This window comes from Paenibacillus baekrokdamisoli, from assembly GCF_003945345.1.
GTDB classification, from domain to species: Bacteria; Bacillota; Bacilli; order Paenibacillales; family Paenibacillaceae; genus Paenibacillus_Z; species Paenibacillus_Z baekrokdamisoli.
In genome coordinates, this window is sequence record NZ_AP019308.1 from 2,249,186 (window position 1) to 2,479,871 (window position 230,686).

Consider the following 230,686-nt stretch of genomic DNA (forward strand, 5'->3'; position numbering starts at 1 on the left):
GATTGAAATCATTGACCACCAAATGCTCAACTAGACCATAGAGCTTTTCAGTAACCGTATGGTAAAGATGTTCTTTCTCACTCCACTGCTCTTCCCAATCCCGATCCCATTCCTCTAACAAAAAGAGAAATAATCCTTCTTTGCTTTTAAAGTGGTAATAAATATTCCCTTTACTGCTTCCAGTTGCTGCGACAATGTCTTCAATAGAAGTTGCCGTATAGCCTTTATGTATAAACAAATTGCGGGCGGACTGTGCAATCCGTTTTCTAGTCAATTCACTTGCCTGTTGTTTTTTGTTCAATTGTTCTCGACCTCCATTGGACATTCAACCTTTATTATACTCCTAATGTGGTTCCTATTGAAACGATATCATGGGATAATGAAAATTGTTATCTCTAAGAAAATATTGTATATTGACTGGACTGTACAAAACAAAGGGTCATCCTTTATGAACCCATAGATTAGTGAGGATTATACATGAACAAGCTCCATAAACCTAGAATCGAAGAAATCGAAATTTTGCGAGGCTTCGCTTTTTTAGCCGTCGTGCTGCAGCATTCCATTGCTCATTATTTCCCTCTTCCTAACACGAGACTTGAGGATGGTGTGATTCTTGGTCTCCTGCTGCTGCTGGCAAAGTTCGCCGTTCCACTATTTGTATTCATCACCGGAATGGTGCTTTTCTATAACTATGACGGAGATATCCGCTACGGCGTCTTCCTTCGTAAACGATTCAAGGATATTGTGCTGCCTTATTTACCCTGGGTTCTCTTATACGCGATTGCATTCCAGCATCTTAACCTATTCGCGCCCGACTCCCTATATCGACTTGGAAGAATGGCTGTGACGGGAAAAGCCTCCTATCACCTTTGGTACATCGTGATGATTGTTCAGTTCTACTTGCTTTTCCCCCTTCTTCAACGAGCGGTCAAGAAATGGAAACCTCAATCTGCTTCCAAGGCTGCACTTCTTATCCTGGCTCTTGGACTCCTCTATTTACTGCTTATGGACAAGGCTGGCATTCTATACAGAGGTTCGATCCAGCTTCACCAGCCCTTCTGGACGGCCTTCTTTAACTCCTATTTGGATCGCAATGCCATCATGTACTTCTTTTACTTTGCACTAGGCGCTGCCGCAGGTCTTTATCTTGATTATTGGCGGTCTTGGCTCATCCGTTATCGCTATATCCTTGCAGCAGCTTACGCAGCCCTAGTCATCGTTATGCTGTTCATCGTTGTTGCACATTTCAAGCTTTATCCGACCATGTCTATTCGGTATGATGATCTGTCATTACTTCGTCCAATTATGGCCGTATTCCTTACTTTCTCTATCTTTGCCATGTATCTATTCGCGATGAGTTTCAATCAAACTGCTCCAGCTCCCCTGCGCAAATTAATTATTATCGCTGGCTCCTATTCTTACACTGCCTATCTTGCCCATGCTTATGTGCTCCGATATAGCTCACAAGCTGCTGACCTTATACTTCCTGAAGGATCGATTACTCTGCGAACCCTAATCGCTTTCATATTCTGCGCGACTGGTGCAATATTGACTGCTTACCTCATAAGGAGAATAGCTAAACAGTTTGCAAAACGAAAAGTGACATAAAATCAATCGTCAAAAAGTGGCTGTCCCAAAAGGGTACACCCGAGTGAGTCTATCCCATAAAAAGTGCAAAAGAAACCTTCGCTGAAAAAGTGGAAAAGAAGGTTCTTTTGTGGCTCTAAACCATAATCAGCATGATAAATTCGAAGTATTGTGCAATGAAGCCCGCTGCGCGTACGGATCATTCTTACGATCGCTGTTGTCTCCCTATTTCCTGATTCTATCCCTTAGGGGTAGAAATAAGGAGACAAAGGCGAACGCTATCGCTTCTTCAGAACGATTCCGTCCGCTTCGCTTTTGTTAAGTAATGGCATGCACTTCATTTATTTTGATCCTCTTTTTCAACCTAATATCACGAGAAAAATGGGAGCTTTAATTTCCAAAAATGACTTGTGGGACAGCCCCTTTTTGGGCAATTCACACCTGCCTATTCTCTTCGTTTGCTATACGTCATAGATATGTTCTGTTCAAATTAGGCTCTTATCCAGTAGATAACACATTGGGCACGCATAAGATATACTTTCAAAGCTATATGAGTTGAACTAGAGATATAACAAGTGAGTGGAGCAGATGGATGATTCTGGAGAAGCGTCAGCGTTCGCCTTTGAGACCGGATTTCCCCCTTATCAGGGGACAAAACAAGAAATCCGGGCTCAACAGCGATCGGAAGAACATTCCATCTGTGCAGCGGCTCTTTGTTCGTTTCTTAAGTTCGTAAGGAATAGGTGGATGATACGATGTTCATGCCAAACCCGAATCAGACCAACCAGAATCCAAATCAGAATATAAGCAGTATGACGCCGATTCAGCAAAAAGCGATGCATTTGATCGGGCATCAGGTCGGCTTATCATTGAAGAACGGTCAAGGTGTCTCCGGTGTGCTCTGCAGCGTGCATTCCGGGGAGCTTTTTCTGCTTCAATATCTCTACGCTTCACAATTTGCCACTTTCCATTATCCATTCAGCGATGTAGCTGACATTCTCCCTTTCCCTTCATGTCAGTAGAAGTGACAGTACTCTTCGGGCCGCCATAAAATCTGCCGATCAGCATCAATGGTAAACCCGAATTTGGTATAAAAATGTCGCAATCTGGCATCATGCTCCTGGCTTGTGGCATCCTGCATATGACCCTCGATGTAGTCAATCTTGTTTTGCTTCGCTCTAGCGAGCAGCTGATTCATCATGAGCGTACCATAGCCGCAGTTCATTTTGTCGCCGAGTATTCTTATGTATAGCAGCTTATAGGCATTATCATGGGGCTTCTTCTGAACAAACATAGCCAGATCATTAAGATATCTCCTAGTTGCTACGCCTGAAGGGTAAACAATTCTTGCGAAGATATCGCAGCCTTGCGAGGTTGTATAAAGAATTAGGGCATTACCTTCCCTTGTTCTTTCGATGTTCATCACTCTGCATCCATCTTCTTGAATGAGATTGATCTGCATATTGATGAGAGGAAGCATACGTCAACACCACCCTATCGGTAATCATACTCACCATAAGAGAAGTCATACTTGCCTCAGCTTTATTTCCTTTTCATATATATCCATATCTCACCAGGCTGGAAAACATGATATTTTTGTCCCTGATAACGCTGAAATAATTCATCCACAAACTCAGCGATGCCTTCACTATTATTCGGAAAAAGATCAAAGTGGAGGGGAACGACCGTCTCCATCTTCAGTTCCCTTGCAAGACCTGCCGCTTCTCGCGCATTCATATTGCCATCAATGCCAAGACGGTTGCGGAACAAATCTCTCCCATTGATCGGCAAGAAACCAAGATCGATTGTAAAAGCATGCAGCGATTCAATTAGCTTTTCTGTAACTAGTGTATCTCCTGCATGATAGACCATGATCCCGTCCCAATCCAATAGGTAACCAAGATAACGATCCCAGCCATCTTCATCTACCTCTCTCTCTTCATGCCAAGCAGGAATCGGATGAATGATCAAGCTGCCTCCACATTCTAAAGGAGTACCTACCTTTAACGCTTGCAGTCTTTCAGTGGGTATTCCGATTTGCGCTAATAATGGTAAACAAGCACGCGGTGCTGCGAATTGACATGCAGGAGATGCGGCTGCAATCGCTTTCAATGTTTCGGGGTCCAAATGATCCGAATGCTCATGTGTACATAGAACAAGATCAAGGTCTGTCAATGATTCTGCCTGAATAGGCGGTTCATAACGCCGAACCCAAAAGGAAGGCGGAGAGTCAGGGAGACGTTCTTCGGAGCCTGTTAAAAAAGGATCAATCGCGACATTAAATCCATTCCTGCGACAAATAAGACCAACCTGACCGATGTATTGGATGGAAATCGATGAATAATCACGGTACTCTGACATCCTACATTACCCCCTATTTTATACCATATCTATGAACCATCATTCCTACTTGAAGTCAAACTTTATGCAAAACTTCTATACTCTTGTAGTATAAACCAACGACTTCGTTTATGGCGAATCATTCTTCAGCTCAGGAGTGTCACTCACATATCCGTTTTTTCACACATTGGCAAATCATACCTTTTGTTTTAGCATCATCCCTCATTGATCTTTAGGAGAAACGGCTGTAAAATAAGCTAGCTACAGCCATTATGAAGGAGTTTTAGCTTTGAAATCATCTTCTCAATCGATCTCGCCTATCCTCCCCTTGCTTGTTGGGATGATTGCGATCTCGTTTGCACCTATTCTTGTCCGTTATTCTGATGCACCTGTATCGGTTCAAGGAATGTACCGTATGCTCTTCACTGTCATTATCATGCTTCCGTTTGGAACCAAGCAGTTCAAATCGATCGGTGCTATATCGAGAAAAGACTGGCTCCTGCTGGGCGCTGCAGGATTCTTCTTGGCAGTCCATTTTCTGCTATGGATGGCTTCTCTGAACTATACGTCAATCGCTAGCTCAACCATTATTCTATCCTTGGAGCCTGTCTTCGTAATGGTCGGTGCTTACTTTATATTCAAGGACAAACCAAATAAGCTGATGTTAATCGGAATGGTGGTCGCGCTGATCGGAGCGTTCTTCGTAGGATCTGGAGACATCGGTATTACGCGGAGTGCATTCAACGGTGACGTGTTATCCTTTCTCGGCGCACTGGCTGTTGCTGTGAATATGCTCATTGCCAAGCGAATTATTACTCGTGTGCCTTCTTATCTGTATAGCATAATTGTATTTGCGATCACCTTCCTTTGCTTCCTCGTCTACAACCTGGCTATGGGGATTTCAATGCTGCAGTACCCCGTCAAGGAATGGTTCGTATTCCTGCTGTTAGCCATTGTACCGACCGTATTCGGCCATATGATCTTTAATTGGCTGCTCCAGTATGTGAAAGCAACCACGATATCGATGTCAGTACTGGCTGAACCGATTGGCTCTAGCTTGCTTGGTATGCTGCTATTTCACGAAATGGTGACTGGCTTCCAGCTCATCGGAGGCGCTTTTGTGATCATCGGACTGCTCCTCTACTTAAGATCGGAGCAATCAGGGCCAGCGCCTGAGCCCTTTAGTCAGTCGATGCCTTAGGCAGCTTAATAATAACCTCAGTACCGTCGCCTTCTCCGCTTACAATTTGAATCGTTCCGTGATGCTCGAGAACAATCGATTTGGCGATTGGTAGTCCAAGACCGGTCCCTCCGGTCTTGCGCTGACGGGCTTGATCCACTCGATAGAAGCGTTCAAAAACAAGGGCCGTTTGATCCTTGGGGATGCCAATACCTTTATCCTTCACATGAATTTCAACGATATTCTTCTCCGTTCGAACAGACAATTCGATTCGATCCTCGCTATATTTCAGCGCATTATCCAATAGAATAAGCAAGAGCTGCTTTATTTTCATAGGATCAGCTATTAGAATTGGACGATGCCCGGATGTGGACAGATCAATGTCTCGATTCTCATGCAATTTGGTAACAAGGGATAGAACCTGCTCGCAGCAATCTACGAGATCCATGGGTACAGTTTCCAGCTTTAAGCCTTTACCTGATGAAGCGAGCTCCAGCAGCTGCTCCGTCATTTTACGCATACGTTTGGATTCATCGTAGATGTTATCAATGGATTCCTTCTGAATACGTGCATCTTTAGTCCCCCAGCGTCGAAGCATATTCGCGTACCCTTCAACGATCGTAAGGGTTGTGTTCAGCTCATGCGAGGCATCCGATACGAATTGCTGCTGCTTGGCGAAGCTTTCCTCTAGACGGTCAATCATTCGGTTAAATGTTTCTGTCATCTGGAACATCTCGTCCTTAGCCGCGCCAGCTGAAGGAATTTTCTTGAAGGTTAAGCTCTCCTCAATCTCCTGCATCGTTTGAATACTCGTAGAGATCGGCTTAATGACCGTTCTCGAGATGAAAGTCCCTCCAAGTATACTAAGAAGTACGGCTCCCCCAGTTGAGGCGAGCAGCAAGGTAATGAGTAAACTAATGCTGGAATCGAGTGCTTCCATTCTTTCTGCCATTTCGAAGGTTCCGATAATTTGATTGTTGGATATAATCGGCATGCGAACGATGACTACTTTACTTCCATTACCTTCTACCAGCTCCGATTCGGCTTCCGAAACTGTCTTGATAGGCGGTAAATTCATATTTTCTTCGTCCTTAATCAAGTTGACGATTGCCGATTGGGGACTGACAATTCGAATGACCGTGTCCTGGGGCAGAAGCAGCATAAGCTCCTTTAGATTTTTGCGCTGTAGAAGAGCATCAGGTCCGATTTTCTCAATAATCTGTTCCGATTTGGATAATAAGGATTCCTTCTCGTTCTCGGTAGCGATACGAATGAAAAGGAGATATACGGTACAATCAACAAGCAGTAGAATGCAAACGACCCATAGTGAGGTCAATAACGTGATTTTATTCTTGAGCTTCACGCTTATCCTCCTTCATACAATAGCCGACTCCACGAATCGTTTGAATTAATTTGGAAGGGTAATCACTGTCCACCTTTTTTCGAATATAGCGAATGTAGACATCCACAATATTGGTGTCACCTAGAAAGTCATAACCCCATACCTGCTTAATAATCTGCTCTCGATCCAGAACATGATTCTTATTCTCCATGAGGAATAGGAGGAGATCGTATTCCTTAGGTGTTAGTTCAATCGGAATGCCATCACGAATGACTTCTCGTGTATTCCGATCCAGAGACAGATCATCAAGCTGAATCTGTGCAGAATTCTCAGCTTCCGTTTCGTCGGCACGCGTACGAATACACGCTCTTATTCTGGCTAGCAGCTCCTCGATTTCAAAAGGCTTTGTTACATAATCATTCGCTCCCTGATCAAGTCCATTCACTTTGTCTGGTGTTGAATTCCTAGCTGTCAGCATGATAATCGGTGTTAGCGTATCGACCTTTCGTATTCTTCTTAGCACCTCAATGCCCGTCATCTCTGGCAGCATGACATCTAATAAAATGACATCCCATGCTCTTGTCGTTGCTTTCTCGAGTGCTTCTCTTCCGTCAGCTGCAATTTCAACCTCATAACCTTCATAGGAAAGCTCTAATTGGAGCAATCGCGATATTTTTTCCTCATCCTCAACAACCAACACCTGCGTACCCATCGTTATCATCCCCATCCTGCCTCTCATGAAACTCTATCCTATTATGCACAATTCTTACTGATATCATGGTTTGCAAAAGATAATAAACCGGTTCAAAACTAAAATAAGTGCTTGATAAATTCGAAGTCTTGTGCGTAGAAGCCCGCTTTGCTGACGGATCATTCTTACGATCGCTGTTGTCTCCCTATTTCTTGATTCTATCCCTTAGGGGTAGAAATAAGGGGACAAAGGCGAACGCTATCGCTTCTTCAGAACGATTCCATCTGCTTCGCTATTGTTATTCTTGGTGGCTGTACTGATTATGGTTTAGAGCCAAAAAACCTAAGCAATTTCTGCTTAGGTCATCGTATTCCTTATCTGCAAAGCTTAATCATTCTCAGGGATAACAGTTCCGCCCGCAGCATCGATCGTAATTTCATGCTCCGTACCTTTGGCGTCTGTTATTGTAATCGCATAAGCGGATTTCCCATTCTCGGATTCAAGTTTTGCTGTTTTCACTGTACCGCCTGGATATTGTTTCTTAGCAAGCTCAATACTCTGTTCCTTTGTAATAGCAGCAGCGCTTGGAGCAGCGTTAGCGCTTTGGTCGTCAGCAACTTCTTTGTCTGTATCTGCTTGACCTGCTTGACCTGCTTGACCTGCTTGATCATCAGCAACTTCTTTGTCTGTATTTGCCTTACCTGCTTGGTCGTCAGCAACTTCCTTGTCTGTATCTGCCTTACCTGCTTGATCATCAGCAACTTCTTTGTCTGTATTTGCCTGACCCGCTTGATCGTCAGCAACTTCTTTGTCTGTATTTGCTTGACCTGCTTGGTCGTCAGCAACTTCCTTGTCTGTGTCGGGCTGTGTCGTCGTCGACTGTGTAACCTGCTTAGTCTGGGAATCAGCATTTGCTGATGGAAGCAAAGCAGACCCTGCTATTCCTCCTCCAATAAGAGTTACGGCTAGTGCAGCGATCATCAGTTTCTTGTTCATTTCTTGTTCCTCCTAATGTTTTTGTGATGCTTTGCCTGAGAGCAACGTATTGCGTTTCTTCCAAACAAAACTACATCGTAAGCATTTGCCTCGTGTATGATGGATTGCTTACAATTGCTATTGTAACCAATCGTTCTGAGAGCCTAAGGAGAATCACATTAGAATGAGATGAGAAATGGGAATACTGGAATTTCACCGCCAAATTTCACGGCTAACATACTAACCGTGTTAGACCTTTATTAACGAATCCTGTTTCGTAAACCAGAGGCGATAGGTCAGCATGCTAAGCATGATACTAGTTAACGCAGCGGATGAAGCAAAGGCAAACACGATTAAGATTTGATACCTCACCGCTTCAAGCGGGCTGGCTCCCGCAATAATCATGCCTGTCATCATGCCTGGAAGCTGAACTAAGCCAACGGTCTTCATGCCATCTATCGTTGGAATCATGCTGGACTTCGTTGCTCGCTTCATCAGAGGATGAATCGCTTGCTTCGCTCCTGCCCCAAGCGCAAGCAGCGTTTCAACTTCTCCATGATTGGCTGTTATTTCACGGTTCATCTGATTGAGGTAGAGACTGGCTACCACCATGGAATTGCCAATTGTCATCCCGCTGATGGGAATGATATAGGTCGAGGAAAAAGGAATAATTCTAAGGACAAGCAGCAGGCCTACCGTAATTATTTCTGTCATACACAGCGCTGCACCAATTCGAATAGCAGCTCCTTTGAGCGTTTTATTCCGTCTGAATACATTCCATGTCGCAACAGCAATCATAAGAAGCAGGATGAAGAGGATGATGAGAGGGTTATCCGATTGAAAGACATATTGAAGCACATAACCAACTAATAAGAGCTGTATGGCCGATCGTACCGTTCCAATGAAGAGGTCTTTCTCTAGGCCGAGTTTTTGCCAGATCGAGATAAATATGGCGAAGGCCACAAATATAAGTGTCATGGATAGCGCAAAAAGTGACATCAGCTAAACGGCTCCTTCCCAGAACATTATTCCTCCACGCCCTCTTTGAGAGATAAGGTTGAGAAGAATTTTTGAGTATCCTTATGTATCGTCAAGCTTCCATCTTCTATCACCCAGATCTGGTTCGCAACCCTAGCCGCTTGTTCCATATCATGCGTAATCCAAATCCAAGCTGCACCGGTTGCAGCCTGCCACTCCTCCAACACCTGTTCGACAGCTAGTTTATGATGATGGTCTAAGGAGGCCGTGATTTCATCCAACAGAATAATCTCTGCACGCAGCAGCAGCGATCGGATCAGAGAGATTCGCTGCTTCTCTCCACCAGACAGTGTGGCTGCATGAGTCGACTTATCTATCCCGGCAAGACCGAGCTTCGAGAGAAGCTCTTCCGCGGCTTGACTGTCATATTCGGAGCGATGAAGCTTGCTTACAGCTCTTAGATTATCCTCAACAGAACCCTCCAGCATGAAGGGCTGCTGAGCGACATAGCAGACTTTCTTCCTCCAATCCTTGGGCTGCCATGCCGTGGAGCAAACTTCCTGCAAATAAATAGTTCCGGCATCATGGAGCTCAAGAAGCGATAAAATACGAAGCAGCGTGCTTTTCCCTTGTCCTGACGGACCTACGATCGCAATTTTGTCAGACGGCATGACACTAGCTGCTATTTCTTTGAACAGCAGCCTAGGTGTATGGCCGGCAATTGTTTTGGATAACCGTTCGAACCGGAGTAGCGGCTCCATCCTGCATCCCTCCTCCATCATTTCTTTTAGACTCTGAATCGGTAGCCAGCCCCCCATAACGTCTCGATATATTGTGGATCAGCAGCGTTAAGCTCAATTTTCTCTCGCACTTTGCGAATATGGACCGTAACCGTCTGTGTATCGCCTAAAGCATCTATTCCCCATACCTTCTCGAATAATTGATCTTTACTAAATACTCGGTTTGGGTGAATCGCGAGAAAATAGAGCAGCTCGAACTCTTTAGTCGTGAGTATAATCTCACTGTCGTGAACATACACGCTTCGCGTATCATAATCCATGAACAGGCCACGAATATGGACTTCGTTTCTTGTTTCCTTCACTCCGATTAATCGTTCATAACGGGCTAGATGAGCTTTGACCCTAGCAACAAGCTCTGCAGGCTTAAACGGCTTCGTTACGTAGTCATCCGCTCCAAGGCCTAGGCCACGGATAATATCAATATCCTCCGTACGCGCAGACACCATCAGAATCGGTATATCTTTCTTTTCCCTAATCTTCTTGCAAATATCAAAGCCATTCATCTTGGGAAGCATAACATCCAGAATAATTAAATCATAATTACCGTTCAAGCCCATGTGAAGTCCGATCTCGCCATTGGAAGCCATATCGACGTGATAACCGACCACTTCCAAGTAATCTCGCTGCAATTCAGCGATGCTCTGTTCATCCTCGATTAATAAAATCGTTTGCATATTAGTTATCCCTCATTGGCAGCAGCGGAAGCGTCAGCTTGATCACCGTACCCCTTTCTAACTCACTAGAGGCAGCAATCTCTCCGCCATGCCCATCCATAATCTGTTTGGCAATAGCAAGCCCTAATCCAGTACCGCCCGTAAGCGAGCTTCTCGATTCCTCCGCACGATAAAACCGTTCAAAAATATGAGCAAGAGACTCCGGCTCAATACCTTGACCGTTATCAGAAATTTCCATCTCTATTGACATAGGATCCATGTATGCCGTCAAATGAATCTGTTTATCCTCTTTATCCATATATTTGACACTGTTCTCAATGACATTATTAAGTACCCGTTTAAATTTGTCACGGTCCATAGAAACCTTCACATCAGGGTCCAATCGAATATTGGCCTGAAATCGAACCTGTTGTTTCTCTAATTCAAATTGCTGATCCTCCGCCCAGTCTGTTACAAAAGCGAGCATATCAACGGTTTCGAAGGAGAATGGCAATCGTTTCATATCAAGCTTTGAATAGAGAAATAATTCATCAATCAAATGATCCATTTCCTCCGCTTTGGTTGATAGGGTGCGCATATATTTTTGGGATTTCTCCGGTGTATCGGCAACGCCATCCAATATGCCATCGATATAACCCTTGATTGCTGTTATAGGTGTTTTGAGATCATGAGAGATATTTGAGATCAGCTCTTTCCGATTCTCCTCATCCTGGAGCTTCATTCGGATCGACTGCTTGAGCTGATACCTCATTTCTTCAAAGGCAATGCCAAGCTGGCCAATCTCATCCTTCCCTCGTACTTGTACTTCAAAATCCAAATGTCCCTCTTTAATTTGCTGGGCAGCTTTTCTTAGAAGCTGAAGCGGCTTAATAATATTTTTGGACATGAAATAAGTAAGCAAAACGTGAGTCAGAATCAATATGATCAGTAAGGAGATGAACAGTATCGGGAAAAATTTACGAACATAATACGTTCCCGGGTTAACTTTCGTAATAATAAACATGCTAATCGCTTGTTTAGCGTTCGGTGAGAAATCAAACTGCGTCAAGACGTACAAGGCATTATCCATTCGCTTAGCGGGTTTCTGTTCCCGATATTCATTATGCTGATATTTCGGCAAATCCGTCATTAATGTCTTTATTCCAACAAGGCTGCTGGAAGAGTAGATTATGCGATCATTCGAACGGATAACGAGACCCGCTTTCTTCTTCTCAATCTCTAGGCTAATATCATTTAAATAACTGGCATCCATCAGCAAGGACGGATTACGTTCGATCGTACGGTTCACTTCTTTGGACAAATGGTAGAAATTCTCTTGATCAAATGATTGCTCCGAGGATTCATAAAAGCTTTTGAGATTCTGCAAATCACCACGGAAGACGACAACCATAAGCAATGAAATCAATACGATCAGTACTAACGGTACAACTAACATGGCCGCATAGGAAAGCAGCAGCTTCAGCCGAATGGACATGTCGATGTCGACTCCTCTTTCTATGCTTCTTTTCGATCAAACATAAGATATCCCAATGAAAAAAACAAGACAAGACCGGAAAGCACAAACAATGAGGAAGAAAAAAGCCTTCCCACCGATACATTGCTGCTTAGCCAAAGGACATACCAATCTGTATAAGAGGTGATCGAAAAAGCAGAAAACGATTTGACGAAGAAAGGAAGTACTTTTGCCACCGCATAAATAACAATCGAGAAGACGAGAAAGCCTGATGCACTTTGAAAAAACTGGGCGATGAAAACAAATAAAGCGGCAAGTGCCAGCATGGCTACAAAACCGGCAAAATAGGCTTTCCCATAACCAAACCAATCTGCTGCGCCCAAGCCAGATGTATGCCCTAGAAACAAATTACACAGCAAGGTAACGATGAACAACACCACAAGCACCAGAGCGATCGCACTTCCTAAGGCCATCATTTTCGCCGTAAAAGCTTGAAATCGCGTAATCGGTCTGAGCAAGGATAGCTTCAGCGTTCGAGTCGAAATCTCCTGTGGGAATAAATCAGCAGCCGTTAGAAATATAAAGAGCGGAATCCAGAATAACGTATACATGCTTAGCATTTCTATCGGAAATGCCGTTCCTACTGTGACAAAAGCGGCAATGGGCTGAATCGCATGAAAAGAAATGGCTAGCAAAATGGGCAATAGGGCTGAAACGATTGTAAATAGAAGTGTCTTTCTTCGATATCCAAGTAACAGCAGCTCATTGCGGTATCCGGCTTTTAGACTGTTCATAACTCACTATGCCTCCTTTGCCATTCGTAATTGCTCGATATAATAGTGCTCTAATGTTAAACCATCCTGCAGTAAATCAGATACGCTGCCTTCTTGGATAAGCGCCCCTCCATAAATAATGCCAACACGGTTGCATAACTGCTCCAGCTCGTGAATCATATGGCTGGAGAGGATGAAGGTCATTCCCTTTTCCTCTGAAAGACGCCTAACAACCTCTCGAAATAACACAATTCCTTCAATATCCAAGCCATTCGTCGGTTCATCAAGGATGATAAGCTCCGGCTCCGGTAAGATCGCTGCAGCTAACGCCAGCTTCTGCTTCATACCAGTTGAGAAATGCTTAATCCTCTCTTTGGCAACGCCTTGTAAGCCAACAAGCTCAAGTACATCGAAGATCTGCTTATCACTAATAGAAGGATAGAAGTTCGCTACCAGCTTCAGATGCTGGTAAGCACTAATAAAGTCGTAAAAGTCGGCAGATTCAATCATACAGCCCACTCGTTGAAGTGCCACACCGCCAACTTCATCGATACGTTGGCCGAATAAGGCTACCGTTCCTTCGTCTGCTCGAATCAAGCCTGTGATCGTTTTGAGCAGGGTCGTTTTCCCAGAGCCATTAGGACCGAGTAAGCCATATACATCGCCCTTCTTCAACGAGAGGTCGATCTGGCGGATACCTCTTTGATTGCGATATTGCTTGCTCACCTTGTTGATCTCCAATATGGACATGTCCCTATCCCCCTTAATACTTTTACAGCAGATAAGGCCTAATCGCCCTATCTGCTGCTGTTCGTTACCTATTCGCTGTATGCAATGAATTAATCTTGTTCATCGAAGGAATGACCGTGATCATTCTTAACCTGCTGTACATTCTTCCCTTTCAGGTCAATCGTATCAGGCGTTGTTGCATTGTAGTTCGACAGCTGGGCATTCACGTTAATGGTCACGTCATGATTGACGCTGCTCGCATCTTTCCCGGAGAAAGTGACGCTGAACTGCTGATTCTTAATGAAGTTATTGGCATCGATATCCGCTTGTAAGGATACATTCGTAATTTGGATATCCTGAGTCAATGACAATTGACTTGGTTTAAATAAGCTCGACTCGAGCAGCTTGTCCGGCTCCGCTGACCCCTCTTTGGCATCCGAAGCCCGTTTGCCCTCGTGATGGTTCTCAGACAATTGTTTAAACGCTAGAGGTGCCAACGCTTGAAGCACAGCTGGAATTTGAGCATTACTTAGCTTCATGGAAATATGCTCAGAGCCATCGGTATTCTTATCCGAAACGACTTCATTTTGCAAATTACCGACTAAAGCATCGATGACCGTCTCGGCTTGTTTGCTCATCCACGCCGAATCCTGCTCATTCGGATCATTATTCTTCTCGCGTTTCTTCTCCTTCTTCTCCGACTTGACATAATAAACGTCCTTATCGCTTGCTTTCCATACCGTTTGATTCGATTGCTTGAAGAGATCGAGCGATTGCTTCTTGTTTTGACCTGCAATCGCAACCGTTCCACTAGCTGTCTCATTTGTAAGATTGATTTTCAAGCTTCCTGTGGCATTGTTAAGCGTTGTTCCATTGTCTTGAAGGACAACCTCTGCTTGCACACTCACACTTTTTGCCGTTTTGGAATTCTTCAAGGCCTCTTTGTAGTTCTCATAACCTGAAGTACCCGCTAATGCTGTGATCCCTGTCGTAGCCATAACCACCGTACTAATCCCAATCGCACTTCCCAATACAACCCATTTCTTCTTCATTTGTTACCTCCTAAAAGTTTTTGCGATTCTTCTTGGCATACATCCTGCGAGCGAAAACTACTTCGGAAGCATATGCTAAGTTTTTGCGACTCTTCTTGGCATACATCCTGCGAGCGAAAACTACTTTCCCCCTTATTAAGGGTAGCCCAAAGTTCTAAACTCCTTATGAAGCAGTTATTAAAAAAAGATTAACTTTTCGAAAAAGGGTTGTTCCTGTCCACAAAAATCCTTATACTCTATGACATTGAACGACAACATCATAGATTGGAGTGAGAAGAGATGCGCCGCCTGCTGCAACCAACTAAGATTTCTCTTATACTCCTTGTCTTAATTGGGACTGTATTAGGGATTTACAGCTATCGCACGAATCAAGTAAATGGAGAATCTCTTGTCAAGATCGTCAAGAAACCAACGATCGATCATATTGTCATCATCGTGGAGGAGAACCATTCCTTCAAAGAAATTGTCGGTAATAAATCTGCACCATTCATGAATCAATTATTCAAGGAAGGCGCTAGTCTGGCTAATCATTATGCCATTGAACATCCTAGTCAGCCGAATTACCTCGATCTATTCGCTGGATCGAATCTTGGCGTTACTACAGACGGCAAGCCCAAGAAAACTTTTCAAACCGCTAATTTAGCTTCTGAATTAATTCATCATGGGTTCACATTCGCCGGTTATTCGGAGGGACTTCCCAAGATCGGCTATACAGGCCCCTATGATTTGAGAACAGGCTATGCCAGAAAACATAACCCTTGGGTTAATTTTTCCAATGTATCTCCTAAGCTAAACCTGCCGTTCACAAGCTTCCCAAAAGATTATGCTAAGCTTCCAACTGTATCTTTCGTCGTACCCAACATGGATCACGATATTCACGATGGGACGATAAAAGAAGCCGACGACTGGTTGAAAGCTAATTTATCCGGTTACATCCAATGGGCCAAGCAGCATAATAGCTTATTCATCCTAACTTGGGATGAAGATGATCTTAGTGCGAAGAACCGAATTCCTACCGTCCTTGTTGGGCCCATGGTGAAACCAACGAAATACATGGCGAAAACGAATCATTATTCCCTACTTCGAACGATTGAAGAACAATACGGACTGAATTACGTAGGTCACAGTAAAGATGCCAAAGCCATACCTGTTTTGAAATAGATTGGAACAAGAAGAAACGGCTAACGCCGTCCTTGGCGGCAAAGTTAGTTTCTTCTATATGTTAAAAAAGACTAGCAAGAGTAAGGAAATGCTCCTTACTTGATCTGCTGGTCTTTTTTATTCGTCATTTGTAATAGATAGTAACCGCTGTAAAATATGATGAATGAGCCAGCTTCTGAAACAACCAGCTTTATTGCTGTCGATTCATTTCCAGCTAACATTAGTCCGTATAGGGATACACCGCTTACTAAAGCGGCAGCAAGTATGACTATTCTCATGGGGCACATCTCCTTTCATTTCTCCATTTGAATTTCTTCAAGATGAAGATGCCTACTTGAAAAGTATAGCAAGTTTAAATGAGAACACGCTGTGAGAATGTGCCAAGTTGAACTTAAGAAACGAACAATGAGCCGCTGCACAGATGGAATGTTCTTCCGATCGCTGTTGAGCCCGGACTTTTGTTAAGAAGAGATTAAGTAAATGAAGAAGACTGCTGCCAGTACAAAACGGTAATAAGCAAATGGCGCGAGCTTGAAGCGCTCTAGCAGCTTCAGGAATGTAAGCACAGCCAACAAGGCAACAACAAAGGCAACTACGAAACCAGTTAAGAAAAACATCGCATCATCTGCGGTTAATAATTTATAACTCTTCAGCAGCTCGTAACCACTCGCAGCGATCATCATTGGAATCGCAACAAGAAACGAGAAATTAGTTGCTGCCCTATAGCTAGCTCCGATCAACAAGCCTCCTGCAATCGTCGCTCCTGATCGGGAGAAGCCAGGCCATAGAGCAAGACATTGAAACAGGCCGATCAAGAACGCTTGCTTGTACGATAGCTCATCGATTCCTTCTGCTTGTACAGTCGCTTGTCGTTTCTGACCATACAGCATGAATACCCCCCCAACAACAAGACCAATCAGTACCGTGTAGGGTGAGAATAAATAATTCTTAATGACCGAATGCAAGACTAGCCCAAGCACCATTGCAGGAAGACAAGCTAAGATAATGTGAATCAGGTTTAACTTATGACTCGTTGCCGGTGCGCTGGATTCTTTCGAGCTGGCAAGACCAAACAAAGCGAGAATTCTCCGGTAATAGATAACTGCTACTGCAAGAATGGCACCCAACTGAATAATGATTTCGAAGGTATCTGCCTTCTCACCTGTGAATCCTAACAATTTGCCGCTCAAAATCAAATGCCCTGTCGATGAAACGGGTAAAAACTCAGTCAACCCTTCTACAATCCCTTGAATAATAGCCGTAATAATTGAATCCAATGCTCCTCACTCCATCTATGTTATTTGATAGGTAATCCTTATTTGATTTTCCTTGTGTAATCTTTGATCGCTTGATAAGCAATGACTCCAATGACTAGCAGGAGGACAGAGAAGGTTAGAATTCCGATGGTTTGCCAAACCCGATTAGAGGACGATGGCTCAGCGTTCATGATCGTTTGATGGTGTTTCTTCAAGTTCCATTTTGCTTGATCGGCCTCTTGTCCACTTACCGTGAAATCAAAGCTATTCACAAAATTGCTATGCGAATCCTTCATTCTTATTAGAGCTTTGTAATCTCCAGCTTCCAGGAGTGTGTCTGCATATAGAGAAACGACTGCACTCTTGTGGGGCAAAATATGAACCTTTCCTTTTGGCTTAGCTGTCCCAATCTGTTCTTCCTCATACGAATTTTGCGAGCTGGATTCCGCTTTGGTTAATGTCACATCGATGGCTGGAGTCTGCACCGAATCACCAGAATTAGTGAGTGTTAGGGTCACTAGCGGCAGTCCTGTCTGTTCGTATCCATAACTAAAATGATGGATGAGAAGCTGCTGTGCATTGGCTTCCGCTGCAATCTGCTGGCTGTACAAGAGAGATAGCAGGAGCAGCATAGAAAAGAGCCCTCTCACCCTCATCCTGACCATCTCCCTCTTCGCATTCCTGCCGAAGTAAATTAATGTACCCGTTTGGTTTCTATCTTACTTGTTCAACATTAGAATACGATGAGATTTAGATGAATAATTTCAACTGCACGGTCTATTGGCGTTTACGAATACGATATTCGGTAGGAGACACGCCATAGAATAGAGTAAATTGCTTACTGAAATGATGAATGGAGGAATAGTCAAGGTATTCCGCGATTTCGGTAATCGATTCATTACTCTCTTGCAGATAAATTGCCGCTTGCTTCATGACCGTCTTAGTCCAATAAGCTTTCGGAGACAGCCCCGTTGCCTGCTTGAAGAGCTCATGAAATTGTGTTTTCTGAAGCCCAGTTTGCGTCAACCACTCTTCGTAACGGCAGCCCTTTGCACCCTCGCGATTAATGCGATCTACAATAACTTGGATTCGCGGATCGGTTACTGTCCTTTGCTCGGAAATTTGGGCAAATTCAATAATAAATGCTTTTAGCAAATGGCTTGTAATAATAACTGAACCCTTATCTTGTTTGACATGGTGCTTCACGATATGAGCAAAGATCTCAACCATCGTCTCCTGATGTTGTAAAGGGAAGTAGGGCGGCAGTTGGTCGATATTCGTTTCGGGATTGGTCGGGGTCATCCATTCCAGATTATACTCCGATTCATCCCATACCAAATGAATAGCCGTTTGAATCGGTTTATCGTTCCAGAGCTCACAATAAATATTAAAGGTGGATAGCGGATAATCCGGATTGGAGTAGAACGAGTGATGAACACCAGGCGGAATAAATAACAAATCCCCCTTTTTAACGATAAATTTACTACTCGAGATCGAAACTTCACCTTTTCCTCCATGAACCAGATGGAAGGCATAACAATAACCATATCGATGGGACTCACTTTCATTACGATTGGTAGGAAACGAATAGAAATGTGCTACTCGAATGTATGGCTGTAAGGTTAATGCTTGTTCCATATTCATCTACCGACCATCCTTTCCCGATTACATGACTATTTATATAATATCAGATTCTAAGCATCGCAAAGAAACTAATCGGAAGTAATGACCAACAATCGAACATCTATCTAAATACCAAATCGATTGAGACTGCTATACTTTCAATAATAAATCCAGATCTGAGGAAGGTGAACAGCAATAATGGAAACGATACACAGCGGAAGTTTAAGTAAAGAACAAATTGATTTTTACAAGGAAGAGGGGTACATTGTTCTTCCAAATTTGCTGAATGAATCGGACATAGCAGGGGTAAAAGAAGCGATGAACCAGAAGGTATCACAAATTGCGGAGGAATTAATGAAGTCTTCTTTAATAGAAGATAAGCTGGAGGATCGACCTTTCAAATACCGTTTGGCTGAATTGTTTGCGGACCTCCAAGCTGATGATTTTCTCAAGTATGGACGAAGCTGGCGTGATCGACTCCCAGGCTATTACGACCTGATGAGTAATGCCAAGATCATTGATGCCGTTGAATCCCTGATCGGCGGCGAAATCTTCTCCAATCCGGTCTATAATGTGCGCCCCAAAATCCCTAAAGTGGCTGCTGGTGCTGTCCCTTGGCATCAAGACAAATCGTATTGGCCTGATGCCAATGCCAATCCTGTCATTACGGTCTGGATTCCCCTCGTAGATGCTAATGAAGTCAATGGCTGCCTATGTATTAAACCCAAAACACATCGAAAGCGTTTATTAAAGTGGCATCAAGAAACGACAACTGGAACAGGCTATACGGCTCTCAGTGAGAAGCAGCTGGGCAAAACAGAAACCGTTGTCCTGCCCGTATCCGCTGGCAGCGCTATTCTGTTTAATGATCGCTGTCTGCATATGTCAACGCCTAATAACTCTGATGAGGTACGCTGGAGCGTCGACCTGCGTTACCAACCAACGGATCAGGATCCAATGGCTGCACATGGAGCAGGCTTTCTTGCTAGAAGCTATAATCATCCCGAACGCGTCGCCACACTAGAGGATTGGTTGGCGGAACGACCTGAACACGAGAATCTTAGCTAAAATAGTAAAAAGGTTGTCTATAAAGGTGAAGGATACACCTAGGTAGACAACCTTTTGTCGTTATATGAATCGACCTTCATAGCTCGCAGTGATCAGCTTCACTATTTCGTTACTTCGAGCTTCTTGACTCGGTACCAATAAGAATAGCTCTCTTGATAATTTAATTTATCATACAGCTTGTTGGCAGGGAGATTGTTCTGGACGACGAGCAGATAGCTTTTGGTTGCCCCATTCATCTTCGCCCAATTAAGGATGTGAAGGATCAACTGCTCACCAAAACCTTGATTGCGCTGCACTTCCGCAGTGATAATATCGTACAAACCTACATAATGATCTTCCAATACGCCAAGGCCGCATGCCACAGGCTCCGACTGGTGATAGAGAATGAAATAGCCATGTTTTAGATAAGAATCTGACAATAATTGATTAGTGATCGCTTTATTCTTATCACTAAGCTTGTGCATGACCGCCAGCGTGTCCAACCATTTAGAAGTTAGGGTCTCTTCCACTTCAATTTCTGTTACATCGGGAAGCGTTATGTCATTCAAGTTGTCGAGAACCTTAACGCTGGAAGGGTCTACGATGGTGTAGCCTCTTTCCTCTAACAATTGATCCAAGCCATTTGGTGCAAAAGGAGTCATTTTGAACACCGTATCTAATCCGGCATTTGCATAACAGGCTTCACATCGCATGATCTTGTTAATCATATCCTCTTCATACTGATTGTATAAAGGACTGATCGAATTCGATCGCTTCGTATAGCCATCCGCGAATCGGAGCAGCCAACCGTCATCCAGCATCGTCTTGAATGCCGGCCAGCCATTCAGCGCATATTCTTCTAATCTTCGCAGTTTTTCTATAACGATCAGCTCCCCTACCGATTCATAGAGCAGCGTGAATGGATTTCAAAAATCTATCCACGCCGATTAAGCCTTCCTTCTCCAGCACATTCAGCAATTGAGTTCCAATAATAGCGATATCGCATTTCCCCTGTAGGAAAGCCACATCCTCGCCACTTTGGATACCGAATCCGACAGCGATCGGTGTCTTTGCGAATTCACGAACACGACTTAAGAATTCACTCGTCTCATCACCGAATGACGTTTTTGAGCCCGTCACACCCTTACGCGCTGCGCAGTAGAGGAATCCTCCAGTCTGTGCCGACAAATAAACGAGGCGCTGATCCGGTGTATAAGGAGTAGCAATAAGAATCGGCTCCACATCATGCTGGCGGCAAGCCTCCATAAATGTTCCACTTTCCTCTGGATATGCATCCGGTACAATCAAGCCGCGTATGCCGATATCGGCACATTCCTTCACGAATGCCTCCGTACCGAATTGAAGGACAACATTATAATATGTCATAAACAAGAAAGAGATGGCTGGGAAATCGGTCACCACACGCCGGGCAAAATCCAGGCATTGCCGTGTCGTTGTCCCTCTTGCTAGAGAAGTCTGATTCGCTTTCAAGAATACAGGACCATCCGCTATAGGCTCCGAAAAGGGAAGCTGCAGCTCAACAAGATCAACACCGTTCTCATTGAACAGCCTAAGCATCTCGTAATTGGTATCGAAATCGGGATAACCGAGAATTTGATGCGTCATCAGCTGGATGGATTTTCCTGCTTGGTTACGACTGATTAGCTCCGTGAGCTTGATCTTCGAATTGCTTATTTTTTCGGTGGATAAATGATTTCCATTCTTCATCCTGCAATCCCTCCGCTATATTAAAGATGTCTTTGTCCCCGCGCCCTGACATGTTAATGGTGAAGATATCCGACTTTGAGGACTTCGTAATATCTTGAAACGCTCCTGCAAAAGCATGAGTGGATTCGAGTGCAGGAATCAAGCCTTCTGTCTTCATCACGATCTCGAGCGCTTCAACTACCTCTTCGTCAGTAGCCGCCAAGAATTGAACACGACCCTTTTCAGATAAATCCGCCAAAATCGGTGAAACGCCCACATAGTCCAGCCCAGCAGCAATGCTGTAAGTATCATTCATTTGACCATCGTTGTTTTGCAGGAATAAGGTTTTATAGCCTTGCGCTACGCCGGGTTTTCCCACTCCATAGGCAATACGTGCAGCATGATTGCCAGATTCTTGGCCGTGTCCACCTGCTTCGACACCAACAAGCTTCACCTCATCATGAGGGAAGAAAGCCTGGAATATGCCAAGCGCATTCGATCCCCCGCCCACACAGGCATAGACACGACTTGGCAGCTGACCCGCCGCTTTCATAATCTGTTCCTTGGCTTCAATGCCAATGATCGATTGGAAGAAGGAGACAATAGCTGGAAACGGATGGGCACCTGAAGCCGTTCCCAAGACATAATGCGTCGTCTCAAAGCTCGATACCCAGTCTCTCAACGTCTCATTGATGGCATCCTTCAATGTCTGCGAGCCATAATCGACTGCAACCACTTCCGCTCCAAGCCGTCTCATCCAGAACACATTGGCATACTGACGTTCCATATCCTCGCGTCCCATATAGATAGTCGCGGATAGCCCCAGCTTAGCCGCAACCGTAGCCGTCGCTACACCATGCTGGCCTGCTCCTGTCTCTGCTATGATCCGTGTCTTGCCCATTCGCTTGGCAAGCATCGCTTGACCGAGTGCATTGTTCAGCTTGTGCGCTCCGGTATGGTTCAAATCCTCACGCTTGATGTAGATCTTTGCTCGGCCAAAATGCTCCGTCAGCCGATCCGCATAAGTAAGCGGTGTAGGCCGGCCTGAATAATTGGCAAGCAGTGTGCAATATTCCTGCCAGAAAGCTTCATCATGCCGAATCGCCTCGAAATGCTCGCTGATCTCCGCGAAAGCAGGAACCAGAATTTCCGGAATAAATGAACCTCCATAATTACCATAGTAGCCGCCCTCCGAAACCAAAGAGTTAGCTGCAGCTGGTATAGCATGGGATGCCAATTTCTTATCAACCATGGAACCCTATCCCCTTCCTACATACTTTCATTACTTGTGTGATACGCAATGATTGCCCGTGCTGTTGCTGCGTCTGTGACTAGGATATCGATCCATTTGCCGCGAAGTGCCGCCGTTATGGCCTCAACCTTCCTGGCACCTCCCGCAATTCCAATCACATTTGGTACAGCGCGCAGCTCTCTTGCAGTCAAGCCGATAAATCTCTGTTTTCCCGGAAAATCAATCTCACAGCCGCTGCGATCAAGAAAGGAAGCACATAGGTTTGCTACCGCCCCTCTCTCTTCCAGAAAAGCCATATCAGCAGAGCAGAAATTACCGGATTGCACCATGGTTGCCTCTTCGTTCACCTCGCCAATACTCACTACAGCAACACGACTTTGCTTCCCAAGCTGAAGCACCCGCTCGATCTCCGGTTCCTGACGCAGTAGAATACCTGTCTCCTCACTAGCGACAATAGCTGGTGCATGCATAATCCAATAGTTGGATTTGAGCTTATTCGCGAAAGCCATCGTGTTGGAGCTTGCATGCCACGAAGCACCTACGGGACCCCAACCTCCAACCAATGGAACAAACTGCAGCCCCTCTCTTGCAAAAAAATCGAGTTCTTCTGCTGCACTCGCTACCGTTCTCCCAGCCATGATCCCGACGATATCCCTATCCCGCAGCATGGATTCGATAAGCGCCGCACTAGTACGGCCTAGCTCAGCATAGAGTCTATTCAGATCCGTTTCCCCAGAATCTATGATAAGTGCATCATGAATGCCGAAGATCTCAATAATTTTCTTCTCAAGCTCCTGTTCCGTGGAGAATGGATTGTTAATTGAGATCTTGACAATCCCTTCATTCTTCGCGGTTGTCAGCATTCGGCTGACATGGGGGCGAGAAAGACCGAGCCTCCCTGCAATATCCTGTTGATTCAAGCCATCCTCGTAATAAAGCTGGCATATTTTCACTAATAACCGAAAACGTTCATGGTTAATCTCAGACATGCGATCTGTAAACCTCCAATCCCATGTACATATGTACATAATAGGAGAATATGTACCTCTTGTTATGAGTATAACGATAGATCTGATTTTTGTAAACCAGCTAGAACGAGCGATTTCGTCATTTCGGTATCTATCGCATGTCTCACTTTATTCCATGATTGCTTCTACTTCGATTTCAATCAACAGTCGTGGATCAATTAACGCCTTAACTTCTACCATCGTCGCTGCTGGTTTGATCGAATGGAAGAACTCACCATGAGCCTTACCGATCTCTTCCCATCTCGATATATCTGTAACAAACATCCTCGTTCTTACAACATCGCTCATTCCAGCGCCTAATTCAGCCAACGCTTTCTCTATGATTTGAAGAATACACTTTGTTTGCTCATAGGGATTATCGATTCCGACAATTTCTCCATCTTTAATGGCCGTCGTCCCTGCCACCTCAATTCGGTTCCCCACTCGAACTGCACGGCAGTAACCGACTAAATCCTCCCAAGGTGAACCTGTAAATACCTGTCTTCGAGTCGTAGTCATTGCTAACACTCCATTTCGTAACCATATTAATATTTCAATCCTTTCATTATAAGGTTATTTCCATAACAAAAAAAACCCCATATCATCTTCTGAAATGAGGCATTATTCATGTCTAAACATTATCTATATAAGTTGAACTAGAGAAATAACAAGTGAGCGGAGCAGATGGATGATTCTGGAGAAGCGTCAGCGTTCGCCTTTGAGACCGGATTTCCCCCTTATCAGGGGACAAAATAAGAAATCCGGGCTCAACAGCGATCGGAAGAACATTCCATTTGTGCAGCGGCTCAGGTGTTCGTTTCTTAAGTTCTAGCTTGGACCACCTATCGCCCGCTTTTCGCCGCAAGCTCTAATAATAATTGTATATCCTGACCGAAATGTCTGGCATGTGCGGTTGGATCATCGGTATAGCTTCTCATTCGAGTAATCGTTTCTACTGCTTTCGGACTGACTATCTTTAGAACATGCACTTTACCTCCCAAGATGGTCTGGAGCTCCTTAGCAGCCATATCCAGATTGTCCCCTGTGACTTTATCGCCGGTGCCGTAAGTTCCAACCCGTTTGCCTGGCTCTTTCCCTCTTCCAGAGAAGCCCGCCGTTCCGCTCAATACCTTTTCCTGCATCGGGTCATAACGCGTCGCAGTCAGCTCCCGCTTCACCGTTGCTAAGATTAGCGTATCATCGAAAACAAACACCTTTACATCCTTGATCCCCTTACTGCTGAGGCGTGATTCCAAATGATTAGAAATACCATCCCCATGCAGTCCTGAGCTGCCAATCTGGCTGTAAACGGAGCTTCCCAAACCATAGGTTGTCAAGCCATGCTCATTCGTTGTTTGTTTTTTGATTCGATCGGTGCTTGGAATGACACTCGCATCCTGTAATAACTTCATTTGGTGCGCGGGAGTATGCCCTGGTAGGACAGTCTTCACCTCAACTTGTTTACGATTCACATTGGTCTGACAGCCTGTCATAAGAAACGCGCCAATAGTGAGCACCGATAGCAATTTCAACCCTTTCATAGCAGCTCCTCCGATTCCTATTTACATGACTTATTTAACGATAAGGTTCTCCATTTTACCGGAAATGTATAAAGGTATATTTTTGGAAAAATACTAACAAAGAATATAAGCAGGGAGTGAGCAAATGGCTAATGATAATAACAAAACGAATAACAACAAACCGACAAAGCAGGGCAATGTTCCTGAGCCTTCCAGACGGAAATTTCTAGTCAATACTGGCTATGCAATTGGTGGTGTTGTTGTAGGCGGTGCACTAGGCAGCTTAATTCGCGGCAAAACCAAAACGACAGTACCCGCTAAACCGGCAACGCCTGCACCAACACCAGCAGCGGCGGCTAACTTCAACCGGGCATTAATGTTCTTCACGTCCGAACAGTTTGCGATCGTGGATGCTGCGACAGAGCGAATTTTTCCCGCAGATAGTAACGGGGCGGGTGCTCGCGAGCTAGGAGTTGCTTTCTTTATCGATCACCAGCTTGCAGGTGATTATGGGTTTAATGGACGTGAGTACATGTCTCCCCCCTTCTACACTGGTGAGAAGGTTCAAGGCTATCAAGGTCGCTTGAAACGTAGAGAAATGTATGAGATTGCGCTAAGGGAAGTTCAAAACTACAGCCAAGTGAAATATAAAGAAAATTTTCCCCAATTAACGGGTGAACAGCAGAATGCTGTACTGAAGGCTTTTGAGTCCGACGAGGTTAAACTTACGACAATTTCCCCAAGCGGCTTCTTCAAAATGCTCCGGGGCAACACCATCGAGGGCGCTTACAGCGATCCATTATATGGTGGGAATGCCAATATGCTCGGTTGGAAAATGCGTAATTATCCGGGCAATCAGATGAGCTACACCGCCGTCGTCGACAAAGATTTTACGAAAATTGCTGCGAGCAGCCTCCAAGAACATATGGCGACGCATTAGGGAAACGAGGGAAAAAGTAATGACTAAGAGACTACCAAAAACAGATGTCGTCATTGTTGGAGTAGGATGGGCTGGCGGTATCATCGCATCCGAACTTACGAAGAGCGGCCTCAATGTTGTCGGGCTGGAGAAAGGTCGGGAGAGGAAGACTGAGGATTACTTCATGGTTCATGATGAGCTGCGTTATGGCGTTCGTTATGACCTAATGCAGGATTTATCCAAGGAAACCATCACCTTCCGCAGTACGGAGAAAATTCGCGCACTGCCGATGAGGCAGTATGGTTCTTTCCTCATTGGTGATGGTCTCGGTGGATCAGGGGTTCACTGGAACGGTCAAACGTATCGCTTCCTGCCTTACGACTTTGAAATTCGCAGTAAAACAATTGAGCGTTATGGGAAGAATAAAATCCCCGCCGATATGTCCATCCAAGACTGGGGTATCACTTACGATACGCTGGAGAAATATTACGACAAATTCGAGAAAACGGCAGGTATTTCCGGTGAGGCGAATCCGCTAGGGGGTAAACGATCCGCTCCTTATCCAACGCCTCCGATGAAGAAATCGCCTGCCATGCAGATGTTCATCGACTCGACAACCAAGATGAACCTTCATCCCTACATGCTGCCATCGGCGAATCTATCTGAACCGTATACGAATCCGGATGGCATCTCTCGTGCGGCCTGTCAATATTGCGGCTACTGTGAAAGGTTCGGCTGTGAATACGGTGCGAAGGCTGACCCAGTTGTGACGGTTATCCCTGTGGCGAAGAAGACTGGCAAGTTCGAAATTCGCACCCATTCGCAGGTAAGACGTATTTTACATAATGGGAATAAGGCAACCGGCGTACTCTATACCGATGTCACGACAGGCGAGGAAATCGAGCAGCCTGCAGATATTGTTGTAATGACCAGCTATGTATTCAATAACGTTCGGCTGCTGCTCATGTCGGGAGTCGGCAAGCCTTACGACGCTGCTTCAGGTAAAGGTGTAATTGGCAAAAACTATGCGTATCAGGTCATCAAAGGAAATGCAGTCGGCTTCTTCGAAAAGCAGCAGTTCAACAATTTTGCCGGGGCAGGTGCGCTAGGCGTTACCTTGGATGACTATAATGGCGATAATTTTGACCACTCTAACTTGAAATTTATCCATGGGGGCTCTCTCTCCATTACTCAAACTGGACTTCGTCCAATTCTGAACAATCCTACTCCAGCGGGTACACCTGCATGGGGCCCGGAATTCAAAGCGAATTCGATTAAGTATGCGAACCGGGCCTTATCCGTTGGCGGACAAGGGAGCTCGATGTCGTATAAGCATCATTTTCTGGACTTAGATACGACCTTTAAAGATGCTTATGGCGATCCCCTGTTGAGGATCACCTTTGACTTCGAAGAACAAGATCGGGAGTTAGCCAAGTATCTAGCCACAAAATCTGCAGATATCCTAAAGGAAATGGGCGCCGATCATATTGACCAGCTCAAGGAGCTTGGACCTTACGATATATCAACCTACCAGTCCACACATAATACCGGAGGTGTCATTATGGGATCAAAACCTGAATCATCAGCTGTTAACACCTATTCGCAAATGTGGGATTACGATAATCTGTTTGTAGTTGGAGCCAGTTCATTCCCGCAAAATGCAGGCTACAACCCAACTGGCACCGTAGGGGCAATGGCTTACCGCGCGGCAGAGGGGATTCTAACCTATCGAAGCAAGGGCGGGTCGCTGGTATAGAAGACTGCAAACTTAACAGGGCTTTCCTAATTTCTACTTAGGAGAGCTCTTTTGTTGCTCTTTGTCGCTCTTTTGTTGTGGCAGGTTGAAATTCACCTTATAAATGGAAAAAGAGCTTGTCCATTGGTCCATGAAGACCCTCCGGATAGCTCCTTATTGCTTGCATATTTCTGGCATATTGCTTGCATATTGCTTGCCTTTGCCAAAGCTATAGCAGTTTAGGCTGCTCTTCTTTAACAATAACCTTCGTTTCCACTTCATCGTCATCTGCAATTCCTTTTGTGGAATTACGGAATTCGCGCAATGTATCGCCAAAGGCTCTACCGAGCTGAGGAAGCTTGGCCGGACCAAATACGATCAGCGCAATGAGCAGGATGATTACAAGCCCAGATATCCCAATATTGTTGAACATAAATTTCATTCTCCTTTATTTCATATTAATTAGCTGTCGGTATGGCCGCCATTCCTCTTCGATGATAGTATCTCACGGAAATGAGGACGCTGATCTCAAAGAGGATCAGCAAGGGAACCGTTACCGATAAATGGGAAACAAAATCTGGCGGTGAAATGCACGAGCCTACGATAGCAAGTCCCACATAGGCAAACTTCCGAGTGCTGCGCAGTCTGCTTGGGTTCAGTAAGCCCAGCCTTGTCAGAAACAAAATGATAAGCGGCATTTCAAACGCAATTCCGAGCGGGAAAACCACATTAAACAGAAACGAGAAGTACCGATCAATGCCATAAGTCTCTACTGCTCCGATGCTTTGGTTCATTTGTTCCATAAAACGCAGCATCATCGGGAATACGAGGAAGTAGCTAAAGGATATCCCTACAAGAAACAGAAGGAACGATATCGGTACATAAGACAACGTTCCTTTGGCCTCACTATCGCTTAAGCCTGGACGAATAAACGCCCATATCTGATAAAGGAGCAGCGGTAGTGTGAAAAGAACGGCGAATAAGCATGCGCAGCGCAGATAGATGAAGAGGCCATCTGTAAAAGAAAAGACATTCCACTCCACTGGTGCTGTGCTTGGCCGTGATTTAATAAATCGCAGAATTGACGGCGAGAGATACAATCCCCCGCAAAGGGTTACCGCAAAGCAGCTCGCCACATAAATGAGCCGTTTCCGAAGCTCGGTCAAATGACGAACGAGATCTTCGCTATTGTCCATATTGTTGCCTGCCTCCACCAGAAATTGAAACGGAATATCCCAACATTTTCATCCATGGGATACCCTTACTATATCCAAACATGCCCATGTTATTCGTTTCAACCTCGTTTTCACTTCTCATGCATGTACACAAAAAAATAGGGAAATCTTATACAGAAGTCCCATCGACGTAATCACTAATATAGCAGTCCGGTACCGCTTGGCAGAGCCACGCAATAACTTTGCTTATGCTTTCGATGTGAGTTTTTGCTTTGCGTTACCGTTTGTCCGGTACCGCCTGGCAGAGCCACGCAATAACTTTGCTTATGCTTTCGATGTGAGTTTTTGCTCTGCGTTACCGTTTGTCCGGTACCGCCTGGCAGAGCCACGCAATAACTTTGAGGAGGTTCCAAAAATGACAAGGAAGCGATTATCCATGCTTCTGATTGCAGCGGCATTTATTGCTTTAGCTGCGACGGGATGTGGGAACAAAACCAACACGAATACGAATGTGCCTGCACCTGCACCTGCACCTTCTACTGGCACAGGAACCACGAACAACACCGGCAATACAACTACAACAACTACTACTGCGACAGCTGAATCCGTCTACAAAGCACAATGTGTCGGCTGTCATGCGGCAAATCTGAGTGGAGGCGTTGGGCCGAATCTGCAGAAGGTTGGTGGTAAACTTACAACTGCACAAATCACAACGCAGATTCAAAATGGCGGTGGCGGCATGCCAGCCTTCAAAGGAACATTGACCGCGGATGAAATTACCAATTTAACAAATTGGCTAGCATCTAAAAAGTAATGAAGAAGAAACGGCTTACGTCGTCCTTCGCGGCGAGGCAAGTTTCTCCCCTCTGAAATACAAGCCAAGTATAGAGGAAACTAGAAGGACCGTCCAATTTCTGGGCGGTCCTTTCATTTTTCTCCTAGCCTCCGCGTCCAACGCTAGCCTCAATTTCAGTATGTTTTATTGTTACCGCGACCTCCAGGGTATCTTCTTAATGGTATTTTGCAAACAGAAGCAATGCTTCTCGGCCGTTATTGTTACAAAGAAATGCCCAGCTCTCCCGCTTTGCTGCGAATGTAGTTAGCCGCCTTTCGATATTCTTCCTGGTTGGGCAGATGCTCCAACATCAGGGGAACGTCGCGATTCAGATCATGAAGCAAGCTAAGGTAGGCACGGTAATCCAAATGCCCTAATCCTGGGCGTGTTTCATCTAGATGCACAGTTAATTGCTGCTGTATGGTAATGTCTTTAGCATGACAGCTTTGAATCCATGCTCCCAGTTTGCCGATGATATCTTTCAGTAGATTCGCAGTCCCATACAATAGGCGTGGTCCAGTCACCACATTAACGGGATCGATGTGCACCCCGAATGCGCTGCGGTCAATGGCCTTGATCAGTCTGATGTATGTATCAGCGCTATCCGGAAGCATCCAAGGCATCATTTCGAGGGTATAGAATGTATCAGAGGGCTTCACAGCATCAATAATCTCCCGTACGCTATCGACGATAAGGGCGAAAGTTTCATCGGTAAAATGGTCCGGATGAGGTCCATCCCACGTACTGCCTAGGGAACCTGCGATGTTCACGCAGCACCGTGCCCCAACCTCTTGAGCAAGGGACAATCTTTCTTGACAGAGACGAATGGCAGCGGCGCGCTCGACCTCATCCCTGCTAAGAGGATTGCTCCATGCCCCTACTTCAGCAATGACAATATCCGCATTCTCCGCAGCCTGACGAAACAATTTCAATTGCTCAGGCCGTTCTAGCGATAATTCAGGGCAAAAGGCAGCCCTATATCCAAGCATCTTAAGTTCTTCTATCCAAGCTTGTGGATCCTCCGTTTGACTGCTTTCGACAGGTCCTCCCAATCGAATCATATTCCTTCACTCCAATCAAATAGATTGAACAGCTCTGTGATCCGACGCTGGGCTAATCCGGCATAGACTTCCTGTGCTTGTCTTGGAGACCAATGACGAGACATGGGAGCCGCTTGAAGCAACCCCTCAGACAACAGTTTGAGCCCATAGGATAAATTATTAAAAATGCTGTGCGGTGAAAATGGATCTGCATGGTTAGGAATATCCCATTCCCATCCGCTGCGAACAATAGCATATTGGTGAAAAATCGCATGAAGTAATTCCTGCGCGGTCAAATCCGTATAACGTTTCCACGGTACACCACATAGTACTACCTCTCCGCGACGTCTAATGACTTGACAACCCTTATACACAGCAGCTTCATGGCCTGAGCAATCCAACACCAGCGCTGTACGACCATTCCATTCCGGATCCTGGATCGGGAATTCCGCCCAAGTCTGCTTAATTCCAGCTAGCTCTGCAATATTACGGCGTTCTTCACTTGGTTCAACAATGCCCGTAACGTAGCCATGTTTTTGAAACAGAAACGCAGCTAACAACCCTACCGGCCCCGCGCCACTGACAATCACATGATCCCCGGGCTTAGCCGCTGTTGTAGTAAGTGCTGTCAAACCGATGCTCATCAGACGTACGACAACCGCATCTTCCGCCTTTAATCCTTCCGGAACGGACAGCGTATCATTACTCTGCACATGTTGGAAGCTTCGGTGAGGTCCCATACAGAACCGTTGCTCACCCAGCCTTACATTCTCGACACCTTCACCGATGCTCTCGACAATAAATACCGAGGCATAGCCGGGGTAATAGCTATTCGAATGCTCCTGCAGGTAACCGTGGTTCAGCTCTGTTCCTGGGCTGATTAACGAATACAATGTGCGGCCTAGTATAAATCCCGGGGCTGCTTCGAGCGGTTTGAGAATCTCTACACACTCAGCTTGTTCTTTCTTGGTAAAACAAATTGAATACTCCATCTTATCGTCCTCCTCCGACTTGACTAGCTTTTCTAACTATATTAATAATAGGAGTGTACTCAATTTCACCTGTAATGAGAGTACCTGTAGGTTTCTAATTTTTATCTGTGCGTATAGCTAGCTGTCAGTTGGGGGGCCTATGAACATTTTTCAGAATTTCCCAGATCATGCCATACAGTTAAAATTTTTTGATGTCGGCTTTGGGAAGGGAGCTCACGGATGGGTGCATGAGAAATCAGTACCCTACACGATCATCGCCCAGGCCGTGGACGGCTTCTACGAAGTGGTGTCACCCCAAGGCAATGTAGTCGTAAGAGGAGATGAGTTCTTTTTGGCTACCGCTCATGTTCCCCTCCATATTACACACCACGCCACATCTAACGAACGAGAGATGACTTATCGATATTTTCATTGTCAATATTACATTTATGAAACGATTGATGTGTTTTCCCTATACACCCTGCCCCCAAAGACTGACTCCGAGACAGGAGCCTTATTAAGCGGGTGGATGCAGGAGCTGCTGCTGCTGAAAGAGAAGACTCTCAGCATTCCGAAGATCGCTCAGCGCCAAACGCTCACTCATTTGATATTGTCGACTCTACTTCGTATTAGCACTCCCGTCGCCGACAGCAATGTCAATGTTGCTCTATCCATGGAGCTGCTGCCGATTGTCGCATTCATTCGAGAGCATATGGCAGATCCATTAACTATTGAAGTATTGCTCCGGCGATTTCCATACTCTCGCTCTGCGTTATTCACAATATTCAAGAGGCATTTCAACCAGACCCCTATGGCCTATTTGAAGACAGTTAGGCTCAATGAAGCCTATCGGCTCCTATGTGGAACGTCGGCATCCGTCTCACTCATTGCCGAACAATGCGGGTTTGTAAACAGTCAACATTTTAGCCGAGAGTTTCAAATTAAGTTCCAGGCTTCCCCCCTAAATGCCCGTAAGCAGTATCAGCTAAGACTGACTCATTCATAATGAATAGTCTTTTAGCGGTCTGAATCAAGAAGAAACGGCTAGCGCCGTCCTTGGCGGCGAAGCAAGCTTCTTCCCTCTGAAATATAAGCAAAGTATAGAGGAAACTTATACTTTCTTATATTTGAACAAAAAAGCTCTCTCTACCTTATTGAAAGGCAGGGAGAGCTTCTATGAACTCCAATATTAAACTCGATATTTATCCATTCTACCAGATGGATGGCTCCATCACATAGGCAAGCAGCAAAGCAGCAGTATTCACAATAGCATCCGTATTTGTCCGCTCCATACTGTGAGAGGCATGCACACCCGGACCTATTAATGCAGCCCGTATATTACTTCCTCCTCGGAGTGCCGCTGAAGCGTCAGATCCATAATGAGGATAAATGTCGACCGCGAAAGGGATTTGTTCCCGTTTGGCAAGCTCTATGAGCTTCGATGTCATCCTATAGTCATATGGCCCTGAAGAATCCTTCGCACAAATCGAAACATCATGCTCCGTCGTGGCGAGATCATCCCCAATTGTTCCCATATCTACTGCAATTAATTCCGTAATATCAGGCGGTATATGGGACATGCCATGCCCAACTTCTTCATATGTCGATAAAAGCAGCTTAATGGTACGTTCAGGTTTAACGCCTTCACGCTTCCACCACTCCAGCATCCCGAACAATGCAGCTACACTAGCTTTATCATCTAAATGCCGTGATTTAATCCATCCGTTGTTGAGTATTCTAGTGCGTGGATCCCAAGAGATGAAATCGCCAGCAGCAATGCCAAGCTTCGTGACATCTTCCTTGGTCAGCACAAGTTCATCCAGTCGAATCTCCATGTTGGCCTCTTCGCGCTTCCAATCCCGTGCATCTGCATAGACATGGACCGATGGCTTAGTGCTTAGAACCGTACCCTCATAAGTGCGGCCTTCTCTGGTATGAATGAGGCAGTATTCACTTTCTACTGTTTGCATCGCGTAGCCGCCTATTGGCGTAAACCTAAGGGTACCATTTGACTTAATCGAACGGACCATCGCACCAAGCGTATCCACATGAGCCGATAAACCAATTACTTCTGTAGATTCCAAATGTGTGCCGGGAATTGTTATGATCCCATTCCCTTTTGGAGTCAGCTCAACTTCATAACCAAGCTTTGCTGCCTCCTCCTGAACGATCTTCATGATCTGCATACAATAACCGCTTGGACTTGGAGTGCGTAGAAGCAGCTCCAACAGCTGAATGATATACGCCCGGTTCAATTCAGGCTTCATTTATGATCCTTATCAATCTGATGCTCGTGGTCTTCCCATCTTTTTGAATAAGCTTTATTCGTAATCCAAATGGTCATCCAAGCAAGCAAGACAACGATAATCGCTGCTACAACCCAAACCCCTACTGGTACCCCCATTATAATTCTCCCCTTTTTCATAAAAGTTTCTTAGCATCTATGCCATGCCTTTTAGAGCAATGTTCTTTATTAAGACGCTGCTATCGCGCATATTAATCGTACCATGATATTTCCAATTAAGACGAAGATATTGTTACGATTTCGTTACTTAACAAAGGAAAAAGCCTGATTGCTCAGGCTGTCCCTTTAGTATGGATGAATCTTTCGGTTTCATTCACTTGAGGCTTGGACACTATTCAAGTCCATGCTCCTCACGAATGCGATAAAGGCCCTGGATGAGCAGCTCAGCAGGATCGCGGTTAAGCAAATAGTGCGAAATTAAAATGTGAAGCGGTATGGCACATACGTTGTTGCCATCTTGAATGGAAGTGAATCCTGCTTCAAGCACTGGACCATGCTCTTCATGGAACTCCAAATCCACATACACTTGCTCCTGATTGAACTCTTCGCGAATCGTTCTCGCACAGTAAGGAACAATCGTTCCATCAATCAGAACCTTTGCCTCATCCTCCGACTCTGGAGGCTTCGGCAGCAGCTTACCGCCTTCCTGCTGCATAAGATCAGAGAAAAAGGAAGCAAGCCACAGGGCTGGATTTGCATTGTTTTGGAATTTCTCAAGCAACTCACGCATGAAAAAGCCGCAAACATAACCGTCACCATTTTGAAGCTGAACCCTGTAAGTGAAGATTGGACCATACAGCTCGTGGGTCAATATTTGCCCATCCACTTGGTCGCCTTCAAACATAATGTTGAGCGCATGCCTGGCATTACTGTCAAGCACTTCAATTAAGCGTGCAATTTCCTCTTCATTCGTTTGCTGTTCATTTTGATTGTCATTGACTGTGTTGTTATTTGTCATTGTTTGTTTTCACCCGTTATTAATCATATCATTCCTCGGCTCAAAGAAAAAGTATAGATTCCTATGAAATCTATCCTTTCCCTCTTCCTTATCGTTGCAAACGGTAAGGAACCGTCGCAATTACGACATGCTTTTGATTGAATAAATAGGCTCGAAGAAGCAGGCTGGTCTGATTATGCAGAATGTGCTGCCACCAGTGCTTTGTAATAAATTGAGGGATAAGCACCGTAATATGGTCTGTCTCAGCTGTTTTCCACTCAATCGTATCAATGAACTTCAACAAAGGCTTAATAATGCTTCGATAGCTGGACCGCAGCGTGATCAAGCGGACACCAGGATTCCACTCCTCCCACTTCTTCTCCATCCGCTCGATTCCTTCATCATCAAAGCCAACATAAACGGCAACCACATTATCCGTCAGTGACAACGCGTAACTAAGTGAATTCATCACGACTCGCGTAATACCAGCGACAGGAACAACAATCGTACTGCCTTTCAGGTGTGGCTGATCGGTTTGGACGTTGATCCTTAATTGATCAGCCGTATTCATGTAATGCTGATGGATATAGTAGAAAATAAAAATAACAACAGGCAGGAACAAAAATACCAGCCATACCTGTGAGAATTTCGTGAAAATAAAGATCAGTGTAATGACCAGTGTTGTTAACATGCCAATTGTATTCACAAGGAATCGGCTCCCCCATCGAGGTGGCCTCCGCTTCAGCCAGTAGACCATCATTCCAAGCTGAGAAAGGGTGAATGGAATGAACACGCCAACTGCATATAAGGGGATCAGATTCTCAGTCTCCCCCTTCGAAGCAATGACGAGAACAGCCGAGAATAGACCTAGAACGATAATACCGTTAGAGAAACCAAGGCGGTCTCCCCTCACCATGAACATGTTGGGCATATATTTGTCTTTCGCCAACATAAAAGCGAGTAGTGGAAAAGCTGCATAAGCCGTATTAGCGGCAAGGAAGAGAATCAAAGCGGTTATGCCTTGAATGATATAATAAAAGATGCCGCGTCCGAAGGTGATCGCTGCAATTTGGGACACAACCGTCTCTTTGGGATTCGGCTTGATACCATACCAGTAAGCCAGCAGGCTGATGCCGATGAACATAATCCCCAGAAGGGAGCCCATCATAATAAGTGTAGCGGCAGCGTTGCGATCAGCAGGCTTCCTGAAGTTGGGTATCGCATTCGACACCGCTTCGACGCCTGTTAAGGCAGAACAACCGGAGCTGAATGCTTTTAGAAGAAGAAATAAACTAATATTGTTAACCACGGTACCTATCTCAGGCACATCCGCATGAATCCCGCCTGTTGCATATTTGATAACCCCGGAGAGAATGAGAAGGAAGATCGCCGCCACAAATAAATACACCGGTATCGCTAGTACAGACGCGGATTCCGTTATTCCGCGTAAATTCATAATGGTCAGGAAAAGAATCATCATTAAAGCGATAAGAACCCGATGATCATGTAAGGATGGAAAAGCTGAAGTGATCGCATCTGTTCCCGCAGAGGAGCTAACCGCGACGGTTAATAGGTAATCGATAAGAAGCGAGCCACCAGCAAGCAAGCCGGAGGATACGCCGAGGTTATCCTTTGCCACAATATAAGCGCCGCCTCCGGCCGGATAGGTGAAGATCGTCTGCCGGTAGGACAGAATCAGAATAAAAAGAAGGCCTAGAACAGCAATAGAGATGGGAATAGAGTACCAGACGGCCGTGAAGCCCGCGACCATCAATACAATAAGGATTTGTTCGGTACCATAAGCTACGGAGGATAACGCATCGGATGATAAGACGGCAAGCGCCTTCAGCTTGCTCAGCTTCTCTCCTTCAATCTCGGCACTCTTCATTGGCCGACCAATTAATAATCGCTTGAATCTGTTGATCATGGATCTCCTTCACCTCGCCTCTCTTATACCCATTCTCAGCCCTTCATACCCATTCCTGTAGATAGGAATTAGGTTACCCCTTATCGGTTCATTTATGTTGAATGGCTGTTCTGCCTTTTTGTTCCAAGACGATAAAAAAGCCGCGCATTAGCGCGGCTTGATCCCTATTCCAAATAAGAAAGTTTCTTGAATCTGTCCAGCAAGCTAAGTCCAACACAGCAGCCTACACAGCCGAATGGAACGCCCACCACCACAATAATAAACATAGAACAATGATGACAGCAAGCAGTAATGAATCACGTTTTCTCCAATTGTTCCCCTTCATTAACGTTGGATTTCGAGACATGCTAACTCCCCTGCTCTCCAGTGCATTAGCCACATTATCACCTAAACGAAAGAGAGACAGCATGAAGGGAATGGCGATATCCCGAATTCTCGTTATATTCCCCCTCCAATTGTTACGGGTAACCTTACCCCTAGCGATCGAAACTCGCGAGAAGCGTTCCCACTCCATAAGAAGAACAGGTACGAACCGAAGCAGCAGCGTTATAGTCAGAATAATCTTCATCCCGAGCACCGGAACACGACCACGTCTGGAAAACAGCTGTTCAAGTGAACGTCGAAGGCGCAAAGGAGTGACAGCAAGCGGAAGACCTAATCCAACCAGCATCGCAAGCCATGGCTTCAAGAGGGAACGGATTGAGATGAGAAAGGCTTGTGTGTTCCACAGGGTTCCATCTCCTGGCGCTGTGAAGCCGGCGAAGATCGCCATCATGATCGTAAAGAAACTAAGTGTGATAATCGGCCCTCGCCAGCGCTGCAATCGAATGCGTCCTACTATAATGATAAGTCCAGTTAATGCGGTGATTATAGCGATTCCTGACCAGCTTCGCTGCATTAACATGAAGGAAGAGAGAAGCAAGTAAGATAACCAGACTGCACGTGGATCAAACGAAGCAAGAGGTGACGAGCTTGGAACTCTTGTCTTATAGAAGTTCGAACGATCATCTACCAATAGCTTCGAATTCGTAAAGGGTTCCTTCTTCACTTGTTCCTTGAACCTCTCATCTTGCCTTGTGTCATCGCGATGGGAAGCGGAAGCAATTCCTAAGGCCAATACAGCAGGATTCCAGATCTGATCCGCAGGAATACCTTTTTTCCATAAGGCATGGGCAATTTGCAGCCATGCTGGCACAGTCATCCCCGCTTGTTCTAGCCATTCGGGATGCGCTAATATCTGTTCTCGGCTACATTTCCGAATTCTCCCGTCCATTTGCATTAATAGGATGGAATCAGCAATTCCTAGTGCCCAATCACTTTCGTGTGAAATCAATAGTACACCTTGCCCAGCCGCTGCACATTTCTGGAGCTGGGCGCTTAGCTGGGCATGACCGCCAGCATCAAGTCCAGCCGTTGGCTCATCCAGCAGCAGCCAAGCCGCCGGCGCTGCGAATAAACAAGCCAGAGCTGTACGTCTTCGCTCCCCCCCACTCATCCGATAAGGATCACGAGACAGCTTGGAGACGTCCCACCCTACTGCCTGCAGTGCTTCCTCCATCCGCTGCTTCTTTTCATCCGTTTCTATTTCATAAGGTTTTAGCACATAATTAAGCTCGTCCTCTACGGATCGAGCAAATAACTGCTCCTCAGGAGATTGGCAGGAGTAGCTGTATGCAAGCAAGGCTTTCGGGTTTCGCTGGTTTATCCTCAGATAATTACGGACCCAGAGACGTTCATTGCCATAGTGGATGTCAAGATCCTCTGAGGGGTTTCTCAAACCTGCTGTAATCTCCATCAATCTTGTCTTGCCCACACCATTGGGCCCCATTAATACCGTAATGGACCCCGTTTCCAAACGCAGCTCCAATTGACCCTTTTCAGGTGGAATACCAGTATCTGCTTGATCCTCGATCAGCTTCAAGCCACGAATTCGTAATGTCATGTTCATGGAATTATTCATCCTACGTTCAACGCCCTTCGCCACTCCTCTACAGTTATGGGAAGCGGAGACTGTAATTGACCCAACCGCTTCAGCTCCATAGCTAAAGAAGCCAAATAAGGCAAACGAAGACCGCACTGCTCACAAGGCGTTGAGCTAGACATAGCAGAAGGCAAAGAGGGTGTTGGCTCACCATATAGAAAATGCTCACTCGACCCATCGAAGATAATCCTGCCTTCTGCTAATGCGATCACACGTGAGGAAGACTCCAGCTCATCCAAGCGCTGGGTGACCCAGACCACTGAACTGCCCGCTGCGTTCAGCTCTTTTGCAATGTGATAGACCCGCTCGCGAGATCGGTCATCCAGCATAGAGGTTGCCTCATCAAAAACAATTAGAGGTGCATTCCCAGCTGTAGCTGCTGCGATCGCGGCGAGTTGGCGTTGTCCACCGGAGAGATTTGCCCAAGGAAAATACGCGATTGACTGTAGTCCCGACAGCATCAAGATGGCATCAGTCTTCACAGGAATATCGGCTGCAGGCAGCTGAAGCCACTCCAAAGCAAAAGTGATTTCCTCACGCGGTGTCTCACCGAATAACTGTGCATCGGGCTGCTGCATGACATAAGGAGCAGGCCGATCACCTGCAAAACCACGGTTCATATAGCCTCCTGCTTCCTCTACTGTTAACCCTGCCATAATCCGAGCTAGCGTGGTTTTTCCACTGCCGTTCACGCCTACGATTGTTATCCATTCACCGGGTGATACAGTTAAATTCATACGATCCAATCTTAATGCGGAAGACTTGCCGCTTGATTCAGCTGAACCTGCCACAGTGACCGCAGCTAAAACAAAGTCATCGTTATTTTTTTGATTCATTGCGAATTTCCCTCTTCCCAAACCGCTAATCCCGTGATAGAATTCGATATGTTAACCAAAGCATAATGATATAAGTTAACAATTATTTTATTAAGATAACATGATAAAGGAGATTTAACAATGTCTATACCATCACAAACAACAACCCCTCTCTCCACGCAAACAAGCTCTGTTTACTGGATTCGAGGTATCGTCTTTACAGCGCTGTTCTCCGCTTTGTTCATCGCATTCAGCTGGATCAAGGTTCCGCTTGGATACACGAGTGTTCCTATCACACTGCAGACATTAGCGGTTATGCTGGCTGGCGGTCTTCTTGGAGCTGTATATGGATTCTGGAGTATTCTCATTGTTTTGCTATTAACGGCAACTGGACTTCCACTCTTGCACGGTAATGGCGGACTGCCCTTGATATTTGGAGCAACAGGCGGGTTTATATGGATGTTTCCTATTGCCGCCCTGTTAATCGGACTTGTTAGTGATAAATTGTTCCGCAGCAGCAAGACACTAAACGCGAAGTCGATTGTCATTCTATTTATTAGTATAATCGCATTTGGTATCGTATTGGTATACATAACCGGGGTACCTTGGCTCGCTTATAAAGCCAATTATACGCTATCGGCAGCACTCAAGGGCGGCTGTTACCCTTTCCTGCTTGGAGATATCATTAAAGCTGTGGTCGCTGTAGTGCTCATACGCACACTTCGTCCTTTACTCCCTAAGTTCCGTAAATAGTCAACCTATTGAACAGAAGAAGGCGATACCCGTTTCGTTTCGACGGGTATCGCCTTCTTCAATTATTCATTTCACTTATGGCTTCTAACATGGAATGAACAACTGCGTTCATTAAGGCTTGCAGCCTTAGTCCAAGTTTTTAAAATTCTTTTTTACCAATAGCTTCGTTATATCATCAATGACCTTCTCACAAGCAATTTTACCGGAATATAGCCAGCTGCTCTTCGAATCCAACTCATAGACATGACCAGCTTTAACCATTGGAATTCATTTCCATATCGGAAAAGAACAGCGCTAAGAGCTGTTCTTTCGATTCATATTTGATGAATTTGAGGATAGAGGAGTCTAATTAGCTGATGCAGCTTCTTGCTGGCAGCTCTCACAGATCCCATAAACTTCGAATCGATGATTTACTATTTTGAAATCACCCGGTAATTCCAGCTTTTGCTCCATCGGACAATATTCGAAGGTTAATGTTTTCTCGCAATTGATGCAGATTAGATGGTGATGATGGTGGTTCGAGCAGCTGCCTCTAAATTTCAATCCGCCATCCATAAAATAAAACTGCTCTAGGGCGCCCATCTCACTAAGCAGCCGCAAATTACGATAAACAGTATCAAAGCTTACGCTTGGATAGGACACCGACATTTGGTCGTATACATCCTTTGGGGACAAATACCCCTCCGATTTGGAGAAAATTTCTGCGAGCATCCGACGCTGCTCCGTAATTCTCCAGCCGCTCTTGGACATGACATCAATCATTTGTTTAACCATATTATCAGCCATGGATAAATTCCTTTCGCTTACATCATAAGAACATGATGCTTCAATTCGAACGAATATGTCAAGATGGGAACGCTTCATAGTGAATATAGTAGGCGATTCCGTCCAAAAAATAGACCGACAACCTACTACTTGGCTGTCGGTCTATTCCACCTCTTATCTTAAACCGACCTAAGGAGTTAAGCGGAATTTCGCGAGGTCAAACGAAGGCACAAGACCTTCCTGAGAGGCTCGTCCAAGCAGTGCCTCGATCGCAGCGTATCCATCATCACCGAGGTTTGCAGAGAATTCATTCACATAAAGATCAATATGTGCTTGTGCAACTTCAGGTGAAAGCTCCTGCGCATGATCGAGTACATAAGCCTTAGAAAGTTCAGGATGCGCCCAGGCATATTCCACCGAAGCCCTAATCCACTGCGCAAGCTGGTCCAAATTCAACGAACGCTTCGCTATAATCGCACCCAGCGGGATTGGCAAACCCGTATCCGATTCCCACCAACTGCCGAGATCCGTAAGCAGGTGCAGTCCAAAGTTCTGATACGTAAACCGAGCCTCGTGAATAACTAGTCCAGCATCTACAAGACCGTCTCTTACCGCAGGCATGATCTCATGGAACGGCATAACAATAATTTCGCCCACTCCGCCTGGCACCTGCTGCGCAGCCCATAGTCGGAATAATAGATACGCCGTGGATTTCTCGCTTGGTACAGCTACACGCTTGCCTGCCAGCGCTGACAAATCCGTACTGCTCGATGAACCGTTCTGTGTTAACACAAGCGGACCGCAGCCTCGGCCGAGCGCACCTCCGCACGGCAGCAGCGCATAATCGGACAAGACGTAGGGTAAAGCTGCATAAGAAATTTTCATGACTTCCGGCACTTCAGCATCGCCTTCGCTCCCGGTCGCCCATTGATTCGTTATATCAATGTCCGCATACGTTACTTCAAGCTCGGGCGCATCTGGTATAAGTCCATGGACCAAGGCATGAAAGATAAACGTGTCATTCGGACAAGGTGAGAAAGCAATTCTCATAATAATACCTCCGCTAGAACTGAACTAGCTGCTTCAAGCGCCTTCAGTGCATCTCCGATACGCCAAGCATCCCGATCTCTTGGACCTACTTGATTCGAAATCGTACGTATTTCGAGAACGGGTATCCCTCGATTACTAGCTGCGGTTGCTACGCCATACCCTTCCATCGCCTCTACTGCTGCACCTGGAATACGTAAAGCCAATCGTGCAGCATGGTCAGCCGTACCCGTTGCGGTCGATACCGTCAGTATCGGGCCGGTAAGGACAATTAATCCTATTGTTTGCAGCGCAGCAGCAAGCTTACTTACAAGAGCCGGATTGACTCGAAATTTAGTTGTTCCGAACCCAAGCTCTTCAAAGCTGAGGAAAGCATCACTTGTCTGAACACCCAGATCACCTGATACGATATCTGTAGCAAGGACTACAGAACCTACTTCCGCTTGACCGACGAAGCCGCCCCCAATTCCAGCGCTTATGACCAAGCTGTATTCGGTGCCTGCTAATGCTGCAGCTGTACTTGCTGCCGTGGCAATGGGACCGACACCACCTGCAAGCACGTCCACGCCAGCATGGCCTTGAAGCCCCCGCAGTACAGCATCCTTCTCTGCTTGAACAGCGGTAACGATGAGAATGCGCCCAGCAGAAGCCCTTTGCCCTGCATTTGAAGCAGAGAGTTGAGCATTCTTATCTGTATTCATGGTCGATCTCCTTCACTGGCAGGTCATCTATATAAGTTGAACTTAAGAAACGAACAATGAGCCGCTGCACAGATGGTATGTTCTTCCGATCGCTGTTGAGCCCGGATTTCTTGTTTTGGTCCCTGATAAGGGGGAAATCCGGTCTCAAAGGCGAACGCTAACGCTTCTCCAGAATCATCCATCTGCTCCGCTCACTTGTTGTATCTCTAGTTCAACTCATCTAAAATGACGTTACACCAAAAATAATGTTACTTACAATTCATTTATTGTACCAGCTTCTCGATCTAATTACGAATGAACCGCTGCTGGATTGACCAGCTTAGACCAGCTAACAAGTCCCCTTAAATACGGAACAAGCAAGTGGCTCAGCTCCTCACGTTGAAGCCCAATCTCAAGTATCGCTTTAATATAACCGAACTTATCACCTATATCGTAACGACTTCCCTGCAGCTCAAGCGCCATAAGACCTCCTCCCTCTCTTTGGCAGATCGTATTCAAGGCATCGGTCAGCTGATACTCGCCGCCCGCTCCCTTCTCCATTTTCTCGATAACCGCAAAGATGGAAGGTTCTAGAATGTATCGACCCATAATGGCCATATTGGACGGGGCCTCGGCAAGTGTAGGCTTCTCAATCAATCCCGTCACTTCGTGGACACTATCCCATTTGGATAACGAATCGATGATCCCATATTTATTAACTTCCGAATCAGGGACATGCTTTACACCTATGACCTGTTTGCCGAATTCTTCGTAGACATGTATCATCTGCTTCAGCGCAGGCGGTTCAGCTACCATGATATCATCGCCAAGAAGGACGGCGAATGGCTCGTCCCCGATAAACTGCTGAGCACACAGAATGGCATGTCCAAGTCCAAGTGGCTCCCTTTGGCGGATAAAATGGATACTCGCCATATCACTGATCGCTTGTACCTCGCCTAATAGCTGAAGCTTCCCTTTATCAAGCAAGGCTTGCTCTAACTCGACTGATTTATCAAAGTGATCCTCAATGGATTTCTTATTGCGGCCCGTCACGATAATGATGCTCTCGATTCCGGATTTCACCGCTTCTTCGACGATATATTGGATAGCCGGTTTATCTACAATCGGCAGCATTTCCTTTGGTTGAGCTTTGGTTGCCGGAAGGAATCGTGTTCCAAAGCCCGCGGCAGGGATAACAGCTTTTCGAATCTTCATAGGTATCACTCCTGAAGCATATTTGGTTTGTTGTTCGCTCGCGAACCGAATGCCCAATATCGGCTGCCTATATAATTCAAGACGACGCTGAAGGCCGTCGCGATTAGCTTGCAAAAGAATAAAGGTAATTCTGTATGCTCATGTAAGAGTGATAGCAGCACTGTGATTACCGCAAGGGAAATTAAATTAACTACCAGAAACTTCAACCACTGCCCGCGCACTTGCTTTTTCTTCTGGAAGGTCCAGCTTCTATTCATATAATAGCTGTTGAGCACACCGCAGCTATAGGAAATGACTTGTGCCACGATCGCTGTTACACCGAGTGTCGTTAACAGTGTGAATACCGCTATGTCAACAACCGTATTGATTAATCCTACCGAGCCAAACTTTAGCATAGGGACGAGTCCGGCTAGCTTGGTTACTCTCATCATCGTTCACCAACTTCTTTTACAACGGATGGCTTGCAGCTCCTCTTAACTCCCATCCATAGCGACCCAAACATCCCAATCAGGACAAGAACATTCACGATTGCCATCCATATGCCGTTGCCGGCCGTGACATCGTTATTAAGCACGATCACTAAGTTCATAAGTATGGTAAGGGTTAATAGTCCCGCAGACCATGTCCATTGTTTGTCATGTTTAATAACTAGTAAAGTAAACACGAGTGCTGGAATGCTGTAACGCTCATGAATTTCCGTTGGCAGCATGAAGAAGGAAAAACAGAGGGTCGCTGAAGCTTTTAACAGCATGGTGGTACGATCCTCACGCGAATAATACATATAGAGACATATGCCAATTACAGCTGCGAATAATAAGAGAAAACCAAAATTTCGCATAGATATTCCAGCTGCTATTGTTTGCGTGTCATTCGTACCTGGGTCGACTCCAATGATATGGAACCAAATATTCATCGCATTCATTGATGCCGAGGAGTAGAAGCCGACAGCGTCTGTATAAGCTTGGCGGATCATCTTCGTCAAACTGCCGGTTGCTCCAAAGTAGATAATCGTCAAAATCCAAGGGCCAGCGAATCCACTCACCCATAATAGAAGCGGACGGTATTGCTTTTCTCGGATAAGAATAAGAAGAAGCCACAGTCCCATAACCGGCAGAACCGTTATCGCTTGAAATTTGGTTAACAGGGCAAAAGCGAACAAAATGCCGCTCCAAAGTGGACGATTCGTTAGTCCGATTACGGCGAGCAGCATCAGTATACTATGCAGCAAATCGACTTGACCCCAGACCGCACTATCCGTCATAAGTGCCGGATTAAGCGCGAAGAGGAGAATAACGAAGGCCCGCCAATTATAATTGGCTATTCCCGCTGTCAGTCTGACCACAAGTAGAATGGCCACCAAATCGATCATGATGAGAATAAACTTAAAGGAAACCGCTCCCGCTTGCGTCGAAATGCCCAGTAGGTGAAGAAGATCGCCATACAATCCAAGCATTCCTAGAAAAAGCGGGGGATAATTGATACTCCCGTTTACCGCGAAAGCACCGCCAAGTCCGTTTTCCCGAACCGATTCCATCCATTGTACGAATAAGCCTTGATCCGATATAAATCCGGAATATTGCTCCGCAAGCAGGAGCCTTACGACCCCCGCACAGAAGAGGAGCAATATCACATAAATGGTAAAGGTACGTTTATCAGCGCTTCCGACAGTGATTTCACTCATAACGGCTTATCCGATGCAGTACCGGCTTATCTTTACTACTCTGGATGCCATAGCTCTCACGCACGATGTAGAGCGGACGCGCTTTCGTTTCATCATATATTCGCCCGACATATTCACCTAGCACACCCAGCATCAGCAATACGAAGCCGTTGAAGATAAGCATGACACCAATCATAGATGGCCAGCCTTTAATCGTTGCGTCTGTAAATATCGCCTGGTAAAGCACGTACAAGAAATAGAGAAATCCTGAACCAGACAGCATGGCACCAAGGTAGCCTGCTAATTTAAGCGGCTTATAGGAAAAGGAAGTAATGCCGTCCAAGCAAAGTTTGATCATCCGTTTGAGCGGGTATTTCGTTTCACCTGCCAGTCGTTCATCCCGCTCATATTCAAGCGCAGTCTGACGAAAGCCTACCCAGCTGACCAAACCTCGGACAAATCGGTTATTCTCGGGCAGCCGTTTCAACTCATCCACCACTCTTCGATCCATCAATCGGAAGTCTCCGGTATCCACTGGAATCGGTATTTCTGTAGAGGCTCTGAGTACACGATAGAACAAGCTGGCGGACCATTTCTTAAATTTAGATTCGCCATTTCGTTTGGTTCGCTGTGCATACACGACCTCAAAGCCATCTTTCCATTTGGCAATCATATCAAGAATAAGCTCAGGCGGGTCCTGAAGGTCCGCATCAATAACAATGATCGCATCCCCAACGGTATAATCCATGCCTGCTGTAATTGCGATTTGATGTCCAAAGTTTCGCGAGAAATCAATTAATTTCACGGTTGGATCCCAGTAGCTGAACTCCCTAACGATCTCCGCGCTGCGATCCTTGCTGCCATCGTTCACGAAGAGAAGCTCATAGGCTTCTCCCGTCTTACTCATAACCGCCTTCAATCTTCGATAGGTTTCTTGAATGACAGCCTCCTCGTTATACATAGGGACGACGACAGAATATCGGGTATTCGTTCTCATCCTTACTCTCCTCCTTTTGCAGTTGACGAAACTTCGTACAACGTCTCATTGCCGTCTCGGCCATTGCGGGATGAATGATCAGTTGATTGCTTCCATTCCGAGGACGGAATCTCCTTGCCGTTTTCCTGAATCCATTGGAGCAGCTCTGAGCTTCCTCCACGGCCTCCGCCGCCTGATGAGACCATAAAATATTTGAGCTTGCCGTCCGCCACTAACTTTTTCAATTGATCCAATGTTAATACCGGATCTGAGCCTGAGAAACCACCCATAATGATTACATTCTCGCCAGATTCGATAATATAAGGAGCAGCCGTTGTATAGCTTGTTGTTGCGAACAAGTACGTTTCACCCGTATTGTTGGCCTTTAAATATTGGAGTGCTTTTTGATTTAAGCTCTCTGAACCACCCACGCCCATTCCGGATGGCATACTGCCGCCAAAGTTATTGCCCATCTCAGATGGGACGGTGCTATCGCTGTTATTGCCCATTCCTGATGGCACGCTGCCACCGCTTCCGTCATTGCCCATTTCGGATGGCACGCTATCACCACTTCCGTCATTGCCCATTCCAGTTGGCATGCCGCCACCTCCGTTTGATCCACTTGCGCTTGGTCCAGCTTGTGGAAGCATACTGTTCTGACCGTAAGTAATCGGCGTTGCTGCCCAGTAAATGGGTCCGATCAGCAATACTGCCAAGCCTAGAATTGCAGCCGTATGGGCAACTCGTTCGGTGCGTTTCATAACAATTAATAAGAGTGCTGCAAGTAATCCACCTGCCAAAATGGTGATCGACCAGCCGATGCCGATCGTATCGTCATAAGGATGGATAATATACATTTCGAACACAGCCGTAATCGGAATGGCTGCCGGCAGCAGCCAAGAGAGCCATCCAGATGGACTGTTGTAATAATTCCAAAGCTCCTTCCAGCCTGCGCCAGCAAGCGCAGCAATGGGTGCAGCCAACATAATGAGATAATATTGATGGAAGAATCCCGCTATACTGAAGAAACCCATGACTGGAACTAACCAAGCTAACCAGAACAAGCTCTCCTTATGCTTCTGCGTTATATTTCGTCGGCGAATACTAGCGAACAAGCCCACACAAGCAAACGCTACGAATGGTAAAAGCCAACTAGCCTGACCCGATAATCCAGATTGAAATAATCGAAGCGGTCCTGCTGTACCGGTCCCGAATCGGCCACCGTTGTTCCCATTACCACCTCCGAAACCACCACCGCCCGGAGGCTGACCTTGTCCACCGCCTTCGCCGCCGCCAAATCCACCTGGAGGTTGGCCTCCACCGTCATCACCAGACTGGAGTTGTCGACCTTGACCTGAATATTGCTGACCTTGAGTACCATCTTCCGTGCTTGATTGCTGCTGTCTTTGACCGCTACCATCATCGCCCATCATACCGCCAGGCGCTCCACCGCCACCCCCGCCTTGTTCACCAGTTAGACGCGATACTCCGTTATAACCAAAGGCTAGCTCCATAACGGAATTCGTACTGCTGCTTCCTACATAAGGCCGACTGCTGGCTGGTATAGAATCTACGATCAATGCCCATGACATCGAAATGAGCAGCATAAGTACGGTTGCACCAGTGACGACACTCGCTTTCTTCTTCCAATTGACTTTCCAAGCGATAATCGTAAATAAGTAAAAAGCAGGCAGGACCATGTAAGCCTGCATCATCTTCATATTGAATGCGACACCGATCATAGCGAAGGCACCGATCAAGGTCCACATTTTGTTGTTCTTTATTCCTTTGAATAACAACCAAGATGCAAGAAGCAAGGTAAATACAAGCATACTGTCAATGTTGTTCGTTCGGCTGACCGATGCGACAACTGGCGTCGTTGCAAACACCAATGCGCTAATCCGAGCCGCTGTTACCCCAAAGGACGGTTTAATAAGAAAATAAATCAATAGTACGGATCCCACACCTGCAAGAGCTTGCGGTAGAATAACGCTCCATCCATGCAGACCGAATATATAAGCACTGAGGGTCTGGATCCAGAAGGTCAGTGGCGGCTTATCTACGGATACAAAGCCTGCTGAATCTAAGGATGCAAAGAAAAAGTTATGGAAGTTTTGCAGCATACTTGCAACTGTTGTAGTGTAGTAAGTATTGACGTAGTGATCGGTCCAAATCTTGTAGCCGTTCAGAAAAGCTGCAAGCACGACGATAAGCGTTAAAGGTATATCCCATCGTAATTTTGTTTTAGGTGTCATAAGTACATCTCCACTCCATGAACGACAAATTCGCTCATTACTGTTAATAATGCCGAGGGATTATGATCCCGGTAACCTTCTCCCTCGGCTTGCTTTCATTGTGAACGCCGTAACTGAAGTCTGCATGAATGAGCGCTGAATGTTCGCTGAATGCTCTTTTTCGGCTAGATATAGCCCTATTTATTCAGACAAAATTCAGCAAGAGGAGCGACAATAGAAAAAACAATCATTTATTGGAGGACCTAGATATGAAATTAATTAAAGGGGTCAAAATATTACTTGTAGACGATGAACCACATATTCTACAATTTCTCGAAATGGGCTTAGTTAATGAAGGATATGAAGTGAAGACGGCTTCCGATGGCATCGCGGCTATCGAAACGGCAGAGAAATTCGCACCGCATGTCATCATATTAGATGTCATGATGCCAGAGCTGGATGGATTCGAGGTATGTAAACGAATTAAAGAAACCTCTGAACATATTGCAGTTATTATGCTTACGGCCAAGGATGAGGTTAGAGATCGGGTCAAAGGCTTAACACTCGGAGCTGATGATTATTTGGTCAAGCCTTTCAGCTTCGATGAGCTGCTGGCACGAATCGGAGCTCGCCTGCGTAATCAATTCCCCGATTTACTAGGTGAGGTGGTTCATGGACCGTTCCGAATCGATGATCGGAGGAAGGAAATCATATATATGGATGCTCCACTAACTCTGTCTCCTACCGAATATGAGCTGCTTAAATTTCTCGTTTTGAATCATGGCATCGTTCTAAGTAAACCGATGATACTGGATCGTGTGTGGAGTTATGATTTTGGGGGAGAAGAGAATATCGTGGAAGTGTATATTCGTTCCCTTCGGGATAAGTTAAATGATAAGGAGCATCGACTAATCCGAACGTTGAGAGGTGCTGGCTACAGGATGGATCTCTTATGATCAATCATCTGAAACGCTTTTCCAAGACAGTGGGTACCTCTCGCTCCCTTCGTTCACAACTGTTGACACGTTCCTTGTTCATATTAGCTGTACTCCTTCTTCTGATTGGCTTGCTTCAATACTATCTGATGAAGGATTTCCTATATCGCAGTAAAGCCGAATCGATGCACTCGCAAATCATGACGATACCGAAGGATTTATTTAACAATTCCGACCAGAGGCCCTACAAAAAACCACAAGATAACGAAGCCAAGAACGATAATAGTCATCCCAACCGGCCTTTATTTCTCATGCCCGATACCTCCATTGCTATTATTCACGAGGACGGTACCGTAACAGATGCCAAGGCGGACAATGGGATTCCTGTTCCCGTACTTTCTAAGGAAGCTATCGAAGCCCTCATTAGCGACAGCATGATGAATAGGGGGGCAGGTAAACAAACGAAATATAAGCTCATGACTGATGCCGAAGGAACAGAACAACTAGTAATCTTAAACCCACTAGGCCCTCCTAATAATTCACGCTCAAGTGACTATATTCAAATGGGCTCTAGCACCGCACCGATAACAACAGCTTTGATGCAGCAGCTGCTCATCTTTTTATTCCTATCCCTCCTGGCACTTGCTGGCGGTTTTGCACTTTATATCCCTGTTCTACGGCGTACACTTATCCCATTATCGCGGATGATTAGTACGGTTGAACAAATTGATTCAGGTAAGTTGGATGAACGCTTCCCTCACCTCCAAGGTCAGGAGGAGATTGATCGGCTATCCCGCTCCTTTAATGGTATGCTTGAGCGTCTGGAAACTTCTTTTGAAGCAGAGAAGAACGCAATGGAAAGAATGCGGCAGTTTGTTGCGGATGCTTCCCATGAGCTTCGTACCCCTCTAACCTCTATTCATGGTTTTCTTGAAGTATTGCTGCGGGGAGCGGCTTCCAAGCCAGAGCAGCTTCAAAGTGCGCTAACCAGTATGCATGGGGAATCAAAGCGGATTAATAAGCTTGTGGAGGACTTACTCGTGCTTGCCAAATTCGATCAGGATCCTCAGCTTCATAGATCAGATCTCTCTTTGACAGCAACTATCCGCGAAATGCAGCCGCAGCTTAGAATGCTTGCAGGAAATCGCGATGTCCGTTATGTCTTGACGGAAGAAATCCATGGCAGCTACGATTCAGATAAGCTGAAACAAGTCATTCTGAACCTGTTTCAGAATGCTGTGCAGCATACCGATCCTGTTGAAGGTTCTATAATAATCAGGTTGATTCATGAGGGAAAACAAGTAAAGCTCTCTGTTAGGGATAACGGGGTAGGGATTAATGAACAGCATCTCTCCCGATTGTTTGAGCGGTTCTATCGCAGTGATCAATCACGTGGACGCAAGTATGGCGGCGCCGGACTAGGACTAGCGATTTCGCAATCTATTGTTGAGGCGCACGGTGGAGAAATCAAGGTGCGCAGCAGGCTGGGTCAAGGTTCCGAATTTGATGTTATTTTTCCTGTTTCTTTTCAGGCCGATTACCAATTATAATGATGAAGCCTCATCTTGTAGGTAGTCTAACGATGGAGAACACTTATGAAAAAACTATTCCTACTCTTGATTGTCCTGTATATCGGGTATTTCGCGTTTTTTTCAATTGAAAATGAGATCGGTTATAACACCATTGAAACCTCCTTAACTGCAGGTGAATTTACGATTCCTGTACTTACCTATCATTCTATATCGGATCATTCAAGCAGCGAATATGCCGTAACGCGTGAGAAATTCGAGCAGCAGATGGCTTACCTTCATTCTCATGGCTATCGTGCCCTTACTCTCGCGCAATTCGAGCTATATATGAAGCAGCAGAAACCCGTTGATGAGAAGTGCGTTCTTCTCACTTTCGATGACGGTTATGCAAATAATTATGATGTAGCTTTCCCTATCTTGAAGAAGTATGGATATACAGCGACGCTGTTTGTAATTACGGATTGGGTGAACAGCAAACCATACATGAAATGGACTCAAATCAAGGAGCTTCATCAAGCGGGGTGGGATATTATGCCGCATTCTCGTACTCATCCCCACCTACCGCTGGAAACAGCAGCCAAACAGAAAGATGAGATATTAGGCTCTAAGAAAGCGATTGAACATATTTTACACAGTAAAGTGGATGCTTTTGCTTATCCTTACGGGCATCGCAGTCAAATGACTGTAGACTTGATTCACAACAATGGCTATTCATATGCCTTTACTTTCGATGATGGATTAACGTCCTCAGGGCAAAATCCTTATCTGTTGAAGCGGCTTATCGTATCAGGCAAAGAACCCTTACAAACCTTTATTAAAAGACTGAATCAGAAGAATCTCATGCAAGCTTATTAAGCGTCATGCTTCAGATTAAGCTCCGCAATTAACCTTTTCGATGCGCAATACCGCCAAGAACGCTCCAGATGCTCACGCATCGCATCTGGAGCTACGAGTGAGAACCTCATAAGCACAGATGGATATTCTAGGTAGTCGTCTGTAATGAAAAAGGTATCTCCCTGCACCTTCATCAGAATATCTCTCGCTTCATAATCCACTTTAAGCGCCATCGTTTCTCCATCTTCACGAATACGAGCAAATATCTTGCCTCTTACACGGAATGCAGGCGTACTGAAGTAGATCCCTTCCCCCACACCTGGAAGTGCAAGCGCAATTTGTCTGATTATCTCCACCTGTGCTGCATCCATTGTTCAATCCTCCCGACCTAAGAAATCGCTTTCAGTTTTGAGTACATATATTCGGCAAAAGCGATGAAACTCCTTTCTCAAGCTAATTATTACCCCTTGAAGCGAAATAAAAATAGGACCGAAACAATCGGCCCTGGATTTTTTGAAAATTCATAGAAAAGAAGCCGGATTAAGCTTAAGCTTGCTTCTTTCCTGCTTCTTGCTGTTTATGTGCCAAATCGTTTACGATACCCGCATTTACGACATAGCTCCTCGACTGCTTCTCTGCGTGAGAAACCATCATAAAGCTTATTCGCACGCTCACTTTCAATAATTTCGGAGAAAGGTGTCTCATTGATATTGCCAAGATTAATGATGCCCTCGCCGTCGAGACAGCAAGGAACTACCGTCCCGTTAGACAAGATCGCCGCTTGATTACGAAGGCCATGACAGAACCCTTTGCCGTCATCCTCTTCTGCATTCAAATCCGGCCATTCGAATTCATGATCCTGATTCAAATAAACACGATCCGTAATTTTAAGCCCGCCCCCGCGTATGAACTTCTCTTCGATTTGGTAATCAAGATTAAATTCACGCTCAATAATCTCTAGCACCTGTCGATTCCGATTCTTCTCTTGGTTGGTCGCATTATCTGTATGCAAGTTCCATAAACGAAGAGAGAATAGGATATTCGTCGTTTCGAGTGCTTCCTTAATGAAAGAAAGAATCGTTGTAATGTAAGCTTCTTTGTTCGTCGAGCCTACATGACCGTCAAAGCTATGCAGGGAGAAATTCATCTGACGAAGCGCAGGCTTATCCAACAGCTTCGCTTTGTTCTTCGTAATGAGCGTTCCATTCGTCGTAATGTTCACCTTAAAGCCACGCTCATGACTTAAATCTAGCAGCTGATCGACTTTGGGATGAAGCAGAGGCTCTCCCTTCACATGCAAATAAATATAGCTAGTGTGAGGTTTTATTTCATCAAGTCTTTTCGTAAAATCATCTATTTTAATGAAACTAGGTTCCCGCTTCGTTTGTGGACAAAACGTGCATGCCAGATTACAGACGCTCGTAATCTCAATATAAAACTTTTTGAATGTCTTCACGTATGCTATACCTCGACTCTCTTCAAATGGAACAAGGACTGGAACCTGAGAAACTGGATACTTTTCAAATCGGAGCCCAAATATGATCACGATATCTATCATAATATCATTTTCGCGATGAATATTCACTTCATCCTGCCATAAGTGTTCTAACCCAACCAAACTGACATTAAAAAAGCACCCCTAAAGTGATATTGCATTGCCATGTAGGCTTTCCAATGTCTACTTTTTAAGGGGTGCACTTCAACTATGACCTAGGCTTCTAGCCTAGCGTCTATACAGTTGATATGATATTTCATTTGATAACACACTTCGCATGGAAGCTATTGATCAATTTTTTCCCGCTTCAGCCACATGTTCTTTGCAAAAAGCTTCGATCCACGCAAGCTCTTCATCCTCCATCTCAAAATCGAGATGGTTATTCGTGCTTCTCTCCAAGACTTCGTGCTTGACTACACTTGTCCGATTCTCATCCACAAGGTAGATGACTCTGACATAGATACCATTCTCAGAGAATAACTCGTCGTCTTCTTCGACTTCAATCTCCAATACAAATTCATATCGTTCCCCCGTCAAAATACCGAAGGGATCTCTAATTTTTTCTACTGTATAGCTGCTAACTGTTAACATTATTCATCAACCTCTCTAAACGAACTATCTTTCATTATACAGGAAAGAAACACATCTAAACCAAAAGTATCGACATTTGCTTCTTTTCACATATTTTCGTGGTGCATGCTGGTCGTTTTCGCTGTCTTATTTTATTTATCCGAGCAATTAGAGGATAACTATCACATGAAGGGCATTGCCAAAGGGGCAACACTTTCCATACGAATGGCCGTACTCTGCTTGACCTCTTATGTAACTGGGAAAATAACAGATTATGTCCTTGAAAATAACCTAGATCGCCACAGACCATTACTGCCCTATAGATGAAGAAAAACCGTCAGGAGTTTCAATCCTGACGGTGTTTTTGTGTCTTGAGAATATATTGGGGAATTCATGGAACTTCCTCATCCGAATGTTAGTGGATCGATAATTATGTTATTATCAAACCTAGGTAAAAACGAACGAATTATCGAGCGGTTTCATTTATAAGAGCCATAAAAAAAACCGCGATAAACGCGGATGAGCTTAGAAATAGGTTTAGAAATCAGATTTCGGTTTACGTGGCTGTGATTTTATTTTATTCTGGACGGCTGGCAAATGTCGCATACTGCGGAGCATCGGACCTTTGCAAATCGGACAGGCTTGTTGTTCTACAGCGAATTCTTCTCGTACCCATGCTTTGCAATCGGCATTTCTACATTTCCAAATCTTTGTTAACTTCAGTACCGGCTTTGTCTCATCACTTGTTGTCACTTCATACATCCCTTTCCTTCTAGAGCAATCCGTTTAATATAACATCGCTAGCTAGAAGAAGTCAAAAGGCGAAAAAATACATTTTTTGATAAGAAAGGAACCTTACTGAAATGCCCTTACCCGAAGTAACCGAAGCCGACCTCCTGCACCATTTGCCACATGCGAAAAACAAAGAAGCGATTCTATTTGTTACTGCTTTGTGCGGAACCTGTAAGCTGGCCGAACGGATGCTGGAGATCGTCCTAGCTGCATCCGTTCAGATCGATATTCGAAAGTTGAATATTAATTACGCCCCTCGCTTAAGAGATGCTTGGAAAATCTCAAGCGTCCCGTGCCTCGTTATTATCCAGGATGGCAAGCCAGTCCAGTTCGAATATGCGATGCAATCCGTCGACCATTTGTATGGTCTTCTTAAATAATCCTCAAGAGCTAGCCTGCCTCTTTAAGCAAGCAAACACTTTGTTTTCTCCTTATTCCCCTGGATTCTTCTCCCAAGGCTTGCGAGAACCTAACATTTCCGCCAAGCGTTTGCTTTCCTTACGGCGAATTCTTCGCAGCTCCGAGCGTCCCTCCGCACCTTCATGCAGGAGAATCTCTTCGGGCGTTTCCGGTATGACACTCGGCACATCTGTCGGTTTCCCCTCCTCATCCATCGCAACGAACGTAAGGAATGAAGTGGCCGCTATCACGCGACTACCCGTAAGCAGATCCTCTGCCATTACCTTCACGAACACTTCCATAGACGTCCGGTGTGTCCAGGTAACGAACGCCTCCAGATACACTTCTGTATCTATCTTAATGGGATGAAGAAAATCAACAGAATCCGTTGATGCCGTAACTGCCCGATGACGGGAATGCCTCATTGCTGACATTGCGGCAACATCATCTATATAAGCCATCAGCTTCCCACCAAAAAGCGTATTATGATTATTCGTGTCTGGTGGAAGCACATGACTGGATTTCACTGTTCTTGATTCACGCACATATTTAGCCTCTAGCATCCCAATCCCACTCTCTTCTTCGCATTCATTTTGTAGGGACCCAATGTGTCCCTGACCATCTCACTACATTTCCTACCACGAGTCCCGAAGCCACTTTATCAACGGGAACCTGAACTGACTTTCCATTAACGTCAATATGAACAGCTTCACGATCTAATTGCCTAATGATGCCTTCACGTTGGATAATACAATTGCTTCCCTCTTCTTTCACCGAGACCACCTCTTCATCGTTCCACCCTATTTTAGCAGACTAATTGATTACCGAAAAGGCATGCGATAGACCCAAATAATATAAAAGGGTGCTAGCAGTAATTCCTCCGCTTAGCACCCTTTTATTCACTTATTTAGCTTCATCATATTGCTAATTCTTGTTAAAAATTGTTTTCTTCCAGCTTACGTCTTTTTCCAGTCATTTGATAAATGACCGGAACCACAATCAAGGTTAATAAAGTGGAGGTTGTTAATCCCCCAATAACGGTGATAGCCAGCCCCCCGGAAATTAAACTTGTCGTAGATTGGGATAAAGCTAGCGGTACGAGCGCCAATATGGTCGCACAAGCCGTCATAAGAATCGGTCTTAGACGTGTCTTAGAAGCTTCAACGATTGCTTCTGTGAGCGGAATACCCGACTTTCGGTTCTTCTCTACACGGTCAAGTAAGACAACGGCATTCGTAACAACAATCCCGACAAGCATGAGCATTCCGATCATTGCACTCATCGATAAGGATTGCCCCGTCACAAGCAGCCCGCCAAGCGCCCCAATAGGAACGAATAGCAAGGAGGATAAGATGATTAGCGGTGTGAGTAATCCACCAAAGGTCATACTGAGTACAAGGAAGACAAGACCAATTGCGGCGCCCATAGCAAGACCTATGCTGGAAAACCCGCTATTAATCATTTCGGTGCCGCCACCGATTTTGTAATCCACACCACTTGGTAGGGATAAACTCTCGATGTCAGATGTCACTGTTTTCGTTGTGGCAGCCGTGTTCTCTCCCTTGACAGTTGCACTAAGCTTGGCGTAAGTCTTCCCATCCTCGTGATTAACGGAAATAGGTGCAACCGCTTGTGTAACATCAACAATATCTTTTAGTTTTTTCATACCAGCAGCGGTCGGAATATCAATATTCTCAAGCTGCTCTTTGGAGCTGATCTGCTGCTGGTAAGCCATGGTAATATCCTGACTTTTATTATCGAGCGTATACGTTCCAACGTTTGTTGGCCGCAGCTGTTCATTGACCACCTGCATAATTTGATACGAGGAGACATTGGCATCTCGTCCTGTTTTATTGATAGAAAGCACCCATTTAGGCGTAACGTCCTTTAAATTGTTCGTAATATCCTTAAGATCGCTATTTTGCTTCAATAGATTCTCGACCTGTGCTGAGGCTTTGGATAATGCGGTTAAATCGGAAGCATACAAGCTAACATCGATATTATTGCCCGATGGAGGACCTTGCTGCTCGCCTCCTTTAACGTTTACACTTGTTTCAGGGGCGATATGGTCTACAAGTGTCTGCAGGTCCTTGGTTGTATGATCGATAACGGTGTCCATAACAGTCCCTTCTTTGAATTGAACGTTAAACACCGCTTTGTTCGCCGTACTGCCAGCTTGCATGAATCGGTTGCCTGCACCGCCGTCACCGATGGCAACTTGATAATTGTCTACTCCTTTTAAGTCCTTCAGGTAGCCTTCCACTTTCTCACTGAGCGAGCTCGTTTGTTCGATGCCGCTCTTGTTCGGCAGCGTCATATCGATTTGAATGGAGGGCACAGAGCTTGCCGGAAGAAAAGAAACGCCTAGCAGCGGAATCGTTCCTAATGAACCGACCAGAATAATCAAAGCAAGTCCAAGTACCCAGCCTTTACGACGAAGTGCTCCGCGAATGAGCTTCTCATAAGTGTCTATGAATCTTCCACCCTGTTTATGAGGCTTGATTTGGTTGAAGAATCGAGCACCAAGCACAGGAATTAGCATCATCGCGACGAGAAGCGAGAATAGAATGGAAATCACAACTGCAATGGCGAATGGACGGAAAAATTCGCCAATGATTCCGCTCACGAAGGCAAGAGGCAGAAACACAACTATCGTTGCGAATGTCGATGAGCCTACCGCACCGATAACCTCTTTGGTTGCATGGTATGCAAGCTCTTTCCCTTTCATTTCGCTGCCTTTTTCCTGCCGCCACCTAAAAATATTCTCAATGACAACAATGCTGTCATCTACAATTCTGCCAATGGATACCGCGATGCCTCCAAGTGTCATGATGTTCAGGGTATACCCCATCTGATTCATGATGGCAATGGTGGCGAAAACGGAAATAGGAAGCGCAAGAATAGAAATAAGCGTTGCTCTCACATTTCGTAAAAAGAGGAAGATGATAATAACACAGAACAGCGCCCCGTAGAGTCCCTCTCGGATTAGCGAGGAAACGGATTCCTCAATAGCTGCACCTTGATCGCTTATAACATGAATATCCAGATTTGATTTCGCCTGGAAGGAAGCCAATATCCCTTTCACTTCAGTCGCAACATCCGCTGTATTGGCATCTTGATTCTTCACAACCTCGATCACATAACTATCCTTACCATCGAAGCGAGTGATTTCATTTTGCGTGGAAATAGTTGTGACAGAAGCGATCTCAGAAAGCTTTACTTTCTTTGGCCCGAGTAAAGCTGTACCAGTCGCAGCTTGCTTGCCACTTGCCTGACTTGAACTCTGAGATGGTACTGAACGCAAGTCAGTGCCCTTGGACTCGGGAGTGCCCTGAGCACTCTGAACCGCACCAACTTGCAGCTCCAAATCCTTTATTTGCTGTATGCCATTCACTTTACCGACCAAGCTTAATGGTATTGTCGTTTCATTTTGATTAACAGAGCCAAGCGGCAATGCATAGTTTAACGATTGAAGGGCACTTTGTATGGCACTTAGGGATAAACCGTATTGATTCGCTTTCGCTTTATCGACTTCAATTCGAAGCTCCTCGGATTTCGTTCCTTTCAGGGTGACGGAACTTACGCCTTCCGCCTTCCTTAGCTTTGGAACGACTTGCTCCTGAAGTGTCTTCTGGAGCGCAGCGGGATCATCCTTCGTGGAGAAGATCGCTGCCTGGTAAATTGGCTGCGCTCCCGCTGAGAGACGCTGTACAGATACCTTAGCTTTGTCAGGAAGGGTAAGCTTAGCCAGAGCACCCTCTACATCCTTCGTCACATCATCCATATTCGTACCGAATGGGTACTGGAGAAAAATGCTGGCCGCATTCTCTGAGGATGTACTTGTTAAGCTGTCATAGCCTTTAAGACTTTGCAAGCTTCCTTCCACCGGATTGGTTACTTCCGTTTCTACTTCCTCCGTGGACCCGCCCGGATATACCGCTTGGACAAAAACAGCAGGAAAGCTAATGTCCGGAAATGTTTGCTGCTTGATCTTTGTTGTCGAATAAAACCCAAGTCCTAGTACGAGCACGCACAAAATCACGACTACCACACTATTTTTCAAACTAAATTTACTTAAAGCACTCATTGCTCTCTCTCCTCTCTTTCTAGAGAACACTATACGCGATGAATTTGAACTGAATATGTATAGCTCATTACAAATGCAATCAGAGTCGGACAAAGGACATAAAAAAACCGACATGCTGCTATCACATGATCGGCAATTTTATGGTTATTAGGGTCCCCTGTCCCAATTGACTGTTAATTTGTATATCACCCTGATGAATATCGATGATCCGCTTCACGATCGAGAGCCCGAGCCCGCTTCCCTTAACCCGATTATCTCTGGATTTATCCACCTTATAGAAAGGAATCCAAATCTGATGAAGCTCCTCATCTGGAATCCCCTGCCCATTATCTTCTATCGTTACGATGACCATCTTCTCTGTGGCTGTCAAAGAAATGGCTATGGATGTGTGCTCCGGAGAAAATTTAATGCTATTGCTCAGCAGATTGATCCACACCTGACTAAGCTGATCTTCATCCCCGTTGATTATCACTTCCTCCAGATTAAGGATCATCTCCATCTTCTTCATACTCCACTGCGGTTCACTGGCAATAACGGTACGCCTCAACTGCTCAGCTAACTGGAACGGATGAGGATGCAAGGGATGCTGCTCAATCTGAAGGGTTGAGAGACGAAGTAAATTCGTACTAATTCGAGACAGACGCTGGCTCTCCTCTTCAATAATGGTTAGATAGCGCTGCCTACTTACTTCGTCCATCTGCTTTTCTTTAAGCGCCTTGGTAAAGCCCGTTATAGACGCTAAAGGAGATTGTATTTCATGAGAAACATTATTCACGAAATCCCTTCGCATCTGATCCAGCATATGCAGCTCACCCGCCATCTCATTGAAGCTTGCTGTCAGCACACCGATTTCATCACGTCGTTTGGAATGGATGTTGATTTGAAAATCGCCTTTGGCCATCTGCCTTGTTGCTTCCGTTAATTGCCGCATAGGCTTTACGATATATCTTGCGGCCAATAGAATAAGAAGGCTGCCCACAACTAAGACAATAATAAGAACGGTTAGCAGCATATACCGGACTTCTGCTAATGATCGATTAAGCTCTGGGGATATGAACAAGGCGTAGGATTTATTATTTTTCTTAAAGGGAAGGCCTATAACAAAACTCCCAGGCTCATGTTCACCTCTATAGATCCCCCCTTTTAATACCTGTTCAATCTGTGTGTTGGACACCTGTGATGTGTTATCGTTGTCACTGCCGCTGCCTCCATCCTCGTAATAAACAGACTTTTTATCTTGATTATAAATGTGAACGCGAAAATTCGGCAGGACGGCAACGCCATTCAAAAAAGCATCTATGTTAGTCGACTTGGATTGCTCCAGCGACTGAATTATTCTCTTCCCACTCTTAATCATATTTTCCTGAGCCAATTGTCTGACTCTGTCACTATATAATTGGTTAGACAAGAAGAAGGACACTATTAAACTCACGATGACGGCACCGATAAAGGTGAGAACAATTCGAACATATAATGATTTAATCTTGTACCACCTCTAGTCGGTAGCCAAGACCTCGAATCGTTACAATTTTAAAATCCGATTCATAGCTGTCAAATCGCTCCCGCAGCCGCTTGATATGAACGTCAATCGTTCTCTCGTCCCCATCGTACTCATATCCCCAGATTTGTTGAATGAGGCTGGTTCGGGTGAACAGCTGACCTGGATAGCTGGCGAGTTTATATAAGAGCTCGAACTCCTTCAGCGGAATCGTTAGTACCTCTTCCTTATCCTTGAAAAGGATCTGGAATCCGATACGATCCAGTACGATGCCGCCTAACTGAATCATTTGTGCTGCGGAGATCCGATATCTCTTCAGAAGTGCTTTCACACGCAGTACCAGTTCTATCGGATCAAAGGGTTTTGTCAGATAATCATCCGTTCCGAGCTGGAACCCTTTTATCTTCTCTTCGGCTTCGCCTTTGGCCGTCATCATCAAGATCGGCATGTTCCCTTGCTCCCTAATTTTGCGACATAGCTCCCAGCCATCAAGGCGCGGCATCATAATATCCATAACGATCAGATCTACCGCATGATTCGTGATATACTGCCAAGCTTCTTCCCCGTCGTTGCATTCAATAATATCGAAGCCTTCATCCGCCAAATATAACCGCACGAGCTCACGGATATGCGCATCGTCATCAGCAATTAGTATCTTGGTCATCATTTGTTCCCCTTTGTTTCAAAAATTGTCATTATTCCACGCTTGCACTCCGCATATCATTATTTTATGATTACAGGATTGATGTTTCAAACCATGAAGAAATCGGAGGGGATCCAGTTGCCCGCATCACTAAAGGGAATCGTGAAGCGCTTTTTGCCATTGACTAGCATGTTGATATTCCCTGTCATGGGCTGGTTATATGCGTTAACTAATAATTCCAGCTCGCAAGTATACAGCTTAATGACCGATTTGGACCGTGCTTTTCCGTTTGTGAAAATATTTGTCCTGCCTTATTCCATCTGGATTTTTTATTTGTATGCTTGTCTTGTTTATTTCTTTATGAAAGATCCGGCCTTGTATGCGCGTACTCTTATTACGTATGTCATCTGCGCTCTCTTCTGTTACGGCGTCTACATGGTCTTTCAAACGACAGTTCCAAGACCTGCGATTGAAGGCACAGATCCTATAACCAGGCTGCTTGCTTTCGTTTACGGTCGCGATCAGCCTTACAACTGTTTTCCTAGTATACACTGTTTCTCCAGCTATTTGGTTATGAAAGCATTATATACGAGCAGCTTTCGCAATCGTTTGAACCAAACCTTGATTTACGGGATGTCTTCCCTCATCATCATGTCGACTTTCTTTATTAAACAGCATGTATTTCTTGACGCTATTGCTGGTATTTTACTCGCTGAAGTCGTCTATCGTCTACTTGTACACCTATCTAGCACGAGAGAAGCACGCAGAACCAAACCCGTATCACAGCAAAGGCAGATGGGAGCTTAGCTCCCGTCTGCTCTTTTTTTATGACAATCGCAACCTTCGGTTTATGATCAATGGCGAACGCTATCGCTTCTTCAGAACGATTCCGTCCGCTTCGCTATTGTTTCGAGTTGGCAACCATTCATCAAGAAAGGTGTTAGAAAAATCAGGATTTAAAAAGGGCTCTACACCAAAACTAGTGGTTGAGTCGAAGGTAATCAGATGCTGAGCGGACAGGAGAGCTCTTATTTCAGTCCAATCGCTGCATGTAAGGGGATTAAAGGACAAAGAAGACGCTATTCTCCAGCAAATCATCTGAAATCAGTTGCATTTTAGTTGATAGCGGAACCTGTGTCCGCTAAACTTGTTTGGAGTCGTGTTTCGATCTAAATAGCGGTTCCACAGTCCGCTCAGTAAGATTAACGGGATAATCTCCTGTTATAGGGGCTGCTTTCTTCTGTTTTTTCGTCATCACGGGAATTTCTCCCGTTCATCCATTCTTTTTCACCTCATTTAGGTGGATCTACTCAAGTTTATGGGGGGTTCTGCTAAGTGAACTGCTCAGCCCAAATCGAGAGAATGAAATGCAGGTTTTCCTGTTATTTCTAATTGAACGCCTGAATCGCTGTGTAGAATCAGCTATCGGCGAACAAATAGCGGCTTAGGCTCGAAACGGGCCCGTAACAAAATAGTCAACCACGATTATGAAATTGAGCCGGAAAAAGAGTACACAAAAAAGCATTCCAGCACAAACTGAAATGCCAATTGTGAAGCTGCGAACTTATCCGTTGGTGGCCTGAAGCTCCACTTCGATGTTGCCTCGCGCTATCAAATCATAGCGCGTAGCCTGAAGCAAAGAACTGCTCCAGATTCGTTCCACTCCCGCCTGCCCATATGAATTATGAATCCTAAACCAAAAAGATCCGGTGAGTACGCTCATTCATTAGCCATAGCCTTAGCAGAAAGCTAAGTGACCAGCTGCTTTTGAAGAAGTGTCATGAGATGAGCCTCATTATCCCAAACAAGTGATTGAAACTTTTTGGAGGGAATAGGGCGATAAGGGGTTTTCATTGGCCCTGTTTCTCCTGCATGAACAGCCCACAGAACAGGAACCTCCAAACCAATCGCATAGCCTGCAGCGAAGCAAGCCGCTGTTCCCTGGCCTGATGCGTCAACAATAACAAGCTTACTCTCTACAATCAAATGCATCGTTTGTTCATTCAATCCTGTTGAATCAGATAATTCCACCATATGAGGAAGATAACCGCATTCTCCTAGCTTTGCAATCAATCCTTCAGACCAATCCAGAAGTGGCACGCTATCTCCAGCGATAAGCAGTAAACATGGCTTTAAACGTCTTGATCCAGAATAAGAAGCAGCCTCCTTCCAGCCCTTCTCCGTTAACCAGAACGTCGAACCGATTCTCTCTAGATACTCTTCTCCTTTGAGCTTCTCAATAATATAAACAAGCTCCTGAAGATTTATTGAGTAAGTTAAATTGAAGCTCAAAGATAATTGATGAATAACTACCGGTTCATCCGGTTTGCTGGAATGTCTGAATAGATACTGCAGCAGCTTAATACCTTTCTCTTCAACCGACATCGGTGAGGTCGACAATTGCTCAAACCTAGCGAAATCATTAAAGGTCAGACGAACTTGTTCATCACAATCCGTCTTCTCTCTAATATAGGCAGATACAAGGGGGAATAATTGACGCTTTATCGAATAGCCCAAGGCATTATAGGAATCATAACTCGCTTGCTGAAGTCCATAAGAGCCGCCGGGTGAGCAATTGCAGCTAATAAACCAATCATCCGTCCCCTTTTCCTTAACAGGTACCATCTGATCGCAAAATAAACAACGCTTTGTTTCGGTTTCCATTGTGTTTCACTCCTAAAAGGTTTTGCGTGGTTCTACTCAGGTACGTTAGTACCTAAGCAAAAACTACTTCGAAAGCATAAACTTAGATTTTGCGTGGTTCTACCCAGGTACGTTAGTACCTAAAGCAAAAACTACTTCGAAAGCATAAACTTGGTTTTGCGTGGTTCTACCCAGGTACGTTAGTACCTAAAGCAAAACCACTTCGAACGCATAGGCCTAGGATTTTCGACCTACTTAAGAGTCATTCGAGCCTCTTACAGAAATAGAGGGGGCGCCTCCGATTAGTATTTTCTCATGACAGCCTTAGTTTTCTCATCTTCAAGTCATTCTGTCCATCATAAAAGGATCTTAACGATTTTTCTCAGATTGCATCTGCATTTGGTTAGCTAATAGATTAGCAGGATAAAATAAACATGCACTTGTCATTCGAATAGATTTATGGGTCTAACCATAGTCAGTGCTTGCCAACACGAAGTACATAGCGAAGCGGACGGAATCGTTCTGAAGAAGCGACAGCGATCGAAAGAACGATCCGTCAGCACAGCGGCCTTCTACGCACCATGTTTCGAGTTTATCTAGCGCTTATTTCAGTGTTGAGCCAGATTTATTATCCTAAAATAACTTGTACATGTAGAAAGGATGATCCCCATGCAAATCAAATCTGATTTACATCGGACCAATGAAACAGTTCACGAGACTGGCAATTACGTCTGTGCGGCAGGTATAACGAAGTCTTTTAACGAGGGAGATGCTTTCCCTGTCTGCCCCAAATCCAAGCAAGAAACGACCTGGAGACATGTAGAGCATGAGCATCACACAGGAGAGAAAGTAACTGAATTCGGTTCCTACGTGGATAAAGATGGTGAGCATATGGAGCTTCTTGAGGGGGATACATTTCCGGATTGCCCCAAATCAGGCCAGCCGACAATGTGGAAGCATGATGGGACTCTTGAGGTAAATGCCTAGTCCCCATAAAAAAGCGAACGAACAAGCCTATTTTCTCCGTTCATATTACACGGTAATTCAGTGAACTTTACAACAAAATAAAAGGAAAAGGACTACTGAAGACTCCAGTAGTCCTTTTCCTTATTTCAAGTAAACCTCGGCGCCCTCGACAGGTCTTATTTTAGTGATGAGCCCTTAATCACGTTCATAAATCGAACCCGAACGACTGGCAAAAAACTCAGCATAAACTTTCTCCGCGTAAGCATCCGTCATTCCGGAGATATAGTCAGCCACCATCCGCTCCCACGGCCACTTTTCCTTGTGCTGCTCGTAGCTCTCCAGCCAGTCTGGCGGTATAATAAGCCGACCCGTTTCCGGTACTTTAAAGCTGTCCCAGAGCCGTTTGATGATCACCTCGCTGCGCTTATGAAGCCGCTGCACGCGGAAATCCTTAATTAGGGTAACCCAGGCCAGCTTCTTCAAAATTTCCATTGTACGAAGCAACTCCATATCCTGGTGTCCATCCTTAATAAAGGTGACCCTCTTCCACCCCGTTGTCGGATCATCGATAATACCAACTCCGCTTACGAACTTCCTAACCCAACGCGCCTTCATCTCACGCCTTGTTCGGGATGGCTCGCGCCCGCATTCCAAATAGATCATTTCCCATTGCAGTAAATATTGATGAAGTACCTGCTTCACCATCGCATTCATATCAACCTGTTCCCAGTTCATGACCCCATTACCCGAATCATCAATAATTTCTTGCATGACATGAGAGACCAGTCGATCATCCTCGAAGAGGTTCGTATTCATCTGAATCTTGCCCGCACGAATGCCGTCCTCTATATCATGTGTGGAGTATGCGATATCATCGCATAAATCCATCAGCTGCGCCTCCAGCGTCGCACAGCCTTCTGGCATCGCCCATAGTTGGCGTAGGTAGTCGATCCCTTCCCATTCCCGCTTATATACTCCTTTAAGACGGCCAGGATCATCGATGCAGAAAGGATATTTATTGATCGCCAGAAGCACCGCTGCCGTCAAATCCAAGCCACTGTCGCTTCCAGCTCGTTTCTCAAGAAACATGAGGATTCGAAAATTCTGGGCATTTCCTTCATAGCACATCCCATGCTCTTCAAGAAGCAGCTCATTTAGTACTTCTTCACCCTTATGGCCAAATGGAGGATGTCCAAGATCATGCGCAAGCGCCGCACATTCTACGACCTCCGGGTCCATCATTAGACCGGGATGCTCCTTCTTATTCAAGAAAGGATAGCTCTTGGCAAGCTTTCTCGCTACCTCTCTGGCAATTTGCGACACTTCAAGCGAATGCGTTAATCGAGTACGATAATAATCACCTGAGCCTGCACCGAACACTTGTGATTTCCCTTGCAGCCGGCGAAAGGCAGGTGATTGAATAAGTCTGGCATAATCCTTCTCGTACTCGTCTCGATCCTCGCTGGAGTGGATGTTCTCGGAGTCATACAATCGTATTTTTCGTTCGTTCATGTTCATCCACTTCTTCTCCTTATCTAAGAGCTCTGTTTATACTTTTATTTTATGAATATCTTTCATGAATAGCAAATAAAGAACAAACAAGCTGCCGCCCGATTTTACTCGGACAACAGCTTGTTTAAGTCTTTCTTGAACAGCTCTAATGGTTAAACTTCAAGAAGCAGCGCTTCTGGGTCTTCCAATAGGTTCTTAAGTGTTACAAGGAAACGAACAGCTTCTGAGCCATCTACGATACGGTGGTCATAGGAAAGCGCCACATACATCATCGGACGGTTCTCCATCCTCGTCTCGTCAATAGCTACCGGACGAAGCTGGATTTTGTGCATACCGAGAATACCAACCTGCGGTGCATTCAAGATTGGCGTTGATAGCAAGGAACCGAATACCCCGCCATTCGTGATGGTGAAGGTACCTCCTTGCAGGTCTGACAGCGCAAGGGAATTCGAGCGTGCCTTGCCAGCCAGATCCGCAATTTGTTTCTCAATGCCTGCGAAGCTCAGACGATCCGCATCGCGAACGACTGGAACAACAAGACCTTCTTTAGCGGATACCGCAATACCGATATCATAGTATTGTTTGACAACAATTTCGTCGCCCTGAATTTCCGCATTCAAAAGCGGGAATGCCTTCAAAGCGCCAATAACCGCTCTTGTGAAGAAGGACATAAAGCCCAAACCGATATCATGCTTCTCTTTGAAAGCATCCTTCCGACGTTTACGCAGGTCGAGGATTGCCGTCATATCGACTTCATTGAAAGTAGTCAGCATCGCAGCAGTCCGCTGCGCTTCAACTAGACGGTTTGCAATTGTAACGCGGCGGCGTGACATCTTGCGACGCTCTGCCGGTTTAGTTGGATCCGCTGTTGCTGCACTAACTGCTGGTTGTGCCTTCTGCACGGATGGTACAGCTGCACTTGGAGCTGCTGCCGGTTTCGTTCCATGAGCTTGGATATCCTCTTGACGGATACGTCCCATTGGATCTTGGGATTGCACTTGGCCCAAATCAATACCGCGTTCTCTAGCAAGCTTCCTTGCTCCAGGGGATGCTGCGTAGGAAGAGGAGCTATCGCTGCTGGCCGCCTCAACTGCCGGAGTAGGAGCCGCCTGAACAGCGGCTGGCTTGGATTCAACTGGTACGGATGCAGGAGTTGCTGCTGGTGCACTTACCGCAGCGGAACCCTTTCCGCTGCCGATACGTCCGATTGTTTCGCCAACCTGAACGGTCTCGCCTTCTTTACTAAGAAGCTGCTCGATAACTCCGCTTTCCTCTGCACTGATCTCAATGTTAACCTTATCGGTCTCCAATTCGGCAAGAACGTCGCCTTGGTTAACGCGGTCTCCCTCTTTCACATGCCACTTGGCAATTGTGCCTTCCATGATAGACTCGCCCATTTCAGGTACTTTAACTTCACTCATGGCCTTAATCCTCCTGTGTAATCGTATTTAATGTACTCTTATTAAGAGCGACTGATATAATGCGTTGTTGTTCAATATTATGAATAAACTGGAATCCGCTTGCTGGGCTCGAACGTTTAGGACGGCCAACATAACGAACCGCTGAACCCTTCGGAGCACGAGAGCGAATACGAGGCTCAATGAAATTCCAAGCACCCATGTTCTGCGGCTCTTCTTGTACCCATAGAATTTCTTTTAGGTTCGGGAACCGGTTGATTACGTTCTCCACTTCCGCTTTAGGGAATGGATAGAGCTGCTCGATACGTGCGATATGAAGCCAATCCCAATTCGCACCCTCTTCGGCGGTAAGTGCTGTCGCAAGGTCAATTGAGATTTTACCACTGCAGAAGATTAGGCGTTCCACAGCGGCATTCTTGGTCCCAAGTCCTGGCTGTTCCAAGACAGGCTTGAATGCGCCCTCGCTTAAGTCCGTTGGATCAGAAGCAACGAGCGGATTACGGATTAAACTCTTCGGTGACATAATAATAAGCGGTCTAGCTTCATCTGTATCCGTCATAGCAGCCTGACGACGCAAAATATGGAAATATTGAGCGGCAGAGGTCAAGTTGGCAACGGTCCAGTTATCTTCCGCTGCAAGCAGTAAGAAACGCTCAAGACGCGCGCTGGAATGCTCAGGACCTTGTCCTTCGTATCCATGCGGCAGCAGCATCACAATGCTTGATTTCTGCGACCATTTTACCCGTCCAGCTGTGATGAACTGGTCAATGATAACTTGGGCAGCATTCGCGAAATCGCCATACTGTGCTTCCCAGATGACAAGTGTTTCTGGGGAGAAGACATTATAGCCATAGTCGAACCCAAGCACTGCTGCTTCGGATAATGGGCTGTTATATACAGCGAATGAAGCATTCGCTTGTGGAATTTGGTGGAGCGGACAATAGGTCTCTCCAGTCTTAATATCGTGCAGCACAAGGTTACGGAAAGCGAATGTCGCACGTTCCGAGTCTTGTCCACTTAGACGAATCGGCTTACCGCCCTCAAGAATGGTTGCAAACGCCAGCGTTTCCGCGAGTCCCCAATCCACTTTGCCGCCTTCATCCAATGCTGCAGCACGGCGCATTAGAATACGCTCCAGCTTCTCATAAACATTGAAGCCATTTGGCCATTTCAAGAGCTCTTCATTGATAGATTTCAGCTTCTTAAGAGGTACAGCCGTAGCCAGTTCTTTCTTTTGACGACGTCTGCCAGGCTCTTCAATCTTGCGATGAGTCTGATCACTTTCTTTCACTGTATCAAGCGCAGTCTGAAGGACTGTTAAATTATCCTGTCTCATTTGTGCAACTTGATCTTCATTGATAAGCCCTTTTTCCTTCAGCTTATCTGAGTAAATGATACTAACAACCGGGTGCTTCCGCAGTTTCTGATAAACAAGCGGTTGTGTAGTTTCTGGATCATCGGTTTCATTATGTCCATGACGACGGTATCCAACCATATCAATCAGGAAATCCTTATGGAACCGTTGTCTGTATTCACATGCCATACGGACGACTGCGATACAAGCTTCCGGATCATCCGCGCTAACGTGAACGATAGGAATTTCGTACCCTTTTGCCAAGTCGCTTGCATAGTAGGTAGAACGGGAATCACTGCTTTCGGTCGTAAATCCAAGACGGTTATTCACGATGATGTGAATGGTTCCCCCACTTCCATATCCAGGAAGCTTTTTGAAATTAAGCGTTTCCGCTACGATACCTTCTCCAGCAAAAGCCGCGTCACCATGCATGATAATTGCTGCAGCACTACCAAAATCAGCCTTCGGATAACCAGCGGCGGTACGATTATCCTGTGCGGCACGCGTAAAGCCCTGCACGATCGGATTCACATATTCAAGGTGACTTGGATTGTTAGCTAAGGATATGCGAGTTTCAATCGTTGCGCCTTCCTTCAAAGAGCGATGTGCACCCAAATGGTACTTCACATCACCAGTCCAACCAATATTGATGCCGCTGGAACCTTCGGATGGTATCAAATCCTTATTCGGAGCATGATGGAATTCAGAGAAAATGCCTGTATAAGGCTTTCCAAGTACGTGAGCAAGTACATTCAGACGACCACGGTGAGCCATACCCATCAGAATATGCTCTGCCCCATCATGAGCAAGCTCACGTACGATCTCATCCAGCATCGGAACGAGAACGTCCGTTCCCTCGATCGAGAACCGTTTTTGCCCGACAAAAGAACGCTGCAGAAACGTTTCAAACTGCTCCACTTCAATAAGTCTGTTAAGAAGGGCAGAACGTTCTTTGGCGTTCATTGGTTTAGCAGCCATGCCGGATTCCACTTGACGTTTCAGCCAAACGCGTTCTTCCTGTTCATGGATGTGACTATATTCGATACCAAACGACTTGGTATATACATCATTTAAGTACTGAATCGCTTGCCATCCGTCACGTATTGACTCGGGAGCTTCCTCCCAAATTAGTGATGCCGGGATCGCAGCAAGGTCTTCTTGGGTCAAATTGAATGTTTCTGGCTTTAGCAGTCTTGTGTCAGGAACTGTCCCAATACCGAGCGGATCGTTCTCTACAGCTAAATGACCATAAGCACGAATATTACGTACTAATTTACCAGCGTCCACGATTTTTTTCAGAAAAACAGGATCAGCCATCTTGGACCCTTCAACCTGAATCGAGCTTGGTTGAGGTTTCACGACAACGCCGTTCACATCATCTACTGAAGGCGGAGCGCCCCATTGTGCGAACGTTTCACGATAAACCGGATCAACACTATCCGGGTTTTCCACATACTTCTCATACATCTCCTGTATGTACCCAAGATTGGGTCCATAATAATGCTCCCAGGGCGACTGAGCTATGTTGCTGTCTGCTGCCATTGCCTTTTACCTCCACCATCTAAAATAAGGGACATAAATAACGCCTACTATATCTTATTTACCCTTTATTCACGCATCCATACATTATAGCAGAAACATCATTGATTCGACAAAGCTCTCCTACGTATTTTGTGTCATTTCTTATAACAAAATGCCGCAATCCTCGAAAGGATGCGGCATAATTGGAATTATTGCGATTTTCGACCAATCCATAGCAAAATCGTGATGAGTATGAACGCTATTAAAGCCATGAATGGAATCGTTACGACCCCGCCGAACCAATCCAAATAATCTTTGTTGCATGGAATGCCTTGCGTACAGGGTAATGCCTTGGCAAGTGCGGGTATCTTCTGCTCTGCATAATGATACATTGAGATCAGACCGCCAATAATCGAAAGCGGCAGCACGTACCCGATTTGCTTACGATCATTCTTATAGCTGGCTATGCCCAGAATAATGACAATTGGGTACATGAAGATCCGCTGGAACCAACAAAGCTTACAAGGAATAAATCCAATGACATCACTTAAGTACAAGCTTCCGCCTACGGCTACAATAGCCACGATCCAAGCTAGGTAGAGCGCGTATTTTCTAATGAAGGGAATAAATCCCTGAGGCTCTTCAATCCATTGAGATTCATCAGTGACTTCATCGCTCACTTGAAACTCCTTCGTCATTTAAGATCCTTCTGCGCTTGTTCAATTGCTTTTTTGATAGCATCATAATCAAGAATATTACCTTTAAACTGAACGCCGTTAATAAATATAGATGGAGTGGAGTTAAGGTTGAGCTTCTGCGCCTTCGCATAATGAGCAGCCACTTCGGATTGATAGGTGCCATTTACAATATCCGACTTCAACTTGTCATAGTCAACAGCCAGCTTCTCACGCTTGGCCAACTCCACTAAATAGTCAGGTGTAGCCCAAGCTACCGTTTCGGAACCTTGGTTTGTATAGATGGCATCGTAAAATTTCCAAAATTCATCTTTATTCTGATGGTAAATCGATTGACCTGCAAGTGCTGCCGTTTTTGAATCCTCGCTAATAATGGTGAAGTTCATGAAAGAGAATGAAGCCGTTCCTTTATCGATAAAATCCTTCTTTAGCGGCTGCTCGATTTTTTCGCGGAAGTCTTTGCAAACCGGGCATTTATAATCGCCGAACTCGACGATTTTGATCGGAGCATCTGCCTTGCCAAGCGTTGGAATCTGATCATAGTTAAAGGTCGTATCATTCTTAGGCGCAAATATGAGAGCAACAATAATTAAAGCAACAACCACGATTCCTGTTCCCCATATGAGCTTCTTCATCCTCTTGCGCTGCTTTTCCTGCTGAATTTGCTGTAATTTCCGAACACTCTTGTACTCGGATTTCTTAGTCGCTTGTACCATTTATTCTCCATCCTCTACGTTTATTACATAATGAAATTCTGCATGATAAGGCTAGTACTATAAATTGTATTAGCCTCTAAGAAAGTTGTCAAATAAAGATAGATATTCTCTATTTAAAGAGAATCCGTTATATCCTGTAGAACTACGCCTTGTGGAAGAATATGCTCCACTTTTTCCCTTACCTGCTCATCATTCATTCTAGGATCGAGAATGGATACAATCCCTTGATCCTCACGGGTACGAATTAATCGACCTAGCCCCTGCTTCAAACGAAGCAGCATATAAGGCATATCCACGGTATCGAAAGGAACAGCTGCATCTCTGCGTTTTGCCGCAAATACAGGATCATTCGGAGGGAAGGGCAGCGACCAAATCATAACTTGGGACAAAGATGGCCCAGGTATGTCCAAACCTTCCCACAGCGTAACCGCACAAAGGACACTATGTTCATCATTCTGAAACTCGGCAATAAGGTGACTGATTTCACTCTCGCCCTCAAAGAGGAAACGATACACCGAGCCATCAGTATACCCGCTTATATCCTGCTTGAACTGCTCCAACTCTTCTCTAGATGGGAACAGAATCAACGCTCTTCCTTCTGATTTAAGCAAAAGCTTGAGCGCCAATTGAATCTTCTCCTGACGTTCATCACTCGAATAAGGCTGCAGCTTCGCGAAGAGGTGCATCTGATTCTCGTAATCGTAAGGTGAGGGTACGGAGAAGGAAAGGCTGTCCTCAATGCCCAGACTATCTGCTGTATAAGCGAATGAGCCATCCACTGATAAGGTAGCAGACGAAAAAATGATCGGCATACGCTTCGAGAATACCCGCTCCTTCAATACTTCCTTCACAAGCTTAGGCATAATGACGAGTGTCGTGCCGTCCTTATCTTCAGACACCCATGTAATTAATCCGGCTGGCTGCTTGAATAAGCTAAGTGCAAACTGGATCATTTCAATATGCTCCTCGACGATTTTGAGCTGATAATCATCAAGGGTGAAGAGCGCGCTCTCGAAGACAAGCTCCTCTTCAATCGTAGCTAGTACGTCCTGGAAACGATTAATCTCACGGAGAAGTTCAGCACTAACAACGACTTCTTTACGATCAGATGCCATTATCTTGCGGCTTGTCCGATTAAGCAAATAGAAGAGATTCTCGCTCTGCTCGATCGCTTCATCGATGGCAACCGCGAGCGACTCCCTTACTTCGCCATTAAGCAAACGAGTAATAATCGATTCGAACATCGCATGCTTCAATTTATAGGTTAATGCCTTCTGAGCGGCATTCTCAAGCAGATGTCCTTCATCAAAGACAACCGAACTATGCTCCGGTAATAAAGGAAGCTGTCCTTCTCGCTTTCTTGCCTCATAGGTCCAGACATGCTCCATATAGAAATCATGTGAACAAATAATGATATCGGCTGCCTTGCGGTAATGATCCCGTGAGAGAGTTTGTCCACAGCGATGGCGTCTAGTGCAAACCAAACAATCTTGGAAAACATCCCAGCCTACCTTACCCCACTGATCATCGGTAAGATTGGGATAATCTTTACGGTTCCCATAGGGATGGAATGACTGCATCGTTCCAGGTGTATTCACGAAATCAGGGAGTTCACGATAAATATCATGGAAAATCTCCGAATCCTCGATTTCCCCCTTTGCATCATCCAGCTTATTCAGGCACAGATACTGATCGGTTGATTTACCGAGCCTTGCATCAATCGTTAAATCCAAATGACGAGCCAGCTTGGCAATGTCGCCTTCCGGCTTCACCAGCTGCTCAATTAGAGATTCATCTGCACAAGCGATAATGGCAGGCATTCTCATATAACGTGCATAGTTGATGGCATAGAGCAGGTAAACAAATGTTTTCCCTGTCCCCACGCCCGCTTCTGCGAAGATCGTCTTCTTATCGCTATAAGCCCGTTCCAACTGGAAGGCCATATATATTTGCTCATCTCGCACTTCAAATCCAGCTTCAGGTAGACGTTCATAGAATACATCGGCAATCCAATCACTGGCCTGCTCGACAAAGGGGATCTTCGGGTCGAACTCAAACGGATATTGACTCACTTATGCTGGCCTCCAGCTCAATAAAATATTTTAAAACGGTATTGATGCACTCAACTGATGATTGTATCACAAAAAAAGATCAGATGCCTATACAAACGAAAGGCCCAGGCATGCAAGCCTGGGCCTTTCGTTTGTTCTCTGCCTTGTTTAAGGATCAATTAAACAACATCGTAGCCTTGATCTTCAATGGCTTCTTTGATCTGATCGATCGTAATATTTGCTGCCTCATAGTCGACGGTTACGCTATTACCAGGCAAATTCACCTTCGCAGATACACCCTTTTTCTTCAAAGCTCCCTCAACACTATTCACACAGTGCTGACAAGACATCCCTTTTACTTGCAAAGTCGCAGTTGTTGACATATTCATGAACACTCCTCTTCTATAGAATGATTATTTCATTTATTGTTGTTTCAGCCTTTGCAGCCGTAGTGAATTGAGCACGACCGATACAGAGCTGAGCGCCATTGCTGCACCTGCTAACCAAGGCGCAAGCAATCCGGCAGCGGCTATCGGTATCCCGATAATATTATAGGCTAAAGCCCAGAATAAATTTTGCTTAATATTGAGCATCGTTCTCTTACTAATGAATATGGCATCGGGGATGCTGTTCAAATCTCCCCGCATAAGCGTGACATCAGCGGCTTCAATCGCGATATCCGTCCCTGTTCCGACAGCCATTCCAATATCAGCTGTTGCAAGAGCTGGCGCATCGTTAATGCCGTCTCCGACCATCGCTACCGTAAGCCCAGACTGCTGCAGCTTCTTAACTTCGTTCGCTTTGCCATCAGGGAGCACTTGTGCAAGCACGCGATTGATGCCAACCTGCTGCGCTATGGCTTGTGCCGTGCGTTCATTATCGCCCGTAATCATGATCACTTCAAGGCCCTGCTGTTTCATGCGGTCAACTGCAGCCATCGATGTCGTCTTGATTGTATCGGCAACAGCAATGAGGGCCGCGTATTGTCCATTAACCGCAACGAGCATCGCTGTTTTACCAGATTGCTCGAGGGATATCATTTGGGAACCTGCTTGCTCCGTATTTACTTGATGAGCTTCCATTAGCTGACGTGTGCCTATTAGCATTTCGTTGCCATTAATGCGAGCCTCAATCCCATAGCCTGGCTTCGCCTCGAAATGTTCAAGGTTATTCGCAGCAATGACAATCCCTCTCGCTTCAATGCCTGCAACGATGGCTGCTGCAAGTGGATGCTCGGAGTTCTTCTCTGCTGCTCCAATCCAGCCCAGAAGCTCTGACTCTTCATTGGCAGTGGAGCTGATAATGACATCGGTTAGCACCGGTTTCCCTTCGGTAATCGTTCCTGTTTTATCTAGAATGACGGCTTGAATGCGATGCGTCGCTTCGAGATGTTCACCTCCTTTAAATAAAATACCAAGCTCGGCCGCACGGCCTGAGCCTGCCATGATCGAGGTTGGCGTCGCAAGTCCAAGCGCACATGGACAGGCAATCACAAGCACCGCAATCGCCTTTTGCAGCGCTCCGGCAAAGTTCCCAGGCTCAATTGCGAAGTACCAAAGGAGAAAGGCCACAGCTGCAATCCCCACAACAATAGGAACGAATATGCCGGAGATCACATCAGCTATCCGCTGGATGGGAGCCTTAGAGCTTTGTGCTTCTTCTACGATTTGCACAATATGCGCAAGCACAGTCTCCTTACCAATCTTCGTTGCCCGCATCTTCAACATCCCGTTTTTGTTAATCGTTGCTCCAATAAGTGAGTCGTTCACATGTTTCTGTACAGGCATGCTCTCACCGGTCAGCATGGATTCATCGACACTTGAGGAGCCTTCAACGACGAGACCATCCACAGCGATTTTCTCACCGGGTTTAATAAGAATAATCTCTCCAACAACAACCTCTTCAATGGGCAGAAGCATTTCCACGCCACCGCGAATGACGGTAGCGGATTTTGCCTGAAGGCCTAATAAGGATTGAATCGCTTTGGAGGATCTCCCTTTAGCCATCGCTTCAAACAGCTTGCCGAGCAGAATGAGTGTAATTAGAATGGAACTCGTCTCATAATACAATTCATCGGTGACCATTCCGGTGTTCATGCCATCATGCATGCTATTTCCTAAGGACTTCAGCGTCATATAAAAGCTGTAGAAGTAGGCAGCCGATGTCCCAAGCGCAACAAGTACATCCATATTAGCGCTTTTGTTCCTTAAGGCTTTATACGCACCGATATAGAACGGGCCGCCGATCACGAACTGAACGGGGGTTGCCAATAGAAGCTGAAACCACGGATTCATGAACCATGCTGGTACCCATAGAAAAGAGGTAAAAGAGAAATGTGAAGCCATTGCCCATAACAAAGGTAATGATAATACCATCGAAATCACGAACATGATTCGCTGTTTCCTTATTCCCTCTTCACGGTGAGCACGAGCAATTCCCGCTTCTTCCTCATGAAGCATCGCTTTATAGCCAAGCTGCTCCACCTTCTTAAGCATATGATCGAGCGGAACAGTTAAGGCATCATATTCAACGTGCGCCGTTTCCATCGTGAAATTAACGGTGGCTTTCTCCACGCCCTCCATTCGGCCGAGCCCTTTCTCGATTCTAGCCGCACAGGCAGCACAGGTCATCCCGGTTATATCCAAGGTTGTTTGTTGTTTATCCATCGCAATAGCTCCTCCGTCTCCCCTATACCCTGTAGGGGTATAATTACGTTAAAGCCATCTTACTATACCCCATGGGGGTATGTCAACCACTAAATGCCAACAAAAAAACCTATAACGATCATCGAGATCGCATAGGTTCATTATTTCATCAATTTATTCATCGTAACCATAAGTTCCTTCACGACCTCAACATCACCTTGCTGAATTCGCTCGATTACACAGCTATTCATGTGATGCTCAAGCAGGAGCTTTCCTACACCATTGAGTGCCGATTGAATGGCTGCAATTTGATTCAGTACATCATCGCAATACGTATCTTTCTCGATCAAGCCCTTTACCCCGCGGATTTGACCTTCAATTCGATTAAGTCTTGTTATCAGACTGTTCTTCGTCTGCTCCGAATGGTGACTGTTACGCTCCAAATGAGAAGCACACGCTGCATTCGAGTCAGCAGCAGGTTCCTTATGCTGCACCATCTGCCATCACTCCGCTCTTTTTAGCCTTACTATAACATACTGCCGGGGGGTATACAACTGACGGATATACTCGCTGTTATTTCGCGGATGAGTGATCGTGGGTAGTCGGTTCTTCGGGCTTCGTTATCTGATTGTCTGAGTTCTGATAAAGAAATACAGCGGCGACAGCAAATATAACTACGCCAAAAACAAGCGGATGGAGAATCGATCCTTTCGACTGGTTATTATTTGTAATCAGTCTCGATGCAGCCCTCTCTTCAATCTCTTGAGACTGACGAGTTACGCTGGATTCCTCGCTTATGAATTGATGAAGAACAAGTAAGACAAAAATGAACACAACATCAATAAATAGTACGATGACTGTGCCCTTGCTCTCAATCATCACACCGAGCATGGCACCCATCATCCCCCCCATAATACCTGCCAGCATACCGTCCAAGGCTGCAATTAGCCGAATCGGCTTACCGCTCAAATATCCGCATACCATGCCGAATAAGACTGCCGCAATTGTTGGAGTCGTCAAATCTGGGCGATATAGAAGACCGATTAGCGTACCAAAAGCAATGCTTGCAATCATTCCGATTGTCATTGCGATCATCATGCCTGCCATGCAGCTGAATAATTGTCGGTGCTTGTAGATGCGCATTATTGTATACCCCGTACAACCGACTAATAAAACCATACTTAACATAAGGATCATGAAGGTTCCCTCCGTGCGCAGGTTACAATGTTCCATGTTATGGCCGACAATAACAAGATATGTTCCTTAGCTGAAAAGTAGCCGAATAAAAATCAGCATCGTCAATAGCCTTTTGATGAAGATTTTTTAATCAATATCTAATTATTCGCTGCAACCCCTTGTCTTTGTTATGGAATCCGCTTTCCGAGTAAATAGTGGAAGTTTTAAGTGTGATATAGTCACTAAGCAATCATCTTCACATCAAATTCATCTTAGAACTCGGGGGGCTAAACAGCATGTTAAACAACAAATTCGGAAAAATGGTCGCAGGTATTACCCTTAGCTTCATGATCCTTGCAAGTGGGTCTTTGGTCATTCCATCGAAAGCAGTACATGCCGCATCCGTCTCAGCAGCATCAGCTACCTCAAATAATATTATTGATACAGGCAAACAATATCTGGGGGTTCCTTACAAATTTGGATCATCCTCCAATCAAACAAAAACCTTTGACTGCTCATCTTTTACTCAAAGGTTGTATAAGCTAAATGGGGTACAGCTGCCTAGAACTGCGAAGAGTCAGTCTAATGTCGGACGCTATATATCACGCAGCCAGCTTCAACCTGGTGACCTAGTCTTCTTCTATTCCCCAATCCATCACGTTGCCATCTATATCGGTAATGGACAAATTCTTCATACGTACGGTGCCCCAGGCGTTACGATTAGCAGTCTAAATTCAGGCTGGTGGAGTGACCATTACACTACAGCTCGGAGAGTCCTTTAACTTTAATCACATTTAAGACAGGGCATTTAGACACAAGAAGAAACGACTTACGTCGTCCTTGACGGCGAAGCAAGTTTCTTCCCTCTGAAATTAGAGGAAACTTATACTTTCTTATATTTGAACAAAAGCCTTCCATTCCGCTAAAAAGGGAATGGGAGGCTTTTGTTTTATCTAGCACGGGGTCTTCACTTCAACCTAACGGTTCGGTTAGATCATGCGCATTATTATAACTTTCTTCTAATGTAAGGCATTGTAAGGGTAACGACTGAGCCTTCATTCTCCGTGCTGGCCATTTCAATTTGCCCTTCATAGGTTTCAATCAGACGTTTAGCAATTGCAAGGCCCAGGCCGCTTCCACCCGCAAGCCTTGTTCTTGCCTTGTCTACTCGGTAGAAACGGTCAAATACATGCCCGATCTCTTCGCTCGGAATACCAATGCCATAATCACGAATTCGTAATTGGACACGGTTATTCTCCATCTGACTAGCTTCCAGCTCAATGATCTTCTTATCTGTTGAATATTTCACCGCATTATCTAAGATAATCATAACGATTTGTTTCCAATGATCAGCAGGAAGCAGCAAACAAATGCTCTTTAGAGGTTGCAGCTGCAGCTCAAATTCAAAGTTAGGATATAGCATTTGAAAGTCCCCTACGATCTGATTCACAATCTCATAAGGCTGAGCCGGCTCCATTTCTGGATGATTTGACGCAGATAGACCTTCCGCCCGAGTCAAGGCTAACAGCTCTTGCGAGAACGTCTTCAGACGGTTCAATTCTTGCAAAGAAGCGTTAAGTGATTCATCCAACACAACTGGATCATTCTTCCCCCAACGATTCAGCATAGCAAGATGCCCTTCAATAATAGCAATGGGTGTCCGAAGCTCATGCGAGGCATCCTCAACAAACTGCTTCTGCTGGTGGAATGACAGCTCCAGTCGATCCATCATCTCGTTGAACATTTGACTAAGCCTGGAAAGCTCATCCCCATTCTCAGCAAATACAACGCGTTCTGTTAATCCATGATGCTTAATCTTATCGATCGTTTCAGATAAGGCCGTTATCGGTTTGACGAACTGCCTGGCAAGTATAATACCGCCAAGGAAGCATAATACAACCCCAATGAGACCGCCAATTGCCATAACCGAGATCATCAACTTGTTCAACTTTTCGAAATTCTCCAAGTTTATGGCGATCTCTAATGTTCCGGTAAAATCACCCGATTTGAGCGGACTGCGTGCCAACAGAAAATGATCCTCTACATGCCACTTGCGTTCGATCTTCTCCTCTTTTACCGTGACTGGAGTCACCCATTTTTCCTCAAAGTCCTCTGTCACCGTTAGAATCGGAATCCCATGATGATCGAGAATGCGAATCATCTGGTTCTTCTGATTTAGCTTAGTGAGGAAGCTTTTTGTAGATGGCATATCTGAGATACTTTTATCTTGAAAATAAAGCTTGATTTCATCCACACTCTTTTGAATGGTTTGCTGCTCTTGTTTCATCGTCCATTGGTTGAGGATTAGATATTGAGTCCCCGCATAGGCAAGGAACAGCGTGACAATAAACAAGGAGGACCACACGGTCAGCCGCCATTTGATAGGAAGCGAGTTCATAAAGAACTTTAATCGTCTCATCGCATGACATAGCCGACGCCGCGAAGGGTCTGAATGTAGCTTTCTTCTCCGGGAACGTCTAGTTTATTACGGACATAACGGACATAGACGTCGACTACGTTCGTTTCTACTACGGTATCAAAACCCCACACACTATCGAGCAGTACATCCCTTGTAAGTACACGATTAATATTTTGCATAAAGATCGCTAGTAAATCGAACTCCCGTCTTGTCAATTCGATCTTCTGCATGCCTCTCATGACGGTACGAGAATCAGCATCCACGCTCAAATCCCGAAATGTTAAGCCAATTCGCACTTCCTCCTGAGGCTCTAGTCGACGATGTATCGCACGAATCCGTGCTAATAGCTCTTCAATCGCGAAGGGCTTCGGCAAATAGTCATCTGCGCCATGATCTAGTCCAGCGACCCGATCCATTACACTGTCTCTAGCTGTCAGCATAATGATTGGCGTATTCTTCTGTGCCCGAATTCCCTGACAGACCTCGAACCCATTAAGTCCCGGAAGCATAACATCAAGCAGGATAATATCAAAGTCCTCTCGAAGCGCGAGTGCAAGACCCTCCTTACCGTCATAGACGGTCGTTACAGCATAACGCTCGTACTTAAGTTCAAGCTCGACAAACCTTGCGAAATTCACTTCATCCTCGATTATCAGAACTTTTTTCATAAGATCCCTCACAAGCATGTAAGTGAAAGCACCTACAGCCAAATTATTTCGTTATTCACAAGTATAATCGTATATTATGAAAGCATAATGAGAAGAATTATCTTCTTTTATTAGAAAGCCGAAGCGAGGCAAGTGTTGTGCCTTCCGGCATAAGTTGTCTACGGTACTTACTGATCCCAACCTGCTGAGAGGTATATATACCGGTGTGGCCAGAGACCAGATAACTAATAACACAAGCAATAAACATGTAGATCAGTCCTTCCGATCCGAACAGCTCGATGCCTAGAATAAAACAAGCGATCGGTGTGTTGGTTGCCCCGCTGAATACGCCGATTAAGCCAAGACCAGCCAAAAATGGTGCGCTCAGTAGAAGTAAGCCCGATAGTGCGCTCCCAAGCGCTGCACCGATGACGAATAGTGGCGTTACTTCCCCGCCAAGGTAGCCTGCTCCAAGCGTGATCCAAGTAAATACCATTTTCCACAGGAAAGCAAAGGTAGACACCGGTTCTTGAAACGCTTGAACCAGAAGCGGTAAGCTGAGTCCCATATAATCACGTGTCCCAAGCACAGAGACGAGAAGGATAATTATAACTCCGCCGACAACGCTTTTAAGCATCATATTAGGCATTATCCTGGTGAACGCTTCCTTCAACCAATGGATCAACCCGCTGAATATGCGACTGCATAGTCCAAAAAGAATCGAAGCGATAATTACTTTTATAAGAACCATTACTGTCAATTGCGGGATACCACTCATTGAATAATGGATATGATTAATTCCCCAAGCTTTAGTTACTAAATCACCTACAAAGCTTGACGTGAAACAAGGAATTAATGCCTCGTATCGAATGACTCCAATCGTAATAACCTCAAGCCCAAAAAGTGTACCTGCGAGCGGGGTGCCAAACACAGAGCCAAAACCACCGCTTATCCCACACATCAATAAAATTCGCCGATCTAATGCACCAACTCGAAGCCATTTCCCAATCCACTCCGCCAAGCTTCCGCCCATTTGCACGGCTGTTCCCTCTCGACCTGCTGAGCCGCCAAACAGATGAGTCGTTAGCGTTCCAAGCAGAACGAGCGGCGCCATCCGCAATGGAATCGGCTCATCTCCGGCTTGAATCTGTTCAATGAGCAGGTTATTTCCTTTGCCCGCATTCTTCCCGAGCTTCATATATAGGTAGCTTATGATTACACCACCAACTGGCAATAGAAACAGCAGCCAAGGTGAGCCTGTTCTTGCTTTGGTCACTGTATCCAAGCTGTATAGAAACAGAGCAGATGCACATCCGGATAAGATACCGACCATCCCACCATATAAAATCCACTTTAGGATGGTTCCTTTTCCAATTGCAGCATGTACTCCGCTCTTCATTCGCTTCAGCTTGTTATTTGTTTGTCCATGCTCATCCTCCATAGCCTCTAGCTTCCCCCAATCCTTGCTCGATAAGTGATTTAAACATAAAAACAGACTCCTACCAGCGTCTGATGCACTGGTAGGAGTCATTAGCTCTCGCGGGCGGTTACGGCGAACTCCATCGCCTTATAAACTATGCTCATCATAAATCAACCCCTATAGGGAATCAAGTATATTTTGAAAACCCAGCAATTAGGAGTATAAAAGCCATAGCAAAACGCCCATCCTAAATAGGAATGGAGGTGGATTCACTATGGCTAAAGATGTTCTATGCGAAGTCAATTCTTGTAAATATTGGGCTGCTGGCAACAACTGCAATGCATCGTCGATTTACGTTGTCAGTCACCGCGGGAAGCAAGCTAATAACTCCGAAGAAACAGATTGCAAAACATTTGAACCGAAAATTTAATGCACGAGTGATCAAGAGCCGTCCTTTGCGAGAAGGCGGCTTTTGATCAACTATCAGAAAGTATAAGTGTTCTCTATACTTTGCTTATATTTCAGAAGAAACTTACTTCGCCGCCAAAGGACAGCGTTAGCCATTTCTTCTTGTATGTTTGTAGTATAGCCAACAGTGATAATTATTATCAATGAGAATGACTTTAATCAAAAAAATTTCCATAGTCTGCAGTTCGGATACTCGAGTGCCGTACAATTAATTCATATCAAAGCCAGCCTGCAGGAGTATCTCCGCATCATTCCAGACGCCAGTTGCAGTGGAATGAAGCACAACCGCAATCAAATCCTTTGATTTCCTGCTTGCTGAAGCTACAACGCAATAGCCTGCCTCATCCGTAAACCCCGTCTTAATCCCGCTTGTCCCTTTATAATAAAAGCCACTGTCTGGTTGAAGCAGCTTATTGCGATTGATTACCGTTTGTGTTAATTTCCCCGCATCGATTTGATGCTCAGTTTCACTAACTAGGGTCCGGAACAGCTTGTTTTTTCTAGCTTCTTTCGCAATGATGGCCAAATCGTAAGCCGTTGTGTAGTGATCAGGATCGTGCGAGCCCTGTGGATTTACGAAATGAGATTCCTCAGCTCCGAGGGCTTGGGCCTTCTCATTCATTAGATTGGCGAATTGCTCCATGCTCACTGCAGCAGAAACTGTCTTACCTTCCTCTTTGCTCACGACATAACGAGCAATCGTTCGAGCAGCATCATTACCTGATGGAAGAAGCATGGCGGCAATTAGATCTTTTAGAGAAAGGCGCTCCCCTTCGAATAATCCAGCGCTGCTCTCTCCTGCCACCATCAGTTGTATTTCGTCCCCAACCGTAACCATATCATTCGGATTCCCTTTCTCCAGAGCGATAATAGCTGTCAGTATTTTAGTCGTGCTAGCTGGATAAAGTCTCTTATGCGCATTCTTGCTGAATAAGATAGCGCCGGTTTTCTCATCCATTAGCAGTGCCGATTCTGCCTCTAATGCTGCCATTTGTGGTTGTCCATTATGTATAGGAATCGTAGACAAGGATTGAAGAACATCTGCTGCTTTTATTCTCATGCTGCCCCAATTCATCAGGAGAGCATAAACCATTAACAGGAGGATTGCGTATTTAAATAATTGTCTCAAACGAGCTGCATTCACCAAGGGGGCTGCTCCTTTCTTCTCTAACCTCATTGCTATTACCCCTAAGTATGGATGCAACACGTTAAAGCCCCGCTAAGAAATGATTACGAAAACATAACGAATTTATTAATAAAACGAAAGATGTCCGCCTCATAGAAATGAAGGCGGACAGTGTTACAACTTATATTCCATTAGCTTTACAGTAAATGCGGTTTGCTCAAGCGTACTTGATGCATGAAGCTTTCCCTCGTGCAGCTCGACAATCTGCTTGGCAATCGCGAGACCGAGTCCCGAACCTCCAGAATGAATGGCACGCGATTTCTCCACCCGATAGAATCGATCAAAGATATGCGGTAAATCCGAGCTTGGAATGACTTCGCCATAATTGACGATATCAAGAACGATTTGTCCATTTTCCTTATACCCGTTAAAGTCCAAATATTGTCCGTCTCGCCCGTACTTTATCGCATTCGTGATGAGATTCTCAAATACACGTCTTAATTTATTCCCATCGGCAAAAACGATAAGCTGCGCAGCAGAGAAATTCATCCGCGGCTGCAAATCCGCTTGCTCGAGCTGCAGCTGGAACTGCTCCGTTAGCTGATGCAGCATCTCGACCAGATTAATTTTGTTCGCATGCAGCTTCATCTCATTGTTTCGCAGCCGCGTATACTCGAATAGATCCTGAATAAGCTGACTCATCCGCTCAGATTCCTCATATACGAGTGAAATATAATAGCGTAGCTCAACTTCATCCCGGTACCGATCCTGTTCGATCAGACCCAGATAGCCCGTAATCGAAGTAAGAGGCGTACGCAAATCATGCGATACATTGGTAATAAGCTCATTCTTGGACTGTTGGGCTCTTCTTTCTTCTGCCAAAGCTAGATCCAGCTGCTCGACAAAACGGTTGATATGAATCGCAAGCTGCTTTAGTCCATCCTCTTGACGAATTAGCACTTTATGCTGAAGATCACCGCTCGCAATTCGTTCTACGTCCTCTGTCATTTGAGCCAAATAATTGTTGTGGCGGAGCCTTCTATCCCGCGGGAAGAAAAAAGCAGCCGAAATGATGAATAGGATGACTATAGCAACGACATATAGGGTGGGATAGCCAACATTCCAGTTAAACCAGTTAAAGATTTCTTTTGGACTACGCTTCGCTAACGATGAATAAAAGTACATCTTAGCGATAATGACGATCAGGCCAAAACCGATAACAGACATCATTGCACTCCAGAAGAGTGGGAGAAGCCATCTAACCTTCAATTTTATAGCCAACCCCCCACACGGTATGTATCAGCTTCTCCCCGTCCATTTGCTTAATAAGCTTCTCTCTTAAACGGCTCATATGCACGGTCACAGAGTTATTGGACTCGAAATACTTTTCTTTCCATACCAATTCGAAGATATCCTCCGAGCTGAACACTCTGCCTGGCTGACTGGCAAGCAAATGCAGGATGTTAAATTCAAGCGGTGTTAGCTTGACAGGACGGTCTTCAAAGAGGACCGTATGGGTTAATTTATCAATCTGCAGGGATTGAACTTGAATAATATGCTCTTGTGCAGAATGCTGGGCTTGGCTTTGAGCTTGGTAGGAAGTCCGTCTGAGCAAGGATTTCACTCTAGCAACAAGCTCAAGTGGATTAAAGGGCTTGACCATATAATCGTCTGCCCCAGTCATCAATCCCGTGATTTTATCCAGATCGCCGTCCTTGGCGCTAATCATAAGTATGGGCGTCGTTCGTGTCTCACGGATCCGCATGCATACACTTAAGCCATCTAAACCTGGCATCATGATATCTAGAATGACAAGATCAATTGGAAGTTCTTCGATACGCTCCAGCGCCTGGAGACCATCATTTGCTTTATGAATGGAATAGCCTTCATTGGTCAAATAAATCTCAATGAGCTGTGCAATCTTAGGATCGTCATCGACGATTAACAGCTGTTTATTCATTTTTACCCACCCTCAAGGTTAGACTTTCTCTTTGTTATGGTTAGACGATATGACCTTAGTAAAAGTTTAACAAATGACCTGCTTGGCCGTAAAGCGGAAAACGACCATCTCCTGTAAAGGAAATGATCGTTCCAGGTATAACGGTACATCCAGTTATACGTTTTATGATGCCTCTTGGGGAAGAGAGATGGCCGCTGGATCATTAAGCCGCAATTGCTGCGTTGCAAATTCACGATACAACTCATGGGACTGGAGCAGCTCCGCGTGGGTTCCACTACCTGTAATTGTACCCTTCTCCACAAAAATAATCTGGTCCGCATCCACGACCGTTGATAAACGGTGGGCAATGACGATCGTTGTTCTGCCAGCCATAAGGTTCTTGAGCGCTTCCTGTACAACCACCTCTGACTTGCTATCCAAGCTTGAGGTCGCTTCGTCGAGCATTAAGATTTTTGGATCACGCAGCAGCGCTCTTGCAATAGCAATACGCTGCCGTTGACCACCTGAGAGCTTGATTCCCCGCTCCCCAACCTCCGTCTCAAAGCCACTAGGCAGCTCGCCTATAAACAAATCCGCATATGCCATCTTTGCCGCTTGCAGCAGCTCCTCTTGACTCACTTCACGGTCTAAGCCATAACAGATATTATCGCGAATTGTACCCGCAATAAGCGGACTTTCCTGTGATACGTATCCGAACAGACTGCGCCATGCGTGTAAGGAGAAGCTCCCGATCGGATCGGGACCGAGTTTAATCAAACCCGCCGTTGGCTCGTAATACCGCTCTAACAAGGAGAAGAGCGTTGTCTTGCCACCACCGCTGGGTCCTACGATAGCCGTGACAGAGTCCGGCTCCACACGGAAGCTTATATCGCTCAATACGGCGTCGCCCTTCTCATAGGCAAAGGATACATGGCTAACTGTGATTGGCTGATCAGCATGTTCAACAGATTTACCGGTCGTATGATCCTCTTCCTCGGAATCCAGTATTTCAACAATCCGCTCGGTTGCGCCGATCGTCTTTTGAAATTGAGTGAAAAAGGTTGTAATTTGACTCATTGGCATGACGATTTGAATGAGATATAGAATGAAGGCAACCAGCTCGCCTGCTGTCAGAGCCCCCGATGAGACTCGCATCCCACCATATCCAACGATGACCACAAGGAGCATCATAATGACGAAGAACATAAGCGGAGCAATCAGAGCCTGTACCTTTGCTTCCTTTAGACCGAACCCGAACAAGCTCTCAATTCGCTTATTGCCACTATCATACTCCCTAGCCTCCGCATTGGAGGACTTCACAAGGCGGATTTCAGACAGTACCTGCGTCAGAACCGTTGTAAAGGAAGCCGTCTCCGCCTGCAGCCCTTTAGAAATCTTGAACATCTGCCGACCTAGCGGAACCAGAAACACTGCAGCAACCGGAATAATGGCAAGCATAACAGTGGTCATTTGCCAATCCATGTAGAACAACACAATGATGGATCCCACAATCGAGATAATGCCGGTAAAGAACCCTGTTGTATGCTCCGCGATGAGTGACTTCACAACTCCGGTATCGTTCGTCATTCGGCTGATCGTTTCACCAGTCCGATGATTATCATAGTAGCTAACAGGCAGGACAAGCAGCTTCTTCCACAAACGTTCTCGCAGATTTGCGACAATCTTTTGTCCAATTCGATTGAGCATATAGATCGATAGCCCGCTTGCAATCGTTTGGACGATGAAGATCCCTCCGATACCACCGATCTGGCTCCAGCTTAGATTACTCAATGAGAAGCCGTCTACCAGGTTTTTCGTGAATAAGGGAATAACTAACGCCACAATCGTCGAAGCCACGCTCATTATAATGGCTAGTGTCAGTAAGGGAATGGACGGCTTCGTGTTGCGAATAAGCTGAAGGAATGCCCTCCAATTTGCTGTTTCCCCTTTCCCTTGCTTCACTTCCTCAGACTGAGCTGATCCCTGACCAGCTTTATTCGTATTATTCACTGCTAGGTTTGTACTGTTGTTTGAATCCATTGCTATCATTCCCTCTCTACCCTAATCACTGGCGTACGAATCCGACTTTGTCGCCTGCTTAAGACAGCATACAATTGTTTTTTGAACGGAATATGAACAGATCAGATTAGATCAGATCTAATCTGATGCAATCTACTCCCTTACATACGCATCTCGATTAGGATAAGGTCCAACAATTTAATATTGGCTTTCATTTACTTAGAGATCGCCGGAATGAGATGCTCGAATAGCAATTTTTTGGATAAGATCGCTCGGCTCTTATCTTCCGCTTCCCTTCGAATGACGACAACTAGCTCTCGTTCAGGGATAACGAAGATATATTGACCGCCATACCCCTTGGCAAAATAGCAGGAGATGACGCCATTATGCGCTTTGGGCGAAACCCACCAGTGGTACCCATATTCACCGAATATCTGCGGCTCGTAATGCTGAAGCCCTTTATGATGAACCGCCGTTGAGCTGTCCACCCATGCTGCAGGTAGAAGCTGCTCGCCATTCCACTGGCCTCTTTGCAGATAAAGCTGACCAAATTTGGCCATATCAAGTGAGGTGAGGTGAAGACCTGCTCCTCCTTCATAAATGCCGGATGAGCTGTTCCAACGGGGCTTGCGGAATCCCAACTTATTAAACAGATAGAGCTGCGCATATTCAAGAGCAGACAGCTCTGTTGTCTTGGTCAGAATGGCAGACAGCAGATGAGAGGCGCCTGAATTATAAGTAAATACTTCCCCTGGCTCATGGCCCATAGGCTGCTCTACAATGAATTTGACCCAATCTCGAGTTCGTTTCATCTGCCAATAAGGCTTATCAAAGTCCGGCCAATCCAGTCCAGGTGTCATGGTTAACAGATTCCTGATGGTGATCGACCGTTTACGTTCATCGGAGGACAACCGAATCTCTTCAAAATAATCCGCTATCGGCTGGTCAAGCCCAGCGATATGCCCTTGTTCAATCGCAATTCCAATCAAAGCGGAGAGGATGCTTTTCGTACAGGAATAGATGGCGCCTACACGGTCAGACTTCTTGTCATGCCACTTCCATTTCACTTGGCCTCTATGTACCAGAATTGCGTCCTTGATTTGCCATTCCTTGAGAATGGGGTCCAGCTTGTTTAATCCCAGTTCGTCGACCTTGGTTGGCTCATCACCACTAGACAGCAGGATAGGATCTTCACTTGTTAGCCTCATAACGTTATTACCTGCCTTTCTACATTCAGTTATACCTCAAGGAGCTGCTTCATGCCGAATAAGGGCACTTCCGCACGAAGCGGAAATGCCCTTATTCTACTCATTCACGCGATTACTATTCGCCAGTTAACACATCGCCCGGCCAGCTAAGCATGCCGCCAACCATATTAATAACTTCGTAGCCCTGCGCAGATAGATAATCACATGCCTTACCACTGCGGTTCCCACTCCGACAAACCATATAAAACGGCTCCTCAAAAGCGTTCAACTCGCCAACCCGCTCAACAAATTCAGATAACGGAATGCTGACGGCTTCGCCGATATGACCGGATTGCCATTCATCAGGCTCTCTTACGTCAATAACGGTAATTTTCTCGCCTTCACGAAGCTTGGTTTCTAGCTCGCTTGCTGTAATTTCTCCATACATATGTCAGCAACTCCTCATATTCAATTTCATACAACCCACACCTGCATTTTACCTTTGGAGATGGGATGCTGTCCAGCTTCAACGCAAATAAAAAGCAGCAGCCTCCATCCAATGAAGGGCGCTGCTCCTTATGTGAAACAGGAAGATTATCAAATCAACGGGTACTGTCTTGCCCTTCCATTGACCTCTCCATCCTCTGTAAATTGAATACGGACGACTCGCTCTGTATCACGTTCAAACCAGATTCGGACAGTCACTTCAAACTTATGCGAACCTTTATCCAGCAGCAGACGAAATGTTTCTGATGGTATTTTGCTTGCTTCGCCAGTTCGTCCTACATGCTTATAATCCACGATATTGGCATGATAACGCTTAACCGTTTCTTTCATAGCCAATCGTCCCCACTTCGCATAATCCGGCTCTGCGCCAGCGGTAGGAGATTGAGCAATTAAGAATCCAAGAAGTACGATCATACTCAGTATCGGTTTCAAAATGGACTTCATCTTCGAATGACACCTCCATAACTGCTTTTACGAAGGTAGAATGCCCCATTCTATAATCTTTTATTCTATTTTATTTGAAGTGATTGTTGGCCAACCTTTCATCTGAGAAATGGATCTGTCTGCGTTTCGTCTCCGGCTGCCCATGTCTTGTAATTAACCAGCTAGTGAAAGCAAGTATAATCGACCATGTAATTAGATAGGAGACCCATAAACTGAGCTGTCTATCCTGCCAATAGGACGTTGTTTCAAGTATTTTATAGAGTATCATAACGGTGCCGTACAGGAATAACGACCCTATGCCTGCAAGCTTCCGTCTATGCTGAATCGCCTTATATAGCATGGACACCGTGAACAAACCGAACAAGAGCGAGGTCATGGGTGCCACAATATAACTCCCCCACCAAAGCCGATGGTAGGCAAACGATAATTTAAGAATCAATAAAACAGATCCATTCACGATTAAGCCCATCCATAGCATAGTCTTTGTATAGGAGGCAGTCCTCAACCCAACCGCCGAAATTTCGCTGCTGTTGACCGCCTGCCACTTCAAGTAATGACGCACCAGCATAAATGCCGGTACGATAAGTCCAATGACAGAAAAGCCATATTGCAACCAATGGTACGATCCATTACCTGCGATTTCTTCCTTTAGGATCGGGAAGACCTCAACAAATCCACCATATCGATGCGTCCAGCTATCCATAAATAGATGAGTCAGGAATCCAATAAAGAGCGATACAAGTAGTACAATCCACGCACGTACTGAACGAATCTCCCACCTTGTGCTGGTCATGCTTGTTACGTACTGCTCCAATCCACCAGCCGAAGGCATAAACTTAGGCAGAACCGGCTTCACGACGAGATGAAAGGCAATCGCAAGTGCAATACAAAGTGGAAGTCCCATGATAAGAAAGCCTACCAAAGAGTGACCAATCGTTCGATACGACTCCATAGCGACAAAATATTCTAAGTCGGGGGCCATGCTTCCGAGCAGCAGTCCCGTTATACTTAACCATTTCGGCGCTGCCCGATACAAGGGGACAGAATAAAGCGGATGTGAGAATGTAAATGGCATCGCCCTTACTCCAGCTTCCCGAATTTCTGAAGCGGCCATAGACGGAAAATCGCCCTGCCCTCCAGACTGGAAATCGCGATGGGACCGAGTGCACGGCTGTCTTCACTATGCTCCCTATTATCGCCCATTACAAATACCTTATCTGCCGGAACTATAAAAGGAACGGACATCCCATTTGGGAACGTGCTTCCTTTTATATAGGTTTCAATTAAAGCCTCACCATTGATAAAAACGACACCATTCTTAATCTCCAGCTTGTCCCCAGGTAAGCCGATTACTCTCTTAATGAGACGAATGTCGCTCTCTGGACCATCAATAATGACGATATCACCACGATTAGGTTTCTCAAAGTGATATGAAATCTTATCTTCAATTAATCGTTGACCTTCTACAAGGGTGTGCTGCATCGAGATGTTTCTCACCTCGGTCTGGGCAAAGGCATAATTCTGAATGAGCAGCGCCACGACTATTGCAATACTTAGTGACACTGCCCAGTCCCGAAGTTCTCGGCCCCAACTTTTTTTCTTTCGAATGGTTTCTTGTTGCTGCTCCGTGTTCATCATTAACAAGCTCCTCCCCTGACATAAACAGGTAATCATCAATCCTCTGTTCTTTATACGACAAAGCCTACCGTTTAGTTGCTCTTTGGCAGATGGATGAATAGATTTCGTGTAGCGAAAGAAGAAAAAAAGGATTGCCCTGTTAAAAGGCATACGATAGAGTTAGAAGACTTAAGCTTTCATCTGTAAAGGAGTGAAACGCATTTGCAGACACAAGCTGCAGACCGCTTAGATCAAGCATCGATTCACGCGACACGACTTGATCATGTCATCTTTATAACTGTTACTCTGCTGTATTGGTCCACCTTGTATGTCTATGTCCCTATATTGTCGCCCTTTATGAAGGAAGGCGGTTATTCAGATCTGCTTATAGGCTTTGTTCTGGGCAGCTATGGATTTACTCAAATGTTCATACGCTTCCCTCTCGGACTTCTCTCCGATAAGCTGCATAAAAGAAAGCCCTTCCTCATGCTTGGCATGCTAACAGGGGCCGTTAGCTGTCTGCTGTTTATCATACCAGGCTCATGGCTCTGGCCGCTTGCGGGACGAATTATGTCCGGAGTATGCGCTTCAGCCTGGGTTGCCTTCACTGTACTCTATGCAGCCTACTTCGCCTCAAGGGATGCAACCAAAGCCATGAGTAACATCAGCTTCATGACCGTCACTGGACAGCTGATCGGCATGACCATAAGCGGTTGGTTAGCCGGTGCTTATGGCTGGAACGCGGCCTTCTACGCAGGGATTGGCATAGGATTAACGGGATTTGTGCTGACCTTCGCTGTCAAGGAACCCCGTGAAGGGGTTACACGCGCTCCAATTTCGCTGAAGCATCTCCATGAGGTTGTAAAAACGCCTTCTCTTATCCAGGTATCCACCTTATCCATTCTGGCACACTGCGTTTTGTTTATAACGATGTTTGGCTTTACACCGCTTAAAGCCGTCGCACTTGGTGCATCAACAGGGCAGTTGACTGCTATCGTTATTGCCTTCATGGTGCCTCATGCAATTACCTCTTTGTTCAGCGGACGCTTACTTGCACCTCGTTACGGAAACTGGAACGTAATAGCAGTTGGGTTTGCGTGCAGCGCCATCTTCACGGTTGCGATTGCTTACTCACCCACGCTTGGCTGGCTAGCTGTCACACAAGCGCTTAACGGACTGGCACAGGGCTTATATTTCCCCTTGCTGCTCGGACTCGCTATTCAGCCATTCGAACCTTCCAAACGGGCTACTGCTATGGGGTTTTATCAAGCCATTTATTCCGTTGGCATGTTTGCTGGACCCTTCCTTGCAGGCTTTATTAATGAAGGGTTTGGGCGTGATTACGGCTTCTGGCTTGGTGGAGTCTTTGCCATGATGGCATTCGTGTTAACCCAGATATGGAAGCGATCGAATCATAGTGGAATTCGTTAATCAAAGTAGGGTGATGGTTGAGCTGCTTGGCAGCCTACATAGAACCTGCATATGCAGAAAGAGCACCTGTCAAGCTGGCAGGTGCTCTTTCCATAAAGCTAGAAACATCTATTCGATACATTCCTCAGGGTCAACCGGTGATGCATCCTCAACATTGATTTTTTCTGCTACCGTATCTCGGATAATGGAGACGATTGTTTGCAGCAGATAGTTGATATCGGATTGACTTTGTTGAAATTCTGAGATGATCGGAATTCCGTCGAGCTCATCCTGCAGCACTTCAATTTCACTTTCAATTTTCGCAACCATGCTGGCGTTCTTGAATGTCGTCTCAAAAGCAACAATTTCCTTTTGCTTCTTCTTTATAAGAGCAATCAGAGACTGTATGCGATCATTGCCTTGAATTTGCTTCTCTGCGCGTTGATAATGCTGCACTTCCTCCGATGTATAGATCATGCCGGCAAGCTCTTTCGTCTTGGACATAATGTCTGCACGGACGATTATATCCCTCGTATCGAACTTCGGCACACTACAGCCGTCGCCTTCCTCGTGATTATGATCGTGATCGTGATCGTGGTCATGCGCTTGCTTTGCTGCTGTTTGCTCGTTTGCCATTTTATATCCAACTCCTCGTATTAGTTATTGTAAATTTGCCTATCCGTGAAAATTCGGTAAAATCCGAAAGCCGATTAGGAAACCGCTTCTTGTGATACCGGCGCGGCTATCACTTCTGCCTTCATGTACCAAGTCTGTGCCTCGGTAATTCGAACCTCAACGAATTGTCCAATCCATTCCTTCGGTCCTTCTAAATGAATCAACGCGTTGGTTCGTGTACGGCCTGACAAGACATGGCTGTTATTCTTGCTTTCGCCTTCCACGAGAACCTCGAATTGTTTTCCAATCATACTTTCGTTGTTGGAACGACTTAATTCAGCGATCAATGCGTTTAATTTGGCGAGACGCTTCTTCTTAACCTCAGCGGGAATATTATCTTCCATCTCTGCAGCTGGTGTCCCCTCACGCGGTGAGTAAATGAACGTATAAGCCGAAGAAAAGCCCACCTCGCGCATGAGTGATAATGTGTCTTCGAACTGCTCCTCCGTTTCACCGGGGAAGCCAACGATGATATCTGTCGTAAGCACGGCATTAGGAATCGTTTGTTTGATTTTACCAACCAGCTCGAGGTACATCTCCCGTGAATATTTACGACTCATCCGCTTGAGTACCTCCGTGCTTCCGGACTGGACAGGAAGGTGAATATGTTCTACCAAATTCCCGCCTGTTCCAAGCACTTCGATTAGATGATCGTCAAAGTCACGTGGGTGACTCGTCGTAAAACGAATACGCGGAATATCAATCTTTCTCATATCCGCCATCAAATCCCCAAACCTATAGCTTATATCTTCAAAATCCTTACCATAGGCATTGACGTTCTGGCCTAGCAGCGTAATCTCTCTAAAGCCCTGACGAGCCAGCTCACGCACCTCAGCGATTACATCCTCAGGACGTCTGCTCCGCTCCTTACCACGCGTGTAAGGCACGATACAGTACGTGCAGAACTTATCGCAGCCATACATAATGTTGACCCAGCCGCGCATACCCTCACGCTTCTTAGGAAGGTTCTCAATAATATCGCCCTCCTTGGACCACACCTCAACGACCATTTCTTTGCTGAAAATCGCATCACGCAGCAAGTGAGGTAGACGATGTATGTTATGCGTACCGAAGATCACATCAACGAAGGAGTGCTTCTGCATAATCCGACCAACAACCGACTCTTCCTGCGACATACAACCACATACGCCTAGAATAAGTCCAGGCTTTTCGATCTTCAAATGCTTCAAGTGGCCAAGCTCTCCGAATACCTTATCCTCTGCATTCTCACGAACCGCGCATGTGTTGAGCAGAAGCACATCAGTTTCCGTGCGATCTTCAGTCGCCGTATACCCCATCGCTTCGAAGATACCCTTCATCACTTCCGTGTCATGCTCGTTCATTTGGCAGCCATATGTCGTAATCATGTATTTCTTGCCTTTGCCGAACTGCTCCATCTCAGGAGGTATTGCGGATTCGTAGTGAACCTGAATGCCTTCCTTACCGCGACGTTTCTCGTCTTTATAGTTAGGGGCCGAATTAATCGTAATATCCCGGCCTTTAATGCGATAAGTCGTTTGGCCATCCTCTTCCTTCAATACCTTCGCATTGGAGAAATCAAAATACTTGGAGAAGTCCTTTTCGCTCTTAACGGATTTCGAATCCGCGGCATTATGCGTCCCCTCGTTCACGAAAAATCACTTCCTTCCTTCTATCATCTATACGTGCAGCAGTTATTTTCAACATTGAAATACCCATTCAATGATTATAGCAAAATGCTTCCCGATTATAAAGGAAAGAAAAAGAGACAAGCGGCGTGAACACGGCTTGTCTCTTTTTCTTTCCTTTAAACGTCATGCTGAAGCCTCCGAGTTAGCAGCACTCTAGCCGATAATTTCAGCCTCATCGCCTGTTTTTGCCCCTGCTGCATTCGCTTCATCCGTGTCGATATGCAGATCTAGAGCAAACGCTTCGGACACGCGGGCGATCACATTCTCTAGAATAATTCCTCGTTCTCCTGATAGACGAACCGATAGACGCTGCTTATCTGCGATGCCTAGACGCTCCGCATCGCTTGTATGGAAGTGAATGTGGCGAGCTGCTACGATAACGCCCTCTTCGATCGTAACCTCACCTGCTGGTCCTTTAATCGTAATGCCTGCCGATCCTTCAATATTTCCCGATTCACGTAAAGGAGGATGAATGCCTAAGCTAAAAGCATCCGTACGCGATACTTCCAGCTGTGTCAGATTGCGTACGGGTCCAAGGATTCGAACCTTTGGAAAGCTGCCCTTTGGCCCAATAACCTCTACCGTTTCATTAGCAGCGAATTGCCCTGGCTGTGATAATGGCTTCATTGACGTTAACGCCGCCCCTTGACCGAACAGCAGCTCAACATGCTCTTGCGTCAAATGGATATGTCTAGCTGATACTCCTACAGGTACTTTACTCATCTAATCCCATCGCCTTCCATCTCTATGTATGAAAAGGCACACAGTCCTCAGTGGACTGTATGCCTTTATTATTTATCTGCAGCTTGTTGATTATCGGAACTCAGCAACCAATTTTTCGAATTGTTCTTGTGACAAATCAAGATTTTGATTCGCTAGACCGTCTTCTTGGAAGCCGGTAACTAGATCCTCATACGATTTGCGCTCTTTGTTTTGGTAGATGAGACCTGTAAGCATGCCGTTTGTTTCCATGATCTTAGTCATAGCACCTACACGATTCGTAGAATCATAATCCGGGAATTGATCCAAGTTCACGATATTTTCTTTGAACCAATCGTACGTGTTTACTTTATTGAACGTAACGCAAGGGCTGAATACGTTGATCAAGGAGAAGCCTTTATGCTGCAAACCCGCTTCGATCAGAGCTGTTAGCTGCTTCAGATCACTGGAGAACGATTGAGCAACAAACGTTGCACCAGCGGACATAGCAATCTCAAGTGGTGAAAGCGTCGTCTCAATCGAGCCTTCCGGCGTTGACTTGGTCTTGAAGCCTTCCGCACTCCGTGGTGAAGTCTGGCCTTTAGTCAAACCATAGATTTGGTTATCCATAACGATGTATGTTACGTCAACGTTACGGCGAATCGCATGAACGGTATGTCCCATACCGATTGCAAAGCCGTCACCATCCCCACCAGAGGCAATAACAGTCAATTCGCGGTTAGCTAGTTTAACGCCTTGCGCGATCGGAAGTGCACGTCCATGGATACCATGCAGGCCATATGCATTGATGTAACCAGAGATCCGGCCAGAACAGCCGATACCGGAGATAACAGCAAGACTTTCAGGCTCAAGACCTACGTTTGCTGCTGCACGCTGGATAGCCGCTTGAACGGAGAAATCTCCGCAGCCTGGGCACCAGTTAGGCTTCACATTATTACGAAACTCCTTAAATGTTGCCATCTTAGACCAACTCCTTACATGCTTTGTGCACTTCTGAAGGCAAGAACGGGTTACCATCATACTTCAGGAGGTTGCTGATCTTCTCAGCGTATCCAGCATGAAGCTTGACTTGATCGGCAAGCTGGCCTGTCGCATTATTTTCAAGTACAACGACCTTCGTCGCACTTTGTAAATAAGGCTTAACCAATTCCGTCGGGAACGGATGAATTTGACGGATCGTAATATGGTTCGTCTTCACTCCATCCTTCTCGAGGCGAATACGAGCTTCGTCGATCGTTCCACCCGTGGAACCCATTCCGATAACAAGAAGATCAGGAGTGTCGTAAGGAGCATCAGCGCGAACGGCATCACGGATGTACATGCCATCTAGCTTCCCAAGACGTTTATCCATCATTTTCTTACGGTTAATCGAACTCTCAGAAGGTCGACCTGTCTCATCATGCTCTACTCCTGTGACATGGTGAATTCCGTTCTTGTCGCCAGGAATGACACGTGGTGAAACGCCATCCTCTGTTAGCTCATAACGTTTGAACAGCTGATTGGTTTCAAGCTCCGGCAGCTCACGTACAAGCTTACCTCGGCTAATAGGTACTTTATTAAGATCAAGCTCATCACAGGATTGTTTACCAAGCGAGAGCTGAAGGTCAGTCATTAGGATAACAGGAACCTGATACTCTTCTGAAAGATTGAAAGATTCAATCGTATCGTAGAAGCAATCCTCCAGAGAAGCAGGCGCGATTACGATCTTCGGAATTTCGCCATGCGTTCCGTAGACCATAGCGTTTAAGTCTGATTGCTCTTGTTTAGTTGGCAAGCCTGTTGAAGGACCTCCACGCTGCGTGTCAACGATTACAAGCGGAGTCTCTGTCATTCCTGCAAGACCGATCGCCTCCATCATTAGAGACAAGCCAGGGCCTGCAGAAGCGGTCATTGTACGAACACCCGCATAGTTAGCACCGATTGCCATGGTTACTGCTGCGATTTCATCCTCGGTCTGAATGACTGTACCGCCGAATTTAGGCAGTTTCTTGATCAAGTACTCCATGATCTCCGAAGCTGGCGTAATAGGATAGGCTGACATGAGGCGGCAGCCGCCTGCAACCGCACCAAGACCAATTGCTTCGTTGCCGATCATGAACAGCTTCTGCTTGCCATCTGCAGGCTCAAGCTGGAAATCCTCCAACGGACCACCCGCAAGCTCCAGAACGAAATCAGCTCCGCGTTTAACCGCTTCGATATTCTTCTCAACGATTGCTGCACCTTTACGACCAAACTCTTCTTCTACCGCTTTATTGAAAACGTCGATTGGTAGACCTAGAAGCGCCCAAGAAGCGCCGGACGCTACCATGTTTTTCATTAGCGAAGTGCCAAGATCTTCGGCAATCGACGTAATAGGTACTGGGAACAAACGAGCATTAATGCCTTCTGGAAGTACGGGATTGAATTTAGCATCCGCTACAACAACGCCGCCTGGACGTAGTTCATGCGCATTCAGATCAATACTCTCTTGGTCGAATGCAACCAAAATATCTAAATCATCAGAGATTGCTAGCATTGGTTTGGTGCTTATTCTAATTTTGTTATTCGTGTGACCACCTTTAATACGGGACGAGAAATGACGGTACCCATACAAATAGTAGCCAAGTCGGTTGAGTGCTGTTGAGAAAATACGGTCTGTACTTTCAACGCCCTCACCTTGTTGTCCCCCGATTTTCCAAGACAATTGACTAATCAAAATGCCCATCTCCTCTTCTTGATGAACGTACTCATCTTCGACATTATTCAACACAGCATATCTATTTTTCTTTTCTATAGTCAAGTAAATTTTATGTCTGCAGGTACTAAAAAGCAAGATGTAAACGCTATTTTCTCAAATAGTTCTTTTCGATTGATTCCATATCATAAAGAGATTGGATAGTAGGAAAATCATTCTTTGGGCAGATGCTTCGTTAAAAAGCCAATTGTATTATCTACAAAAAAAGCTTTTACCTGCTGTTCCGGATAACCCTGCAGGAGCGCCTCCATCAAATTATTAACCTCACCTGGGTGCGATAGTCCTATCACATGGTTATCTATGCCGTCAAAATCAGATCCAAACATGAGATGATCCTTGCCACCTAACTCGCAGAGATGCTCCACATGCTTCAGAACATCGTCTATCGTGGCAGCCCCCCCGGAGCTAACAAATTGAGGAACAAAGGTCAATCCTATTAAACCATCCATCGCAATCATAGCCCGAGCCTGATCATCCGTCAAATTTCTTGGATGATTACAAACTGACCTCATATTGGAGTGAGAAGCAAGTAATGGCTTTGTCGATTTATTCACCACATCCCAAAATGATTGCTCACATAGATGTGACACATCTACTAGTATATCCAAGGAATTGCATTCTTCTACAATAGCCATGCCTTTTTTTGTAAGTCCTCCCTGTCTTGGCTCCAGGACGCCATCAGCTGCCCAATTCGCATGATTCCAAGTTAAACCGATGGCACGAACACCAAGCTTGTAAAGAATACGCAGCATAGCAGGATCACCCTGCAGCCCATCTGCCCCTTCAAGTGAAAGCATGGCACCGATTGATCCTCTATGTATGAGCTTAGCCGCATCTTGGGATGTTCGAACGAACGTGACTCCGGGTGCTGTAAGTACTTTACGGTTGAATAAATCAATGCTCTGTAAAATAGGAACCATCGACTTCTCCATTTCATCAGGTATGTAAATTGCGAATGTCTGGAGCACGGATCTCGCATCCATTAACCTTGGCAGAGTCACATCCAGCTTATTGCTTGTATCATTCACGAAAGACAATTGCTTGTTCTCCAGCAGCTTCCACAGGACATCACAATGAAAATCCGTTGTTTGCATAGCCTTCATACCCATTCAAATTTCCACCCTTCATAAGGTTTCGCCTGGCGGTTTTCGCACAAAAAAAACCTGTCTACGAAGTAAACAGGTTCATTGGCTCTCGCATTGTAACTCATAATTTTGCAACTCATAATTAGGAAATTATCTTGGTTCAACAATCAATTTGATTGCCGTCCGATCCTCACCATCAATCACAATATCCGTAAAGGCTGGGATACAAATGAGGTCCACACCGCTTGGTGCAACGAAGCCTCGTGCAATTGCCACCGCTTTTATCGCCTGATTCAACGCACCAGCCCCGATCGCTTGCAACTCCGCTGCTCCGCGTTCACGTAGAACACCGGCCAGCGCCCCTGCAACGGAATTTGGATTAGACTTTGCTGAAACTTTTAAGACATCCATGGAAAGTACCTCCTCGGGAATGATGGTGAACCACTGTTATCATAAGTATTCGAGAGAGGCTAGAAAATTCCTTCTTTATTCCCAGGTTGTTCTCAAATTATTCTGAATTGTGAGATTTTTCAAAGATTCACAGTTGAAATGTCGATTATAGAAACATGAGATCCGTTTCCAATAAACGAATCTTTTGAATCTTTTTCGTCATTCCAGTTGCTTCATCGATATCCAGCAATACAGCGTGGAAATGCCAATCTCCTTCATCCACAACAAAGCGAGCAGGCAGCTGTGTCTTAAATTTATATATAACAGCGGCTCGTTCCATTCCCAGCACGCCTTCCTTCGAGCCCACCATGCCTACATCCGTTAGATAAGCGGTACCATTTGGTAATATAGTATCGTCATTAGTCTGTACATGGGTATGCGTTCCAACAACAAGCGATGCACGTCCATCCAAGTACCAGCCCATCGCGATCTTCTCAGAGGTCGCTTCTGCATGAAAATCAACAAGAATACATTTAGTTGTTGCTCTCAGCTGATCAACAAGCTCGTCTGCTTTGCGAAAAGGACAATCGATTGGGGGAAGAAATGTTCTACCCTGTAGATTTACAATAGCTAGCTCTTTACCATTCGCCTTAATAACAGTTGAGCCTTGTCCTGGAGCTTCTTCGGAGAAATTCGCCGGGCGAACAATACGCGGTTGATCATCGATCCATTCAAAAATATCTTTATTATCCCAAGTGTGGTTCCCCATCGTAATCCCATGTACACCTGCATCCAGCAATTCCTTGACAATTGCTGCCGTTATTCCTCTGCCTGCGGCCGCATTCTCACCATTAGCAATGATGATATGCGGATTATATTTACTCTTAAGCAAGGGTAGTACCTTTTTGACTGCACTTCTGCCAACGTTACCGACAATGTCACCAATAAATAAAACGTTCATCTCATAACCTCTCTTATATAAACTAGAAAAGTGGCCGACAAGCAGCCACTTTTCTAGTTTGATTCCTATATTTGTTTTTTATTTAGCGTATTCGACCGCGCGAGTTTCGCGAATGACTGTCACTTTAATGTGACCCGGATAATCGAGTTCACTCTCGATTTTCTTCGTAATGTCACGTGCTAGACGGAACGCTTCCGTATCGTCGATTTTATCCGGTTGGACCATGACGCGTACTTCACGTCCGGCTTGGATTGCGTATGATTTCTCAACACCTTCGAACGATTCCGAAATGTCTTCAAGCTTCTCAAGACGTTTAATGTACGTTTCGAGTGTTTCTCTTCTAGCTCCAGGTCGCGCTGCGGATAGAGCATCAGCAGCACCAACAAGCATAGCAATAACCGATGTCGCCTCACAATCACCATGATGGGATGCGATACTATTAATGACGACCGGATGCTCCTTGTATTTCTTTGCTAGCTCTACGCCAATTTCGACATGTGAGCCTTCCACTTCATGATCGAGCGCTTTACCAATGTCATGAAGCAAACCAGAACGTTTGGCTAGTGTAATATCTTCGCCTAGCTCGGCTGCCATAAGACCAGTCAAATAAGCAACTTCCATTGAATGCTTCAGGACGTTCTGACCGTAACTGGTACGATACTTCAAACGACCTAAAATTTTGATTAAATCCGGATGCAAACCATGAACGCCAACCTCGAATGTCGCTTGCTCACCGTACTCGCGAATACGTTCGTCCACTTCTTTACGTGATTTCTCCACCATCTCTTCAATACGAGCAGGATGGATACGTCCGTCAGCGACGAGCTTCTCAAGTGCAGTACGAGCAATTTCACGACGAATCGGATCAAAGCCAGACAAGATTACTGCTTCCGGAGTATCGTCGATAATGAGATCGATACCGGTCAATGTTTCTAGAGCACGAATATTACGACCTTCACGACCGATAATACGACCCTTCATCTCTTCATTAGGTAAGGAAACAACAGATACCGTCGTCTCCGCCACGTGATCCGCCGCACACCGTTGGATGGCGAGGGAAATGATGTCGCGAGCCTTCTTATCAGCTTCTTCCTTGGCTTGCTGTTCGATTTCTTTAATCATTTGAGCAGTTTCATGACGCACTTCCTGCTCAACATTATTCAAGATAATCTGTTTAGCATCTTCCATGGACAAGTTCGAAATCCGCTCAAGTTCATGAAGCTGTTGTTTGTAGAGCGTATCGATTTGATCTTGCGTTTCCTCGATCCGTTTCTCTTTGTTGGTTACTTGTTCCTCTTTGCGTTCCAGCGCTTCTATCTTCTTATCCATTGACTCCTCTTTTTGGAGAAGTCGTCTTTCAAGACGCTGTACCTCATTACGACGTTCGCGAATATCTCTCTCAGCCTCGGTACGGAGCTTGTGGACCTCGTCTTTCGCTTCGAGAACCGTTTCTTTCTTCAGCGCTTCTGCTTCTTTCCTCGCATTGTCAACAATTTGACTTGCGGCCTGCTCGGCGCTTGAAATCTTGGCCTCGGCGATCGACTTTCGAATAAAATAACCGATCCCAAAGAAAACAACACCAACAACGAGTGTGATCGGGAGCCAGATATACCACATCTTTCTCACCTCCTCGTTGCATTCACCAAAGCAAACGCTTGGGACGATATTTTGTTTTCTACCGGTTTTCAACCCGAACCATACAAATAAAATTTGACGAAAATAATCGTTTTGAATCCATTTTTGGAAGGAAAATTGATTCAAAATGAAAGAATACAAACTCATTTTATCTTTTGTGAAAATCAATTGTCAAGCATATGCCCTTCTTCATCATCTTCCATCCCTTGCGAGACTGCATTTATTGCACGCTTAACGATCTCACTCGGGAACCCTCTACGAAGCAAAAACCCAGCAAGTTTGTGTCTTCTCTCATGTGGTTCACCTTTTATATAAGGCCATTTTTTACTGGCAGCACGAATGGCTACCTCCGCCTCTGATTCCTCGTCAAGCTGATCGGAAGCCTCTTTGGCCGTAGATCTATCAATACCTCGCTGCTCCAATTCCTGTCGCAAGAGTCTTCTACCTTTTAATTGATTGCTCATTCGCTCAGTGGCAAACCGATTGGCATAAGATGTATCATCAACAAGTCTCTCCTGCTTTAATCGTTCAATCGCTTTCTCGGAGGCTTCCTCATCGATGCCCTTGCGAGCCAAGTACCGAGAAATCTCTTTATGAGTCCTAGGTCTTGCACCAAGGTACGAAAGACCCATCACGTAAGCCCGATGACGACTATCCTCTTCAGCTAGCTGCTTTAATTCCTCCGGGTGAATTTCTCTTCCCTTCAACAGACGGTATTTGATTAACAAATCCTCATGTACGGAAGTGAATGGCTCCTCCTGATCGGAAGCATAAATATGATAACGATTCTTTTCCTTACGATCTTGCTTAATCGCGGTAATCCGTATGATGCCTTCTTCTAAAGTCTCATCAGCTTGTTCTTCCAGTTCTTCATCTTCGTACATCCGTTTCGTTCCCCCTTCTCATCTGTCCTGTCCCTCAATGCAGAAGAGCACCCAAATAGAATAGGTGCTCTTCTGGCAATCTATAGAAAGTCTTCAAAGCACGTCGAGTTTATTCCAGATCCAAATCGTCCTCAGACTCATCATCTTCACTGAAGTTAGCATTTGTTGCGTTCTCCGAAACATTGCTCGCATCACGAATTTGCTTATCAATTGTAGCAGCAATATCCTTATGATCCTTCAAGTACTGCTTCGCATTCTCACGACCTTGTCCAAGACGTTCGCCGTTGTAGGAGAACCAAGCGCCACTCTTCTGAACAATATCCATCTCTACACCAATATCAACAAGGCTTCCTTCACGTGAAATGCCTTCACCATACATGATATCGATCTCCGCTTGTTTAAATGGTGGTGCCACTTTATTCTTAACGACTTTGATACGGGTCCGGTTACCCACCATATCGTTGCCCTGCTTAATCGTTTCAATCCGACGAACATCTAGCCGTATGGTGGAGTAAAACTTGAGTGCGCGTCCACCAGGCGTTGTCTCCGGATTACCAAACATGACGCCAATCTTCTCCCTCAATTGGTTAATAAAGATGGCAATCGTCTTCGATTTACTAATTGCACCAGATAGCTTACGAAGTGCCTGTGACATCAGACGTGCTTGCAAGCCGACATGAGAATCACCCATCTCGCCTTCGATTTCCGCTTTTGGTACGAGCGCAGCGACGGAATCCACAACAACGATATCTACTGCACCGCTGCGTACGAGCGCTTCAGCAATTTCAAGCGCCTGCTCACCCGTATCCGGCTGTGAAAGCAGTAATTCATCAATATTAACACCCAGCTTACTGGCATATACAGGATCCAAAGCATGCTCCGCATCGATAAAAGCAGCTTGTCCGCCAGCACGCTGTACTTCTGCAATAGCATGCAAAGCAACTGTTGTCTTACCTGATGATTCCGGGCCATATACTTCAATAATGCGACCTCTTGGTAAGCCACCGATTCCAAGGGCAATATCTAAGGCAAGAGATCCACTGGAGACCGTTTCAACTTTCATATGTGGAGATTCTCCGAGCTTCATGATGGAACCTTTACCGAATTGTTTCTCTATTTGACGTAAAGCCATTTCGAGTGCAGCGCGACGATCTGCCAACGAACTCACATCCTTTTATCATTTATAGTTTTATGATACCTTGTTTTGATTGCGTTGACAAGACTTTTTACGAACATATATTCTTATTTTTCTCATCGGCCAAATGAGCAATAAAAAAAGAACCGCAGCAAAGTAATCTTCGCCACGGTTCTTCCGTTTACTAATGTCGATTATAGACGAAGCTTGTCCGGATGGCAAGCATTTTAGCAAATATTTTAGCAATATTTTCCGTTTCCAGAAAATCAAGAATCTTCTATTCCACCTTATTCAAAACCTGCCAAAGTCGATAAAGGACTGCTTTTGCCACGCGGACACGGATTATGCCACGACTTCCACTCATCTGAGCTGTATGTACGATGGTCGGCTTCCCTAGCTCTGATATGGCGAAGTATACAAGCCCAACAGGCTTGCCCTCGGACTCGGAAGGACCCGCAACTCCTGTCATCGAGACACCATAATCGCTGCCCGTAAGCTCTCTAACCCGCTCCGCCATCAGAGAGGCCGTTGATTCACTCACAGCGCCCGGAGCACCTGGACCTTCAAGCTGAGCCATGGGGATGCCTAGCAGCTTATGCTTCATTAAATTCGTATAAGTCACTACGCCCCCCACAAATTCTCCACTGCTCCCAGGAATATTAGTAACGAGCTCTGCGAACAACCCTCCTGTTAGGCTTTCAGCGCTAGCTAGCTTGCGTCCTGACCCTCTAAGGAGTCTAATTACAGCTTCCTCTAACGGAATGTCTTCACGGGCATATAGATGCTTGCCTACACGCTCTATAATTTGAGCTTCCGCTTGATCAAGTCGGACTACTGCTTCCTGCTCTGAAATAGCTTTAGTAGAAATTCGAAGGGCAACTTCACCTTCTTTGGCATACGGCGCTATCGTAGGATCCGATTGCTGCTCAATCAAATCGATGATGGCTTGCTCTAAGCTGGATTCTCCGATACCTGCAAATTTAAGCAAGCGCGAATAAAGTTTGCGCTCTTCACCCAATATCTCTCGAAGCCATGCTTTAGCCGGACCATCGAACATCGGTTTCATTTCACGAGGGGGGCCAGGAAGAAGTAGATAATGGGTACCATCAATTGTCAGGGCATTGCCAACAGCCAGCCCTGCATTATTATCAAGGGGATCACAGCCCTCAATCATGTTCGCTTGTCTGCGATTGCTCTCCACCATGTGAATGCCGCGGCTGGAGAATAAAGCTTCAATTTTGACCATGGAAGGCTCGTGAATATGTATCGGTCTATTCAAATACTCAGCGAGTGCATCTTTCGTCAAATCATCTAATGTTGGCCCAAGACCGCCCGTGAACATAATCAAATCAGCACGTGTTCGCGCAAGCTCTATGGCCTGACGAATCCGCGCCGCATTATCTCCAACAACCGTTTGAAAATAAACGTCAATTCCTAGCTCAGCGAGCCCTTGAGACAAATAAGTCGCGTTCGTATTCACCGTTTGCCCGAGTAAAAGTTCAGTTCCTACAGCAATAATTTCAGCACGCATCCCAACAGCTCCTATTCGATGTTGTCAATAATATTGAAAAGCACCATGCCTCCAAATAACGAAGGAATGATGCTCGCTTGTAAAAAACCTGCTTATTGTCCCGTGAGCGGGATAAGATTCTTATTCTTAACAAAATAATCAATACCCGAATAGACCGTAATAAGTGCCGCCGCATAACTGGAAATGAGATCAAACGGAATATGCAGGAAGGCAAAAGGGAAATTATTCAACAGCAATACAATAATCATTGTGATTTGAACAGCTGTTTTCCATTTCCCCCATTTACTCGCAGCCAGTACTGTACCTTCTAGCAATGCAATTTGCCTAAGGCCTGTGACCGCGAACTCTCGGCTAATGATAACAATAGCAATCCACGCATCCAGTTTAGCCATATCTACAAGAGAAATTAGAACAGCTGCCACAAGAAGCTTATCAGCCAAAGGATCTAAAAGCTTTCCCAAATTAGTGACGATTTTTCTTTTACGTGCAATATAGCCATCGAGACCATCCGTACTTGCTGCGACTATAAAAACAATCGCAGCTAGAATCTGATTCCAAGTAATCGAGAAATCAGAGCCTGATATTGTCAGTGGCTTCAAATTAACATTGATAAGAAGCAAAACCATAATAATGGGCACTAAAAAAATACGGATGAGCGTAATTCGGTTAGCTATATTCACGCTAGCCCCTCCCCGGACATATCAAACTCGAAGGCATGCGTTATCCGCACTCTTTGAATTTCGCCGATACCAGCCGTACAGTTTGATATAAAGACTTCCCCGTCGATCTCAGGAGCATCATAAGGGGAACGACCGATGTAGACATCGCTTCTTCCATCATAACGCTCAACAAGCACATCGATTTCACTACCGATATGTTTGCCACTATTATACTTGGATACTTCGCGTTGAATCTCCATTAATGTGTTGGAACGCCATTCTTTCACATCGTCTGGAACTTGGTTAGGAAGACGTACCGCCGGTGTATCTTCTTCATTGGAATACGTAAACACACCCAGACGATCAAACTTCATTTCTTTAACAAAGTCGCACAACCGCTCAAAATCCTCATCGGTTTCACCAGGAAAACCTACAATAATTGACGTTCTTAGCGCTACGTCAGGTATGCTTGCGCGAATCTTGGCAACTAGTTCCCTCGTATCCCGTTGGCGACCTGGACGACGCATACGCTTCAAGATTGAGTCTTCACTATGCTGAAGCGGCATGTCAATATAATTGCAGACCTTAGAATTGGTTGCGATGGTTTCAATCAGCTCATCTGTGAAAAAGCCTGGGTATGCATAATGTAATCTTACCCATGCGATACCTTCTACTTCACTCACTCGATTGAGCAGCTCTGGAAGCATAAACTTATCGTACAAATCCGTTCCGTAATTGGTTGAATCCTGAGCAATTAGGCTAACTTCCTTGACGCCTTGATCAGCGAGCATTTGTACTTCAGCGATAATCGATTCTATAGAACGACTACGGAAATTACCGCGCATAATCGGAATCGAACAGAATGTACAAGCATTATCACAGCCTTCTGCGATTTTGACATAAGCGGTGTAACGCGGCGTCGTTACAAGACGAGGCAGCTTCTGATCATAGTCAAATACCGGGTTCCCAACCTTGACCGGTTTCTTGCCGCGAAGTGCTTCATCGACGATGTCATTAATATGATGAAAGTCACCCGTACCTACAATTCCATCGATCTCGGGCATCTCTTCCATTAGTTGTTTCTTGTAACGCTGCGTTAAACAGCCCGACACAATTAGTGCTTTGAGTCTTCCGGTCTGCTTAAACTCTGCCATATCCAATATGGTATTCACAGATTCCTCTTTTGCAGCATCAATAAAACCACATGTATTCACAATGATAACTGTAGCGTCATCCGCCTGATCGACTAACTGGTAGCCACGTTCATTAATAAGACCCGACATAATCTCCGAATCAACAAGGTTTTTCTCACAGCCTAATGTTACAACTTTTACTCGTTCAGTCATTATAATCCCCCAAATTCCTGCGTAAAGCTATCTTAACAAGTATAATACAAGGCCCAAACGGTGTCAAAATAGGAAAAAGTCCCACCTTTCGCTCTTCGAGCGCTGGATAGAGGGACTTAAACCATCCTAAATGAAGCACTAGCGATAGTTCGTAAACTGCAATTCAATCTTTAGATCCTCCGCACGAAGCAGATTCATAACCGCCTGAAGATCGTCGCGGCTCTTGCCAGTGACACGCACTTGGTCACCTTGCGTTTGGCTTTTCACTTTGAGCTTGGAGTCACGAATGAGAATGTTGATCTTTTTTGATATATCCTGCTCGATACCCTGCTTCAGTGTAATACGCTGTCTAACGGTACCCGCAGAAGCCGACTCCACTTTACCATATTCCAGGTTTTTAATGGGAACGCCACGCTTTACCATTTTAGTCTGGAGCACGTCGATAACACTCTTCAATTTGTAATCATCGTCCGAGATGACTACAAGCTCTTCTTTCTCGATCGTAATACTACTCTTGCTGCCTTTAAAGTCAAATCGGCTTTCGATTTCCTTCTCAGCTTGAGAGACCGCGTTGATTAACTCCTGCATATCTACCTTTGACACAATATCAAATGAACTTTCTGAACTCATACGTGTAGCAACTCCTTAATCATGTTTATCCTGTGACGTATTATAACCGATTCTTAGCGACAAGAAAAGGCACCTTCCCCGCCTATAGCAGGAAAGATACCCTTACATGCAATAAATGAACGCCTCTAAGGAGTGGCAGTGTTTGTATCTGCTGGGGAATTAAGCTGCATTCTTCGAGGGCCTGTCTTATTCCCATCATCAATTAATACACCATCAACTGTGATTTCAACGACATTCGCATGCGCGACATTCAAATATACTGGCCCTTCAACCTCACGAGAAGCAACTTCGGTGTCCTTCAAAGTTTGAGTGAGGATGTATTTCCCACTTTTATTCTTCTCTTTAATACCTACCCAAGTGCTGCCTCCGGAGGTTTTGAACTCGATGGTATGTTTGCCAACTGGCGATACCTCATAATAGTCCGTTCGTCCTGATGTACGTTGAAGAGTAAGTGTCGTCTGAGTCACCACTTGGTCAGGCACAGTGGGAGGCGTAGGCGTTACAGTGCTTCCTGTTCCTGTTCCTGTTCCTGTTCCTGTTCCTGTTCCTGTTCCTGTTCCTGTTCCTGTTCCTGTTCCCGTATTTGGTTTAGTCGTCGTATTTCCATTGGTCTTATTACCTGTTGGAGGTGTTCCTGCATCAGGTGCCTTTGTCTGGTCGGTCATTTTGGTCTGATCCGCAGAATTCACCTTATCGCCTGGCTTAGCAATTGCATAGACGTAAACAAGAACAACAATTAATAGCAGAAAGGACCACATGAGCATACGGAAACCCCAACGGCTCAATCGATCGGACGATTGTGTCTGGGATCGGCGCGGTCGCTGAATGGGCTCTACGACCTGCTCAGGGACAGCTGACGGGATTTCTTTCTGATACAATCGAAGGACTTCATCTGCATCTAGTCCTACCGTCTCTGAATAGTTTTTCACAAAAGCACGCACATAAAATGACCCCGGAAGTACCTTGTAATTACCCTCTTCGATGGCTTCCAAATATCGTTTGCGTATTTTAGTCAATTCTTGAATGTCATCGAGAGAATAGCCTCGCTGTTCCCTTGCTTTACGCAGCAAAGCACCCAAATCCGACATGACCACACCTCCTCCTTCTAAAAGTCGTTAAATCCAGTTGTGAATGATTCGTATGAAATTTCCTCATCTGGTGTATTGCGCAGCTCAATAATATAATCAAAGGCGCTAATATCATAAGCTGATTCTTTAATAAAGATATCCGGATGTTCAATGACCTTTGTTGAAGGCATTGCCATAATTTCTTGCAGCAGTGCATGATGCTTCTCATTCGAGCGAATCGTGCTTACAATACCATCAATAATGAAAATATTGTTCGGATTCATCTCTTCATCAGAAAGCTGACTGCGCACCGTTTGACGAAGAAGTGTCGAAGAAACGAAAGCCCAGCGCTTGTTCGAGCATACACTGCCGGCAATAATAGATTCCGTCTTTCCTACCCGCGGCATCCCACGCAAGCCAATAACCTGATTTCCTTCACGCTTAAACACTTCTCCTAGAAAATCGACAAGCATACCAAGCTCATCCCGTGTAAAACGAAATGTCTTCCGATCATCGGAATCACGTTCAATATAGCGACCGTGCCGTACGGCAAGAATATCAACAAGTTTAGGCTCGCGAAGCTTCAATACCGTAATATTCTCAACCTTCTGCAGCATTCTACCGAGAATCTCGATCTTCTCATCATCGTTTGTTTGCAGAAGCATACCCCTTGTCCGGTTCTCAACGCCGTTTATCGTTAAAATATTAACTTCGAGCATACCAAGCAGAGAAGCAATGTCCCCTAATAAACCTGGTCGATTCTTATGTATCTTATATTCCATATACCACTGTTTGTACTCCATAAGGGCACCTCTCTTGAGGATTATAATAAGTGCGAGAACAAGTATCAAAAGATTATTCTACAATATTCGTCAAATTCCTGCAATCATGATATCAAACATTCAAGAAGAAACGGCTAACGCCGTCCTTGGCGGCGAAGCAAGTTTCTTCCTTCTGAAATATAAGCAATGTATGGAGAAAACTTATACTTTCTTATATTTGCAGAAAAGCCTCCGTTTCGGGAGGCCTTTCTGCAATGAAAAAGGTTACGATTTTTGTACAAGCTTTATCATTAGCCTTGCAATCGTTTTCCGTTCCTCTTCGTCGCCTACATCCCAAATTTCCTTTAGTGCACGCTGCTGCTCATTTTTGGGATCGACTTTCTCGTCTAGGAACGAACCGATCTCAAATGCAAGCTTAGCAATCGAATCCTCACTTAATCCGATGCTCTTGGCCTGTTCTACACGATCAGATAAAAATTGTTTCCATGTGTCAAAATTAGTAAGGACGGTTGACATGTCTTTGTTCTCCTCCTTCGCGTGTTGGCCGCTATTCGGCAACAACTATATTGTGCGCTCGGAGGTTTCTTATTATTCGACGATTATAACGAATATAAAGTTTCAATACCAGCCTTTTCAAGGCTAGCTTATGTTAACCAACCGCCGTTAGGGCTGATGATCTGTCCCGTGATATAAGCGGACTCAGGAAGGGATAAGAAATAGACAAGTGAAGCAATCTCATCTGGCTTTCCGAATCGTCCCGCTGGAATTTCGGATTCGAGCGCATCCTTCTCATCCTTGTTAAGGTTGTCCAGCATAACCGTATCTACAGCACCAGGAGCTACTGCATTGACCGTAACGCCAGAAGGAGCAAGCTCTTTAGCCAAAGCTTTGGTGAATGCATTCATTCCACCCTTACTTGTTGAATAGAGAACCTCACAAGAAGCTCCTGATATTCCCCATATGGAAGAAACATTAATAATTCGACCAAAACGATTAGCGATCATTGCTGGCATGAATAGCTGCGTACAGAGAAACATACCCTTCAGATTAATGGAGATCACATCATTCCAATCATCTTCCGTTACATCCGAGAGCATCCCATAATGAGCAATACCCGCATTATTCACAAGAATATCTGGAACCATACCACGCGCTTCCAGCTTCTCCCTCATTCGAATTAACTGCTCTCTCGAACGTAGATCAGCTGTCACTGTCATCACATTGGCTGCACCAAGACGCATGCAAGTACGTGCGGTTTCATTAGCGGCTTCATGAGCTTGATTATAATGAATGACGACATTCATACTTTCCGCGGCGAAGCGGCGTGCGATCGCCGCTCCAATACCCCGGCTTCCCCCCGTGATGAGTACCGTCATTTCTTTCAAGGTTTGCAATTAATGAGCGTCCTTCGCTACGATGGAGACTGCCATCCGGTCCCAATTGAAATGCTCCCGCATACGCTGATTGGTTTCTTCCAACGTGATGCTTTCATAAACCGGCAGCAAGCGGAATAAATCAGTACCTCGGAACCGATAGCGAGTGAATTCGCTGGCTATTGCTTCAGGGGAGTTAAGCATACGAAGATAACCGCCAATTTTTTTTCTTTTCGTGCGTTCGAAAGCTGCCTCACTTAAGCCGCTTACCTTTGCTGACTCAATCGCTTCACGAAGTTTTTGCAGCAGCTCATCAGGATTCCTAGTTTCTCCACCAATTACAGAAAAAGCATAATCCTCACTGCTGTTAAATTCATATCCAAATGAATCAGATATCAAGCTATCGTCATACAAGTCATTGTAGATTGGCGAGCTTGATCCAAGTAAGGAGTCTAGCATAAGCTTAGTAGCAAGCTCCGTACGAAGCAGTTCATCCGGTCCCAGCTGCTGCCTGGTTTCCTTGAAGCCAATCATACATTTAGGAAGCGATACCGGTAAAACGGCTGTCTTGCGTGGTATCTTAACTGTGGCCGGTTCCGGGTCAAAAGATCTAGAAATGGGTCCTTGCGGCTCAAAGCTTTTCTTTGCTTGATTGTTCCGAACAAGAGCAATAACTTCATCCGGCTGTACGCCTCCAACGATAAACAAGAACATATTGGACGGATGATAAAAGGTTTCGTAACAGCTGTAAAGCGTTTCTTTATCAATTTGCCGGATCGATTCAGCCGTTCCAGCAATATCAATATGGATAGGATGCGTGTGATACATCGCATCAATCAGTCCGAAATAAACACGCCAGTCTGCATTGTCACGGTACATGTTGATTTCCTGCTCGATAATACCTTTTTCCTTCTCCACGTTCTCATCCGTGAAATAGGGATTTTGCACGAAATCAATTAATGTTTCGAGATTCGCTTCAATCTGCTCCGTGGCCGAGAATAAATAGACCGTACGGTCAAAGCTGGTGAAGGCATTGGCAGAGGCACCTTGAGAAGCAAAGGTTGCAAAAATATCACCCGTTGGCTCCTCGAACATTTTATGCTCCAAAAAATGAGCAATACCATCTGGCACAGAGATCAGCTCCTGATCTCCAACAGCAAATCGATTATCGATAGAACCGTAACGGGTGGAAAAGGTTGCATAGGTTTTACTGAAGCCTGGCTTCGGAAGAACAACAACCTCAAGTCCATTGGGCATTACTTCACGATATAGCGTTTCTTGAACGCCTGGATAAGCTAATGTTTCCATCCCTTACCCCTCCTTCTCATCGCGCAGAAAATAAATCGTATCCAGCTCGGTTTTACGAGCTACAGCTGCAATTTGTTCCGCGGTAACTGACTGCACTTGCTCCATCAATTGTTCAGCTGTACGCTCACGTCCAGAGAGTATGGCATTGAAATCAAAACCGATCATTTCATTTGCTGAGTCTTGAATCTCGCGCAGATGATTGGCAATCATCGCTTTCGTCTGATTCATCTCAAGGTCACTGTAGGAGCCCGAGCGCATGCTTTCTAGCTGCTGCTGGATAATCTCTGTAGCACGGTCGAAATTCTCAATCTCGATGCCTGATTGAATCGTACAGATCCCCTTATGACCATCCAATCGAGATGCAGCGTAATAAGCGAGACTTGCTTTCTCACGAACATTAAGGAAAAGCTTAGAATGTGGATAACCACCGAGTATCCCATTGTACATAAGTGCAGCAGGGTAATCATCGTCACCATATGATGTGTTGATGCGCAGGCCCATATTCAGCTTCCCTTGACTGACATCCATCTTCTCTATAATCGTCCTAACCTCTCGATCCGGCTTCTGAACAGCTGGCAGTGTATAGGAGGAAGGCTTGCCGCCTTTCATCTGAAAAGCTTGAGAAACCAAATTTTTGACTTCTTCAAGCGTAGTATCCCCTACGACATAGAGGTCAAAGGAAGCTTGAGATAACCATTGTTGATAGGAATCGGTTAGAGACTGTGGTGTAATCGCATCAATAGCATCAAGCTTCCCAAGCGGGTGCAGTCGATAAGGCTCATCCTGACACATTTCCTCTAAACAGCGCTCTGCCGCATATCGGATTTTATCATTAATGATCGCTTCTAAACGTTTACGCAGCGTATCTTTCTCGGCATCCACATACTTCGAACGAAGTAAACCAGCCTCCATAGCAGGCTCAGTCAGCACTTCCCCAAGCAGCTTAAGTGAAGAGCTCAGAAGCGGTTGTTCAGACGAAACGAAACGATCATTGATGACATCCATTCTGAACTGGACGATTTGAGCATCACCACGTTTGTATACGTCGAATCCGAAGCCAGCGCCGTACAAATCATCCAACCGTTCGCGAAAAGCAATGGTCTCCGGTGTTGAGGCTGTTCCGCGTCTTAATACAAAAGGGATCAGGGCGACAGATGTCACCGTATCCTCTGCTAAAGGTAAACCAGCATATAAAGAAATAGAGAACGTTTTAAACCGTTGTGTAGGCATTACGTGCAAACGAATGCGATCAATCAGCCCTCGTTCAAATCGGGATTTGGTCAAGATTCGCGTCCCCTTCCGCTCAAGTTTATAAAGTCAATCTATTCCAAATTGCTTTGATCTATTCCATTCTAACTGATCGGAAATGGAAGAAGCAACCCGCAGTGTTAGCGGGCTGCTTCAGTGAGAGAGCTACATGCAAAAAATATGCTTGCCAATCGTTTTCACTTGCGGGCGTGACCAAATCCATTTGGAAGTTGCCGTATCCGGATTGAAATAGTAAATGCATCCACCGCTTGGATCAACTCCATTAAGCGCTTCTTGTACTGCTTTCTTCGCATTCTCATTTGGTGTCAGCCAAATCTGTCCATCAGCGACAGCAGTGAAGGCACCTGGCTGGAATATAACACCAGATATTGTATTCGGAAAACTAGGCGATTTAAGACGATTCAAGATAACCGCAGCAACAGCTACCTGACCGACAAACGGCTCGCCGCGTGATTCTCCATACACTGCATTCGCCATCAGCTTCAGATCATTTGCCGATAATCCCAGTTTCGAAGACTTGTCAAGATTCGTACTAGTTGTTTCCTTATTCGGCTGCTTACCCGCATTTCCTGTAGATGGTGATGGTGTTTCCGCTGTAGAAGGACGCCAGGTTTTCGTTGCTTCCCAGAGCTTAAGCTTCGTCTTCGCACCAACAACGCCATCCGATTTCATACCGAATTTCCATTGAAACCAAGTTACTGCTTTCTTCGTCGAAGTACCAAACTGACCATCAACTTTTCCGTCAAAGAAGCCTAAGAATTTCAATCTACCTTGGAGCTCAGTGACGTCTTTCCCGGAAGTACCTACCTTTAGCGTCGTGCTGCTAAAGGTTTCAGTCGTTTGCCCGCTGCTAGCATGCTTAAGCGTAAACGCACCGAACAACAGTAGGACAATAACAATCGTTACCGTAATTAATCGATTTCTCATTTTCGAATCTGCCTTTCTTCTGCAAGTTATCTTGCAAAGCAAGCGAAGCATGATACTAGTATGAGAAATCAGTTTGGCTTCTATGCACGAATTTGCCTTATGAGCTAATCTTTCCTGCTTCATATTGATCGATCGTTAAAAGCACTTCCCGCGGCTTGCTTCCTTCGTAGGGTCCAACAATGCTTCTTGCCTCCATTTGATCTATAAGACGGGCAGCACGTGTGTAACCAATCCGCATCCGACGCTGCAGTAAGGAGACCGATGCTTGCTTGGCTTCGAGTACAATACGAATCGCTTGATCGTACAGCTCATCAAGCATTTCATTATTCTCTGAAGCAGCATCATCAATTTCAGGAACAAGATCTTCTTTGTATTCTGCTTCCGCTTGACCACGACAGTAGCCAACAACGGATTCAACCTCGTGATCCGATAGGAATGCGCCCTGCACCCTAATTGGCTTGGACATTCCGACAGGGAGGAAAAGCATGTCGCCTCGTCCCAGCAGCTTTTCAGCACCAACCATATCTAGAATCGTCCTTGAATCGACTTGAGAGGATACGCCAAATGCAATCCTCGAAGGGATATTCGCTTTAATGACACCCGTAATAACATCAACGGAAGGCCGCTGAGTTGCAATGATAAGATGGATACCAGCCGCACGTGCCATCTGAGCAAGACGGCATATGGAATCCTCAACGTCATTAGCTGCAACCATCATCAAGTCTGCGAGCTCATCGACAATAACGACTATGTAAGGTAGAACCGCTGAAGGATTCTCAGCCATTAAAGTATTGTAGCCTTCAATATTACGCGTACCTGATTTGGAGAAAGCTTCATATCGCTTTTCCATTTCGACCACGATTTTTTTAAGCGCAAGTGAGGCCCGTCTTGGATCCGTAACTACCGGTGCTAACAAGTGGGGGATGCCATTATAGACGTTTAGCTCAACCATTTTGGGATCAATCATAAGGAACTTGACCTCATCTGGCCTAGCTTTATACAAAATACTGGTAATAATGCCGTTAATACAAACGGATTTACCAGAACCCGTTGCACCCGCGACGAGTAAATGCGGCATCTTAGCCAAATTTCCTACAATTGTCTGCCCGGAGATATCCCGTCCGAATGCAATCGATAGATTCGAAGTCGAATTCAAAAAGGATGGCGTTTCCATAACTTCACGCATTGTGACCATGGACACCTCCGCATTAGGTACTTCGATACCTATAGCGGATTTCCCAGGAATCGGCGCTTCCATCCGGATATCCTTCGCTGCTAGTGCAAGAGCGATATCATCAGTTAGACCAACAATCCGACTAACTTTAACACCTGTGGCTGGCTGCACTTCATAACGAGTTACAGCTGGACCTCTTACAACATCAAGCACCCTGGCTTTGACACCAAAGCTCTCAAGTGTAGCTTCCAGCTTCCGTCTGGATTCATTAGCATCGCTCATATCGCCCTGTCTCGCGCTTCCACTTGGTCTAGCCAGCAGTGCGAACGATGGAAGCTGATAGGGCTTTTCCACTGGAGGTCTTGGCACTACCCTTGAACTGCTGTCCTGAGAATCAACCTCTCCTGACTCCATTGCCGGACTCAGCTGCGAAATAGGTATAGACGGCATAGGTTCAGGGATCTCATCATCCTCAATATAAGGAGCATCATCAGCTTCGTCATCATTAATAATGAATGCCTCATCTTGAAGTTCTGATGATATTCCATCATTAATAATAGGAAGTTGACTTATTCCCTCCTCCATTTCCCAAGGAAGGGGGCCAACAGTATCAGGATAACTTGTCGATTCTTGAGTGGGATTGTCTATATTAGGGTTGTTATCCGTCCAGTGATTACTCCCAATTTCTTCATCCTCTTCCCAAGGAGCTTGATTACGAGTTTGCCTTGCAATCGGAGACACATGTCCATCCTCCATGAGCCAATCATTATCATGTCCGGATTGCTGTTCGCCTTCTTGTTCAGGTACCTCATTAAACCAAGAGAAGATCGGAGTTCTCCGTCTATTCCTGCGAGTTGAAGGCAACTGTTCGTAATCCTCGTCATCATCATCATCGAGGACATCTGCCGTTGGCAATACGTTTCCACGATTATTTGTGGAATTGGATGATGCGGCAAGCGAGGCTGATCGATTCTGTGGAAAAAGCTTCACACGAAGCAAAGAAAATACGCGTCCCCCACGAAGTCGAACCGATCTACCCAAATCAACATAGGATTTGCCAGTCAATAACATAATCGAAATCGCGAACATCACGATGAGAATAAACTTCGCCCCAAAGTATCCAAAGAGCCAATATAACAGCGTGTATTGAATAGCCCCAACATAGCCGCCGCTTACTGGTTGTTTCGTGATTGCACCCTCTAATCCTGCTGACGGCGTGTTCACCAGAGCCCCTTTGATGTCATTCCCGAGCTCATGCATAATAAAGCCTGCCGTTAAACCGCCTGTCGGCTCTGTCTTCTGATCCATAACGGCAATCGAGCTCATTAACGTAAATCCTAATATCAGCAATACCGCGCCTGTCTTTCGACTTGACCAGCCTGAAGGCCATGTACGCTTTACCATCACGACAAGACCTATGTAAATACCAACTAACGCAAGTACAAAGTAAAACTTCCCAAGCAGCAATCCAAATAATTTAGACAAGGAGCGGCCAACTGTCGCTTCACCAGATAAAGCGATAACAGAGACAGTTATAAGCAAAATTCCATAGACTTCATATTTGAGACTCGCCCCAAGCGAGTTCTTTTTCCTTTTTCTTTTCTTTGCCAAGTTCCGTCACCTCTAGTAGCCATTATACCATAGGATCAAGTCCCAATGCGCTACTATTATCCAGCTTTAGCACGGGCCCGTTCCTCAGAATTGCAGGCCAGTCAAGGCTTTGAGCAATTTTCGCAGCCCACTCTTTATGTTGCTGTATGATACGCGATTATTGATCCTGGAAACAGCTCTGGACGAAGATAGGCATCAAGCGGACAATCCATAAGTCTAACAATTTTCCCTATACCTGGTGAAAGAGGTTCAATTTGCATTCGAATTTCCCCGACTGTAATATCCAAGTAAGGACCAGGCTGTTCATTAAAACCATCAAAGACTAGCTCGAGCGGCATACAAGTATAAATCGTCATTGAGGCAGCCCTCCTGTAGACTGAATCGATTGCTTCCGTTGATCAATGAACGTATTGAGCTGACGAAGCGCTTGGCCAATGCCCCCTACTTCATCAATAAGTCCATATTTCACAGCATCTACGCCAATAACTGTCGTCCCGATATCACGTGTTAGCTCACCCGTTTTGAACATTAGTTCTTTAAACTTCTCATCCGTAACATTGGAGTGTGAGGTTACGAAACCCACAACACGCTCCTGCATTTTCTCCAAATACTCAAAAGTTTGAGGCACCCCTATTACGAGGCCATTCAAGCGAATCGGATGGATGGTCATCGTAGCGGTAGCCGCAATAAAGGATTTATTCGCCGCAACAGCTATAGGCACTCCAATTGAATGCCCACCTCCTAGCACAAGCGTCACGGTTGGCTTCGTTAATGATGAGATCATCTCCGCAATCGCAAGGCCCGCTTCAACATCACCGCCAACCGTATTGAGCACAATCATGATGCCTTCGATTTTTGCATTTTGCTCAGCCGCAACAAGCTGAGGAATAAGATGCTCATATTTGGTCGTTTTATTTTGAGGTGGAAGCACCAAATGTCCCTCTACTTGTCCAATAATGGTCATACAAAAGATGTTAGACTCAGATTGCGGTGTCATTGTCTGTCCAAGCTGCTGAATCGTCTCCACAGTCGGATTAGTAGCCTTTACTGTATTCGGATCTGGTTGCTCCATTTTAGCGAAATTCTCGTGTTCGTCCTCCCACATGCTTGTTTCCTCCTTAAATTTTTTTATCGCTGCTTATGACCTACCTTTGGATGCCGCCATAATATCGGCTCTGCATAGTATGGAATGGCGCAGTTAAATTATGCAAAGAGCAGGTAAAGTTACCGTATTGAACAAGAAGAAACGGCTAGCGCCGTCCTTGGCGGACAAGCAAGTTTCTTCCCAATGTAATATAAGCAGAGTATAGAGCAAACTTATACTTTCTTATATTTTAACAAAAAGACGATCCTCTTCTGGGCATCAAGATACCTGATCAGAAAAGAATCGTCTTTAATTTATCGTTAGTTATAAAATTAAACTTCCATAATGATTGGCAAAATCATTGGGCGGCGGCGTGTTTGCTCGTATAAGAAACGACCAAGTGCATCCTTCACATTCGTTTTGAGCGAAGCCCATTCATTTACTTTATCATTCATTAGCTTATGCAGCGTTGTTGTCACGATGCGGTTAGCTTCTTCTAGCAAGCCTTCTGATTCGCGAACATAAACGAAACCACGGGAAATGATGTCTGGACCTGACAGAATTGCTCCATCCTGCTTACTCAATGTTACTACGACGACAAGGATGCCATCTTGTGACAATAGCTTACGGTCACGAAGAACAATGTTACCTACATCACCAACACCCAAGCCATCAATAAGAACATTACCTGCTGGTACTTTACTGCCTTTGCGTCCAGCTCCACCTTGGAACTCGACAGTATCTCCATTATCGATAACGAAAATATGATCTTTCTCTATGCCAACTGCTTCACCGAGCAGCGCATGTTGACGCAGCATCCGGTATTCACCATGGATAGGAATGAAATATTTCGGTTTAATCAAGTTTAGCATTAGCTTCAATTCTTCTTGGCTACCATGTCCCGAAACGTGAACGCCTGATACGGAGCCTGGTCCGTAAATAACATTAGCGCCTAAGCGGAACAGTTCATCCACCGTACGTCCAACGTAACGCTCATTACCTGGGATAGGAGTTGCAGCGATAACAACAGTATCTCCTGGCAAAATATCAATTTTACGGTGAGTCGAACGCGCCATACGAGTAAGGGCTGACATCGGCTCTCCTTGACTACCAGTAGACAAGACAACAACACGGTCTGCTGCCATTTTGTTAATTTCCTCAGGCTCGATAAGCATGCCTTCAGGAATGTTCAGATAACCCAGATCGGATGCGATGGAAACAACGTTAACCATACTACGTCCAACCACTACAATTTTTCGTTTTGTCGCAGCAGCTGCGTTAATAACTTGTTGAATTCGATGTACATTGGAAGCGAAAGTAGCGACTACTACACGTTGAGTTGCTTTACGGAAAATATCTTCAAACTCTACACCGATATTGCTCTCAGACGGCGTGAATCCCGCACGTTCTGCGTTCGTGCTATCAGACAATAGTGCAAGTACGCCACGTCGACCAATATCCGCAATGCGCTGCAAATCTGCATATTGGCTATTAACGGGTGTATGGTCAAATTTAAAGTCACCTGTATGAACAACAGTACCTTCAGGCGTGTCCAAACAAACCCCAACAGAGTCAGGAATACTATGGTTCGTTTTGAAGAATGAAGCTGTTATGGTACCTAATTGAACTTCCGAATCCGCATTAATTAGGATGCGTTTCGTATCTCCCAGCAATCCAGCTTCCTTCAGCTTTCCTTCGATCAAACCTAGGGTAAGCTTCGTACCATAAACGGGTACATTCAGGTGCTTCAATACATAAGGTAATCCACCAATATGGTCTTCATGTCCGTGGGTAATAAGGATCGCTCTTACTTTATCCCTATTTTCGGTTAAGTACGTAATATCAGGGATAACAATATCAATTCCTAGCATATCTTCCTCAGGAAATTTCAAACCAGCATCTACAACGACGATATCGTTGGCATGCTGAACAACATACATATTCTTTCCGATTTCACCGACGCCGCCCAATGCAAAAATGAGCAACTTATCATTGTTCTTCTTAGACAAGTTTATCTATACCTCCTATAATTTTACGAGATCAAATGCGTCCCGCAAGCAAAGTATTCGTTTTTAACAAAAAATTAGTTTTATGGTGTTAATTTTTTGAAATGAAGGGTTTTCATCAGCTAAATTTTGCGAATCAAACTTGGCAACTGTTTGTCCCCTTACTGAATAGAATTCAGCCAAGAAACAGTTGTCGAATAATCAATAAGAATTACAAGTTATACATCTATACGACAACGTTTCCTCCCACAGGAAACAATTGGCTCGTAATTTCCAGCTGTTGCTTTTGGACGCCGCTCCAAACGTTAATCCTTTTTCATATATTTGCCGCACACCGTCACTTGCTTACATTATACATGATTGAAAATGCGAAAAACAAGTAAAGGGCTGAAATCACCAAACAAAAAAGAAAAGCCGATGCATTCGCATCGGCTTTGAACGAGTGCGTCAATAGGTAAGGATAACGAGAAAATGCTAGCTTAGAATCTCACGCAGCGCTGTCATTTCTGTCTCCGTCGCAGCAACAAGTGGCAATCGCACGCTTCCCACAGGAACATTACGAATACCTAGTGCTGCTTTAACGAGCACAGGGTTAGGAAGCTCGAATAACTCTTTGAAAATCGGATATAACTGCACATGAAGCTTTGCGGCTTCTCCTACATTTCCTGTCAAATAGGCTTCTATCATCTGTTTCATTTCAGCGCCTACAACATGACTTGCCACGCTAACGATGCCGTAGCCTCCTACAGCAAGCACCGGTAATGTTACGCTATCATCTCCACTATACAGACGGAATCCTTCAGGTGACCCAGCAATGATCTGTGTAACCTGCTCTAAGGAGGCACATTCCTTTGTAGCGACAATATTTGGGAGTTCAGCTAGACGAAGTGTTGTTGCAGCGGTCATGCTTGCAACTGTCCGGCTTGGTACATTGTAAAGGATGATCGGAAGCTGAGTTGATTCTGAAATCGCTTTGAAGTGCTGATAAATGCCTTCTTGAGTCGGTTTATTGTAATAGGGAACAACGAGCAGAATGGCGTCAACTCCACAACGCTCTGCTGCTTGGGTTAGATGAATAGAATGATTAGTATCATTGCTGCCTGTTCCAGCAATGATTTTACACCGACCCTTTGCATGTTCGACTGCAAAGGTGAACAATGATTTTTTCTCTTCATCCGTTAAAGTGGGAGATTCCCCAGTTGTCCCAGAGACAACAATGCTATCGCTTTTTTGATCGTCAATTAAATAGTCAATTAACTGGCCCGTAGCAGTCCAATCAATCGCACCACTCGCATCGAATGGAGTGACCATCGCGGTAACTAATCTTCCGAAATCCATTATGACTCCTCCTAAAAGTTTTCCGAAGGAAAACTCACTTCGGAAGGGATGCTTATGTGCTCCGAAGGAAATAAACTTCGGAAGATTTATCTTTTATAAAAACCATTCATGGATTATTCATGTAATGTAAATTTAGCATGAAGGGATTGCAGTGCCTTAGCCATAAAGGACTCCCTTACTAGCACCCAAATCGTTGTGTTGGAATCGGCTGATTGTAGAATTGGTATTCCCTCTTCCGTCAGCGCCTCCACAATACGAGCCATAATCCCCGGAACACCATTCATTCCGCCGCCAATTACAGATATTTTTGCACATCCATTTACAGCTATAGGAAAATAACCGATATTATGAAGAACAGAAACAGCTTGATCGGCATCAGAATCAAACACCGTGTATATAGCGCCACCAGGGTTAACATTAATAAAATCAACACTAATATGATGCTGGGCCATGGCCTGAAACACCTGCAGCTGCATATCTGTATGACCATCCTGAGCATGGACTGTAATTTGCGTAATTCCGCTCACGTGGGCAACGCCAGTCACATATCGGTCTCTCACAATTGCGGATTGCTCTGCATCTAAAATATCAGTTACAAGTGTCCCCTCGTCCTCTGAGAACGTCGAGCGCACGCGCAATGGTATTCGAGCTTGTTGAGCAATTTCAACTGCACGAGGGTGAATAACTTTTGCACCTTGTCGTGCCATATTACAAATCTCCGCATAGCCTACAACAGATAGAGGGCGTGCATCCTTTACAATTCGAGGGTCAGCGGTGAGAATCCCGTTCACATCGGTATAGATATCAATTCGTTCTGCGTGCAATGCAGCACCGAGGGCTGTCGCAGACGTATCACTTCCGCCTCGGCCAAGAGTCGTCAAGTCCCCAGTTTCTGTAACCCCTTGAAACCCAGTGACAATGACCACTTGTCCCTCTTGCAAAGCTTTTTGAATCGTTTCTGTTCGAATTTCTAGTATGCGAGCCCGACCGAATTGACTATCTGTGACTATGCCAGCTTTTCCACCTGTTAGGACAATAGAGGGAATGGAATGTGAGCGCAGCATACTGCATAACACAGAAGCAGCAATGATTTCGCCACAGCCAAGCAGCAAATCTCGTTCTCTTGGCGGAAGTGCATCACCATGATCGCGTATAAGTGTCAATAATGTATCCGTAGCATAGGGCTCGCCTTTTCGCCCCATTGCAGAGACGACAACGACAAGATCTACCTGTCGTTGTCGTTCTCTTCGAATATGGCCGAGTACAAATTCTCTTGCTTCATCAGTAGAAAGTGATGTGCCACCAAATTTTTGTATGAGGATACCCATGTCAAACCTCCGTATCCGGGCGGTAAGACGTTTGCCGGATCGTTACCTGTTAGACGATCTGCTTTTGTTCAAGAAATTAACGTTCGATTGCAATATATTCAGCAATTTGAACGGCATTCCATGCTGCACCCTTGAGCAGGTTGTCGGAAACGATCCACATATTGAGGCCACGTGAGGAGCCCAGATCGCGACGTAGTCTTCCAACGAATACTTCCGGTTTACCAGCAGCATCCGTTGCAAGCGGGTAGCGCTGACCTGCCGGATCGTCCACGAGTTCAATTCCTGGGGCATTCTCGAGGAGCTTCTTAACGTCTTCCAAATCATAATCATTTTTGAGTTCAACATATACGGATTCGGAATGACCATAGACTACCGGAATACGTACACAGGTCGCGGTTACGTCAATGGATTCGTCACCCAAGATTTTCTTTGTTTCTCTTACCATTTTCATCTCTTCCAGCGTATAACCGTTATCTTGAAATTTATCGATTTGCGGTATCGCATTAAAAGCGATTTGATGCTTCACCGGTAGAGAGCCAACCGGTAAAATAGCCGGGTTAACATCATTGCCATCAAGAACTTCACGCGTTTGCCTCAAAAGTTCGCCAATTGCGAGACTTCCGGCACCGGATACGGCTTGATAAGTGGAGACAATGATACGGGAGATACCGTAACGGTCCTGCAGCGGCTTAAGCGCTGCAACCATCTGAATAGTCGAACAGTTGGGATTTGCAATAATTCCTTTATGCTCGTTTACTTTATCAATATTTACTTCAGGTACGATTAGAGGGGTATCTGGATCCATCCGATAAGCATTCGTGTTATCAATGCAAACAGCTCCATGCTCAACTGCATGAGGAGCAAGAGCCTTCGTTACATCGCCACCTGCGCTGAATAGAGCGATTTCCACCCCTTTAAAGCTATCCGGTGTTGCTTCCTCGACCGTATGCTCTTTACCCTTGAACACAATTTTCGTACCTGCAGAGCGTGCCGATGATAGCAGCTTTAGCTCAGCGATCGGAAAGTTTCGTTTCTCAAGCAGACCTATGATTTGTTCTCCTACTGCGCCTGTTGCTCCAACTACAGCAACGTTGAATAATTTCTGATTCGACATTTGATGTCGGCTCCTCTCAAAAGAAACTTATGTTAAGGATTACTCCATTTGCATACGGGTTCGAACAAGCCTACCTATTTTATAAGTTCTCTTAGTTTCTTCCAATCAAAATCGGCTGGAGCTGTCTTCCTAGAAGTGCAGCTTCACAAGCTTCTGGCACTAAATCCATCTTAGCAACCAAGGAATTCGGCTTCTGGATGGGATTATCCTGCCCAAAAGGAACAAAATAGACGTTCTTACAAACTAGTAATTTAGCAATATTAGCGGCATTCAAGCCAAGACCATCATTCGTAGATATGGCTAGCACAAGTGGTCTCTGGTTGCGCATTTGTGATTTGGCAGCCATAAGGACAGGACTATCTGTCATCGCATTCGCTAGTTTACTGGTTGTATTGCCTGTGCATGGTGCAATGACTAGAACGTCCAGCAGCTTGGAAGGTCCAAGAGGTTCTGCATCAACAATGGTTGAAATGATTTCATTACCTGTTATTGTTCTAAGTTCATGCTGCCATTCTGCTGATGAGCCGAATCGAGTGTCCGTCATCATAATGGTTTGCGTTACGATGGGAACCACATTGGCACCCTCATCCACGAAACGCTGAATAACCGGCATAACTTCTGCAAACGTGCAGTGAGAACCGGAGAGCGCATAGCCCACCGTTTTGCCTAGCCATTTCATTGCCCATTCCCCCGTTGCCTGGTATCTTCCATGATCAACCGACTCAAACAATCCGCAATGATTCGTCCAGCGGTTTTAGGTGCGACGATACCTGGTAGACCGGGGGCGAGCAACGCTTTAATTCCCCGCTTCTCAGCAAAGCGAAAATCTGTTCCGCCCGGCTTAGAAGCGAGGTCAATAATGACCGCTCGCGAAGGCAAATTTGCTATAATTTGCGCTGTGACTATCATAGTCGGAATTGTGTTAAAAAGCAAGTCAATATTAACCACGTTCTGTTGTAGTTGATTGATAAAAAACGGCTCGAACCCCATCTCATGCGCTCTTGCAAAATGCTCTTCCCTGCGCACGCCTACCTTAACTTTTGCACCTAAACCTTGAAGTGTACGAGCTAGCGTAAATCCAGTTCGACCTATTCCGAGTACCATACAGGTAGATCCATGAATGGTAATATCCGTATTCTGGATAGCCATCATAATAGCACCTTCAGCTGTCGGGATCGAGTTATAAATGGCCACATCATCTCGATCAAACAATTCAATTAATCGGATATTATACTTATCGCAAAGTAGACGCAGATAAGGTTTGGCCATCCCTGCATAAACCGTACAATGCTTTGGAAGATGTGCAACCTGGTCTTCTGTCAAAATAAGCTCACGATCACTGAACACGGCCATAATTCTTCCATCATCGTCTGTACCAACCGCAGGAAGCAAAAGTGCATCTGCATGATCAAATAATTCGTCGCTCATTTCAGCTCGAACCGCTCCATCAAGTGGTGTATGCAGCTGATCAAAACCCGCAACCGTCACTACTGCATCGAGCTCGGTCAGCTTACGGATGACCTCGAGCTGACGAGCGTCACCACCCAGAAGCACGACCTGAACCCCTGTTAACATAAGGGTATCACTCCTTTCAACTACAACTGTTAGCCGCATTCAAATCGGCTCGGTTGTCAGCAATACTGCAACCGTTAGCCGTTCCATTTTCGGCTCGGTTGTCAGCAACACTGCAACCGTTAGCCGTTCCATTTTCGGCTCGGTTGTCAGCAACACTGCAACCGTTAGCCGTTCCATTTTCGGCTCGGTTGTCAGCATTCTCTTGGTTATAAATCATCTTATGCAATGGCCCAGAGTTGGGTGAATACATCAGATGGTTGCTTTTTCCATGCAGGGTCGTGTGAAGGGATCTCCAAATAAGTTGAATAGCTCCTAATAAAAAAAGCCATTGAGCATATGCTCAATGGCTTATTAAGATAAGAGTTTGATTATTACTAAACGCCTGTATGGCCAAATCCACCTGCACCACGAATAGTCTCAGGCAGTTCATCTACTTCACCGATAGTAATGGATGGTACAGTCTGGAACACCATCTGAGCAATTCTCTCTCCACGTTCAATGGTAAAGGTTTCTTGACCAAGATTAATGAGAAGCACTTTGACTTCTCCGCGGTAATCCGCATCAATTGTTCCTGGCGAGTTCAAGCAAGTAATGCCATGCTTGTAAGCAAGGCCACTTCGAGGACGAATTTGCGCCTCTAGATCAGATGGCATCGCCATGCAAAATCCAGTTGGGATGAGCTTGCGCTCTCCTGGAGACAACGAAACAGGCTCTGCTACCGCAGCATGAAGATCAAAGCCCGCCGCTAGCTCAGACATTCTGACAGGCAGCTGAATTTCTTCATTGCCTGGCAGTCGTTTAAATAACACTTGATACAAGACTATCCCTCCCGATACTTGCTGCTGCTTTGTCATTCGTACCAACCATTGCGACCGCAAAAGGAACGGAGAGCATGCGTTTGGTTACGGCTTGAATATCACTCATTTGAACAGAATCAATACGATTAAGCATTTCATCGAGTGTAAAATGACGTCCGAGCATAAGCTCATTTTTACCTAAACGATTCATTCGACTGCTCGTGCTTTCAAGGCTTAAAATTAAGCTGCCTTTTAACTGCTCTTTGCCTCGGTGCAGCTCTTCATCCGACAATCCTTTTGCCGCAAGATCATGAAGCTGCTCAAGTGTGAGATCCATAACTTCCTTCGTTTGCTTGGGTGCTGTCCCTGCATAAACGGTGAATAACCCACTGTCCGCATAAGAGGTATGATAAGAATACACCGAGTAAGCCAATCCACGCTTCTCTCTGATTTCTTGAAAAAGACGAGAGCTCATTCCACCACCAAGCGCATTATTAAGCAGAATCATCGCATAGAGCTGTGGATCTGCAATCGAGCAGCCTGGAAACGATAAACAAATATGATTTTGCTCTGTTTTCTTTTTATGGAATAGATACTGTCCATTGAATTCAGGTGCGCTGACTGTCGTTCCAGTGCCCTTATTAGTAAAGTGGCCAAAATGCTTCTCTAACAACTCCAGCAGCGGCCCCTCTTCTACATTACCAGCAACACTGATAACAATATTATCAATACGATAATGATCTGCCATATACCCCCTAAGGGTGTCTCCGTTCATTGCTTCTAATCTTTCCTTAAGGCCAAGAATGGAATAAGCAAGCGGGTGGTCACCAAATGAGGCCCGTGACGCTTCATCATGAACTTTATCATCCGGTGTATCTTCATACATGGAAATTTCTTCAAGTATTACATTTTTTTCTTTGCTTAGTTCTGTCTCATCCATTTGCGATTCAAAAAACATATCCGATAGTGCATCAACTGCGATCGGTAAATGCTGGTCTAATACTTTAGCAAAATAGCAGGTGTACTCTTTCGCCGTAAAGGCATTTACATTCCCACCGATGCCATCAAATAAATCCGCGATATCTTTTGCACTACGTCTTGCTGTTCCTTTAAAAAGCATGTGTTCAATGAAATGTGATATCCCATTGTTATCAGGCGTTTCATTCCGCGATCCTGTTTTAACCCATATACCAAACGCAACCGAACGGAACGTCGGGATGTACTCGACTACAACGCGCAATCCGTTGCTAAGCGTATAGTTATTCACAGCATTTCCTCCTAAAACTTTCTTGGATTCAACTATAACAAAATTACGGCCCCGCCTCAACTAACGTTACCCTCTTAGAGGACAACGTCTCACTAACTGTACCAAGAGCAAGCCCCTTTTGCTTAATCGCGGCGATCATACCAGGCAATGCTGCACTGGAAGAATCGGTAGGATGCATCAGAATGAGTGATCCAGGTTCTACCCGCAGACGAATTTTACGAACAATTGATTCTGCTGGCGGATGCTGCCAATCCACCGTATCCAGTGTCCATAACACCGTCTTCAAGCCCTGCTCCGCTGCAACATTAATCGTCATTTGATTAAAATCACCTGAAGGTGGGGCAAACCAGTGATTCTTCACTTGTAGGGTAGATTGCAATAATGCTTCGGTTTTGGCAATTTGGTTAAAGGCCGATTGCCGATCTAATCTACTCATATTGGGATGTGAATAGGCATGATTCGAAATTTCATGGCCTGCAGCTTGAATCATTCTAGCCATGTCTGTATTTTTTTTCAGCCAAGAGCCATCCAAGAAAAAAGTCGCTTTAACATTTTCCTTCTCCAGCGTATTTAATATCGGTTTAATGAATTCATTGCCCCAGGCAACGTTAATCATAAGTGAAATCATTGGCTTGTTCGGGTTACCTTTATAGATGGGATGCTTGCCCAACTGTTCTAACGAAACTGCCGGCCATATTTCCTTGTACACATAACGAATAGGTGCATGCTCTGGTGCATCCTTCATAAGTCGGTAGGTCTGGTCAACATCGACCTCCAAACCATTATATCCGGGTATCGCCATCCATACACGATCCAATGTTGCATTAATGGGGGCTATTCGCTTTTTGCTGGCTTCCATTTCGATTGTTTCTTTCAGTAAGCGATTCTTCTCTGACACGGAACCATCCGAATGGAACGCATCCACAATACCACCTTGCTTTATTCCAAGTACATAAGCGGATAGATCATTATTCAGCTGCACGGTCAGCAACAGTGCGAACATAAGGACAGCCATCACAATTGCTTTCTTCAGCCACATAGCCTCGTCCCACCCTTCTCTTCATCTTATTATGGCTTTGTCCATAATATGAGAGAGTAAGCGCAGACCAGCTCTGATTTTAACAAAATAAAAAGAGACAGATATGACATCTGACTCTTTCTCGGTAGTTTATCATAGATGACGATTGGGATCGTCAATCATTAGGACTGTGCAGGTACTTCTAGTACGGCTTTACGGGATAGATTGATACGGCCTTGTTGATCAATTTCAGTTACTTTAACTGTAATTTGATCGCCAATTTTGAGAACATCTTCCACTTTAGCAACACGTTCTGTTGAAACTTGTGAAATATGAACCAAGCCATCTTTGTTCGGAAGAATTTCCACGAAGCAGCCGAATTTCTCAATACGCTTAACGGTTCCGAGGTAAACCTCTCCGACGATAACTTCACGAACGATACCTTCAATAATTTGCTTCGCACGTTCGTTCGCTTCTGCGTTTGAAGAAGCAATGAATACCGTACCATCCTGCTCGATATCAATTTTCACGCCAGTCTCATCGATGATTTTGTTAATGATTTTACCGCCAGCACCGATAACATCACGGATTTTATCCGGGTGAATCTTCATAATTACAATTTTCGGTGCATATTGGGAAAGCCCTTTACGTGGCTCCTGCATCACTTCGGTCATTTTGCCAAGGATGTGCAGACGACCAACACGTGCTTGCTCAAGTGACTCTTCCAGTATCGAACGACTAATCCCGTCGATCTTGATATCCATCTGAATGGCTGTTACCCCTTCAGCTGTTCCTGCAACCTTGAAGTCCATATCACCCAAGTGATCTTCCATCCCTTGAATATCGGACAAAATGGAGAAATGATCGCCATCTTTAATCAATCCCATGGCAATACCGGCAACAGGTGCTTTAATCGGCACACCTGCATCCATCATCGCTAGTGAGCTTGCACAAATACTAGCTTGACTTGTCGAACCGTTCGATTCCAAAACTTCTGAAACGAGGCGAATCGTATAAGGGAATTCCACTTCAGATGGAATAACTTTTGATAATGCGCGCTCACCAAGTGCACCATGTCCAATTTCACGACGACCTGGAGGACGAAGCGGTCTTGCTTCCCCAACGCTAAACGGTGGGAAGTTGTAATGATGCATGAAGCGTTTTGTTTCTGTTAGGTCAATACCGTCCAGAATTTGAACGTCACCTAGCGCACCAAGCGTACAAATGCTGAGTGCTTGTGTTTGTCCACGAGTAAAGAGTCCTGATCCATGCGTTCTTGGAAGCAATGCCACATCACATTCAATCGCACGAATTTCATCCAATGCTCGTCCATCTGGACGAACTTTGTCATGTGTAATCAGACGACGAACTTCTTCTTTAACGATGTCATACAGCACTTCTTTCACATCACCAAGAAGTTCAGGTGTTTCCGCATACTCAAGACCGAAATGAGCAATTGTCTCTGCATTAACAGCATCAATTGCATCCTGACGCTCATGCTTCTCTTGAATCCGAACCGCTTCAACTAGACGTTGCGCTACAAATGCACGAACTGCTGCACTAACCTGCTCATCCGATGCATGTAGTTTAACTTCCATCTTAGGCTTGCCAGCAAGGGCATGAAGCTGCTCAATTGTAGCAACAATTTTCTTGATTTCATCATGACCGAACATGATTGCCTCAAGAATGACGGATTCCGGCACTTCATTAGCTTCTGCTTCTACCATCATAATGGCGTCTTTTGTTCCAGAAACGACAACGTAAACATCACTTTTGCTCTCTTGATCAACAGTAGGGTTAACGATAAACTGTCCATCGATACGGCCAACGATAACACCGCCTATAGGACCGTTGAATGGTAAATCAGAAATCGTCAATGCTGCCGAAGTACCAATCATCGCTGCAATTTCTGGTGTGCAGTTCTGATCAACGCTCATTACGATATTCGCAATTTGCACTTCATTACGGAAACCGTCGGGGAACAAAGGACGAATCGGTCGGTCGGTCAATCGGCTGGAAAGAATCGCTTTCTCGCTTGGACGTCCCTCTCGCTTAATGAAGCCACCTGGGATTTTTCCGACTGCATATAACCGCTCCTCGTAGTTAACGGTAAGCGGAAAGAAATCAAGGTTTTTTGGTTCATTCGATGATACAACGGTACAAAGTACAACTGTATCACCATATTTAACTGTTACCGCTGCGTTTGCCTGTTTGGCAAGTCGTCCCGTTTCCAATACAAGCGGACGTCCACCAAGTGTCATTTCAACACGATGCAACATAGAATTCCTCCTCGCTGCTGCCGTACGCTCGTCCCTTAAGAACGGCTCGACATGCAGTTATTTGTTATTTGGCTAATTAATGTTTGAATGGTAAATTGTACTCTGAAATAAGATACAAGAATACCGGCTAATACCGAGCAAGAACCACTCGCCATTGGACCGTCCTTATGTGCCCGGTGCATGTCTCTTCCCTCAGAAATATAAAAAAGTATGCGGTATAGGTATACTTTCTTATATTTTGAGACAAACCCCTTTCGAGGTCTTTCTATTGTGAATGACCGAGATAAGAGGTTTGTTTTTACAGCAATATGTAAATCATTATCGACTTATTTACAAAAAGCAACCCAGTGCAGCTGTGACCGGAACCCCGGACGGCTGTACAACCAGGTTGCTTTTATACCTCATCTACTAACGACGAAGGCCGAGTTTTTCGATCAATGCACTGTAACGACGAACGTCATTATTTTTCAAATACGCTAGCAGCTTACGACGCTGACCAACCATTTTGAGTAGACCGCGACGCGAATGATGATCTTTCTTGTGCGTACGAAGATGGTCTGTCAAATTGAGGATGTTTTGCGTCAGGATAGCCACTTGAACTTCCGGTGATCCCGTGTCGTTCGCGTGTTTTTTGTGCTCGTCGATCAGTTGATGTTTACGCTCTTGTGTAATTGCCATCCATGTTCACCTCCTTCATAATAATCGCCAGTAGCCTCGCCGCCGTCGGTGATGTCGGACAGGCCAAGCTAAGGTTCTTGTTGCTAGGTCAGTCATGCAGAATAATCTCCATCACTACGCAACGTATTCGAGTATACCACAACCACCTATAAGAAGTAAATGGAGTGCCTTTACTTGTTGTAAGCTGCCAAAACCGCTCGTGCCTGCTCAGCATCCGATTGTATTTGATGAATAAGCTCATCGATCGAGCCAAATTTCCTCTCAGAACGCAAGAAGGAGATAAATTGGATTGCAATCGATTTACCATATATGTCTCCATCAAAATCGAATAAATGAGCTTCTAAGACAGGCTTGGGAAGCTGCTCATGGAACGTAGGCTTCACGCCTAGGTTCAATACGCCTGCTATAAGCTTTCCCTCTATTTCGGCCATTATTGCATAAACACCTTGCTTTGGCTGCACATAAGCAGCTTCCAGTTCGATGTTTGCCGTTGGGAACCCGATTGTGCGACCTCTACCTTCTCCATGTATAACAGTGCCGTGAACTTCGTACGGTGCTCCGAGTAACTGGCTGGCTACTTCGGGTCGACCTTCCGCAAGCGATTCACGAATAAGCGTGCTGCTCACTTTCTCTCCATCCTGCTTCAATGGTTCCACCACCTCTACTCTGATATCCGGTTCACCGAGTGACCTTAGCGTTGACGCTTTGCCAGCCCCGCGCGATCCGAAAGTAAAATCAAAGCCTACGATTGCCTTCTTCACTTGAAGTGGACGTAAGACATCGTCAACAAACTCCGGTGGCGTGACAACCGAGAATCCCAAATCAAACTTGACTATATAAACAACATCCACACCAAGACGCAAGAAACGTTGTACCTTCTCTTCCAGAGGTGTCAAACAAGTTACATATTGCGAACCTTGTCCTAACACTTCCTTTGGATGCGGATGAAACGTCATTACTGAAGACTGTAAGCCTTCAGCCTTCGCAGCAGCTATTGAGCGCTGAATCACATTCTGATGACCTCGATGGACCCCATCAAAATGTCCAATGGCTACTGTCTTTGGAACAGCCGTCAGAGCTGCACTTGATGAATGAACTGGATGTTCTAAGAAGATGATTTCCATGCAGTCACACCTGCTTCATGAGCTTCTCTTCGTTTAAGCTGGCGTAAACACCTTTACTGCTTTTAGTAATTCGGTGTCCGCCTCCCGTTCAAACAGGCCAATAAAAAGGCCGTCTTCTCGGTATAAACGAATGAGTTGTTTATTGTCGCCAGATAGGGCTAAGTCAGCAATACTAGGAAGAGGAACACGTTTCCCTTGAAAAGCATGCTGTGCCGTTTCCGAATTAACCGTACAACGAGGGAAATGTTCAAGCGCCGCATCAGCCGGAAGCAGCTTAGATTCAAGCTCACCGGAGGCTTGCAGCTGTTCAATTTCCTCCATGGTCAAACACTGTTCTTCCGTGAATCCAGCGGACATCGTGCGTTTGAGCTCAGCCATTACAGCAGGAACCCCAAGCGCTTTTCCAATATCGACACAAAGTGTACGGATATAGGTTCCTTTGGAGCACTGAACGGAAAAACGAATCGTAGGATGCGGCTTATCCAGATCTAGCGCTAACAATTCCAATTCGTAGATTGTTACTTTTCTGGCTTGTCTTTCAATAACTTGACCTTCTCTTGCAAGCTCATAGAGCCGCTTACCCCCAACCTGCACAGCGGAGTACATCGGTGGAACTTGATCGATCTCTCCAGTGAAAGCTGTCAATATACGACGAATGTCTGCTTCGCTTATCACGACTTCATCGACTTGTGATACTACCGTACCTGTTAAGTCCTCCGTATCGGTAGCAAGTCCAAATTGCAGAACCGCTTCATAAGCTTTTGGTTTCTCTTGCACATATTCCACAACCCGGGTAGCCCGCCCTATACAGAGCGGTAAAACACCCGTTACCTGTGGATCAAGCGTTCCGGCATGGCCAATACGCTTGGTCCGCAGTAATCCTCTAACTTTAGCTACGACATCATGTGAAGTCCAGCCAGCCGGTTTCCAAACGGCCAAAATACCGTCCATTATTCAACCAGCACCTTTCTTACGGCATTGATCAAATTCGGGATCGCATCTTGTAAAGACTCCTCAAGACGACAGCCAGCTGCGCGTACATGGCCTCCACCGCCATACAATTGAGCGATTGCTGCGACATCTACTTTCCCCGATGAGCGCATGCTTACTTTCACTTGTCCATTATCTGTTTCCTTGAACAAAATACCTACTTCCACGCCTTCTACGTTAAGCGCGTAATTAACTAGCCCTTCCAAGTCATCACCGATTGCTCCGGTTTCAGTCATATCAGCGACTGCTATGTACAACCATGCAATACGGTTATCTTCTGAGAAAGTAAGACCGTTCAGGCCGCGCTGAAGCAACAATAGCTGAGGTTTCGTCATTCGCTCGAGCAAATGATTAGCAATCCAATGTCCTGAGACACCTTCTGCAAGCATACGTGAGGCAACATGCATGACTCTTGGCGTCGTATTTGAATATCGAAAGCCGCCTGTATCGGTTAACAGCCCGGTATATATGGCTGTAGCTACTTCATTATCTGGAACTATATCTGCACGTTCCATCAAATCGTACAGAATTTCAACGGTTGCAGCTGCATCCGTACGAATCAAGTTAACAGCGCCAAAACCATCATTGGTTGGATGATGGTCAATATTAAGCAATAGAGCCCCTTTATCAAAGGCATCTGAAACGGTTCCTATTCGTCGATAATCTGCACAATCGACTGCAATAATCCGGTCAAACACTTCGCTTGGAGGCTGCTGATTGAAATTAATGATGGAGGAAGTGGCTTCCATAAAGCTTAGTCGAACAGGAACATTACCTTCGTTGATCAAAGTAGCTTGCTTACCAAAATAGCGCAGCAGCCATCCAATAACGAGTGTAGAGCTAATCGCATCACCGTCAGGCTGAACATGCGAGACGACCAAAAAGCGGTCGCCCTCTCGCATAAACGCCAGTGCAGCATCGAGCTGTTGCTCATAAGCCGCGGAGAATACCGCCGGCTTTACCCCTGTCATTGTTCACCCTTGTCATTGTTGATATTGCTAATCAGCGATTCGATTCTGCTTCCATACTCAATGCTGTTATCGAATTTAAATATCAGCTCTGGCGTATGACGGAAACGAATTCTTTTGCCTAATTCAGAACGAAGAAAACCCGTTCCTCTTGCTAACGCTTTAAGCGTCTCTTCTTTTTGCTCATCTGTACCGAGTACACTGAGGTAAACTTTTGCTTGGGAAAGATCATTCGTCAATTCTACGCCAGTTACGGTAATGAATCCAATACGTGGATCTTTAAGCTCCGTCTGGATTAGCTGACTCAATTCTTTCTTAATTTGTTCACCGACGCGTCCTACGCGAACCTTCGCCATAGGTCAATCACCTCTCTACTGTCTCCATCACGTAAGCTTCGATCGTATCGCCTTCTCTAAGGTCACTATACCTTTCAAGTGTGATCCCACACTCATAACCCTGAGCAACTTCTTTTGCATCATCCTTGAAGCGTTTGAGCGATTCAATCTCAGTATCAAAGATGACGATACCGCTACGAACCAAACGTGCTTTCGCGGAACGGGTGATTTTACCAGAAGTAACCATACAGCCTGCGATCGTACCTACTTTGGTGACTTTGAAGATATTACGAACTTCTGCTTGACCAATAATCACTTCTTTGAATATCGGATCAAGCATTCCTTTCATTGCATGCTCGATTTCGTCAATAATATTGTAAATAATACTATGCAGACGAATGTCGACTTTCTCTTGCTCTGCAGTTGCCAAAGCTTGAGGCTCCGGTCGAACGTTAAAGCCGATAACAATTGCACTTGATGCTGCTGCTAAGTTAATATCGGATTCGGTAATTGCACCAGCGCCGCTGTGAATAATCTTAACGCGAACACCCTCGATATCGATTTTTGCAAGCGAGCCTTTAAGCGCCTCGGATGAACCTTGAACGTCCGCTTTAATGATGACGTTCAATTCTTTAACTTCGCCATCTTTAATATGATTATACAAATCTTCAAGTGTTACTCGTGTATTTGCTCCAAGTTCAGATTGACGATGCTTGATAGCACGACGATCTGCAATTGCACGGGCTTTGCGCTCATCTTCAAAGACAAGGAACGGATCACCTGCTTGAGGCACCTCAGTTAAACCGGTGATCTCAATTGGTGTACTCGGTCCTGCTTCTTTTAAACGGCGACCTTTATCATTAACCATTGCACGAACGCGTCCAAAGCAGTTCCCTGCGACGAAGGCATCACCGATCTTCAATGTACCATGCTGAACGAGAATACGTGCAACAGGACCTTTACCTTTATCAAGCTCAGCTTCAATAACAGTAGCACGAGCACGTTTGTTAGGATTAGCTTTGTAATCATTCATCTCCGCTACGAGCAGGATCATCTCAAGCAGTTCTTCTAATCCAAGACGCTGCTTGGCCGAAACGTTAACGAAGATCGTATCTCCGCCCCACTCTTCCGGTACTAGCGCATACTCAGTTAGGCTTTGCTTAATTTTATCAATATCTGCTCCAGGCTTATCAATTTTGTTGATGGCAACAATAATCGGTACCCCAGCAGCTTTAGCATGGTTGATTGCTTCAACAGTTTGTGGCATAACACCATCATCTGCTGCTACAACGATAATCGTAATATCCGTCACTTGGGCACCACGAGCACGCATTAGCGTAAACGCTTCATGACCAGGCGTATCTAGGAATGTGATTTTCTTATGGTTAATTTCGACTTGGTACGCACCGATATGCTGAGTGATACCGCCGGCTTCACCGCTTGTTACGCTAGTGTGACGAATCGCATCAAGCAAAGTTGTTTTACCGTGGTCAACGTGCCCCATAATTGTAACAACTGGTGGACGAGTTTCAAGTGTCTCTTCTTCATCTACCTCTTCGAAGGTCTCGAATGCATCTTCCTCAACCGGAATCTTCACTTCAACTTCAACACCATATTCGGTAGCGATTAGTTGAACGGTATCTAGATCAACCTCTTGGTTAATTGTTGCCATTACACCAAGAGTGATGAGCTTCTTGATAACCTCTGAAGCATCCTTATGAAGCAGCTTCGCCAAATCACCGACCGTTACCGTTCCACGAACGATAATTTTCTTCGGTGTATTGTCCGCTTTTTCACGGCGTTCTTGCTGTTGTCCTCTGCCACGTTGATTTTTACCACCGCGACTACCTTTATAATTACTGGATCTTCCATCCTCAAAACGTTTACCGCCGGCATTTTGATTCGGCTTGGTTGATCTTTTCTTTTGATCATCCATTGGACGCGGCTCAAATGTTTTACCTTGTGCGTTGCGGTTCGGTTGAGGTGTCGTTGAACGTGAAGCACCTGGACTTGGCGCGCTAGCTGCACCAGCTGGACGACTGGAGCCTTGACTGCTGCTGCGTTGGCCTTGACCTTGCTGACCGCCACCAGACTGACCAAAACGTTGGCCGCCTTGGCCTGTTCCGCCTTGACTACCTTGACCGCTTGGACGCTGGCCTTGTCCGCCATATTGACCACTTGGACGCTGGCCTTGGCCGGATGGGCCGCTTGGACGCTGGCCTTGGCCACCTTGACTGGATTGGCCGCTTGGACGTTGACCTTGACCACCTTGGCTGGATTGGCCGCTTGGACGCTGGCCTTGACCACCTTGGCTTGATGAACCGCTTGGACGTTGGCCTTGATTATAAGAACTGCTCGGGCGCTGTCCTTGCTGTCCACTTGGACGTTGTCCGCCTTGATTAGATGGTCGCTGCTGTTGAGAGCTTGTTGTCTGTGGAGCGCTTGATGTTGACGCTTGTGAGCTCGTTTGAGCCGCTGCAGGAGCAGCTGGCTGACTTGCTGGTGCTGTTGTTGCTTGTTGCGTAGCAGCTGCAGGCTGTGTAGGCGTGCTTGCTGGCGTACTTGTTGCTGCTTGTGTGCTTGCTGGCGTATTAGGTTTAGTTGTATTCATATTCCCCTGTGTATCCTGAATCGAATTTTTGTTAACTTGCGCTTGCGGCTGACCCGCATTCACGGTCTGCTGCGGTTTACGTTCTAGTGACTGTTGTGGCGGACGATTGGAAGGCTGGGACGAGGCTGAAACTGTTGCATTTTCTTGTGCACGTTTCGCGGCGGCATTGGCTTTTATATCGCGAAAGAAACCTTCGACTTTGTTAACCATCTCGTTTTCCATCACACTCATGTGATTGTTAACTGGAAGACTAAGACGTTTCAAGATCGTAATGATTTCTTTACTGCTCATATTGAGCGATTTCGCGTACTCATAGACGCGCAATTTATCTTTGTTATCCTTGCTGTCTTGTTGTTTAGTCAATATACTCCACCTCCGTAGGTTGGCTTAAGCTTTGTATGATACTTTTGGAAAAGCCCAAATCAGTAACGGCCAGTAAAACCCGCTCCGATTTACCAATCGCATCACCGATCGTTACCCGGTCGAATGCCTCTACCAATTTGACGTTGTAGGTTGCGCATTTATCACGGAATTTCTTCTTTGTATTATCTGATGCATCGCTCGCAGCTATTACAAGCTTTGCCTTTCCTTGCTGAACGGCTTTGAGAACAGTTTCATCCCCAGTGACGAGTTTGCCTGCACGCATCGCCAATCCCAGAAGAGATAATGCTTTATGCTTCGTCATCGTCTTCATCCACCCGATCCTTGCCTGCAATAAACGTATCTTCTACAGCAATAAAATCTTGCTCCAGTTGATCGTATATTTCAGCACCTACTGGTTGTTTGAGTGCCCGATCGAGTGCTTTGCTCTTCTTCGCTAATTTGAAACAGCTCACTTTACCACATAAGTAGGCGCCGCGACCTGCTTTCTTCCCTGTCAAATCGATCAATATCGCTCCATCAGGTGTACGAACGATGCGAATAAGTTCTTTCTTGGGCATCATTTGTTGACAAGCTACGCATTTGCGCAGCGGAACTTTTCTTGGTCTCACCATTCATTCCTCCCCATCTAAAGATCTCTTCTAGTCGATGGAAACAGAATCCTGGTGCATCGTGCTCATCGGAGATTTAGGACGGCCGTATTCTTGCTCAGCTTGCGTCTCACTTTTGATGTCGATTTTCCAACCAGTCAGCTTAGCAGCCAAACGAGCATTTTGCCCTTTGATTCCGATCGCTAGTGACAGCTGATAATCCGGTACGATAACACGAGCCATTTTCTCTTGCTCATGCACGATAACCTCGATTACCTTGGATGGACTAAGCGCATTTGCCACATATTCATCTACACTTTCCGACCAACGAACGATATCGATTTTCTCACCTTTAAGTTCCGTTACGATGGTCTGAACGCGCATCCCTTTTTGACCGACACAAGAACCAACAGGATCCACCTCAGCATTACGAGAGTAAACCGCTATCTTGGAACGAAAGCCTGCTTCCCTAGCTACCGAGCGAATTTCGACGACACCGTCGTAAATCTCCGGCACTTCAAGCTCAAACAGTCGTTTCAGAAGACCAGGATGTGTACGGGAGAGGAAAATTTGCGGACCCTTCGTTGTGTTCTCAACTTTAGTAATAAAGGATTTCACACGATCGCCATGTTTGAATTTGTCTGTCGGCATCAACTCAGTTAAAGGCAATACAGCTTCTACCTTACCAAGGTCGATAAACAAATTACGCACGTCTTGACGCTGTACGATACCATTAACGATGTCTTCTTCCTTATCAATAAACGCATTGTAAATAAGTCCTCGCTCTGCTTCACGAATACGCTGAGTGACGACTTGTTTGGCAGTTTGCGCAGCGATACGACCGAAGTCACGAGGTGTTACCTCGATCTCTGCGATGTCATCCAGCTGATAGTGCGGGTTGATTTCACGGGATGCTTCAACAGAAACTTCTAATCGTGGATCTAACACATCTTCCACAACCGTTTTTCGAGCATATACTTTGATTACACCCGTAAACCGATTAATATCAACCCTTACATTCTGGGCTGTATTAAAATTACGCTTGTAACTGGAAATCAAGGCCGCTTCAATCGCTTCAATCAAAATATCCTTGCTAATTCCCTTTTCTTTCTCTATCTCCGTCAGTGCTTCTATAAATTCCATACTCATTGGAAATAAGTTCCCCCTTTCAATTGGTTCCCTAACTTTATATTCATGCCGATGTCTTCAATTAGAAGACGATGGCTAAACGGGCGCTTGCTACTTTTTCATATGGGATTGCATGCTGCTTCTTACCGATCTCGACGACTGCTGCTTCTCCGTCAAAGGAAAGCAATTTGCCTTCGAATTCTTTAGCCCCACCTATGGGTTCGTATGTGGTAAGAAAAACATGTTTGCCAACTGCTTTGTGTACATCTTCAGGCTTCTTAAGCGGACGTTCCGCACCTGGAGATGAAACTTCGAGGAAATAGGCTTCTGTAATTGGATCATTCTCATCTAGCTTATCACTTAAAAATTCGCTGATACGGCCGCATTCATCGATATCGATGCTTCCTTCTTTGTCTACAAAAACACGAAGAAAATAATTGCTGCCTTCCTTCACATACTCGACATCAACGAGTTCAAATCCATTGTCATCCAAAAACGGACGAACCATTTCTTCGACGACGGTTTTGATTTTTGGTGTGCTCAAAAAAAATGTACCCCCCACTGCAACGCATCATCGCTGGTATTCCGGATTCGTTAAGCAGTTTATTTTATGACCTCGATCGCCTTACTTCGCGATGGGTAAGTGATTCTGCAGACGTAAAAAGCTATAGACAAAACGTAAAGAGTGGGTTTCCCCACTCTTCTGCGAAAAAGTCGTATCATCAGCATTACCAGAAATATTATACCATAACCATGATGTGGTGACAAGATAGGGGCGTGCTGGTGGGCTCGCTGATTCCGCTGCTACAATGACACGCCTCTAGCCACTTCAATACCTAGAACAATGATAATTGATTAGACTCAGGGAGGCCTCGGAAGCAGCCCATTCCATTGAGAACCTCGATAATGGTTTTGGAAGCTTTGGATTTTTGTTGGAAATCCTCAATGGAGAGGAATTCTCCTTGATCGCGAGCAGCTGCAATATTACGCGCTGCATTCTCGCCAATCCCACCGATAGCACCAAATGGAGGAATAACGGAGTCCCCATCAATGATAAACTTGGTTGCCTCTGATCGATAAAGGTCAATCGGCTTGAATGAATAGCCGCGGGCTGTCATCTCAAGGGCCATCTCAAGTAAAGACACACTGTTCTTCTCTTTAGGTAAAGCTTGAAATCCTTTCGCTTCGATCTCAACCAGCCTGCGTAAAATCGCTTCATATCCCTTACAAAGCAGCTCTAAGTCAAAATCATCTGCACGAACAGTGAAATACGTTGCATAGTAGGCAATCGGATGATAAAGCTTAAAGAATGCTGTACGTACAGCTGAGATTACATAAGCTGCAGCATGTGCTTTCGGGAACATGTATTCAATTTTTAAACAAGAATCAATATACCACTGCGGCACCTTGCACCGTTTCATTTCGTCAATCCACTCCGGCGTCAGCCCTCTGCCTTTACGTACGCTTTCCGTAATTTTGAAGGCCAGACTGGCATCCATTCCTGCCTTATAAATAAGAAATAGCATGATATCATCACGACAGCCAATTACCGTCTTGATAGAACAGGTTCGATTCTTGATAAGTTCCTGTGCATTGCCAAGCCATACCCCAGTACCATGAGACAAGCCGGATATTTGAAGTAAATCGGCAAAAGTTGATGGCTTGGTCTCTTCTAGCATTTGGCGAACGAATTTCGTTCCCATCTCAGGTACGCCGTAGGTTGCAACAGAAGAACGGATCTTCTCCGGTGATACACCAAGAGAATCTGTTGAGCTGAACATACTCATGACTTTAGGGTCATTCATCGGAATCAGTGTAGGATCTACACCCGTGAAATCCTGCAGCATACGCATCATAGTAGGATCATCGTGACCGAGGATATCAAGCTTGAGCAAGTTCTCTTCAAAGGCATGATAGTCAAAATGCGTCGTCATCCATTCTGCATTCACATCATCTGCTGGAAATTGAACCGGTGTTACATCTTCGACTTCAATATAATCCGGTACAACAACGATACCGCCTGGATGCTGACCTGTGCTCCGCTTAACACCGGTAAAACCATTGGCAAGCCGCGCTAATTCAGCCCCGCGCCATTTCTTCCCATAATCCTCTTCGTACTTCTTCGTGTAGCCATAAGCTGTTTTCTCAGCAATCGTGCCAATCGTACCTGCACGGAATACACTTTTTTCACCGAAAATTTCTTTCGTAAAGTTATGCGCAATCGACTGATATTCTCCTGAGAAGTTCAAATCGATATCGGGAACCTTGTCTCCCTTAAAACCAAGGAAAGTTTCAAACGGGATATCCTGTCCCTCACCCTTAAGCGGCTTCCCGCAATTCGGGCAATCTTTATTCGGCAGATCGAATCCACTAGGATAGCTGCCATCCAGGAACCATTCACTATATTTACATGCTTCTTCGATACAAGTATAGTGTGCCGGCAGTGGATTAACCTCCGAAATGCCAAGGAAGGTCGCTACTACCGAAGATCCTACTGATCCCCTGGAACCGACCAGGTAGCCATCTGCGTTAGATTTCTTAACCAGCTTCTCGGATATCAAGTAGTTGGCGGAGAAGCCTGACTTGATTATCGGTACCAATTCTTTCTCCAGACGCTGAACAACGACATCCGGAATAGGCTCGCCATATAATCTTTTTGCCGTGTCATAACAGGTATTGCGCATTTCTTCGTCTGCTCCCTCGATGATAGGAACAAACAGCTTCGAAGGGAACATATCGAAGGGTTCAAACCGTTCAGCAAGCTCTACGGTGTTCTTGACGACCACTTCATATGCCCTCGCTTCACCTAGAAAAGCGAATTCAGCCAGCATTTCTTTGGTTGTACGGAAATGAGCATCCGGCTTCGTAATATCCTTTAGTGGACTAAATCCTGTTATACCATGAATCGTAATATCACGGAACAACTTGTCCCTCTCATTCAGATAATGCACATTACCCGTAGCGATGATCGGTTTCTCAAGCTTATCTCCGATCTCACAAACACGGCGGATTGCCTGCTCGATAACAGCACGGCTAGCAACAAAGCCTTTTTCCACGAGATGCATATAGAAAGTGACAGGCTGAATCTCGAGTACATCATAATAGCGAGCTACTTCCTCTGCTTCTTCCATCGACTTATTCATAACCGCTTCGAAAAACTCGCCTTTCTCGCAACCGGATATGATAAGGAGACCTTCACGCAAGTCATTGAGCTTACTTTTTGGAATCGTGGCAACTCGCTTGAAATGCTGGGTATGGGATAAAGAGATTAGTTTGAATAAGTTCTTTTTACCAACAGCATTAAGTGCATAGATACAGCAATGAAATGGCCGCATATTCGATAAATCCAGTCCGACATAATCGTTCAACATTTGAAGACCCGTTATATTGCGCTGTGCAGCATCATTAATAAGTCCGTATAATACTCCGCCCAGTGCAATGGAATCGTCTATGGCACGGTGATGATTCTCGAGAGAAACTTTATATTTAGCAGAAAGCGTATTAAGCCTGTGATTCTTCAATGTTGGATGAAGGAACCTGGCAAGTTCAAGCGTATCCAAAACCGGATTGTCGATCTCGGGCAATCCATTGCGTTTACATGCCGCTTGCATGAAACCCATATCAAACCTTGCATTGTGTGCAACTAATACCGCATCGCCAATAAATTCGATAAATTCATGAAGTTTTGGTGGAAGCTCCGGTGCATCCTTAACCATTTCATTCGTTATATTCGTAAGCTGCTGAATGTTATAAGGAATCTCTTCATGAGGGTTAATGAAGGTAGAGAAACGTCCAATTTCTTTCCCTTCCTGCATTTTAACGCCAGCGAGCTCAATGATTTTATTATTCATTACAGACAAGCCTGTTGTCTCGATATCGAACACGACATAGACCGCTGTCTGAAGCAATTCCGTTCGCGAGTTAAGCACCATAGGCACGGAATCATTCACGACGTTTGCTTCAACTCCGAAGAGTACTTTAATTCCGTTCTTTTTCGCTGCTTTGGCCGCTTCAGGGTAACATTGGATATTGCCGTGATCAGTGATTGCAACGGCTGAATGCCCCCATTTAGCTGCTTGTTTAATATAAACATCAACGGGTGTTACTGCATCCATCGTACTCATCGTTGTATGCAGATGAAATTCGACGCGTTTCTCTTCCGCGTCATCCTTCATTTCCTTCGGTGCAACAACCTCATGTAGATCTGAAGGCATCATTACAAGCTCCGGTTCCTGCATGAATCGATCATATTCGACGCGTCCACGAGCCTTAACCCACTTGCCATTCGCAAGCTGACTAAGAACTTTGACATCATCCTTCGTCTTCGCGAACATCTTCATTGCAATGGAATCCGTAAAATCCGTTACATTGAAAGTGAAAAGTGTACTGCCGTTCCGAAGTTCCTTCATCTCGAGGTTAAAGACCGTCCCTTGAACGGTAATCTTCTTCTCCTCTTCGATGATTTTCATTATCGGCACAGCTTCCTCACGAATATCATAGCCAACGACAAGACGGACATCGCCTTCCTCAACCGCCGGTGCTTCTGAAGCTGCACTGCTCATCATCTGATCGATGACTTCCCGCTGCTCCTGATCTCGCTTCTGGGCGAATTCTTCGTAAACCTCTTGTCGAGTTTCTCCAACCAAAAGCTTAACCCGACAGCTTCTGTTAAACTGCTCGGCGTAGAATTGAACAACCAGCTCATCGAGCTTCTTTTTGCGAGCTAGCTCAAGTCCCATTTCATCCATCAATGCAAGTGAAATTAAATCCGCTTCAGCTTCCATCGTTGATTTACCGAGCCATCCATTTACCGAAGCGTTATGCTGCTGCACCCATTCAACAAAAGCAGGCCAATATTCTCGCAGTAAAACATCCGTCTGTACATCATCATGGAAGTGGAATTTAAAAGAAACCTGTGCGATATGAGCGAATTTTGTTTGAATCGTCCTGCAAAAAACACCAAAAGCCGCTAAAGGAATTAAAGACGTTTTGCTTATGCAAAACGTCCATTCCCGGTTAGTCCGGCTTACGATCACTTTATCTATATAACCGTCACCAAAATGCTCATCCGTCAATTGCTGCGGCAGCTCTGCTTGCTTCATAAGAAGCTCAAAGCGCTGCCGTTTTTCCCCGGTTTGGTTCATCATTTCCTCCTAGAAGAAACTGCTACCTTCCTAAATAATATTAAGAAGTGAGATCGAATTAGTAAGCTCTGGCGAAAACGACCGTATGCTCCGCTTTCTCCTCGCAGACCAAACATTTTGTTTTCTTCTCAGCAGGCTCGAAAGGTATGTTGCGACTAGTCGCACCCGTTTCTTCTTTAACCTGCTTCTCGCATGCTTCGGAGCCGCACCAGCCTGCAAGTACAAAGCCTCGCTTCTCTTCCATTAACGATTTCATCTCATCCAGCGTTTCCACAGAATGGGAATGATCGATACGGAATTGCTTCGCGCGCTCGAACATATCTACATGAATTTCTTCGAGCATACGCGTAATCTCTTCAGTCAGATCGCTTTGAAGGACAACTCGCTTCTCGCCAGATATACGGGATACTAGAACAACTTGTCCGTTCTCCATATCACGTGGTCCAAGCTCAAGACGGATTGGAACACCACGCATTTCATATTCATTGAATTTCCAGCCTGGACTTACGTCGCTGCGATCATCCACTTTAACACGGATTCCTGCTTTCTTCAGCTCCGCATACAGCTCGTCTACGCGTCCAACGACCTGTTCACGCATCTTCGGTGGACCAATCGGAATCATAATGACCTGCGTTGGCGCCACTTTAGGTGGAAGAGCAAGTCCGCGATCATCTCCATGAACCATGATGAGTGCACCGAGCAGTCTCGTCGATACGCCCCATGATGTGGTGTGAACGAATTGCTGTGTATTCTCGCGATCCAAATATTTAATATCAAAAGCAACTGCGAATTTATTCCCAAGGTAATGCGAGGTTCCAGCTTGAACCGCACGCCCATCCTTCATCATTGCTTCAATCGAATACGTATCAACAGCACCGGCAAAACGCTCAGAAGGTGTTTTCTGTCCCATTATAACAGGAATAGCTAAGAAATTTTCTGAGAAATCCCGGTAAATATCCAACATTTGATTGGTTTCTGCTCGTGCTTCTGTTTCCGTTTCATGCGCAGTATGGCCTTCTTGCCAAAGAAACTCGGTTGTACGCAGGAAAGGAAGTGTTCTTTTCTCCCAACGAACGACGTTCGCCCATTGATTGATAAGAACTGGCAGATCACGATAGGATTGAATCCATTTGGAATACATATGACCGATGATTGTCTCTGAGGTAGGACGAATGGCTAGACGCTCTTCGAGCTTCTCTCCACCCGCCTCAGTTACCCAAGGGAGCTCCGGATTGAAGCCTTCAATATGATCCTTTTCCTTTTGGAAAAAGCTCTCTGGAATGAACATTGGGAAGTAGGCATTACGATGTCCGGTTTCTTTGAAGCGACGGTCTAGCTCGTCCTTCATATGTTCCCATATTTCGAAACCTTCAGGGCGGAATACAATACATCCGCGCACTGGAGAATAATCCATTAATTCTGCTTTCTTAATAACGTCAATATACCAACGGGAGAAGTCTTCCCCTTGTGGGGTAATCTCTGTCACAAACTGTTTCTCTTTCGCCATGATCGAACTAATTCTCCCCTCGTACCAATCGCAATATATCATTATAAGTAACGGCTAACATCAGCAGCATTAACATCGCAAAACCGATGAAATGCACCATGCTCTCCCGGTTTGGATCTACCGGTCGACCACGTACAGCTTCCAATCCAAGAAAGAGCAGTCGACTGCCATCAAGCGCCGGTATCGGCAGCAAGTTAAAGATACCAAGGTACAAGCTTAACAAAGCTACCCATGAGGTCAACTGTGTAATCCCTTGCTCCGCAATTTGACTTGTAACTTGAGCAGTTCGAACAGGTCCACCCAAATCATCCAACTTGAACTGTCCCAAAATGAGTTTCTTAAATCCATCAAAAATCGTAATCGTCATATTCTTCATCGCAATACCCGAATACTTGAACGTCTCGATGAACGATACCGCTCTCATTGGAGGAGCAGCCGAAATGCCAATTTTTCCGACCTTCGTAGCTGGATCTGGTAAAGGTGTGATTTTGTAAGAAATAGGCTTACCATCCCGCACCACAGTGAACGTTAACGGAACATTCGCCGACTTCTGAATGAGCGAAATCATTTTCTCAGAATCCGTACCGATCTTAATCCCATTCACGGAATCAATGGTATCTCCAACTTTGATATCTGTCTGAGCCGCCGGCATATCCTTCCCTATGTTGCCAATCAACAACTTATCAGGGTTCTCCATAGGTACGCCAGCCATTTGAAAGAATACACCGAATAGCACAAACGCCAATATGAAATTCATTACTGGACCTGCCACTATAGCCAGTGCACGCTGGCCCACTGTTTTGCTGCCGAATTGGCGATCAGTGGGAGCAATCTGTGTCTCTCTACCTTTGCCAATCATAACAGCTTGTGGATGGACTGCGTACGTCTCCTCAATACCATCGGCTATGAGGATAATACTCAGCTTTTTCTCCAAATCGATGAACACAACTTCTCCTCGAACCACATTCGCTCGATCATCCAGTCGGTCCAAATAAATTCTTGTTACCTGATTGTCCTTTACACGGACAGCAACCGTTTGACCCTCTTGTATCTCTACAAGCTCCGGGTCTTCTCCTGCCATCCGTACAAAGCCACCAGCTGGTACTAAACGAAGTGTATACCGTGTTTCACCGCGTTTGATGGAAAACAGCTTCGGCCCAAACCCGATGGCGAATTCCCTTACCAATATGCCAGCGCGTTTCGCAAAATAAAAATGACCCCACTCATGGATGGTCACAATGACGAAGAATACCATCACCGTCAGAAAAACTACTTGTATCATATGCATCGTATTGTCCTAGCCTCCTGTTCGTAACGGCATGTACTTAGATTATCATTATTCTCCCGTCCGATACAAGAGAACCGTCCCGTCAGACCAATGAAGCTTCTTTTCTTGCCCAAGCATCTACTTCAGCAATCGATTGAACATCTGGTACATCTACGATAATATGACGACTCAATACAGTTTCGATGACACGCTCAATATCTAGGAAAGTAATTTCCCCACCCAAGAAACGTGCGACTGCTGTCTCGTTAGCTGCATTAAACACGGTAGGTGCTGATTGACCCGCTTTGCCGCTGTCAAATGCCATCCGCAAGCAAGGATAACGATCAAAATCCATCTCTCGAAAATGTAAAGCTGCAATTTTTGCTAGATTCAAAGATTCCGTTGGCGTCGGTTGACGATCAGGGTACGTTAAAGCATATTGAATCGGCACACGCATATCAGGTAAGCCAAGCTGAGCTATGATGCTATTATCGATAAATTCCACGTAAGAGTGAATGATACTCTCTGGATGCAGCAGCACGTTAATTTGTTCATAACTTAGGTTAAACAACCAGTGGGCTTCAATAACCTCAAGTCCCTTATTAGCCATCGTAGCAGAATCAATGGTAATTTTGGCTCCCATTGACCAATTGGGGTGATTCAGTGCTTCTTTAACCGTAACGCCTTCAAGCTCTTTTCTCGTACGATCACGAAAGGATCCGCCTGATGCGGTTAAGGTTATGGCTTTTACCGTCGATCGAATCTCCCCATTTAAACACTGAAAGATTGCAGAATGCTCACTGTCAATGGGTAGAATCTTAACGCCTCTAGCTTTAGCCTGCTTCATAACGATATGACCTGCGGTAACAAGTGTTTCTTTGTTCGCAAGTCCGATATGTTTGCCCTCATTAATTGCTGCGAGCGTTGCGTTTAATCCACGACTTCCAACAATAGCGGTCACAACTGTATCCGCATCCGTTCCTGCAGCAATCTCAATAAGCCCTTCTTCTCCGTAAACCACGGAAGTACCTGCCGGTAGATAGGGCTTTGCCTCTTCAGCAAGCGCTTTTGACGAGACGCAGACGACTTTAGGTTGAAAATGCTTGGCCTGCTCAATTAGTAGTTTTATATTGCTTCCAGCTGCAAGACCCTGTATTTCATAAGCTTCTCGGTCACTGTTCACAACATCAAGTGTCTGGGTTCCGATTGAACCTGTAGAACCAAGAATGGTCAGTTTCTTCATTGTTCACCTATCCCTTTATCCGAGCGGCAGTAGCTCCATCATAATCAAAAGTGGAAATACAATCAGCCAGCTGTCACAACGATCAAGAACTCCGCCATGACCTGGCAAGATCGATCCTGTATCTTTAATACCCCGAACCCGCTTATATGCAGATTGAATAAGATCGCCTAATTGCCCGGCTACTGCTGCTGTGAGTCCAATGAGGATGGCTCGTCCAAAAGGAATAAGATCGGGGTAGATCCATGCAAAGACCAATGCAACAATAATAGATAGTATTACACCGCCTAATGAGCCCTCGATTGTCTTATTTGGGCTAATAGAAGGCCACAGCTTATGCTTCCCAATTGCACGACCAAAAAAATAAGCACCTATATCGGAAGCCCAAATAGAGCCGAATGCCAAAAAGGTCGCAAGAAGTCCATGGGACCCCGCATTGCGAACTTCAAACATGGCATGGAATCCATATCCGACATAAAGTGCTCCAAGCAGAAGAAGCGCTGCCCCATCGATTGTAAATTTGTTCTTGGTCAGCACAGTTACAATTAGCAGTAGAAATAGAAGGAGCCAAAGCATGTGTAAACCATTCGGCTGTTGAATGTCCAGCTCATGCCAAGGAAAAAGTAGAATAAGAACCCCTGCAAAGCCAACTAGGGAAGCTGGATGTCGCCAGCTCAAGCTGTTCATTCTTATGTATTCCCAGAATCCTACAAGGGCGAGCAATAATAGTAGTCCATAGAAATACCACCCGCCGGCTACAGTTAATAGCACAAAAATCGCACCGCCGATAAGCCCTGTAATGATACGCTGTTTCAATGTGCAGCACTCTCCATTTGAGCCTGTTACAGACCACCGTACCTGCGAGCACGTCGCTGATATTCGGTAATGGCATCGTAGAAATGCTCTTCTGTAAACTCCGGCCAATAAACATCAGTAAACCACATTTCGCTATATGCTAACTGCCAAAGCATGAAATTACTTAAACGCAGTTCTCCACTTGTTCGAATCAGTAAATCGGGATCCGGCATACCTGCGGTTAGTAACCGATCAGCAAGATGAGTTTCCTCAATATCCTCAGGCTGCAAATCTCCGGCTTTAACAGACTGACCAATCTGACGAACAGCTTCTAACATTTCGCTCCGACTACCATAGTTAAGCGCAAAATTAAGTACAAGTCCCGTATTGTTGGCCGTTTTGTGCATCGCCTCTTCAATCGCATGCAGAGTGTGATCAGGCAAATCACTCTTATAACCCATCATACGAACCTGTACGTTTTTTTCTATGAGTTCATTTAGTTCAATCGAAAGAAATTCTTGAGGAAGCTTCATTAAAAATTCAACTTCAGCCTTAGGACGTTTCCAATTTTCCGTTGAAAAAGCATATAGCGTCAAAAACTTCACACCAAGTCGGTCAGCGGCCATCGTAATTCGCTTCACTGTCTTCATCCCAGAATGATGTCCTGCCATACGCGGCAGACCTCGGCTCTTCGCCCATCTTCCGTTACCGTCCATAATAATCGCGATGTGCTGCGGTATGTTTTCAGTATCAAGCGTTTGCGACGGCTTGATAGTTGCTTTGCCGAATAGAGCTCTCAGTCGCTGAAACACATGTTCGTCCTCCCACCGCTAACCTCAATTTATGCAACAAACCCCACCTGTCGGAGGGGCCGGTGAGCTTGCATTATACTTCCATGATTTCTTTCTCTTTTGATGCTAGTACTTTCTCAACTTCAGCAATAAATTTATCTGTAGCTTTTTGAACATCTTCTTGATGACGACGTGATTCGTCCTCAGAGATATCTGTTTTTTCAAGCTTCTTAATGTCATCATTTGCATCACGGCGAATATTACGAATGGCTACCTTTGCTTCTTCACCGAATTTCTTCGTCATCTTAACAAGATCCGTACGACGTTCTTCAGTAAGCATTGGAATACCAAGCCTGATTGTAGAACCATCATTGGAAGGTGTTAAGCCAAGGTCGGATTTCAAAATGGCTTTCTCAATTGCACCAAGCGATGTTTTATCCCAAGGTTGAATAAGAAGGGTTCGGGAATCCGGTGTATTTACATTCGCTAGTTGACTTATCGGCGTCATTGCACCGTAGTATTCAACTTGAACACGATCAAGTAGCGTTGGTGTTGCACGACCTGCACGAAGTGTTGCAAGATCGCGTTTCAATGCGCCAATTGCCTTGTCCATTCGATCTTCTGCATTTTTTTTAATTGATTGTGGCACTAATTGACACTTCCCTTCATGACAATTGTTCCAATCTTCTCACCAAGTACAACTCGTTTGATATTGCCTTGCTCTGTAATGGAGAAAACAACCAGTGGGATATCATTATCCATGCACAGTGATGAAGCGGTGGAGTCCATGACGCCTAAATTGCGATTAAGTACTTCAAGATACGTCAGTGTCTCGAATTTCTCAGCTGTTGCATCCTTGAACGGATCAGCTGAATAAACGCCATCTACTTTGTTTTTGGCCATCAAGATAACTTCTGCTTCAATCTCAGCTGCACGAAGCGCAGCAGTTGTATCGGTTGAGAAGAACGGGTTTCCTGTACCTGCCGCGAAAATAACGACTCGACCCTTTTCCAAGTGGCGGATCGCACGACGGCGTATATAAGGCTCTGCAATCTGCTGCATCGCAATCGATGTTTGAACCCGAGTTGGGACATCGATTTGTTCTAATGCATCCTGCAGGGCCAATGAATTCATTACAGTAGCGAGCATGCCCATATAATCGGCCGTTGCCCGGTCTATCCCTTTTGCGCTTCCAGCAATACCACGCCAAATGTTGCCGCCACCACAGACGATTGCAACTTCAACGTTTAATTCAACCACTTCTTTAACTTGTTCCGCAATCGATGATATCATTGCCGCATCGATACCATAACCATTATTCCCCGAAAGGGACTCTCCGCTTACTTTAAGCACAATACGTTTGTATACGGGTTTTTGCAACGTGGTATACCTCCATCTTTGACCTTGTTCATAGGCCGCATACTTGTTAATCATCTATAGTTAAAAGAATGGACGGGGCGGGCGCCCCGCCCCGATTTGCGCGTAAGGATTAATGTTTAACTTGGGACATAACTTCTGCTACAAAGTTATCTTCTTTTTTCTCTAAGCCTTCGCCAAGCTCGAAACGTACAAAGCGACGGATGGAGATGTTCTCACCGATTGTGCTGATTTTTTCTTTCAGTAGCGTGTGTATGGTTTTGTCTGGATCTTTAATGAAAGGTTGTTCTAGCAAGCAGAACTCTTCGTAATATTTGCTAAGACGGCCTTCAACCATTTTTTCAACGATTTTTTCTGGTTTGCCTTCATTCAATGCTTGAGCTTTCAAAATTTCACGTTCTTTATCAAGCTCTTCTTGTGAAACTTCTTCGCGACTTACAAACTTTGGGTTTGCAGCTGCAATTTGCATAGCAACGTCACGAGCGAATTCACGGAACTGATCTGTTTTACCAACAAAGTCAGTTTCGCAGTTAATTTCAACAAGAACGCCGATACGTCCGCCAGCATGGATGTAAGATTCAACAGTACCTTCTGTTGCTACACGACCAGCCTTGTTTGCTGCTGCAGCAAGACCTTTCTCACGAAGAACGTCAATCGCTTTCGCAATATCACCGTTTGTTTCATCAAGCGCTTTTTTACAATCAAGCATACCTGCGCCTGTTTTTTCACGCAATTCTTTAACCGCACTAGCACTAACTGCCATGATAGAGACCTCCTGAATGGTTGAATATCATACTATGATTCGAAAAAAGGGCGGTGAGAGGTTAAAAACCTTCTGACCACCCTTTCTTGTACTATCAGAAAGTATAGGACGGCGATCGGCCGTTTCTTCTTGCTGACTTATTTATGGGTCTAAGCTGTTGTTTGTTCACCTTGTTGTGATTCAACAATCGCATCTGCCATTTTGGCAGTAAGCAATTTAACTGCACGGATTGCATCATCGTTACCTGGAATAACATAATCGATTTCGTCCGGATCACAGTTTGTATCAACGATACCTACGATTGGAATACCAAGTTTGCGAGCTTCAGCAACTGCGATACGCTCTTTGCGTGGGTCGATGATGAACAACGCGCTTGGCAAGCCTTTCATGCCTTTGATACCGCCGAGGAATTTTTGAAGGCGATCTTTCTCTTTACGGAGAATGATAACTTCTTTCTTAGGAAGCACGTTAAATGTACCGTCTTCTTCCCATTTCTCAAGCGTTTTAAGACGATCAATACGTTTTTGGATCGTTTGGAAGTTAGTCAGCGTGCCGCCGAGCCAACGTTGATTGATATAGAAGTTGCCGCAACGCTCTGCCTCTTCTTTTACCGAATCCTGAGCTTGTTTCTTAGTACCTACGAAGAGAATTGTACCGCCTTCTTCACCGATCGAGCGAACAAAGTTGTAAGCCTCTTCGACTTTTTTAACTGTTTTTTGCAAGTCGATAATGTAAATCCCGTTACGTTCTGTGAAGATATAACGATCCATCTTCGGGTTCCAACGACGAGTCTGATGACCGAAGTGTACCCCAGCTTCTAGAAGCTGCTTCATGGAAATAACCGCCATCTCTTCAACACCTCCTGTTAAATGGTTTTTTGTGGTTTCCTCCGCCAAAATCATTTTTCGTCAAAACTTCGACCGAGCCGAAGCACCGTTGACGAAATTAATCGGCGTGTGTTTTTAACACCGTCAATTACTATACCATATCTATATACACCCGCGCAACAGCTAACACATATAGCTTTTATATCTTAGTCATAAATTCTTTATTCTACTTTGTTCTTCTTAAGCTCTGCTTGTACTTCAGAGGGCGGGATTGGTTTACCTGTTATAATGGTTTTAATTTCTTTCAGCGTTGGTTTGCCATCAAAAGCAAAATAGCCCGCACGTATTATGACTTTACGCATCAGGTTAATAAATGCTCGCCTATCCTTAATTACACCATTCTTCACAAGAAGATCGGCCGTTTCCGTCACACTTGAGTTCGGTGGAATACGCATAATGATTCGTTTTTCTTTTGATTCCGTCTGCTGGGTTACAGGCTTATCCTTAAAAACTTCTTTAACTGGGGCAGATTTTATTGGCTCTTCTGCACTCTTTGGCTCATTCTTGCTTGTACTTACCTTCATCTCAGCCTGTATACGTACCCGTTCTTCAGCCAAACGCTTATCCAAATCCGCCTGCGTGTAAGTGTTTGTCTGATCGGCCTCTTGTTTCTTATAATCGTTGAGGCTTGTAGCCTGACGTTCACCAATAAGCATGAGCTGAAGCAAAGCTGCACCTAAAATAATTCCGATGCCGAGCCCAAATAAAAATGGCCTTTTATTCATCGCGCCCTGCTTCCTCCTGCTTGGACAACTGGAGAATAAGCTGCACTTCTCCTTTGTTTATGCCTAGTTTTTTTGCGATCGCTTCAACGGACTTCCCATTACTATGTAAGGCAAACAATTCGCTATATCTACTTCGGATTGTAGATATAGCTTCCGTGGGAGAGTTCTCCTCATAAGAACCTTCAACTGCTGGATTTTGTTCCATTACTGGAACTTGAGCCTGTGTTTTTTCGGTTATGAGAGTGGCAGTAAGCTCAGCAGTTTGATTGGCAGCAGATGCGACAGACATCTTTTTTTGCTCGGATAGCAATAACTCAAGTTCCGCACATCGCTTCTCAAGCTCATTCATTCGCCCCTCGCGTTTCATAGTTTGGGATTGTGTCTCTTGCTGCGATTTAGTAACGAGTTCAACCATTTGGCGGTTGTCTGATTCTAAATTCTCCATAAACTGTTCAAGTGCGGTCTCCATATTGCGGACCGTTACGGACTGATTATTGAGATCACGGTCGGATTTTTTTGATCGCGGCAGAACGGCTGAGCACACAATTGCAATTGCTCCCAGCAGCATTATCGTTTGCCATGCTTCCATAATTACTCACCTGCTATTCGGTATGAGGTACGGCTAAAGAGAAATGTCAATGTGTTGTCCTTTATAAGGATGCTTTTGAATTTGTTCTACTTCGTCCTCAACTTGCTCTTTTTTTAATTTGCCTTGATTTTTGCGTTTTGGGAGAGAATGCGACTCTCGATGCTGTTGATCGTGAATGCCAAGCTTTACATTATGTTCAATAGCTGTATTTTTACCTCGCAATAGCTCCGTTTGTTTTACCGTTTCGTTTTCCAACCGGATTTGATTCATAACCGGCTTCTGCAAAGCATGACTTTGCTGCGAACTGGTTTCTGGGGCTCTTGGAATGGCCATTTGCAAGTCTATCGATCTGTATGGCATTTCTTCCTCCCCCTTGCCTCATATCTCGAAAAAGGAATTAAAGGTAAGGCGCCATCACAATATCTCCTTCCGAATAACGAAAGGAAACTCTTTGGGTTGGATCTTTTACAAAACGAGTATAACGGCCAATCACAATTTTAGTACCGCCATATATGATATTAACGGCATCCACTCTTGCACGATCAGTATCTTCAAGTGATTTCTCAATATCAAGTATTCGTTCACGTGTCATCGAGATTTCTTCAACAGCTTGACGTTTCGTTGCAGCTAACTTTGTACGCATAGCCAGTTTGTCTTGTGCTAATTGACCCATAGAGGCAAGTTGATCTAGAAGTGTAAGTGCTTTCTCTGTTTTATCTAGGTTCTCACTCAATGACTTTACTTGTGCTCTTAATTCAGTCAGTTCTGTTCTAAGCTCAGGACGCACACCAACCTCAATGGCAGTGGCAGTTGACATCGTATTCCCAATGTTTCGAGCAACCACTCTTTCACCCGCTTGAATGGTTCCACCGACAATTAACCCTTTAGTTCCGCTGCAGATGACGTTTCGGCCAGCACGAACATGAGAATGCATAATACTTTGTGTGACCAAAACATCTTCTGCCGCTGAAACGTTTCCATCCTGAATGAAGGAACTTTTCACGTTCTTGCCTGCACGAACATATCCTTTGTTACTAGCTAAAATGCCACTCGTCACTTCAATGGAGCCATCAGACTCCAACTCTGCTCCTTCGACGCCTCCGATAATACGGATATCACCTGAAGCCTTAATACGAAATCCTGTCAGGACATTACCACGAATAACGACTGTACCGACAAAATCAATATTGCCTACATTATAATCAACATCACCATTGACCTCAAAAACTGGAAATACATTAATTTTGTTTTTGTCTGTTAAAGTGATGAGACCGTCAATAGCCGCATACAGCGCTGTTTGCTCGGGATTCAATACTACATTCTTACCAAGCTTAAAATAAGCCTCTTTGCCATTCTTACAAGCTATAGCTTCCCCTGTAACCGCTCTTCCCTCAGTTCCCGCGGTTGCCTTTATTCGCTCCGCAATTAGTTTACCTCGGGTTACATTCTTGAGCTGTGTAATTTCTTTAAAATCCACTTTGCCGCTCTCAAGCTCTACTGGACGGTGCAGCTCTTCTTTCATATCGTAAGAGAAACGAATTAATCCATCTTCCCCATTCGTTGAAGGGTCACCTTGAGCAATTGCCGTCTGGCTATAGAAGTAGGCACTTGGCTGGTTGGCTACTTTTTCTATTACATCCGTTTGTAAGCCATAACGTACACCATGGCTCTTCACATATTCTTCTAATTCCGCAGCTGTACAGATGAAACTATCATCCGCAACGTTGAATTGGATAAAAGCGGTCAGTTTGTCCTGAGATATCTGCACGATGACAATTTTCTCTAGCGTTTCTGAAATCGACAATTGGTTCCCTCCCACTCACTCTACATCAATGCTCCATCAACTGATCCTTTTGCTTATCAAGTGCGCCGCGCAGTCTTAAAATCGCCTTAGAATGAAGCTGTGAAATACGTGATGGCGACAAACACATAACTTCCGCAATCTCACTAAGTGAAAGCTCATCATAATAGAATAAAGAAACCACGGTTCTCTCTTTCGCTGTCAATCGTTCGATCCCTCGAACTAAAGACTCCTTCAAGTAGAACTCATGTACCTTATAGTCGGGATTCTTCGCTTTCTCATCTACGAGCAGTGATAGGCGAGTTTCCGATTCTTCTTCTCGAATCGGATCTTCAAGCGAACACACGGTAGTCACAGCAATTTCTTGCAGCATATGTACAAACTCTTTCTCGCTAACCTCTAAATAGTGACTAATCTCAGCATCAGTAACCGAACGAAGATATTGCTGTTCCAAATGCTGATAAGCCTCTTCTATTTTTTTTGCTTTCTCTCGAACCGAACGCGGCACCCAGTCACCTTGACGTAAACCATCAATAATAGCGCCTCGAATTCGCCATGATGCATAGGTTTCGAATTGAAGTCCGCGTCTATAATCGAATTTCTCGATGGCATCGATTAAACCCATTACACCGTTGCTAGCGAGGTCATCCTTTGAGACGTTTTTTGGCAAACCAATAGCCATTCTGTTACTTACGTAATCAACCAACGTCAAATACTGTTCAATAAGACGTTTCTTGGCTTCAATATCTCCTTCTTCTTTCCACTTTTGCCAAATCTCGATGTTAGACAAATGAGGCGCTTTGGGCTCAATCATCGTCTCACCCTCCTGTCAGGTGACGTAGTGCCTTGGCAAGTTCTTCAGGCTCTTTATTTTGTGTTGAAACAAGCTTAGGCGGTGTGAGTGGCTGGAATGCCGAAGTTTCACTCTTCACGAGCTTTGTACTTCCATCCAACGGCATTTTTAACAAATCATTCAATTCATCACTTTGATCCGGTGTTGAGAGATCTACGCTGTTCCCTTTGATATTCTCCGTCGACTCATCAATGGCTGTTACAAAAGAGGGCGGCGTAGGCTGTAAAATGATAGCAACTGCAGCGCGAAATAAATAAGCTAAGAGAAAAAAGACAATAAATGCATACACACATCGAGTTGCAGTTACTTCTAATCCATTGCTGCCAAGTGAGAAAAGTAACGTTAACACGACTCCGCATATGCCGAGTGTAACATTCCAGCGCCATGTTCCGATCATGTTAAATCTCCTTTATTCCAAACTGGACGCTTCGGATCGATAGAATACCGCTATTACTATCTAGCTCAATCGTTCTACCATAGTTTCCACCTGTATCTTCTGCTGCAATTTTAATTCTTAACTTGTCCAGCATTTCTTTACAGGACTCCACGTTTCGCGGCCCTATTCTCATCGCATCGCTCTGTGATGTGAATGCAAACATTTGAGCACCACCGGCCATCTTCGCTATTAAACGGCTTGAATCAGCACCTGCACGCTTCATGCGCTCAATAAGATCTGGAATAGCTGTATCCGCAAATTTCGCAATATTAATAGAAGCTTCTCTAGCGATCTGCGAAGAAGGCAGCATGACATGCGCCATACCAGCGATTCGAGTTCGTTCATCGAACAAGGTTAACCCAACGCAGGATCCGAGCCCGGTTGTTTTGAGCACAGCTCTGTCAGTTGCAATATTTAAATCCGCCATGCCCACTTTAACAATGTTTTGCTGTATCATTCGTTAGGCACTCCCAAAGCGCTGAAAATTTTTTCGAACGATTCTGGATCTGGAATAAGGAAGAAATGTCCCTCTAACTCCTCGCGTCCTTCCAGAAACGTTGTATCGATCAACAACGCGGAGTCTCCCATTTCACCGTACTGCACGAGTCCATAACTCAATATGGCACCCGCCATGTCGATGGCTATAGCAGGAACGGTCGGTGACATTGACAATTGAGTGAAATCTGCCAATGAAGAAAGATAGGAACCAGCCAGAATATTGCCAATCTCAGATAACGCTGAATATTCCATTTCTGAATATCCAGATTCGACCTGTGTTTCGATAGAAAGCAAACTTTTCAATAGTTTTCTGGCTGAGTTCTCTTCGATGATAAAAAACATATTTCCAGGAGCATCTCCTTCAACACGGAGAAAAACAGCAATGACTACCTGTTCATAACCACCAACTTTATCGGCGATTTGCTCAAACGGTATTAATCTTACGGTTGGGACATTCATATCAACTGGCTTATCCAGCAGCCTAGAAAGGGCTGTCGCTGCATTACCAGCTCCAATATTGCCAACTTCTTTTAAAACGTCCATTTTGAACGCTTCAAGCTTTTCTAGTGGGTTCACCATTTATCCCTCGATCTGTTCAAGCTGGATAATTTCTTTTTTATTCAATACTTCAGAAAGGTTTAGCATAATGAGCAGTCGGTTATCACCAATCTTAGCTACACCGTGCAAATATTTCGCTTTAATGCCCCCAACCACTTCAGGCGGCAGATCTATACTATCTGTATCAATATCAATGACATCATTCGCAGCATCGACTATGAATCCAACCTCTAAGTCATTAACAGCGACAATGATAATACGAGAGCTCTCTGTAGGTTCAGTCTCCTGAAGTCCAAAACGACCCCGCAGATCAATAATAGGAAGAACAATGCCCCGCAGATTAATGACACCTTTAATGAAGGCAGGCGTTTTAGGCACTCGTGTAATTGGCATCATTCTTTCTATGGTACGAACCTTCTCAACTTCAATTCCGTATTCTTCATCAGCAAGACCAAAAACGATGACTTTAATTTCTTCACTCATTCGAAATCCCTCCTTATTTTATGAGAGCATTTGGATCAATGATTAAGGCAACCTGACCATCGCCTAATATAGTTGCGCCTGAGATCGCTTCAATGTTCGTCAAATATTTACCCAAAGATTTCAACACGATTTCACTCTGACCGATAAACTCGTCAACGGTTAAAGCGCCAATCTTGTCTCCTTTTCGAATGACGACAATCTCTGTCTCCGATTCTTCATCTTCATTGAAAGAATTAGAGTCTAGTACATGACTTAAGGAAATAAGAGGAATGACCGTACCACGGTATTCAATCATTCGATTACCATGAATTTTACGAATTTGCTCATTTTGGATAATACCCGTTTCTACGATAGAAGAAAGCGGGATTGCATATTTCTCATCACCCAGCTTAATGAGCATCGCCGAGATGATAGAAAGCGTAAGCGGCAATTGAATGGAGAATTTTGTGCCTTTACCTGGCTCAGACTCCACGCTAACATGACCGCCAAGTGAGGCAATTTTTGTCTTGACTACGTCCAACCCTACTCCTCGGCCAGAAATATCAGAGATCTTATCAGCCGTACTAAAGCCAGCTGCAAAGATCAGCATATTAACTTCACTATCGGTTAATCGTTTCGCTTCATCTGCAGAAACTACACCATTCTTAACCGCAATTTCTTTGACCTTCTCACGATTAATGCCTCGTCCATCTTCTTCAACTTCGATAAAGACGTGGTTACCGCTATGAAAAGCACGCAAGTTGACGGTACCTGTTTCGGATTTCCCTGCTGCTATTCGGTCAGCAACTGGTTCAATTCCATGGTCAAGCGAGTTCCTAATCAAATGTACCAGTGGATCTCCGATTTCATCAATGACTGTACGATCAAGTTCCGTATCAGCACCCGAAATGACGAGTTCGATCTTCTTATCTAATGATTTGGCCAGATCGCGTATCATACGAGGGAAACGGTTAAATACCGACTCTACCGGCACCATACGAAGTTTAAGCACAATACTTTGCAAGTCACTGCTCACCCGTGTCATATGTTCCACGGTCTCAGTAAGATCAGCACGTTTTATTTCACTAGCTAGCTGCTCTAAACGAACCCGATCAATAAGTAATTCGCTGAATAGATTCATTAATGCATCTAAACGGTCAATATCGACCCGAATCGTACGTGAACCTCCCCCGCCTGATGTGGGCGAAGCTGCTGCAGGAGAGGCTGAAGGTCTGACTGCCGTCTGAGAAGCAGCAGCAGTTTGTGAAGCAGCTATCTCTTGAGCAGATAATGATGCCACTATCTGCGCTTTGCTATTTACAATAGAATCTGAACCAAGCTGTGCTAATGATTCTCGGTCTAGTGGAGTAATGACAGCTAGTTCAATCTCAGATACGGATTCTACGCCTCTTCGGAGCTCTTCCTCAGACACACTAGCGATCGTAAATACAGTAAATGTACGATCAAACTTCTCCTGCTCAATGTCTTGTACACTTGGGTGAGATTTAATTATTTCGCCGTTACGCTCTAAGAAGTCAAATACCATGTAAGCGCGAACTGCACGAAGCATACAATCCTCCCGAATCGTTACGACCACATGAAAGACGGAATGGCCTGCTTCAATGGATTGAAGCAATACAGAGGTCTGAAATTCATCCAGCATCGTTCCTGCATCAGAGATTCCAGTGCTCACTGGCATCTGCGCTGAAGCGACTTGCACTTGATTTGGCTTGTAGTCACTTTTAACAATAGTTTGTAGAGAAGTTACGATGGCAGATACGTCAGCTTTACCCGTACCCCCATTGATAATGTCTTGAACCATTGTTTCAAGTGCGTCAAGCCCTTTGAATAAAGTGTCAAAAATGAAACTATCCATCTTAAGCTTATTATTACGGACAAGATCAAGCACATTCTCCATCTCGTGCGTGAGTGAGGCGAGATCTTCAAATCCCATCGTTGCCGACATCCCTTTAAGGGTATGGGCTGAACGGAAAATGACCTGAACGATGCTAATATCCTCTGGATCACTTTCAAGCTTAAGCAAATTTTCATTGAGTGATTGAAGATGATCATTGGACTCATCAATAAACATTGATAAATAGTCATTCATATCCATTTCCATGCACCTCCTGTTTGAATGGTTGCTATGCGAAAATGTATGCGTTACTTCATTACAGCTTTAACTAAAACGGATGCAATTTGTCTCAATGGAACGACTGACTTGGCTGCTCCCGCTTCGACTGCTGATCTTGGCATCCCATAAACAACACAGGATTCTTCCGCCTCTGCAATCGCACTCTCTGCACCGCTTTCGTTAAGTGCCTTCATCCCTTTTACTCCGTCGCTTCCCATACCTGTCATGATAACCGCATGTCTACGCAATTCAGTAAATGGCGTACACGATTCGAACATGACGTCTACGGATGGGCGGTGACCGCTGCACGGAGGCTCTTCTGTTAAACGTATGTAGTATCCTAATGAATCCTTTGCGAGCTCCAAATGGTGTCCGCCAGGCGCGATATACACCATTCCTGCATAAACACGTTCGCCGTTAACTGCTTCCGTCACATGAACAGAGCTGAATGCATCCAGTCTTTGTGCAAGAGACTTCGTAAACTTAGGCGGCATATGCTGCACGACTAATACTGGAGCAGGAAGACTAGCGGGTAAAGAAGTAATAACTTCGTGTAAAGCACGCGGACCACCAGTTGATGTCCCTATTGTTATCAAGTGCTGAAAATTGCTGACTTGCTTCAGCTTTTCTTTCGTCCGCAGACCTTCTGGCTCCTGCTTATTCAATGGCTCAAAAACAGGATATGGGTTAGATGGTTTATTACTGACGGGCTTGTCCTCTACTAAATGCTTACCTCTTAGAGGATCTGGTTTATTTATTGCTGACGGTATATCCTTTATTTTATCAATTCCGGAATGATCCACTTTCAGCGTTTTGAGCGGCTTCAGAAGTAATTCTTGCTTTACCTGATGAACCTGTTTCACACTAGGCTTTTCTTGGGGTTTAAACAACTGCGAATTCCGTTTCGTTAATACAGCAATCCGAAGTTTCTCAAGCAGTTGTTCACCAACCGAAATGATATCAGGTGATAATGGCCCAGATGGCTTTCGAATAAAATCAAATGCACCATTCTGGAGTGCTTTAATCGTCTCTCGGGTACCGTCATCACTAATGCTGGAGAGCATAATAATCGGTGTTGGTTTAATATTCATAATACGTCCCAGAGCTTCCAAACCATTCATTACAGGCATTTCCAAATCCATCGTAATAACATCTGGCTTCCACTCAACCACAGCTTCAATTGCTTCTCGACCGTTCTTGGCGGTTGCTACAATCTCGAACTGTGAGTCTGCTGCGATAAGATCACAAATGATTTTTCGCATAAAAGCGGAATCGTCCACCACGAGCACGCGATGTGCGTTCATAGGCGTCTCCCTCCCTATATTTTCAAAGGATTAGTTGATTAGTCTGAACATCTTATGCAGAAATCCTTTGACACCGCTATTAGCGGAGACAGGTGTATTAGAAATGTCGGCAAACCTTCTGGCGATTTCCATTACAGACTGGGTAGCCACCGAATTTGGAAAAGCCAAGGAGAAAGGAATCTGCTTCTTTACGGCTTTAGTGACATTTGGATCATCTGGTACGATTCCAAGTATAGGAAGGGATATATGAAGGAATCTCTCAGCAACCAAACTGATCTTGTCTGCCGTTGCTTTGCCTTCCTTCTCATCAATTGCTCGATTAACAATAAGCTTGAATTTCACTTGATGCTCCATCGCTGTAACCATCTTTATTAATGCGTAAGCATCCGTAATTGATGTTGGTTCTGGTGTCGTGACAACAACAGCTTCTTGAGCTGCTACGATGAATTTGACTGTTTCCTTGGATAGACCGGCTCCTGTGTCAAATAAGATGACATCGTACTCACCATGAAGCTTACCGATCTGTTCCTCAAAATAATCAAGCTGCACTGAAGTTAAATCCAGCAAATCCTTAAATCCGGAACCTCCAGCTATAAAATGGACCCCTTGCGGGCCTTCCTGAATAATGTCCCAAATCGTCTTCTGCTGCATTAATAAATGGTAGAGGCTGTACTTTGCAGAAACGCCCATAAGCACATCGATATTCGCCATGCCAATATCCGCATCGAAAATCAAAACCTTCAGACCTAAGGATTGTAAGGCAAGTGAGAAATTCAAGCTGAAATTTGACTTGCCCACGCCGCCTTTACCGCTAGTTACGGTGATAACACGTGTTGCCTTCCCTTCGCTATTCTGCGATTGGTTTCGCACCATGTGTCTTAATGCTTCTGCTTGATCATTCATGATCAGCCGCCCCCAATAGTTGTAAGACATAGCTGTCTGATCGGAAAAGGGCAATATCATCTGGTACCGTTTGACCGTATGCAATATAGGTCGGCTGAAATCCCTTCTCTAGCGCAAGATTAAGGATAGCCCCATAGGCATTCGTTTCATCCTGTTTCGTGAATAAGACCTTACGTACTCCGTATTTGGAGAATTGTTCAGCCACCGTAGACATATCCTTAAATTTGCCTGTTAAGCTAAGGACTAAATAGGTTTCTGATTCGTCCCCTGAATGCAGTAAACTATTTACTTCTGATACATATAATTCATTACGATAATTTCGACCAGCAGTATCCATGAAAATAAGGTCTCTCTCCTCAAGCTGTTTGAAGGCTCGCGATACTTCTAGTGGAGAAAAAACAACCTCTAGCGGTACATTCAATATCGTTGCATAAGTCCGAAGCTGATCAACAGCTGCAATTCGGTATGTATCTGAAGTAATGAACCCTACTTTACGTCCGGCCTTTAGCGTTTGCTCAGCAGCAAGCTTTGCGATTGATGTTGTTTTACCAACACCAGTTGGTCCAACGAAATGAACCACTCTGGTGCTTCTACTTAGCCCTTCTCCTTCGAAATCTTTAAGCCACGCCGTTAAGATCAACTTGGCTGAATCCCACACCCCGTGCCGATCAACCTGTTGAGCAGGGTTGTTCTCAAGCTGATGTTCGATCTCTTCGATCAGTTTCTCAATCCATTGGGTGTTTACTTCCTGATCAGAAAGTCGATCGTAAAGAGCTTGGATAGGTTCTGACCAGGCTTTCACTTGCTGCTGTCTTGACACTTTCACAATCCATTGCTTCATGTCACGAATTTCGTTCATCAGATCATTATCTGTCGTTCGCTGCTTGGGAGCCTCTTCTTTGACAACAGGCAGTGGCGCTAAAGTTGCAGTTCCAGTGGTACCCCTATTGTTACTATAGGCTTGTCTGGTAACTTCAGTCGTTGCTCCATATGGCATTGCTGCCTCAGTTGTCTCGGCCTTGGTTGGTTTTCCTTCTCTTAACGAAGCAATCGCGGTGATCTGAGCTAAAGTCGCTGACATGTTATCTGCCGGCTCAGCACGCGGTGTTCTTTTTACCGGAGGAGCTGGCTTTGCACTCGCATTATTCTCAATTGCCGCGATGACTTCCATTTTCTTCTTGCCGAACATTCCAAGAAATCCGCCGACACGAATCTCTTTCGTATTCAGTATGATGGCATCTGGTCCCAGCTCACTGCGTATCATTGGGAGAGCCTCAGGCAATGCATTAACTACATAGCGCTTTACCTTCATAGATTGACCACCCCAATGCTTTGAACTTCTACACTAGGTTCTAATTCACTATAAGAAAGTACTGGGATATCTTGCATCGTACGTTCAACTAGCTGGCGTAAGTACATGCGAATTGTCGGTGATGCCAGTACAATCGGTTGGTTACCAGATTGAATTTGCTTTTTAACCTGCTCATTCAATTTCTGATAGATGGTTTGAGTAGCAATTGGATCAAGTGCCAAATAGCTTCCCTGATCAGAGCTCTGTACAGATTCCGCAATCTTCTTCTCTAAAGAAGGACCTACCGTAATTACGCGAAGGGTATCCCCATTTTGCGAGAATTGCTGAGTGATTTGTCTGGATAAAGCCTGACGCACATATTCATTAAGAATATCCGTGTCTTTCGTATAGCCACCATGATCTGCAAGTGTTTCGAAAATCGTCACCATATCGCGAATCGATATTTTCTCACGAAGCAGCTTGGCCAATACTTTCTGAACATCACCAACTGTAAGAATCGAAGGGATTAGATCATCAACCAATGCTGGGTGCGATTCTCTGACATTGTCAACAAGCGCTTTCGCCTCTTGACGACCAATAAGCTCATGAGCATGACGTTTAATAATTTCAGTTAAATGTGTCGCTACTACGGAAGGCGGATCTACGACTGTATAACCCATTAATTCAGCACGTTCTTTAGTCGCCTCATCAATCCAAATGGCTGGCAATCCAAATGCCGGTTCGATTGTTTCAATCCCCACAATCGACTCATCATCAAACCCAGGACTCATGGCCAAATAATGATTGAGTAGAAGCTCACCACGAGCCACAATATTTCCTTTGATTTTAATTACATATTCATTAGGCTTCAGTTGAATATTGTCGCGGATACGAATGACTGGTACAACAAGCCCCAGCTCCAGCGCGCACTGTCTGCGAATCATAATGATGCGGTCTAGTAAGTCTCCACCCTGCTGCGTATCTGCTAACGGGATAAGACCGTAACCAAATTCGAACTCGATTGGGTCCACCTGTAAAAGGCTAATGACACTTTCAGGACTTCTGACCTCTTCAATTTGTTGTTCTTCCACTAGCATCTCTTCTTCTATCTGCTGCTTGTTCAATGTTTTTTGCATACGAATACCTGCAACAATAAGAACAACTGCAAATGGGATTGTAGCTATGGGACCGATTGGAGTTGCGATTCCAAGCAAACCAATCGTTCCGGCTACGATATAAAGCAGTTTCGGATAACGGAATAATTGATTTGTGATATCATGTGCGAGATTACCATCCGACGCTGCACGTGTAACGATTAAACCAGTTGCTGTTGAGATTAATAGTGCCGGTATCTGACTCACTAGACCATCACCGATTGTTAACACAGAGAAAGTCGATAGCGATTCTTGGAACGACATTCCGTGAACAGACATTCCAATAACGAATCCGCCTAGTAGGTTGATAATTAGGATAATTATAGATGCAATAGCATCACCCTTAACGAATTTACTCGCACCATCCATCGAACCATAAAAGTCTGCTTCTCGTTCAATTTTCTGACGGCGTTCTCTAGCTTGTGTTTCATTAATGAGGCCTGCGTTTAAATCCGCATCGATACTCATCTGTTTACCTGGCATAGCATCGAGAGTAAACCTCGCCGCTACCTCAGCTACACGCTCAGAACCTTTTGTAATAACAATGAACTGAACAACAACTAGAATAAGGAATACGACAAAGCCAATCGCAATTTGTCCGCCTGCAACCCAATTACCAAACGTTTCAACAACTTTCCCTGCTTCACCATGCGACAATATATTACGAGTTGTCGAAACATTAAGCGCTAGACGGAAAAGCGTTGTTATGAGCAGTAAAGATGGAAAGATGGAAAACTGTAATGCATCTGACGTATTCATTGAAATAAGCAAAATCATTAGCGCCGCGGAGATATTGACTATAAGCAGGACGTCCATTAACTCGGTAGGAATCGGTATAACCATCATGAGCACAATGCCGATGATCCCAATGAGTATGGTCAGGTCCTTAACCTTCATGACGTTACCTCCTCCACTGTTCGCAAAATCATTACTTTACTCTACCTTTAATCTTATATACGTATGCCAATACTTCCGCCACAGCTTGGAACAAGTCAGCGGGTACGACATCACCAATTTCCGCCCTTTCATATAACGCTCTGGCGAGCGGCTTGTTTTCCATAGTAATTACGCCGTTTTCTTTTGCTACTTCTCTAATTCGCAATGCAACAAAGTCCATACCCTTGGCTATGACTGTTGGTGCTTCCATTTTTGTACCGTCGTACTGTAAAGCAATTGCGAAGTGAGTCGGGTTTGTAATAATAACATCTGCTTTGGGAACCTCTTGCATCATTCTCTGTAGGGCCATACGTCTTTGGCGTTCCCGAATCTTCCCTTTAATTAGAGGATCACCCTCTGATTTTTTATACTCATCTTTAATATCTTGCTTAGACATGCGTAGACTTTTCTCATGCTCAAAACGTTGATAGATATAATCTCCTACAGCGAGTACCGCGAGTATTGAACCAATTTCCAATCCAAGTTTGACTGTTATACTACCTATGAAACTAAACATATAAGATATTGGTACCGATCCAAGCTGCATAATATGCGCGCGTTGATTCCAGACCGTTAAATAAACAATGACCGCGATAACGATTAGTTTTGTAATGTTTTTGAAGAATTCCACGATTGAACGCATCGAGAAGATCTGTTTAAACCCTTTGAGGGGATTAATCTTGTTTAGATTCATCTTGAGCGGTTCACCCGTGAATAGAAAACCAATCTGGACATAATTTCCGACAAGCCCAATCACAACCGTAATAATAAAGAGCGGTGCTAGAAGCATAAATATTTGCATCATGAGACTTGAGAACAACGTGAGTACGTTCTCCTTCGTTAATTCCATCATCAGCTTCTGTTCGAAGATCAAACCGAACATTCGGATCAGTCGTTCCTTGTAGTAACCACCTAGCATCATAAAGCTGAAAAAACTAACCAACATAATAAAAGCGGCAGGTAGTTCGGAGCTCTTTGCTACCTGACCTTTTTTTCTAGACTCTTCTCGCTTTTTAGGTGTTGCACGCTCTGTCTTTTCTTGAGAAAACATTTGTAGATCAAGCGTCCAACGATACGATGACAATAACCTCAGCCTCCTGCCTTAGTTACAGGACCTTGTATAATGCCGAGCAGTTTTTCCATCGCACTAAACATCTGCGAAAACAAATGCTCGAAGAGAGCAACAAGACCTGGCATGATTAAAGTCAGCAATAGAAGGCCAACAATAATTTTGATTGGTATACCAATTACGAACACGTTATATTGAGGCGCAGTTCTAGCAAGGAACCCCAATCCAACGTCAGTTAAGAACATGGCAGCTACTAAGGGAGCAGACATCTGAAGAGCCAGCATAAAGGTTTCAGCGAATGTATGTACAAGAAAAGTAGATAGGCTTCCTTCATAAATACGATCAAACAACGCATTTGATAATGGAATCCATTCATAGCTATGAAGTAAAGCTAATAGCAAGTAATGATGACCATTAATAGAAAGAAAGATGAGTGTAGCAACCATGAATTTGAAATTACCAATCATCGGCGATGAAATACCCGACATCGGATCAATAATGTTAGCCATCCCGAAACCCATTTGTAAATCAATAAAGCCACCCGCAGTTTGAACAACTGTAAAAAATAAATAAGCTACATACCCGAGTAGAACACCTGCTAGAATTTCACGAAAAATTGCTAATATGAAAGTGGCGTCAGGAACTATCGTTTGTTTAAGTCCATAGGTCAGAAAGACAAGTAACGATATTACAAAACTGAACCCTATTTTGAATGTTTTCGGCACCGTTCGAGTCGAAAAGACAGGTGCGACAACAAAAAAAGCGGTTATTCGACAAAAAATAAGTAAAAAAATAGGGAACCCTTTCAAAAACAGCTCCATCGATTCACAGCCTATCCGATGTATTTATACAAGTTATTCAGCAGGTTGTAGGTGAAATCGACCAGCGTGTTCAAGATCCAAGGTCCAAACAATAAAATGCTAACCATAACTGCTACAATTTTGGGAACAAACGCTAATGTCTGCTCTTGAATCTGAGTAGTCGCTTGGAAGATACTCACGATAAGCCCAACAACAAGGCCAAGCACAAGCATTGGTGCACTAGCCTTTAGTACCGTATAGACGGCCTGCCCAGCCAAGGCAATGATGAAGTCTGAATCCACACTTGCACTCCTTCCTGTCAGGCCCTACGTGTTGAAACTTAATAACAAGGATTTAATGATCAAATACCAGCCATCAACAAGGACGAACAATAATATTTTGAAAGGTAGAGAAATCATTACGGGAGGGAGCATCATCATCCCCATTGCCATAAGTGTACTGGCCACTACCATATCGATGATAAGGAATGGAATAAATATCATGAAGCCCATCTGAAATGAAGTTCGAAGCTCGCTTAATGCATACGCCGGGACCATAACCGTAATTGGAATATCTTTATAGGTTTTGGGCTTCTCAGTTTTAGTGTATTCCATAAAGAGAAGCAAATCCTTCTGACGTGTTTGGTTGAACATAAACTTTTTCATTGGTTCGGCTGCTTTAGTTAACGCCTGTGTCTGAGTCAATTCACCCTTTAAATAAGGCTGAAGTGCGACCGTATTCACTTGGCTGAGAGTTGGTGCCATAATGAAAAAGGTTAGAAACATCGCAAGGCCAATCAAAACTTGGTTAGGAGGCATTTGCTGTGTACCAAGGGAAGTACGAACAAATCCGAGTACGATAACAATACGTGTAAAGCTTGTCATCAGTACAAGGATTCCGGGCGCTACACTCAGTACCGTAATCAGGAGTATGAGTGAGAGCGCACTTGTTCCTGGTTGTTCCGTTCCGTCCCCAATGTTAACACTCACATTAGGCAGCGGATCAGCAGCAAATGCATGCGAGTGAAACAATAACCCAAGCAATTGGAATGCTAATAGTGACAGTACAAGTTTTTTATTCATTCATCCAACAACCGATCGTTATGATTTTGCTCTTTGAGCAGATCTAGAGCCTTCTGTTTCTGATCCGATTGCAGCTTCATCTTGTCCTTTAGCATCTCTTGAAAAGAGGTTGCTGCTTGCCAAGGCTCATTGGTCGGCTCATTACCCGATTTCCGATTGCGGAAGCGGTCGAAGAAGTCAGTCAAAGAAGACTTATTCCAAGTACGGCCATTTTGTTGCTCTATCGCATCCATTATTGCAAGCGCGGCTTCTGGTTCATCAATTTTGTCGAGAAGGGTAATGTTTTCGCCAACCCCGACTATGTATACACGCCCGGATAATTCAACGACTTGCAGCGACTTATTCTGACCAAGTGGAATACCACCCAACGAGCGCAAAGCACGATTGGTTCCCCATCCCCGATTACGCTGAGAAAGCCACTTAATAACAAGTATGATAAGGCCAATGACCAGCATGAGTGCGACGATGACCCATATCAAGTAACCGGCTCCTGGACCAAAGTCAGGTTTTTCATCAACAGCCGCTGCATGAACCTCATTACTTGTTAGGAGTGAACCGACAAAAGCAAGTCCCGCAAGCCGGAATCTATTCCTTTGTTTCATAACGGTATCTATCCGAGCGTTTTCTTAATCGCTTCAATTACACGATCAGCTTGGAATGGTTTAACAATAAAGTCCTTTGCACCCGCTTGAATCGCATCAATTACCATGGCTTGCTGACCCATAGCTGAACACATGATAACTTTTGCGTTTGCATCTAGTTTTTTGATTTCTTTTAGTGCTACGATACCGTCCATTTCAGGCATCGTGATATCCATTGTAATTAAATCCGGTTTAAGTTCCTTGTACTTCTCTATTGCTTGCGCGCCGTCTGGCGCTTCTCCCACAACTTCGTATCCATTTTTTGTTAAAATGTCGCGTATCATCATTCTCATGAAAGCCGCGTCGTCAACGATTAAAATTCGATTTGCCATCGTTTTTCCCCCTAAGATGCTATTGTAATTTTTGTATACGGTCCCACTGGCTAACAATGTCAGTTACACGCACACCGAAATTCTCATCAATAACGACAACCTCGCCTTTTGCGATTAGCTTGTTATTAACTAAGATATCGACAGGCTCTCCTGCCAGCTTGTCCAGCTCAATAATGGAACCTTGAGACAACTCAAGAATATCCTTGATTTGTTTCTGAGTTCTTCCTAATTCTACTGTGACCTTAAGTGGAATGTCGAGTAATAAATTCAGGTTTGATTCATCAGGCTGTATAAATGGAGCTCCTTGAAAGTTTGCAAACTGAACGGGTTGCACGTTCACATTACGATTTGGAAGACCACCGTAAGTTTGAGGACCATTATTCGCTGCTGCAGCGTATTGCTGAGACACACCTTGTGGTATTGCAGGCGGCATCTGAGCTGCCGGTGGCGCCACATAAGTCGGAACCGGTGCTGCAGGTGATTGTACAGCCTCCTGTACAACTGGCTGTGGTGCTGGGGTACTTGTCTGCTGGACAGGCTCGGATGCAGTGTTGCCTCCCATAAGAGTGACTACCATTTCTTTTGCAAAAGCGATCGGAAGCAGTTGCATGATCGTAGAATCGATCAAATCGCCAATCATTAATCGAAACGCGATTTTGATGAACATATCATCCGGAGGCAGGTTTTCAATACCCTCTCCATTTGAAACATTCAAAATATCGATGCCTGGTGGAGAAATGTTAACGAAACGATTGAATATCGTCGACATCGAGGTCGCTGAGGATCCCATCATCTGATTCATCGCTTCTTGAACCGCGCTGATATGAATCTCATTCAGCTCTTCATTCGATACGACGCCTTCACCGCCAAGCATCAAATCAGCAATAATTTGAGCATCCTTCGTCTTGATGACGAGTGAATTAATTCCTTGAAAGCCATCTACATATTGAACAGAAACAGCGACATGCGGTCTCGGAAATTCTACTTCAAGCTCACTACGTTTAATTAATGAGACTGTAGGAGTTGTAATGTCTACTTTCTTACCTAATAAAGTCGATAATGCAGTGGCTGCACTACCAAAGGTAATATTACCGATTTCACCGAGAGCACTCTGCTCCATCTCATCCAGATATTGCACCAATTCTTGCTGCTGTCCTACTGGTTCCGGCATATCCGGCTCATCAGAAGACTGACGCAGCAGGGCATCGATTTCTTCTTGAGATAAGTAATCTTTACTCGTCATAGTCTTCTTCCACTCCTTCGCTGACAACCTCGTCAATTTGAACGGCTAATTTTTCTTTAATTGAACCTGCGGTTCCTATGAATTTGAGTTTATCCCCGACTTTGATATCCAGCCCCTGATCGATCGGTTTATTTAATGAGATAACATCGCCGATTGCCAAACCCAGAAATTCGCGAATCGAAATACTGGATTGACCAAGTTCGCAGACGATCGAGAGCTTTGCTTTACTAACACGCTGCTTTAGTACTTCAAGTTCTTCAGGTGCTCTAGTCTTCTTCTGAGATACGAACCAATGATGCACCGATAATCTAGGCATAATCGGCTCAATAACGACGTGAGGGATACATAAATTAATCATCCCTGTAGTTTCACCAATCTTGGTACTAAGCGAAATCAATGCGATCGTTTCGTTTGGCGAAACAATCTGCATAAATTGCGGATTAGTTTCTAGCGCTTCCATTCTTGGAGAAATATCGATTATTTGTTTCCACGCTTCCTGCAAGCTCTCGAATGCGCGACTGAAAATACGTTCCATGATGATTGTCTCTATCTCAGTCAGAGCATTGATTTTGGAAGGTGCCGTTCCCTGACCACCAAGCATACGATCAAGCATCGCATAGGCAACATTCGGATGGACCTCGAGTACCATTCGACCTTCTAATGGCTCGGCCTCAAAGATGTTGAGAATGGTCATTTTCGGAATGGATCGAATAAATTCATCGTAAGGCAGCTGTTCCACCTGTACGACATTAATCTGAACAAAGGTGCGAAGCTGCGCTGAGAAATAGGTTGTCAAATATCGCGCGAAGTTTTCGTGTATCCGAGTCAAGCTCCGAATATGATCCTTCGAGAAACGAACCGCACGTTTGAATTCGTACAAACGAATTTTCTTCTGCGTATCTTCCTTTTTCAGTTCTTCTGCATCCATTTCACCGGATGATAAAGCAGACAGCAACGCATCAATCTCGTTCTGCGACAAAACATCAACCAATTATCTCACCCCCTTCGAAGGAATGCAGTATTTCATAACTATATCTTCGTTACTATGATATCTGTAATTGCCACATTAATAAGTTTGCCATCAGGAAGTTCAGCATTTATTAAATTAAGCAGTTTGGAACATAGCTTGTCTTTACCTTGCGATCCATTAATTTCTTCTGGCTTGAAATCGGAAAGTGTACGGAGAATGATTGGTTTGATTTGAATCTCTTTGACTTTTTCAAAATCTTCTTTTGTAGATTTGCTATCAAGCTGAAAGGCAAGTCCCATTACGGCGATATAATCAGGATCTGCAAGATTAGTTTTGATGCCAGTTATCTCACTAGTCACTTTCACACGGTCATCTGCGGATAGCTTTTCAGCTGTAACGGCTTCTGCGGCACTCGCTGCTTTACCTGCATCGTCTTTTGGCTTATCCCCGCCCATTAGCGTGTTATACAAAATTACAGCTACAATGGCTATTAGAGTGATTGCTAATAATACTGTGATTAACCAGGGTAACATCTTTTTCATGTCGAAGGTTCCTCCTTTTGCTCACTCTTTAAAGTAGCCGTATAGACGCCAATTGAGCGAAGATAAGACTGCGCGGAGGAAATAACGTCAGTTGCTTTTTCCAACACCAGCATTTTTTTACCCGTTGTAAGCGTGATTAGCGTATCAGGCGTCTCTTCAATCGTTTCGATAAGCAGCGCGTTGATATAAAAGAGAGACTTGTTCAAACGCGTTACAGCAATCATGAGCTTCCTCCTTAACCTGTAAGGGAGGCTTCAATACCTCCCTTGCGGCTATTTACCTATCGTTTTAGATTAACAACCTCTTGCAGAATTTCATCTGATGTCGTAATGATACGAGAATTAGCTTGGAAACCGCGTTGTGCCACGATCATTTCCGTAAACTCCGATGTCAAATCAACATTAGACATTTCAAGCTGCCCAGCAACAATTGCACCTGTACCGGATTCTGCATTTCCTGGAGTCGTAATTTCAATTGCACCATCAGGATTCGCATTTTGAGTCATCTTGTATAAGTTGCCTCCAACCTTCTCAAGACCACCAGGATTGACGACCTTTACCACGCCAAGTTGACCATACGTTTGCGTAGTACCATCCGCATTAACGCCGATGATGGAACCATCTGATGAAATTGAGAATGCTTTTACCTCAGCTGGATCTAGCTTAATTGGTGCACCGCCAGAATCAAGAACGAACATGCCATCGCCATTCACTAATTGACCAAGTGCGTCCACACCGAAATTACCTGCACGAGTCAGGTATTTACTTGTACCATCGTCAGGCGAAACTACGAAGAATCCATCGCCATCGATACGAAGATCAGTAGGAACGTTGGTAGTCATTGCGCTACCTGGAGTATGTATGGTGTCAATTGCAGCTACAGCAACACCCAGACCGATTTGCTTTGCGTTCACACCGCCAGTTGCACCATCCTCAGGACGAGTGACACCAGATACGGATTGGCTAAGAATGTCTTTAAACATGACACGGCCTGCTTTAAATCCAACTGTATTCACATTAGCAATGTTATTACCGATAACATCAAGCTTCGTCTGAAATCCACGCATACCAGAAACACCAGAGTACATTGATCTTAACATCCGATTGTTAGCCTCCTAAAAGTTTTTTTTCGGTTTAAATGTGGTTCTACCTGATTCGCTTAAGCCGCTTCAGTCGCTCCACGGCTTGTCGGCTTCCTAATGAGGTCCAGCCGAATTAAGAAACAATAACTGCACTATCAATTTGTGTAAATACATTACCTTTTAATGAATTTCCATCTAATGCTGTAACGACCGTTCGGCTTGGCACATTAACAATCATCGCAATATCTCGATAAAGAATCAGCGAGTCTTTCGCACCTTTAGCAGCTGCGTCGTCAATGGCATTTCCTATCTTCGTTAAGATTTCCGGTTTCAATGTGATTCCACGTTGCTTCATTCGAACCTCAGCATGATGACTGAAATTTAAGACATTACGGTCCAGTACCTCTTTAAAGGACTCTACACCGCTCTTACTTTCTGAATGAATGGTTTTACGAGATTGTGCTGTGTTGACTCCGTTAAGCCGAAGTTGCCCAATTGTGATTCGATCATCCATTAGTAGAGGCACCGCCTTCGGCGATCGATAAGATTTTATCTAGACTGATATTCTTATCACCGACTCTTGCATACTGAATGCCATCTTTAATGACGATAGAATCCACTTTTCCGGATACTGGAAGTAACTCTCCCGTTTGAGCATATTCGTTCCACGATACTTCTTTACCGATCATACTAGATGCTGTACCCAGATTTTGATTGAATTTCGTCATTTGTTCACCCATGTTCATGAGTTGTTCAACGGACGAGAATTGAGCCATCTGAGCGATAAAATCTTTATCCTGCAAAGGCTGCATCGGATCTTGATTCTTAAGCTGAGTTACAAGAATGCGCAGAAATTCATCTTTACCAAGCGTTTGTGACTTTGTCTTAGCTGCCGTTTGAACATTACTAGAATCGTAATTAGGCCATACATTACGTGTTGAGACGCTATCTCCTGACATTTTCGCTTCACCTCCGTTCTAAGAGCAAATGATAGAAAAGAGCTCTTATGCTGTTGTGTGAATTCCTCTTCCGAGTCCCATGTCACGGTCAACTGCCTGTTCGACTTTGATTTCTTCCAAATCTGTGCTGAAATTGATCTCACCGATAGAATCATCATTCGACTTGTTTCGTTTGGATGCTTGCTGGTCTTTTCCACTTTGACCTTGTCGGTCTTGGAATAGGTTAGACTGCTGTGCAGCTTGCGAAACCTCTAGCTTGTCAACCTGTAAGCCTTGGGATTGAAGCGCCGAACGTAGCTGCGCCATTTGGTTTTCCAGCATATCCTTTGCAGCCACAGTATCCGTTTGAAAATGAGCCGTTAACAGACCATTAATGACCGAAATTCGAACATCAACCTGACCAAGATGCTCCGGATATAACATAATACGTGCTTCTGAAACGCCATTACTCTTCGTGACACTAAACTGTTTCACGACCAAACCTTGAACCGTTTCAGCAAATTCTTGAACCGGAACAGGTTGCTGCAAGGTAGGCTTTACCGTGTTCTGAATTTGACGCAGAAGTTCTTGGTTACCGTTAACAGCTTGTAATGCTTCACCATTGACTGCCTGCAGAGTTTGTTCGCCTGATAAGGATTGTTCTTCTTGAGAAGGAACAACAGCTAGCAGTCCGACATGCATCAGCTGATTCGCCATCCGATTAAGATGTGTATTCGTCGCGGAAGCAGTCTGTAGTGTTCTCAGCACATCTGTAACATTACTGCTCGGCACGTTTACTAGGACAGGAGTCTCTGGTTTCACACTCTCCAATAACTGCTGAATGGAAGAGAGTTGTTTACCAATCAACGATAATTGATCACGATTCGATAAGCTGTTTTTCCCTTGCTGCAAGAAAGACCGCAGATCCTTAAGCGCCTCTTGCAAATCCGCTTTCAACACAACAATGTTCTCCGGATTTGAACTTGCCTCAACAGATGTTTTAACCTGTGATACTTGAGCGTTGATTGAAGCCAATAACGCTGCTTGCTGCTCGGTCACATTTGTGACGGCATTGGCAACGGAACCAGCATCACCGTCTAAAGCTCCACCAGTTGTTAAATCTGTATTTGCATCTTTATTCACATCAGGTTGATTTGTTATAGGAATGAGCGGCATTCCACCAAGTAGAGCAAGTAAATCATCCAGCTGCTTCAGCGCATCAGTGAGATCACTTTCAGAAGCTTTGGTTTCTCCATTCTGCTCGTCATTCGCTCCCAACTTACTAAGCAGCTGTTCAATCACCGATAACAGATCCGTCGCTGATAGATTATTGCCTAGCAAGGATTGAAGTGCAGTCGCAGCTGCTGGAACTGACGTCGCTTCGATCTGGACATTTGATTGATCGGTACCTGCTGCAGCGCCGTTTATCGTCTGCACTAACGTTTGGACAAAATTATTAGCATCCGATCCCTTAGTTCCCGAGCTGCTCGTTGCTGCTTGCGTCGTATTTGTTGCTGTTTGAGAAATGGACATTTGCATACTTTTCACCTCCCTTCTATTGAGGATCATAAGCAATGAATGCCTGTTACTTGCCGGCCATTAATTTTGAAACAAGCTGTGCAGTGACTGCCTTATTCTGTGTGGACATCTCAGCAATGATTTTTGATCTTGAAGCATCATCAACTGCGTTTAAGATACGCAATACTTTACTTGGACTTACATCAGCCATTTTCAATAATAATTCACCTGCGCTCTTGGGAGCCATACTAGAGAAGGTAGCCTTCAGTTGTGTCTTATCAAGTATCGTTGCTCCTTGCGTACTCGCAGCATCCTGTTTCTTAATGCGAGCTTGCAGCGCAGCTATTTCTTGATCCTTGGCGGATGTTACATCTTTGAGCATGATGGTAGCATCGGCAGCTTTCTTAGGCGTCATCTTTTCCAGAATTTTAACCCGAGAATCAGGACTCATTGCGTTTAGCACGAGTACAGCCTCTGCCATCTCCATGCTTTCTAGAATAGGGGCTGCTTTACCTGGATTAATTTGACCATACATACTGGCCATTTCGCCAATCTTCGCTTGATATTGCTCATCTGTTAGTGACTTCTCACTATTCACTCGCTTAAGCTGATCTACTTGACCCTGAAGATCTTTAATTTGTTGATCTTGCTTTGTTTTGTCATTCGTTGCTCTCGTAAGGTCAGCTTCCTTTGAAGCGAGCTGCGTTTTCAACTCATTAATTTTCGCTGAAGTGTTCGTTTCTTTCAGTTTTTCCACGTTCTGAGCACTTTGCCCATCATCAACGGTCGGGCTTGGCAGCACACTGCTGAGAAATGGAATTTTACTTCCTATTTCTAGCGCTTTGTTTCTCAGATCCAAATTGAAAAGAGTAACTAATACACCTAGCAGAACGAGTGTGAACAAAATTGGTGTAACGAAAAACATGAACCTCTCAAAACCACTGTAGCCTTGCTTTTCCATTTCCAAGTCAGCCATTTTCATCCCTCCCTCGGGCATTCACGCCCGATTCGTCATGCTCTTCTTCTGTTATTGGGCCGAGAACATGAAACGGGCCGTTGCTATTTCATCCAGCTCGTTTTGTTCCTTTACCTGCATGACAGCACGAAAGCGATCAAACGCATGTTCCTTTGACTTTTGCCAAACCTTCTCATCCTTCATCTTAACGGATAAGAAAGACCGACTACTCTCTACTTCTCTTTGAGCTTGCTTGACATCAATATGTTTGCGAGAGATGCAAATATCTAAATAATCGACGTACTCTTGGATGACGACTAGCTCTGAGAGCGAGATCGCCGAGCTCGATGCATCTTGCAGCCGTTCACTCCATGATGTTCGTTCTTGAAAAAGCTTTTCCAATAACGCTTCTTCTGACTGAAGCTTTCCTACCGATGTCGAGAGCAGCCATTCTGCTTGTTTTGTTTCGCTCGTCTTCAAATCAACGATTTTTTGATAGCCATAACGAAATTTGGACATCTAGTTATATCATCTCCTGTAAAAATCGATGACGAGCCTTTCCTGTGCTTCCTGATAATCAACCTTCTCCGACGTTTTTTGACGAGTGAAGGCACGAATCTGTTCGATTGCATCTAAAGATTTATCAATTTCTGCATTTGAACCCCGTTGGTACGCCCCAATATTAATCAGATCTTCCGAACTTTTATAAATAGCTAGCAGACGCTTCAGTTCATTAGCGGCATCCTGCTGTTCTTCAGAAATAATTTCTTTCATTACACGACTTACCGAGGCTAGTATGTCTATTGCCGGAAAATGACCTTGCTGCGCTAAGTCACGACTGAGAACAATATGACCATCTAGTATGCCTCGGACGGCATCAGCGATTGGCTCATTCATATCATCGCCATCTACCAAGACCGTGTAGAAAGCGGTAATTGAGCCTCTTGGCCCCGTACCCGCTCGCTCTAGCAGCTTGGGCAAGTTTGCGAAAACAGAAGGTGTATATCCACGAGTTGCTGGTGGTTCGCCTATCGCAAGTCCTACCTCACGCATTGCCATTGCATAACGGGTTACTGAATCCATCATAAGCATTACATTAAGGCCGCGATCTCGAAAATATTCTGCTATCGTTGTGGCAATTAATGCACCTTTGATGCGAATCAGTGCCGGTTGATCAGAAGTTGCTACAATAACTACCGAACGTGCGAGTCCTTCTGGCCCAAGATCTTTCTCGATAAATTCTAGTACCTCACGGCCACGTTCTCCAATTAATGCGATGACGTTAACATCCGCTGAGGTATTTCTAGCAACCATCCCAAGAAGGGTACTTTTACCAACACCAGAACCCGCAAAGATACCAACCCGTTGTCCTTGACCTACCGTGAGCAAGCCATCAATCGCACGAACTCCAATACTAAGCGGCTCTGTCACTCGTGGTCTCATTAGCGGATTACTAGGCTGATTATGTGTTGAATAGTGCGGCATCCTGCTAGAAATATGCGAGCCATCAAGCGGCTGTCCAAGCCCATCGAGTACTCTGCCTAACAATTCCGACCCTACTTGAATCGTAAGCGGTTTACCTGTACCGACTACATCACAACCCGGTCCAATTGCATGCAGATCACCAAGTGGCATAAGAATTACTTTATTGTTGCGAAATCCAACAACCTCTGCTTTAAGAGGCTTTGAAGATTTCACAGGATAGATGTAACAAAGATCGCCAATGCTAGCATCTGGTCCTTCCGATTCAACTGTGAGACCGATAACCTGTGTGACCTTACCATTAACACGGACCGGATCGATTGGCTTCATATGCTCGATATATTTGGATGCATCCAGCTTACTAGCTTTCATCGGCATTTCCTCGCTCATCGGCATGTAGGGCAAGTCCAATCAGCTCACGCTTAATCTCAGCTAGCTGAGTATCTATTCGGGCATCGATACTGCCAAAAGTGGAACGTATGACACAACCGAACTCCTTAACGGTCACATCGGGCACGATTTGCAGCTCAGCTTGTGAATCAATAGCCAGGCTCAGCTCTTCACGAGCCGCTTGTACGAACGTAAGCTGCTTGGGTGATACACAGAGTGTAATAACTCCTTGTTCTCTTCTACGCTCTAGTGATTTGCGAATGATATCTAGCGACCATTCGGGTGCGACACTCAGTTGTTTGTTAATGATTTTCTCAGCAATTGCTGCACTTAGCTCCACAAGGAATGGCTCAGCTTCTAGGATGATCTGCTCTTTTGTCTCATAGGCGGAATCCAAAATCGCTTTGGCTTCCGTAAGCATTGCTTCCCATTCAGCGTGAACTTCCAGCTCAGCTCTGGCTTTACCTTCTTCAAAACCAAGCTTGAATCCATCTTCTCGAATTTGCTCCAGCTGATGCTCATCTTGCTCTCGACGTTCTTGCCACCAGCTTTCAACTTGCAACTTAGCTTCGTCAAACATCGTTTCAATCTGCTGTCCGGTCTCTTGAATACGTTGAGTCGCAAAATATTCTGCATCCGACAAAATCTGATCACGAAGTGAGATCGTTTCACCATCAGGTCCTGATGATTCCTCTGATTCTATAGGTACAGCTGCAACCGTATACTTGTCATACCATTCAAGTTTTTTCAAATCTTCAACGGCTACGACGTGGGAAGATTTAAATAACTTAGACAATGATGTCATCTCCTCCGCCGCGGGCAATAATGATCTCACCAGCTTCTTCGAGCCTACGAATCGTTGCTACGATACGAGTCTGAGCTTCCTCGACATCACGCAGACGGACAGGTCCCATATATTCCATTTCTTCTTTGAATGTTTCGGCCATACGCTTGGACATATTCTGGAATATGGCTTCCCGCACCTCTTCACTAGCAACTTTAAGCGCAAGCTGAAGATCCGCGTTCTCGATATCGCGGATAATACGTTGAATGGAGCGATTGTCCACATTGACGATATCTTCGAAAACAAACATCCGTTTCTTGATTTCTTCGGCCAATTCAGGATCTTGTATCTCGAGTGCATCTAGGATTGTCCGCTCTGTTCCGCGGTCAACACCATTTAATATTTGAACAATTGATTCAATACCACCCGCACTGGTGTAATCTTGAGTAACAGTTGCTGAAAGCTTCTGTTCTAATATGCGTTCTACCTGCGAAATGACCTCAGGTGACGTGCTGTCCATCAAAGCCACACGGCGAGCAACTTCTGCTTGCTTCTCTTGCGGGAGTGATGACAAGATTTGTGCGGATTGTTCCGCCTGTAAGTATGAAAGAACTAAAGCAATCGTTTGAGAGTTTTCATTCTGGATAAAGTTAAGAATTTGACTTGCTTCAGCCTTACGAGCAAAGTCGAACGGACGAACCTGCAAGGTAGCTGTAAGACGATTAAGTACCTCAGAAGCCTTTTGCTCACCAAGTGCTTTCTCCAGAATTTCTCTTGCGTAAGCAATACCGCCTTGAGAAATATATTCTTGCGCAATACAGATTTGATGAAACTCGCTAAGTATAGATTCCTTGTCGGCACTGTCCACCTTACGCACGTTGGCGATCTCAAGCGTTAGCTGTTCAATTTCTTCTTCTCTCAAATGTTTAAAGATTTGAGCGGATACTTCAGGACCAAGTGCAATCAATAATAATGCTGCTTTTTGACGACCGCTAAACCCTTGCGATACTTTCGCCACTGAGGCCACCTCTATTCATCAACAAGCCACGTACGGAGTAAATTAACAAACTCCTCTGGTTTACGTTTGGCAAGTGTTTCAAGCTGTTTGCGTACTTGACTTTCATTTTGAACACTATCAAGATCAATCGTTGGATATTCAACTTTACCTGGAATCCCTTCTTCCACGGCTGCAGCTGCTTTCTTACGGCGACGAATAACTACAAAACCAAGACCACCAATCAAAGCTAATGCCGCAAGTCCAAGACCTATTACCCAGCCAAGTGATATGCCGGAGGTTGAGGCTGAGCCTGTTCCATCAACAAAGGTTTGACCGATTATTGAAACTTTTTTGGCTACTAATACGTCATTATTAACATCTTGACCCGATTCAACAAGTTGAGCGCGAACAAGTGAAGTAAGGAATGCATTAATGTCAGTCTTCGCCGCATCGCTTAGCTTACTCTTCTCAACTCCTACACTAATAGATAAATCTTTGATTACATAGGGTCCAGACTCTATCATGTTGTTAATATGATCGACTTCATAGTTAATCGTACTGCTGATGTCTTCACTTGTTCCCGTATTGCTATTCGTTGCTTGATAACCAGGAACATCCGTCTCGCCAGTGCCAGCTACTCCACCTGATCCACTAGCTCCAGTTGATGTTTTGGAAGCCTCTTGCTTACTAATAATTATTCCATTGTTATTGTTATTCTCTAGCGGACGCACTAGTTTCTCTTCCGAGCTTTTCTTATCAAAATTAATTGAACTTGTTACATTTACAACCAAATTGCCTGCGCCGACGATCGGACTAAGGAACTGTTGGATACTACGCTGCAAATCATTTTCATATTTGCGCTGTACTTGATAATGCGTTTCGATAACAGTTGCGTTCCCAATCCCATTTCCGCCAAGCTCCGTAGAAGCTGTTAGTTCACCTTCAGGACTGGTAATGGTAATGTTCTCAATGGACATTTTCGGAACGGCTGTCTTTACCAGATTGTAGTAGCCATCGACTTCTTTTTGTGTTGGTCGATAACCAGGACGGAATGTAATCATGATGGAGGCTGATGCCTGTTCTTTATCTTCCGTTGAAAGAAATACGCTTTCTTGTGGCAGGTTTACAAGGACATTTGACTTTTGCACGCCCTGCATACCATTTAGAAGTCGTTGAACTTCACCATTCAATGCACTCCGATATTTAACATCAAACTCACGATCAGTAGAACCGAACATTGATGACCCTTGGTTAAAAGCTTCGAAACCAATGGAACCGTTTTGAACAAGCCCTTGTGAACTAGCTTCAACTTTCACCTTGGCTGCATCAGCCGTTGGTACAAGAATGCTCTTTCCACCATTGGTCAGTTCGTATGCAATCTTGTTGGAATCTAAATAGCTCATAACTGCTGCAGCGTCCGTGCTATCCAAATCTTGGAAGGCGAGTTCATAATCTGTTCTGGAAAATAAGTATGTAAGTAAAATGATGGAAAGTATCAAAACCCCGATTGTTCCACCAAGCCATAATTTTTGTTTCTTACCCATTTCATTCCAATACTGAGTCATTCTCGCTCGATATTGGGCAAATTTCTCGTTCACGATTTCACCTCACTCTGGTGTGTATATGAGTGCAATTACATTTGCATCCGCATAATTTCTTGATAAGCTTCAACTACTTTATTGCGGACTTGTGAGGTTAACTGCAAACTAAGTTCTGCCTGCTGAGCAGCGATCATAACTTTCGAAACGTCTACATTTCCGAGTATGTACTGATCATTTAGTTTGCTTACATTCTGTTCTTGAGCACTTACGCCATCTAGTGCATTCTTCAGAAAATCCCCAAAATTTTTGGTCATTTCGGCAGGGGTCGCACTTTGTAAAGAGGTTGGTTCTGCTAATTTCACAGTTTGTAAAGCGTTCATTGAAATTGGACTAATCAATGGGTATCCCTCCGGCTTCTATCTAGCTTGCTTATTTCCCAATTTCGAGCGCTTTTGTAAACATGCCTTTAGTTGCATTAAGTGCTGTTACGTTAGCTTCGTAAGACCGAGATGCAGAAATCATATCTACCATTTCCTTCAAGACATCCACGTTAGGCATTTTTACATAGCCGTTCTCATCTGCGTCGGGGTGAGTGGGATTATATACGAGCTTAGAGGGAGTAGAATCCTCCATAATTCTAGTCGCTTTTACTCCCGGGGAACTATTGGTATCGCCTAATTTACTATTTAAGACATCAGAAAAAGACTGACCAGTCGGCTCCAATACGACCATCTTTCTTTTGTAAGGTTCGTATCTTCCATTAACGAAGGAGCCTCTAGTAGTTTCAGCATTGGCAATGTTAGAAGATATAACATCCATTCGCAATCTTTGTGCTGTTAAAGCAGAAGCACTGGCATCAAATCCGTTCGTAAGCTTCAAACTTAGCCTCTCCCTTCAATAGCAACACGCATCATCTTAATATCATGGTTAACTTGTTGAATGTAATAGTTGTAGCTGAGTTGGTTTTTTGCTGCAAGTGACATTTCTCGATCGATATCGACATTGTTTTCGTTATTGTTCATAACACTTGTCTCATCAGTAACGACCTTTGCGTCAGGAATTGATGCTGAGGACGGGCCAATCGCAATATGGCGGGCATTCGTACGAATACCTGCTAAAGTCTGCTGTCCATTCCCCATACTTTGCTCCAGTAACTCTTCAAACAATACTTCAGAACGTTTAAATTTAGGTGTATCGTCATTCGCTACGTTGTTAGCGATAACCCTTTGTCTCATTTCTGCAGCACTTATTGCACTTTCTAATCTGCTGAAACCAGAGCCATTTAACAAATTCACTGAAGAACACCACTTTCTATGTTGGTTATTTGTAATATTCAACAGAATTCTTCTCATTCCTTCTTTCTTCGACAAAAGATTATTAAAAAAATGAGAGACTTGTGTCGAATTGCCGACAGATTAATATTCCTCAACTTCCTAATTTATTACAATAAGAAAAAAGCCCTATCTTTTTGTAAGATAGGGCTAAAGTATTGGATTAACGAACTGTTTTTGTGAATTTTTTTGTAATTATTTACTTTTTCTTTTTTTCTAACTCTTGAAGCAGCTGTTCGTTTAGAATTCTGATATAGGTACCTTTCATGCCAAGTGAACGTGTCTCTATGACTCCAGCACTCTCTAGCTTGCGAAGGGCATTCACAATTACCGACCTCGTAATACCAACGCGATCAGCAATCTTGGATGCAACCAGAAGACCTTCTTTTCCATCAAGTTCGTCAAAAATATGTTCAATCGCTTCCAGTTCACTGAAGGATAAAGATCCTACTGCTACTGCAACAACTGCTCGACTTCTCGCTTCAACCTCGATTTCTTCAGCACGCTCTCTCAATATCTCCATACCTACAATAGTTGACCCATACTCGGCAAGAATGAGATCATCATCATTAAAAGCCTCTGAATTACGAAGTAGGACTAAAGTCCCTAGTCGATCTCTTCCGCCTACAATAGGAACAACCGTCATTTTCTCTTGGCTAGCCGTCATGGAGAAGGCATCACGAACTCCCTCATCTGGGGTGACGTTAGTAAGGGTTTCCTGCATTCGCATAAACCGTTCATTGCTATCTTGAGAAAGACGTAAGTCAGCTGCCGACATTGCTCTGAGCTGCTCATGCTGAAACGGACTAAATGCTGCGCAGCCCAGTACCTTTCCCTTTCGGCTAACAACAAATACATCCGCTTGTATGGTTGTGCACAGCACCTCCGCCATCTCCCGGAAATTGAGTGCTCCACCGGCTGCTCTCTGCAGAAGTCGATTGAGCGTCCTCGTTTTTGCTAGTAAAATCATGCCTTTGCCTCCTACTTTCCAATCCGTTCCTTTACAGGATATATTGACTTAAATCTTTGTTCTTTGCAATGTTGCCTAATTTCTCACGCACATACTCTGGCGTTATTGTCATTTGATCTAATGACAATTCCGGCGCTTCGAAGGAGAGATCCTCCAGCAGCTTTTCCAAAATAGTATGTAAGCGTCTTGCTCCGATATTTTCCGTGTTTTTATTCACGTCAGCAGCAATTGAAGCAAGCTCATGAATAGCTTCTTCCGAGAAATCAATTCGAATGCCTTCAGTCTCGAGTAAAGCTGTATATTGCGTCGTTAATGCGTTCTTAGGCTCTGTTAAAATTTTAACAAAATCTTCAAGACTAAGATTCGTTAATTCGACACGAATTGGGAAGCGACCTTGAAGCTCTGGAATAAGATCAGACGGCTTAGCCATATGAAAGGCACCTGCCGCAATGAACAAAACATAATCTGTTTTGACCGGACCATATTTAGTAACAACTGTCGAACCTTCAACAATCGGTAAAATATCACGCTGAACACCTTCGCGCGACACATCAGGACCAGATCCTCTTGAAGGACTGGCAATTTTATCGATTTCATCGATAAAGATGATACCTGTTTGCTCCGCACGACTAACCGATTCGGTTATAACATCATCCATATCAATCAGCTTATTCGCTTCTTCTTGAATAAGAGCTTTGCGTGCTTCCTTCACGGGGAGTTTGCGTTTCTTGGAACGTTTAGGCATAAGCTGTCCGAACAGCTCCTGCATGTTCATTCCCATGCCCATATTTTCATTCCCTTGTCCGGATAGCATATCGAGCATGGAAGGACTTGAATCCTCCACTTCGATCTCTATGATCTCCTGCTCAAGCTTGCCAGCTTCAAGCTGTTCCTTAATCTGCTTCCGCCGCTCCAGAATGGATGCACTCTCTTCCGGTTCCTCTTGTGGCTCCTTGGACGCTGTATTGCCGCCAAATAGCATTTCCAGTGGATTCTTCTGAGACTTTGCTTTTGCAGCCGAAGGAACAAGCATGGATACAATACGTTCGTTAGCCAAGGTTTCAGCTCTTCCACGCACTTCCTCTGTCTTCTCCAGTTTCACCATACGAATTGCCGTTTCAACCAGATCCCGGACCATAGATTCGACGTCACGCCCGACATAACCAACCTCAGTAAATTTCGTAGCCTCAACCTTAACGAAAGGCGCATTTACAAGCTTCGCAAGTCTTCGTGCTATTTCAGTCTTACCGACACCCGTAGGACCAATCATCAAAATGTTTTTGGGTACAATTTCATCGCGAAGCGCTTCATCCAAACGACTCCTGCGATACCGGTTACGAAGGGCTACTGCCACAGATCGTTTGGCTTGCTTCTGGCCGATGATATATTTATCAAGCTCCGATACAATTTGCCTCGGTGTCATTGTTTCGTTTGCCATCCATTATCCCTCCACCTTTTACTCTTGCAAGCTACTCGATTTCTTCAACAATAATATTACGGTTTGTGAAAACACAAATGTCAGCAGCGATTTCCAAAGCTGATCTAACCATATCCTTTGCTTCTAGCTGTGGAGCATGCTGCCTTATAGCCCTGGCTGCCGCCAAAGCAAATGTTCCTCCAGATCCGATTGCTAAAATGCCATCGTCAGGCTCAATGATCTCTCCGCCGCCAGAAATTAATAGCATACCGTTAGCATCCATAACAATCATCATTGCTTCGAGCTTACGCAAAATACGATCAGAACGCCAATCTTTTGCTAACTCTACCGCAGCACGCTGCAAATTACCATGATGCTCTTCCAGTTTCCCTTCAAAGCGTTCAAACAAAGAAATCGCATCCGCTACTGAACCAGCAAAGCCTGCAACTACCTGTCCCCGATATAACCTTCGAACTTTTTTCGCTTGATGCTTCATAACCATGCTGTTACCAAAGGTCACCTGTCCGTCACCAGCGATTGCTCCTTTGCCATTATGCCGAACTGCACAAATCGTTGTTGCGTGAAACTGCATTTCCATCAGGGTTGCGCCTCCTTTAACTAACCGTCTAATCAAAAATATAGATAGCCATGTATACTTACTGATCCTTTATACTAACTAAAGTTAGGAATCTTATTATTAATCGTTAAGCTGCTCTTCTTTAAAAGCTGCTAGTTGATTGAGTGCTCGGTTAGCTATAGCATCATTCTTATCCTTCTTGCTGCGCATGCGCTGCCCAAGTGGCGGGATTAATCCAAAGTTAGCATTCATCGGCTGAAAATGTTTGAAATCCGCGGTTGTAATATAGCTAGCCATACTGCCGAGCGTTGTGTCATTCGGGAAAACAACAGGCTCAAGCCCACGTGCCAATCTCCCAGCATTCAGACCCGCAATTAATCCAGAAGCAGCAGATTCCACATATCCTTCTACACCGGTCATTTGACCAGCGAAAAACAAAGTATCACGATTTATTGTCTGATAGGTTGCACGAAGCAATCTCGGCGAGTTAATAAATGTATTCCGATGCATGACACCAAAGCGAACAAATTCAGCCTGCTCAAGACCAGGAATAAGTGATAAAACCCTTTTTTGCTCTCCCCACTTGAGATGAGTCTGAAAACCAACCATGTTGTATAAAGTACCTGCCGCATTATCCTGGCGTAGTTGAACGACAGCATGGGGTAATTTGCCTGTGTGTGGATTGACGAGCCCTACAGGCTTCATAGGACCGAACAGAACGGTTTGCTTGCCTCGACTAGCCATCACTTCAATAGGCATACAGCCTTCAAAATATTGTTCCTTCTCAAATTCTTTCACTTCAGCGGTCTCAGCGGTTATAAGTGCTTCATGGAATCGTTCGAATTCTTCTTCTGTCATCGGACAATTCAAATAAGCAGCTTCTCCTTTGTCATAACGCGAAGCGAGATATACCTTATTCATATCTATGGAGTCTTTCTCAATGATAGGCGCAGCAGCATCATAAAAATAAAAATACTCTTCGCCCAGAAGAGCTTGAATTTGTCCAGACAGCTTTGGCGCTGTTAAAGGACCTGTGGCAATGAGCACAATACCATCCGTTGGAATCTCCGTCATCTCTTCACAACGGACATCAATTAAAGGATGTTCTTTCAGAAGACTCGTTACATTCCCTGAGAAGCCATCACGATCAACGGCAAGCGCTCCTCCAGCGGGTACGGCATGACGATCTGCACAGTCCAGAATAAGTGAATTCATTCTTCGCATTTCTTCTTTCAGAACACCTACAGCATTAGCTAAACCATTCGCTCTTAAACTATTACTGCATACAAGCTCGGCAAATTGGTTCGTATGATGTGCTGGAGTTTTGGTCTCCGGTCTCATTTCGTATAAAGTAACAGGTACGCCCTGTGATGCGATTTGCCAAGCAGCCTCGCTGCCTGCAAGCCCTGCTCCGACGACTGTTACACGCTTAAAATCTGACAATGAACTTACCTTCCTTTCAAACGCTCCGGTTATTTCGGCTGAAGTTCCTTTGCTATACAAATTGGTAACTCATGATGAAATTTCAAGCCAGGATCACAAACAAAGAAGTCATAAATGCTACGAAAATCAAGCAGCCAGTTTTAAACCTCTGCTGGCTCTTGATCTTCGATTACTTCTTCACTGAAGTCACACTGCGTACATTGCAAGCGAGTGCCATTCTTATTGCGCTTCTCAACTAACATGCTGCTGCATTGAGGACATGGTTTCCCTGCCGGTTTGTCCCATGAGACGTAATCGCAGCCAGGATAATGATCGCAGCCATAAAAATATCTACCCTTTTTGCTTCGACGCTCGATGATTTTACCTTCTTCACACTTCGGACAAGTAACACCAATATCTTTTACAATCGGCTTTGTATTCCGACATTCTGGAAATCCAGAGCATGCAAGGAATTTACCGAAGCGACCCATTTTGAATACGAGATGACGTCCGCACTTCTCACAGGTCTCATCGGATATTTCATCTTGAATTTCGACTTCCTTCATTTCTTCTTCAGCAAATTCAAGCCGTTTCTCAAAAGAATCATAGAAATTGGCGAGTACTTTCACCCAATCTTCCTTGCCATCCTCTACATGGTCGAGATCATTTTCCATATGCGCAGTGAATTCTGCGTCAAGAATCTCGGGGAAGAACTCCTCCATCATTTGGATAACAAGGATCCCAAGCTCCGTAGGTATGAATTTCTTCTCATCCATCGCTACGTATCCACGCTTCTGAATCGTCTCCAGCGTTGGCGCATACGTACTTGGACGACCAATACCTACTTCTTCCATCATACGCACGAGACGTGCTTCTGAATAACGAGGAGGCGGCTGAGTAAAATGCTGCTTCGGATCGACAGCATCCGCTTTAGCTACATCATTGACGGCAAGTGGTGGCAGAAATTTTTCTTCTTCTGTCGAGCCATCATCGTTACCTTCTACATATATCTTCATAAAGCCTTGGAATTTCACTTTTGAGCCTACTGCTCGGAAACCTGCTTCACCCACATTGAGATCAACCGTCATCGTATCGAGCACAGCCGATGACATTTGACTTGCAACGAAACGCTCCCAGACAAGTTTATATAATCGGAACTGATCACGGCTGCAAAACTCTTTCATGGATTCCGGATCTCGTAATATGGAAGTTGGACGAACGGCTTCATGCGCATCTTGTGCATTGCTGTTCTTCTTCACATAAACACGGAACTCATCCGGCGCAAAGGCTGCTCCATATTTATCTTGAATGTAGGACTTCGCTTCCTCTTGAGCAATCGGAGAGATCCGAGTCGAATCCGTACGCATGTAAGTTATTAAACCGACCGTACCCTCTTTACCAAGCTCAACACCCTCATACAGCTGTTGTGCGACAGACATCGTCTTAGAGGCTCTGAAGCCCAGCTTACGCGCTGCCTCCTGCTGCAGGGAGCTTGTGATGAATGGCGGGGACGGATTGCGCAGACGTTCCTTCTCCTTCACCTCAGCAACAGTGAAATCCGAGGATCCCATTGCCTTGATCACTTCTTGTACGTCCTGCTCACTGCCCAGCTCTTTTTTCACACCATGCAAGGAATGGAACTTGGCTTCAAACGACGAAGTTTTATGTTTAAGCTGTGCTGTAATGGACCAATATTCTTCCGGCGTAAAGGCATCTATCTCATTCTCACGATCAATGATCAGCTTTACTGCAACAGACTGAACCCGGCCAGCGGAAAGTCCTTTTTTTACTTTCTTCCATAGAAGAGGACTTATTTTGTAACCAACTAGTCGATCCAAGATACGACGCGCCTGCTGGGCATTGACCAAGTCCATATTGATCGGTCTCGGTGTCTTGAATGCGTCCTTTACTGCTTGTTTAGTTATTTCATTAAATACAACTCGGCAAGAGTCGCTTTCATTAATCTCCAGATAATGCGCTAAATGCCACGCAATCGCTTCACCTTCGCGATCCGGGTCAGCTGCGAGATATACTTTCTTTACTTTCTTGCTCGCATCCTTAAGCTCTTTGAGAATGCTTCCTTTACCGCGGATCGTAATATATTTTGGATTAAAATTATTCTCGACCTCAACACCAATCTGGCTTTTCGGTAAATCCCGGATATGGCCCATCGATGCTTTTACAATAAATTTACTACCGAGATATTTTCCGATCGTTTTTGCTTTTGCCGGTGATTCGACAATGACTAATGAGTCTGCCAAAGACGCACCCTCCTCTCCACTAACTTGCTACCTTGCACTATATATGGAACCTGGATGCTGTTCAATCTTACGTTTTATAGTTAAATTTATCAGAATTGCGTGCAAAAGTCCAAACGGATACTCCGAAAGCTCATGCAGCTCGTCTGTTGAACGAGGTGCATCCTGCAAGATCTGATAAATAATTGCTTCATCTTTAGTCAGAATATCCTCATTTGATGAAACGGATTGTGTACCTAGCTCAGACTTAGTGCGCTGTATCGGAAGCCGCGAGCTGTACTCTTCCAAAATGTCCTGGGCGGAGGATATCAGCTTCGCTCCTTGTCGAATCAGATCATTCGTTCCTGTACTCTTCGGTGAAGAGATTGGACCAGGCACCGCAAATACATCGCGTGACATATCTAGAGCTTGATCAGCAGTAATAAGCGACCCACTTCGCTGAGCAGCTTCAACAACAACGGTTCCAAGCGATAATCCAGCAATGATCCGATTCCGCTGTGGAAACAGTCCAGGGTGTATAGGTGTTCCAAGGGGGACCTCTGACAAAATAAGTCCATGCTTCGCTATCTCTTGATAAAGCCCACGATTCTCTAATGGATAAATCGTATCCACCGGTGTTCCCAGAACAGCGATCGTGCTTCCACTTCCACGGAGTGCACCTTCATGCGCCATCCCATCAACTCCACGAGCAAGCCCGCTTACAACAGTTAAACCACTTGTCGATAAGCTTTCTGCTAAATCAGAAGCCGTTCTTCGGCCATAAGCGGTAGGACTTCTTGTGCCTACGATAGCAATGCATGGTTGTGAAAGCAGTTCGATACGTCCGATTGCATATAACACCCATGGCGGTGTCGCTGATTGCTTCAAAAGTTCAGGATAAGCTTCATCGAAAGGCGTAATTATTGTAATGCCTTTTTGCAGCATACTTTCATTTCGTTTGGCTATATCCTGCTGGCTGAATGCTGTTGAAATCGCTTTCGCTTGCTCTAGTCGTAATCCGACAGAGGAAGTCCAAGCTTCAGCAGTGTACCTGTCGTAACTTTTCCATGCCCCGTGATCGACGACTTTACGAATAGCCTGCCAGCCAACCCCAGACGTCTCATGCAGTGTAATTATCATTTCTTTACGAACGGTTTCATTTATCATTGATGCTCCTCGTCCCTTCTGGAGACGGCCCGCATTCTTACCCTATTGTGCGCGAGCTAGAATCAGATTGCAAGCCGACTTATGTTTTATAACAAAAAAAGCAACCTTCCGTACCCATTTTGATGGGTTTACGAAAGGTTGCTTACCTTTTTAACTTCCTTTATATGGATGTAAAAAGCTTAGTGCGTTTTACATTTGTCGAGAATTCCACGCTCTTCAAGGACACTAACAAGCGTAGAGCCCATTTCCGATGGCGTAGGAGCCACTTTAATTCCGCATTTCTCAAGCGTTGCCACTTTCTCTGCCGCTGTTCCTTTACCGCCAGAGATAATTGCACCCGCATGACCCATACGTTTGCCTGGAGGCGCTGTAGCGCCGCCAATGAAGCCTACAACCGGCTTCGTCATGTTAGCTTTAACCCATTCTGCTGCTTCTTCTTCAGCTGATCCGCCGATCTCGCCGATCATGATTACAGCATAGGTGTCAGGATCATCATTAAAGCGGCTAAGGATATCGATGAATTCGGAGCCTTTAACAGGGTCCCCGCCGATACCAACAGCAGACGATTGTCCGATACCACGAGTAGTAAGCTGGTGAACCGCCTCGTACGTTAACGTTCCGCTGCGGGAAACAACGCCTACATGACCTTTTGTATGAATGTAACCCGGCATGATACCGATTTTACATTCGCCTGGCGTAATTACGCCCGGACAGTTTGGTCCGATAAGAACAGTTTTACGGCCTTCCATGTAGCGTTTAACTTTGACCATATCAAGAACAGGAATACCTTCTGTGATGCAGATAACCAAGTCCAGCTCAGCATCTACCGCTTCAAGAATGGAATCTGCTGCAAAAGCAGGCGGTACATAAATAACGGACGCAGTAGCGCCTGTTTTGGCAACTGCATCTATAACTGTATTAAATACAGGAAGAGATACAACTTCACCGTTCTCAAGGGTTATATCAACGTTAGTTCCGCCTTTACCAGGCGTTACTCCGCCAACCATTTGCGTCCCGTAATCGAGAGCGCCCTTCGCATGAAACAAACCTGTGGCACCTGTAATACCTTGTGTAATAACTTTCGTATCTTTGCCGACCAAAATGCTCATCGAATCTCACATCCCCTAAATAAATTCATAAACCGCTGATCGTGATGTAATTGAATTACTTCACAAGCTCGACGATTTTTTGTGCACCGTCGGCCATGGAGTCAGCAGCCACGATGTTTAGTCCTGATTCGTTCAACATTTTTTTACCGATCTCAACGTTAGTGCCTTCAAGGCGAACAACAAGAGGACGGCTCAAGCCAAGCTCTTTTGCAGCAGCAATAACACCATCTGCGATAATATCGCATTTCATGATACCGCCGAAAATATTAACGAAGATCCCTTTTACTTTCTCATCTGAGAGGATGATTTTGAAAGCCTCAGTAACCTTCTCTTTCGTAGCACCGCCCCCTACGTCCAGGAAGTTAGCAGGGTCGCCGCCGTAATATTTGATGATATCCATTGTAGCCATAGCAAGACCAGCGCCGTTAACCATACAGCCGATGTTGCCATCGAGCGCGATATAACTAAGATCATATTTGGATGCTTGAATTTCTTTGTCATCCTCTTCATCCAAGTCACGCAGCTCCATAATGTCTTTATGACGGTACAATGCATTGGAATCGAAGTTAAGCTTCGCATCAAGCGCCATTACATTGCCATCGCCCGTAACGACAAGTGGATTAATCTCTGCAATGGAGCAGTCTTTTTCCACGAATGCCGTGTATAGAGCCAGCATGAATTTAGCTGCTTTATTCACAAGCTCGTTAGGAATATTGATTGCGTAAGCCAGTTTCTTCGCTTGGAAAGGTTGAAGTCCAATAGCTGGATCAATAACCTCTTTGAAGATTTTCTCCGGAGAATGTTCAGCAACTTCTTCGATCTCAGTGCCGCCTTCTTCCGATGCCATCATGACAACACGGCCTGTACCGCGGTCAACAACGACGCCAACGTAATACTCTTTCTTAATATCGCAGCCTTGCTCGATCAGAAGACGTTTTACTTCTTTGCCTTCTGGACCAGTTTGGTGAGTGACTAGCACCTTGCCAAGAATTTCGCTTGCATAAGCGCGAACCTCGTCCAAACTTTTTGCAACCTTAACGCCGCCCGCTTTACCACGACCACCTGCATGGATTTGCGCTTTTACAACGACAACCGGTGTTCCAAGCGATTTAGCCGCTTCCACCGCTTCGTCAACAGAAAATGCCACTTTACCTTCAGGTACGATGACACCGTACTGTTTAAGCAATTGTTTACCTTGATACTCATGGATATTCATTAAGAAAATCCTCCTATCCGCAGTCAAATCCTACGTATGTACACAAAACACCCTTGTTATTGTAACACGTTTCATCATGGCTTTCCTATTTTTTTCGTCAGATTAAACCATCTTTTTTGATATTAGTTTCATCTCAGATTGAGATCGAATGAAACAAAATTGCACAAAATTTAGTTCATTTCAATTAATGTTGCTTGTATCAAGTCAGAGCAGACTCCTTTCGACCCCATGGTAGTATGACCTAAATATAGAATTTTATTGCATTAGAACACTTGTTCGTGATATGTTGAAATAAATAAATAAATAAATAATAAGGAGAGTATCTCTCATGAAACCCATTTCTGAACAGATGAACAAATTTCAATCCTTAATCCCTTTTCTTGAATCCCTGCGTTCAATTTCGCAGGAACAATGGACCACACCTATCAAGACGGGAAAATGGTCTACTCGCGATATTGTTGCTCATCTGCTTTTGTGGGACAGATACTTTGGAACTGAGGCCATTAGTAAAATAGCAGCCGGTGATCCAGTTACTGTTAAACATCTTGATTTTGATGCCTTCAACAAGAATGCCTTGGACTACGCGCTTACAATTGGTCATAATGAGCTGATCGATCAAGCCATTGCCGAAAGAGAACTAATAATCAGGCAGATCGAGCAATTCAGTGACAAGGTAGTCATACATGAATACATAGATGGAGATGGCAACGTATTTTGTATTTCAAATTATTTAGTTGACTTCGCCGATCATGATAGCCATCACCGTGGTCAAATCGAATTGTTCATGAAGGAGTTTTAAGGATTCTTGAGAAATACTTTTGTTGTTGTGCGAATGAGAAACTGGGATGTTGCTTAGGAAAGTAAGAGGATTGACAGTGTTTCTTTAGTTATATTATGATTTGATCATAGTCATTTAAGATACGGAGCCGTGAGGAAGCACCTTCAGCCGAAAGGGATGGAGGTGTCTTTTTTTGTATGTACAGCAACCTTTGCAGTGGAAGTGTTTACGGTGTTGAAGGACGATTAATTACGGTTGAGGTGGATATTTCAAATGGGCTCCCACAGGTTAACGTCGTGGGCTTGCCTGATCCAGCAGTACGTGAATCCGTTGAGCGAGTACGAGCATCCGTGAAAAACTGCGGGTTTAAGTTTCCTTTGGAACGAATAACAGTCAACCTTGCGCCAGCAGATTTACGAAAGGAAGGTACAGCCTTCGACTTAGCCATTGCTGCGGGTATATTGACGGCAAGTGAACAGATGCGAACCGAATCATTCAAGGACATGTTAGTGCTCGGAGAACTTGCACTTAACGGTGATGTAAGACCTATTCCAGGTGTGCTCGCCATGGTAGAACAAGCTAAGCTAAACGGGATGAGTCGTGTACTTCTACCTCGCGCGAATGCAGCAGAAGCCGCTTGTATTGAAGGTATGGAGTTGTTCGCCGTATCCCATTTGCGAGAATTTAGCGAATTCAGCTCCATGAATGAACAGGATTGGTCAGCCTTACGATATATTCCTGATTATCATCATTCTCAGCTGCAACCTGAAGCAGGTTCAGATAAACAGTTCCTTCAAGGCGACTATGGTGATGTGCTTGGTCAGCATCATGCCAAACGTGCCCTTCTCATTGCTGCTGTTGGAAACCATAACGTTCTGCTTTGTGGCCCACCTGGAACGGGGAAAACGATGTTAGCTCGCAGACTTCCAGGCATCATGCCACCTCTAGATGAACAGGAAGCCCTTCAGGTTACGAAAATCTATAGCTCAGCAGGCAAACTGTCAAGCGGTATTCCTTCTCTAATGAAAGAAAGACCTTTTCGCTCACCGCATCATACGATATCTGCAGCTGGATTGATTGGAGGCGGATCTATCCCTCGTCCTGGTGAGGTAACCTTGGCGCACCGCGGTGTCTTATTCCTTGATGAGCTTCCTGAATTCTCCCGAACTGCTCTTGAAGTGCTGCGTCAGCCTTTGGAAGACCGCGACGTAACAATCGCAAGGACGCGCGCTGTTTTTCGATTCCCAGCACACTTTTTACTTGCTGCCTCCATGAACCCTTGCCCATGTGGTTATTATGGCCATGAGACAGGTGATCAGCGCTGTCAATGCAGTCCAATACAGATTGCAAGGTATCGCGCAAAAATCTCCGGCCCTCTATTGGACCGGATTGATATGCATATAGAAATAGCTCGTCCGATTTCTACGGAAGGTTTAAATCCTGGCATGACTTCTTCGCGAATGCGCGAGCTGGTATTAAGTGCCACTGAGCGTCAATCTGCTCGAACTGGCAAAGGAGGACGTCCTCTCTCAGAGCTTGCAGGAGCCTCTCTTCGCCGAGCCGTATTTCTCACAACAGAAGCGGAACAAATGCTGAAGATGGCCTTTGATGTGCTTGGCGTAAGCTTACGTGCTCATGACCGTATACTAAAGCTTTCGAGGACGATAGCCGATCTTGAGGACTGCGCTAGCGTAGACGGACAACATGTTGCCGAAGCGATTGGATATCGGAGCATGGATCGAAAGCTTCAGGCTTTATAACCCTTTGGACTATTGGATAGTATCGAGTCACTTCGGAAAAAGAACTTGTAAATTAAAGACCAAGCCCCCAGACGATCTAGATCATAGATCATCTGAGGGCTATTTGTATCTGTCAGCTTTATGCGAATTTAAAAGGCCGCTTCAATGTGGCTTATACTTTCTACTTGTTCTGTACCTCGATTAATAGTTACCGCAATAACGTCGAATCGGACAGGTAAACTCTGTAATCGGTTAGCTTGTAAATATACCTCGGCTGTCGCCCTAACTTGGCGCTGTTTTCGTGAATCAACCGATTCTGCAGCCGTTCCGAATCGGCCTCCTGATGTGCGAGTTCTAACTTCAATTATAATAATCGCAGAGCTATCTTGAGCAATAATATCGAGTTCACCAGAACGACAGCGCCAATTACGATGGAGAATAACGTAGTTTTTTGCTAATATATACTCTGCCGCTGCAGCTTCACCTTGTAAACCAGATTGACGTCTCTTATCCGTTTTGTCAGAAGGCTCGCTGGATTTAGTCAAAGTTCAAAGCCTCCCGCCTTTTTATCTGAACGATAGACGAACGATAAAATCTCTGCAACTAAAGCATAAAGCTCTGGTGGAACCTCCTGATCCAGATCCAGCTTAGAGAGAACCTCGACTAACGAGGAATCCTGTTGGATCGGAACCCCATTCTCTGCAGCTTTATCCAGAATAGCTTCTGCCATTTTGCCACGACCCTTTGCTACGACCACTGGAGCGCTGCTCTCCCCAGGCTCATACTTTAAGGCAACTGCTTTTTTAGTGGTCTGCAATGAAGAGTTTTTATCGTTTTTTGAGTTTTCTTTCTTTGAAGCATTCATGCGCGAAAGTCCACCCCTTTATAAGGCTTTGAAGACCATTCCGCTGTAGATGGTATATTCACACCGCTCTTCTTCTCCACTCCATCCGTCCGCTCTGTTGAACGATCAGACAGTGGTGTAGAACGCAAAGTAAGCAGCTGATAGCCAGCCTTCTGCAGCGCCTGTGTCATTTCTGTACGTTGTGACTCGATCAGATTCGAAATGGCCGGATGGTCATTCCACAAATTAAGACTGACGATCTTATCAACAACATGAACATCTACAAGGGTATCACCTAGTGTATTCATCCGTAAATCGAATAGCAGCCGACAATTATCAGCATCAAGCTCGCCTTTTCGCCCACGACGTGTTTGTATATGAACGGATGCGGTTTGACCGCCATCTGGTCCCTGCATCGGTATAAACATCGTTACATGTGTAAACGGTGATGCCGTTCTCTCTGGCGTTAAAAGCAGCTGTTGGCCCGTAATATGCTGGACAAGCTGCTGTGCCGTGTCTTTGAGCGACTGCGGGACATCATCTCCCGCCGCTAAAGTCATCAAGGCGCTCTTGAAGGTATCCGCAGCAGCCTTCACATGATCGGCTTGGACAGCAGGCAGAGACATTCCTGCCTGCTGCATTAAAAGGGCACGTTCCGAGACGGAACTCGGAATCGCACGCCCTGTATGGGATGCGGCTTGGGCCTGCTCCGCTGTGCGAGCCGCTTGCTTGTTGTCGGATGGCTGCGTGTTCAAGCCATCCTCGGACTGTGTGGGTGAGCCGCCTGCTTGCTGCGGATCACCAGCAGTTGATAGGGCGAGGAGGCGTTCGTGATCGACGCCGAGCCATTTGATGAGCTGGCCGACCCAGCCGGATGTACCGCCTGGCGGTACATGGGCTGCGGCGGTTGTGTTGTTGGCCGCTGCGCCTTGCGCGGCCTGTTGCGGCGCGTTAGCCGCGCTCGCCCCGGCGGCGCCAGCGCGCTGCGCCGCTGGTGGCGCCGGGGCCTCGGCCGCGCTAGCCGCCGGCGCGGCCATTGCTGCGTGCGCCTCGCCCTGCAGTGCGCCGCCTAGCTTCACCATGCTAGGCGAAGCCTCCAGCGCCGGCGCACGCATAAGCTCTGCGCCTTCGGCCAAAAGCGCTTGCAGCTTCACTGCAGCAGCCGCAGCTCCGCTAAGCTGCGACGACAGCTGCTGTGCGCCCTTGCTATCGATCACACCACTGCTCACTGCACCACTACCAGCATTGCTGTTCGCCGTATTACCACTCTCTACACCACCACTTGCTGTACTACCACTTCCTGCACTACCGCTTGCTGCACTACCACTTGCTACACTACTATTTGCTACACTACTATTTAATGCACTACCATTCACTGCACCACCACTTACCGCACTACCGCTCCCTGCACCACCACTTACCGCACTACCATTCCCTGCACCACCACTTGCCGCACTACCGCTCCCTGTACCACCGCTTGCCGCACTACCGCTCCCTGCACTACCGCTTCCTGCACCACCATTTCCTGCACTACCGCTCCCTAAGCTTCCATTCGCCGCACTACCGCTCCCTGCACCACCTTGCGCTCCGCTGCTTTTCGCCGCAGCACCACTAGCGGCATCATCGTCGCCTGAAGCGCCCAGCCAAGCGGCAATACCCCGCTCCAGCGCTTCTAACAGCACATGAGCCGGCGCGCCTGATAGAGAATGCTGCAAAGCGCCTATCGTCGCTCCAGTCATTGGCAGACCGCGCTTAAAAGCAAGCGCAGCAGCCTGCATCCAAGTCTGCATGTCGCCGCCTATAGGCATCGCAGCAGCCGCTTGTTGAAACTGCTGCGCGACTTCGCGGGTTAATACGCCACCGTCACGACGAATATCACGAACCAAATCCGTGGCCCATTTCTGATCTGGCAAAGCCAGCGCCTTTGTCCATTCCTTCACACTATCCTCATTAATCGCTGCCGCCTGCTGGTCAACCATTTTAAGCACAAGCGTACCATTCGCCGACTCCGGCTGTACCTGAAGCAATGTGGCCTGTCCAGGCTGAAGAGGTGTCTCAAGCTTTGCTTGCACCTGGGTCCCGTTGATTTGAACAACTGCTTCTTGGTTGTCCGAAACCTGCATAACGACACCGCGCACGACCTGACCAACCTTTAGCTCAAGCGCCTTACTATCACCCGCTTGAGCGTCGCCAAGCAGTCCCCTCATTACCTGTCCAATATTTATACTCATAAAATGCAGCCACATCCTTTCCAGTCATTTATTTATGTTGTAAATCCAACTTCATATCGAAGCGAACATTTCATTATCCAATAAAATAGTTATCGGCTTTACGACGAGGGACTATTAACCCTACCCCATCCTAGACGTATAAGAAAAAAATCACCTAGTCAAGGAAAGCGAACCAATCATTACGCGTCCCTTTAAGTGATTTTTTAAAATAAAACCTGCTGTTCAACAAAAAGCTTACCTAGAAAGGATTGTCGATGCATGGGGCAAGGCCCAATCTCCAACAGCTTTTCTCGATGCAGCTTTGTGGCATAGCCTTTATGTATCGCAATTCCATATCCCGGATAAAGAGCATCCCATTCGCCAACACACAGCCGATCACGTGTAACCTTGGCAATAATGGACGCAGCTGCAATCGACTGACTCCTCGCATCACCCTTGATAATGGCCAACTGCGGCAACTCGATATCTACTTTCTCCGCATCAATGAGCAGATAATCTGGCTGTACGTAAAGTGTCTCTATGGAATGCTTCATAGCAAGCCGTGAAGCTTGTTTAATATTAATCGAATCCACGATCTTGGCGTCAACTCTGGATACCGACCAAGCAATCGCTTCGGCAACAATAATCTCGTACAGCTCCTCCCTACGCTTCTCAGAGAGCTTCTTCGAGTCGTTGACCCCTTCCAAGACAAGTCCTTCTGGCAAAATAACAGCAGCAGCCACCACGTCACCGAACAAGCAGCCGCGACCGACTTCGTCGATGCCGGCTATACTTCGATAGCCTTGCTCCCATACCGATTTCTCAAATTCAAGCAATTGTTTTCCCCATCTCCCAAATCCGTCAACCAGGCAAGAGAGGAGCTCCCAGACTACACACTCTCGACTCACTGCGAACGTACTGTTTCGACAATATTCATTTGACTTATCTGTCTTTCGTCATTATTCATCAATAAAATTGTATCAAAAAACGGCTCCCTTAGGAACAAGGAAGCCGTCATTTTTCAAAATATCAGAAAGCATAAAATTTTCCTAGCCTTTTCTGATATTTTTGTGGAAGAAACTTGTGTCGCTGCCAGTGGACGGCGTCAGTCGCTTCTTCTTATACAATATCATCCGGCGTTTCCAATGAAATGCGCCCGAGGTTTCCTGCACGCAGCTCTCGCAATATAATGCCCGATGCCTTTTCCAAATCGACACGGCCACCGCTCATCAGACAGCCCCGTTTGCGACCTATATCTTCCATAACTCGGATAATTTCATCCCCATCATCCAAATCCTTAGGCGGCTCCGTAACGCCAAAGCGTTCGGAAATCGCATCCCAATACCGTTTGGCAAGCGCTTTGACTGCGAAGAATGCAACATCCTCCACATTCAAAATTTGCTCCTTAATCGCACCAGTCATCGCAAGTCGGAACCCAACGAGCTGATCCTCAAACTTAGGCCATAATATACCCGGTGTATCAAGTAGTTCCATCTCTGTACCCACTTTGATCCACTGCTGACCTTTCGTCACTCCTGGTCGATCTCCGGTAGCTGCAATATGCTTACCAGCCAAACGATTAATAAGTGTTGACTTCCCTACATTCGGGATTCCTACAATAAGACCCCGCATCGCGCGTGGTTTAATGCCCTTATTGATCTGTCTAGAAATCTTCTCGTGAAGCAGTTCCTTCACCTTAACGGAAATTTCATTCACTCTGGTACCGGTTGAAGAATCAATGGGAAGGCTTGTATGTCCCTGCTCGGCAAAATAGGTCATCCATCTTTCCGTTGTCCGCTGATCGGCCAAGTCTGTTTTGTTAAGTAAGATGAGGCGCGGCTTGCCGCCAAGAATTTCTTCAATCATCGGATTCCGGCTTGAAATCGGGATTCGTGCGTCAAGGAGCTCAATTGCAATATCGATCAGCTTGAGCTTGTCTTGAATTTGGCGCCGCGCCCGCGTCATATGACCGGGAAACCATTGAATTGTCATGCTGTCACCTCTATCCGTGTTTCACAAACTCAATCTTGCTGACTGGCCAGAAAATAATGTCTGCCCGACCGACAATTCGGCTCATGGGTACAAAGCCGATCATCCGGCTGTCTTTACTATCTCGTCTATTATCACCAAACGCCAATATCGAACCTGCTGGAACGATATCTGTTTTGAAATTCTCATTTGGAAAGTCTTTATCAGGACCATTATTATTAAAAATCTGACCATTCGCTTTTGCTTCTGCGATAGATTGCTTTAAGTACGGCTCATCAACCTTTTTGCCATTTATATAAAGGTTATCACCTTCATATTTCACTTTATCGCCAGGAACACCAATAACACGCTTAATGAAATCACGACCCTCTTCCGGCACGTGGAACACAACAACTTCCCCACGCTTCGGCTGACGGATGTCATAAATGATCTTATTCACAATTAAACGCTCACCCGTGTAAAATGTAGGCTGCATGGAAGGGCCATCAACAATAAATGGAGCAAATAGAAAATATCGAATCACTAGTACGAGAAGCGCGGCAATGGCTAGCGCCTTCACCCATTCGAAAACTTCCTTTTGGGTTTTACCACTTTTATTGTTAGTCGGAGAAGCTTGCTCAGCACCTGCACTACCCGATGCTTGTACATTTTCTGCTTGGGTTGATTCCATATTTCCTTGATCGTTTACATCCGTGCGATGCTGTTGATCCATTAATTCCACCCTCTTCTATGACAAAATCAGGTTATATAGAAATAACGAAAGGGGACTTGTTTGCGCAAGCCCCCCTTCATGACATTGATTAACGAATTTCTTTGATTCTTGCAGCTTTACCGCGAAGATTACGAAGATAGTACAGTTTCGCGCGGCGAACTTTACCACGGCGAGCTACTTCGATCTTCTCGATTTTTGGAGAATTGACAGGGAAAGTTCTTTCCACGCCAACACCATACGAAATTTTACGCACTGTAAAAGTTTCGCTGATACCGCCACCTTGACGTTTAATAACAACGCCTTCGAAAAGCTGAATCCGCTCACGAGTTCCCTCGATTACTTTTACGTGTACCTTAAGCGTATCGCCTGCGCGAAATCTTGGAAGGTCAGTACGAAGTTGTTCGTTCGAAATGATTTGTAAAAGATTCATTGTAGTTTCACTCCTTCCACCATAGGCGTTCTTATAGCTACTCGGCTCCAAAATGAGCCGGCTCATCGCTTAATAGCGGACCGCCCGACTTTACAAAAGCAACACCAGCAATACTACCATAACTGAGCCCACAATTCAACTATTTATTCTAACGGTCTCGAAGTTCCGGCTGTGCATCTAATAACTTATCTAGCCAGACACGTTCTTTCTTCGTCAATTCAATCTGCTCAAGCAGCTCAGGACGACGTTGAAGCGTCCGTAGAAGCGATTGCTCACGGCGCCAAGCCTCCACATTCTTATGATGACCAGATAGAAGCACGTCAGGGACGTCCCATCCGCGAAAGGAAGCGGGACGTGTATAGTGCGGATGCTCTAACAGACCTGTGCTGAACGAATCCGTCACAGCAGAATTCTCGTTGCCAAGAACACCAGGGAGTAAACGCACCACACTATCGATTACAACCATCGCTGGAAGCTCTCCACCAGTAAGCACGTAATCCCCAATAGAGAGCTCGTCCGTAACCAGATGCTCCCTTATACGCTCATCATAGCCTTCATAGTGCCCACAGACAAATACAAGATGCTCGTGAGCGGCCAGCTCTTCTGCTTTGCGCTGTGAATAGGTCTCACCTTGTGGACACATCAGAATAACACGAGGCCGCTGCCCGCCCTCAGGCATGAGATCCTCCACCGCAGCAAATAAGGGTTCAGGCTTCAAAACCATCCCCCCGCCCCCGCCGTAAGGATAGTCGTCAACGGTGTTATGCTTATTGTTTGCGTAATCACGGAAGTTGACAGCATTTAAGCTTACAATTCCCTTATCTCTGGCTTTGCCCAGAATACTGGCTCCGAATACACCATCGAACATGGCTGGAAATAACGTTAATACATCAATTCGCATAAATTTAAATCAGCCCTTCCAGCAGCCGGACCGTAACAAGCTTGTTCGAGACGTCTACATTCAGAAGCACATCGTCAATAACGGGAATAAGAATTTGTTTACCTTTGGGCTTCTCTACAACCCACACATCATTAGCCCCTGGTACCAGAATCTCAGATATAACGCCAAGCTCCTCGCCGTCTTCGGTCACGACACGACATCCAATAATTTGGTGATGATAGTATTCACCTTCATCCAAATCAATCAAGTTGTCCTTCGTTACCTTAAGTGACCAGCCTTTGTATTTCTCTACATCGTTGATGTTATCGAAGCCCTTGAACTTCACGATAATCATCTCTTTATGCACCCTTGAAGACTGTACGACCACTTGTAGCTTCTGAGAGAGGTCTGGATTGAGCAGTGAAAGCTCATTGCCGATAGCAAATCTTTCCTCTATAAAATCCGTTTGAGAAATGACCTTCAGTTCTCCGCGTATACCATGAGTATTGACCACTTTGCCGACTGATAACCATTGTTGTTCCATCACTATTCAACCTCTTTCGTTAGTTCCATCGAAAAAGGGCTAGGACAATTATCCTAACCCTGCTTCGATGTACGATCGCTACGAAATAATGTCGACCAAGAAGCGTTTGTGCGATTTGACGGCAGCCGATGTGACTACCGTCCGCAGCGCTTTAGCAATCCGTCCCTGCTTACCAATTACTTTACCGACATCGTCGGGGTGAACCGATAGCATAAAGACGGTGCCGCGATCGTCTTCTTTCACGTCTACGCGCACGTCTTCCGGGAAATCTACTAATGCCTTAGCTATGACAAGAATCAATTCTTTCATCTCAAGGCCTCCCGCAAAAGAACAAATTATTTCTGCAGTTTAAGCTCATGAAGCTTTGTCATCACGCCTGCTTTGGAAAGCAAGTTGCGAACAGTGTCAGAAGCTTGAGCGCCGTTTTGAAGCCACTTCAACGCTTTCTCTTCATCAATGGATACTAGTGCCGGTTTTGCAACTGGATTATAAGTACCGATTTCTTCGATGAATCGACCGTCACGTGGGGAACGGGAATCAGAAACTACTACACGGTAGAAAGGCGCTTTGTGCGCACCGATACGTTTCAAACGAATACGTACTGCCAAGAAAATCACCTCCTTTAAAAGTTTTGGAAGCATAAACCCTACTTCGTAAGCATCAAACTAATTTCATAAGCATTAGAAAGGGAATTTCATTCCGCCTTTACCCATTAAGCCCTTAAGGCCTTTCATTCCGCCTTTAGGACCTTTAGGACCCATCATCGACGAGAACTGCTTCATCATTTTCTTCATATCATCAAACTGCTTGATCAAACGGTTCACCTCAGTTACTGAGGTACCACTTCCGAGTGCAATCCGTTTACGACGACTATGATTCAAGAGCTCTGGTTTGCGCTTCTCTTCCTTGGTCATCGATTTCACAATCGCTTCAACCCGGTTGATTTGCTTCTCATCGACTTTGAGGTTTTTCATATCCTTCATCTTGCCCATACCCGGCATCATATCCATCAGTTGATCCAATGGACCAAGCTTACGAACCTGTTCCATCTGGTCAAGGAAATCCTCGAACGTAAATTCTGCCGTACGCATCTTGCGTTCCATCTCTGCAGCCTTATCCGCATCAATGCTCGACTGTGCTTTCTCGATCAGCGATAGCATATCACCCATTCCGAGGATACGGGAAGCCATCCGTTCTGGATGGAAGGGCTCAAGCGGTTCGATCTTCTCACCAGTAGCGGCGAACTTGATTGGACAGCCTGTTACAGCTTTGACGGATAGTGCAGCACCACCACGTGTATCGCCATCAAGCTTCGTCAAGATAACGCCAGTCAGTTCAAGCTGAGAATGGAAGCTCTGCGCTACATTCACGGCCTCTTGCCCTGTCATTGCGTCGACTACGAGCAATACTTCATCAGGCTTGGTGATCTCATGAATTTGACGAAGCTCATCCATCAGCGCTTCGTCAATGTGAAGACGGCCAGCCGTATCGATAATAACATAGTCATTGCCGTTGTCCTTCGCTTGCTGCAAACCCGCACGAGCAATTTCTACAGGTGAGGTTTGGTCGCCCAGCGTAAAGACAGGAACGCCAATTTGTTCACCGAGTACTTGAAGCTGCTTGATCGCAGCTGGGCGATAAATATCGCCAGCTACCAACAGCGGCTTATGTTTATCCTTCTGAAGCATCTTCGCTAACTTGGCAGAAGAGGTTGTTTTACCAGCCCCTTGCAGCCCCGCCATCAGGATAACAGTCGGCGGTTTATTTGCTTTTGCAAGCTTAGTATGTGTGCCACCCATCAATTCCGTTAATTCTTTATTAACGATATCAATGACAACCATGCCAGGGGTGAAACTCTTCGTAAGTTCTAATCCAACACAACGTTCTTTGACCTTGGCGATGAAATCCTTGACGACTTTGAAGTTTACGTCGGCCTCAAGGAGCGCCAAACGCACTTCACGCATCGCTTCATTGACATCATCTTCCGACACTTTACCTTTGCCGCGCAGCTTGCCAAAAACATTCTGCAGCCTGCTGGATAATCCTTCAAACGCCATAATTGTCAACTCCTAAAGTTTTCGTGAGAAAACTACATCGTAAGCATATTCTTAGTTTTCGTAAGAAAACTGCATCGTAAGCATTAACTAAGTTTTCGTAAGAAAACTAAATCGTATATCTATTCTTTATTTTACATTTATAATTGTTCCGTCGCGCGCAAGCCCTGCGCTATTTGACGCATTTGTGTGCTTAGCTCGTCAGATACGGATGAGTCTTCTGCAATCGCTTCGAGCTTGGATAGCCAAGCTTGGGCTGCTTCATGCTTATCAATAAGCTGAAGCTTGCTCTCATAGCTCTCAAGCACCGATTCCGCTCGTTTCACATGTTCATAAACAGCTTGGCGACTAATACTGAACTCGTCTGCTATTTCACCAAGTGAATAGTCATCGTGAAAATAATATTTAAGGAACGTTCGCTGCTTATCTGTCAGCAGCAGCTCGTAAAAGTCAAAGAGCATATTAATTCGATTCGTCTTCGCCAAGGCATCAGGTTCATGGATCGTCAACACTGCCACCCCCTTCGTCAAGGCAAACACCTTTACAGCAATACTACGACGTTCATCATAGCGCAGACGACTATAAGCTGTCAAGTATAATCACTTGTCACCTTAATTAAGAAGGTTCCTCTTCTTCAACGCTTTGTAACAGTCCGCCAAATAAGGCATGGATAAACTGCTCGGAGTCGAATTCCTGAAGGTCATCCATTTTTTCACCTAGGCCAACTAGCTTAACAGGCAAATCAAGCTCACTGCGTATAGCAATAACAATTCCGCCCTTTGCTGTTCCGTCCAGCTTAGTCAATACAAGGCCCGTTACTCCGCTTTTTTCACCAAATAGCTTGGCCTGACTAAGTGCATTTTGTCCAGTTGTAGCATCAAGCACAAGCAGCACCTCATGCGGCGCAGTTGGCACTTCGCGTTGGATGACTCGGAAAATTTTGTTCAGCTCATCCATCAGGTTATTTTTATTTTGCAGCCTGCCTGCAGTATCACAGAGCAGTACATCCACATTGCGCTGCTTAGCCGCATGGATCGCATCGAACATCACTGCTGCCGGATCTGCTCCTGATTCCTGTTTAATCACATCTACGCCTACCCGCTTCCCCCACACTTCAAGCTGCTCAATAGCACCAGCACGGAAGGTGTCGCCTGCCGCGAGCAGAACGCTTTTCCCCTCACTCTTGAACTTATGTGCCAGCTTACCGATTGTTGTCGTTTTGCCGACACCGTTAACACCAACGAATAGAATAACGGTCATTCCACTATCCGCCATCCGCAGTCCCGTCTTCGCATCACCCTTAAGCAGCTCAACCAGTTTCTCTGATAGGATTGGTTGCAGTTCCGCGGCACTCTCGATCTTACGCTTCTTCACTTCTGCGCGTAATTCATCAATTAGCTTCATGACCGTATTCACGCCAACATCGGCACCGATCAGTATTTCTTCAAGTTCTTCATAGAACTCTTCGTCGATTTTTTTGCGGCGTGTAATGAGCTCTTCAACCTTTTCAACAAACGCCGTGCGTGTCTTCGCCAGGCCTTCCTTGAAGATATTCGTTACTGCTTCTGTTTTCTGAGAAATACTTTCCTTTAATCGTTTAAAAAAACTCATCGGACGACCTCCATCATTTTAGTCACAAAAGCCGGGCTAGGGCACAAGAGCACCTGGCACCGGCTTCTATTCGTTCTTTACCAGCCATTCTTAACTCTGAATCAGCTACTTCACTTCACTAGGCCGAATACTGCTCTTCGTCCTCCAAGCGTACCGAAACGAGCTTAGACACGCCGCCTTCTTCCATCGTAACCCCATACAGCACGTCGGCTTCCTCCATCGTTCCTTTCCGGTGAGTAACAACAATAAACTGTGTCAGCTCCGAAAACTCACGAAGATATTGCGCAAAACGGGCTACGTTAGCTTCATCCAATGCTGCTTCAACCTCATCGAGAACGCAGAATGGAACAGGCTTGACTTGTAAAATCGCAAAGAGCAGCGCAATTGCAGTTAATGCCCGTTCTCCTCCTGAGAGAAGCTGTAGATTTTGCAGCTTCTTCCCTGGCGGTTGAGCGACGATATCAATTCCACTATCCAATACCCGATCTGGCTCAACCATAATAAGATCAGCACGACCCCCGCCGAATAGTTTGGCGAATACAAGAACAAAGTGGCCTCTAATCGCTTCGAATGTCGTTCGGAATCGCTTAGACATTTCCTCGTCCATTTCGCGAATGACCTGGTAAAGGGTCGTTTTGGCTTCAATTAGATCATTCTTCTGATCATCTAGAAACGTATACCGTTCCTTCACGCGTTCATACTCTTCAATAGCACCAAGATTGACCTCGCCAAGTCCGGAAATTTTGCGTTTCAGATCTCGCACTTCATTCTGCACGGACTGAACATCTTCAGGAACCGGATAACGTTCCTTCGCAAGTTCGAAGCTTAATTCATATTCTTCACTTAGCTTGCGAAGCAGGTTATCGAGCTCCACGTCAAGACGATTCGCAGCGATTTCGGTCTGGCGCAGCTGGTCTTCGACCTTTCGAAGCTGTGTGCGCTGATCCTTCGTCTCGTTCTCACCTTGCTCTAGATCACGAGTCATTTCTGCCCGTTCTGCTCGTTTCAAATCCGTCTGAGCTGCACAGGATTCCTTCTGCAGCTTCAAATGATTAATCTGTTCCATCTGTTTGATGCTTTCTTCGCCATGCTGTTCTGCTTCTTCTTGCTGTCTTGCGAGCATTTGTCTAAGTCCTGATAGCTCTTGCTTGGCACGTCCAATATCCAAACGAATTCGTGATGCCTGATCCTCGAAGTTCAGCTTTTCTTGGTCTGTCTTGGCAACTGCAATCTTCAGATCCGTTAATTGATCCTGCAGCTGCTCCTTCGCAGATTCACCGGCCTTACGACGCTCTTCAGCAAGTCGAATAGCCGTCTGCAGACGTTCTTCTTCTAATGTGACTTCCACAAGCCTTTTCTCAGCATCCGTTGCAGACGTTACTAATTGCTGTTTCTCGGATTTATGTCCATCACGGTCGGCTTCAAATAGCTGACGTTGTTCATCAAGGTGACGGCTCTCGTTCTCCAGCTGTTGAAGCTCTGCACGAATTTGCTGCTCCTCGATTCGCCTCTGCTCACCCTGTCCTCTTAGATCATCCACATTCTGATTAGAAATGGATTGTTCTTTACGAAGATCGCTGATTTTATCACGAAGCTTGGTTAATTGCAGCTCCGTTGTCTTAACGTCTTCTGCCAATTGCTCAATTTGACGCTGTCGCCCGAGGAGGTTTGCACCCTTTTTCTGGAGACTACCACCACTCATGGAACCACCGGCATTAACGACGTCACCTTCGAGTGTCACAACCCTGAATCGGTACTGGCATTTAGATGCAATACGATTGGCTTGCTCCAACGTTTCGGAAATGAGTACATTACCGAGCAGATTCTCTACGATCGATCCGTATTTGGCATCAAAAGAAACCAATTCAGCGGCTACGCCAACGAAACCTTCAAGGCCAGCAATCATTCTTTTGTCCTGCTCCGAGATATTCCTTCCTCTTATTACATCGAGCGGGAGAAATGTAGCTCGTCCCAACTGCCTCTGCTTCAGAAACGCAATCGCTGCTCGAGCACTCTTCTCGTTACTCATAACAATATGCTGAAGTGCACCGCCTAGCGAGGTTTCGATTGCCAGCTCCACCTTCTCCGGCACACGAATAAGCTCCGCAACAGCTCCGTGAACCCCTTCAATACCACCAGTGCCGCGTCGTGATGCTTTGAGAACTTCTCGAACACCTTGCATGAAGCCATCCAAGTCATCCTGCATTTCCTTCATCGTATCTCGGCGTGAGCGAAGGGCTTCGAGCTTTTGCTCCCATTGACGGACTGCAGTCTGTGCTTCCTCAAGCAGTTTTTGTCCAGCTGAAAGCTTCTCGCTCTGCTCGATGTAGCGATTACGAATGGAGTTAATCTCGGCAAGCGTAGCCTCTAAGCGCTGCTGGAGCTCTGAGCGTTTCAAGCTTAGCTTCTCATTTTGCTCCAGCCACTTGCCATGCTCATCACCAAGCCGTTCCATTCTTCGCTGCAGAGCTTCTTCCTGAGCAGACGCATAACGAATCTCATTGCGAAGCTGTGCCATCGTGCTTAGTACATCAAGAAGCTCACTCTTAAGCGAATCCTCTGCATCACCTGAAGCGGAGGCTGATGTACCAAGAAGTTGGACTTCTTCCTCTTGCAGCTTCAGACGAAGAACTTGGAGCTCGTTGTCCAGAACTGCCGCTTTTCCGCGAAACTCGGCCTCTTCTTTGGCAAGAGCAGAAATTCGCTCGTTTTGAGAGGTAATTGAGTTCTCAAGCTGTGTGCGATTTTGCTCCAAATTTCGTTTGCGTTCTTTTAACACTTCTCCGTAGCCTTCGCATTTCTCATAGTCTTCACTGACCTGCAGCATCGATTCATGAAGTCGGTCCAAAGAAGCCTCGAGCTCACGAAGCTTAAGTCGGTCCTTCTCAAGCAAGGCATCGTGTTTGCTTACTACAGTTGATAACGCCAGCTGTTCTTCCTGAAGCTTCTTCATGCGAAGATTAGATTCATTCCAAGAGCTATGAACGGTTTCAATACTATGTACATACATCGAAATTTCAGATTGCTTGAGCTGATCTCGCAGCTCTTTGAAATGAATCGCTTTCTCCGATTGCTCGCGAAGCGGCTCAACCTGTGCTTCAAGCTCTGAGACAAGATCATGTATACGAAGTAAATTTTGCTCCGTATCATCCAGCTTTCTCTGGGCTTCTCGTTTACGTGATTTGTATTTGACAATGCCGGAGGCCTCTTCGAAAATTCCACGACGATCTTCCGAACGCGTACTTAGAATCTCTTCGATTCGACCTTGTCCGATAATGGAATAAGCTTCCTTACCGATACCTGTATCCATGAATAATTCGGTTATGTCCTTCAGCCTGCATGATTGCTTGTTAATCATGTACTCACTATCGCCGCTGCGGTGAACACGACGTGTTACTGTCACTTCATTGTATGCCAAAGGCAGAGCGCCGTCGGTGTTATCGAGCGTCAAGGATACTTCAGCGAAATTGACGGCTTTACGCGCATCACTGCCAGCGAAGATGATATCCTCCATTTTACCGCCACGCAAGCTCTTGGCACTTTGCTCACCCAGTACCCAGCGGATACTATCGCTTATGTTGCTTTTACCACTGCCGTTCGGTCCAACAACTGCTGTTATACCGCGGACGAACTCAAGCTCCGTCTTGTCGGCAAACGATTTAAAACCGGCTAATTCAATCCTTTTCAGGAACATATCTTAGCTTTCACCTCAACGCCTATTGTACCATAATTGTTTGGAGAAGAAACGGCTTTCACCTATATTGACCAGTCAGACAGAATCATCACAGCCCGGAACGAACAACATGAAGCTGCCATTCCTCTTCTGCAAGAAGAAACGGCTAGTGCTGTCCATGGTGGCGAAGCAAGTTTCTTCCCTCTGAAATATAAGCAAAGTATGGAGATAACATATACTTTCTTATATTTACACAAAAAATCCCGGTATACCTATGAAGGCTACCAGGATCCCTTAACGATATTAGTAACGATTAATCAGTTAATCCGCAAGCTTTCTCCAAGCTTCTGCTGCAGCCTGCTGCTCCGCTTCCTTCTTCGTCCGGCCAATGCCTGTTCCGTAAGCCGTTTCTCCAATTAACACTTCAATTACAAACTCACGGTCATGAGCTGGACCACGTTCTTCTACAATACGATATTCGATCGGCCCCATACCCGCATGCTGCGCCTTCTCCTGAAGGGTTGATTTGAAATCCTTCACAAGCAAGCCGCCGTTGCTGTCGATATGAGGAAAGATGTAAGAAGCGAGAAAAGAACGAACTGCCTCAAGTCCTTGGTCGAGATAAATCGCTCCAACGAGCGACTCAAACAAATCCGCTAAAAGGGCTTGCCGCTGTCTGCCACCAAGCTGCTCCTCCCCGCGTCCGAGCAACACATGAGTGCCGAGTTCAAGCATTTCGGCGAAACGCGCGAGCGAGGGTTCACATACGATCGAAGCTCGCATCCGGGTTAACTGTCCTTCTGGCCGTTCAGGAAAAGTGCGATAAAGAAATTCCGAAACGGTCAGTTGTAGGACGGCATCGCCAAGGAATTCAAGCCTCTCATTATGTTCTAGAGAGGTTTGGCGATGTTCATTGACGTAAGAAGTATGTGTAAAAGCCTGCCGGAGCAGGCGTGGAGTACGAAAGCGAAGCTGCAGATGCTGCTGCAGTTCCTCAAAGCTATCATGCTTCATATTTCTTCATCACGATCGTGGCGTTATGGCCGCCGAAACCGAACGAGTTGGACATTGCAATACGAACGTCCGCTTTACGCGGCTTATTCGGTACATAGTCAAGATCGCACTCAGGATCCTGGTTGTCCAAATTAATTGTTGGTGGAATGATACCGTTTTCGAGTGTGAGCCCGAGAATAACAGCTTCTACACCGCCAGCAGCACCAAGTAGATGACCCGTCATCGATTTAGTCGAGCTAACTGCCAATTTGTAGGCGGCGTCACCGAATGCTTTCTTGATCGCAGTCGTTTCGGATCTGTCACCAACCGAAGTTGAAGTACCATGAGCGTTTATGTAATCAACTTCAGATGGATCAATTGCGCCATCCTTTAATGCTTTGACCATACAGCGGGCAGCTCCGTCTGGATCTGGCTCCGTCATATGATGCGCATCGCCGCTCATACCGTACCCGATGATCTCGGCATAGATGTGTGCGCCGCGTTTCACTGCATGCTCCAACGATTCCAGCACGAGTACGCCAGAGCCTTCACCCATGATGAAACCATCACGATCGATATCAAATGGGCGGCTTGCTTTCGTTGGCTCATCATTACGAGTAGACATCGCTCTCATCGAGCAAAAACCTGCCATACCCGTCGGTCTGATTGTCGCCTCTGCTCCACCGCAGATCATAACTTCAGCATCACCGCGTTGGATCAACTTGAAGGAATCACCAATGGAATGCGTACCTGTCGCACAAGCCGTTACAGCTGTGCTGTTTGGACCCTTCGCACCCGTTACCATCGATACCTGACCCGATGCCATATTGGCAATCATCATCGGGATAAAGAATGGACTGACACGTTTAGGACCCTTTTCGAGCAAAATGTTATGCTGATCTTCCCATGTTCCAAGACCGCCAATACCGGAGCCAATCATGACACCAACAAGCTCTGGATCAACATCTTCTCCGATGTTCAGCTTAGCATCCTTTATAGCCAGCGTACTGGCAACGACCGCAAATTGAACAAAACGATCCATGCGGCGCGCTTCTTTCTTATCGATGTTGTAATCTTCCGGATTGAAGTTCTTCACTTCAGCCGCAATTTGCGTTGAATATTCGGAAACATCAAAAGCTTCGACATGCGAAACGCCTGACTTTCCTTCCATTAAATTACCCCAAAATTCTTTCAAATCGGAACCAAGTGAGGTCATGACCCCCATGCCCGTAACGACCACTCTCTGTTTCATTCTACTCACCTCTGTATCTAAAACGATAATGGTTAATTCGCTATTATCTATGAAAAACGCCATGCGTTTGCTCATCTTCAGTTGAAACGTAAATCTGCATAAGATGGAGATAAGTCCCGTTAAAACAACGGGACTTATCAGCTTTTTAATTAAGCATTAAGGGAAGCTATGTAATTCACTACTTCTCCCACACTCGTAATTTTCTCTGCATCTTCATCAGAAATCTCCATATCGAACTCATCTTCCAGTTCCATGACTAATTCGACTACATCAAGAGAGTCTGCGCCAAGATCTTCTTTAAAAGAAGCTTCGAGAGACACTTCCGACTCGTCAACGCCAAGGCGGTCGACAACGATGCGTTTTACACGATCATAAACATCGGACATCCGGTTCACCTCCTCCATGGTATTATACGAGAACTGCGGACAAAATGCCATACATCTATCGTCCGTTTAACCTTCATTTGCTGGAAATGGAATGCTACATGTACATGCCGCCATCCACATGAATGGTTTGTCCAGTCATGTAAGAAGCAGCATCAGAAGCTAAGAAGCGAACAGCTGCTGCAATATCCTTAGGATCACCGAGCCTTGCAAGCGGAATCTCACCTGTTAGCTTAGCCTTTACTTCCTCCGGCAGCTTGTCCGTCATTTCCGTTTGTATAAAGCCTGGTGCAATGCAATTCACCGTAATGCCTCGGGACGAGAGTTCACGAGCAGATGCCTTAGTCAGACCGATAACGCCTGCTTTGGCCGCGACATAGTTAGCCTGCCCAGGATTGCCAAGAACACCCACAACTGATGAAATGTTAATGATCCGGCCTGAACGCTGCTTCATCATCGGACGAGTAACGGCTTTGATTCCGTTGAAAACACCCTTCAGGTTCGTTTCAATAACTTGATCAAATTCTTCTTCTTTCATGCGCATAATTAAATTGTCACGCGTAATGCCTGCATTGTTTACTAGGATATCAAGAACGCCGAAGCTGTCAATGACCTGCTTGACCATGGCTTCGAACTCATCTGTTTTGCCAACATTAGCTTTCAATACGAGCGACCGACGGCCTAAATCCACAATGGCTTGAGCGGTTTCTGCTGCGGCCGCTTCGCTTCCAGAGTAGTTAATGGCTACATCTGCGCCAGCTTCAGCTAAGGCAATCGCGATAGCGCGGCCAATGCCGCGAGATGCGCCTGTTACTAACGCTATTTTACCTGTGAGGTCTGCAAACAAATGGGCTGCTCCTTCCTCATACGGAGATATCAAGGGTTGGACCCTATAGACTCCTGCTAAATTGTAACACCTTAGATTGCCGCTGTTTGAAGGGATTCTAGACTGTTGATCGACAGGATGGTCACGCTTTTGTCGATCTTCTTGATCAGCCCGGCTAGGACGGATCCTGAGCCGATTTCGACGAAAGTATCGACGCCCTGTCCGATGAGATATCGGATACTATCCTCCCAGAGAACAGGTGAATAGACCTGCTCCGCAAGCAAGCTGCGGATTTGAGCCGCTTCGGTAACTGGCTTGGCTGTAACGTTAGCCACAACCGGGACACTCGCATCGTTCATGCTGATATCAGCTAAAACATTAGCTAGCTTCTCGGCTGCCGGCTTCATCAGTGAAGAATGAAATGGCCCACTGACTTCGAGTGGTATGACTCGTTTCGCTCCTGCTTCCTTGCCGCGTTCTACTACACCCTGTACCCCTACCGCAGTTCCGGATACAACGATTTGACCAGGACAGTTTACATTCGCAAGCTCTACTGCGCCTGACTCCGCTGATACCGCTTGGCAAAGAGCTGAGAGTGCTTCACGCTCTGCACCTAGTACTGCAGCCATAGCTCCTTGTCCGCTTGGCACAGCCTGCTCCATGAATTGACCCCGTGCACGTACTGTGCGCACGGCATCCTCGAAGGATAATACACCTGCTGCAACCAAAGCGCTGTATTCACCTAGACTGTGACCCGCTACAAAATCAGGCTTCAGGCCGCGTTCCTTGAAGGCTTCAAGCAAGGCGATACTAACAGCAAGCAAAGCTGGCTGCGTATTGACAGTTTGTTTCAATACTTCTTCAGGACCATTAAAGATAATTTCACTTAGCTTAAATCCTAGAGCTTCATCCGCTCGATCGATAATGGAACGTGAAACGTCGAATGATTCATAAGCATCTTTGCCCATACCAACCGCTTGCGCGCCTTGACCCGGAAATACGAATGCTATTTTACCCATATATCTTCATCCTCCAAACCGAAAAATGTTGGACTTGAATGCCCCTTATATACTAGCTAAGAGCAACCATTACCAAACTAGCACCGAAGCACCCCAAGTTAAACCGCCGCCAAAGCCGACAAGCACAATGCAATCGCCTTCGTTGACACGTCCCTGCTCGACCGCTTCAGCAAGTGCGATCGGAATCGAAGCTGCTGATACGTTGCCGTATTTATGGAGGTTGATCATGCTTTTCTCTTCCGGTAAACTCAAACGATTCAAAGCCGATTGAATAATACGGATATTCGCCTGATGCGGAATAAGTAAATCAATATCACCTTTATCCATACCAGCCTTACGGAGTGCTTCTTCGGCAGCATTACCCATAATGCGAACAGCAAATTTAAACACCTCGCTGCCAGCCATATAAATAAAATGCTTCTTATCGGCAATACTTTCCGGTGTTGAAGGTGTGCGTGAACCTCCACCACTAACTTTAAGCAGCTCGCCACCCGACCCGTCTGCACCAAGCTCGAATGAACGGAAACCCCGTCCTTCCGGCACTCGGCCAAGAACGACAGCACCGGCTCCGTCACCAAACAAGATGCAGGTGTTCCGGTCCGTGTAATCCGTGATGCGAGATAGACACTCCGCTCCAATAACAAGTACATGTTTATACATGCCAGTCGCAATCATATTCGAAGCGGTGGCCAGTCCGTAAATAAAGCCCGAACAGGCTGCCGATAGATCAAACGCAGCAGCTTTCTTCGCTCCTAGCTTTTCCTGCAGCAAGCAGGCTGTCGAAGGAAAAGACATATCTGGCGTAATCGTAGCCACGATGATGAGATCCAATTCTTCTGCAGTAACACCAGAAGCGGCTAACGCGATTTTGGCTGCTTCATAGGCTAAGTCAGACGTCGCTTGCTCCTTGGCAGCGATACGACGTTCGCGAATACCGGTACGGGAGACGATCCATTCGTCGTTTGTTTCAACCATTTGTTCAAGTTCTTGATTCGTTAAAATACGTTCCGGTACATATTTACCGGTGCCAATGATGCCTACGGGATGTAATTGCATCGTTCCCACTCACTCCCTACTTATTCCTGTTTATTTCAGCAGCAATGGATGTGATCAATTGACTTTCAATAGCAAGCTTCGCTTGTCTGACCGCGCTCTTGATCGCTTTGACATCAGAAGAGCCGTGACATTTGATGACAAGTCCGTTGATTCCCAGAAGCGGCGCGCCGCCGTGTTCCGTGTAATCCATCTTTTTGCGCAGCTGTCTCAGCTTCGATTGCATAATCGCTGCTGCTAGCTTAGTTAGAAGAGAGCTTGAGAAAGCATCACGGATCGTCTTGAATAAAGTTCCAGCCGTGCCTTCCATTGCTTTAAGCATGATATTGCCAGCAAAACCGTCACATACGAGCACATCACAGTTGTGTACAAGTACATCACGCGCCTCGACGTTGCCGATAAAATTAATCGGCGCTGTCTTGAGCAGCTCGAACGCTGCTTTAGTTAACTCATTGCCCTTCATCTCTTCTGTACCCACGTTGAGAAGTCCAACGCGCGGATTACTGACCCCATTAACCTTATTCCGGTAAATGCTGCCCATAATCGCATATTGAAGGAGATGCTCTGGCTTTGCATCCATGTTCGCTCCAAGATCAAGCGCAAGCACACCGATATCGTTCATCGTTGGCAGCATGGTAACTAAAGCTGGCCGTTCAATACCGCTCATCCGGCCGACAACCAGAAGTCCTGTCGTCATAAGTGCGCCGGTATTTCCAGCCGAAAGCATCGCATCTGCTTCCCCATCACGTACAAGCTGACCTGTCATGACCATAGAGGAGTTCTTTTTCCGGCGTACAGCCTTTACCGGTTCTTCATCTGGACCGATGACATCATCTGCATGAATAATCGTTATGTTAGAGGGCTTGTTGCTACCAAGATGCTCCTCGATTTGGGCCGTGTCTCCGACCAGCAGCACTTGTATGGCCGGCCACTCGACTGCTGCAGCAAGCGCGCCTTTAACAATAAGGGAAGGAGCATGATCTCCCCCCATCGCATCAATTGCGATCCGCACCTTCGTTTCCTCCCTCGATGACCGATTCGCCAGCGGACCGATAGATGATGAAATGACCTTGGAAGACCATCTCATCCCCTACGTATGAAAAGACTTCAACCTTCGCCTTGCTTTGACTGCCGGATATCGATCTCACGTAAGCTTTAGCAATACACTTCTCACCAAGCTTGACCGATCGAACGAACCGAATGTCTGCTGCAGACGTTAAAGCTATTTCATCATTAATAACTGCGACTGCAAGTGAATTTGCTTGCGCAAATACATGATGTCCGCGGGCGATTCCAGTTCTTGAAAACACATGTTCCTGACGAATTTCAAATAAAGATATGCCGCTCCGATCGAGCTGCAAATCAACAATATCTCCGATAACCTCATGCAGGGGCAATGATCGGACGGCATCATATGAACGCTCCGCCATCAGCTTCATTCGCTCCCGCAGCTCGGGTATACCTAGTTCCAATCGGTCAAGCCTCACCGTTTGAATACTAACTTTCAACTGACGCGTTAGCTCCCGATCCGTTATAAAAGGATTGTCATCAATTAGACGAGACAATTGTTGATGTCGTTGACGCTTCGGAAGACGTTCGATGGTCCGCACCACCTTTGCCTATTATTCTATGGATGTGCCTTAGCTACGCCTTTGTTAATACTTCTTACAATCAGCTATTATAACCAGGTACTAACAGTATATAAAAGAATGCACCAGTGTGCAATGTAAGTATATGAATTAGGCTAAGTTAAAATCCAGCGGTTCATCGATTTTCAAAAAAAATAGCACTTCACCGCGGGATGAAGTACTACTTATTGAACTATTGTTTGATAATCTCTCTTGTTTTATAATATCCGCAAACTTTACATACTCGGTGACTTAGTTTCAACTCTCCGCATTGCTCACATTTCACCATACCCGGCACTGCCAGTTTAAAATGTGTACGGCGTTTGTCACGACGAGTCTTGGATGTTCTACGTTGTGGTACTGCCATGTTTCCCACCTCCTTCAAAAAATTAGGCACGCAGCCTTCTTAAAGCTCCGAACCTACTGATCCTTATCCTTAAACAAATCTTGCAACACGGCTAGCCGAGGATCAATACGCTCCTTCGAGCATCCGCAGTTTCCCTCATTTAAGTTGGCTCCGCAGGTTTGACAAAGACCTTTACAATCTTCATCGCAAAGCGGTACGAATGGTAAAGTGAGCATCATCGTTTCTTCAAAAAACGGATCGAGTTCAACTTTTTCTTCATCCACCGGCGTGATTTCTTCATCTTCACCGGTTTCAGCCATTGCAGCAGCTGGCTTGAAGCGCTCATGAAATGGAATGACAAAATGTTCTTTTGTCGGTTCCAAGCAGCGGGAACATGCAAACTCAACTTCAATCGACAGTTCGCCCTCCACATGAGCAACACCGTGTTCGCCCCTTGCCGTCATGTCGACTTCAAGTGGACTTGTACTAATTACATCCTTACGCACTTGCAGTAACCAATCGGCATTTAAGCTTGCACGAAGTGGCACTTTCGTTTCTTTGGCAATTAACTCTTTAACCTGAATCTCCATACGATCACTCCAAACAAACAAAGATTATTATATCGATTATTGAATCGTTTTGTCAACATTTTCGCGGCATGATATAGTAAAAAATATACGGCCAATCATTTGGGGGACATATCATGCGCACAGTTGGGCTTATCGTTGAGTATAATCCGTTTCACAACGGACATCACTATCATTTACAACAATCGTTAAAAATAACGGAAAGCGATGCAGTTGTTGCCGTTATGAGCGGACATTTTTTGCAGCGCGGCGAGCCTGCGCTGCTCAATAAATGGACGCGCACCGAGATGGCCCTTCGCGGCGGCTGCGATCTCGTCATCGAGCTGCCGGTCGCTTATTCGACACAGGCAGCGGAATGGTTCGCCTTTGGCGCGGTACAGCTGCTGGCCGCAACTGGCGTCGTAGACGCCCTATGCTTCGGCAGCGAGGCCGGAGACATCAGGCCGCTGCGCCGCATCGCGCAATTGCTCGCACATGAGCCGGAGTCCTTTAAGGGGCTCATGGCGGATACGCTTGCGACGGGCGCGAGCTATCCGGCCGCCTATAGCGAGGCCGTTCGCAGGCACATGGCGGACGAAGGGGATCATGAGGCCGCCTCGTTCGGACTTGAGCAGCCCAATAATACGCTTGGGCTGCATTACTTGTTGGCGTTGGAGCGAATAGGCAGCAGCATCGAACCCTTCTCCATCCGACGCGAGAAAGCAGGCTACCTGCAAGCGGATATTACCGATGCGCAAATCGCCAGTGCAACAGCAATCCGCAAGCTCGTCGCGAATTCCTCATCACCGCAGGAAGCAGCTCCCTTCATCCCGCCCGCTACACTGGAGCTGCTGCTGCGAGATAGTGCGGCAGGCCGTGGCCCGCTTGGCTGGCCCAGCTTCGCGTCACCGCTTTTTCACAAAATTGTTAGTGAATCTACGGAGACCTTATCTGGCTATCACGAAATGAGTGAAGGTTTGGAGCATCGGTTAAAGCGGGCGATTCCCAACCTGAATGCTTTTCAGATCGACCCTCTGCTTGAAGCGTTAAAGACCAAACGGTATACGCGAACGAAGCTGCAGCGGACTCTGCTCTCTGTGCTGCTTGGACATCGCAAGGAAATGCTGAGTCCAGACCGTCTGCGTGAAGGTGTCCAATACTTGCGTATCCTCGGTTATACAGACAAAGGCCGACAACTGCTGAAAAGAATGCGCACAACAGCCACATTACCGATCCTAAACAGTGCAGCTAGGACTGATGAACGTTATCCTTACCTTGAGCTTGATGTTCAGGCGACTTCGGTCTACGCGCTCGCCTCTCCTAACGCAACTGCACAAGAATTATTTCGCGACTATTATGAGAAGCCGGTTACGTTGTAACCGGTTTTTTACTTTTTACTTTTTGCTTTTTGTTTTTTGCTTTTTGCCGCTTGATTGGTAGTTAAAGTTCTAATCACTCATAGACAAGCGTACAATGTAGTGGCTGTTTCGTCCAAGCTACTCTATCGTAATGGAGCTGAATCAAATGATACGCACCGTGCTGCTTGCCTGCTTATCCATCCTGCTTGTCGCAACGATTATCGTACGCCCTGACGATGCGTTCCAAGCTTCCCTTCAAGGATTAACGATCTGGTGGAACATCGTCTTTCCCGGCTTACTGCCATTCCTAACGCTGCTCGAGCTCATGCTGGCCTTTGGAGCTGTACATGCTCTTGGTGCCTTGCTAGATCCCCTGATGAGACGATTATTCCGTTTACCTGGTGAAGCAGGGCTTGCTATAGCACTTGGCTGGACAAGCGGATTCCCATCCGGCGCAGAATCCACAGCAATACTTCGACGGGGGGAGAGGGTTACACAGGCACAAGGACAGCGACTGCTTACACTCGCACATATGCCTAGCCCCCTCTTCATGCTGCTGGTCGTGGGAGCCGGTTTCTCGCAGCGGCCAGAGCTTGGCGTAATAATCGCCGCAGCAGTGTGGATGGCTGCGATTATTACTGGGCTGGCTCATGCCAGATTCTCCAAGACTACATCAGCTTCCCCTTCAAATACATCTTCCGAGGCCCCTGGCGAAAAGCGTTCCATTCGAGATCTGCTGCGACTTGCCGCCAAGGCAATGACACAAGCCAAAATACGCGACGGTCGAACCTTCGGTAAAGCACTGGGAGATTCGGTCATCACTTCTGTCTATAAGCTAATGGCTATCGGCGGCTTTATGATGATTTGCTCCGTTCTCGTTCGTTTACTTGCGCCCATCATTCCTGACACTATACCATCCTTCGTACTTCCCGGATTAATCGAAAGCCATATCGGAGCGTATGCCGCTTCTGCCGTCAGCTTCCCCGGCGGTCTTGCGTGGAATGCCGCAGTGATCGCAGCTATTCTCAGTTGGGGAGGTGTTAGCGCCTTATTACAAGCAGGCTCAGCCATTACAGGGACTGATCTTTCCATACGCCCACTAGCTGTAATGCGACTCTTGCAAGCAGCAGTTGCTTTCACTTGTACGATCCTGCTATGGCGGCCCATATCGAATTTAACCGCCTATATCTTACCTAGTTCTACACCAGCTTTTCAGCTACATGGCTACACTGTCTCATCCCCGCCACCAGCTATACATGTTTCCGACTTACACTCACTTTGGCCATATACACCTGTATTATTCGCGGCTTTTGGTTGTGTATTATTGCTTCTTACTCTAGCTTCAATAAGTTCTTCACTTCGATTCATGCGCTAAAAACGCCGCAGGCCCGCTGTTAAAGCAAACTTAAGCGACGTCCCGTTTATGCTCTTATTGAAGCGTCTCACCATACTTTATAGCTAGAGCTTCCGCAACCTCCGGAGGTACAAGATCCTTCACGTTTCCTTGGAATTTGGCAATTTCCTTCACGATGCTGGAGCTCAAATAAGAGTATTTGGGATTCGTCATCATGAATATCGTCTCAATTTCACCATCCAATTGCGCATTCGTCGAAGCAAGCTGCAGCTCATACTCAAAGTCCGTAACGGAACGGATGCCTCGAACAATGACCTGTGCTTGGCGTGAACGCATGAATCGAACAAGCAAATCACGAAAGCTATCAATGGATACATTCGGAAGATCCCGAGTTACCTCGGTAAGAAGCACTTTACGCTCTTCCACGGAGAACAACGGATTCTTGCCCGAGTTATTAAGTACTGCCACAATTAAGTGATCAAATTGCTTCGCAGCGCGCTTTATAATGTCAACATGGCCGCAGGTTACCGGATCAAAGCTTCCGGGATAAACAGCAACTCTCGGCTCTGTCGTTCTTGCTGTTGGTGTGGCTTGCATCGTTTATTCCTCCAATTGTTCAGGCGAACCGACCTCTTCAGGACGGTAACGATAGATCGTAACCGCTGTATCTCCGTACTGCGTATGCTTCATTTGTTCATAAAACGAGAATGCTTCCGGGTACCGATGCGCTGCATCATGCTCGATGACAATCATGGCATTAGCTTCAAGCAAATTGCGCTGTGCAAGCTCCTGCATCAAGCTGTCCATTTCTTTCATGCGATAAGGCGGATCTAGAAAAACAATTCGAAAAGCCTTACCGCGTTTCTCAAGCGCCTTCACTGCTCGCAGAGCTTCATTACGATAAATCTCTGAGCTAGCGCCAAGACCAGCAGCTTGTACATTATGTTTAATTACGTCGATGCTGGCTCCTTCGAGATCAACGAATACTGCACGATCCGCACCTCGGCTTAACGCCTCGATTCCTAGGCCCCCGGTTCCAGCAAACAAATCCAACACCAAGCCGCCATCAAAGTAGGGACCGATCATACTAAAAATCGCTTCCTTTACTTTGTCCGTCGTCGGGCGTGTATTCGTGCCAGGCACTGCTTTCAAAGCACGGCCTTTTGCCGTACCTGCTATGACTCTCAAGGATGTCTTACCCCTTTCACGCGTTTCACTGCTGTTATAGTATCATCTTTTCCTTTATTGTTAAAGCATTTGTGCAGGGCTTTTCTACATCAACAATGGCAGGGTCCGTACTTTTACTTCTTTTTGTCATGTCAGCCTCCTACAAGGCCTATATATAAGCAAAGCATGTGCTTCCAAAGTAGTTTTTGCATGCAGGAAATCGATCATGAACGATCGCAAAAACGATTAGGAGGAAAAGACATGCCAGACCAGCAACCGGTAACAATTCTCCCCATCCCCTTTGACTGGGGCGCTAGCAGGCGCGGTGCTGACAAAGGACCCGACGCGGTGCTAATCGCAGGTTTAGCGGATAGGCTAGTGCTGCTTGGCCGCAAATTCGAAACCCGATCCACCAGTTATCTACCCCCTCTTGCTGCAGATCGCAGAACCTTACTTCGTATGAAGGAGTGGGGACGCGTTCATGCAATGAGCGAGGCAGTCGCAAAAGAAATTGCCACAATTGTGACGACTGGCGCTTTCCCTCTAGCACTTGGCGGTGATCACAGTATCTCCATTGGCACCATCGCCGGGTTAACGCAATTCAAACGGCGTCTTGGCGTGATTTGGATAGATGCCCATGCCGATTTGAACACACCGGAAACATCACCTTCTGGCAATATGCATGGCATGGCGCTTGCAGTGAGTCTCGGATTAGGCGATTCAAGGTTCACTGGTATCGGCGGTGGCAGGAGTCCTAAGCTACAGCCTGAACGTGTCGTGCTTGTTGGCGTTCGCGAGCTTGATGAAGGCGAGAAAATAATTATTAGGCAGCATCAGATAACCTGCTTCACGATGCATGATATAGACAGGCTCGGGATGGCTCGCGTCATGGACGAAGCGATCCAAATAGCAGCTCGCGGGTCTGACGGTGTGCATGTTAGCTTCGATATAGACAGTATTGATCCTAAGGATGCGCCTGGAACAGGAACTCCAGTTCGCGGGGGTCTTAATTATCGTGAAGCGCATCTAGGTGCGGAAATGCTTTACAGCGCCCAAATAGTCACCTCAGCAGACTTTGTTGAAGTAAACCCGCTTCTGGACAATAGCCATCTTACAGCTAAGCTGGCAGTAGAGCTGATCGCCTCCCTATTGGGCGAACGCATTCTATAAGAAATACCACTATTTGCAGCGAACTTCATTCCATCCCGATCATGAAACCAAGCATCTACTGAAAAAACAGCCCTATACAGAGAGAGAGAAAGAGAGAGAGAGAGAAAGCATTTATTGAGAATAATAATGCCAAATAGAGATTCATTAATAGCGCCCATCTCCGGTCAAAATCAAAACAAAGCGGACGTTCCACAATCTACAGTGGGAACGTCCGCTTTGCATATATTCATTTAAGCGTAGTGACAAGCTGCCCAGTGATTCGGACGAACCTCTCTGAATAAAGGTTGCTCCGCTTTGCAAAGCTCAGTTGCCATCGGGCAACGCGTACGGAATTGACAGCCGCTAGGTGGGTGAATCGGGCTTGGCAGTTCACCAGTCAGCACGATACGTTCCTTGTTCTCTTCCACGTCCGGGTCAGGAATCGGAATAGCAGACATCAATGCTTTAGTATAGGGATGCTGCGGGTTTGCATACAGTTCTTCGCTTTCCGCAAGCTCCACCATTTTACCCAAATACATGACTGCAACACGATCACTGATATGCTTTACCATCGCCAGATCATGCGCAATAAATAGGTAGGTCAAGCCGTAATCACGCTGAAGATCCTGCAGCAAATTAACGACTTGAGCTTGTATGGAAACGTCCAGCGCAGAAATAGGCTCATCACAAACAATAAATTTGGGATTAACCGCAAGCGCGCGTGCAATCCCGATCCGCTGCCTTTGACCACCAGAGAATTCATGCGCATAACGAGTTGCATGCTCAGGGCGTAGACCTACACGATCAAGTAATCGTTCAACCTGCAGTTTTCTTTCTTTACGACTAGAGGTCAGGTTATGAATATCAAGCGGCTCTGCAATGAGATTCTCTACCGTCCAGCGCGGATTCAAGGAAGCATAAGGATCTTGAAATACCATCTGCATCTCGCGACGCAGCGCTTTGAGCTTAGACCCATTAGCCTTCATAATATTCTCACCGTTAAAGGTAACTGAGCCGCCAGTAGGCTCATACAAGCGAAGTAATGTCCGTCCAGCCGTAGACTTTCCACAGCCCGACTCACCTACCATCCCCAAGGTTTCACCCTTGCGAATTCCGAATGTCAAGTCATTTACCGCTTTAAGTGTCTGACCTTTACCTACTGAGAAAAACTTTTTCAGATGCTCGACTTCAATCAAAAGGGGAGATTCTTGGTTTGATTTCATGCTGTTTCCCCCTTACGAGCTGGATCATGCAGCCAGCATTTTGCCGTCTGTGTCTCACTGATGGTATAGGTTGGTGCGTCCTTATCGACACAAATTCGCATTGCGTCATCACAACGCGCGCAGAATGCACAGCCCGGAGGCGGTGAAGACATATCCGGCGGTGTACCAAAAATTGGGATCAGTGGCTCATCTTTCTTCTGATCCAGACGAGGCAAGGACCGCAGCAACCCTTTTGTATAGGGATGCTGTGGATTATGAAAAATTTCATGTTTGGTCCCGGTCTCTACTACTTTACCAGCGTACATGACAACAACGCGATCACACATATCTGCCACGATGCCTAGATCATGCGTAATCAATATGATTGAAGTACCCGTTTTTTTCTGCAAATCCTTCATGAGCTGCATAATTTGAGCTTGAATGGTTACATCCAGAGCCGTAGTTGGCTCATCCGCAATCAGAAGTGCAGGATCACAGGCCAATGCAATAGCAATCATTACACGCTGTCTCATCCCACCAGAGAATTGATGGGGATATTCACCGACTCGTTCGTGTGCATTCGGAATACCAACTAAAGTCAGCAGCTCAGTCGCACGCTTAGTCGCTTCAGCTCTACTCATCTTCTGATGCTTAATAAGCACTTCAGAAATTTGCTTACCTACCGTAAGAGTTGGATTAAGAGAAGTCATCGGATCTTGGAAAATCATGCCGATTTCTTTACCCCGAATTGCCTCCATCTCTTTCTCGGATTTGGCTAGCAAATCCTGTCCCATGAAAGTAATAGAGCCTTTCTTAATCACACCAGGCGGAGTAGGAATCAGACGCAAAATGGATTGAGCCGTTACACTCTTACCGCTGCCGGACTCACCAACAATGGCTACCGATTCACCTCGCTTCATCTCCAAGTTAAATCCGCGGACAGCCTGTACTTCTCCACCGCGCACATGAAACGAGATTTGTAAATCAGAAATACGCAAAATCGGATTCATAAACTCACTCCCAGCGCTTTTATTTTTTCGATTTTGGGTCAAAGGCATATTGAAGCCCATCACCAAACACGTTAAAGGCATACATCGTAATACTTAGAAGAGCTGCAGGAATAATCATCAACCAAGGATATAATGTCCATGATGAGAGTGCCTCACCAATTAATGTACCTAGTGAGGAAGCTGGTGATTGGACACCCAGCCCAATGAAACTAAGGAAGGCTTCTGCAAATATAGCGGATGGTACCGATAACGTGACGGTCACGATAATCGGACCTAGTGTATTCGGAATTAAGTGACGGAATAAAATACGAGCACCGCTGGCTCCCATGGATTGGGCTGCGAGCACATATTCCTGGTTTTTGAGCTGTAAGATTTGACCGCGAACGATCCATGACATCGTGATCCAGCCCGTAATGGATAAAGCAATAATAATAGTAACAAGGCCCGATCCCATAACAACACTTAATAGAATAACAACAAGAAGATGTGGGATAGAGTACAGAACTTCGGCAAGCTTATTCATCGCTCCGCCTATCCGTCTTCCGCTGAAGCCCATAATCCCCCCATAAGCTACGCCAATAATGAGATCAATGAAGGCTGCAGTAAATCCGACGATCAACGAAATACGAACACCCATCCATACCCTTGTGAATAAGTCTCGGCCTAGATTGTCTGTACCAAACCAATGAGAAGCTGATGGCGCTCCGAATGTAT

General features: G+C 45.3%; 228 protein-coding genes and 1 riboswitch (2 of these 229 cut by a window edge). Of the genes, 24 read left to right on the forward strand and 204 right to left on the reverse strand.

What is annotated here, in order from left to right; translation table 11 throughout:
* Positions 1 to 301, reverse strand: the 5' portion of a protein-coding gene (locus tag EKN16_RS09950) for a TetR/AcrR family transcriptional regulator (protein ID WP_125655993.1). It extends 308 nt beyond the left edge of the window; the window shows 301 of its 609 coding nt (coding positions 1-301); it begins with the start codon at positions 299 to 301; its stop codon lies off the left edge, out of view.
* Positions 302 to 477: 176 nt separating this feature from the next.
* On the opposite strand from EKN16_RS09950, the gene EKN16_RS09955 reads away from it, so the two are divergent.
* Positions 478 to 1,608 (forward strand): acyltransferase, encoded by a 1,131-nt coding sequence (locus EKN16_RS09955; RefSeq protein WP_125655996.1) that lies wholly within the window; start codon positions 478 to 480, stop codon positions 1,606 to 1,608.
* 734 nt (positions 1,609 to 2,342) lie between these two features.
* Complete coding sequence (locus tag EKN16_RS09960) at positions 2,343 to 2,609, forward strand: hypothetical protein (RefSeq protein ID WP_311546700.1); 267 nt, start codon at positions 2,343 to 2,345, stop codon at positions 2,607 to 2,609.
* Here the strand turns inward: EKN16_RS09960 and EKN16_RS09965 are convergent.
* Together EKN16_RS09965 and EKN16_RS09970 are read right to left on the reverse strand one after the other, a co-directional pair.
* A complete protein-coding gene (locus EKN16_RS09965) occupies positions 2,603 to 3,067 on the reverse strand; it encodes an N-acetyltransferase (RefSeq protein ID WP_125655999.1) in 465 nt (154 codons plus the stop codon). The two genes, EKN16_RS09960 and EKN16_RS09965, sit on opposite strands and share 7 nt — an antisense overlap.
* Before the next feature lie 62 nt (positions 3,068 to 3,129).
* Positions 3,130 to 3,948 carry an MBL fold metallo-hydrolase gene (locus EKN16_RS09970; protein WP_125656002.1) on the reverse strand — a complete coding sequence of 273 codons (819 nt, stop codon included), beginning with the start codon at positions 3,946 to 3,948 and terminating at the stop codon, positions 3,130 to 3,132.
* A gap of 268 nt (positions 3,949 to 4,216) precedes the next feature.
* Here EKN16_RS09970 and EKN16_RS09975 point away from each other — a divergent pair, with 268 nt between their 5' ends.
* Positions 4,217 to 5,128 carry a DMT family transporter gene (locus EKN16_RS09975; RefSeq protein ID WP_232016342.1) on the forward strand — a complete coding sequence of 304 codons (912 nt, stop codon included), beginning with the start codon at positions 4,217 to 4,219 and terminating at the stop codon, positions 5,126 to 5,128.
* Here the strand turns inward: EKN16_RS09975 and EKN16_RS09980 are convergent.
* The 10 genes from EKN16_RS09980 to EKN16_RS10025 form a co-directional block, all read right to left on the reverse strand.
* The gene (locus tag EKN16_RS09980) at positions 5,109 to 6,470 is read right to left on the reverse strand and encodes a HAMP domain-containing sensor histidine kinase (protein ID WP_125656005.1); all 1,362 of its coding nucleotides are present in this window, start codon (positions 6,468 to 6,470) and stop codon (positions 5,109 to 5,111) included. The genes EKN16_RS09975 and EKN16_RS09980 overlap by 20 nt on opposite strands.
* Positions 6,454 to 7,161, reverse strand: a complete 708-nt coding sequence (locus EKN16_RS09985; RefSeq protein ID WP_125666079.1) for a response regulator transcription factor — start codon at positions 7,159 to 7,161, stop codon at positions 6,454 to 6,456. The genes EKN16_RS09980 and EKN16_RS09985 overlap by 17 nt, the downstream gene beginning before the upstream one ends.
* 366 nt (positions 7,162 to 7,527) lie before the next feature.
* Entirely contained in the window at positions 7,528 to 8,136 is a 609-nt protein-coding gene (locus EKN16_RS09990) for a PepSY domain-containing protein (RefSeq protein ID WP_125656008.1), read from the reverse strand.
* A 228-nt stretch (positions 8,137 to 8,364) separates the two neighbouring features.
* Entirely contained in the window at positions 8,365 to 9,114 is a 750-nt protein-coding gene (locus EKN16_RS09995; RefSeq protein WP_125656011.1) for an ABC transporter permease, read from the reverse strand.
* Between the two features lie 26 nt (positions 9,115 to 9,140).
* Positions 9,141 to 9,854 carry an ABC transporter ATP-binding protein gene (locus EKN16_RS10000; protein ID WP_164522754.1) on the reverse strand — a complete coding sequence of 238 codons (714 nt, stop codon included), beginning with the start codon at positions 9,852 to 9,854 and terminating at the stop codon, positions 9,141 to 9,143.
* Positions 9,855 to 9,880: 26 nt separating this feature from the next.
* Positions 9,881 to 10,567 carry a response regulator transcription factor gene (locus EKN16_RS10005; protein WP_125656021.1) on the reverse strand — a complete coding sequence of 229 codons (687 nt, stop codon included), beginning with the start codon at positions 10,565 to 10,567 and terminating at the stop codon, positions 9,881 to 9,883.
* A gap of 1 nt (position 10,568) precedes the next feature.
* Positions 10,569 to 12,041, reverse strand: coding sequence for a sensor histidine kinase (locus EKN16_RS10010; protein WP_125656024.1), 1,473 nt, complete (start codon positions 12,039 to 12,041; stop codon positions 10,569 to 10,571).
* A gap of 20 nt (positions 12,042 to 12,061) precedes the next feature.
* Complete coding sequence (locus EKN16_RS10015; RefSeq protein ID WP_125656027.1) at positions 12,062 to 12,814, reverse strand: ABC transporter permease; 753 nt, start codon at positions 12,812 to 12,814, stop codon at positions 12,062 to 12,064.
* 6 nt (positions 12,815 to 12,820) lie between these two features.
* Positions 12,821 to 13,543, reverse strand: coding sequence for an ABC transporter ATP-binding protein (locus tag EKN16_RS10020; protein WP_125656030.1), 723 nt, complete (start codon positions 13,541 to 13,543; stop codon positions 12,821 to 12,823).
* Between the two features lie 89 nt (positions 13,544 to 13,632).
* Entirely contained in the window at positions 13,633 to 14,574 is a 942-nt protein-coding gene (locus tag EKN16_RS10025; RefSeq protein WP_125656033.1) for a hypothetical protein, read from the reverse strand.
* Positions 14,575 to 14,853: 279 nt separating this feature from the next.
* On the opposite strand from EKN16_RS10025, the gene EKN16_RS10030 reads away from it, so the two are divergent.
* A complete protein-coding gene (locus tag EKN16_RS10030; protein ID WP_125656036.1) occupies positions 14,854 to 15,735 on the forward strand; it encodes an alkaline phosphatase family protein in 882 nt (293 codons plus the stop codon).
* A gap of 95 nt (positions 15,736 to 15,830) precedes the next feature.
* Here EKN16_RS10030 and EKN16_RS10035 read toward each other — a convergent pair whose 3' ends face one another.
* The 4 genes from EKN16_RS10035 to EKN16_RS10050 form a co-directional block, all read right to left on the reverse strand.
* Positions 15,831 to 16,013, reverse strand: coding sequence for a hypothetical protein (locus EKN16_RS10035; protein ID WP_125656038.1), 183 nt, complete (start codon positions 16,011 to 16,013; stop codon positions 15,831 to 15,833).
* Between the two features lie 183 nt (positions 16,014 to 16,196).
* Positions 16,197 to 17,012: an undecaprenyl-diphosphate phosphatase gene (gene bacA / locus EKN16_RS10040; protein WP_125656041.1), complete on the reverse strand. Its 816-nt coding sequence runs from the start codon at positions 17,010 to 17,012 to the stop codon at positions 16,197 to 16,199.
* Between the two features lie 38 nt (positions 17,013 to 17,050).
* Positions 17,051 to 17,647 (reverse strand): hypothetical protein, encoded by a 597-nt coding sequence (locus EKN16_RS10045; protein WP_125656044.1) that lies wholly within the window; start codon positions 17,645 to 17,647, stop codon positions 17,051 to 17,053.
* Between the two features lie 121 nt (positions 17,648 to 17,768).
* Entirely contained in the window at positions 17,769 to 18,635 is an 867-nt protein-coding gene (locus tag EKN16_RS10050; RefSeq protein WP_125656047.1) for a helix-turn-helix domain-containing protein, read from the reverse strand.
* A gap of 177 nt (positions 18,636 to 18,812) precedes the next feature.
* Here EKN16_RS10050 and EKN16_RS10055 point away from each other — a divergent pair, with 177 nt between their 5' ends.
* Positions 18,813 to 19,682, forward strand: a complete 870-nt coding sequence (locus tag EKN16_RS10055) for a phytanoyl-CoA dioxygenase family protein (protein ID WP_125656050.1) — start codon at positions 18,813 to 18,815, stop codon at positions 19,680 to 19,682.
* Between the two features lie 101 nt (positions 19,683 to 19,783).
* On the opposite strand, the gene EKN16_RS10060 is transcribed toward EKN16_RS10055, so the two are convergent.
* The 6 genes from EKN16_RS10060 to EKN16_RS10085 all read right to left on the reverse strand — a co-directional run bounded on the left by EKN16_RS10060 (position 19,784) and on the right by EKN16_RS10085 (position 25,168).
* A complete protein-coding gene (locus tag EKN16_RS10060; RefSeq protein ID WP_456299621.1) occupies positions 19,784 to 20,575 on the reverse strand; it encodes a GNAT family N-acetyltransferase in 792 nt (263 codons plus the stop codon).
* Positions 20,565 to 21,389 carry a tryptophan synthase subunit alpha gene (gene trpA / locus EKN16_RS10065; RefSeq protein WP_125656056.1) on the reverse strand — a complete coding sequence of 275 codons (825 nt, stop codon included), beginning with the start codon at positions 21,387 to 21,389 and terminating at the stop codon, positions 20,565 to 20,567. Before trpA ends, EKN16_RS10060 begins: the two co-directional genes overlap by 11 nt.
* Complete coding sequence (gene trpB, locus EKN16_RS10070) at positions 21,313 to 22,620, reverse strand: tryptophan synthase subunit beta (protein ID WP_125656059.1); 1,308 nt, start codon at positions 22,618 to 22,620, stop codon at positions 21,313 to 21,315. The genes trpA and trpB overlap by 77 nt, the downstream gene beginning before the upstream one ends.
* A 17-nt stretch (positions 22,621 to 22,637) precedes the next feature.
* Positions 22,638 to 23,609: a sugar-binding transcriptional regulator gene (locus EKN16_RS10075; protein WP_125656062.1), complete on the reverse strand. Its 972-nt coding sequence runs from the start codon at positions 23,607 to 23,609 to the stop codon at positions 22,638 to 22,640.
* Between the two features lie 147 nt (positions 23,610 to 23,756).
* Positions 23,757 to 24,146 (reverse strand): RidA family protein, encoded by a 390-nt coding sequence (locus EKN16_RS10080; RefSeq protein WP_125656066.1) that lies wholly within the window; start codon positions 24,144 to 24,146, stop codon positions 23,757 to 23,759.
* A 323-nt stretch (positions 24,147 to 24,469) separates the two neighbouring features.
* Entirely contained in the window at positions 24,470 to 25,168 is a 699-nt protein-coding gene (locus EKN16_RS10085; RefSeq protein ID WP_125656069.1) for a hypothetical protein, read from the reverse strand.
* 124 nt (positions 25,169 to 25,292) lie between these two features.
* On the opposite strand from EKN16_RS10085, the gene EKN16_RS10090 reads away from it, so the two are divergent.
* Entirely contained in the window at positions 25,293 to 26,087 is a 795-nt protein-coding gene (locus tag EKN16_RS10090; protein ID WP_125656072.1) for a gluconate 2-dehydrogenase subunit 3 family protein, read from the forward strand.
* A 19-nt stretch (positions 26,088 to 26,106) separates the two neighbouring features.
* Positions 26,107 to 27,822, forward strand: coding sequence for a GMC family oxidoreductase (locus tag EKN16_RS10095; protein WP_125656075.1), 1,716 nt, complete (start codon positions 26,107 to 26,109; stop codon positions 27,820 to 27,822).
* A gap of 208 nt (positions 27,823 to 28,030) precedes the next feature.
* Here EKN16_RS10095 and EKN16_RS10100 read toward each other — a convergent pair whose 3' ends face one another.
* Positions 28,031 to 28,234, reverse strand: coding sequence for a twin-arginine translocase TatA/TatE family subunit (locus EKN16_RS10100; protein ID WP_125656078.1), 204 nt, complete (start codon positions 28,232 to 28,234; stop codon positions 28,031 to 28,033).
* Between the two features lie 25 nt (positions 28,235 to 28,259).
* Positions 28,260 to 28,997 carry a twin-arginine translocase subunit TatC gene (gene tatC, locus EKN16_RS10105; RefSeq protein ID WP_125656081.1) on the reverse strand — a complete coding sequence of 246 codons (738 nt, stop codon included), beginning with the start codon at positions 28,995 to 28,997 and terminating at the stop codon, positions 28,260 to 28,262.
* 394 nt (positions 28,998 to 29,391) lie between these two features.
* Here tatC and EKN16_RS10110 point away from each other — a divergent pair, with 394 nt between their 5' ends.
* On the forward strand, positions 29,392 to 29,790 hold the full coding sequence (locus EKN16_RS10110; RefSeq protein WP_164522755.1) for a c-type cytochrome: 399 nt from the start codon (positions 29,392 to 29,394) through the stop codon (positions 29,788 to 29,790).
* Positions 29,791 to 30,032: 242 nt separating this feature from the next.
* On the opposite strand, the gene EKN16_RS10115 is transcribed toward EKN16_RS10110, so the two are convergent.
* Together EKN16_RS10115 and EKN16_RS10120 are read right to left on the reverse strand one after the other, a co-directional pair.
* The gene (locus EKN16_RS10115; protein ID WP_221226687.1) at positions 30,033 to 30,872 is read right to left on the reverse strand and encodes a sugar phosphate isomerase/epimerase family protein; all 840 of its coding nucleotides are present in this window, start codon (positions 30,870 to 30,872) and stop codon (positions 30,033 to 30,035) included.
* Complete coding sequence (locus EKN16_RS10120; RefSeq protein WP_125656084.1) at positions 30,869 to 31,843, reverse strand: MDR/zinc-dependent alcohol dehydrogenase-like family protein; 975 nt, start codon at positions 31,841 to 31,843, stop codon at positions 30,869 to 30,871. Before EKN16_RS10120 ends, EKN16_RS10115 begins: the two co-directional genes overlap by 4 nt.
* A gap of 139 nt (positions 31,844 to 31,982) precedes the next feature.
* Here EKN16_RS10120 and EKN16_RS10125 point away from each other — a divergent pair, with 139 nt between their 5' ends.
* Positions 31,983 to 32,828 carry a helix-turn-helix transcriptional regulator gene (locus tag EKN16_RS10125; RefSeq protein ID WP_125656087.1) on the forward strand — a complete coding sequence of 282 codons (846 nt, stop codon included), beginning with the start codon at positions 31,983 to 31,985 and terminating at the stop codon, positions 32,826 to 32,828.
* 205 nt (positions 32,829 to 33,033) lie between these two features.
* On the opposite strand, the gene EKN16_RS10130 is transcribed toward EKN16_RS10125, so the two are convergent.
* From EKN16_RS10130 to EKN16_RS10150, 6 genes are all read right to left on the reverse strand, one after another.
* Complete coding sequence (locus EKN16_RS10130; RefSeq protein WP_125656090.1) at positions 33,034 to 34,089, reverse strand: M42 family metallopeptidase; 1,056 nt, start codon at positions 34,087 to 34,089, stop codon at positions 33,034 to 33,036.
* Complete coding sequence (locus EKN16_RS32190) at positions 34,086 to 34,226, reverse strand: hypothetical protein (RefSeq protein WP_164522756.1); 141 nt, start codon at positions 34,224 to 34,226, stop codon at positions 34,086 to 34,088. The genes EKN16_RS10130 and EKN16_RS32190 overlap by 4 nt, the downstream gene beginning before the upstream one ends.
* Before the next feature lie 232 nt (positions 34,227 to 34,458).
* Positions 34,459 to 35,085, reverse strand: a complete 627-nt coding sequence (locus tag EKN16_RS10135) for a hypothetical protein (RefSeq protein WP_125656094.1) — start codon at positions 35,083 to 35,085, stop codon at positions 34,459 to 34,461.
* A gap of 88 nt (positions 35,086 to 35,173) precedes the next feature.
* Positions 35,174 to 36,991 carry an APC family permease gene (locus EKN16_RS10140; RefSeq protein WP_125656097.1) on the reverse strand — a complete coding sequence of 606 codons (1,818 nt, stop codon included), beginning with the start codon at positions 36,989 to 36,991 and terminating at the stop codon, positions 35,174 to 35,176.
* Positions 36,992 to 37,214: 223 nt separating this feature from the next.
* On the reverse strand, positions 37,215 to 38,939 hold the full coding sequence (locus EKN16_RS10145; RefSeq protein WP_164522757.1) for an ATP-binding cassette domain-containing protein: 1,725 nt from the start codon (positions 38,937 to 38,939) through the stop codon (positions 37,215 to 37,217).
* An 8-nt stretch (positions 38,940 to 38,947) separates the two neighbouring features.
* On the reverse strand, positions 38,948 to 39,808 hold the full coding sequence (locus tag EKN16_RS10150) for an energy-coupling factor ABC transporter ATP-binding protein (RefSeq protein ID WP_125656102.1): 861 nt from the start codon (positions 39,806 to 39,808) through the stop codon (positions 38,948 to 38,950).
* A 120-nt stretch (positions 39,809 to 39,928) separates the two neighbouring features.
* Between EKN16_RS10150 and EKN16_RS10155 the strand changes: the two genes are divergently transcribed.
* Positions 39,929 to 40,540, forward strand: coding sequence for a biotin transporter BioY (locus tag EKN16_RS10155; RefSeq protein WP_125656105.1), 612 nt, complete (start codon positions 39,929 to 39,931; stop codon positions 40,538 to 40,540).
* 345 nt (positions 40,541 to 40,885) lie between these two features.
* On the opposite strand, the gene EKN16_RS10160 is transcribed toward EKN16_RS10155, so the two are convergent.
* From EKN16_RS10160 to EKN16_RS33460, 8 genes are all read right to left on the reverse strand, one after another.
* Positions 40,886 to 41,326, reverse strand: coding sequence for a Fur family transcriptional regulator (locus EKN16_RS10160; protein WP_125656108.1), 441 nt, complete (start codon positions 41,324 to 41,326; stop codon positions 40,886 to 40,888).
* Positions 41,327 to 41,494: 168 nt separating this feature from the next.
* The gene (locus EKN16_RS10165) at positions 41,495 to 42,355 is read right to left on the reverse strand and encodes a 1,4-dihydroxy-6-naphtoate synthase (RefSeq protein WP_125656110.1); all 861 of its coding nucleotides are present in this window, start codon (positions 42,353 to 42,355) and stop codon (positions 41,495 to 41,497) included.
* Positions 42,352 to 43,053 (reverse strand): futalosine hydrolase, encoded by a 702-nt coding sequence (locus EKN16_RS10170; protein WP_125656113.1) that lies wholly within the window; start codon positions 43,051 to 43,053, stop codon positions 42,352 to 42,354. The genes EKN16_RS10165 and EKN16_RS10170 overlap by 4 nt, the downstream gene beginning before the upstream one ends.
* Before the next feature lie 288 nt (positions 43,054 to 43,341).
* The gene (gene galU, locus EKN16_RS10175) at positions 43,342 to 44,247 is read right to left on the reverse strand and encodes a UTP--glucose-1-phosphate uridylyltransferase GalU (protein WP_125656116.1); all 906 of its coding nucleotides are present in this window, start codon (positions 44,245 to 44,247) and stop codon (positions 43,342 to 43,344) included.
* Positions 44,248 to 44,252: 5 nt separating this feature from the next.
* Positions 44,253 to 44,678 (reverse strand): GtrA family protein, encoded by a 426-nt coding sequence (locus tag EKN16_RS10180; RefSeq protein WP_164522758.1) that lies wholly within the window; start codon positions 44,676 to 44,678, stop codon positions 44,253 to 44,255.
* On the reverse strand, positions 44,675 to 45,928 hold the full coding sequence (locus tag EKN16_RS10185; protein WP_125656119.1) for a hypothetical protein: 1,254 nt from the start codon (positions 45,926 to 45,928) through the stop codon (positions 44,675 to 44,677). Before EKN16_RS10185 ends, EKN16_RS10180 begins: the two co-directional genes overlap by 4 nt.
* Positions 45,921 to 46,904, reverse strand: a complete 984-nt coding sequence (locus EKN16_RS10190) for a glycosyltransferase family 2 protein (protein WP_125656122.1) — start codon at positions 46,902 to 46,904, stop codon at positions 45,921 to 45,923. Before EKN16_RS10190 ends, EKN16_RS10185 begins: the two co-directional genes overlap by 8 nt.
* A 2-nt stretch (positions 46,905 to 46,906) precedes the next feature.
* Positions 46,907 to 49,138 (reverse strand): glycosyltransferase family 39 protein, encoded by a 2,232-nt coding sequence (locus EKN16_RS33460; RefSeq protein ID WP_125656125.1) that lies wholly within the window; start codon positions 49,136 to 49,138, stop codon positions 46,907 to 46,909.
* Positions 49,139 to 49,386: 248 nt separating this feature from the next.
* On the opposite strand from EKN16_RS33460, the gene EKN16_RS10200 reads away from it, so the two are divergent.
* Genes EKN16_RS10200 through EKN16_RS10210 form a run of 3 tightly spaced genes read left to right on the forward strand, consistent with a single transcriptional unit; the run spans position 49,387 to position 52,436 of the window.
* Positions 49,387 to 50,073, forward strand: coding sequence for a response regulator transcription factor (locus EKN16_RS10200; protein WP_125656128.1), 687 nt, complete (start codon positions 49,387 to 49,389; stop codon positions 50,071 to 50,073).
* Positions 50,070 to 51,602 (forward strand): sensor histidine kinase, encoded by a 1,533-nt coding sequence (locus EKN16_RS10205; protein WP_125656130.1) that lies wholly within the window; start codon positions 50,070 to 50,072, stop codon positions 51,600 to 51,602. The genes EKN16_RS10200 and EKN16_RS10205 overlap by 4 nt, the downstream gene beginning before the upstream one ends.
* A gap of 45 nt (positions 51,603 to 51,647) precedes the next feature.
* Positions 51,648 to 52,436, forward strand: a complete 789-nt coding sequence (locus tag EKN16_RS10210; protein ID WP_125656133.1) for a polysaccharide deacetylase family protein — start codon at positions 51,648 to 51,650, stop codon at positions 52,434 to 52,436.
* Here the strand turns inward: EKN16_RS10210 and EKN16_RS10215 are convergent.
* The 4 genes from EKN16_RS10215 to EKN16_RS10230 all read right to left on the reverse strand — a co-directional run bounded on the left by EKN16_RS10215 (position 52,433) and on the right by EKN16_RS10230 (position 55,242).
* Entirely contained in the window at positions 52,433 to 52,786 is a 354-nt protein-coding gene (locus EKN16_RS10215; RefSeq protein ID WP_125656136.1) for an MmcQ/YjbR family DNA-binding protein, read from the reverse strand. The two genes, EKN16_RS10210 and EKN16_RS10215, sit on opposite strands and share 4 nt — an antisense overlap.
* 206 nt (positions 52,787 to 52,992) lie before the next feature.
* Entirely contained in the window at positions 52,993 to 53,871 is an 879-nt protein-coding gene (locus EKN16_RS10220; RefSeq protein WP_125666087.1) for a radical SAM/SPASM domain-containing protein, read from the reverse strand.
* Positions 53,872 to 54,201: 330 nt separating this feature from the next.
* Positions 54,202 to 54,501 carry a DUF6509 family protein gene (locus EKN16_RS10225; RefSeq protein WP_125656139.1) on the reverse strand — a complete coding sequence of 100 codons (300 nt, stop codon included), beginning with the start codon at positions 54,499 to 54,501 and terminating at the stop codon, positions 54,202 to 54,204.
* A gap of 516 nt (positions 54,502 to 55,017) precedes the next feature.
* On the reverse strand, positions 55,018 to 55,242 hold the full coding sequence (locus EKN16_RS10230) for a cold-inducible protein YdjO-related protein (RefSeq protein ID WP_125656142.1): 225 nt from the start codon (positions 55,240 to 55,242) through the stop codon (positions 55,018 to 55,020).
* Between the two features lie 101 nt (positions 55,243 to 55,343).
* Here EKN16_RS10230 and EKN16_RS10235 point away from each other — a divergent pair, with 101 nt between their 5' ends.
* Positions 55,344 to 55,652, forward strand: a complete 309-nt coding sequence (locus tag EKN16_RS10235) for a thioredoxin family protein (protein WP_125656145.1) — start codon at positions 55,344 to 55,346, stop codon at positions 55,650 to 55,652.
* 51 nt (positions 55,653 to 55,703) lie between these two features.
* On the opposite strand, the gene EKN16_RS10240 is transcribed toward EKN16_RS10235, so the two are convergent.
* The 5 genes from EKN16_RS10240 to EKN16_RS10260 all read right to left on the reverse strand — a co-directional run bounded on the left by EKN16_RS10240 (position 55,704) and on the right by EKN16_RS10260 (position 61,920).
* Complete coding sequence (locus tag EKN16_RS10240) at positions 55,704 to 56,234, reverse strand: acyl-CoA thioesterase (protein WP_125656148.1); 531 nt, start codon at positions 56,232 to 56,234, stop codon at positions 55,704 to 55,706.
* A gap of 25 nt (positions 56,235 to 56,259) precedes the next feature.
* The gene (locus EKN16_RS10245; RefSeq protein ID WP_125656151.1) at positions 56,260 to 56,445 is read right to left on the reverse strand and encodes a hypothetical protein; all 186 of its coding nucleotides are present in this window, start codon (positions 56,443 to 56,445) and stop codon (positions 56,260 to 56,262) included.
* Positions 56,446 to 56,605: 160 nt separating this feature from the next.
* The gene (locus tag EKN16_RS10250; RefSeq protein ID WP_164522759.1) at positions 56,606 to 59,758 is read right to left on the reverse strand and encodes an efflux RND transporter permease subunit; all 3,153 of its coding nucleotides are present in this window, start codon (positions 59,756 to 59,758) and stop codon (positions 56,606 to 56,608) included.
* 121 nt (positions 59,759 to 59,879) lie between these two features.
* Entirely contained in the window at positions 59,880 to 61,190 is a 1,311-nt protein-coding gene (locus EKN16_RS10255) for a sensor histidine kinase (RefSeq protein ID WP_232016344.1), read from the reverse strand.
* A gap of 46 nt (positions 61,191 to 61,236) precedes the next feature.
* Entirely contained in the window at positions 61,237 to 61,920 is a 684-nt protein-coding gene (locus EKN16_RS10260; RefSeq protein WP_125666089.1) for a response regulator transcription factor, read from the reverse strand.
* A 168-nt stretch (positions 61,921 to 62,088) separates the two neighbouring features.
* Here EKN16_RS10260 and EKN16_RS10265 point away from each other — a divergent pair, with 168 nt between their 5' ends.
* A complete protein-coding gene (locus EKN16_RS10265; RefSeq protein WP_232016346.1) occupies positions 62,089 to 62,706 on the forward strand; it encodes a phosphatase PAP2 family protein in 618 nt (205 codons plus the stop codon).
* A gap of 942 nt (positions 62,707 to 63,648) precedes the next feature.
* Here EKN16_RS10265 and EKN16_RS10270 read toward each other — a convergent pair.
* Positions 63,649 to 64,563, reverse strand: a complete 915-nt coding sequence (locus tag EKN16_RS10270) for a hypothetical protein (protein ID WP_125656163.1) — start codon at positions 64,561 to 64,563, stop codon at positions 63,649 to 63,651.
* 648 nt (positions 64,564 to 65,211) lie between these two features.
* Between EKN16_RS10270 and EKN16_RS10275 the strand changes: the two genes are divergently transcribed.
* Positions 65,212 to 65,529 carry a hypothetical protein gene (locus tag EKN16_RS10275; protein WP_125656166.1) on the forward strand — a complete coding sequence of 106 codons (318 nt, stop codon included), beginning with the start codon at positions 65,212 to 65,214 and terminating at the stop codon, positions 65,527 to 65,529.
* Between the two features lie 174 nt (positions 65,530 to 65,703).
* Here the strand turns inward: EKN16_RS10275 and EKN16_RS10280 are convergent, their stop codons facing one another.
* The 10 genes from EKN16_RS10280 to EKN16_RS10325 all read right to left on the reverse strand — a co-directional run bounded on the left by EKN16_RS10280 (position 65,704) and on the right by EKN16_RS10325 (position 78,617).
* Positions 65,704 to 67,020 (reverse strand): deoxyguanosinetriphosphate triphosphohydrolase family protein, encoded by a 1,317-nt coding sequence (locus tag EKN16_RS10280; protein WP_125666091.1) that lies wholly within the window; start codon positions 67,018 to 67,020, stop codon positions 65,704 to 65,706.
* A gap of 152 nt (positions 67,021 to 67,172) precedes the next feature.
* The gene (gene odhB, locus EKN16_RS10285) at positions 67,173 to 68,441 is read right to left on the reverse strand and encodes a 2-oxoglutarate dehydrogenase complex dihydrolipoyllysine-residue succinyltransferase (RefSeq protein ID WP_125656169.1); all 1,269 of its coding nucleotides are present in this window, start codon (positions 68,439 to 68,441) and stop codon (positions 67,173 to 67,175) included.
* Positions 68,442 to 68,445: 4 nt separating this feature from the next.
* Positions 68,446 to 71,334 carry a 2-oxoglutarate dehydrogenase E1 component gene (locus EKN16_RS10290; protein WP_125656172.1) on the reverse strand — a complete coding sequence of 963 codons (2,889 nt, stop codon included), beginning with the start codon at positions 71,332 to 71,334 and terminating at the stop codon, positions 68,446 to 68,448.
* A gap of 188 nt (positions 71,335 to 71,522) precedes the next feature.
* Positions 71,523 to 72,011 (reverse strand): disulfide oxidoreductase, encoded by a 489-nt coding sequence (locus EKN16_RS10295; protein WP_125656175.1) that lies wholly within the window; start codon positions 72,009 to 72,011, stop codon positions 71,523 to 71,525.
* The gene (locus EKN16_RS10300; RefSeq protein ID WP_125656178.1) at positions 72,008 to 72,724 is read right to left on the reverse strand and encodes a DsbA family protein; all 717 of its coding nucleotides are present in this window, start codon (positions 72,722 to 72,724) and stop codon (positions 72,008 to 72,010) included. The genes EKN16_RS10295 and EKN16_RS10300 overlap by 4 nt, the downstream gene beginning before the upstream one ends.
* A 113-nt stretch (positions 72,725 to 72,837) precedes the next feature.
* Positions 72,838 to 74,796, reverse strand: a complete 1,959-nt coding sequence (locus EKN16_RS10305) for an ATP-dependent DNA helicase (protein WP_125656181.1) — start codon at positions 74,794 to 74,796, stop codon at positions 72,838 to 72,840.
* A gap of 158 nt (positions 74,797 to 74,954) precedes the next feature.
* On the reverse strand, positions 74,955 to 75,164 hold the full coding sequence (locus EKN16_RS10310; protein ID WP_232016348.1) for a copper ion binding protein: 210 nt from the start codon (positions 75,162 to 75,164) through the stop codon (positions 74,955 to 74,957).
* A 33-nt stretch (positions 75,165 to 75,197) separates the two neighbouring features.
* Positions 75,198 to 77,441 carry a heavy metal translocating P-type ATPase gene (locus tag EKN16_RS10315; RefSeq protein ID WP_125656184.1) on the reverse strand — a complete coding sequence of 748 codons (2,244 nt, stop codon included), beginning with the start codon at positions 77,439 to 77,441 and terminating at the stop codon, positions 75,198 to 75,200.
* A gap of 140 nt (positions 77,442 to 77,581) precedes the next feature.
* The gene (locus EKN16_RS10320) at positions 77,582 to 77,917 is read right to left on the reverse strand and encodes a metal-sensitive transcriptional regulator (RefSeq protein ID WP_125656187.1); all 336 of its coding nucleotides are present in this window, start codon (positions 77,915 to 77,917) and stop codon (positions 77,582 to 77,584) included.
* A 76-nt stretch (positions 77,918 to 77,993) separates the two neighbouring features.
* On the reverse strand, positions 77,994 to 78,617 hold the full coding sequence (locus EKN16_RS10325) for a hypothetical protein (protein ID WP_125656190.1): 624 nt from the start codon (positions 78,615 to 78,617) through the stop codon (positions 77,994 to 77,996).
* Positions 78,618 to 78,892: 275 nt separating this feature from the next.
* Between EKN16_RS10325 and EKN16_RS10330 the strand changes: the two genes are divergently transcribed.
* Positions 78,893 to 79,378 carry a C40 family peptidase gene (locus EKN16_RS10330; protein WP_125656194.1) on the forward strand — a complete coding sequence of 162 codons (486 nt, stop codon included), beginning with the start codon at positions 78,893 to 78,895 and terminating at the stop codon, positions 79,376 to 79,378.
* 224 nt (positions 79,379 to 79,602) lie between these two features.
* Here the strand turns inward: EKN16_RS10330 and EKN16_RS10335 are convergent, their stop codons facing one another.
* The 3 genes from EKN16_RS10335 to EKN16_RS10345 form a co-directional block, all read right to left on the reverse strand.
* Positions 79,603 to 81,015: a HAMP domain-containing sensor histidine kinase gene (locus EKN16_RS10335; protein ID WP_125656197.1), complete on the reverse strand. Its 1,413-nt coding sequence runs from the start codon at positions 81,013 to 81,015 to the stop codon at positions 79,603 to 79,605.
* Positions 81,012 to 81,683: a response regulator transcription factor gene (locus EKN16_RS10340; protein ID WP_125656200.1), complete on the reverse strand. Its 672-nt coding sequence runs from the start codon at positions 81,681 to 81,683 to the stop codon at positions 81,012 to 81,014. Before EKN16_RS10340 ends, EKN16_RS10335 begins: the two co-directional genes overlap by 4 nt.
* Positions 81,684 to 81,780: 97 nt before the next feature.
* Positions 81,781 to 83,061, reverse strand: coding sequence for a voltage-gated chloride channel family protein (locus EKN16_RS10345; RefSeq protein WP_125666095.1), 1,281 nt, complete (start codon positions 83,059 to 83,061; stop codon positions 81,781 to 81,783).
* Between the two features lie 115 nt (positions 83,062 to 83,176).
* Positions 83,177 to 83,238: riboswitch (Fluoride riboswitch) on the reverse strand.
* Positions 83,239 to 83,356: 118 nt separating this feature from the next.
* On the opposite strand from EKN16_RS10345, the gene EKN16_RS10350 reads away from it, so the two are divergent.
* Positions 83,357 to 83,512, forward strand: a complete 156-nt coding sequence (locus EKN16_RS10350) for a DUF1540 domain-containing protein (protein WP_125656203.1) — start codon at positions 83,357 to 83,359, stop codon at positions 83,510 to 83,512.
* Between the two features lie 246 nt (positions 83,513 to 83,758).
* On the opposite strand, the gene EKN16_RS10355 is transcribed toward EKN16_RS10350, so the two are convergent.
* The 9 genes from EKN16_RS10355 to lepB (EKN16_RS10395) all read right to left on the reverse strand — a co-directional run bounded on the left by EKN16_RS10355 (position 83,759) and on the right by lepB (EKN16_RS10395) (position 92,410).
* Positions 83,759 to 84,727, reverse strand: a complete 969-nt coding sequence (locus EKN16_RS10355) for a D-alanyl-D-alanine carboxypeptidase family protein (RefSeq protein ID WP_232016349.1) — start codon at positions 84,725 to 84,727, stop codon at positions 83,759 to 83,761.
* A 123-nt stretch (positions 84,728 to 84,850) separates the two neighbouring features.
* Positions 84,851 to 85,945: a sensor histidine kinase gene (locus tag EKN16_RS10360; RefSeq protein ID WP_260182474.1), complete on the reverse strand. Its 1,095-nt coding sequence runs from the start codon at positions 85,943 to 85,945 to the stop codon at positions 84,851 to 84,853.
* Positions 85,935 to 86,636 (reverse strand): response regulator transcription factor, encoded by a 702-nt coding sequence (locus tag EKN16_RS10365; protein ID WP_125656206.1) that lies wholly within the window; start codon positions 86,634 to 86,636, stop codon positions 85,935 to 85,937. Before EKN16_RS10365 ends, EKN16_RS10360 begins: the two co-directional genes overlap by 11 nt.
* 162 nt (positions 86,637 to 86,798) lie before the next feature.
* Complete coding sequence (locus EKN16_RS10370) at positions 86,799 to 88,655, reverse strand: ABC transporter ATP-binding protein (RefSeq protein WP_125666100.1); 1,857 nt, start codon at positions 88,653 to 88,655, stop codon at positions 86,799 to 86,801.
* Positions 88,656 to 88,849: 194 nt separating this feature from the next.
* A complete protein-coding gene (locus tag EKN16_RS10375; RefSeq protein ID WP_125656209.1) occupies positions 88,850 to 89,842 on the reverse strand; it encodes a serine hydrolase domain-containing protein in 993 nt (330 codons plus the stop codon).
* Positions 89,843 to 89,957: 115 nt separating this feature from the next.
* Positions 89,958 to 90,269, reverse strand: coding sequence for a rhodanese-like domain-containing protein (locus EKN16_RS10380; protein ID WP_125656212.1), 312 nt, complete (start codon positions 90,267 to 90,269; stop codon positions 89,958 to 89,960).
* Between the two features lie 149 nt (positions 90,270 to 90,418).
* Positions 90,419 to 90,772, reverse strand: a complete 354-nt coding sequence (locus tag EKN16_RS10385; protein ID WP_125656215.1) for a DUF3889 domain-containing protein — start codon at positions 90,770 to 90,772, stop codon at positions 90,419 to 90,421.
* Positions 90,773 to 90,842: 70 nt separating this feature from the next.
* Positions 90,843 to 91,886 carry a DUF4184 family protein gene (locus EKN16_RS10390; RefSeq protein ID WP_125656218.1) on the reverse strand — a complete coding sequence of 348 codons (1,044 nt, stop codon included), beginning with the start codon at positions 91,884 to 91,886 and terminating at the stop codon, positions 90,843 to 90,845.
* On the reverse strand, positions 91,853 to 92,410 hold the full coding sequence (gene lepB, locus EKN16_RS10395) for a signal peptidase I (RefSeq protein ID WP_232016350.1): 558 nt from the start codon (positions 92,408 to 92,410) through the stop codon (positions 91,853 to 91,855). The genes EKN16_RS10390 and lepB (EKN16_RS10395) overlap by 34 nt, the downstream gene beginning before the upstream one ends.
* A gap of 201 nt (positions 92,411 to 92,611) precedes the next feature.
* Here lepB (EKN16_RS10395) and EKN16_RS10400 point away from each other — a divergent pair, with 201 nt between their 5' ends.
* Positions 92,612 to 93,820, forward strand: a complete 1,209-nt coding sequence (locus EKN16_RS10400; RefSeq protein ID WP_221226684.1) for an MFS transporter — start codon at positions 92,612 to 92,614, stop codon at positions 93,818 to 93,820.
* 108 nt (positions 93,821 to 93,928) lie between these two features.
* Here the strand turns inward: EKN16_RS10400 and EKN16_RS10405 are convergent, their stop codons facing one another.
* The 101 genes from EKN16_RS10405 to sucC form a co-directional block, all read right to left on the reverse strand.
* Positions 93,929 to 94,435 carry a YlbF/YmcA family competence regulator gene (locus EKN16_RS10405; protein ID WP_125656221.1) on the reverse strand — a complete coding sequence of 169 codons (507 nt, stop codon included), beginning with the start codon at positions 94,433 to 94,435 and terminating at the stop codon, positions 93,929 to 93,931.
* Between the two features lie 74 nt (positions 94,436 to 94,509).
* Positions 94,510 to 96,105: a tRNA (N6-isopentenyl adenosine(37)-C2)-methylthiotransferase MiaB gene (gene miaB, locus EKN16_RS10410; RefSeq protein ID WP_125656224.1), complete on the reverse strand. Its 1,596-nt coding sequence runs from the start codon at positions 96,103 to 96,105 to the stop codon at positions 94,510 to 94,512.
* 192 nt (positions 96,106 to 96,297) lie between these two features.
* Complete coding sequence (gene pduL / locus EKN16_RS10415) at positions 96,298 to 96,867, reverse strand: phosphate propanoyltransferase (RefSeq protein WP_125656226.1); 570 nt, start codon at positions 96,865 to 96,867, stop codon at positions 96,298 to 96,300.
* 90 nt (positions 96,868 to 96,957) lie between these two features.
* A complete protein-coding gene (locus EKN16_RS10420; RefSeq protein ID WP_125656229.1) occupies positions 96,958 to 97,824 on the reverse strand; it encodes a 2-oxoacid:ferredoxin oxidoreductase subunit beta in 867 nt (288 codons plus the stop codon).
* Between the two features lies 1 nt (position 97,825).
* Positions 97,826 to 99,559 carry a 2-oxoacid:acceptor oxidoreductase subunit alpha gene (locus tag EKN16_RS10425; protein WP_125666106.1) on the reverse strand — a complete coding sequence of 578 codons (1,734 nt, stop codon included), beginning with the start codon at positions 99,557 to 99,559 and terminating at the stop codon, positions 97,826 to 97,828.
* Between the two features lie 191 nt (positions 99,560 to 99,750).
* Positions 99,751 to 100,707 carry a dipeptidase gene (locus EKN16_RS10430; protein ID WP_232016351.1) on the reverse strand — a complete coding sequence of 319 codons (957 nt, stop codon included), beginning with the start codon at positions 100,705 to 100,707 and terminating at the stop codon, positions 99,751 to 99,753.
* A 126-nt stretch (positions 100,708 to 100,833) separates the two neighbouring features.
* Entirely contained in the window at positions 100,834 to 101,094 is a 261-nt protein-coding gene (locus EKN16_RS10435) for a stage V sporulation protein S (RefSeq protein ID WP_025335291.1), read from the reverse strand.
* A gap of 145 nt (positions 101,095 to 101,239) precedes the next feature.
* Complete coding sequence (locus tag EKN16_RS10440) at positions 101,240 to 102,034, reverse strand: TIGR00282 family metallophosphoesterase (protein ID WP_125656232.1); 795 nt, start codon at positions 102,032 to 102,034, stop codon at positions 101,240 to 101,242.
* Between the two features lie 78 nt (positions 102,035 to 102,112).
* Positions 102,113 to 103,651, reverse strand: a complete 1,539-nt coding sequence (gene rny / locus EKN16_RS10445) for a ribonuclease Y (protein WP_125656234.1) — start codon at positions 103,649 to 103,651, stop codon at positions 102,113 to 102,115.
* A 182-nt stretch (positions 103,652 to 103,833) separates the two neighbouring features.
* Positions 103,834 to 104,553, reverse strand: coding sequence for a regulatory protein RecX (locus EKN16_RS10450; protein ID WP_125656237.1), 720 nt, complete (start codon positions 104,551 to 104,553; stop codon positions 103,834 to 103,836).
* 109 nt (positions 104,554 to 104,662) lie between these two features.
* A complete protein-coding gene (gene recA, locus EKN16_RS10455) occupies positions 104,663 to 105,712 on the reverse strand; it encodes a recombinase RecA (RefSeq protein WP_125656240.1) in 1,050 nt (349 codons plus the stop codon).
* Positions 105,713 to 105,965: 253 nt separating this feature from the next.
* Positions 105,966 to 107,219, reverse strand: a complete 1,254-nt coding sequence (locus tag EKN16_RS10460) for a competence/damage-inducible protein A (protein WP_125656243.1) — start codon at positions 107,217 to 107,219, stop codon at positions 105,966 to 105,968.
* A gap of 92 nt (positions 107,220 to 107,311) precedes the next feature.
* Positions 107,312 to 107,899 (reverse strand): CDP-diacylglycerol--glycerol-3-phosphate 3-phosphatidyltransferase, encoded by a 588-nt coding sequence (gene pgsA / locus EKN16_RS10465; protein ID WP_125656246.1) that lies wholly within the window; start codon positions 107,897 to 107,899, stop codon positions 107,312 to 107,314.
* Positions 107,896 to 109,224: a 30S ribosomal protein S12 methylthiotransferase RimO gene (gene rimO, locus EKN16_RS10470; RefSeq protein WP_125656249.1), complete on the reverse strand. Its 1,329-nt coding sequence runs from the start codon at positions 109,222 to 109,224 to the stop codon at positions 107,896 to 107,898. Before rimO ends, pgsA begins: the two co-directional genes overlap by 4 nt.
* Positions 109,225 to 109,362: 138 nt before the next feature.
* A complete protein-coding gene (locus EKN16_RS10475; protein WP_125656252.1) occupies positions 109,363 to 109,854 on the reverse strand; it encodes a YajQ family cyclic di-GMP-binding protein in 492 nt (163 codons plus the stop codon).
* A 125-nt stretch (positions 109,855 to 109,979) separates the two neighbouring features.
* Positions 109,980 to 110,942 (reverse strand): helix-turn-helix domain-containing protein, encoded by a 963-nt coding sequence (locus tag EKN16_RS10480; RefSeq protein ID WP_125656255.1) that lies wholly within the window; start codon positions 110,940 to 110,942, stop codon positions 109,980 to 109,982.
* Between the two features lie 17 nt (positions 110,943 to 110,959).
* Positions 110,960 to 111,724 carry a DUF3388 domain-containing protein gene (locus tag EKN16_RS10485; RefSeq protein WP_125656258.1) on the reverse strand — a complete coding sequence of 255 codons (765 nt, stop codon included), beginning with the start codon at positions 111,722 to 111,724 and terminating at the stop codon, positions 110,960 to 110,962.
* 243 nt (positions 111,725 to 111,967) lie between these two features.
* Positions 111,968 to 112,219 carry a DUF3243 domain-containing protein gene (locus tag EKN16_RS10490; RefSeq protein ID WP_125656261.1) on the reverse strand — a complete coding sequence of 84 codons (252 nt, stop codon included), beginning with the start codon at positions 112,217 to 112,219 and terminating at the stop codon, positions 111,968 to 111,970.
* Positions 112,220 to 112,347: 128 nt separating this feature from the next.
* A complete protein-coding gene (ymfI, locus tag EKN16_RS10495; protein ID WP_125666110.1) occupies positions 112,348 to 113,079 on the reverse strand; it encodes an elongation factor P 5-aminopentanone reductase in 732 nt (243 codons plus the stop codon).
* Between the two features lie 18 nt (positions 113,080 to 113,097).
* A complete protein-coding gene (gene yfmH, locus EKN16_RS10500; protein WP_125656264.1) occupies positions 113,098 to 114,384 on the reverse strand; it encodes an EF-P 5-aminopentanol modification-associated protein YfmH in 1,287 nt (428 codons plus the stop codon).
* 3 nt (positions 114,385 to 114,387) lie between these two features.
* The gene (gene yfmF, locus EKN16_RS10505) at positions 114,388 to 115,668 is read right to left on the reverse strand and encodes an EF-P 5-aminopentanol modification-associated protein YfmF (protein WP_125656267.1); all 1,281 of its coding nucleotides are present in this window, start codon (positions 115,666 to 115,668) and stop codon (positions 114,388 to 114,390) included.
* 129 nt (positions 115,669 to 115,797) lie between these two features.
* Positions 115,798 to 116,580, reverse strand: a complete 783-nt coding sequence (sleB, locus tag EKN16_RS10510) for a spore cortex-lytic enzyme (RefSeq protein WP_125656270.1) — start codon at positions 116,578 to 116,580, stop codon at positions 115,798 to 115,800.
* Between the two features lie 97 nt (positions 116,581 to 116,677).
* Positions 116,678 to 119,365: an FtsK/SpoIIIE family DNA translocase gene (locus EKN16_RS10515; protein WP_125656273.1), complete on the reverse strand. Its 2,688-nt coding sequence runs from the start codon at positions 119,363 to 119,365 to the stop codon at positions 116,678 to 116,680.
* 134 nt (positions 119,366 to 119,499) lie between these two features.
* A complete protein-coding gene (locus tag EKN16_RS10520) occupies positions 119,500 to 119,721 on the reverse strand; it encodes a YlzJ-like family protein (protein WP_125656276.1) in 222 nt (73 codons plus the stop codon).
* Positions 119,718 to 120,437, reverse strand: coding sequence for a ClpP family protease (locus tag EKN16_RS10525; RefSeq protein ID WP_179955618.1), 720 nt, complete (start codon positions 120,435 to 120,437; stop codon positions 119,718 to 119,720). The genes EKN16_RS10520 and EKN16_RS10525 overlap by 4 nt, the downstream gene beginning before the upstream one ends.
* Positions 120,438 to 120,781: 344 nt before the next feature.
* On the reverse strand, positions 120,782 to 122,458 hold the full coding sequence (locus EKN16_RS10530; protein ID WP_125656282.1) for a ribonuclease J: 1,677 nt from the start codon (positions 122,456 to 122,458) through the stop codon (positions 120,782 to 120,784).
* Positions 122,459 to 122,929: 471 nt separating this feature from the next.
* A complete protein-coding gene (gene dapA / locus EKN16_RS10535) occupies positions 122,930 to 123,793 on the reverse strand; it encodes a 4-hydroxy-tetrahydrodipicolinate synthase (RefSeq protein WP_179955599.1) in 864 nt (287 codons plus the stop codon).
* A 113-nt stretch (positions 123,794 to 123,906) separates the two neighbouring features.
* The gene (gene dapG / locus EKN16_RS10540; RefSeq protein WP_125656287.1) at positions 123,907 to 125,121 is read right to left on the reverse strand and encodes an aspartate kinase; all 1,215 of its coding nucleotides are present in this window, start codon (positions 125,119 to 125,121) and stop codon (positions 123,907 to 123,909) included.
* A 76-nt stretch (positions 125,122 to 125,197) separates the two neighbouring features.
* The gene (locus EKN16_RS10545) at positions 125,198 to 126,235 is read right to left on the reverse strand and encodes an aspartate-semialdehyde dehydrogenase (protein ID WP_125656290.1); all 1,038 of its coding nucleotides are present in this window, start codon (positions 126,233 to 126,235) and stop codon (positions 125,198 to 125,200) included.
* Between the two features lie 91 nt (positions 126,236 to 126,326).
* On the reverse strand, positions 126,327 to 126,914 hold the full coding sequence (locus EKN16_RS10550; RefSeq protein ID WP_125656293.1) for a dipicolinate synthase subunit B: 588 nt from the start codon (positions 126,912 to 126,914) through the stop codon (positions 126,327 to 126,329).
* Complete coding sequence (dpsA, locus tag EKN16_RS10555; protein ID WP_125656296.1) at positions 126,911 to 127,810, reverse strand: dipicolinate synthase subunit DpsA; 900 nt, start codon at positions 127,808 to 127,810, stop codon at positions 126,911 to 126,913. Before dpsA ends, EKN16_RS10550 begins: the two co-directional genes overlap by 4 nt.
* Before the next feature lie 39 nt (positions 127,811 to 127,849).
* On the reverse strand, positions 127,850 to 128,008 hold the full coding sequence (locus EKN16_RS32195; protein ID WP_164522762.1) for a hypothetical protein: 159 nt from the start codon (positions 128,006 to 128,008) through the stop codon (positions 127,850 to 127,852).
* Positions 128,009 to 128,184: 176 nt separating this feature from the next.
* Complete coding sequence (gene dut / locus EKN16_RS10560) at positions 128,185 to 128,664, reverse strand: dUTP diphosphatase (protein WP_125666112.1); 480 nt, start codon at positions 128,662 to 128,664, stop codon at positions 128,185 to 128,187.
* Positions 128,609 to 129,874 (reverse strand): M16 family metallopeptidase, encoded by a 1,266-nt coding sequence (locus EKN16_RS10565; protein ID WP_125656299.1) that lies wholly within the window; start codon positions 129,872 to 129,874, stop codon positions 128,609 to 128,611. The genes dut and EKN16_RS10565 overlap by 56 nt, the downstream gene beginning before the upstream one ends.
* Before the next feature lie 43 nt (positions 129,875 to 129,917).
* A complete protein-coding gene (locus EKN16_RS10570; RefSeq protein WP_125656302.1) occupies positions 129,918 to 130,913 on the reverse strand; it encodes a polysaccharide deacetylase family protein in 996 nt (331 codons plus the stop codon).
* A 161-nt stretch (positions 130,914 to 131,074) separates the two neighbouring features.
* Positions 131,075 to 133,171, reverse strand: a complete 2,097-nt coding sequence (gene pnp / locus EKN16_RS10575; RefSeq protein ID WP_125656305.1) for a polyribonucleotide nucleotidyltransferase — start codon at positions 133,169 to 133,171, stop codon at positions 131,075 to 131,077.
* Positions 133,172 to 133,579: 408 nt separating this feature from the next.
* On the reverse strand, positions 133,580 to 133,849 hold the full coding sequence (rpsO, locus tag EKN16_RS10580) for a 30S ribosomal protein S15 (protein ID WP_125656308.1): 270 nt from the start codon (positions 133,847 to 133,849) through the stop codon (positions 133,580 to 133,582).
* Between the two features lie 170 nt (positions 133,850 to 134,019).
* The gene (locus EKN16_RS10585; RefSeq protein ID WP_125656311.1) at positions 134,020 to 134,973 is read right to left on the reverse strand and encodes a bifunctional riboflavin kinase/FAD synthetase; all 954 of its coding nucleotides are present in this window, start codon (positions 134,971 to 134,973) and stop codon (positions 134,020 to 134,022) included.
* Between the two features lie 33 nt (positions 134,974 to 135,006).
* Positions 135,007 to 135,924 carry a tRNA pseudouridine(55) synthase TruB gene (gene truB / locus EKN16_RS10590; protein WP_125656313.1) on the reverse strand — a complete coding sequence of 306 codons (918 nt, stop codon included), beginning with the start codon at positions 135,922 to 135,924 and terminating at the stop codon, positions 135,007 to 135,009.
* On the reverse strand, positions 135,924 to 136,934 hold the full coding sequence (locus EKN16_RS10595; protein WP_125656316.1) for a DHH family phosphoesterase: 1,011 nt from the start codon (positions 136,932 to 136,934) through the stop codon (positions 135,924 to 135,926). Before EKN16_RS10595 ends, truB begins: the two co-directional genes overlap by 1 nt.
* Entirely contained in the window at positions 136,931 to 137,287 is a 357-nt protein-coding gene (gene rbfA, locus EKN16_RS10600) for a 30S ribosome-binding factor RbfA (RefSeq protein WP_125656319.1), read from the reverse strand. The genes EKN16_RS10595 and rbfA overlap by 4 nt, the downstream gene beginning before the upstream one ends.
* Before the next feature lie 7 nt (positions 137,288 to 137,294).
* On the reverse strand, positions 137,295 to 140,240 hold the full coding sequence (infB, locus tag EKN16_RS10605) for a translation initiation factor IF-2 (protein WP_125656322.1): 2,946 nt from the start codon (positions 140,238 to 140,240) through the stop codon (positions 137,295 to 137,297).
* On the reverse strand, positions 140,233 to 140,562 hold the full coding sequence (locus EKN16_RS10610) for a L7Ae/L30e/S12e/Gadd45 family ribosomal protein (RefSeq protein WP_125656325.1): 330 nt from the start codon (positions 140,560 to 140,562) through the stop codon (positions 140,233 to 140,235). The genes infB and EKN16_RS10610 overlap by 8 nt, the downstream gene beginning before the upstream one ends.
* Positions 140,549 to 140,869 carry an RNase P modulator RnpM gene (gene rnpM, locus EKN16_RS10615; protein WP_125666114.1) on the reverse strand — a complete coding sequence of 107 codons (321 nt, stop codon included), beginning with the start codon at positions 140,867 to 140,869 and terminating at the stop codon, positions 140,549 to 140,551. The genes EKN16_RS10610 and rnpM overlap by 14 nt, the downstream gene beginning before the upstream one ends.
* A 30-nt stretch (positions 140,870 to 140,899) precedes the next feature.
* Positions 140,900 to 141,997 (reverse strand): transcription termination factor NusA, encoded by a 1,098-nt coding sequence (gene nusA, locus EKN16_RS10620; RefSeq protein ID WP_125656328.1) that lies wholly within the window; start codon positions 141,995 to 141,997, stop codon positions 140,900 to 140,902.
* A 61-nt stretch (positions 141,998 to 142,058) separates the two neighbouring features.
* Entirely contained in the window at positions 142,059 to 142,520 is a 462-nt protein-coding gene (rimP, locus tag EKN16_RS10625; RefSeq protein ID WP_125656331.1) for a ribosome maturation factor RimP, read from the reverse strand.
* A gap of 292 nt (positions 142,521 to 142,812) precedes the next feature.
* Positions 142,813 to 147,120 carry a PolC-type DNA polymerase III gene (locus EKN16_RS10630; protein ID WP_125666116.1) on the reverse strand — a complete coding sequence of 1,436 codons (4,308 nt, stop codon included), beginning with the start codon at positions 147,118 to 147,120 and terminating at the stop codon, positions 142,813 to 142,815.
* A 58-nt stretch (positions 147,121 to 147,178) separates the two neighbouring features.
* On the reverse strand, positions 147,179 to 148,627 hold the full coding sequence (gene proS, locus EKN16_RS10635) for a proline--tRNA ligase (RefSeq protein WP_125656334.1): 1,449 nt from the start codon (positions 148,625 to 148,627) through the stop codon (positions 147,179 to 147,181).
* A gap of 7 nt (positions 148,628 to 148,634) precedes the next feature.
* Entirely contained in the window at positions 148,635 to 149,915 is a 1,281-nt protein-coding gene (gene rseP / locus EKN16_RS10640; RefSeq protein ID WP_125656337.1) for an RIP metalloprotease RseP, read from the reverse strand.
* Between the two features lie 82 nt (positions 149,916 to 149,997).
* A complete protein-coding gene (locus EKN16_RS10645) occupies positions 149,998 to 151,137 on the reverse strand; it encodes a 1-deoxy-D-xylulose-5-phosphate reductoisomerase (RefSeq protein ID WP_125656340.1) in 1,140 nt (379 codons plus the stop codon).
* Positions 151,138 to 151,152: 15 nt separating this feature from the next.
* The gene (locus tag EKN16_RS10650; protein WP_125656343.1) at positions 151,153 to 151,950 is read right to left on the reverse strand and encodes a phosphatidate cytidylyltransferase; all 798 of its coding nucleotides are present in this window, start codon (positions 151,948 to 151,950) and stop codon (positions 151,153 to 151,155) included.
* Between the two features lie 26 nt (positions 151,951 to 151,976).
* The gene (locus EKN16_RS10655; RefSeq protein WP_221226707.1) at positions 151,977 to 152,729 is read right to left on the reverse strand and encodes an undecaprenyl pyrophosphate synthase; all 753 of its coding nucleotides are present in this window, start codon (positions 152,727 to 152,729) and stop codon (positions 151,977 to 151,979) included.
* 85 nt (positions 152,730 to 152,814) lie between these two features.
* Positions 152,815 to 153,369, reverse strand: coding sequence for a ribosome recycling factor (gene frr, locus EKN16_RS10660; RefSeq protein ID WP_125656349.1), 555 nt, complete (start codon positions 153,367 to 153,369; stop codon positions 152,815 to 152,817).
* Complete coding sequence (pyrH, locus tag EKN16_RS10665; protein ID WP_125656352.1) at positions 153,369 to 154,100, reverse strand: UMP kinase; 732 nt, start codon at positions 154,098 to 154,100, stop codon at positions 153,369 to 153,371. The genes frr and pyrH overlap by 1 nt, the downstream gene beginning before the upstream one ends.
* Positions 154,101 to 154,209: 109 nt before the next feature.
* Entirely contained in the window at positions 154,210 to 154,860 is a 651-nt protein-coding gene (gene tsf / locus EKN16_RS10670) for a translation elongation factor Ts (RefSeq protein WP_125656355.1), read from the reverse strand.
* 149 nt (positions 154,861 to 155,009) lie between these two features.
* Positions 155,010 to 155,708: a 30S ribosomal protein S2 gene (gene rpsB / locus EKN16_RS10675; RefSeq protein ID WP_125656357.1), complete on the reverse strand. Its 699-nt coding sequence runs from the start codon at positions 155,706 to 155,708 to the stop codon at positions 155,010 to 155,012.
* 200 nt (positions 155,709 to 155,908) lie between these two features.
* Positions 155,909 to 156,472: a hypothetical protein gene (locus tag EKN16_RS10680; protein ID WP_125656360.1), complete on the reverse strand. Its 564-nt coding sequence runs from the start codon at positions 156,470 to 156,472 to the stop codon at positions 155,909 to 155,911.
* Positions 156,465 to 157,061, reverse strand: coding sequence for a DUF6115 domain-containing protein (locus EKN16_RS10685; protein WP_125656363.1), 597 nt, complete (start codon positions 157,059 to 157,061; stop codon positions 156,465 to 156,467). The genes EKN16_RS10680 and EKN16_RS10685 overlap by 8 nt, the downstream gene beginning before the upstream one ends.
* A 33-nt stretch (positions 157,062 to 157,094) precedes the next feature.
* Complete coding sequence (locus EKN16_RS10690) at positions 157,095 to 157,394, reverse strand: hypothetical protein (RefSeq protein WP_164522763.1); 300 nt, start codon at positions 157,392 to 157,394, stop codon at positions 157,095 to 157,097.
* Positions 157,395 to 157,458: 64 nt separating this feature from the next.
* Positions 157,459 to 158,865, reverse strand: coding sequence for a flagellar assembly protein A (locus EKN16_RS10695; RefSeq protein WP_125656369.1), 1,407 nt, complete (start codon positions 158,863 to 158,865; stop codon positions 157,459 to 157,461).
* 25 nt (positions 158,866 to 158,890) lie between these two features.
* Positions 158,891 to 159,676 carry a FliA/WhiG family RNA polymerase sigma factor gene (locus EKN16_RS10700; RefSeq protein ID WP_125656372.1) on the reverse strand — a complete coding sequence of 262 codons (786 nt, stop codon included), beginning with the start codon at positions 159,674 to 159,676 and terminating at the stop codon, positions 158,891 to 158,893.
* 4 nt (positions 159,677 to 159,680) lie between these two features.
* Positions 159,681 to 160,112, reverse strand: a complete 432-nt coding sequence (locus tag EKN16_RS10705; RefSeq protein ID WP_125656374.1) for a hypothetical protein — start codon at positions 160,110 to 160,112, stop codon at positions 159,681 to 159,683.
* Position 160,113: 1 nt separating this feature from the next.
* Positions 160,114 to 160,608, reverse strand: a complete 495-nt coding sequence (locus EKN16_RS10710; RefSeq protein WP_125656376.1) for a chemotaxis protein CheD — start codon at positions 160,606 to 160,608, stop codon at positions 160,114 to 160,116.
* Positions 160,605 to 161,228 carry a chemotaxis protein CheC gene (locus tag EKN16_RS10715; RefSeq protein ID WP_125656379.1) on the reverse strand — a complete coding sequence of 208 codons (624 nt, stop codon included), beginning with the start codon at positions 161,226 to 161,228 and terminating at the stop codon, positions 160,605 to 160,607. Before EKN16_RS10715 ends, EKN16_RS10710 begins: the two co-directional genes overlap by 4 nt.
* Positions 161,229 to 161,690, reverse strand: a complete 462-nt coding sequence (locus EKN16_RS10720; protein ID WP_125656382.1) for a chemotaxis protein CheW — start codon at positions 161,688 to 161,690, stop codon at positions 161,229 to 161,231.
* 13 nt (positions 161,691 to 161,703) lie between these two features.
* Positions 161,704 to 163,785: a chemotaxis protein CheA gene (locus EKN16_RS10725; RefSeq protein ID WP_125656385.1), complete on the reverse strand. Its 2,082-nt coding sequence runs from the start codon at positions 163,783 to 163,785 to the stop codon at positions 161,704 to 161,706.
* A 47-nt stretch (positions 163,786 to 163,832) separates the two neighbouring features.
* Positions 163,833 to 165,107 carry a protein-glutamate methylesterase/protein-glutamine glutaminase gene (locus EKN16_RS10730; RefSeq protein WP_125656389.1) on the reverse strand — a complete coding sequence of 425 codons (1,275 nt, stop codon included), beginning with the start codon at positions 165,105 to 165,107 and terminating at the stop codon, positions 163,833 to 163,835.
* Positions 165,108 to 165,137: 30 nt separating this feature from the next.
* On the reverse strand, positions 165,138 to 166,010 hold the full coding sequence (locus tag EKN16_RS10735; RefSeq protein ID WP_125656392.1) for a MinD/ParA family protein: 873 nt from the start codon (positions 166,008 to 166,010) through the stop codon (positions 165,138 to 165,140).
* Positions 166,003 to 167,322: a flagellar biosynthesis GTPase FlhF gene (gene flhF / locus EKN16_RS10740; protein ID WP_125656395.1), complete on the reverse strand. Its 1,320-nt coding sequence runs from the start codon at positions 167,320 to 167,322 to the stop codon at positions 166,003 to 166,005. The genes EKN16_RS10735 and flhF overlap by 8 nt, the downstream gene beginning before the upstream one ends.
* Complete coding sequence (gene flhA / locus EKN16_RS10745) at positions 167,319 to 169,352, reverse strand: flagellar biosynthesis protein FlhA (RefSeq protein ID WP_125656398.1); 2,034 nt, start codon at positions 169,350 to 169,352, stop codon at positions 167,319 to 167,321. Before flhA ends, flhF begins: the two co-directional genes overlap by 4 nt.
* Positions 169,353 to 169,383: 31 nt before the next feature.
* On the reverse strand, positions 169,384 to 170,475 hold the full coding sequence (flhB, locus tag EKN16_RS10750; protein ID WP_232016356.1) for a flagellar biosynthesis protein FlhB: 1,092 nt from the start codon (positions 170,473 to 170,475) through the stop codon (positions 169,384 to 169,386).
* 5 nt (positions 170,476 to 170,480) lie between these two features.
* Complete coding sequence (gene fliR / locus EKN16_RS10755; protein WP_125656401.1) at positions 170,481 to 171,281, reverse strand: flagellar biosynthetic protein FliR; 801 nt, start codon at positions 171,279 to 171,281, stop codon at positions 170,481 to 170,483.
* Between the two features lie 11 nt (positions 171,282 to 171,292).
* A complete protein-coding gene (fliQ, locus tag EKN16_RS10760; RefSeq protein ID WP_125656404.1) occupies positions 171,293 to 171,562 on the reverse strand; it encodes a flagellar biosynthesis protein FliQ in 270 nt (89 codons plus the stop codon).
* Between the two features lie 24 nt (positions 171,563 to 171,586).
* Complete coding sequence (fliP, locus tag EKN16_RS10765; RefSeq protein ID WP_125656407.1) at positions 171,587 to 172,342, reverse strand: flagellar type III secretion system pore protein FliP; 756 nt, start codon at positions 172,340 to 172,342, stop codon at positions 171,587 to 171,589.
* Entirely contained in the window at positions 172,339 to 172,944 is a 606-nt protein-coding gene (locus tag EKN16_RS10770; protein ID WP_125656410.1) for a flagellar biosynthetic protein FliO, read from the reverse strand. The genes fliP and EKN16_RS10770 overlap by 4 nt, the downstream gene beginning before the upstream one ends.
* An 8-nt stretch (positions 172,945 to 172,952) precedes the next feature.
* Positions 172,953 to 173,315 carry a response regulator gene (locus tag EKN16_RS10775; RefSeq protein ID WP_125656414.1) on the reverse strand — a complete coding sequence of 121 codons (363 nt, stop codon included), beginning with the start codon at positions 173,313 to 173,315 and terminating at the stop codon, positions 172,953 to 172,955.
* 19 nt (positions 173,316 to 173,334) lie between these two features.
* Positions 173,335 to 174,558 (reverse strand): flagellar motor switch phosphatase FliY, encoded by a 1,224-nt coding sequence (gene fliY, locus EKN16_RS10780; RefSeq protein WP_125656417.1) that lies wholly within the window; start codon positions 174,556 to 174,558, stop codon positions 173,335 to 173,337.
* A complete protein-coding gene (gene fliM, locus EKN16_RS10785) occupies positions 174,548 to 175,549 on the reverse strand; it encodes a flagellar motor switch protein FliM (RefSeq protein WP_125656420.1) in 1,002 nt (333 codons plus the stop codon). The genes fliY and fliM overlap by 11 nt, the downstream gene beginning before the upstream one ends.
* A gap of 38 nt (positions 175,550 to 175,587) precedes the next feature.
* Entirely contained in the window at positions 175,588 to 176,070 is a 483-nt protein-coding gene (locus tag EKN16_RS10790) for a flagellar basal body-associated FliL family protein (protein WP_125656423.1), read from the reverse strand.
* Positions 176,067 to 176,294 carry a flagellar FlbD family protein gene (locus EKN16_RS10795; protein WP_125656426.1) on the reverse strand — a complete coding sequence of 76 codons (228 nt, stop codon included), beginning with the start codon at positions 176,292 to 176,294 and terminating at the stop codon, positions 176,067 to 176,069. Before EKN16_RS10795 ends, EKN16_RS10790 begins: the two co-directional genes overlap by 4 nt.
* 56 nt (positions 176,295 to 176,350) lie before the next feature.
* Complete coding sequence (flgG, locus tag EKN16_RS10800) at positions 176,351 to 177,169, reverse strand: flagellar basal body rod protein FlgG (RefSeq protein ID WP_125656429.1); 819 nt, start codon at positions 177,167 to 177,169, stop codon at positions 176,351 to 176,353.
* 115 nt (positions 177,170 to 177,284) lie between these two features.
* Entirely contained in the window at positions 177,285 to 177,665 is a 381-nt protein-coding gene (locus EKN16_RS10805; RefSeq protein WP_125656432.1) for a TIGR02530 family flagellar biosynthesis protein, read from the reverse strand.
* Positions 177,658 to 178,110, reverse strand: coding sequence for a flagellar hook capping FlgD N-terminal domain-containing protein (locus EKN16_RS10810; RefSeq protein ID WP_125656435.1), 453 nt, complete (start codon positions 178,108 to 178,110; stop codon positions 177,658 to 177,660). The genes EKN16_RS10805 and EKN16_RS10810 overlap by 8 nt, the downstream gene beginning before the upstream one ends.
* 45 nt (positions 178,111 to 178,155) lie before the next feature.
* Positions 178,156 to 179,628: a flagellar hook-length control protein FliK gene (locus tag EKN16_RS10815; RefSeq protein WP_164522764.1), complete on the reverse strand. Its 1,473-nt coding sequence runs from the start codon at positions 179,626 to 179,628 to the stop codon at positions 178,156 to 178,158.
* Positions 179,629 to 179,674: 46 nt separating this feature from the next.
* On the reverse strand, positions 179,675 to 180,583 hold the full coding sequence (locus tag EKN16_RS10820) for a MotE family protein (RefSeq protein ID WP_125656441.1): 909 nt from the start codon (positions 180,581 to 180,583) through the stop codon (positions 179,675 to 179,677).
* A 51-nt stretch (positions 180,584 to 180,634) separates the two neighbouring features.
* Positions 180,635 to 181,081, reverse strand: a complete 447-nt coding sequence (gene fliJ, locus EKN16_RS10825) for a flagellar export protein FliJ (RefSeq protein ID WP_125656444.1) — start codon at positions 181,079 to 181,081, stop codon at positions 180,635 to 180,637.
* 9 nt (positions 181,082 to 181,090) lie between these two features.
* Positions 181,091 to 182,416 (reverse strand): flagellar protein export ATPase FliI, encoded by a 1,326-nt coding sequence (fliI, locus tag EKN16_RS10830; protein ID WP_125656447.1) that lies wholly within the window; start codon positions 182,414 to 182,416, stop codon positions 181,091 to 181,093.
* On the reverse strand, positions 182,406 to 183,230 hold the full coding sequence (locus EKN16_RS10835) for a FliH/SctL family protein (protein WP_125656450.1): 825 nt from the start codon (positions 183,228 to 183,230) through the stop codon (positions 182,406 to 182,408). Before EKN16_RS10835 ends, fliI begins: the two co-directional genes overlap by 11 nt.
* Positions 183,223 to 184,236 carry a flagellar motor switch protein FliG gene (gene fliG, locus EKN16_RS10840; RefSeq protein ID WP_125656453.1) on the reverse strand — a complete coding sequence of 338 codons (1,014 nt, stop codon included), beginning with the start codon at positions 184,234 to 184,236 and terminating at the stop codon, positions 183,223 to 183,225. Before fliG ends, EKN16_RS10835 begins: the two co-directional genes overlap by 8 nt.
* Positions 184,237 to 184,247: 11 nt before the next feature.
* Positions 184,248 to 185,813 (reverse strand): flagellar basal-body MS-ring/collar protein FliF, encoded by a 1,566-nt coding sequence (fliF, locus tag EKN16_RS10845; protein WP_125656456.1) that lies wholly within the window; start codon positions 185,811 to 185,813, stop codon positions 184,248 to 184,250.
* A gap of 35 nt (positions 185,814 to 185,848) precedes the next feature.
* Positions 185,849 to 186,136, reverse strand: coding sequence for a flagellar hook-basal body complex protein FliE (fliE, locus tag EKN16_RS10850; RefSeq protein ID WP_125666120.1), 288 nt, complete (start codon positions 186,134 to 186,136; stop codon positions 185,849 to 185,851).
* Between the two features lie 49 nt (positions 186,137 to 186,185).
* On the reverse strand, positions 186,186 to 186,635 hold the full coding sequence (gene flgC / locus EKN16_RS10855; RefSeq protein WP_125656458.1) for a flagellar basal body rod protein FlgC: 450 nt from the start codon (positions 186,633 to 186,635) through the stop codon (positions 186,186 to 186,188).
* Positions 186,636 to 186,637: 2 nt separating this feature from the next.
* On the reverse strand, positions 186,638 to 187,051 hold the full coding sequence (gene flgB, locus EKN16_RS10860; protein WP_125666122.1) for a flagellar basal body rod protein FlgB: 414 nt from the start codon (positions 187,049 to 187,051) through the stop codon (positions 186,638 to 186,640).
* A gap of 235 nt (positions 187,052 to 187,286) precedes the next feature.
* Positions 187,287 to 188,057 (reverse strand): GTP-sensing pleiotropic transcriptional regulator CodY, encoded by a 771-nt coding sequence (codY, locus tag EKN16_RS10865; RefSeq protein ID WP_125656461.1) that lies wholly within the window; start codon positions 188,055 to 188,057, stop codon positions 187,287 to 187,289.
* A gap of 31 nt (positions 188,058 to 188,088) precedes the next feature.
* Positions 188,089 to 189,495, reverse strand: a complete 1,407-nt coding sequence (gene hslU, locus EKN16_RS10870; protein ID WP_125656464.1) for an ATP-dependent protease ATPase subunit HslU — start codon at positions 189,493 to 189,495, stop codon at positions 188,089 to 188,091.
* A gap of 31 nt (positions 189,496 to 189,526) precedes the next feature.
* The gene (hslV, locus tag EKN16_RS10875; RefSeq protein ID WP_125656466.1) at positions 189,527 to 190,072 is read right to left on the reverse strand and encodes an ATP-dependent protease subunit HslV; all 546 of its coding nucleotides are present in this window, start codon (positions 190,070 to 190,072) and stop codon (positions 189,527 to 189,529) included.
* A gap of 99 nt (positions 190,073 to 190,171) precedes the next feature.
* Positions 190,172 to 191,494 carry an FADH(2)-oxidizing methylenetetrahydrofolate--tRNA-(uracil(54)-C(5))-methyltransferase TrmFO gene (gene trmFO, locus EKN16_RS10880; RefSeq protein WP_125656469.1) on the reverse strand — a complete coding sequence of 441 codons (1,323 nt, stop codon included), beginning with the start codon at positions 191,492 to 191,494 and terminating at the stop codon, positions 190,172 to 190,174.
* 140 nt (positions 191,495 to 191,634) lie between these two features.
* Positions 191,635 to 193,734 carry a type I DNA topoisomerase gene (gene topA, locus EKN16_RS10885; RefSeq protein ID WP_125656472.1) on the reverse strand — a complete coding sequence of 700 codons (2,100 nt, stop codon included), beginning with the start codon at positions 193,732 to 193,734 and terminating at the stop codon, positions 191,635 to 191,637.
* A 27-nt stretch (positions 193,735 to 193,761) separates the two neighbouring features.
* Positions 193,762 to 194,877 (reverse strand): DNA-processing protein DprA, encoded by a 1,116-nt coding sequence (gene dprA / locus EKN16_RS10890; protein WP_125656475.1) that lies wholly within the window; start codon positions 194,875 to 194,877, stop codon positions 193,762 to 193,764.
* Between the two features lie 179 nt (positions 194,878 to 195,056).
* Positions 195,057 to 195,986: a succinate--CoA ligase subunit alpha gene (gene sucD, locus EKN16_RS10895; RefSeq protein ID WP_125656478.1), complete on the reverse strand. Its 930-nt coding sequence runs from the start codon at positions 195,984 to 195,986 to the stop codon at positions 195,057 to 195,059.
* A gap of 55 nt (positions 195,987 to 196,041) precedes the next feature.
* Positions 196,042 to 197,202: an ADP-forming succinate--CoA ligase subunit beta gene (gene sucC / locus EKN16_RS10900; protein WP_125656481.1), complete on the reverse strand. Its 1,161-nt coding sequence runs from the start codon at positions 197,200 to 197,202 to the stop codon at positions 196,042 to 196,044.
* Positions 197,203 to 197,530: 328 nt separating this feature from the next.
* Here sucC and EKN16_RS10905 point away from each other — a divergent pair, with 328 nt between their 5' ends.
* Both EKN16_RS10905 and EKN16_RS10910 read left to right on the forward strand, forming a co-directional pair.
* The gene (locus tag EKN16_RS10905) at positions 197,531 to 198,001 is read left to right on the forward strand and encodes a DinB family protein (RefSeq protein ID WP_125656484.1); all 471 of its coding nucleotides are present in this window, start codon (positions 197,531 to 197,533) and stop codon (positions 197,999 to 198,001) included.
* A 176-nt stretch (positions 198,002 to 198,177) separates the two neighbouring features.
* Positions 198,178 to 199,740 (forward strand): YifB family Mg chelatase-like AAA ATPase, encoded by a 1,563-nt coding sequence (locus EKN16_RS10910; protein ID WP_125656487.1) that lies wholly within the window; start codon positions 198,178 to 198,180, stop codon positions 199,738 to 199,740.
* A 128-nt stretch (positions 199,741 to 199,868) separates the two neighbouring features.
* Here EKN16_RS10910 and EKN16_RS10915 read toward each other — a convergent pair whose 3' ends face one another.
* The 25 genes from EKN16_RS10915 to EKN16_RS11035 form a co-directional block, all read right to left on the reverse strand.
* The gene (locus EKN16_RS10915; RefSeq protein WP_125656490.1) at positions 199,869 to 200,264 is read right to left on the reverse strand and encodes a YraN family protein; all 396 of its coding nucleotides are present in this window, start codon (positions 200,262 to 200,264) and stop codon (positions 199,869 to 199,871) included.
* Positions 200,261 to 200,584, reverse strand: coding sequence for an EscU/YscU/HrcU family type III secretion system export apparatus switch protein (locus EKN16_RS10920; RefSeq protein ID WP_125656493.1), 324 nt, complete (start codon positions 200,582 to 200,584; stop codon positions 200,261 to 200,263). Before EKN16_RS10920 ends, EKN16_RS10915 begins: the two co-directional genes overlap by 4 nt.
* On the reverse strand, positions 200,581 to 202,794 hold the full coding sequence (locus tag EKN16_RS10925; RefSeq protein ID WP_125656496.1) for a hypothetical protein: 2,214 nt from the start codon (positions 202,792 to 202,794) through the stop codon (positions 200,581 to 200,583). The genes EKN16_RS10920 and EKN16_RS10925 overlap by 4 nt, the downstream gene beginning before the upstream one ends.
* Positions 202,795 to 202,997: 203 nt before the next feature.
* Positions 202,998 to 203,609, reverse strand: a complete 612-nt coding sequence (locus EKN16_RS10930) for a ribonuclease HII (RefSeq protein WP_125656499.1) — start codon at positions 203,607 to 203,609, stop codon at positions 202,998 to 203,000.
* Between the two features lie 283 nt (positions 203,610 to 203,892).
* Entirely contained in the window at positions 203,893 to 204,765 is an 873-nt protein-coding gene (ylqF, locus tag EKN16_RS10935; RefSeq protein WP_125656502.1) for a ribosome biogenesis GTPase YlqF, read from the reverse strand.
* A 10-nt stretch (positions 204,766 to 204,775) separates the two neighbouring features.
* A complete protein-coding gene (gene lepB / locus EKN16_RS10940) occupies positions 204,776 to 205,474 on the reverse strand; it encodes a signal peptidase I (protein WP_232016358.1) in 699 nt (232 codons plus the stop codon).
* Positions 205,475 to 205,562: 88 nt separating this feature from the next.
* Positions 205,563 to 205,904 carry a 50S ribosomal protein L19 gene (gene rplS / locus EKN16_RS10945; RefSeq protein WP_125656505.1) on the reverse strand — a complete coding sequence of 114 codons (342 nt, stop codon included), beginning with the start codon at positions 205,902 to 205,904 and terminating at the stop codon, positions 205,563 to 205,565.
* Between the two features lie 148 nt (positions 205,905 to 206,052).
* The gene (gene trmD, locus EKN16_RS10950; protein WP_125656508.1) at positions 206,053 to 206,805 is read right to left on the reverse strand and encodes a tRNA (guanosine(37)-N1)-methyltransferase TrmD; all 753 of its coding nucleotides are present in this window, start codon (positions 206,803 to 206,805) and stop codon (positions 206,053 to 206,055) included.
* A gap of 4 nt (positions 206,806 to 206,809) precedes the next feature.
* Entirely contained in the window at positions 206,810 to 207,328 is a 519-nt protein-coding gene (gene rimM, locus EKN16_RS10955) for a ribosome maturation factor RimM (protein WP_125666125.1), read from the reverse strand.
* A gap of 78 nt (positions 207,329 to 207,406) precedes the next feature.
* Positions 207,407 to 207,637, reverse strand: a complete 231-nt coding sequence (locus EKN16_RS10960) for a KH domain-containing protein (protein WP_125656510.1) — start codon at positions 207,635 to 207,637, stop codon at positions 207,407 to 207,409.
* 26 nt (positions 207,638 to 207,663) lie between these two features.
* Positions 207,664 to 207,936 carry a 30S ribosomal protein S16 gene (rpsP, locus tag EKN16_RS10965; protein ID WP_125656513.1) on the reverse strand — a complete coding sequence of 91 codons (273 nt, stop codon included), beginning with the start codon at positions 207,934 to 207,936 and terminating at the stop codon, positions 207,664 to 207,666.
* 72 nt (positions 207,937 to 208,008) lie between these two features.
* The gene (ffh, locus tag EKN16_RS10970) at positions 208,009 to 209,385 is read right to left on the reverse strand and encodes a signal recognition particle protein (RefSeq protein WP_125656516.1); all 1,377 of its coding nucleotides are present in this window, start codon (positions 209,383 to 209,385) and stop codon (positions 208,009 to 208,011) included.
* Positions 209,386 to 209,522: 137 nt separating this feature from the next.
* Positions 209,523 to 209,843, reverse strand: coding sequence for a YlxM family DNA-binding protein (gene ylxM, locus EKN16_RS10975; protein ID WP_375782058.1), 321 nt, complete (start codon positions 209,841 to 209,843; stop codon positions 209,523 to 209,525).
* Between the two features lie 154 nt (positions 209,844 to 209,997).
* Positions 209,998 to 210,993, reverse strand: a complete 996-nt coding sequence (gene ftsY, locus EKN16_RS10980; protein ID WP_125656519.1) for a signal recognition particle-docking protein FtsY — start codon at positions 210,991 to 210,993, stop codon at positions 209,998 to 210,000.
* A gap of 118 nt (positions 210,994 to 211,111) precedes the next feature.
* Positions 211,112 to 214,687: a chromosome segregation protein SMC gene (gene smc / locus EKN16_RS10985; RefSeq protein WP_125656522.1), complete on the reverse strand. Its 3,576-nt coding sequence runs from the start codon at positions 214,685 to 214,687 to the stop codon at positions 211,112 to 211,114.
* A 300-nt stretch (positions 214,688 to 214,987) separates the two neighbouring features.
* Entirely contained in the window at positions 214,988 to 215,680 is a 693-nt protein-coding gene (gene rnc / locus EKN16_RS10990) for a ribonuclease III (protein WP_125656525.1), read from the reverse strand.
* On the reverse strand, positions 215,670 to 216,911 hold the full coding sequence (gene fabF / locus EKN16_RS10995) for a beta-ketoacyl-ACP synthase II (protein ID WP_125656528.1): 1,242 nt from the start codon (positions 216,909 to 216,911) through the stop codon (positions 215,670 to 215,672). The genes rnc and fabF overlap by 11 nt, the downstream gene beginning before the upstream one ends.
* Before the next feature lie 149 nt (positions 216,912 to 217,060).
* Positions 217,061 to 217,297 carry an acyl carrier protein gene (acpP, locus tag EKN16_RS11000; RefSeq protein WP_125656531.1) on the reverse strand — a complete coding sequence of 79 codons (237 nt, stop codon included), beginning with the start codon at positions 217,295 to 217,297 and terminating at the stop codon, positions 217,061 to 217,063.
* A 94-nt stretch (positions 217,298 to 217,391) separates the two neighbouring features.
* The gene (gene fabG, locus EKN16_RS11005; RefSeq protein ID WP_125656534.1) at positions 217,392 to 218,141 is read right to left on the reverse strand and encodes a 3-oxoacyl-[acyl-carrier-protein] reductase; all 750 of its coding nucleotides are present in this window, start codon (positions 218,139 to 218,141) and stop codon (positions 217,392 to 217,394) included.
* A gap of 71 nt (positions 218,142 to 218,212) precedes the next feature.
* Positions 218,213 to 219,139, reverse strand: a complete 927-nt coding sequence (gene fabD / locus EKN16_RS11010) for an ACP S-malonyltransferase (RefSeq protein ID WP_125656537.1) — start codon at positions 219,137 to 219,139, stop codon at positions 218,213 to 218,215.
* Between the two features lie 69 nt (positions 219,140 to 219,208).
* Positions 219,209 to 220,195 (reverse strand): beta-ketoacyl-ACP synthase III, encoded by a 987-nt coding sequence (locus tag EKN16_RS11015; protein ID WP_125656540.1) that lies wholly within the window; start codon positions 220,193 to 220,195, stop codon positions 219,209 to 219,211.
* A 16-nt stretch (positions 220,196 to 220,211) separates the two neighbouring features.
* Positions 220,212 to 221,204, reverse strand: coding sequence for a phosphate acyltransferase PlsX (plsX, locus tag EKN16_RS11020; RefSeq protein ID WP_125656542.1), 993 nt, complete (start codon positions 221,202 to 221,204; stop codon positions 220,212 to 220,214).
* Positions 221,188 to 221,805, reverse strand: coding sequence for a transcription factor FapR (gene fapR / locus EKN16_RS11025; protein WP_125656545.1), 618 nt, complete (start codon positions 221,803 to 221,805; stop codon positions 221,188 to 221,190). Before fapR ends, plsX begins: the two co-directional genes overlap by 17 nt.
* 208 nt (positions 221,806 to 222,013) lie before the next feature.
* Positions 222,014 to 222,187 carry a 50S ribosomal protein L32 gene (gene rpmF, locus EKN16_RS11030; protein WP_125656548.1) on the reverse strand — a complete coding sequence of 58 codons (174 nt, stop codon included), beginning with the start codon at positions 222,185 to 222,187 and terminating at the stop codon, positions 222,014 to 222,016.
* 53 nt (positions 222,188 to 222,240) lie between these two features.
* On the reverse strand, positions 222,241 to 222,756 hold the full coding sequence (locus EKN16_RS11035) for a YceD family protein (protein ID WP_125656551.1): 516 nt from the start codon (positions 222,754 to 222,756) through the stop codon (positions 222,241 to 222,243).
* Positions 222,757 to 222,869: 113 nt separating this feature from the next.
* Here EKN16_RS11035 and EKN16_RS11040 point away from each other — a divergent pair, with 113 nt between their 5' ends.
* Together EKN16_RS11040 and EKN16_RS11045 are read left to right on the forward strand one after the other, a co-directional pair.
* On the forward strand, positions 222,870 to 224,111 hold the full coding sequence (locus EKN16_RS11040; RefSeq protein WP_125656553.1) for a nucleotidyltransferase: 1,242 nt from the start codon (positions 222,870 to 222,872) through the stop codon (positions 224,109 to 224,111).
* 145 nt (positions 224,112 to 224,256) lie between these two features.
* Complete coding sequence (locus EKN16_RS11045) at positions 224,257 to 225,465, forward strand: nucleoside recognition domain-containing protein (RefSeq protein ID WP_125656556.1); 1,209 nt, start codon at positions 224,257 to 224,259, stop codon at positions 225,463 to 225,465.
* Positions 225,466 to 225,519: 54 nt separating this feature from the next.
* Here EKN16_RS11045 and coaD read toward each other — a convergent pair whose 3' ends face one another.
* Entirely contained in the window at positions 225,520 to 226,041 is a 522-nt protein-coding gene (gene coaD, locus EKN16_RS11050) for a pantetheine-phosphate adenylyltransferase (RefSeq protein ID WP_125656559.1), read from the reverse strand.
* 3 nt (positions 226,042 to 226,044) lie between these two features.
* Positions 226,045 to 226,632, reverse strand: a complete 588-nt coding sequence (gene rsmD / locus EKN16_RS11055) for a 16S rRNA (guanine(966)-N(2))-methyltransferase RsmD (RefSeq protein WP_125656562.1) — start codon at positions 226,630 to 226,632, stop codon at positions 226,045 to 226,047.
* 240 nt (positions 226,633 to 226,872) lie between these two features.
* On the opposite strand from rsmD, the gene rocF reads away from it, so the two are divergent.
* Entirely contained in the window at positions 226,873 to 227,781 is a 909-nt protein-coding gene (rocF, locus tag EKN16_RS11060; RefSeq protein WP_125656565.1) for an arginase, read from the forward strand.
* Between the two features lie 230 nt (positions 227,782 to 228,011).
* On the opposite strand, the gene EKN16_RS11065 is transcribed toward rocF, so the two are convergent.
* The 3 genes in view from EKN16_RS11065 to EKN16_RS11075 are tightly spaced (at most 19 nt apart) and all read right to left on the reverse strand, a layout consistent with a single transcriptional unit that may run on beyond the window.
* Entirely contained in the window at positions 228,012 to 228,983 is a 972-nt protein-coding gene (locus tag EKN16_RS11065) for an ABC transporter ATP-binding protein (protein ID WP_125656568.1), read from the reverse strand.
* Positions 228,980 to 229,972 carry an ABC transporter ATP-binding protein gene (locus EKN16_RS11070; RefSeq protein WP_125656571.1) on the reverse strand — a complete coding sequence of 331 codons (993 nt, stop codon included), beginning with the start codon at positions 229,970 to 229,972 and terminating at the stop codon, positions 228,980 to 228,982. Before EKN16_RS11070 ends, EKN16_RS11065 begins: the two co-directional genes overlap by 4 nt.
* 19 nt (positions 229,973 to 229,991) lie before the next feature.
* Positions 229,992 to 230,686, reverse strand: the 3' portion of a protein-coding gene (locus EKN16_RS11075) for an ABC transporter permease (protein WP_125656574.1). It continues 256 nt past the right edge of the window; 695 of the gene's 951 nt are visible here — the last part of the coding sequence; its start codon lies off the right edge, out of view; it ends in the stop codon at positions 229,992 to 229,994.

Excerpts from the sequence above, each read along its gene's own strand:
- EKN16_RS09955 (WP_125655996.1), top strand. The coding sequence starts at position 478 with ATGAACAAGCTCCATAAACCTAGAATCGAAGAAATCGAAATTTTGCGA.
- EKN16_RS09960 (WP_311546700.1), top strand. The coding sequence starts at position 2,343 with ATGTTCATGCCAAACCCGAATCAGACCAACCAGAATCCAAATCAGAAT.
- EKN16_RS09965 (WP_125655999.1), bottom strand. The coding sequence starts at position 3,067 with ATGCTTCCTCTCATCAATATGCAGATCAATCTCATTCAAGAAGATGGA.
- EKN16_RS09970 (WP_125656002.1), bottom strand. The coding sequence starts at position 3,948 with ATGTCAGAGTACCGTGATTATTCATCGATTTCCATCCAATACATCGGT.
- EKN16_RS09985 (WP_125666079.1), bottom strand. The coding sequence starts at position 7,161 with ATGGGTACGCAGGTGTTGGTTGTTGAGGATGAGGAAAAAATATCGCGA.
- EKN16_RS09990 (WP_125656008.1), bottom strand. The coding sequence starts at position 8,136 with ATGAACAAGAAACTGATGATCGCTGCACTAGCCGTAACTCTTATTGGA.
- EKN16_RS09995 (WP_125656011.1), bottom strand. The coding sequence starts at position 9,114 with ATGTCACTTTTTGCGCTATCCATGACACTTATATTTGTGGCCTTCGCC.
- EKN16_RS10000 (WP_164522754.1), bottom strand. The coding sequence starts at position 9,854 with ATGGAGCCGCTACTCCGGTTCGAACGGTTATCCAAAACAATTGCCGGC.
- EKN16_RS10005 (WP_125656021.1), bottom strand. The coding sequence starts at position 10,567 with ATGCAAACGATTTTATTAATCGAGGATGAACAGAGCATCGCTGAATTG.
- EKN16_RS10010 (WP_125656024.1), bottom strand. The coding sequence starts at position 12,041 with ATGTCCATTCGGCTGAAGCTGCTGCTTTCCTATGCGGCCATGTTAGTT.
- EKN16_RS10015 (WP_125656027.1), bottom strand. The coding sequence starts at position 12,814 with ATGAACAGTCTAAAAGCCGGATACCGCAATGAGCTGCTGTTACTTGGA.
- EKN16_RS10020 (WP_125656030.1), bottom strand. The coding sequence starts at position 13,543 with ATGTCCATATTGGAGATCAACAAGGTGAGCAAGCAATATCGCAATCAA.
- EKN16_RS10025 (WP_125656033.1), bottom strand. The coding sequence starts at position 14,574 with ATGAAGAAGAAATGGGTTGTATTGGGAAGTGCGATTGGGATTAGTACG.
- EKN16_RS10030 (WP_125656036.1), top strand. The coding sequence starts at position 14,854 with ATGCGCCGCCTGCTGCAACCAACTAAGATTTCTCTTATACTCCTTGTC.
- EKN16_RS10035 (WP_125656038.1), bottom strand. The coding sequence starts at position 16,013 with ATGAGAATAGTCATACTTGCTGCCGCTTTAGTAAGCGGTGTATCCCTA.
- EKN16_RS10045 (WP_125656044.1), bottom strand. The coding sequence starts at position 17,647 with ATGAGGGTGAGAGGGCTCTTTTCTATGCTGCTCCTGCTATCTCTCTTG.
- EKN16_RS10050 (WP_125656047.1), bottom strand. The coding sequence starts at position 18,635 with ATGAATATGGAACAAGCATTAACCTTACAGCCATACATTCGAGTAGCA.
- EKN16_RS10055 (WP_125656050.1), top strand. The coding sequence starts at position 18,813 with ATGGAAACGATACACAGCGGAAGTTTAAGTAAAGAACAAATTGATTTT.
- trpA (WP_125656056.1), bottom strand. The coding sequence starts at position 21,389 with ATGAAGAATGGAAATCATTTATCCACCGAAAAAATAAGCAATTCGAAG.
- trpB (WP_125656059.1), bottom strand. The coding sequence starts at position 22,620 with ATGGTTGATAAGAAATTGGCATCCCATGCTATACCAGCTGCAGCTAAC.
- EKN16_RS10075 (WP_125656062.1), bottom strand. The coding sequence starts at position 23,609 with ATGTCTGAGATTAACCATGAACGTTTTCGGTTATTAGTGAAAATATGC.
- EKN16_RS10080 (WP_125656066.1), bottom strand. The coding sequence starts at position 24,146 with ATGACTACGACTCGAAGACAGGTATTTACAGGTTCACCTTGGGAGGAT.
- EKN16_RS10085 (WP_125656069.1), bottom strand. The coding sequence starts at position 25,168 with ATGAAAGGGTTGAAATTGCTATCGGTGCTCACTATTGGCGCGTTTCTT.
- EKN16_RS10090 (WP_125656072.1), top strand. The coding sequence starts at position 25,293 with ATGGCTAATGATAATAACAAAACGAATAACAACAAACCGACAAAGCAG.
- EKN16_RS10095 (WP_125656075.1), top strand. The coding sequence starts at position 26,107 with ATGACTAAGAGACTACCAAAAACAGATGTCGTCATTGTTGGAGTAGGA.
- EKN16_RS10100 (WP_125656078.1), bottom strand. The coding sequence starts at position 28,234 with ATGTTCAACAATATTGGGATATCTGGGCTTGTAATCATCCTGCTCATT.
- tatC (WP_125656081.1), bottom strand. The coding sequence starts at position 28,997 with ATGGACAATAGCGAAGATCTCGTTCGTCATTTGACCGAGCTTCGGAAA.
- EKN16_RS10110 (WP_164522755.1), top strand. The coding sequence starts at position 29,392 with ATGACAAGGAAGCGATTATCCATGCTTCTGATTGCAGCGGCATTTATT.
- EKN16_RS10115 (WP_221226687.1), bottom strand. The coding sequence starts at position 30,872 with ATGATTCGATTGGGAGGACCTGTCGAAAGCAGTCAAACGGAGGATCCA.
- EKN16_RS10120 (WP_125656084.1), bottom strand. The coding sequence starts at position 31,843 with ATGGAGTATTCAATTTGTTTTACCAAGAAAGAACAAGCTGAGTGTGTA.
- EKN16_RS10125 (WP_125656087.1), top strand. The coding sequence starts at position 31,983 with ATGAACATTTTTCAGAATTTCCCAGATCATGCCATACAGTTAAAATTT.
- EKN16_RS10130 (WP_125656090.1), bottom strand. The coding sequence starts at position 34,089 with ATGAAGCCTGAATTGAACCGGGCGTATATCATTCAGCTGTTGGAGCTG.
- EKN16_RS32190 (WP_164522756.1), bottom strand. The coding sequence starts at position 34,226 with ATGGGGGTACCAGTAGGGGTTTGGGTTGTAGCAGCGATTATCGTTGTC.
- EKN16_RS10135 (WP_125656094.1), bottom strand. The coding sequence starts at position 35,085 with ATGACAAATAACAACACAGTCAATGACAATCAAAATGAACAGCAAACG.
- EKN16_RS10140 (WP_125656097.1), bottom strand. The coding sequence starts at position 36,991 with ATGATCAACAGATTCAAGCGATTATTAATTGGTCGGCCAATGAAGAGT.
- EKN16_RS10145 (WP_164522757.1), bottom strand. The coding sequence starts at position 38,939 with ATGAACATGACATTACGAATTCGTGGCTTGAAGCTGATCGAGGATCAA.
- EKN16_RS10150 (WP_125656102.1), bottom strand. The coding sequence starts at position 39,808 with ATGAATCAAAAAAATAACGATGACTTTGTTTTAGCTGCGGTCACTGTG.
- EKN16_RS10155 (WP_125656105.1), top strand. The coding sequence starts at position 39,929 with ATGTCTATACCATCACAAACAACAACCCCTCTCTCCACGCAAACAAGC.
- EKN16_RS10160 (WP_125656108.1), bottom strand. The coding sequence starts at position 41,326 with ATGGCTGATAATATGGTTAAACAAATGATTGATGTCATGTCCAAGAGC.
- EKN16_RS10165 (WP_125656110.1), bottom strand. The coding sequence starts at position 42,355 with ATGAGAATTGCTTTCTCACCTTGTCCGAATGACACGTTTATCTTTCAT.
- EKN16_RS10170 (WP_125656113.1), bottom strand. The coding sequence starts at position 43,053 with ATGAATACAGATAAGAATGCTCAACTCTCTGCTTCAAATGCAGGGCAA.
- galU (WP_125656116.1), bottom strand. The coding sequence starts at position 44,247 with ATGAAGATTCGAAAAGCTGTTATCCCTGCCGCGGGCTTTGGAACACGA.
- EKN16_RS10180 (WP_164522758.1), bottom strand. The coding sequence starts at position 44,678 with ATGATGAGAGTAACCAAGCTAGCCGGACTCGTCCCTATGCTAAAGTTT.
- EKN16_RS10185 (WP_125656119.1), bottom strand. The coding sequence starts at position 45,928 with ATGAGTGAAATCACTGTCGGAAGCGCTGATAAACGTACCTTTACCATT.
- EKN16_RS10190 (WP_125656122.1), bottom strand. The coding sequence starts at position 46,904 with ATGAGAACGAATACCCGATATTCTGTCGTCGTCCCTATGTATAACGAG.
- EKN16_RS33460 (WP_125656125.1), bottom strand. The coding sequence starts at position 49,138 with ATGACACCTAAAACAAAATTACGATGGGATATACCTTTAACGCTTATC.
- EKN16_RS10200 (WP_125656128.1), top strand. The coding sequence starts at position 49,387 with ATGAAATTAATTAAAGGGGTCAAAATATTACTTGTAGACGATGAACCA.
- EKN16_RS10205 (WP_125656130.1), top strand. The coding sequence starts at position 50,070 with ATGATCAATCATCTGAAACGCTTTTCCAAGACAGTGGGTACCTCTCGC.
- EKN16_RS10210 (WP_125656133.1), top strand. The coding sequence starts at position 51,648 with ATGAAAAAACTATTCCTACTCTTGATTGTCCTGTATATCGGGTATTTC.
- EKN16_RS10215 (WP_125656136.1), bottom strand. The coding sequence starts at position 52,786 with ATGGATGCAGCACAGGTGGAGATAATCAGACAAATTGCGCTTGCACTT.
- EKN16_RS10225 (WP_125656139.1), bottom strand. The coding sequence starts at position 54,501 with ATGTTAACAGTTAGCAGCTATACAGTAGAAAAAATTAGAGATCCCTTC.
- EKN16_RS10230 (WP_125656142.1), bottom strand. The coding sequence starts at position 55,242 with ATGTATGAAGTGACAACAAGTGATGAGACAAAGCCGGTACTGAAGTTA.
- EKN16_RS10235 (WP_125656145.1), top strand. The coding sequence starts at position 55,344 with ATGCCCTTACCCGAAGTAACCGAAGCCGACCTCCTGCACCATTTGCCA.
- EKN16_RS10240 (WP_125656148.1), bottom strand. The coding sequence starts at position 56,234 with ATGCTAGAGGCTAAATATGTGCGTGAATCAAGAACAGTGAAATCCAGT.
- EKN16_RS10250 (WP_164522759.1), bottom strand. The coding sequence starts at position 59,758 with ATGAGTGCTTTAAGTAAATTTAGTTTGAAAAATAGTGTGGTAGTCGTG.
- EKN16_RS10260 (WP_125666089.1), bottom strand. The coding sequence starts at position 61,920 with ATGACCAAGATACTAATTGCTGATGACGATGCGCATATCCGTGAGCTC.
- EKN16_RS10265 (WP_232016346.1), top strand. The coding sequence starts at position 62,089 with ATGTTGATATTCCCTGTCATGGGCTGGTTATATGCGTTAACTAATAAT.
- EKN16_RS10270 (WP_125656163.1), bottom strand. The coding sequence starts at position 64,563 with ATGGAAACCGAAACAAAGCGTTGTTTATTTTGCGATCAGATGGTACCT.
- EKN16_RS10275 (WP_125656166.1), top strand. The coding sequence starts at position 65,212 with ATGCAAATCAAATCTGATTTACATCGGACCAATGAAACAGTTCACGAG.
- EKN16_RS10280 (WP_125666091.1), bottom strand. The coding sequence starts at position 67,020 with ATGAACGAACGAAAAATACGATTGTATGACTCCGAGAACATCCACTCC.
- odhB (WP_125656169.1), bottom strand. The coding sequence starts at position 68,441 with ATGAGTGAAGTTAAAGTACCTGAAATGGGCGAGTCTATCATGGAAGGC.
- EKN16_RS10290 (WP_125656172.1), bottom strand. The coding sequence starts at position 71,334 with ATGGCAGCAGACAGCAACATAGCTCAGTCGCCCTGGGAGCATTATTAT.
- EKN16_RS10295 (WP_125656175.1), bottom strand. The coding sequence starts at position 72,011 with ATGACGAAGGAGTTTCAAGTGAGCGATGAAGTCACTGATGAATCTCAA.
- EKN16_RS10300 (WP_125656178.1), bottom strand. The coding sequence starts at position 72,724 with ATGGTACAAGCGACTAAGAAATCCGAGTACAAGAGTGTTCGGAAATTA.
- EKN16_RS10310 (WP_232016348.1), bottom strand. The coding sequence starts at position 75,164 with ATGAATATGTCAACAACTGCGACTTTGCAAGTAAAAGGGATGTCTTGT.
- EKN16_RS10315 (WP_125656184.1), bottom strand. The coding sequence starts at position 77,441 with ATGGATAAACAACAAACAACCTTGGATATAACCGGGATGACCTGTGCT.
- EKN16_RS10320 (WP_125656187.1), bottom strand. The coding sequence starts at position 77,917 with ATGGTGCAGCATAAGGAACCTGCTGCTGACTCGAATGCAGCGTGTGCT.
- EKN16_RS10325 (WP_125656190.1), bottom strand. The coding sequence starts at position 78,617 with ATGATCCTTATGTTAAGTATGGTTTTATTAGTCGGTTGTACGGGGTAT.
- EKN16_RS10330 (WP_125656194.1), top strand. The coding sequence starts at position 78,893 with ATGTTAAACAACAAATTCGGAAAAATGGTCGCAGGTATTACCCTTAGC.
- EKN16_RS10335 (WP_125656197.1), bottom strand. The coding sequence starts at position 81,015 with ATGAGACGATTAAAGTTCTTTATGAACTCGCTTCCTATCAAATGGCGG.
- EKN16_RS10340 (WP_125656200.1), bottom strand. The coding sequence starts at position 81,683 with ATGAAAAAAGTTCTGATAATCGAGGATGAAGTGAATTTCGCAAGGTTT.
- EKN16_RS10345 (WP_125666095.1), bottom strand. The coding sequence starts at position 83,061 with ATGAAGAGCGGAGTACATGCTGCAATTGGAAAAGGAACCATCCTAAAG.
- EKN16_RS10350 (WP_125656203.1), top strand. The coding sequence starts at position 83,357 with ATGGCTAAAGATGTTCTATGCGAAGTCAATTCTTGTAAATATTGGGCT.
- EKN16_RS10355 (WP_232016349.1), bottom strand. The coding sequence starts at position 84,727 with ATGAGGTTAGAGAAGAAAGGAGCAGCCCCCTTGGTGAATGCAGCTCGT.
- EKN16_RS10365 (WP_125656206.1), bottom strand. The coding sequence starts at position 86,636 with ATGAATAAACAGCTGTTAATCGTCGATGACGATCCTAAGATTGCACAG.
- EKN16_RS10370 (WP_125666100.1), bottom strand. The coding sequence starts at position 88,655 with ATGGATTCAAACAACAGTACAAACCTAGCAGTGAATAATACGAATAAA.
- EKN16_RS10375 (WP_125656209.1), bottom strand. The coding sequence starts at position 89,842 with ATGAGGCTAACAAGTGAAGATCCTATCCTGCTGTCTAGTGGTGATGAG.
- EKN16_RS10380 (WP_125656212.1), bottom strand. The coding sequence starts at position 90,269 with ATGTATGGAGAAATTACAGCAAGCGAGCTAGAAACCAAGCTTCGTGAA.
- EKN16_RS10385 (WP_125656215.1), bottom strand. The coding sequence starts at position 90,772 with ATGAAGTCCATTTTGAAACCGATACTGAGTATGATCGTACTTCTTGGA.
- EKN16_RS10390 (WP_125656218.1), bottom strand. The coding sequence starts at position 91,886 with ATGGCCGCTTCAGAAATTCGGGAAGCTGGAGTAAGGGCGATGCCATTT.
- lepB (WP_232016350.1), bottom strand. The coding sequence starts at position 92,410 with ATGATGAACACGGAGCAGCAACAAGAAACCATTCGAAAGAAAAAAAGT.
- EKN16_RS10405 (WP_125656221.1), bottom strand. The coding sequence starts at position 94,435 with ATGGCAAACGAGCAAACAGCAGCAAAGCAAGCGCATGACCACGATCAC.
- pduL (WP_125656226.1), bottom strand. The coding sequence starts at position 96,867 with ATGAGTAAAGTACCTGTAGGAGTATCAGCTAGACATATCCATTTGACG.
- EKN16_RS10420 (WP_125656229.1), bottom strand. The coding sequence starts at position 97,824 with ATGGCAACATTTAAGGAGTTTCGTAATAATGTGAAGCCTAACTGGTGC.
- EKN16_RS10430 (WP_232016351.1), bottom strand. The coding sequence starts at position 100,707 with ATGGGTATGAAGGCTATGCAAACAACGGATTTTCATTGTGATGTCCTG.
- EKN16_RS10435 (WP_025335291.1), bottom strand. The coding sequence starts at position 101,094 with ATGGATGTCTTAAAAGTTTCAGCAAAGTCTAATCCAAATTCCGTTGCA.
- EKN16_RS10440 (WP_125656232.1), bottom strand. The coding sequence starts at position 102,034 with ATGAACGTTTTATTTATTGGTGACATTGTCGGTAACGTTGGCAGAAGT.
- rny (WP_125656234.1), bottom strand. The coding sequence starts at position 103,651 with ATGTGGTATATCTGGCTCCCGATCACACTCGTTGTTGGTGTTGTTTTC.
- EKN16_RS10450 (WP_125656237.1), bottom strand. The coding sequence starts at position 104,553 with ATGTACGAAGATGAAGAACTGGAAGAACAAGCTGATGAGACTTTAGAA.
- EKN16_RS10460 (WP_125656243.1), bottom strand. The coding sequence starts at position 107,219 with ATGCGTGCTGAAATTATTGCTGTAGGAACTGAACTTTTACTCGGGCAA.
- rimO (WP_125656249.1), bottom strand. The coding sequence starts at position 109,224 with ATGACTGAACGAGTAAAAGTTGTAACATTAGGCTGTGAGAAAAACCTT.
- EKN16_RS10475 (WP_125656252.1), bottom strand. The coding sequence starts at position 109,854 with ATGAGTTCAGAAAGTTCATTTGATATTGTGTCAAAGGTAGATATGCAG.
- EKN16_RS10480 (WP_125656255.1), bottom strand. The coding sequence starts at position 110,942 with ATGTCGGATTTGGGTGCTTTGCTGCGTAAAGCAAGGGAACAGCGAGGC.
- EKN16_RS10485 (WP_125656258.1), bottom strand. The coding sequence starts at position 111,724 with ATGGAGTACAAACAGTGGTATATGGAATATAAGATACATAAGAATCGA.
- EKN16_RS10490 (WP_125656261.1), bottom strand. The coding sequence starts at position 112,219 with ATGTCAACCGTCCTTACTAATTTTGACACATGGAAACAATTTTTATCT.
- ymfI (WP_125666110.1), bottom strand. The coding sequence starts at position 113,079 with ATGACGGTACTCATCACGGGGGGAAGCCGGGGTATTGGAGCGGCGATC.
- yfmH (WP_125656264.1), bottom strand. The coding sequence starts at position 114,384 with ATGGAAACATTAGCTTATCCAGGCGTTCAAGAAACGCTATATCGTGAA.
- sleB (WP_125656270.1), bottom strand. The coding sequence starts at position 116,580 with ATGAGAAATCGATTAATTACGGTAACGATTGTTATTGTCCTACTGTTG.
- EKN16_RS10520 (WP_125656276.1), bottom strand. The coding sequence starts at position 119,721 with ATGACGATTTATACTTGTATGCCGCTCGAGCTAGTCTTTGATGGTTTT.
- EKN16_RS10525 (WP_179955618.1), bottom strand. The coding sequence starts at position 120,437 with ATGGAGCAACCAGATCCGAATACAGTAAAGGCTACTAATCCGACTGTG.
- dapA (WP_179955599.1), bottom strand. The coding sequence starts at position 123,793 with ATGGATTTCGGAAGATTAGTTACCGCGATGGTCACTCCATTCGATGCG.
- dapG (WP_125656287.1), bottom strand. The coding sequence starts at position 125,121 with ATGGGTATCCTCATACAAAAATTTGGTGGCACATCACTTTCTACTGAT.
- EKN16_RS10545 (WP_125656290.1), bottom strand. The coding sequence starts at position 126,235 with ATGTCGAATCAGAAATTATTCAACGTTGCTGTAGTTGGAGCAACAGGC.
- EKN16_RS10550 (WP_125656293.1), bottom strand. The coding sequence starts at position 126,914 with ATGAAATGGCTAGGCAAAACGGTGGGCTATGCGCTCTCCGGTTCTCAC.
- dpsA (WP_125656296.1), bottom strand. The coding sequence starts at position 127,810 with ATGTTAACAGGGGTTCAGGTCGTGCTTCTGGGTGGTGACGCTCGTCAG.
- EKN16_RS32195 (WP_164522762.1), bottom strand. The coding sequence starts at position 128,008 with ATGCTGACAACCGAGCCGAAAATGGAACGGCTAACGGTTGCAGTGTTG.
- dut (WP_125666112.1), bottom strand. The coding sequence starts at position 128,664 with ATGACAAAGCAGCAGCAAGTATCGGGAGGGATAGTCTTGTATCAAGTG.
- EKN16_RS10570 (WP_125656302.1), bottom strand. The coding sequence starts at position 130,913 with ATGTGGCTGAAGAAAGCAATTGTGATGGCTGTCCTTATGTTCGCACTG.
- pnp (WP_125656305.1), bottom strand. The coding sequence starts at position 133,171 with ATGTTGCATCGTGTTGAAATGACACTTGGTGGACGTCCGCTTGTATTG.
- rpsO (WP_125656308.1), bottom strand. The coding sequence starts at position 133,849 with ATGGCAATTACACAAGAGCGTAAACATCAACTGATCGACGAGCACAAA.
- EKN16_RS10585 (WP_125656311.1), bottom strand. The coding sequence starts at position 134,973 with ATGGAAATCATCTTCTTAGAACATCCAGTTCATTCATCAAGTGCAGCT.
- truB (WP_125656313.1), bottom strand. The coding sequence starts at position 135,924 with ATGGACGGTATTTTGGCCGTTTGGAAACCGGCTGGCTGGACTTCACAT.
- EKN16_RS10595 (WP_125656316.1), bottom strand. The coding sequence starts at position 136,934 with ATGACAGGGGTAAAGCCGGCGGTATTCTCCGCGGCTTATGAGCAACAG.
- rbfA (WP_125656319.1), bottom strand. The coding sequence starts at position 137,287 with ATGGCGAAGGTTCGCGTAGGACGCGTCGGTGAACAAATTAAGAAAGAA.
- EKN16_RS10610 (WP_125656325.1), bottom strand. The coding sequence starts at position 140,562 with ATGACGAAGCATAAAGCATTATCTCTTCTGGGATTGGCGATGCGTGCA.
- nusA (WP_125656328.1), bottom strand. The coding sequence starts at position 141,997 with ATGAGTATGGAATTTATAGAAGCACTGACGGAGATAGAGAAAGAAAAG.
- EKN16_RS10630 (WP_125666116.1), bottom strand. The coding sequence starts at position 147,120 with ATGAACCAAACCGGGGAAAAACGGCAGCGCTTTGAGCTTCTTATGAAG.
- proS (WP_125656334.1), bottom strand. The coding sequence starts at position 148,627 with ATGGCGAAAGAGAAACAGTTTGTGACAGAGATTACCCCACAAGGGGAA.
- rseP (WP_125656337.1), bottom strand. The coding sequence starts at position 149,915 with ATGCATATGATACAAGTAGTTTTTCTGACGGTGATGGTATTCTTCGTC.
- EKN16_RS10645 (WP_125656340.1), bottom strand. The coding sequence starts at position 151,137 with ATGAAGAAACTGACCATTCTTGGTTCTACAGGTTCAATCGGAACCCAG.
- tsf (WP_125656355.1), bottom strand. The coding sequence starts at position 154,860 with ATGGCAGTTAGTGCTAGTGCGGTTAAAGAATTGCGTGAAAAAACAGGC.
- rpsB (WP_125656357.1), bottom strand. The coding sequence starts at position 155,708 with ATGGCGGTTATTTCCATGAAGCAGCTTCTAGAAGCTGGGGTACACTTC.
- EKN16_RS10680 (WP_125656360.1), bottom strand. The coding sequence starts at position 156,472 with ATGAATAAAAGGCCATTTTTATTTGGGCTCGGCATCGGAATTATTTTA.
- EKN16_RS10685 (WP_125656363.1), bottom strand. The coding sequence starts at position 157,061 with ATGGAAGCATGGCAAACGATAATGCTGCTGGGAGCAATTGCAATTGTG.
- EKN16_RS10690 (WP_164522763.1), bottom strand. The coding sequence starts at position 157,394 with ATGGCCATTCCAAGAGCCCCAGAAACCAGTTCGCAGCAAAGTCATGCT.
- EKN16_RS10700 (WP_125656372.1), bottom strand. The coding sequence starts at position 159,676 with ATGATTGAGCCCAAAGCGCCTCATTTGTCTAACATCGAGATTTGGCAA.
- EKN16_RS10705 (WP_125656374.1), bottom strand. The coding sequence starts at position 160,112 with ATGATCGGAACATGGCGCTGGAATGTTACACTCGGCATATGCGGAGTC.
- EKN16_RS10710 (WP_125656376.1), bottom strand. The coding sequence starts at position 160,608 with ATGATACAGCAAAACATTGTTAAAGTGGGCATGGCGGATTTAAATATT.
- EKN16_RS10715 (WP_125656379.1), bottom strand. The coding sequence starts at position 161,228 with ATGGTGAACCCACTAGAAAAGCTTGAAGCGTTCAAAATGGACGTTTTA.
- EKN16_RS10720 (WP_125656382.1), bottom strand. The coding sequence starts at position 161,690 with ATGAGTGAAGAAATTAAAGTCATCGTTTTTGGTCTTGCTGATGAAGAA.
- EKN16_RS10725 (WP_125656385.1), bottom strand. The coding sequence starts at position 163,785 with ATGGATATGAATGACTATTTATCAATGTTTATTGATGAGTCCAATGAT.
- EKN16_RS10730 (WP_125656389.1), bottom strand. The coding sequence starts at position 165,107 with ATGAACGCACATCGCGTGCTCGTGGTGGACGATTCCGCTTTTATGCGA.
- EKN16_RS10735 (WP_125656392.1), bottom strand. The coding sequence starts at position 166,010 with ATGAATGATCAAGCAGAAGCATTAAGACACATGGTGCGAAACCAATCG.
- flhF (WP_125656395.1), bottom strand. The coding sequence starts at position 167,322 with ATGAAGGTAAAGCGCTATGTAGTTAATGCATTGCCTGAGGCTCTCCCA.
- flhA (WP_125656398.1), bottom strand. The coding sequence starts at position 169,352 with ATGAAGGTTAAGGACCTGACCATACTCATTGGGATCATCGGCATTGTG.
- fliR (WP_125656401.1), bottom strand. The coding sequence starts at position 171,281 with ATGGAGCTGTTTTTGAAAGGGTTCCCTATTTTTTTACTTATTTTTTGT.
- fliP (WP_125656407.1), bottom strand. The coding sequence starts at position 172,342 with ATGAATAAAAAACTTGTACTGTCACTATTAGCATTCCAATTGCTTGGG.
- EKN16_RS10770 (WP_125656410.1), bottom strand. The coding sequence starts at position 172,944 with ATGAAACAAAGGAATAGATTCCGGCTTGCGGGACTTGCTTTTGTCGGT.
- EKN16_RS10775 (WP_125656414.1), bottom strand. The coding sequence starts at position 173,315 with ATGGCAAATCGAATTTTAATCGTTGACGACGCGGCTTTCATGAGAATG.
- fliY (WP_125656417.1), bottom strand. The coding sequence starts at position 174,558 with ATGACGAGTAAAGATTACTTATCTCAAGAAGAAATCGATGCCCTGCTG.
- EKN16_RS10790 (WP_125656423.1), bottom strand. The coding sequence starts at position 176,070 with ATGAAAAAGATGTTACCCTGGTTAATCACAGTATTATTAGCAATCACT.
- EKN16_RS10795 (WP_125656426.1), bottom strand. The coding sequence starts at position 176,294 with ATGATTGCTGTAACGCGTTTGAACAAGTCTCTCTTTTATATCAACGCG.
- flgG (WP_125656429.1), bottom strand. The coding sequence starts at position 177,169 with ATGTTAAGATCAATGTACTCTGGTGTTTCTGGTATGCGTGGATTTCAG.
- EKN16_RS10805 (WP_125656432.1), bottom strand. The coding sequence starts at position 177,665 with ATGGATGATCGAATCACAATTGGGCAACTTCGGCTTAACGGAGTCAAC.
- EKN16_RS10810 (WP_125656435.1), bottom strand. The coding sequence starts at position 178,110 with ATGTCAGGAGATAGCGTCTCAACACGTAATGTATGGCCTAATTACGAT.
- EKN16_RS10815 (WP_164522764.1), bottom strand. The coding sequence starts at position 179,628 with ATGCAAATGTCCATTTCTCAAACAGCAACAAATACGACGCAAGCAGCA.
- EKN16_RS10820 (WP_125656441.1), bottom strand. The coding sequence starts at position 180,583 with ATGGCTGACTTGGAAATGGAAAAGCAAGGCTACAGTGGTTTTGAGAGG.
- fliJ (WP_125656444.1), bottom strand. The coding sequence starts at position 181,081 with ATGTCCAAATTTCGTTATGGCTATCAAAAAATCGTTGATTTGAAGACG.
- fliI (WP_125656447.1), bottom strand. The coding sequence starts at position 182,416 with ATGAAAGCTAGTAAGCTGGATGCATCCAAATATATCGAGCATATGAAG.
- fliE (WP_125666120.1), bottom strand. The coding sequence starts at position 186,136 with ATGAACGCTTTACAAACTGTGAAATTAGCAGAACCAACCTCTTTACAA.
- codY (WP_125656461.1), bottom strand. The coding sequence starts at position 188,057 with ATGATTTTACTAGCAAAAACGAGGACGCTCAATCGACTTCTGCAGAGA.
- hslU (WP_125656464.1), bottom strand. The coding sequence starts at position 189,495 with ATGGCAAACGAAACAATGACACCGAGGCAAATTGTATCGGAGCTTGAT.
- hslV (WP_125656466.1), bottom strand. The coding sequence starts at position 190,072 with ATGGAAATGCAGTTTCACGCAACAACGATTTGTGCAGTTCGGCATAAT.
- dprA (WP_125656475.1), bottom strand. The coding sequence starts at position 194,877 with ATGATAAATGAAACCGTTCGTAAAGAAATGATAATTACACTGCATGAG.
- sucD (WP_125656478.1), bottom strand. The coding sequence starts at position 195,986 with ATGAGCATTTTGGTCGGCAAAGATACGAAAGTTATTACACAAGGTATT.
- sucC (WP_125656481.1), bottom strand. The coding sequence starts at position 197,202 with ATGAATATCCATGAGTATCAAGGTAAACAATTGCTTAAACAGTACGGT.
- EKN16_RS10905 (WP_125656484.1), top strand. The coding sequence starts at position 197,531 with ATGAAACCCATTTCTGAACAGATGAACAAATTTCAATCCTTAATCCCT.
- EKN16_RS10910 (WP_125656487.1), top strand. The coding sequence starts at position 198,178 with ATGTACAGCAACCTTTGCAGTGGAAGTGTTTACGGTGTTGAAGGACGA.
- EKN16_RS10920 (WP_125656493.1), bottom strand. The coding sequence starts at position 200,584 with ATGAATGCTTCAAAGAAAGAAAACTCAAAAAACGATAAAAACTCTTCA.
- EKN16_RS10925 (WP_125656496.1), bottom strand. The coding sequence starts at position 202,794 with ATGAGTATAAATATTGGACAGGTAATGAGGGGACTGCTTGGCGACGCT.
- ylqF (WP_125656502.1), bottom strand. The coding sequence starts at position 204,765 with ATGACAATTCAATGGTTTCCCGGTCATATGACGCGGGCGCGGCGCCAA.
- lepB (WP_232016358.1), bottom strand. The coding sequence starts at position 205,474 with ATGGATCAACAGCATCGCACGGATGTAAACGATCAAGGAAATATGGAA.
- rplS (WP_125656505.1), bottom strand. The coding sequence starts at position 205,904 with ATGAATCTTTTACAAATCATTTCGAACGAACAACTTCGTACTGACCTT.
- trmD (WP_125656508.1), bottom strand. The coding sequence starts at position 206,805 with ATGCGAATTGATGTATTAACGTTATTTCCAGCCATGTTCGATGGTGTA.
- rimM (WP_125666125.1), bottom strand. The coding sequence starts at position 207,328 with ATGGAACAACAATGGTTATCAGTCGGCAAAGTGGTCAATACTCATGGT.
- EKN16_RS10960 (WP_125656510.1), bottom strand. The coding sequence starts at position 207,637 with ATGAAAGAATTGATTCTTGTCATAGCTAAGGCATTAGTAGATTTCCCG.
- ffh (WP_125656516.1), bottom strand. The coding sequence starts at position 209,385 with ATGGCGTTTGAAGGATTATCCAGCAGGCTGCAGAATGTTTTTGGCAAG.
- ylxM (WP_375782058.1), bottom strand. The coding sequence starts at position 209,843 with ATGCTCTTTGACTTTTACGAGCTGCTGCTGACAGATAAGCAGCGAACG.
- ftsY (WP_125656519.1), bottom strand. The coding sequence starts at position 210,993 with ATGAGTTTTTTTAAACGATTAAAGGAAAGTATTTCTCAGAAAACAGAA.
- smc (WP_125656522.1), bottom strand. The coding sequence starts at position 214,687 with ATGTTCCTGAAAAGGATTGAATTAGCCGGTTTTAAATCGTTTGCCGAC.
- rnc (WP_125656525.1), bottom strand. The coding sequence starts at position 215,680 with ATGAAGCATGATAGCTTTGAGGAACTGCAGCAGCATCTGCAGCTTCGC.
- fabF (WP_125656528.1), bottom strand. The coding sequence starts at position 216,911 with ATGAAACAGAGAGTGGTCGTTACGGGCATGGGGGTCATGACCTCACTT.
- acpP (WP_125656531.1), bottom strand. The coding sequence starts at position 217,297 with ATGTCCGATGTTTATGATCGTGTAAAACGCATCGTTGTCGACCGCCTT.
- fabD (WP_125656537.1), bottom strand. The coding sequence starts at position 219,139 with ATGGGTAAAATAGCATTCGTATTTCCGGGTCAAGGCGCGCAAGCGGTT.
- EKN16_RS11015 (WP_125656540.1), bottom strand. The coding sequence starts at position 220,195 with ATGCAATTACATCCCGTAGGCATCATTGGCACCGGTAAATATGTACCG.
- rpmF (WP_125656548.1), bottom strand. The coding sequence starts at position 222,187 with ATGGCAGTACCACAACGTAGAACATCCAAGACTCGTCGTGACAAACGC.
- EKN16_RS11035 (WP_125656551.1), bottom strand. The coding sequence starts at position 222,756 with ATGGAGATTCAGGTTAAAGAGTTAATTGCCAAAGAAACGAAAGTGCCA.
- EKN16_RS11040 (WP_125656553.1), top strand. The coding sequence starts at position 222,870 with ATGCGCACAGTTGGGCTTATCGTTGAGTATAATCCGTTTCACAACGGA.
- EKN16_RS11045 (WP_125656556.1), top strand. The coding sequence starts at position 224,257 with ATGATACGCACCGTGCTGCTTGCCTGCTTATCCATCCTGCTTGTCGCA.
- coaD (WP_125656559.1), bottom strand. The coding sequence starts at position 226,041 with ATGCAAGCCACACCAACAGCAAGAACGACAGAGCCGAGAGTTGCTGTT.
- rocF (WP_125656565.1), top strand. The coding sequence starts at position 226,873 with ATGCCAGACCAGCAACCGGTAACAATTCTCCCCATCCCCTTTGACTGG.
- EKN16_RS11065 (WP_125656568.1), bottom strand. The coding sequence starts at position 228,983 with ATGAAATCAAACCAAGAATCTCCCCTTTTGATTGAAGTCGAGCATCTG.
- EKN16_RS11070 (WP_125656571.1), bottom strand. The coding sequence starts at position 229,972 with ATGAATCCGATTTTGCGTATTTCTGATTTACAAATCTCGTTTCATGTG.